This window comes from Paenibacillus sp. FSL L8-0641 (assembly GCF_038006265.1).
Lineage (GTDB): Bacteria > Bacillota > Bacilli > Paenibacillales > Paenibacillaceae > Paenibacillus > Paenibacillus polymyxa_D.
In genome coordinates this window covers 3,550,213-3,780,898 of the sequence record NZ_JBBOUW010000001.1, presented here as the reverse complement: position 1 = coordinate 3,780,898, position 230,686 = coordinate 3,550,213, and the positions used below count along the sequence as shown (strand labels likewise).

Sequence of the window (230,686 nt, the reverse complement as noted above, 5' to 3'; positions counted from 1 at the left end):
TTATGGCAACTGGATTATTGACGTTGCTTCCGAATCCTGAGTAACTTTTGCTCCAATTCGGTATCTCCCATAAATTTGCTGGCAGATACAGCAAGCTGATATTGATTGGTCCCCATGTTGTTAGCGGCAGGTTGAAGAATCCCTTTTATTGTTTGCCATAACGAAGTAGCCTGTCGGCTTTTTGCCCCAAAATGCAAGATGATATGGATACAGGCCGTAATAATATTGCGACCAAGTCCATACAGGAACCATTCTTCTTCCTTCGTAATAAGCGGAATAATGGTTCCCATCGTTTCCCACGCTTCATTCAATCGTCCTGTTTCAATGAACTTCTCTGCCAAGTTAGATGCAGTAGAACAGTAATTATGATGATTTCCTTCTGTTTTCTCCATTTCAGCCAGCTTTTTGAGGGCTTCAATTTCACCTTCTGCTTGGTTGCGCCATCTCTCATGGTAAACGAGTGTCCGTAAATTTTCCTTGTTCCAATCCGTCTGCTCTCTGATCCACAAATCAATAAATAATGATAGGTATACATCTTCCCCGAGTTCACTCGCGATATTGATGCAATCTTCAAGATCAGCTGTATCTTTGCTGAACAAATATGTTTCCAAAATCAACTCAGGATCAAACCCGGCGTATGTATCGAAATTGGCTTTCTTGGCCTGCTGGAACAAAATTTGGTCCTGTTCACGCTCATACTTTTGCAGTAAAAAAACGGCATAATGCAGAGCATCTCCAATCCCCTGAAAACTGTTCGTTTCCCTATCTATAATCTCATTAACGAGCAGCCTTCTCACAATCGGTTCGTAATGCGGGGAATCTCGATCCTCAAGATTATACAAAGCCAAAAGCACCTTCAAGCGATGGGTATAATTGGCATCACTTTTTCCATATTCCTCACTGTGTTGCTCCAAATAGTCAACCTTCGAAAAATCGGCGTGATCACTTATTAGAATCTGCAGCATTTCATCATAGGGTGCGATCATCTGATCCAGCAGCTTTCTGTAGTTCGTTTCCATTACTGTAATTCTCCTTTCACTGATCGGCTTAATACTACAATCCATATGTACAAAAAATAAGAGTTTTCCTTTTGAGTACTGCGCTGTCACACGTACATATTTTTCTAATAGACCCATTTTAAGATTCGATATGAGGGATGGACATTCAACACCTGTAAATCAAGCATACAACATGCAGGGATACAACATTGCGCACAACTAATGGAAGCGTTTTAATTTGAGTATAGAAACACAAAAGAAGATCTCAGGGAGGACATAAGATGCTAAAAGTGAAAGCGCTTAGATGTGAACATGTAAACAATCCGATTGGACTGGGTTGTCTAAAGCCTCGATTAAGTTGGCAAATTGAATCTGACAACATATATGTTTTCCAAAAACGCTTCCAATTGCAGGTAGCCATAAATCCCGCTTTTGAACCGCTGCTCTGGAATCATTTTTCCTATTCGGAACAATCCATTTTGTTTCCCTATGAAGGTCCTCCACTCGAATCAGGACAAAGATATTATTACCGGGTAAAAGTATGGGCTCAGGGAGCGGGTGACACCGAACCCGAGGAATCGGAATGGAGTGAGATTGGCTTTTGGGAAATGGGGCTGCTCCATGAGCAGGACTGGAAGGCACAATGGATTACAGTGCAGGAGCGAAGCATCCATGAAAAGTTTCAGACAAGAGCCCCTTTTGCTGCTTCCAAGTGTTTTTCAGTTGAGGGAAAAGTGAAAAAAGCAGTCATTTATGCCACAAGCCTTGGTCTGTATGAGCTGGAGCTCAATGGACAAAGAGTAGGCGATGCCTACTTTACCCCGGGATGGACAGATTATAACGATCGTGTTCAGGTGCAAGCCTATGATGTGACTTCTACCGTTCGAGAACAACATAACCGCATCACAGCCACGGTGGGAGAAGGCTGGTACAGCGGCTATCTAGGCTGGCAAAAGCGCAAGGATACCTACGGGAACACGAATGCTTTGCTATTTCAAATGAAGATTAGCTATGAAGATGGCCGTTCAGAACTCATTTGCTCTGATTCTTCCTGGGAGGAAACGAGCTGTGCCATTTTGATGTCAGATATTTATAACGGCGAAATCTATGATGCTCGACTGGAGCAGCAGGCAGCCGAACATCGCTTCTTGAACGAACGGAAAATGATGCAGGTCGCCCCGTTTCCGTTAAGTCATCTGGTTGCTCAGGAGAACGAGCCTGTCCGTGTAATGAACCGATTAAAGCCTGTTGAACTGATTTGGACTCCTAAAGGCGAACTAGTACTTAACTTGGGTCAAAATATGGTAGGCTGGCTGGAATTTAAAGTGGAAGCCCCCGAAGGTACGGTTCTGAATCTGGTTCATGGTGAAGTACTGGATCAGCAAGGGAACTTTTACCGAGATAATATTCGTGATGCAGCGCAGCAGATTACGTACATTTGCAGCGGCAAGGGGACGGAGATATTTAGGCCGCATTTCACTTTTCAAGGCTTCCAGTATGTGAAGCTTGAGGGCTTTCCGGCTGGCGTAGCCATTGAAGATTTTACAGGCGTTGTTTTGCATTCAGACATGGCGACAATTGGCTTGTTCGAGACATCCGATCCAAAGCTGAACCAACTCCAGCACAATATTGTATGGGGACAAAAGGGGAACTTCCTGGATGTGCCGACCGATTGCCCGCAACGTGATGAGCGATTAGGCTGGACCGGCGATGCACAGATTTTTGCCAGAACGGCCAGCTTCAATATGAATAGTGCTTCCTTCTTTCGAAAGTGGCTGAAAGATTTGGCTTACAACCAGCTGGAGAATGGGGCTGTGCCTTTTGTCGTGCCGGATGTCCTCAAAGGAACCTTTGCAGACAATATGGAACAAACGACAGCCGCATGGGGAGATGCAGCAGTTATATGTCCGTGGACGATCTATCAATGTTACGGGGATAAGCAAATTCTAGCTCAGCAGTATGACAGTATGAAAGCATGGGTCGATTATATTCGTGCCCAGGGGACCGAGGAACATCTGTGGGATACTGGTTTGCAGCTGGGAGACTGGCTGGCGCTGGATAGCGAGGAAGGGAGCTATTTTGGAGCGACCGATGGAATGCTGGTAGCGACTGCATACTTTGCGTATTCGACTCATATCTTGGCGCAGACGGCCAAACTGCTGAATCGGTATACCGATTACAACACCTATCAAAGCTTGCATGAGGGGATTAGAAGCGCTTTTGCGAACCGTTATTTTGATGACGCTGGCAAACTGACTTCTAATACCCAGACTGCACAGGTTGTGGCTTTGTACTTCGGATTGGTACCAGAAAAATATAAAAAGCAAGTGGTTCAGGAGCTCGTACGGCTGATAGAAAAAAATGATATGCATTTGGATACTGGCTTTGTAGGCACACCCTATCTATGTCTGGTTTTATCCGACAATGGCTATACAGATATAGCTTATAAAATTTTATTTCAGAAAGATTATCCTTCTTGGCTCTATCAGGTTGAACGGGGAGCAACGACCATGTGGGAGCATTGGGACAGTATCAAAGTGGACGGCTCGTTCTGGAGCACCGATATGAACTCGTTCAATCACTATTCGTACGGTTCAGTTGGAGACTTTATGTACCAAAATATTGCCGGAATCGATGTGCTTGAAGCGGGCTACAAAAAGTCACGGTTAGCACCCAAACCGCCTGTTAATCTTACTTCGGCCCATGGCAAGCTGGAGACACCTTATGGTGAGGTTGCTGTCCATTGGGAAATCGTGAATGAAGAAATGCGGATGACGGTTCACGTACCACATAATACGACAGCTGAGATTACGCTTCCGGGCGTTCTAGAGCCAGATGCATTACAACAGACCATTACTAAGCAATACCCGTCGATTCAGTATCCGCCTGGTAATGTGCCACAAGAGCTGGCCGGGAAATCAGGTTCTCCCGGAGAACAGGCGATTTTCGAACTGAGTGGAGATCATGAATTGACGTTTACCGTCGGATCTGGACAGTATACGTTCCAGTACAAATACAACCAGAGGCTAAATAACATAGACTAGAGGTGAGAAGCTTGATGAATATTAAAAACAAAATATGGTTTAAAACAGCATTGTTGTCCATTTCCTTAGTCCTGACATCAGCGAGTGCTATTTCAGCTATCATCCCGATGATGCTGAACCAATTACCGGGAGTCTCCAGTTCACTGATTGAAAGCATAGTTACAATCCCATCTTTCTCGATGATGCTGTTTGTGCTGTTGAGTGGCCCGATCTCTTCCCGCTTGGGTAAAAAAAATACAGTCCTGCTAGGACTTTTGCTCGTGGTCATCGGCGGAATACTTCCTATGCTCACTACGAACATTACATGGATTCTCGCGTTGCGTTTGGTGCTAGGTGCAGGTCTGGGGATGTTCAATTCGCTGGCTGTCAGTTTAATTAGTGATTTTTTTGAAGGGGATGAACGTGCTCAATTGGTAGGTTTTCAAAGCGCTGTACAAGGGCTCGGAAGCAGCTTGGCTACCTTTGTGGCAGGACAGCTTGCCCTAATCGACTGGCCGTTTGCCTTTTTGTGCTATGCGATCACGATTCCTATCGCACTGTTGTTCTTTTTTATCATTCCTGAACCAGAGCGTGAGGAGCCTACAGTGAGCACGACAGGAACGGGCCAAAAGAGTGGGGGAATGTCCCTACCTGTACTTGGATTAGGGGCTGCACTTTTCCTGTTTATGACCTTTATCATGATTGTGTATACCAAAACAGGTATTATGATTGCTGAAAAGAGTATGCCTAACGCAGGGTTTTTAGGGACCGCTTTGACGCTGTTCTCCTTATCAACTATGATTGCAGGCTTCTTGTTCGGTAGAATATATAAATGGTTCAGAAATTACGCACCTTTTATCTCCAGTTTATTAACAGCGACAGGTTTTGTCCTGCTGTGGTTTGCTCAGAATGTGACCATGGTTACGGTTGCCATGCTGATCATTGGCTTTAGCTTTGCGCTGTTTATTCCTTATATTTTTACGATACTAACTAAAATCGTACCTAAAGGCAGTGAGACGATATCTATTTCGATTGCAATGGTAGGCTCCAATTTGGGAGCGTTTGCTTCGCCTTATGTTATCAAGTTAGTTGGGGTGTTGTCTGGGAATGAAACTGCCTCATTTTCCTTTCTCGTCTCTGCGATTGTATTTATGATTGCTGCGCTCCTCTGTCTGGGAATCGCTATTAGAGGAAAGGGAAGCAAAACACAGACGGCAGTTCACAGTTAATGGGAGTCTGAAGGAGGAGTCTGTGTTTATGAACCTTCATGAGTTGGATCAGTTGCTGAGAAGTAAAACTGAAATTGAACTTTTACAACAGGAAAACAATCAAGTGATTAATGATCTCTCCAAAGAATCGGAAAATGAGCGATTTTTTGATATAAATCAGAATATGTATCGAATGCCTGCTTTATTTTTCTTCGGAGAACATGATATTTATATTAGCAAGCACAACAGGTTTGCTCCGATGCTGGAGCACATGCATGAGTTTATTGAGTTAAACTATGTTTACTCAGGTAAGTGCAACCAAATCATAGCGGGTAAAGAAATTGAGCTTTGTGAAGGCCAAGTGTGTGTCCTCGATAAGGATGTACCGCACAGCATCGCACCTTTGGGAGAAAACGATATACTGATTAATATCCTCCTGCAAAGAGAAACGATTTCATCCCTATTTCTACAGCGGCTATCTAAGAAAAAAAGTTTGATCGGCGAGTTTCTTGCCAATTCAGTCCTCCAGCATCAGCATCATAATCACTTTATTATTTTTGAGTCACAGCATAATGAAAACCTTCAATATATATTGAGTAGAATCTTGATCGAATATTTTTCCAGGCAAGAGGATTCAATGGAGCTGGTCAAGGCTTATTTGCCCATTGTATTTGGGGAATTGGTCCGTGTATTGGAAAGCGAGCATAATATTCACTTAAACCAGCAGGAAAGTAATATTACTTCTATTCTGAATTACATGGAAGAGCATTATCAGCATTTAAGCCTCCAGCAATTATCTACTCATTTTAATTACAATAGTACGTATTTAAGTAATAAGTTGAAAAAAGTAACCGGTCTTACTTACACGCAGCTTATTGCCAACATTAAACTTAATGCGGCCTATTCTTTGGTAGTCAATACCAACCTGCCATTCGAAATGATCTTTAAGCAGGTCGGATATAACAGCATGAGTTTTTTCTATAAAAAATTTAAAACAGCGTATGGTGCCACCCCGCAGAATATCCGAAACAAACAAATGAGGAAATGAAGGATACACAAGGACGTCCAATTCTAATGGGCGTCTATATTTGTTATAATATCGGCAAATTCATAAGCGGATGTTTAATAGGGAGGATACATTTTGGAAGCGGTATTAAGACGGCACTGGCCGGAGTGGGACGGGACACTACAGAGACGAACCGGAGGTTGGAATAATACGACGTATGTTGTTAAGAGCGGTGGGCGAAGTGGGGTACTGCGCATCTACGATACACACAGGGATCGGAACAAAATCGAATTTGAGCATGCGGTTTTGCAGGAACTGAGCAGGCATTCTCTATCATTCAGGGTTCCAATGCCAATCCGAACGATTACGGGAGAGACACTTGCACAGGTTGAGAAGGATAGTGGCAAATATGTGTGTCTGTTCGAATACATAGAAGGCACATCCCCATCGGAGCAGGATCCTAGCTTTGCCCATTCTTTTGGCGAGGCTGCTGGCGAATTATCTGCTGCACTTGAAACACTCAATCTTGATATGACTCCAGTCTATCGGCCGTATTATGCTTTGCAGCAATCCTATCCATTATGTAACCGGGAAGTAATCCAAGGCTTTTGTTTAAACCCGCCGGAGCCTCTAAAAGATTTACATGAGGAGCTGCGTTTGATAGGAAAAGTATATGAAGAGATTATAGATTCACTTCATGCATTGGAAGAGTTGCCGCATCAGCTTGTACATGGAGATTTGAACGCTTCCAATTTGTTGGTAAAGGATTCTGACCCTAGTCAGGTGGCTGCACTGCTTGATTTTGAATTTTGTACGCTGGACGTTCGGGTCATGGATCCGGCGGTCATTTTATCAGGATTTTTGGGACAACCGGAGGAAACGACAGTTGTTCGTGATTTTTGCCGGGGCTTCAGCCGTCAGGTTCGTTTAAGCCAATCCGAGGTTGACGCTTTGCCTGTGTTAATGCTGCTTAGGAAGGTAGACGTTTTTCTTCATTTTATGAGTCGCTTTCTGGAAGGAACAGATCAGCCACACGTGCTGCAAGAACAGATCAAACAGATCACGGCCGACTTGCTCCAACTGTCTACCAGCAGTAGCTGGATTCAGGAGGAGTTAGTCCAAGCTAGAACAATGTATGAATAAACGAGCTACATGCCGTGTTATGTTATAATTTCTGGAATAACAGAAATGAAGTCTACTGAATTGTACTCGGAACAGGAGGAGCAGATGAATAGTTGGTTAACGAACGCGTTACGACCCTATTTTGGGCTGGAGACGCTGGAAGAACATTGGGACGTAGTAGAAATTAAAGAAGGATATTTTATTTGTATGGATGGAGATGTTATTCGCAAGCGAATTTCTTCCAAAGAGGATGCTTATGGAGAAGCTGATGTAGAGATTTTTACTCGTGATCGGGCATTTGTTCTGCCTAAAACAGCTCGTGGCAAAGAGAAAAAACTGAATTATACAAGTGTTTCGAGCATCTCAGCAGAAGGTGTGACCTTTTCAGCAGGCATTCGAAGAGATCGTAATATTAGTTATGTTACTGCTGTGAATAGCAAAACTGGCGTGAGATTGCCCATCACTGGATGTGAGCATTTACATAGTAAAGAAGAGATCATCGATTGGCTTCAACGTTACCCGTCGCTTGTGCCTAACGACTATGATCGTAAGCTGGAACGATTGAAGCATATGAAAAACCTGCGTTATAAAACCATTCCGGGAGACATCTTCCGCGTGGAAATAGACCTTTTTACAGATGGCTATGTACTGGTCGTCGGAGATTTGCGCCAAATGCAAAAGGATCAGTTGTTTGCAAAGGAGAGCATATGGAATAGTGTCATGACAATGCCTTTGTTCGTACGTCCGTATTTGTGTACAAGTCGTGACCGTTCAATAACTTTGGAATCCATCACGGCCGCCCCGTTATCTGATACAACCTGGATTGTCATGGATGATTCCTTTATGCGAGGGTCCTACGAGCGGATAGGGCATAAAGCGTTGGCGGAAGAGGATATTGTGTTTCCGATGGGTTACGGCAGTAGCATAGATAGCAGTAAAGAAAGAATATATAGACTGTCCTGGGGAACGGGCACAATTTCCAAACCGGAAGAAAAGACAGTGTTCAAGTCTTCGCGCGAATTGTTAAATAACGGTGTATATTCAGGTGTCATTGCAGACTGTTTTGGTCCTTGGGAAGAGCGGGAGTGGCACCACACGCTGGATAACCCGTTGTATCGGGAAGAGCGCCGAAAAGCACTGGCCGAATTCGGATTCCCGGAAGACATTTCGTACGATGAGTTCAATCGCCAAACAGGAGGACTGACGCGTTCGGAATATCTCGCATATTTGACAAGGACTTATAGCGGAAAAAGAAAGAAGAAATGACACGGTTATACATCCTTTTAGGAGGGGCCAATGAAATATCTTAAAGATTGTCCGGAACCAGGCATGGGAACCTGGTATTTTGAAATAGACTCAGACGGCGTAGCCTATCGGCAAATTGTGATCCAGGATGACGGTACTTTTATTGCTTCTAATCGCAAGCACGAGCAATATCATTTCTTGTTAGCCGAGAAAGCAATTGATGATACAGAGCCCTATTATACGAAAATTACAAAAAAAGAGTTTGAAGAAGTCTGGTCCAACAATCTTCACACTTTTAACAAGGAATGGCATCAAGTCAAAACCGTACTGCCCGTTGGGACTAAGGTAAAGGGTTATATTGAAGCCTTTTTCCCACACGGAACACTTATTCATATTTTCCAGCACAATACAGTCGGATTGGCAGACACCCATTCATATGCGGAAAAGACCCCATCTGAGTGGATGTATCCGAGGCATGAGATCACGGCGATTGTCCAGGGCTACGACGAGCTGAATCAGTGGGTGATTTTAGAGCAAACGCAGGTTTTCGAAAATCAGTTCAAAGGTTGAAAGATAGATATCGGAATACAGGAAGGAGAATGGATATGCATACGTTAACGGTTGATGAGCTGGTGGATCAGGACAACCATGCATGGGAAGAGGTCAGAAACATTCTGCAAGAAGGGAATAATCCATTTCGCATTGTACCGGCAGAATCGGAATCTGCTAGGGGAGATTCGCTCTACCGTTTGCAAGTGAGCACAAAATCGTACTTGGGAACGGTTGCCTATGAAACAGGAGGGATCATATTTGACCACGGATGGATCACCTTACTGGGTGCAGGTGGGCCTGAAATTTACGGTAGTTTGGCTTCGTGGAACGGGCTGCAAGAGCCAGCGAGCGTTCCTGCACTTGGGGGAATGCTGATTGTGGCCTATGATGCAGCAGGTGGCTTCTTTGGATTGGATACAGGGAAGTTTGGACGTAGCGGCCATATCTACTATTTTGCACCGGATGCATTGGAGTGGGAATCCACTGAGCTGGCCTATTCCGGTTTCTTGAGCTGGTTGGCTGAGGGAGATTTGGGCTTGTTCTACCAGACATTCCGCTGGAATGGTTGGCAGTCGGATATGGAGCAACTTCAGCCAGGAGAGGTATTTGCTTATTATCCGCCGCTATGGACTCAGGAAGGTGGCGGAGAGACCAGCCACAAATCGCCTATAGCGGTAACAGAAGCGTGGCAGGCAGTAATAGATAGGGGCTAGCCCCGCTAATGGGAGGAGGCGTAGATCATGAATCATTCCATTCAATCCAAACTGATGCAACTGAATGAAATACTTTCTCAAAATAACATTGACCATTATTACATTTATGATTATACAAGTCGCCCCAAGCTGGTACTAGCAGGGAGCTTTGACTTCAGCTATTATCACAACATAGAGATCACATTTTACGAGGTCTCGTTTATTTCCTGTCCGGGCGGTGTATTTTCAATTGAATGCTTTAGACTGGCTAATGACAAGGAATTGGAAATGTTAAAATCTGTCTCTTACAGATTTATTGAGGGGCCTGTGATTTGTATGGAGGATCAAACGTTTGGTACCCGATTTTTCATTGCTGCGGAAAGCTTAGATTACGAGCTCAAGACCGTTTTTTACTATAAACGTGAGAACCTTCAACCTCATGAAAGTGTGGCTGAATGGGTTGGAAAAGATGGAAAAGTTTGAAAAAGGTAGCAACAACAACTTTTAGAGACGTCAAGGTAGGAGGGTGGTTATTATGTGGAGTATTCACTTTGAACATCAATTTATAAAATGTCCGGAAGCAACTGGTGAACAAATCGCGAATTTTTTGAGCACATGGAACATCAAGCTATCGGAGCAGGAAATTCACGAAATCAAGCAAAGACAAGTGAACCCTTTTCCAAAGTCGTCTCCATTCCATGATCAATATAAACCTTTAGATCCTGTGAGCTGGCATTTGCCCCAAGGGCAATTTCCTGATAGCTATATGGATTTTTTGAGATACTCTAACGGCGGGGAGTTTCAAAATGGAGAACGTTATTTCCAGTTTTTCAATACTGAAGATTTGAGAGAAATGAACCTCGCCTACGAGCTGCCAGAGTATATGCCGGGTGCCGTGTCGTTTGCGATGGATGGATGCGGTAACCACTATATGTTTGATATGAGAGAGGAAAAAAGAAACAACGAGTATCCCATTCTTTTTGCGCATTCTGGTAGTTTGGGATATGACGAATGTGAACAGGTTGCCCATTCATTTATAGAGCTGTGTATAGAAAAATGGGCTTTATATTGATATCTTGATTAAACATACGCTTTATTTTCCATAGTTCATCCAGTAGAAAATGTAAAACCCGCAAGCTGGACCCTTTTTGCCAGGTCTATTTTGCGGGTTTATAACGCTACTTATTTTCATTTATCATTTCCATTAAAACTTGATAGACGATCGGTAAAGTGGTAAAGCCGTCACTTTGTAAAAAGTGTCCTCCATGATCTAATTCGTGAAAATCAGCCTGGATATCTTCCGCTAGTTTCTTACTAAGTGCAAAGGGGACAATTGCGTCGTCCTTTGAAGCTATAACTACACGTGCCTTTAGTGAATCCATGATTTGCTGATCATCCAACTGGTCATTTGTAAATTCATCTAATGATGGTAGGCTTGGCACTGGGTCAGTAAAACCGGAAACGAACACGCCACCACCCAGTGGTTCCGGGATATTTACTTGCTGCAGGTACCTTAATATGGATATACAACCCAAGCTATGACCAATAAAATAGGTGTCTTTATGTAGAACTTTAATATTTTGCAATAGATACTCAATCCACTCATTAAGCTTGGGCGCTTGCGAATTGGGCATTTCTAGTATATCTACCGAAACCCCATCTTCCTGTAATTTGTCTTGTAACCAAGGAAACCAATGATCTGCTGGCGAAGCTGTGTATCCATGGATTATATATACTTGCTTTTGATTTTGTATGTTTGTCACAGTGTTTTTTCTCCCATTATTCAGTGTTTGTTCATGCTGATGATAGGTGTCCCTCTTCGTCTGAGAACCCTTCTAGTTTAGCAAAATATCTATGCCTAAGTATCAGAAATTGTTGATTTATATAGACAATTTTTTTAATGAGTTTTGGCGAGTTTTTGATCTTGCACATCCCTATTTAATCACGGCTACAATCAAGAGCTCGTATCCTGCAACTCTTCCTGTTCAGCCATTTGCATCAGCTTATAAATCTGCCGTGTTGTGTTCACATTCCGCACCGTCATTTGCTGATACAGCTTGGTGCCGACTAATTTCGTTAAACCGCTTTTTGTGACTTGTTCTTTGCTGACAGAAAACAGAACGGCCCCGGTCGTATATATTACATGCCCAATACCCGGTTTCAAAGGAAGCTTGTCCAGAACGGAAATATCGTTAATTTCATCCCACAGGAACATTACATCACTTTTCATCTGTGTATCATTAGACCATTCATTCGGCAGTGCCTTTATAATGCTCTGAATTTCCTTCATATTACGGACGATGACGCGGATGGGTAAGCTAAAATCCTCCAGTATCGCCTGTTCCAGTATGAGTGATAGCTCCTGGTTGGGCCGCTCCTGACTGGAAAAAATAATGTTTCCAGAATTGATATAGGTTGTCACATGGCCCATGCCTGCATTTTCAAATGTTTGCTTGAGCTTCTTCATCTCGATCTTGTTGTTGCCGCCCACATTAATGCCCCGCAGTAATGCGATATAGATCATAAAAAGCCCCACCTCTCTTTAACCAATAGGATTTCTAACAAAAGGATAGGTAATTCAGCAAATACGTGGTTTGGTTTTCGCCCAACAAATGATGTAGCAATGGTTTTACGTGCTCGATATATGCTGCTTTGGTTTCGTATGTATCTTCATCTATCAATTCTCCCTTAAAGGTACAGGCACCTTCAATCAGGATGGAAAAAGCCGTAAAGAAGTTAGCTAAAGAGTCAGCAACTTGCTGCGCTGCGCCACCTTCAATTGCAGCATATACAGGGGAAGCAGGTGCGCTAGTATCGACAATGACTGGATCATCATTAAACGTGGCAATTACAACATGGTGGGAGGGCCACGAAGATGACTCATGAACAAGCTCTCCAGATGTAATGAAGCGATAGCCCAGCTGTTGGCGATATAAATGTTCTGGTGCGACAAAAAAGAGAACAGCAGCATCCCCGATTTCAACGGCTGCATTTTTTAATTTGTGTGTTCCCGCTGCCTTAGCATCGATCATTTCATAATGGCTATATAGGTACTCAAGCTCAGGGGATATAGGTATGCGGTTGTCCCAGCAATCTGTCAGGTTCTCCGTCCGGGGCTGGATGTCGTGGTCTTGGAACAGCCCGTAGGTTGCATTATACAGGTTTTGTTGTTGTACAAACCGGGTCAGAGCTTCGCTTAGCTGTTTCATAGGTGTTCATTCCTTTCTAATCGTAGGCTATGACCTTCGTCATAACGTTTCATTCCTAGCATAAAGATATCATAATATAGAAATGAAGAACATATGTTTCTGTATTTATACCGCCTTGCCAGTCGATCCAGATTAATTTTACAATATAGGAGTTCGAAAATAATGTTGCAAGGAGGAGAGAAATGTCATTTTCTAAAATATACGATTACAAATTAAGGGCCTATTTTAATGAGCGTATTTCTGAATTAAGTCATGAATATCTATTTTATTCTTATCCTGATCAAGAGCAAAATCTAAGAATACTAACCCTGAATATAAACGAGCAGAATTATGTTTCTCTAGTGCGATGGCATGATTTATTTGACAGGTCGCTATTTACAAAAATGAATCATCCCATTCTAAGCGTAGCAGATGCTGAACGTCTGATTCGATTGCTTTCGCTCATTTTTAACGTTTTTGATATACATAAAGATGCTGTTTATAGCCGAAAAAACTTATGTTGTTTTTATTATCAATATCAAGTTTCACATCTAGCAGAGAGAGGGAATGAATTCTCGCTTACTCAGGACAGGCTATTTTTTCTTCACCATCTCTTATTTGAACTGGGTTTAGGGGATGACATTTATGATCGTCTAACGATTGAAAATAATAAGATGATGTACAGGATGGAAGACGCACAACAGTATGATATGCATATTCTAATTGACATGTTGCATGAGCATATTAACAAAAATGAGATGGATATGGATACCCGGGCAGCGCTAGGAAAAATAAAAATTTTGCAAGGTCAGTTGGTCAGCTTCATCCTAGGCAGTCATGATGTATATGATTTTCCGTATGACGATTTCAACAAGCCGTTTGCAGAAGCAACGATGTTTATACAAGCCTATAACTCTAATAAAAATAGGGTATTAGAGGTGCTGATCGACTGTATCAATGAGCATCAATCTCCAACAGAGCAGTTCATCTCCACTATGATCTTGATGAATTACTCCTATTTTGTTCTCAAAAGTAATCCTAGCGAAATTACATATCTTAAACTATTATGTAAGAAAAAACCGGGAGTTTTTATGAAAGTATTGACTGCATTGCTTGAACTCAGATTTTTTGTCGATAAATCCAGCTTCACAAATACGGGTATAAATTATTATTTATCCAGATTAAAAGGGGTTAAATGATGCCATTTCATCACGTTTCTTTACCCGATTTACCACAGACTATCGGACGTCTTACGGCCATTCATCCACTAAAGGGTGGCTCTCAGGGAAGCATAACCCTGCTAGCACTAAACACACAGGCAGAACTGTGGAGACTAGAACTTCGCTCTGGCAGCGCAGAATTATGCACACATATTTGTATTCCTGATTTTAATCCCCTGCAACCTGTCCAAATGGTGACCAGTCCTGACGGCAAGTACGTGGCGATCTCCAATCGATTTGGCCGACATGCGGCAGTGTATGATTTAGTCCATGCTCAAGAAAAAATGCAATTATCACGGGACGAATACCACTACGATAAAAGTATGTTCCCCCTGGCATTTGTACATCAAGACGGTGCATGTATCCTTGTTCATGGTACGGAATGGAATCGGCTGGATCTGACGGATGTAGAAACAGGGAGGCTTTTGACAGCAAGACCTACCCCAGTTTATAACAGCGAAAACAAAGATGAGCATTATCTAGATTATTTTCATGGGAGGCTCCTGACTTCTCCAGAGGGAAAGTGGATTGCGGATACGGTATGGGTATGGGCTCCATTAGGAGTAGTCCGAACTTGGTCCTTATCTAATTGGCTGCTGAACTCATGGGAATCGGAGAATGGTCCGTCAGTTCGCCATCTTTGGCAAACCATAGATTGGGATGGGCCAGTGTGCTGGACAGGACCTGATACATTGGCGGTTTGGGGACAGATGGATGCCGATTTACTGGAGGAGGAAGATTGGGGAGAGGAAGGAGTGGAACCGGCGGTTGTCCTATTCGATATGACTCAGCCAGGGTATCGACGAGTGCTTCCTGCGATCCCTCCACTAAATTGTAAGCCTGAAGAAGACGGGATTTATCCATATCCCCAAGCGGATATGGTCGTTTCTGGCGACCGATTATTCTTATGGGGGAAAGGAGTCCCGCTTCAGGTATGGCGGCTTTCAAGAGGTGTGCGTGAAGATGTAGATACGGAGCGATTTCCACTCATTTACCATCAAGAGGCAGGAATTTTCATTGAATTAAAACCGGATAGCGGTTGTACAGCCTTAAGCTACGAATAAATGGCGTTACCGGATTTTCTTCCTTCCAGTGATATGGAAATATATGCATTAGCTATAACAATTATTAAAGGAGTGTACATCAAAATGGCACTGATCAAGGATCGTTTTTATGGAAGTCTCGCTGGACTGGCCGTGGGTGATGCTTTGGGAACCACTGTGGAATTCAGCAGTCCAGGTACATTTGAACCTGTAACGGATATCGTGGGCGGAGGTGTCTTTGGGTTAAAGCCGGGGCAGTGGACCGACGATACGTCTATGGCACTTTGTTTAGCCGAGAGTATGGTGCAAAAAGATAGCTTTGATCCAGCGGACCAAATGCGTCGCTACACCAATTGGTATCACCTGGGATATATGAGCAGCACGGGAACGTGCTTTGATATCGGCGGTGCGACGAGAGCAGCATTGCATCGCTTCGAGGCCACTGGAGAGCCGTACAGTGGGTCCGTTGACCCCATGACTGCTGGTAATGGCTCGATCATGAGGCTTGCACCTGTTGCCATGGCCTATGCGAACCGTCCGGAAGAGGCCGTGATGTACGCCGAACTGAGCTCGCGAACCACCCATGGAGCAGTCGAAAGTGTGGAGGCCTGTGCTGTGCTTGCTTCAATCCTTGTGGCAGGTCTGCGGGGAGCGGACAAAGAATCCATGTTATCAGCCGACATCTGCTATAAGTGGCGGCGGCAGGAACAGCCAGCTTATTCGGCAGCCATTGAAGAAATCATTCAGGGATCTTACAAGGATAAGGAGCCGCCCGAAATACAGGGAACCGGCTATGTCATTCGTTCCCTTGAGGCTGCGCTGTGGGCATTTCACCATTCGACTTCGTTTGAAGAGGGGGCACTGCTGGCCGTAAATCTGGGGGATGACGCCGATACGACCGGGGCGGTGTATGGGCAAATTGCAGGAGCTTATTACGGGCTAAGCGGTATCCCGAATCACTGGCGTGAGAAGCTGGCGATGAAGGAGATGATCGATGAGCTGACTGAGGCTTTATGGCAGAAGGCCGACAAGGGCCAGACACTTTAAGAGGGACATCTATAAAGATCAAGCTGGGTTGCTTTTATTATGAGCAGAACCCGGCTTTTTTTGTTCCCAATATTTTTGCCGATGCCTCATCTCTTGGGATCACTATCCGTATCGCCATACTTCCGCCCTCCTCAGTAGCATGTTGTTATGACAAAATGAAGTCCAGTACAAATCATACTTCACTTTACTGATCTTTCAGAGGAGGAACTACATTGTCGCATCTAAATAAACAGCTTCATTCATTTGTCGATATTTCCAACTATACTAAAGGGTTTGAGATCGTTTCGACCCAATTTGGCCCTGATGGGCGCGTGTATATTTTGCTAATTGATAAAGTCCCAGAACGAGTGCGGGGGATGTTCCCGCCTGCCTCTCTTAAAGAGAGACGTACTTACAAGATACTCATTATAGACGATCATATTGAAGAAGTGTATGTGGAGGGACAGCAGTTTAACTATCATTATGTACAGCCTCTACATCATCATCTACTGCTCGTCGGAGCGCGATGTCATTATTATGGATCGGGCCAATATGATTTAAATGGTAAAATTATTGATTATGAAGGTCGTACTGTGAATGAACTGCTGCTTGGAGACGGTATCCAGAGTGTTCAGGTTACAGGGGAAGGTACGATCTGGACCAGTTATTTTGATGAAGGTATATTTGGGAATTATGGTTGGAATGAGCCTGTGGGATCCTCCGGCCTTGTCGCCTGGAATAAAGAAGGACACAAAATATATGAAAACCAAGCGGCAGACATTCATGATTGCTATGCTTTGAACGTGGTCAGCGAACAGGAAATCTGGTTTTATTACTATTCAGACTTTTCGTTAGGGCGTATTTCCGGTAGCGACCGTACGAATATTACGTTTATGAATCCGAGGATTTCCGGCTGCTCCGGGGTGGCTACAGATGGGTATCACTTTTTGTTCGATGGCGGGTATGGAAAGAACGGACAATATGTCTTGAAAAAGAATGTGAAGCCAGGCAACTTAAGCAAAGGACAACACATTCGATTTTTAAATGACGATCAAGAGTTCCTTCAGCCGCACGAACAGGATTTCAGAAAAGACCGCCTGCTGCTCCGTGAAGGTTCTCTGCTGTATCAGGTGACTATAGGAGAGTTAGCGTAAAAACCCACGTCAGACGTGGATTTTTCCTTAACACCAAAAATGCTTATTCATACGTTTTTACAAGCTCATTCAGGGAGGTAATGGTGCTTCCTTCTCCAATAGCACCGAATTTCCACTCCCCTCCATAGCGGTATACTTCACCTACACGGATACTACACATCCCTTTATAGTCCTCTGTCAAGTTGTATCGGAGAATCTCTTCATCTTGGGACGCATCCAATACTCGAATATAAGCATTGTTCACCATACTGAAATCTTTACGTCTACCAAAGCTGAAAAAACGGAATATATTCACAATAAATACGACTCTATGCACTTCCGGTGGTAGTTGCTGGAGGGAGACGGTAATGACTTCATCATCACCGTCGCCATGTCCTGTCAAGTTGTCACCACTATGTACGACGGCCCCACAAGGGCTATTTTTGTTTCCGAAATATACTAGATTTTTCGTCTGGGTCAGCTTGCCGTTCTCATTAAGAAGCAGCGCTGACGCATCAATATCCATGCTTCTACCCTTCATAGGGTTCCATCCAAGGCCTACTTTTAGCACGGATAAGTATGGATTATTTTTGGTTAGGTCTACCTTCTGTCCTTTAACTAGACTAATACTCAACGTTATGCCTCCCTATCATTATTTTCGTTCTACTCTGAAATTGTAGCATATATATAGAAGGATATAATCTATTCGTAACTTCACAGACTTTATTCCGTATAAAGATAAAAACATGATCCAAATTCGTTCCCTCAGGGAGAAATGCAACCATGTTTAACAAAATGAGAAGTTGAGGTAATGCATCATATGAATGAAAAATTTCAAGCCGATACAGAATATCAGCTGGCTGAGCAGAAGGCGCTTCAGTATTTTGCATCACTCTATAATCAGGTCAAGAATAAAACTTATGTGACCTCTCTTACAAAAGATATCCATATATGGAAAAGGAATCATATCCATTCTTCTTCATGGTTATCCTTCTTTTCGCGGAAAAAGAGAAAGCCGGATACCCGGGATTACTACAGATATATTCAATGGCTGAGTTACACGGGGAAGTTAGATGAATATCTGAAGCGGAGTGTCTCTTATATTTACATGAGGGATCTAGGCAAGGCTCTAGATTCTGCCGACACACAGACCCGGATTCAGCGCGTCATTGCTGACGTAAAAAGATATTTGCTTCAACCCACCCATGCTAACAGGAGAGATCAAGCGGAGTTTATGAATTTAGCCGGGGTGTATCGGTGGTCTCAAAAGGAAGGGATCGAAACTACTGTAATCTGGCTAATCAACAAGCTTAACTCTGTAGCTTCTCATATTCCTGAGGAAATGGATGCAGAGCATGCCCAGCGCAAACTGATTAAAATCATCATTGGGGTTATTCTGCATGTGATGGAAGAAATGGACGAAGCCGTGTCACCTGTTGAACGTTCGCGCAGACTGGATAAAGCCATCAGGCTTGGGTATTCCTATGGGTTGACTTATCCTTTTATTGATGATCTGCTCGATTCTCAGCTGTTGACCGTTCAAGAGAAAGAACAATATTCCCATATGATACGTACCGCGCTTCTTACCGGATCTGTGCCAGAACTGGGCGACTGGTCCGGCGATCATATGAAGTTCATTCGCTATATCCATTCGGAGCTCTCGGATGCTTTTGAGTATATTAAGGCACATCAGCGGCCAGACACACAGCAAACCTTTTTCGAGCAGTCCTATGTTTTCTTTCATTCTCAAGATATCGACCGGGATAAGGATCTAACACGAGCTAATTACACCAATGAAGAGCTTTATATACCCGTTATTTTAAAATCTGCTTCTTCCCGTTTGATTGTCCGTTCCGTGATTAGTGCTCCTGAGGATGGAGGGTTTGAGCAACGAACATTCTATTATGGTATCTATAACCAGCTTGCTGATGATTTTGCAGATATGGCCGACGATATGAGGGACGGTGCGGTAACACCCTATACCTATTATTTAAAATATCATCATCAAAGATCGGATTTGATCAATCCCTTCGAACTATACTGGGCGGTCATTTCTCACTTGATTCATAACGTGTATGACTCGGATGCTATGGCTCGTGAAGTGATACTGGACCGTGCAATAAATGGACTCAAACGTTGTAAAGAACGGGTAGGTGCAGAAAAGTACAATGAAATAATGGAGATTTTTGCATCCGGAAATCCGGAATTTAATCGTCTCATCCAGAAGATGGTGGGTAAAGCGGAGGATGTAGATTTTTTGGATAAGCTGCTTCGGGATCAGATGATTACTCAACTGAAAAATGATTCGAAGGAAAAAGAAGACTTTATGAATACGATCAAAACCGTCCGTGATCAGATTAACAACCAATTGAAAATTACCAAGCCTTCTGGGATTGAGGCCATGAAAGAACAGCTTATTGATGCTGCCAATTATAGTCTTGAGGGGGATGGGAAAAGGATACGCCCTATATTGACCTGGGTCATGGGTGTGAACGAATATGGCTTAGACGCATCGGCAATCGTGCCCCTTCTGAGATCATTGGAATATATGCATACAGCCTCCCTGATTTTTGATGATTTGCCTTCCCAGGATAACGCGTCTACCCGTAGAGGGCGTCAGACATTACATCAGGTGCACAATAGCGCTACTGCGGAATTAACCGGACTATATCTGATCCAGAAGGCTATCGGGGAACAATCGTCACTGAACCAATTCAATGCTGAGACTGTACTTGCCTTGATCCAATACTCGGCTCGTAAGGCAGAGGATATGTGTATGGGGCAGGCGATGGATCTGGATTCCAAAGGAAAGGCTTTGACATTGGAACAGCTGAATATGATGTGCTTTTACAAAACAGGAGTGGCGTTCGAGGCTTGTCTCGTTATGCCAGCCATGCTCGCACAGGCCGAGGAGCTGGAGATTGCTGCTTTGCAGAAATTTGCCTATCATATGGGAATTGCTTTTCAGATTAAAGATGATTTGCTTGATGTGGAAGGAGATACGCTGTTACTTGGAAAACCTGTGGGTCAGGATTCAGATAACAATAACTCGAATTTCGTGTCCATCCTTGGTTACGAAGGTGCCAGTAAAGAAATGTGGGAGCACTACTGCCTTGCCATGGAAGCATTAAAAGAGGTACCCCGCAATATCGCTTTTCTGAAGCACTTAATGAATTATATTGTGAACCGGGATCGTTAAAAAGAATTGTGCCCCATAGCTCCATAGGAGTGGTGGGGTGTTTGTACGTTGAGACAGTAGAGTTGCTCATACTTCCTTGCCCCTCTTTGGTGATCATCTAATGTAACGCAGATACGTCTGGATAAACAAGCAAAGATGTGAATATCTGGTGACTTCAGTACCGTATTTTGTCCGTTACGGCGCGTTCTACATTATAATGTTTAAAAACGGACAAGGAGATGAACTCCAGATGAAAAAAGGAATCTTGGTCGCTTCAGGGTTGGTTGTTGCGGCATTGGGCACGTACCTGATTGCAGGAAATATGCAGAAAGAAGGAGCGGACAAGCTCGGGACAACAGATATCAAGCAATTGGTGCATGATTTCAGCGCAGGCAAGGGAACAGGTCAATCCGCTTCCATTAATTCCAGTCAGTTAATTGTTAATGGAGACAATACCCAACCCATAACTTATAATTTGCCTGACAACGAGTTTTTTGTTTCGATTGCGCCATATGTAGAAGAGACCCACCCTTGTGCAACTCATAGTCTAACCGGCTGCCAAGGCGAAATAAAAAACGGAGAATTCAATGTGACCGTTCACGACTCCGAAGGGAATGTCATCATGGAGAATGCTGCCATGAAATCACAACCCAATGGTTTTATTGATCTATGGCTACCGAGGGATAAAACCTACCGCATTAGCGTGAATCATGAAGGTAAAACGGCTGAAACTGAATTCTCTACATATGAGAAAAACGATACGTGTATCACAACGATGCAGCTAGGCTAATGATAGAGAATAATGGGGTTGAGCTTACTGATCGCTCGTACACTTTAAGTCCACATAACCCTGCGTTCATACATAGCTTTTAGTAAAGAGCCTACGTCTGACGGAGGCTCTTTGTGCTGCCCTAATCTTTTGCTGGAGTTGCGGAACAGGTTAGGTGGGAATCTATGAGGAATCAGATAGCGAAACTTTAAATTGTATATACTAAAAACCTATTGAAATAGCTGCAAACTTCCGACATATTATCTAAGAGCTTTTCGCTCAATATTCCTCGGGGAGATGGCAGCATGTCACAAAATATGAAGAAGCGCGTATCCAGATCATCCAGCATCGCGAACACATTGGCCATGGTCTTGTTAGTTATTATCGTTGTCGTCTTTGCAATCTTGGGGACGTTCATGTTTGCAAGCACGCGAAGCATACTTGTCAAGCAGCAAGAGGCCATGCTCCAGACCAAGACGCAGGCCATCGTTAGTCAATTCGATGCGTTGTTTAAGGAAAAGGGCTCACTTGTCCAGCAAATGTCAACGAACAACACTTTTAAGCAATATTTAGAAACCACCCCATCGGCAGAAATGGTGAAAACTTCTCCTTATGCTGCGGAAACAGTAGCGACTTTGGCAGCCATTGTAAAGGCAGAGCCATCTTTTGCCGACGCCTGGATTGCAGGAATATCTGGTAAAGGCTTCTTTCTTCAGAATGATGGTGTTGCTTCCAAACCGGATTTCGATATCCATACACGCCCGTACTTTAAACCGGCAGTTGAAGCAAACGGTTTATACTACTCAGAACCCTATAAGGACGTCAATTCGGGTAATGTGCTCATGGGCATTTTCTATCCGATCAAAGATAGCAGTAACCAATTAATCGGATTTGCTGCTGTCGATATTGCTTTCAAAGACATCCCTGCCGTTATGCAAAGCTATTCGCTTGGAAGCACAGGCTATTCAATTCTTGCATCCAAAACAGGTGATATTTTGTATCACCCCGATCAAAATAAAGTGCTGAAAGAAAAGATTAACGAAAGCACAGGTGATCTTGGGGAGATCGGAAAGAAGATGATTGCTGGTGAGTCCGGAGTACAGCTCATTAATGATAATGGGGAACGTCGTTATATCGGGTATGCAACCAGTAAAGACACGGGGTGGTCCGTAGGTGTAACTATTTCTGAACAAGAGGCGCTCGCAGAATTAAAAGCCTTTACCTGGATTACGATTGGCGGTTTTGCTGCAGCCACCATTCTGCTGGTTGTGATTTGTTATATAACGCTCCGCTATCTGTTGAGATCAATCCCGAAATTGCTTGCCAAAATCAAGCTGATTGAAAATGGAGATTTGACCGTTCCGTTTGATACGCATTCCAACAACGAAATCGGGCAAATTTCTCAAGGAATTTACAATATGGTTCAAAAAATTCAAGGCATGCTCCAAATGGTGGGTGGCTCAGCTCAAGTCTTGAATCAGTCTTCAAATGATTTGCAATCCATTTCTTCCAGAACCGCGATCACCATGAACGATACGGCGACAGCAATTAATGAAATTGCCAATGCAACGAACTACCAATCCATCGAAACGGATAACATTTTACAAAAAACCGGAGCCTTATCCGGCCAAATTGACGAGATTGCCAATGATACGAAAGCCATCGAAACAATGGTGCAAACCTCGGTCGAACAAAGCGGATTGGGGCTGACAGTAGTAGATCAGCTGTCCAAATGGGCGGAAGAAAATCACAATTCAACCCAAGCGATGTCGGCCATCATTCAGGATATCGATCTGAGCCGTCATGAGATTTCGGGGATCGTGGATACGGTCAACCAAATTGCAACGCAGACCAACCTGTTAGCGCTCAATGCTTCTATTGAAGCTGCACGTGCAGGAGAACAGGGCAAAGGGTTTGCTGTGGTTGCCGGGGAGGTTCGCAAATTGGCTGAGCAGACGGCACTGGCGACACAGGAAATCTACAAGAAGGTACGTGTCATTGAAGAAAAAACCAGTGTATCGGTTGAGCATACCGTTCATGGTCTGAAAATTGCAGAAGAAAATGCGAGATCGGTGGAGGACACCAAGCAAGTATTCTTTAGCATTAACAAGGATTTGGAAGATTTGAAATTGCGAATGATCCAGATCAGCACCAACACCTCCAAAGTCCACAAGCATAAAGATGAGATTTTGCAGGCGCTGGAAATCATCTCTTCCACCACCGAAGAGAATTCTGCTTCAACCGAAGAGGTTAGCGCCAGCACGCAGGAACAATTGGAGAGCTTCGAACAGGTTGCTGAACTCTCCAAACAATTAAACCAATTGTCCACTAAGCTGCAAGACGAATTAAAACAGTTTAAGGTTGAGTAACAAGGCTAGGCATGATTTTGACTTATATACAGCAAAGCCCGCGTTCAGCGGGCTTTTTAGCTTCAACAGCTGTTGTGGGGTAGAGGGCATGGTAACTGGTGCGGGATACAGATAGACCATACGTATAAACTGAAATATTAGCGGGGTGAAGATATGAATTGCTTTGAAAAAAATATGGTGTCCGTCTGGTACGGTCACTTTGCCTCTGAAGATGAGTTGTTTGAATATGTTGAGATCAAATACCCGGAAGATGAGAATGAGAATATTTTTAGCGGTTTTTTAAATGATCATAAAATAGATGATTTTGACGAAGATTTTGCTGAAGGAGTCTTTCTGGTTGATGGGACCGATGATGGTATAAAAGATGTTTCCTATGTTGATTCTTTTTTATCTCCACTATTAAATGACTTAAGTAAAGTAGATGGTAAATATAATTCGTTGTTCTTTATATATGATTGTAATACAAGTGGTTTATCTGAAAAAAATGGCGAGGAACTACGCTTTTTAGCCGCATATCCTTATTCAAAAGATTAACGGTTACACTATTCTTTTGTCTTCGGAGTCTCATTCCAAGTAATTATGATAATGAAAATTGAACTTAAAGGATCAATAATTTGATCCGAAAGAATCAGGGCCTTAAGGTGAATTTCCATCTTAAGGCCCTTTTTTTGTGCAAAATTAGATTTCCAAATTTTTGAACGGCTGATATACTAAGGAGATAAGTGAGATGAAGATAAACCTACTCTATCGGGATGAAGCAGGAAGGTTCGGCAAACGCTGCTCTCCAAAGTGGCCTTTGCGGTGGCCGAGCAGTACATAAGGGTTGGACAGCTAGAAGACTGACTATTTCCAGGGCAGAGAGAAGGCCGCCACCTGACGGAACGTTCAGCGCAGAAAGTGTTTGAAAAAGCGCTGGTTGAAGCGGACATTCGCAAACAGGTGAGTATCCATTCGCTAAGGCATTGCTTTGCGACCCACTTACTGGAGAATAGGATCGATCTTCACTATATATTCAGGAACTGCTAGGGCATCAGAGTGTGCGAACGAGGAGCGGTATACACATGTGAGCAGACGGGACATTGGGGGGAATCAAAGTCCGTTGGACCGGATGAGCGGGCTGGAGGATAGAAACGCAGAAAGTGCGAGAATAAGGGGGAAAGTGCAGGATTCATAAAGTTCGTAAATAAGACGTTATATGACATAACCCGAATAATTAGAAGTTCTATTACTCTTGTGGGGGAATTTAAATGAAGCTAAAAGATTTAATTGATGAGTTCATTCAAGCAAAGCAAAATGAACAATCAAGGAATGTCGTTGGATATTATAAGGATTTAGGTGTATTTCATGATTTTCTTGAAAGTAAAGATGTAACAGAAAAAAATATTAACGAATATTTAAGGGGAATTTCAACTGATATAATAATTGATTGTATTAATTATTATATCACGAAAAACAACGTAACCTCTGTATCAACTGTTCAGAGGTTTGTTTCAGTGGTAAAGGAATTTTTTGTATACATAATGACTGTAGGGCATGTTAAGAATGAGCCTCTGTTAAAGGCTATTGGTTTACCTGCGCATAAAATTGATTCATTTAGGTATTCAATAAATAAAGCAGTTTCTGATCACCCAATCCTTAAAGAATCTGGGAAGTCAAGCCGATTCACTGAAGAAGAGATTATAGATTTAATTAATGAATGTAATAGCGTCATACAGGATGTATCAAGGTATGCAGAATCTGATTCAATTAGTTTTAATAAACTATTGTCTGCAATAATTTATAAGTTAACTATATTTACTGGAATTGCATATAGAGAAATTATTGATTTACCTAGAACCTCGTATAAAGAGAATATTGGGATAATAACAATTAACGAATTTTCTATACATCTTCCAGAGCAACTTGTAGGACAACTTAATGAATATATTTATATACGTGACAGTAAGTCAATTTCCACGAAATTATTAATACAATTTGATGGGAGCGATTTACCAGAAAAAACAAGCTCAAGAGTAACTTTATTGAAGGAAATAACAGGGAGAGGTGGACTTACAGGAATTATAAAATATGCAATTACCGAGATGCTTAAGATTGATGTGAATCCTAAAGTAATTATGAATTTTACAGGAGTAAAAGACAAAATTATTGAGCACTGCATTGAAACCATATATTCAGAGTCACTAGGAACAAGTAGGTATCTAGATTCAAAGATTAGAAGTTTGAAGATTTATGAAATAATATAGCATGCTTTCGAGGAAGTGGCCTATACCATATAACATTATTTTCAAGCTGCGGCTCCTAATGGAGCCTTGGTCTACAAGATGGATTTCGGGGAGGGATTTCAGCAGACAACCCCTTTGGGGTTCATGAATACGAGAATGTTATACGAAATTATTGTAAAAGGAGACAAACAATTGAACTATCACTTAAAACGATCTATTTATTCCTTTATATCTAAGATTATTCTAATGATTATAGTTTCATATTTGGGAAAAACTTTTTTTCCTGATGTATCAAAATTTATGTTTTCGTTTTATTTTTGGTTAATTTATTCGATCATAATAATTGGTATATGTTATAAGGATTATAAAGAAATTATTGAGTTTTCTAGACACATGAACTTGATTTATAAAACTAAAAAAGAAAAATTATCTTATGCAAGGTTAGAGATGTATGCAGTGTGGTCAGGGACTTTTGTTGAAATAACTAAAACAAAATTAGATCTGTTAAAGACGTTCTCACCCATACCCATTATAATATTTATCTTAGGTCTTTATACAAATAATAACTCCAGCATTAATAACAAAATCAATCTTTTTTCGACAGAATTGTTACTTGGTGACTTGTTAATGTATCTGGGTATCGGTATCCCAGTATTTTACGTTTACTATATTTATTCAACATTTTCAGCCTATAAAAAACACTTGAGAACAATGATGGATTATAAGGCTGAAGCAATTGTTGCGAACGAGAAAACTAAGGAGGTCAGTAAATAATTCAGTGACGACAAGGACTCCGCATAACATTCCATTCACGCACCGTTAATATGTTCCTTGATCTGCCGAAAAATCGTGGCAGATAACTCCTGACGGAGTTCGTGAATGGGCAAAACTTTATATGACAGAATCAAAATGAAAAAGAGCCTGAAGGCTCTCAATCTAAAGATATATGTAATTCGTTATGCAGATGAAGAGCGTCCTTAAAACCTTGCAAATAAATTTCACGTTCTAAAATAGCTTGAACAGAAAGCTCAGCATCATCGTAAAGGAATAGGATCTTCTGAATATTCTCCGGTACTCCTTCATGTAACTGCTTGAAGTAGAGATTCCGTTCGGATGAGAACTGGTTGTAGCTGGAGTTGTTTTTGATAAGCTCGCCATATAAAGATTCAATTCGAGTCTGAATCAGTGAATCAAGTAAGACTTCCAAAGAATTATGCATTCTGAACACCATCCAATTTATTTGACTTTATGAATTAAAGTTCAACTTATTGAATATAATTTTAACATGTAAAATAATTAAGTCAATACATGTTGAAGATGTTTTTGATAAAGAAAATATACTTTCATATAATTAAAGAAAAATTCACTTGATGTGTGAAAGGAATATCAGATGATTAGTTATAAACCTTTTCAAAAATTATTGATCGACAGGGAGATTAAGAAGCAGGATTTATTGAAAATGACAGGTATTTCGTCTGCTACAATGGCGAAACTCAATACGAACGAATATGTGTCATTAGAAGTGATTGATAAATTATGTGCGGCTTTAGGTTGTCAGCCAGGAGATTTATTGGAACATATAGCAGAACAATGACTGATTAGAATCAAGAATGACTGTTGGTTAATCGAAGAAGTGATTCCGTCATATAACATACTATTCAAGCAGCGGCTCCTTTCGGAGCCTTGGTCTGCTAGAAGGATTTCAGGGAAGCATTTCAGCAGACAACCCTTCGGGGGTCTTGAATACAGGAACGTTATACGACAGAATCAATAATAATAGAAAAAAGGATGATAAGACTTTTTAAATGTTGGGATTTTGCAGTTCAATAAAGAGTTATAGAATATCTTTAAAATTTGAATCTCCATTGCTGTTGGAGCATTAGCAGATACATTTTAGGTAAACCGATGAATAAAAAATAATGTGAAAGCTTGAATTCATAAGTAGGAGGATTTATGAAATTAATAAGTTTATATATAGAAAATTATAAAAAATTCAAGAGAAAAGAAATTGTTTTTTGGGAGTCACAAAGTGAGATAGAAAAGATGTTATATAAAAATGCTAGTATTACTGCTTTCATAGGCCTGAATGGCACTGGGAAAACGACGATATTAAGTCTTATTGCTAATATTTTTAGAAACTTAGAGCGGTCTCAGTCTAAAATACCTACAGATTTTAAGCTTAACTATGAAATTAATGATCATCAAGTGAGTATTCAAAGGTATGAGGAAGTTGTATATATGAGGATAGATGATGAAGGAACATTTGTATTACCCGAGAGAGGAAGAAGGAAAGGACAAGATTATTATAATAAAGAAAAAGTTCCTTCTGACTATACTGAAAAAACAAAGAAATTTCATGAAATATTAGATTTTATACCTAGACGAGTGATAGTTTCTGGCTTTGATAGTGAATACGAACTAGAATATCCGATCAATCTATTAGCTACTAAACTGCTAAAAATAAATAGCAAACTTTACTATAAAAATACTTACGGAATGGACTTTTCAGAAGGTATTTTTAAATTTATTAATATGTATTTCCAGAATCAACAATTGAACTACATATTTAAAAAAATGAACATTAGCTTTGTGAATAAGATCTTTGCTAGGTACTCACATCCGACTTTCTACAAATTCGAATCAGGAGAAAATATACACGATGGATTTTATGAGGAATTGGGATATTGTTACGTAGAAGATTACGGTAAGTTTCTCATAAAGAAATCAGATATTCCGTATTTCGAAGATCTAATAAAAATAAAGCAGAAATATCCCAAAGCATTTCGTGACTTTTACAATGAAGATTTTATCACAGGAGAATTTTTTGAAGTTTTCGGAAACGAAATGGACGTAGATGGATTCAATGTCATTTTTAATTTTGAACACTTTCATAAAGATTATATCATGGAGTTAATTTATATTCTTTTGAAACATAAGCATTTGTATTTTAATGATGTAATTATCAAACGAAATGAGGGTGAAGAATATAAGATAAAAAATATGAGTACAGGAGAAAAGCTTTTGTTTGGTGGGCTCTTTTTTTTATTAACACATATAAAGAACAATTGCATTTTAATCATTGAAGAGCCAGAATTACATTTGAACTATTCGTGGAATAAGCATCTACTACCTATCCTATCAATTTTATTAAAGGAATACGATTGTCATTTACTTATAAGTAGTCACAATTATAGCTTTATTAATAGCCTATTTTCAGAACAAATAAGAATTTTGGAAGATGATGAAATAAAGACACCTGAGTTTAATACTTTTCTTGCAGATGAGAGAGTAATATTAGATAAACTTGTAGACAATGAGCAAATGGAAAATAGATTTGAAGAAGTAGTTATTCAAGCAGTAAAAGAAGAGGATACGGCGTCTTTGAAAGCATTTTTTGGAGCAATGGGGGAATCTTTTTTAAAGGTAATGGTTTTTAAAAAATTGCTTGAATTAGGTGAGATTAATGTGGAAAGTTAGTAACTTCAAAAATGAAGCAAAATTGAAGTTGTTTCAAGATAATATCTGTTCCCCATTTTTATCTACTCTAGTTAAATACGCTACGAAAAAACAATTATTTCAGTCTTTTGAAAATTATCTCGATCAAAAACACAGTAAAAAAAACTACTATGCTGTTTTAAAATATGTAATAAATTTAAAATTTAATAAATTTTATATAAAATATTATTTAGAGGAATTAATTAACACAAAAAAAGTGAGATACTTAAGAAAACAATTCGAAATTTTTAAAAAGCAAAATACTCAGCTTGATAATTTTGATTTCAATTTAGTGAAAGAAGATATAGACCCGGTATTAAAAGATATTTTTATTGAGGTATTCTATCAAAAGCTATTTGATAACGCCAAAATTTGGGGAATAATCGATTCCCATTCAAGCACCTTTTCAAGGCAGATATTTCATGAGAATTTCAAAGGTGAAAACAATATCTATATATGTCCATATTGCGATGTGGATACAATTATTTCTGATGGGAACATAGTTATTGAACATTTTATACCAAAATCAGATTACCCGTTTGTTAGTATGCACCCCAACAATTTAATGAGTTCCTGCTATGGCTGTAACGGTATATATGGAAAGCATACTAAATATTATGCACCTATTTATTCACCTTACAATATTCAAATTGGGGAACTTATTAAATTTGGTATTGATTTTTCAGAAAAGAAAGTAACTCTAGATGGAGCTGGAGAGTTGAAAGTCGATAATTATATCAAAACATTAAGACTAGAGCCTAAGTATTCTAAAAAAGATGTGTTTGATTTAGTTTATTCAAATTCTAATTTTATTTTTGGATTAATTACAAAAGATAAAAAACAAGAAATTGATACAGACTTATTAAAGAAATATTTACAAGTAAAGAAGAACCCCTTAACTTTTCTTACTCTAAGTGTTTTTAATGATGTTTGTAAGTATGAGTCAAATAAGTAGTTAAGATCTTAGACACAAGAGTTAATTCGAGAAGCAATTCCGTCGTATAACATAGTATTCAAGCAGCGGCTCCTTTGGAGCCTTGGTCTGCGAGAAGGATTTCAGGGAAGCATTTCAGCAGACAACCCCTTCGGGGTTCATGAATACAGGAACGTTATAGGAAATCATTGTAGAGGATGAAAAGAGATAATGCGATTTTACATTTTTTCAAAACATGAAAGGTATTATAAGATCATAGTTTTTTCTTTAATTCTTGTTGTTACTCTTGCATGCATTTATTTGTACATTAGTCTTAACGATACTTTGAAATCGAATGAGTTGAATATCTTAACATTTGTATTAAGTTTTTTTTATGCTCTACTTCTTTTTATTATCGGTATATATTTGACAACCATGCAAAACAAAACTGGAAATTTATTTTATAGAAGAAAAGAACAATATAGGTCCTTGAAAAGTTTACTATCAGCTTATTCAAGCAACTTCACAATAAATGTAGATACGAATACTTTGTACTCCACGGTTCTTTTCCTTCAAGTTTTAACGGGGAGAACTGATTCCGCTAAGAAAGCACCTATTCAACAAGACGGATTTGAATTTACTAATAAGTATCTTAAATTAGAAAAATCTTTTTTAGAACATCAGGGTTTAACGGATAAGACAGGTTCTAAAGGATAAGGTTAGTCAAGGTTCAGACCTTAAACCAAAAAAATCGAAGTACAAACCTATAGAAAAGAAAATGAAAAAACATCATCTAAATATAGTCAAGAAAGTAAACAAAAATATACTCAAAATAGAAAAGGTATATAATGAAAGATTAACTGTAAGCCTTAATGATGAAGATAGTCTAGCACACAATCTTTTAGTTCTAGAAAGATTATTAAATCAAATAAGGGATAACTTGCTAAACCACAAAGACATAGATCAAATTGCTCATGATTATTCTAATTACTTAAAGAGAGAGATTGAATTACTGATCATACAATTTGGAGACAGAGTAGATAATTGCATTAATAAAGTAGAAAATCTTGAAATGCGGCTCGAAGGCGACAATGACATCCTATAACATAATATTCAAGCGGCGGTTCCTGAAGGACCCTTGGTCTGCTGGATGGATTTCGAAGATGTATTTCAGCAGACACATCCGACTTTGTCGGACGTCGTGAATACAGGAACGTTATCTGCAATTTCTCAAATATATTTAGGGAGGGAGAAGTAATGAAAAATCATGATGATGAAAAATCTGCCTTAGAAGAAGCTGCCGTTGGCATCTTTGTAGATTTATATAATTTAAATCGCGAAGATCACTTAGAAGTAATAGAGAGACGTGAGCGTCCAGATTATATCTTAAAGAGCATAAAAGATGGATTAGTAGCTCTAGAAGTAACTCACCTATTCTACGATGCCGACGAAGCTAAAATGTTATTTGGAAGATCGGCTGAGGAAATGCATGGATTAGAAAATTCAGCAAGCTATATGCAGGTTCTTAATGAACTACTGAAACAGAAGGAAAAAAAGATAGAGAAGTATGATGCTGCATATCCAATAGCGCTTTTAATTAGGAACGCTTCTCCTATATTCGGAATGAGTGATTTTCTTAGAAATAAAAATGCAATATACAAGCCAGAAAAATACACTCATATTTGGTTTGTTTCAAAAGACGGAAATGATAATGAATGGTCGTTAAAAGACTTGCTTACTGTTTAGTCAAAGAAGTGAGAAACAGCAGATAACATAATATTCATGCATCGGACATTCGTCCTCGGTCCGGCAGTCGCCGGACACCCAGCATGCGCTGGGTCATGAATACAAGAACGTTATAGGAAATATCCATATCTAAAAATTTATATTTATAATAAAAAGCAAGATTATGGAGGAGAACTTATGAAACATGCATTTAGTTTCCCTGAATACATAAGAAAAACACTTAAGGATTATGTTAACAATGCTATTCTAAAGACATTACCTGAACAAAATAACCAAGAATCACATTACACCTCGACATTACTAAGCAATCTACGAGGGACTGTGATAAATGATGATAACTACAAAATAGAGTTCTTTGGAGCGAATATAGATGATAGAGGGAAGAATTCTGCTGAGTCTAAGTATGGAGCTGACTTATCAATCGTAGCTGAAATAGTGGATAAAGAGAATCCGGCAAAAAGAATAAAGAAAGCAATTCTTATTCAAGCAAAATTGATGAAAGAATCAAACAGTAAATTAGAATCAAAAGGATTGAAAGAACAAATTGAAAAAATGAGAAAAATAACGCCGAATCCTAAAGTAATGAAAATAGCACCTTATAAGTACGATAGAAGTAAGAGAACAGTAAGTGTATGTAGTGGGAATAAAATATTAAATGATGAAAAGTACAAAGAGTATGATTTAGCAGATTATTTCGTAAAACGTGTGATTACAACATTTGATGGAGATACAAGACCAGAATTTGTTGAAAGGGCATTAAGAAGTGATCTGGAAATATTACAACTTTCAGTTGTTAAGAAGTAAGTATTTCTATACTTTCATTTGATTGATTGAATAGATTAGCATTATCGAAGAAGTCGGATACATCCTATAACATAATATTCACGCTGCGGACATTCGTCCTTGGTCCGGCATACGCCGGACACTCAGCATACGCTGAGCCGTGAATACAGGAACGTTATCGGAAATTAATGCAAATCTGAAATGCTCAAATATAAATATCTACTAAGAGAAGGTGCCTTCATGGACAAGAATTCATTAAATAGAAGAAGCATTATTGTTGATGGGGAAAATGGTGTCGGCAGCTCGGAAGACTTAAAAAAGAATGTTGTTCATAAAACAAACAGCCTATATTGGGATACCAAAGGCAATGACTTCTTAAAAGCAATCGTGCTCCCTTATTATGGAGCATTTATCTCAGAAGAAAAGTGCCAGCTCTTTGGTGATATCTCAGGAAAAAAACTGCTGGAGATCGGCTGCGGAAATGGTCAATCCTTGCAATATCAAGGGGAACGAAACGCATCTGAACTATGGGCTGTGGATATTTCAGAAAGACAAATTGAAAAGGCAGCGCAACATTTGAAGTCATGTGGAATAGCAGCAAAATTGATATGTTCTCCCATGGAAGAAGAATGCGGCATCCCGACGGATTATTTTGACTATGTTTATTCAATTTATGCCATAGGTTGGACCACCAATCTTGAGGGTACCTTTCGACGAATATCTTCTTACCTTAAAAAAGACGGGCTATTTATTTTCAGTTGGTCTCACCCTATACACAGATGGGTCACTACAGAAAATGATAGGTTTGTAATTAATAAGAGTTACTTTAATGAAGGTTGGTATCCGGTAGTTGATGAAGGTGAGCTATTGTTAGCGGACCGTATGCTGTCAACTTATGTAAACGCGCTTGCAAAAGCTGGGTTTGTAATTGAGCTAATGATTGAGGAATCTGATTATGAGTTTATGCAATTGCGGGATGATAACAGCGATATGGCAAAGAGAGCAAAGATGCTTCCAGTAACTTTTGTGATAAAGGCAAGAAAACTATAAGATATAGAAACAAAAGCGAAACTGACTCCAAGATTTTTAGAGGTTCGAGGAAGGTATTGACATCCGATAACAAAACATTCGCGCTGCGGGTCGCTGTCGCACCCCTTGGTCCGCCCGAGGATTTTCAGGGAAGATTAACAGGCGGACAACCCTGCACTGCCTAACCGCATCGCGGCCGCTCCCGTTGGTCGCTTAAGGCAGTGAGGGTTCGTGAATGCCTGAACGTTAACTGAAATTCCGACAAGTTCATGATTGAAGGAAATATCAAAGGAGGAATTAATTTGCCTTGGCCTATGGTACACTTTGCAATTTCAGAAAACCTTTCTATTAATGACCCCTCACCCAATTTTTTGTTAGGCAGTATTGCTCCGGATGCGATTCATATGAGAGGGAAGGTATCCAGGGAAGAAAAAGGTGTGACTCATCTCGTACATAACGATAAATTACCAGCCAAGGAATTGATCATGGAGAAGTGCAAGGAATATTTACTGAAGCAAGCGGGGCCAGAATGGAAGGACTTTGTTATAGGTTACTTTTCACATATTTATACAGATTTAAGGTGGACAGATACCGTCTATTTCGATTTTGAGAAAAACTACAGAGGCGAAAAGAATGATATTAGAAAGACATATAACCTTGAAGTTAGCCAAGTAGAATTTGATCTCTTAAGATCAATGGGAAGTACTGAAAAACTGTTTACAAAACTCTTAAAAGCCAAGGGATATACAATAAATCCTTACATTACGCAGCTTGAAGTCAATCAGTATAGGGATAATAAGGTGAGATGGCTGCAAAATCTAAAGAATGAACCTCATATAGCACCTATCTATTTTAAAGCAGAAATTATTAAGATCTTTGTTAGTGAAACATCAAGGGAATTGAAAGAACTATTTAAAGACCAGAGTATTGATTATTTCGAAGGAGGCAGGAACATTAGTTAACATCGTATATACGCTGCGTCCTGTCGGCCTTGGTCTGCAAGAGGGATTTTGAGGAAGCCTATTCACCAGACAACCCTGCACCACCTAACCGCATCGCGGCCGGACCTACGGTCCTTAAGGGGGTGAGGGTTCGTAGATACACAAACGTTATGTGAAATCGACGATATTATTTAAGAGGTAAGCACAATGAAGATAATAAGAAATAAAGAAGAACTTGAAGGCACTTGTTATATTGAAATTTTGCCGGGTAGATATCTTGGTCAATGTTGGAATGATACTTCAATCTTTTTGACCGAAGAAGTATTTGGTTTTATAGAGAAATCAATTGAAAGTGAATATACTACTTATGATCACTATGCTTTTAATGAGATTCAAAAGGAAATTTGGGGGAGAATCCTAGGGAGATTAGAAAGAGTAATAAATCTTCTTGAAGGACAACCCGAAATGAATACACTTAAAGAGCATATTGGCTTTTTCTTTGGATGTAGTGAAGATGAATTTATAAAAGACTATGAAAATAACATTGAAAAACTGAGGAAATTAATTAACGAATTTCAAACATGGATTAAAGAGCGATTGAAATCCAAAAATTATATTTCAGTACTAGGCATTTAGCTAATTTAAGGAAGTTGTCGACATCACATAACATCTTATTCACGCTGCGGAACCTGACGGCTCCTTGGTCCTCCCGAGGAATTTGGATCTAGGCGGACAAAACCTGCGAACCTAACCGCGTCGCGGCCGCCCCGTTGGGGCTCAAGGTTCTCGGGTTCGTGAATACAGAAACGTTATACGACAGAATCAAAGTTAAAGAAAGGGAGAATTACATCATGAAAAATGTAGCTATAGTAATAGCAGTATCAGATTACGAAAATATCACGCCACTACCAGGTTGTAAAAATGATTATAAACTTATATCAGATATTTTAAAGGCAACAAATAAATACACAGATGTTTTAGAAATATATGAAAAAACCGATTCTCTGAATGTAAAAGAAAGTTTAACGAGTTTCTTCTCTGGTATAAAGGAGGAAGAGATTGGGGAACTTTTCTTTTACTACACTGGACATGGAACTTATGATGGGGAAGAAGAGGATCTTAGATTTGTTCTAACAGACTATTCAAAAGAAAAATATAATACAACTACTCTTTCAAATAATTTTATTGATCAACAGATTAGAGGAGTTGATCCAAAATTAACTGTAAAAGTAGTTGATGCATGTAATTCCGGAATACCTTATATCAAAGGAGATTTAGAGGTTACTCAAATCTTCGAACAAGAAAAAGCAATTAGTAATTTGTATTTTATGTTCTCTTCTCATAGCCATCAGTCTTCCTATGTAGATACGATTAGTCATTTTACAAAAAGTTTTGCCGAAGCCATCTTAAATTACAAAGGAAATGAAATCAGCTATGCAAGCATTATAGAATACATTAAAGATAAATTTGCTCAGTCAAGTAAACAAACTCCTTATTTTGTTACTCAAGGCACTATGAGTGATATTTTTTGTAATATTACAGATATCATAAAAAATATTGATATAAAAAAATATGAAAAACAAATTCTTGATTATAAAAAAGAAGAAACTTCATTGACTGAAGCAATTAAAAGATTATCTAAATCATATTCATCTAAAGATGAGATTGATAAGATTTTAAGTGAGATGAAAGAAGCATTTGCTGAAATAATTAATATTGACTTTCTTGCAGAGATATTTTCTTTAGATGTTATTGAAGTATCAAATTATACAGAAATTTTAGACATAGATTCAGTAGCTAGGTGGATTGATGAAAAGCCTAATGATTATTTTATTGAAGTAGAGAAAGAAGAGATCAGTAATAGTAACAATATTTATGGGAATCTCATCCCATTGTTTAAGCCAAAAGTTGAGTTTAAAGGTATTTTTACAAGGCTGAATACTACTTTTGACTCTCTTAAAATAAAATTAAATCCAAGTTATCCGGCAACTTTCCCTTACCAATGTAATGTAGTTTTTTTAATTTCACGTTATAAGATTACCGTTTTTTATAAATTCATCACGTATCATGAAACTGGATGGGAAATATATGATTATGGTGATAAAAGTAAATGGAAGTATTTCGATTTGAGATATGCCAATAAAAGTGAAGGAATGAAAAGAATTAAGAAAATCAATAATGAATTTTTTGAATATATTAAAAGCAGTATACAAGCACGCTTGGAAGTACAAAATTCCTCGAATAAACATGATTAAGTTAAATAGGTTAGAGCGTTGAAAAAATATAAATAAAGCCTAATCGAAGAAGTAATTTCGTCGTATAACATAATATTCAAGCAGCGGCTCCTTTGGAGCCTTGGTCTGCGGATGGATTTAGGGGAGGAATTTCAGCAGACAACCCCTTAGAGGTTCATAAATACAGAAATGTTATGTGAAATCACATAAGATTTTAAAGGATGGATGATTCAATTGGATAATTTAGCGCTAGAGAGCTGGATTGATACACATAAAATTATGGATAGGACCTTAGAAGGTTTTTGGGTAACATTCAATAACTACATGAAAGAATGTCCAGAAGAAATTAGTTTGTTTTTTGATGAATTGAATCTAGAAGATATTAAGCCTTCAATATATACAATTGAGTATAAAACTATTTTTCATTCCGATTATCAGATTGCAGACAGTCACTATTCCCAGCAGGTTATATCTACGTTAGACATTTACTACAAAAAAAAGAGAATAGGTTATTATAGAATGTTCTTTTATACCGATGGCGAATGCTTTGACGATAGCCTAGTTACGGAATGGACAGGCTGGTATATAACATTGAAACTTAAAGCGTTAATTGAACTTCAACAAGAAATTAAAAATGAATTGGTAAAAAATAAGATCAAAGAAGATGAAATCGAAAAAATCTATAATTTAATAGATAAACAAATATCTAAAATCAAAGTTCAAATCCATAAATAATTGTAGGTAGAAAGTTCGAAGAAGATGTGGCATCACATAACATAATATTCAAGCTGCGGCTCCTTTGGAGCCTGGGTCTGATAGAAGAGTGTTGGAGAGAAATTATTTCAGCAGACACCCCCTAACGGGTGCATAAATACAAGGACGTTATAGGAAATACTTGATAAAAGGAGAAAGCAAAATGTTTTAGAAATATCTGCGGATGAAAGGGTATTAAAGATAGATGTTTCACCGAAAATGGCTTATGAATCCAAAGGAACATTTTATGAGTCCCACATTCAGAATTTAATGAAGAGTACCACAAATTTATCATACAAACCTCTGTTGTAGTTTCAATGGAACAAATGGATATGGAATGTACATTGACGCAAGAGGTAGAAATCAATGAAAAGAAAAAATGGGAGATTCTTGGTTTTGTTGGCTTGATACATTAGACGATGATTATGCAGTAATTAGTAAAAGAGCTGATAGAATTGTAAATGAAGATATAGCGGTTTACATGTCGCATTAGTCCGGCTGAAATGTCGCAAAAGTACATGGTAACGCGATGTGGAGATATATTATACTCGCCTTATATTTCGATAATGAAAATCATTATCATACATAAGGAGGATTCACCATGAATAAAGGAACAAAGAGGCAAGCTGCCGGAAGCATGGCACATGCTAACCATAAATCACGATTTTTAATGGGCTGGATGCTGGCCCTTGTTCTTGTACTGACGGCTTGCGGTGCCGGAGCAGGTACAAATGGCGGCAATGAGTCTGCTACAACTCCAACGGACACGCCTTCGAATGGAGCGTCTCAGACTGCCGGAGCCTTCCCGGTTACGATCTCGCATATGAAGGGTCAGTATACGCTTAACGAGAAACCAAAGAAAATTGCTGTGCTTGATGTCAAATTTCTGGATCAATTGCTAGCCGTTGGCGAGCAGCCGGCAGGCAGTGTTATCGCTGAAGGCAATACCACATTTCCGGAATATTTAGGCGATAAGCCGGGTGACGTACAGGTTTTAGGTACACGGGACAAGCCCAATCTGGAAGCGATTGTAGCATTGGACCCGGATCTTATTTTAATGACTGATTTTCAAGAGAAAGAGTATGAGAGTGTAAGCAAAATAGCACCCACAATCGTACTCGACTTCTACGAGGATTGGCGAGATACGTTAGCTACGGTGGCTGCGATCACAGGTAAGCAGGCAGAGGCAGAAACTGTGCGTAAGGCTTATGAGGACAAAATTGCAGGACTGAAGGAGAAGCTGTCGGAGAAGTTGGGAGAGGAAACGGTAGCACTTATTCGTCCGAGAAAAGAAGGCATTCGTGTTCATGGTCTTGAGCATCGAACAGGCGGCATTCTGTATGAGGATTTGGGCTTAAAAATGCCTGCATTAGTCCAGAAGATCAAAGATGATACCTCCGTTGAAATCTCGATGGAGAAAGTTCCTGAGATTGGTGCAGATCATTATTTTGTTCTGTCTGATGAGTTGTTTGCGGCAGAGGCAGAGGCTTTGGATAGCAGTTCAGTATGGAAATCCCTTGATGCAGTCAAAAATAACCGTGCATATGATGTTAATTCTACACTTTGGATCGCTTATTATGGCCCACTTGCAATTAATATTATTGTAGATCAGGCATCGGAAGCACTGTTGGGATCGAATTAAAATGGACCATTATCTATCGACTGACTTATGGCAGCAAACGGTGGATGAACACTCGATTCGGCTTGGTGAGCCATCTGAAGATAATGTCCGTACTATTGCTTTGAGTCAACTACATGAAGAAGCTGCATGCCGAGAGTATTTAAGCTGGCTTCAAGAGTATATTGGTGCGCCTGACATGAGGGTAGCTGCTTCGATGTTAGCTAAGCGAATCGGCTACCTGTGGATTGCTCCGTTGCTGACCGCGATGACCGTTCATCATCAGCATGTTTCTTTTCGGCTAGACAACAGCTTTCTCTATCATCCGACGCTCACAGCTAATGAGGGGGGGACGCATTTTCCTTTTCTAGCTATGAACGGGCTTCGGGCAGAAGCACTAACTGGAGACAGGGAAGTGTGGCGGGAAAAGGTGGTAAAGGAGATGTTTGCGTTACACCTTGCACCGCTGTTAAAGACGCTTGCTGCGATTGCTCCTCTTTCGATGAGTATCCTTTGGGAGAATATCATGATACGCATTGTCCCATTATATACTCCTGAAGTAGACAATGCTGAGCAAGAAAGTCAGCACATCCAGGCAGATTTTTCATATCTGACGCAAGGAGCGCCCGGGCATTTGTTCGGTGTAAAAAGAAATCCGTTCACCCGGTTCACAAAAAATAAGGACAGCATTCCAGCCGTGAAAAGCAAGCGTACCACCTGTTGTTTTTATTACCGGATGTCAGGGGAATATTGCAGAAAATGTCCGAAAATTGACAATGAGAATAAATCTCAATTAAAATGACAACAGTAACAATTTTACTTTTGCTAACAGGCCTGGTTGTAGTTAATTGGTTAAGCCTAGTCATGTGAGTCACTCTAGCAAAGGATGCTATTGTCAGGAGATGAGAGAAATGCCGCTACAAGAACAGACAAGTCTATGGAGTGATACAACGATCAAGATGCTTGACGAGTATAGCGGTACTTTGCAGACAGGCAGTGTTCTTCGCGAAACGGAATTAACTTCGAATGTGTTGTTGCTGGCATACGGAGGGGAAGGGGAGCTTGCAATGAATGGTGAGGTTTGCCACATTGGAGCTTCTTTTGCTGGTCATGTTGTTAAGGGGACATCCTTAACGCTGACGGCCAGATCAGACGACATTTATTATATCGTGATCATGTACAAGGCTTCTTCTATGGAGGGAGCCTCTCTTGTTTTGCCTTCATATCGAAAACATCCGTTGCGCACTTCATTTGTGCAAAATTCGGTAACCCAAGCAGAATGGATCGAGAATGCAGAAAAAATTGTTGCCAAATGGCGTCGTGGCGAAGGGATGGAACGTTTTCATGCCAATGCGTTGCTTCAGGGCATGATCTACGAACTGATCATGGATTACGAACGTGATCAGGGAGGAGAAGCGTCTGACATGGTGGATGTTGTCGCTTCATATATAGCGTCGCATTATCGCCAGAATCTGGAGCTTAAAGAGCTGGCAGCCCTTGCTGGATGCAGCTTAAGACAGCTGCAGCGACGATTCAAACAAGAGAAGCAGCTCGGACTGACTGAGTATGTCATTCAGTTGCGCATGGAGAGTGCATCGCGGATGCTGCGTCACACGGATGCTCCCATCGGTGAAATTGCTGACAGAATGGGCTATCGCGACATGTATTATTTCAGTAGGGCGTTTAAGAAATATTATGGCATCCCTCCGCTGCGTTATAGGCTTGATGCCGCTTCGAAAACAGATATAGACTATGCTCATTCCTTGCAGCGGAACCGCACAGCTTCTTCATATGAGTCGGCCCAAGGCTCGGTGATATGCCATATGCGAGGGGAATACTATGTTATCGGATCTCCGAAGCGTATCGCTGTACTCGATGTGCAATATGCCGATCATTTGCTTGCGCTGGGGCTCTCTCCAGCAGGTAGTGTAGGACTAGGCAATGCAGTGTTACATTTCCCTCAAACGATCAGGGCAGGACTTCAGAATACTGAATTACTCGGAACATATGAGTACCCCGACCTGCTTGCAGTGGAGCGACTGTCTCCGGATCTAATTATTTGCACCGAGGTACATGAGCCGCACTATGAACAGTTAAGCCGGATCGCTCCAGTTCTCATGTTTAAGCGCAATGAAAACTGGCAGACTATTCTGACTCTGTTCGGTGAATTGACAGGCAAACGAGAAGAGGCAAAGCGTATTATAGCGGATTATCACCGACGAACCACATTGCTGTCCGAAGAACTTGCTCGCGTTCTGGCAGGCAAGAGCGTGGCACTGATCCGTCCGCTGGATTCTCTGGTTCGCGTGCATTCTGCCTCTCATCGTACAGGGGCTGTGCTGTACCATGATCTAGGTCTGCCTGTTCCGTTATTTGTGGCAGATACCTCCGACACGGCCTATCACATCTCAGTTGACAGACTACCGGCTGTACATGCCAGCCATTACTTCTTGCTTAGCCATGAACTCATGCAGGAGGGAATATCCGCGACAGAGCAACGTGTCTGGGGAATGCTTGATACCGTTGAGCGCCAGCACATACACTCGGTCGATGCCGCGACATGGATCGGCTGTTATGGACCCACAGGCATCAATGGCATTGTGGATCAGATCGCTCAGGCTTTGTTGGCTTGATGGGAGAAGAAGTTGCTACTTGTGCGCATAGAGATTTTAACAGGAACTAAAGACAGTTCATCTTTGCCTTATGTCATAGAGGGAAAGTTGAACTGTTTTTTTATGGCCAATCCATCAGATAACATCATATCCACGCATCGGAGCCTGGCGGTTCCTCGGTCCGGCAAAGAGGATTGCCAGGGAGGGGCAGGCGGACACATACGCACGGCGGCCACTCATTTCGTTCGCATAAGTCAGAGGAACATCGTGAACACAGAAACGTTATATGCTAGAAATGATGGATAACAAGTAGAATAAAAGAAAAATGCAAGAAAATAAATGAGAACACTTGTTTGCATTCGCAAATACAGGTAAAATATAGATACAATTGACTCTTGGGTGGGCATGGTTTTCCTTCGAAAAGTGAGACCATGGATGTAAAAGATGCGGTGACTCTAATGTTACTATTGTGGACATCTATTCTTGCATTTTTAACATACATCTATAACAACAAGAGAAGGTAAAAAATCACCTAAAGGTTAAGAGCCGAAGGTGGGTTTTTATTATCTGAGACTTAGAAGGGAATAAACCCTCCAAGCCAATTGTAATGACCAGATGTTGACCGTAATTGGTCTTTCTTTAAGTGTGCTAACAGATGAAAAAAGATGAATTAAAGAAAAAATAAGATAAGTGAAGTGAAAAGCAAGTTAGTAAGCAAACTCATATGCGAAATACTATGCAACAATTTTAAAAATCTATTAAAACAAAAACAAGAAAATGAGGGATGTGCCCAATGACATTACAGGACCTATTTAATGAAAAACCAACTCAATTGTAAAAACAAAAGAATGGTTGAATACGGAGATGACCTTTTTACAGAAGAGAGATTATTAATGTGTGATAAAGTCCTTGATAACTATCTAAACCAATTAATATTATTACAAGAAACTAAACATCCTGAAAGTATTATGAAGGCTGTAGAAGAAATTGTAATTACGTTTAATGAATTGAATGAAAAGAACACTATTTTATTGAAACGATGGAACGTGAAGAACTGGCTGAATTTATAGATAAGGCAGCAAGACTAGCTGGATTAGAAATTGAGGAGGATCAAGATATTACAGAAGAATGGAGAGAATGGTGATGGTGAATTAAACAGGATTTCTAAGTAGATTCAATGAATTCATGGTACCTCTGTATAACATCACATCCAAGCATCGTCGCATTCGCTCCTCGGTTCGGCAGAAGTTGAGAAGCCATGAAGTAGAATCAGTCGAACATATTCGGCATACGCCGGACGTCTTGAATACAGAAACGTTATGTGAGATCAGCTAGGAATAAAAAGGCTATATTTAGGAGCAAGTACTATGAAGCGAATTTACAAGCATATCGAAGAATACACAGATCAGGAAATAAAAGATATTTTAACTCGCCGAGAAGTAGAAAAACTTATATATTTACCACTTTCAGTTGGAATGTATCATCACAATTGGAAGTTTGCTCAAGATATATGTCTTAAATCAGCGCAACATGATAATCCAAATGTAAGAGCGAATTCTGTATTGGGATTAGAACATATAGCAAGAACTAAAAAACAGTTAGATAAAAGACTAGTAAAACCAATCATTTTGAAAGAATTAAAAAATAATATAGAACATAAAGGAATAATATTAGATGCTATAAGTGATATAAATTTATTTATGAAGTGGAAACTAGCAAGGAAGCATAATTATTAGTTGACTCGAAGAAAAGCTGACCTCATATAACATCGCATCTACGCTGCGGGCGTTGCCCTTGGTTCGCTAGAAGTGGAAAGCAGAGAGAGAAGCGGGATCAGCTCACAACCCTGCGAGGCTAAGTCCGATGGACCCGGCGCTTTGCGCTTTAAGCCTCTCGGATTCGTAGATACAAGAACGTTATGCGAAACTGCTTAGAGATGGAGGAATACCAGATGTTTTTGAATTCTCATGTCTTTGAGTTAGCCAAAAAATTAAATACAGAAGAGAATCATAAGCAATGGACAGGCTTAAGAAGAAATTCTGTATTCTATGGCTTGGTCTGCTATATTAACAATTCAATTTCTTTATGTCTAAGTGATAATTATACAAGTTCAATATTGTTTTTAAGAAGAGCAACATCGGTTCAAAAGTTTTCGAAGAAGCTTCGCATAACATAATATCGGAGCCTAGGCCAGCGAGTTGGGGTTCATGCATACAGGAACGTTATTAGAAAGACTATGAGGAGGAAAATAATGAAGCTATTTCATGGAGAACAAGTCTTAATTAAAGAAAACAATCTCTTACAGCCACAAATACATACTCCTCTTGGAATAATTGAATTTTCAATCACAGTCTCTGATAACTTCTATTATCCAGAAAAAAGTTATAAACTCAAAAATGGTGGATCATTATATAAATATTATTATGATTCATTTGATTGTGAGCTAGTTGTCTGTAGACCCAAGCTCAATCTCGCTTTACATCTGACAGTAGAAGAATGTTGGGGAGCAGTTTTTAGAATAAAGCCTCATGCGAACACTCAAATAAGTACGTGCAGCTTTTCTGCTTCTTGGAAGGAGGGTTACAGTTGGACAGATTATGGATCTAATACTGGGGAAGATCTTGAAGCTGTCGAATACGAGAATCAGATATACCGTTTACACTTGGGGACACAAGACGGGGATATGTTAATGGCAAGAAGAAATCAAGGAGATATGATTCCTAAATCGCTATGTTTAAACTCTGACTTTGAAAAGCACGGTTTTATCCTAAGTTCTGATAAAGGCATTAAAATTCCTATGACACTAATTGATTCTAATGAGATATGCCAAGTACATTTTTTAGTTGCTTGGAATAAGAATATCAAAGAGGATGTTTCGACGTGGTTGGCTGTGGACCAGTTCTCAAATGAAATATTAAAGGGAGAAGAAATTTTGTAGATACCCTCAAAATTGTCATAGTTCATCTGATAACATAGTATCACACATCGGCATACGCCCTCGGCCCGGCAGAAGGATTTCGGAAAAGGAGATCACTGTAGGACACCTGAGCACTCGCTGGGATCGTGAATGTAGAATCGTTAGATGAAAGCCCCCGAATAAATAAAACCATCTAAAAAGGATGAAAAGAAAAAGTGATAAAATCTATTAGTATTGATGAATGGATTGGGACCACATTCAATGAAGAAATAGTTATGAATCCTACGTGGGCAGACACTTTAAGTTTTTTTAAAAAACTCGATGGAGATAAATTTACATTAGTTTTTTTTGAGGTATCAGATACAGATTCAGCATTGGTTGGAGGCGGACCGGAATATTTTATAGTGTCTATTACAATTGATGGTAATATATATACTCTTATGAACAATAAACAGGGAAACGGTGAAATTCATCTGGTTGCTGGTGGCCAGTTAGGCAATTATTGCGATAACATTTGTATAGAATTAATTCCTATGCTTGAAGTAATAAAGTATTTTTATGAAACTGGAAAACTACTCGAAACACATAAATGGAAACGAGAATAATAATTACTTAACTCGAAAAAAGTCAACGTTATTTAACATAGCATTCAACTCATCTGGCCGGGACAAGCCCGACCCTTAGCCCGGAAGATGCATTTCGGAAGGGCGGATTCAACGGAAACATTCAACCGGCTAAGTAGCAGAGCCACCCGGACTACGTGCCTTATCCATTGACGAAAGTAGATTTTAGAAGTGAATCCGTCATATAACGTTAAATTCAAGCAGTGGCTCCTAACGGAGCCTTGGTCTGTTGAAGGATCTCAAAGGGGCGTGAAGAAATTGAATTACATAAGAGAATTAAGAGAGTTAGTAGGTACCCGACCTATAATTATGGCAGGAGCATGTGTGATTCTCATAGATGATGAGGGACGATTACTATTGCAGCAAAGAACTGACAATGGTCTATGGGGATTACCAGGAGGTTCAATGGAGCCTGGTGAGAATATGAAGGAGGTTGCAAGCCGGGAACTTTTTGAAGAGGTAGGCTTAGAAGCCGAAGAGTTAGAATTACTTGATATATTTTCAGGCCCGGAACTCTACTATCGATATCCGCATGGAGATGAAGTATATAACGTAGTTGCAGCTTATATATGTAAAGAATACAGTGGAATAATTAAAGGTGATAAAGCTGAAGTACAAGATATACGATTTTTTGATTTAAACAAGATACCTAATCAAATAAGTCCTCCCGACCTACCGATAATAACAAGATTTTTAAATGAAGTAAGATCATGAAAACATTTTTTTAGTAAATCGAGGATGTCCCCGACATCACCTAACAAAGGGCTGTTTGAACTTCGGGAATTCCCTACATTATGTGAAATCAACGAAATTATTTAAGAGGTAAACATGGGTGTGACCACTAGGCGCTTTTTCTTACTTCACGAGCAAGTTGCAATAAAATGAACATGAAGTAGACGGAGCTGAGTGTCTACTTCATGTTCGCCTAAATTTTTGCAAATTGAATTACAGGTGGATCAATGGATTTTTGGAGGTTCAGAATTCATCGTATCGTTAAGCTGAGTCACAAAAACACCTTCGTTCGGGCCAGGGCTATTTCGAAACATTTTCGCTTCTTCCACCAGAACTTCGTCTGTATCCGTGCCAAGTATCTTTATTGTTGCATCAATGAATGAATCAAGTGGCATCGCACGCGGTTCATCGTTGTTGCTTTGAACCCATGGGGGTACAATTTCTATTACTTTTACCGATGTGTCTTTAAGCATGTACCTTTGGGACAGCGTATAGGTATGAAGTGCTGCCTTTGTCGCGGAGTATACAGCAGTTGTCGCTAATGGTACAAATCCAAGTATCGAAGTCGTGTTGATGACAACGGCTTCTTCTTTGGACTTCAAATGCTCGATGAATGCAGAAATCAACCGAATGGGACCTAGAAAGTTTGTCGTGACAGTCGAAATCAAAACATCCTCATCGATCACGCCCGCCGCGTCATCGGACTGTATGATGCCGGCGTTGTTAATCAAGACATTAACATCAGGGTATTCTTTGATTAACCGCTTGGCGGCCGCCTTTATGCTGGCAGGGTCTTGTACATTCAATTCCACTGCGGACATGCCGGGATTCGCTTTGATCGTCTCCTCCAGACGCTCTTTACGTCGACCGGCGATAATAACTTTGTTTCCAAGATTGTGGAGAGCTTCTGCTAACGCACGTCCAATTCCCGAACCGCCGCCTGTAATAAAAATCGTGTTTCCTGTAAGTTTCAATTTTTAAACCCTCCTAATTCAATGTGATTTAAATCATTCCAAAGATTGTAAAACAATAGATTTCATGATTACAGCTCCACTAAAATTGAACATATGTTGAATCATCAACATAAATTTTATAAAGTGAATGTATCAGAGCGGTATATGGGGTTCAATGGTTAAAACAAGCGTGGTTGTTGATTTTTCAACAGAGGACTTCGAAGTGTTCATTTTTTCGGATAGCACAAAGGGGAGAAGGATATGGACAGGCGTATTCAAAAATCGAGGCAAGCCATTATTGATGCTTTTATGAGGCTGATGTCAGAAAAGGAATTCGAGAGAATTACGATCAATCAAATTGCTGAGGAAGCGAATGTCAATCGCGGAACGGTTTATTTGCATTTTGCTGATAAGTACGATCTGCGCGATCAATGCATGGAAGCTCAAATTAAAGAGTTACTACGCAATTGTATGTCTGAAGATAACTTCTTTCATCTCCCTTCCAAAACCGCACTACTGCGTACGTTTGAATATTTGGAGCAGCATGCTTCATTCTACTCAATAATGCTGACGAACAAGGGAAGTACGGTTTTTCGAAACCAAATAGAGACAATGTTCCGGCAAAGTCTGTGCGAGCATCTGGATTCGATCAACCTCGATCAGGATATGAACAGGGACATTACGGTGCAATTTTTAATTTCAGCGGCAGTGGGGGTATTGGAATGGTGGATTACCCGTTCAATGCCATATCCGGCATCGGTCATGGTCGAACAATTTTGGAATTTGCTGAACCTTGGTGTCGAGGGACACGAACAATAGTGGTTCAAATGATAGAAATAGAAATAACAGAAGAAGAGTCACTAAAAGCTCAAAAAAGTGAAAGAGATGCAGATGAACTAATAATCAAATTACAAAATAAAAAAAGACCATATAAGAAAATTCGCTGATAAAAAAATTGCAGATTGATTTTGAATGCATAATGAAGAAGTTCGGTAACTTCTGATAACATAATATTCAAGCATCGAATCCTTACGGAGCCTTGACCTGCTGGTATAGAGTTTGGGGGGGGCAATTTAGCAGACAACCCTGGAAAAAATAAAAAGATAATGGAGGTATGTTTGGTGCTGACATTAGAAAAAGCTAGAAAAAATGATGCGCAAAGACTTGCTGAAATACAAAAGGCCAGTTTTGAGGATGAATCAAAGCATTTTAATAATAACGAAACCGTTGGGCCCATAGGATATGACTCCATAAGTTGGCAAGAAGAGATGATGCAAAATTGCGAATATTTCAAGGTGCTCTTTAATGGAGAAATAATCGGGGGAGCTATGATATTTGTAGAATGTAATCAAGTGCATAATCTAGGAAGGATCTTTATTGATCCAAATTTTAAAAATCTAGGAATCGGAACGAAGGTGATGGAGAAAATTGAAAATAAATTTCCGGACAGCACTAAATGGTGGCTGGATACTCCTAGCTGGAGTGTCAAGAATCATCACTTCTATTCAAAGTGTGGGTTTACCAAAGTTAGAGAAGAAGGTGACTTATACATTTTTGAAAAGATTTTATAATCTATTTTTGTGGTATAATCTGGGGCGGCACAATTATCGTATAACATAATATCAAAGTAGCGTCTCCGTTGGAGCTTTGGTCTGCTGAATGGACATTAAGGAGGTATTTCAGCAGACAACCCCTGACGGGGTCCAAGAATAAAAGAACATTACAGTGCTAAGTGTTAGCCAAGAAGATATTAAATGAGATTGAATTAGGAGGGTCTACAATGAAGATTGATTTTGCGATTGAATCAGATTATGAGTATATCTCGTTAAGAGACAAGCACATACATAAGGCACTTATAAGAGCAAAAATAAAAGAAAATGAAATTCTAATCATTAGAGAATCCAATCAAGAAATAGGTTGGATGAGATACGGATTTTTTTGGGACAACACACCATTTATGAATATGATATGGATAGATGAGGAGTATAGAGGAACAGGTATTGGTAAAAAAGTTGTCCACTATTGGGAAGAATTAATGAAACAAAGAGGATTTGAAATGGTCATGACCTCAACACTTTCGAATGAAGAAGCTCAACATTTTTATAGAAAGCTTGGATATAGAGATGCTGGATGTTTAATGCTTGAGAACGAACCTTTGGAAATAATACTGAAAAAGGATTTAAACAAAAATTAACGTTGAGGAAATCTAATGAAGGAAGTGACCTTTAAAATATAATATTCAAGCTGCGCCTCCAATGGAGCCTAGGTCTGCGAGTTGGATTTCGCAGGCATTTTAGCAGACAAACCCTTTGAGGTTCATGAATACAGAGGTGTTAGATGAAAACATGCAAAACCAAGTTAAAAGGAGTGGAGGACAGTATGGCGAACACCATTTCATTACCAAAACAATTAAATGATGTAATTGAGCCCATAGGTATGTCAAATGGATTAACTTCAGCCTTTATTGAAGTTCTAGCTATTAGTGGATCAGTACTAGCTAAAACGGATCGAGAAAAAGAATTAATTATTTGGCTAGCACAAAGGGATCAGTCTGTAGTTGGAATAGGAACAGTTGGTTTTGATATTGATGAAATGCCTTGGACTATAGACTCCTTTGAATGCGAGAAAGATTTTATACTAGATACTATTTCAAATGCAGCAGATGGCTTAGGGTGGGAGAAATTAAGCTATAAACCACGGCAAGATTGGGTTGTTAATTGTTTGAATCAATTTGGCTTAATGATTAAAGTATTTAATAAAGAAGATATTGACATGAACAATTATATAGAATGGTCAGAAATTGAAGAGGGGGATGATAACCCTACAATTCCAAGAGGGTATCCCAAATGCGAAAAGCATAACATCTATTTAAATTGCCATGGATGTATACTTTGCAATAATGGAAGCTGAATTAAGGACTGCAGGTATTTCATAGAAGATGGTAACAATCATATAACACAATATTCATGCTTCGGATCTTGCAGAGCTCTTGGTCTGCCAGAGTGATTTTGAAGAAGCCAGAGCAGACAGCAACCCGTGAGGGAGTTCATGAATATAGAAATATTAGGCGAAATATGGTGGTTATACAACAAGTTCGGAGAGAAACCATGAAAACATTCTTAAATAAAGTAGATGAAAATAGACTTGATGTGCTGTCAGTAGATATGGAAATTGACATAAGAAAAGAATACAAAAATATTACAAGACATTCTGGGCGAATGGTTCCTGTTATTGATTGGAGGATAGCTTTATATATAAACGGAAATAAGTTGGGCGAAGATGAAGTGTTTGTTGAAGATGAATTTTTAAAATCATTAATTATTCCAGGAAAGTACCCTATGTTCACTTGTACTTGCGGTATATTTGGTTGTGGGGGGTACTATGTTGAAGTCAGTCATGAGGATGATAGATTGTTTTGGTTAACTGAGCAATCGCCTTTTAAGGAACAATTGGTTAAGACTTCTAATAAGTTTGCTTTCTCTTGGGACCAAATAATCATTTTTTTAGAAGAATTAATACATAAATTTGATGACCTAAAGAGCATAATGATTACGTATGGCTTGAAATTTCAATATGATGTAGAAAGATATAGAGAAATAATTAAAGAGATAAAAGAGCGAGCAAATTAGAATAATGCTTAAAGCAGAATCGAAGAAGTTACAGTGCTTCACCTAACAATATATTCTATACTAAGGCCGAGGTAAGTCGATCCTTGATTTTGGGAACATCAGGCGATGAAGTGACTGTCGGGACAGCCCTAAACTAATTAACCGCATCACGCCAGGCATTCGGTCTTTAAGCCAGTGAGGGTTTGTGAATACATCAACGTTATGTGAAATCTATGTAAGATAATCAACAAGGAGAGAAACCAATGACAACGATAAATACTCTACAAACTAAACTTTCCAGCCGATATGATGAATTTGACCCAGAACGAGATGAGAATAAGAATACAAAATTTGCAGATTTAATTATTGATGGAAGATCACTTTACCAAATGCTCAAGAAACACGATCTGGTTCCATCCTTAGGATGGGGAAGCGAATATCACCAAAAAGAAATGATTCAATACTTTTCGCTGAAGAAACCACATGAGCATATGTACTATAGATATCCAATATTGGTATGTCCTTGGTGTGGAGATGAAGAGTGTGGTTATATCTCAGTGAAAATTGACAGGGAAGAAGAAATTGTAATATGGAAGGATTTCAAGTTGGAGCATGAGAACAAACCAATAAATATAGGTCCCTTTTATTTTGAATGGGCAAACTATGAAAGAGTCATTAATGATACTTTTGGAATAATAGAAAAACAATAATGCACACTGCTTCGAAGAAGCAAAGACATCACTTAACATCATATTCAAGTAGCAGCTCCTACGGTGCCTTAGTCTGCGAGATAGATTTCGAGAAGGCATTTCAGCAGACAACCCCTGACGGAGCTCATGAATACAAGCGTTATAGAAAAGGGACGCAAACCATAAAAAGAAGGTGTTTAAGTTGTTTGGTTTATTTAAGAAGAAAATAATATTTGAAGATCAACTAAACAAGCTTTCTGAATTGGGCATCTTCATGAGTGCAGATTTAAAAAAAGAATTACTTTTGGAAGAATTTTCGAGAAATGAATATGAAGAAGATCCCTACAACTTGCTACTACTTACTTTAGGTGGAGAAGTTGAAGTGAATGGTGAATTTATAAATGTATCTGAGGAAATTTGGTATTTAGATACTGAATGTATTGAGGACCATGGAGACTATGCAAGAATAATAATACGATTAGAGAATATGACAAAACTTAATTTAAATAATATAACGGATTAAGTAGATATTCAGAATGGTACTGCATGGGTCTCTTTTGAATATATTAATGAACTTATCAGATGGGAAATGAAAGTATATGATGATTGGTTGGATATGGAGATATTCAAGAAATTTAACGAACTAATAAAGACTGAACAATCCATGAAATTGTATATTTCAATTTTAGATCAAGGTTGCCTAATGGGCTATTTTAATAAAGAACAAGTAATTGAAATAAATAAATTAACAAAATATAAATTTGAAGAATATCAGTGAAATATGAATAAAAAGGAGCCAAAACAAATGAGTGAATTGACTTTAGGAAGCTTATCACTATTGAAATATAAAGAAGCAATTCTTAAGCATGATCCTATATACGCGGAGGATTTAAATGACAAATGGTTTGTTTTCGTAACCAAAGATATAGAAGAAAGTGAAGAAATTCCAGAAAGTCTATTTCAAATTTCAGAAAACATCCCAGTGTTATATTTTTATAATTTTGAAGATCACTGTTGGGGATACCGTGTAGTTTATAACTCACAAGAGGTAGCAAGTCTTCATATATCATATGTGTTATTAGATACTTCAATTATTAAGCTTGCAGAAGAAAGATATCCAGAGGAAGATCACATTGAATTTTTATATGTCGACCCTAGAGGGGACAAAATCAGAACTGAATTAATTGAAGAAGTCCTGAGATCTAATGAATACAATGAGAAAATAGCAAAACAGTTTACAAATTGCAATCTAAAAACATTTAGATTTTTTGAACTAGATAATGAGCGAATAAAACAATTAGACGATATTTTGAATAATAATTACTATACACAACTAGAATCTGAGCATCAGTTAGTAGAAGAGTTTAAAGAATTATTAAACATTGAGGAAATGAGCTGGATAGGATACGAGCAGATAGAATGAATGAAGAATAGAAGCTAATAGATGGTGAGAGCTCGGAGATACAAGAACGTTAGATGAAATGCGGAGTGTTAGGAGGTTTGCATGAATTACGATGAAGTAATGAATGAAGTATTCTTTAAAGATGGAAGTCTAAGGGATATTTATGTATTGGATACAGACATCCAAGTATGGGCTTTAATTTTTGATTATTTGGAAAGTGATAGAATTAATTATCGAGTGACTATAGATGGGCTAATAACTAAAATTAGGGATATTGCTGAGTTGTTAAGAATTAAAAAAGAAGCAAGTATTGGAATAACTATTGAATATAGTGAAATTGATATTTGTGGATATTTTTATGAAGGAAGCGTTATTGAATTTGATGTTTCACCAATACAGATAAATTCAGAGAAAAAAATAGATGTACTCATGAACTTCCTAAAAGACCTAAGTCGAAAACTAAACAAAACGATAATTATAACTCCAGAAATGACTATGGAAGAATTATTAGTTCAAGTAGAGCCCTGAAGGGAAGTTGAATTGAGTAACTTAAAGAAACGGGAGAATCCATCGGATGGTTGTTGTTCAGGAATAAAAGACGAGCTTCCAGCAACCAATAGAGAAATCATGTATGGTATCTCAAAAGATTATAGAAGTAGAGGATATACGACTCAAGCGGTTCAGGGAGTAATACAGTATTAATTTGAAAATACGGGATTAAAGAATTAAACGCAATTGCATTACTTGAGAATGCAGCATCAAATAAGTTATTCAAAAAAGTAATTTTAAGTTTGTAGGAGAGATAGAAATAGATGCTGAAAGATATAATTATTATAGAATTCATAAAAAGATTTTCAGAAGGCAACCCCTTTGGGGTTCATGAATACAAATACGTTATTCTAACTAACTCAAATTTGAAAAGAGGAGTCGGAAACCATGAATGAGAGGTCGCGGTTACTAGAGGAGTTCAAGGAATGGATACGTTTTGTTTCTGAGATTCGTGAAATGGATTGGAAAATAAAGATTGCTGAAGATAAATGGTCAGTTCACGATATCGTAAGTCATATATTACTGTGGGATAAATACTTTTATGAAGTAGCCATAAATCCGATATTAAACGATGCGCCTTTGACATTAACACATATGGATTTTGAACAATTTAATCAGGATGCTGTTGAATATGGAAAAACAAAAACGAAAGAAGAATTAATTAAAATGACTATTCAGTACCGTAACATGATATTGGAGAGTATAGAGAGTTTTGAAGACGACAAGTTTACTAAAGAATATGCTGACGGGAAGTTTACTGTAATATCATATTTAAGAGATTTTATCTGGCATGATCAACATCATATCAGACAGATTGATGAGCTTAAAAGAAGAGCTATGTGAGTATATAGGCGGGTGAATCATATGGGGGATTATTGGAACAAAAGATTTACTGAAGAAGGAATGATTTGGGGTTGTGAACCAAGTCAAACTGTAATCCAAGCTATAGATTTGTTCAAAAAAAATAATGTACATGATATTTTGGTTCCTGGTGCTGGATATGGAAGAAATACGAAGGCGTTCTCTTCTTATTTTCAGGTTGATGGAATTGAGATATCTAGTTCAGCTATAAATCTAGCAAAAGAATGGGATTTAAAAACTAATTTTATTCAAGAATCGGTATTAGAGTTTACTACAAGCCAAAGGTATGATGGAATATATTGTTATGATTTATTACATTTATTTTTGTTAGAAGACCGAAAAAAACTGGTACAGAATTGCGTGAAGCATTTGAAGGAATCGGGAGTGATGTATTTTACGTGTTTTTCTGATCGCGATTTTAATAATGGTGTGGGTAGGGAAGTTGAGGAAGGAACATATGAATACAAGAAAGGAAAATATGCTCACTTCTTCACTGAAGAAGATTTAATAGAACATTTTAATGACTTGAATATATTAGAAACAGGTTCCATAAGAGAAACTCTGATATATGCTGAAAAACGACAGAAAGAATATGAATTAAGATATATATTTGTTCAAAATATTGGATAGCTATTATAAGAAGCGAGCAACTTCAACTACATCGTTTTATTGTTTCACTCGGCTCAAGTTGACTTTTTGTGTACTTTTGACCAAAAGCAAACACACTGCCTAAGCCTAGTCGCTTAGGACAGTGTATTTGTCTTTAGAGTCTGTATATCCGCTGAAAACTTTTTATTCCTCCCCGGTCGCCACCGGATTCTCCTCGTAACTGATCCAGTCGCTCCAGCTTCCCGGATATAAACGCACCTTATTAAATCCAGCTTCATTCAGGGCCAGTACATTCGGACAGGCGGATACGCCTGATCCGCAATATACGATGATCTCAGCGTTCTGATCAAGGTCTGAGAAATGCTGTTTCAACTGCTCTGCGCTTTTAAATGTACCCTTTTCGTCTAAGACCTCTTTCCAGAAGAAATTCACTGCACCGGGGATATGCCCCGCTGCTTGATCTATAGGCTCTTCCAGTCCCAGGTAGCGCGGCCGCTCTCTGGAATCGATCAATATAGGTGAAAAACCGATATAGGAGCCAACAGGAACAGAATCTTCGGATATACGTCGTACTTCTTTCATACTTGTGAGCATTTGTGGCTGAATATTTGCCACAAAGGTCGAGGGAATGCGAATCGGCTGGTCTGCCGTAACGGGGAACTTCGCTTCCTTCCAAGCGCTGTAGCCTTCTTCCAGCACATATACCTGCTCATGCCCGAGATAGCGCAGGAGCCACCAGAAGCGGGAAGCCATCATACCGCCTTGGTCATCATAAGCGACGATGCGCGAGGCAGCATTGATTCCGGCACGACTTAGACGTGCAGCAAGTGTATCCACATCAGGTAAGGGATGGCGACCCCCATGCTCAGCAAGAGGAGCGGTAAGGTCTTCTTCCAAATCGAAATGAACCGCCCCTGGAATATGGTCTTCATTAAATTGAGTCCGCCCAGCTCCGGCTTGTCCGAGCAGGGAACGGCAGTCGGCGATGATCATGTCCGGCTCATACAATCGGGCTAGCAGCCAGCGTTTGGATACGATGGATTTCATAGAGAATTCCGCCTTCCTTTTTTTAGAAGTGAATTTAATTCATTGAGTATGGTTTATGAAAATGGGGTAAATAAGTTAAGAGCTGGTCTTCAGGGGGTGCTCAGTGTCGGGCAACTCACTTTGATGGACAACTTTCTTTTTAAAATCCGTTCCGTATCGGATAAAAATCCATACCCCGAACAGGATGAAAAAGCCTGCACCAAATTGTAAAGTAGACAACCTTTCCCCGAGCAGCACCCAAGCTAGCAAGGAAGAAATAACGGGCTCGCCGAGTACCGCCATCGACACCGCAGTTGCGTTAATGTATTTGAGCAGCCAGTTAAATAGGTAATGTCCGAACAGCGTAGGTACAATGGCTAACAGCAGGAACAGTCCCCATTCCCGTGGAGCGTATCCGGTAAAAGGAATGGCATTGACCACATTATACAGCGCAAGTGATGTGGCTGCGATGGCAAAAACCCAAAAATTATACACAAACGCGCTCAAATGCTCGCGCAGATGCTTGCCCATCAGCATATGAATGGACACGGCTACCATACCCAAGAAGGACAGTGCGTCCCCGAGCAGGGCTTGTCCAGAGACATGGAAGTCTCCAGCTCCGATGGCCAGCGAGCCGATAAAAGCCATACCCATCCCGATGAGCATAGCGCGATTCGTGCCCGTCCGGAAAAACAAAAATGAACCGAGCATGACAAGGATCGGCTCCAATGTCATAATAACGGTAGAGCTTGCAACGGTGGTCAGTCGCAGTGAGCCCATCCAGAGCAAGAAATGCAGCCCCAGCGCAATACCGGACCAGAGGATCAGCATCCACTGCTTGCGGGTCAGGCTAAACAGCTCGGTGCGGTACTTCCAGACCAAAGGCAGCATGATCAGATTGGTTAGGTACAAACGGTACATAGCGATGACGGACACCTCGGCTTCAGACCATCTTACGAAGATCGAGGAGAACGAAATAGCGATAATACCTATGATGTACAATAATTCAAAGGAAAACGACGGTTTGTGTGCTTGATTCACGTGGCAGCTCCATCCGTATGGGGGAAAATAAATACGTCTATGTTCCTTCCAAGCGGTATCTCGAAAATTAGGTTAATACAGCCCATTATACCGTACCTAACATTCCCGTGGTATTAGGATTTTGCAAAATCCTGAGAATATAATAAACGGGAGCAGGAGGTAGGATTTTGGATTTTAAGTGAGATGCTGCGTAGAACTTTTGCTGCACAAGCTCGTCTATCATAGTGGAGGTGGATTTTATGAAAAAACAAAACACAATTTCAATCATACTACTGACTGTAGTGGCAGTGCTGGCTCTGTCAGCCTGTGGAACGAAACCGCAAACCCATAACACCGCACCTCAAGGGTCAGACCAACCGCAAACGCAACAGCAGCCGCAAGTTAAACCGGAGACAATCGCTGAGTCGGAGGTTAAAAAAGGCACAGGTGTATACAATGGAGCTGCTGACCCGCATACGGTAGAGATTGGAACCAATGGCGAAGCCCAATCCTTCCAATTGGGGGACGGACTGGACACGGTAATAGCTGGACTTAAGGAAGGCGATACAGTAGCGTTTGAATACACCGAAAAAGCAGTAGAGGGCGACGCGACGGCGAAGCAACTGACTTTAACGAAAATACAAAAAACAGAGGCTGCAGCAGATGGCAATCAAAACGGAAGTGCTGGTCAAGCAGTAGGCGGAGAACGCACAAAGACTCAAACTTTTGATCTCACCCTTGAGGGAAAAAAGGAAAAGCAGACTGCGACATTAGCAAAAGGAGAGGGATATTCGCTGTATGTGTTTGATCCGATGTCCCTGTTTCCTGATCAAAACCGTGTTGCCTTGGCTGTAGATGATAACTATTATGCTGAAATTACGAAGCTACCCTCCGATTTTAATCTGGACGAACTTCAAAAAGAAGGCGAAAAGGATCTAGCTTCCATCGGTAAGGTGCAAAAGCTGGACAAAGCAGCCATACCTGAAGCGTTATCCAGTAGCCGTCTGTTCTTACAAGCGAGCAGTTCGAAGATGACACAGCAATATATAGTTGTAGAAAATAAAACAGGCGGTTTCATCGTGAAAGTGAACATTCCACAAGGTGAACCTGCTGAAGGATTCCAATCCTACATTTATACATCGCTGGAGAGCCTGCAAGCTAATAAATAACCCTACTTTGATGCGGGATGATCGGCGGCTTACAATCATGAATTTAAGGCAGTCATGCCGCTGAAAATGGTTATTTTAAGGGCTAGGTTAGAGCTATAAGGGTCTAATCTATAATTGCGAGACCTGCACTTTTGTGCTATAAAGGATGAGAGAATAAGATCATTCCGGCTTGCGAAGTCGTATGAAGCGATGAAGGAGTTGTTAGATTTACTATGTCCATCGAAATGAATACACAAGAAGTCATCAACGTGATTAAAAACAGCAAGAAAAAGACGCCTGTTAAAGTATATGTAAAAGGAGCTTTGGCTTCCGCATCTTTTGGCGAGAATGTTCAAGCTTTTATTTCTGGAGACAGTGGTGTTGTATTTGGGGATTGGGCTGATATCAAGCCGGTACTGGATAGCGCAAACGCGAAAGAAGAAGACTATGTGGTGGAAAATGATCGCCGTAACTCCGCTGTTCCAATGTTGGATCTGAAAGGCATTAATGCACGCATTGAGCCAGGCGCATATATCCGTGATATGGTTGGCATCGGTAACAACGCAGTCATCATGATGGGTGCAGTGATTAACATCGGTGTCACCATTGGTGAAGGCACGATGATTGATATGAATGCTGTGCTGGGCGGTCGTGTTAAAGTAGGCAACATGTGCCACATCGGTGCAGGCGTTGTCCTGGCGGGTGTCATTGAGCCACCGTCCGCACAGCCTGTTATCGTAGAAGACGAAGTATTGATCGGTGCGAACTCGGTTGTACTGGAAGGCGTACGCATTGGTAAAGGTGCAGTTGTTGCAGCCGGAGCGGTTGTAACTGAAGATGTGCCTGAATACTCCGTAGTGGCGGGTACACCTGCACGTGTGATCAAACAGGTCGACGATAAGACCAAATCTAAAACTGAGATTTTGAAAGAACTGCGCGTTCTGTAAGAATGCAGAAGTTTTTTATGTACCAAAGGTGAACGATTCCTTGTCAGAAGCATGATGCACTGACAGCATAACTTAGGGACGAAGCACAACGGACAAGGCTCGGCGGCTGCGCCGGGCTTTTGTCCTTTTGTTCTTTTGCCCGATAAGAGCTGATGATCTATAAAGAGGAGGCGTAGCAGCAATGAGTACGGTCGACTATCGTTCTTTTGTCCAAATACGAAGGGATTTACACCAAATTCCCGAACCGGGTTTTGAGGAATACAAAACACAACAATATTTGCTGGATTATTTGGAAACGCTCCCTCAGGAGCGGCTGGAAATTCGTACATGGCGTACGGGCGTGTTAGTGTTCATTCATGGAACAGCTCCTGAACGCCGCTATGGATATCGTTGTGATATGGACGGTTTGCCGATTGAAGAAGAGACAGGGTACGATTTCCGTTCGACCCATCCCGGCTATATGCATGCTTGTGGACACGATTTGCATATGACGATTGGATTGGGAATTGTTACTCACTTTGCAAGCCATCCGATTAAGGATGATCTGGTTGTGCTGTTTCAACCGGCTGAGGAAGGACCTGGTGGAGCATTACCTATGCGGGACAGCACGGAGCTGGCCGACTGGATACCTGATGAAATTGTCGCGCTGCATGTTGCACCTGAATATCCTGTCGGTACAATTGCGACCCGCCCGGGTATCCTATTTGCCAATACGTCGGAGCTGTTCATCGACTTGAAGGGTATGGGCGGGCATGCTGCGTATCCACACAAGGCGAATGATATGGTAGTGGCTGCTTGCCAACTGGTGGGACAATTACAGACGGTTGTAGCCCGTAATGTGAATCCACTCGATGCAGCGGTCATTACCGTGGGAAAGGTTAGCGGAGGCACGAAGCAGAATATTATCGCGGAAACCGCCCGTTTGGAGGGTACGATCCGAACGTTGTCAGCTGATACGATGATGCTGGTTAAATCACGGATTGAAGCGCTGGTGCGAGGTGTGGAAGCTGGATTTGAATGTCATGCCGAGATTCATTATGGCTCAAATTATTTGCAAGTGTACAATGAAGCTCAGGTGACCAAGGAATTCATGAACTGGATCCGTAATCGGCAGGATGTGCAGCTTATTGAATGCGGAGAAGCGATGACCGGAGAAGACTTCGGGTATTTTCTGGAGCGAATTCCCGGTCTGATGTTCTGGCTTGGTGTGGATACGCCTTATGGTTTGCATCATGCCAAGCTGGAGCCTGCGGAAGAAGCGATCGGTGTAGCCATTCGTGTGCTGACAGACTATTTTACATGGAAGTCTCAAGAGTAAATGAGGCGCCCTGAATAATTATGTTTAATAAAAAGAATGAAATGGAATGAAGTCGAATTTTTGAAGGAGGGTGTTATGGGAGAGCAAACCATCATCCGATTTGAACGGGTGACCAAGCAATATGACAACGATCCCCCAGTGCTGGCGGACGTCAGTTTTGAGATTGAGCGTGGTAAATTTTATACACTGCTGGGGCCTTCCGGCTGTGGTAAAACGACGATATTGCGCATGATTGCAGGTTTTGCGGAGCCGACAGAAGGCTCTATTTATTTGAATGGAAAACTCATTAATCGTGTTCCAGCCAATGAGCGGCAGGTCAATACGGTTTTTCAGGATTATGCGCTATTTCCGCATCTGAATGTGTTTGAAAATGTAGCTTTTGGTCTGCGAATCAAAAAGATGAACAAAAAGGACGTTCAGGAGAAGGTGACACAGGCGCTGTCCTTTGTCAATCTGGAAGGCTACGGCGAGCGGGAAATTTCTGAGATGTCCGGTGGACAGCGTCAGCGTGTAGCCATCGCCCGGGCTATCGTCAATGAGCCTGACGTTCTCTTGTTGGATGAACCGTTGTCTGCACTGGATTTAAAGCTGCGTACTGAAATGCAGTACATTTTGCGCGAAATGCAGCAGCGCCTTGGTATTACCTTTATTTTCGTTACGCATGATCAGGAGGAAGCACTGGCCATGTCGGACGAAATTTTTGTCATGAACAAAGGTAAGATTGAGCAGAGTGGTACGCCTAATGATATTTATGATGAGCCGATCAATCGGTTTGTTGCTGATTTCATCGGCGAATCCAATATTGTCCCAGGACGTATGATTGCGGATTACCAAGTGGAATTTAACGGTCGACAGTTTGAATGTGTCGACGGAGGATTGCGTCCGAACGAGCCCATTGAAATTGTGATCCGACCGGAGGATCTGGAGATTACGAGTGTTGTTGAAGGCAAGCTGCGTGTAAAAGTGGATACCCAATTGTTCCGTGGTGTTCACTATGAAATAAGCTGCTATGATGATTCAGGACAGGAATGGCTCGTGCATTCTACCAAAAAGGCGGAGCTGGGCAGTGAAATCGGTCTGCGATTTGACCCGGAAGCGATCCATGTGATGCGGTTCGGGGAAACAGAGGAAGAATTTGATCGGCGTCTGGAAGCCTATGAAGAGGTGGATCAGCATGTCCGGTAATACAAGAGCAGCGTATCTGCTGCCTTATTATTTATGGATTGTGCTGTTTGTGGCGGCTCCGGTTGTACTTGTGTTTTACTATTCACTGTTTGATGTGGATGGTCATCTCACATTCAATAACTATGCTCAGTTTCTGACACCCGTTTATTTGAGCATGACGCTTAGCTCGTTTTGGTATGCATTTCTGATCACTGTATTTTCACTGTTAGTTGCTTACCCAGCAGCATATTTGCTCACACGCACCAAGCATAAGCAACTATGGCTGTTGCTCATTATTTTGCCGACCTGGATTAACCTGTTACTCAAAACGTATGCTTTTATCGGGATATTTGGTACCTATGGCCCGGTGAATGCGGTGTTAGGTATGGTTGGGTTGGGAGGTCAGCAATTATTGTTTACCAGCTCCAGCTTTGTGTTTGTGTCGGTTTATATTTTTGTACCTTTTATGATTTTGCCCATCTATAACGCGTTGGAAGGGTTAAACCCTTCATTGCTGGACGCAGCCCGTGATTTGGGAGCCTCCAAGTGGACCGCGTTTCGCAGGGTTATTTTCCCGTTAACGCTTGCGGGTGTGCGATCCGGTTGCATGGCTGTGTTTATTCCAGCGTTATCGCTGTTTATGATTACCCGCCTGATTGCAGGTAACCGTGTGATTACACTGGGGACGGCCATTGAGCAGCATTTTCTGGTTACTCAGGATTGGGGTATGGGCTCTACGGTTGCCGTGTTCCTGATTTTGGCGATGGGGATCATTATGCTGCTCACCTCGGGAACGAAACGGAGGGTGCGGCATGGTAAATAAAAACCGATTTGGGAATATATATTTGGTTATTGTTTTTCTCGTGTTGTACGCACCTATTTTGTATTTGATGTACTATTCCTTCAACAGTGGCGGGACGATGCATGAGTTTGAAGGTTTTACACTCCAATATTACAAAGAGGTGTTTGCAGACACTCGCTTGATCATTATTGTCATTAACACCTTGGTGATTGCTTTGCTGTCGTCTGCGTTGGCTACGATTATTGGTATCATGGGTGCACTGGCTATTCATCAGATGCAGAACCGTCGAGTCAAAAATACGCTGCTATCGCTCAATAATGTATTGATCGTGAACCCGGACGTCATTATTGGTGCTTCCTTCCTCATTTTGTTCACGATGGTCGGGATTAAGCTGGGTTTCTACTCCGTTTTATTATCCCATATTGCATTTAGTGTACCAATTGCGGTCATTATGATTTTGCCGCGGCTGCAGGAAATGAGTCCATCTCTGGTCGATGCCGCACGTGATTTGGGTGCCAGTCGGCTGGATGTGCTGACCAAGGTGATTCTGCCCTTTATCAAGCCAGGGATTTATGCGGGCTTCTTTATGGCGTTAACGTACTCGCTGGATGATTTTGCGGTAACCTTTTTTGTGACAGGCAGTGGCTATTCGACCTTATCAGTGGAAATATACTCACGTGCCCGTCAAGGGGTTTCCTTGTCCATCAATGCGTTATCCACGCTCATTTTCCTGTTTACTGTGCTGCTGGTGGTGGGCTACTACTTTATTATGCGCAAGGCGAATCGTAATGGTAAAAAAGAGCCTGCGGCAGAAATGGGGGTGCCTAGATGAAGTCACTTGTGCGCGTGTTTCTGTCGATTTTCATCATCTCGTTTGGGCTGATGGGGGTGGCTGCATGGCTGAATTCCAGTCAAGGCTACTCCGGTGGTAACACACTGACGGTGTACAACTGGGGAGACTACATTGATCCTGAGCTGCTGGAACGGTTTCAGAAGGAGACAGGAATTACCGTCATTTATCAGACCTTTGACTCCAATGAGGCGATGCTGACGAAAATCGAGCAGGGAGGAACTTCGTTTGATGTAGCGGTTCCCTCGGAATATGCTTTGGCTAAAATGAAGCAGGAGCATTTGTTGCTTCCGTTGGACCATAGCAAGCTACCGAATTTGAAGTATGTAGATTCTCATTATCTAAACCTTTCGTTTGATCCGAATAACCAATACTCGGTTCCGTATTTTTGGGGTACCGTCGGGATTGTGTTTAACCCGGAGCTGACAAAAGGCATTGATTTTCATAGCTGGGATGGCCTGTGGGACCCGAAGCTGCGTAATAACCTGTTGCTGGTTGATGGTGCGAGGGAAGTCGTGGGGATGTCGCTGAACAGTCTCCACTATTCCTTGAATGATACGAATGAGGCACATTTGCAGCAGGCTTTGACGAAGCTGGAGAAATTAGCGCCCAATGTCAAAGCGGTTGTCGGTGACGAGATTAAAATGCTGCTGGCAAACGAGGAAGCTGCTGCTGGAGTTGTATGGTCCGGTGATGCGTCTGAAATCATGGATGAGAACGACAAGCTGGATTACATCGTGCCAGATGAAGGGTCCAACTTGTGGTTTGACAATATAGTTATTCCAAAAACGGCTACCCATGTGGATGCGGCTCATAAGTTCATCAATTTCATGATGCAGCCCGATGTAGCCGCTCAAAATGCCGAGTTTGTAGGATACTCCACGCCAAACAAGGATGCAAAGAAATTGCTGCCTAAAGATATTTCTGGCGATGAGCGGTTTTACCCTCCGTCCGACATTACAGATAAGCTGGAAGTATACAACAATCTAGGCAAGCGCATGCTCGCTCATTACAATGAATTGTTCCTGCAATTCAAAATGCATTTAAAGTAGGGGAGTGGAGCAAGGATTCAAGAGTTGTGGATTAGAGGCCGCTGCGGTGGCGGATGGTGCTTCCCATCGCTGTTAAATTCCGTTTTTATGTTGAATATTTAGAGGTTAAAATCGGAATTTAAAGGCGACCGCTCCGCTTGTCCAGCACCATTCCGCCCCCTCCGCTGCGCCGTGCTTAAAGCTAGTAACCCATGAATCCCTACGCCGATAGCCGTGGGAGTAGTGGAAGAGCGAAAAGGCCTCTGAGCCACCCGTAGGGGTGCCTCAGAGGCCTTTTCTGTTTACTCACCGTGTAAAGCGGTGAGTATTCTTTTATCCTGCTGCTCCACACACACGTTAGAGAATTTTGGGACTTTAAGGTGGGCAGTGAGCGAAGCGGGTCATTTGAATCTGGAGAAGCGGCAGCGTTCGCCTTTGCTGAGGGATTCTTACCTATAAATGTTTTATCCAATTCAAGAATCCCCTAGCAACAGCGATCGGAAGATCAAATGGACTTCGTAGCGCCTCTAACCACCTTAACCCCTCACCATTCCTCTAACAAACTTCTCTATTTTATCCAATCCTTGCTCCAGCACATCCTGTCCGTAAGCATAGGACAAGCGAATGTATCCTTCGCCATAGGAGGAAAAGGCATCTCCAGGTACGACAGCCACTCCATGCTCTTCCAGTAGCTTCAAGGTAAAATCCATCGAGCTTAATCCAAAATGGGCGATGGAAGGAAAAAGATAAAAGGCTCCCTCAGGCTTCTCCAGTGGAATTCCCATATCAGTCAGTCTTCCGTGTACATAGTCGCGACGTCGGCGGTACTCCTCGCGCATCGGAAGTGCATCATCCACCCCGACGGTCAGTGCTTCCAGTGCTGCATATTGGCTAATTGAGCTAGCGCAGGTCACGTTGTACTGATGGACTTTGACCATGTGCTGTGTAATTTCAGCGGGTGCAAGTGTAAAACCAATACGCCATCCCGTCATGGAATGTGATTTGGACAGACCGTTAATGACGATGGTGCGCTCACGCATACCTGGTAGAGCTGCAATGGACACGTGGGGTGTATCGTAAATCAGTTCGCTGTATATTTCGTCCGAAATGATAAACAGATCGCGCTCCTTCAGTAAATCGGCGACCGCTTCCAGTTCTTCGCGGCTCATCACTCGCCCGGTCGGATTCGAAGGATATCCGAGAATGACTGCTTTTGTCCGTTCGGTCAGATAAGGCTCCAGCACCTCGGCTGTGAGCTTGAATCCGCTACTGCGGGTATCGGCAAACACAGGAATGCCGCCTGACAAACGGATCAATGGCTCGTACCCTGGGTAGATTGGCACGGGTAGAATGACTTCATCACCGGGTGACAAAATCGTGCGTAAGGTAATATCCAGCGCTTCACTGGCTCCGTTCGTTACGATAACCTCATCCTGTCCACGGTAATTTAGGCCGTATTTACGGGCTACAAACGCCGCTGCGGCTTCTCGTAATTCCGGCAGTCCCGGATTAGGTGTATAAGTGGTCCGGCCTTCATCAATCGCCCGATGGGCAGCTTCCATAATATGCGCAGGGGTAGGGAAATCCGGCTGTCCAATCGTTAAGGAGAGCGTTCCGGGTAATGCGGCAACTTTATTTGCGATTTTGCGGATGCCGCTGATTTGAATATTTTTGACCTGATCGTTAAGCAAATGCTCCATAGCGTGTGTGCCACCTTTTTCTGTATTAGAACAAGTTTACAATAATATGATCTGATTATGCTACGGCAAGAAGAATTCATTTTTACATAATTTAAGTACTAAATTGGCTAATTTGTGGTATCTTAAATATAGGATATGTTTGTAAGCGTAATCATGGTTAAATTGGGGAAGGGAACAGCTTCTAAATCCAAGAGTGGATGATCAAGTGGATCAGGATGAAAAAACATCTGAAGCCATTTTGTTGTACAAGCCTATTCTTGGTGTAAAGCAAGCTAAGGGACAAGGTAAGAGTTGTTAGTTTAATTGCAAATGTCAGATTGATTGACTTTGTGAGGTAGTTAAGTTATCTTTTGTGGAGAAGTCGTATGATAAAGTAGAATGAAGAGGTGAAGCATCGTGGGAGTAACAGCTAAACAAATTTTTGTGAATTTACCAGTTAAAAACCTACAGCACTCCATTGATTTTTTCACTACAATTGGATTTGAATTTAACGCTCAGTTCACTGATGAACATGCAACCTGCATGGTTGTTAGTGAGCATATTTTTGTCATGCTATTGGTTGAAGAACGTTTTAAAGCGTTCACTACAAAGGAAATTTCAGATGCCACGAAAAGCACAGAAGCGATTGTTGCTCTATCGGTGGAGAGCCGAGAAAAGGTGAACGAGATCGTTCGCAAGGCTTTGGAAGCAGGCGGCAAGCCCTCGAATGAACCTCAAGATCATGGTTTTATGTATGGATGGAGCTTTCAGGATTTGGATGGTCATTTGTGGGAGTTCTTTTATATGGCAGAGCAGTAATAGAAGTAAGGGTGGTTAAGTAAACGAAGTACCATGGAAAGTAAGCTATCCTAAAAAGACAGTTTACTTTCTTTATTGTATGTTATCGAACTCACCGGGAGGAATCACAATGTCTAACGAAGTGAGAGTTTACCCTGTTCAAGCTCTGAACGAAGCCCTGACAGATTCACTGAGTCGACTGTTAATCGACGTGGTTGCAAACGGTGCATCTATAGGTTTTTTACCCCCCATTAGGTTATCAGGAAGCAGCAGCTTATTGGAACAATGTACTTGAGGATGGCGTAGTTCTGTGGATTGCCGAGAAGGACGAAGTACCTGTAGGGACGGTCCAGCTTCATTTGGCTCAAAAAGCTAACGCTATTCATCGTGCGGAAATTGCAAAGCTTATGGTACATCCGTCCGGGCGCAGGCTTGGGATCGCACGTCAGTTAATGAAGGTAGCGGAAGAAGAGGCACTAAGTCAGGATAGAACGTTACTGGTGCTAGATACGCGGGTGGGTGATCCCTCCAATGGACTATACGAGTCGATCGGGTTCGTGGAAGCTGGTGTTATTCCGGGTTATGCTCAATCAGCCGATGGTCAACTGCATGCCACTCGATATTATTATAAGCCATTAAATCCGTATTCCAGTCATAGCTGAGCATTTGCCGAATAACCGTGGTATATACGGGTAATCATAACTTGTCATGGGATTACATAACCTTTTTCCGCGTTTATTCGACTGGTAAAGCACGGGAATCGGAAAGTATAATGAAGAGGGGATCAGAACAGGTCTTTTTATGTCAATTTGGTTGTACTGAATTGAAGAACGTAGCAAACACAGCGGAGGAATCAGAAAATATGAGGTTGGAGCATGATTTTTTAGGTACCAAGGAAGTACCATTAGATGCCTATTACGGTGTACAAACGCTGAGGGCAAAAGAAAATTTTCCAATTACAGGCCAACGACTGCACCCTGAGTTGATTAAAGCCATGGCGATCGTGAAAAAGGGAGCAGCGACGGTAAATATGGAACTAACTCGTTTACACCGCTCCAAAGCAGAGGCCATTATTCAGGCTGCTGATGAGATTATACAAGGACAGTTGCATGATCATTTCATCGTCGATCCCATTCAGGGCGGCGCAGGCACGTCCATTAATATGAATACAAATGAAGTGATTGCGAACCGCGCGTTAGAGCTGATTGGCAAGCAACGCGGAGATTATCAGGAGATCAGTCCTAATAATCATGTTAATATGGCGCAATCGACGAACGATGCTTTTCCTACAGCCGTACACTTGGCTGTATTAAGCATGATTGATAAGCTGTTGGCTACCATGAGTGAGCTTCAGGAAGCATTTTCCCGCAAGGCCAATGAGTTTGATAGTGTGATTAAGATGGGTAGAACCCACTTTCAGGATGCAGTGCCAATCCGATTAGGACAGGAGTTTCAGGCTTATGCGCGTGTGCTGGGTCGTGATATCGGACGCGTGCGTGCGACCAAGCAGCACCTGTTAACGATTAATATGGGTGCAACTGCGGTGGGTACTGGCCTGAATGCAGACCGTCGTTATATTCAGCGTGTCGCAGAGGTACTGGCAGACGTCAGTGGCTTCCCTGTGGAAGCTGACGAAAATCTTGTAGATGCTACACAAAATACGGATGCTTATACTGAAGTGTCTGCCGCCTTGAAAATTTGTATGATGAATATGTCTAAGGTGGCAAATGACATTCGCTTAATGGCTTCCGGACCTCGTGCAGGTCTGGGAGAACTGAGTCTGCCTGCTCGTCAGCCAGGGTCATCCATTATGCCAGGTAAGGTAAATCCGGTGATGTGTGAGGTCATTAACCAAATTGCTTTTCAGGTCATTGGTAATGATCATACGATCTGCCTGGCTTCAGAGGCGGGTCAGCTGGAGCTGAACGTGATGGAGCCTGTGCTTGTCTACAATCTGCTGCAATCGCTGGAAATTATGAAGCAGGGCTTCCACGTTTTCCGTATACATTGTGTAGAAGGAATTGAAGCAAATGTGGAGCGGTGCCGTGAATATGTGGAGAACAGTGTAGGTATTATTACAGCACTCAATCCCCACCTTGGATATGAGGTAGTATCACGCATTGCCCGCGAAGCAATTACGACTGGGAAATCGGTGCGCGAGCTGTGCCTGCTGTATAATGTACTGACCGAGGAAGAGTTGGACATTATATTGGACCCGTACCAAATGACTCAGCCTGGTATTGCCGGAGAATCTTTGCTGAATCGCGAATAATGATGCGGAGTATGGAATTTAGACAGCTTTGAGGCAAGACGAAGATAGCCCCGTCGAATCTGGCGGGGCTATTGTTATGTGATAAAGAGAGATGTAATAGGGGAGCCAGCGTGCATAGGGGGGTTCCCTGTTAAGGATGATACGGCTACGCTTATGGTAGAAAAGGGAGAGTTGGATGTTGCTAGAAAAATTATTGGCATACAAGGAATTAGGAATAGGGCTCATTGTACTTTTAGTGTTGTTTGCGCTCATCATCAGAGGACTGATACGCGGTCGCAGAAATCGGATTTTACGTGATCTGGACCCACGCAAAATTGGAATTCAGGATATAGATCGTATGGAGGATGGCTCGGAATTTGAGCTTTATTTGCAACGGTTATTATCCGCGCTTGGCTATAAGGACATCTATAAAACAACCAGTAGCCGGGATTTTGGAGCGGATCTGGTTTTTACAGACCGTGAAGGCATCAGAGTTGTCATACAGGCCAAACGTTATGGCGTACAACATCCGGTGGGCTTGGGAGCAGTACAGGAAATTTACACCTCTATGCGTTATTATGCGGCCGACAAGTCTATCGTTATCACCTCCGGCCGTTATACGGAATCTTGTAAAACACTTGCTGCTGTCAACGGGGTTAAATTATTAGATCGCAACGACTTGATCGACATCATAGATTTATTCAAGGCTAGGCACCGCGAGGAGGTTATGGACCTATTAGAAAGTAAAGTAGATGTGATTGCTTCCAAATGGAGTGAAAGATAATCATAAAAGGGACTGAACTACTGGCGACGAGTTTGAAGGCCAGTAATCAGTCCCTTTTATTTTTTAACATGGTGCTTGTTCTTATACTGTTATCATTAGATGCCTGTCCAGACATCCTTGGCATAGCGTTTTTCCTGTTGGAGACGATCCAACCATTGCTGTGCTTCTTCTTTACTGGTATGGTGTGCTTCCGCGTAAGCAGCACAAAGGGTGTTTTCTACATCGGGAGCCATCCGGCTACCATCACCGCATACATATAGATGCGCTCCTTCATCAAGTAAGTGAATCAGAGTGTCCGCATCTTCTTTCATGACATGCTGCACGTATCTTTTGGGTTGATCGGGCAGACGTGAAAAGGCTGTATGAAGCGTAACGATTCCTTCCTGCTCCCAGGCTTGCAGCTCTTGCTTGTACAGATAGTCAAGCTTAGGATTACGGCAGCCATAGTATAGGTGAGCCTCGCCGAGCTGTTCCCCTCTTTCTTTAAGTACATGGCGGGTTTGGAGGAATCCGCGGAATGGTGCCACTCCAGTACCTGGACCGACCATGATGACAGGCACCGTCGGATCTTCCGGCAAACGGAAGCCCGACTGAGGCTTACGCACAAAAATGACAATTGGATCATCTGGTTGGAGCTGCGCCAAATAGTTGGAGGCAATTCCCAGGTATTCGCCCTGTCCGCTACGGGCTGGTCCACGCACGACGCCCACGGTTATACTCGCTGAATTCTCCGATTCAAGCGGAGAGCTTGAGATGGAGTAGTACCTAGGCTTGAGTGGAGGTAACAGCGAGATAAAGTTTTCAAATGGCAGCTCGCAGGCTGGATACTTCTCCAGAATATCCAGCATCGTGACGTGCTTCTGTCGTATCTCTTGATCAAAGGTAGCATCCTCTAGCAAAGCTTCGATTTCTTTCTTGTGCGGTGGACACACTGTAAAGGATGCTAGTTGCCGTAGCTGGGCTCTCGTTGCCGGTTCTTGCAGTTCCACACTGAGAGTGAGCAAATCTCCTACGCTGACAGGCCGATCTAAGGGGAGATGCGCCGCATCCCGGTCACTGCCTCTCAATACGATGTAGTCTTGATCCTGTAACTTAAAGCGTTGCATTACTCTATTCGCCAACGAAGCAGGATTACGCGGCAAAACACCCAGATGATCACCCTCGCGATAGGACAATCCGGTTGGTAATTGGATCTCCAGATGCCGTGTACTGCGTTCACTTTCAGCAGCGTGCAATTCACGATTCGCGGTAACAACGGCAGTAGTTGCCTCATAGTTGGCCGCCAGAGGAGCGCTAAGTACGTCGCTTACAAACTCTATGCTCAGACTGCTGGTGTCCTGTGGTTCTGTATCACTGTGCTCTATCCCGAAAGCATTCAGCAATTCCGGCCATAGGCCGCGATTCCAGACTTCCCAATCCTTCTCGAAGTCACCACTGGCGTCGCCCTCGCCCCGATCATACAGTCGCTTTGCCCCTTTGGCAGCCATTAGCTCATCAATCATCCTTGGAATGCGCTGATACGTGCTGGCCCAATTCCGGTCACCGCAACCAAAGACAGCGTACCTTATGCCTGCCAGTTGGCCCTCGTCTACCTGCTTCAACCATTCTACAAAGGCATCAGCATTATCCGGCGGATGTCCGTTATAAGATGCAGTCGTAATAAGTACCACGCCTTCTTTAGGCAAATGGTCCACATGTTCATTCAGAGTTGCTATGCTACTGTTAAAACCCCAATTCCGACCTAAATCGGCTAGTTCACCCGCAAGTCCCTCAGCTGTACCCAGATTCGAGCCGTACAAAGACAGCAAAGAAGTATCATGTTTTTCGGCATGAGGAGCTGCAACTTTTTGTTCCTCCTGTTCATGAAGTTCTTGAGCGGCACCTGGCAGCATGACGGCAGTCTGTGTGCTACGCGGTCGTACTTGAATGGTGAAGCCCTCAGGCTTGAGTGTGAGCGTCTCTTTGACTTTCAACTCATAATGAGTATGATCAATCAGCTCAAAATGTTTCAGTACCATACCCAGCACAAGGGTGGCCTCCTGTAAGGCAAACTGTTGTCCAATACAGGCCCGTTGACCGTTGCCAAACGGTTTATAGGCATCTTGTGGAATGGCGGATGGGTCCTCAAAGCGTTCCGGTCTAAATTCCTCAACATCTTCACCCCAAGCCTCGGTATCACGGTGCAGTTTCGGGATGAGTACATTTACACTGTCGCCTTTTTTAAGCGGATAGGTTCCGTCGAGCAGTGTATCTTCTTTGGCGAAGAGCGAGAAGGCGGGCGCTGTCGGCCATAGCCGCAGAGCTTCATTCAGTATCATCCTTATGTACTTGAGCTCACGCACCTGAGTATAGGAAGGCAGCGAATCGGTGAGCACGCGATCCACTTCTTCATAGGCTTTGGTTAGCGTTCGTGGATTTTTAAGCAAATAGTAAATGGCAAAGGATAAAAGCCCACTGGTCGTTTCATGACCGGCGATGAGGAAGGTGATGATCTGATAACGGATATTTTCATCATCCAGCGTTTCACCTGTTTCCGGGTCCTTGCCTTCCAGCATACGTGCCAGTAAATCCTCTTCACCTTGGTTGCCCAGGGTTTTGCGTTCTTGAATAATGCTGTCCACCAGAGAGAACATCGTTTCGATGTCGTGTTTAAACTGTTTTTTCTTCGATAACATCAGCTTGTTTTGCAAATTGAGGCGTTGCAACTGACCCATTGCTTCATCCAGTGCGCGTGTCATACTGGTCACGAACGGATGGGGCTGGTCGCGGTAAAAGCTGTTAAAACGATAATTAAAGCCGCATAATCCGATGGTATCCAAAGTCAGCCGGGTCATATCTTCCGGTACCTCTACACTTTCATCTGGATTGAGCCGAGACCATTTCTGCACCAGCTGAACCGCAAGATCAAGCATCATATTGTGGTAACCCTTCATAGCCCGCTGACTGAAGCTTGGTAGCAATATTTGATGGGCCTTGCGCCAGTTCGGTTCCTCAGTCCAGCTTGTGAATAGTCCGTCTCCGGCAAAAGCTCGTACTTTTTGTAAGGGAGCCCACACCTGCTTATCGAAACGGGATTCATCACAAGCATCTGCCACCAGCTTATGATCGGAAATATAAATGTTCGTTCCTTCAGGCAGATCCATGCGAAAGATGGGACCGTACTCATTAGCAAGCTTAACCAGAGACTGGACAGGGGCATGTGTATCAATCAAGGGCAGATTTCCTAAGGGACCATATGTTTTGGGTTGTGGAATTAAATGGGTCGAAGTCATTTTAAATGTTGCTCCTTTCAGATTGAAATAGGGTGATGGTTTCAAAGTACCTATGTTTTCCAAATTACACTTTATTCTTCCGGTATAAACGAAAATAAATGAATTTGGACAGTTCGTATAATAAAAACAAAGCAAAATATACATTTTTTACATAATAAACAAAGACATCACACTTATCACACTTCTATTAACAATGAATTTACAGAAACTCTTATGAAAAAATATGCTTTTATAACCGATATAAAGATGTTGGGGATTTGCATTTTATGTTGAGGTGATATGTCATGAAGAAACGAGCTCTATTATTAACTTTTAGGTGGATTCCCATTGTCACGATCTTTGCATTATTGGTAAGTGCATGTGGGCAATCAGACGTACAAACCAAGGCCGAACCCATTAAGGTGGGAATCGTACTGTCAGATATTGGTCTGGGTGACCAATCTTACAGCGACGCGGCTTTTCGAGGTTTGGTCAAGGCACGGGATGAGGGGAAGATTGTTTTTGAATACCGGGAAATAACGGAGACCAAGACGTATGATGCGGCTTTTGAGCAGCTTGCTCAAGAAAAAGCGGATTTAATCATTGGGTTGGGTTATATGGTGAAGGACAGTATGGAATCCATTGCCAAAAAATACCCAGACCGTAAATTTTTAATCGTGGATGAGAAATCAGATTTACCGAATGTGGCCTCTATTAGCTTCAAAGCAGAAGAGGGCAGTTTTATGGCTGGGGTCGTTGCCGGTTTGACGAGTCGCACCGAACAGGTGGGTTTTCTTGGAGGTGCGGAATCTCCTCTGTTGAAAAAATTTGAAATTGGGTACCGCGCAGGGGTGCAATCAGTCAAGCCTAATGCCAAAGTTACTGCAACGTATGCAGGAGATTTTGGAAAGCCGGAACTGGGTACGAAAATTGCAGATGACATGATTAATCAGGATCAGATTGATGTTATCTTTGCAGCCGCAGGTCTCACGGGCGTAGGTGCGCTACAGGAAGCGCAAAAACAGCAAAAATTAGCCATCGGGGTCGATAGCGACCAGTTTTTTATTGCGGAAAAGGCGGTAGTGACCTCGATGTTTAAAAATGTAGACATTGCAATTTATACAGCAGTCAAAGGCTTTGCAGATCATCAAAGAAAATTTACGGAGAAGGATATGGTGTTTGGTCTTGCAGAAGATGGCGTAGGTTTAGCGCCTATTCGTGTCGTGACACTGAGTCCGGATCAGCAAAAGTTGTTGGATGATTTAAAGGAAAAAATCAAATCCGGCACACTTACTGTTCCCACCCAATAAATTTTCGCAAACGGAGGATGAAAGCTGATGAAACTGCAAGGTAAACTGGTGCTGAATGCGATGATTTCCTTGATCGCTTGTCTGGCTTTAGTGGCATATATCATTTTTGAATTAATTCGTATTAACTCGCAAAGTAGTAATTTGGTTCCGGCTATGTTGAATGTACAGCAGCTCAATGCCTATTTGATTCAGTCGGGACAGGCGTTGCAAAATTATTCTGCTTCCATGACAGAGAGCAACAAAGCTGATGTGCAAAATCAACTGACTCAGTCTGAAAAGACGATTGCTTTGCTTTCACAGGGCATGATGCAGACCGAAGAACAGCAAAAACGACTGAATACGATTAAAACAAAATTCAGCCAATTGAAAGTAGCAACGGAGAAAGCAATGAGTACCCAAAACAGTCCGGAGTCCAAGCGGGAGGCCATGCGCGCCCAGGGGATTCAGAACGATGTTTTTATGCTGGATCTGCTGACCAAGGCACGTTATGACCAATACACAGAAGATTTGACCAAGAGCATTCGTTTTACTTGGCAATTGGCCTTAGCAGGTGCAGTTTTACTTCTGGTGGCAGTTGGGCTATATAATACATACACCTCCAGGCAGCTTGCCCTTAGAACACGTAAGTTAACGGATGCCGCAAAGCAAATTGCCGAGGGGAATCTGACCGTTCAGCTCGCACAAACGAAGGGACGCGATGAGCTGGACGAGCTCAATGAATCTTTCCGGGTAATGATCGGGAACTTGCGCAGCATTGTACTCTCCATTGATCAGGCGGGTAATCGTGTCGATCTGATGGCTCGGGATATTGATCACCATAATGAGGCCATGAAGGAAATTGTGACACAAGTCAGCACGTCAACAGAGGAACTGGCGATAGGCAGTCAGAAAATTGCTGAGGATCTGTCGTCGACAGTTGGTGTTGTGGACGAGATGCAGCAAAAGTTTGAATCGAATCTGCTGGAGACCACTCAATCGACCGCGTATAGTGAGGATGCTTTGCGTGTCATTGAGCAGGGTACGCGGGTCATGAGCGATCAACTGCGTATTGTTGCAGAAAATCGTTCAGCCATGTCCGAAGTGGAGCAGACAGTCAAGGAGCTGGAAGCTAATGCAGCCGAGATTACAACCATGACTGGATACGTATCCGAAATTGCGAGCCAAACATCGCTGTTGTCCTTGAATGCTTCTATTGAGGCTGCACGTGCGGGTGAAGCAGGAAAAGGTTTTGCTGTGGTTGCCAATGAAGTGAAAAAGCTGGCGAATCAATCAGAGTCTGCTGTAAAGAAAATTTATACCGCAGTTGACGGTATTACGCAGGCTATGGATAAAGTGAAGACTTCTGTGGCGCAAAGTCAGGAGCTGTTCCGTGAGCAGGAGAAGGCAACCTCCTCGACCGGAGAATCGTTTACAGAGATTAGTGGCAAAGTGCAGCAAATTGCCGGCCAAGTCAGCAAGCTATCAACGGACATGAATGTATCGCGAGAATTGAGCGTACAGGTGCAGCAAGCTATCGAAAATATCAGCGCAATCACTCAGCAATCCGCCGCAGGCAGCGAAGAGATTACAGCTTCCACGGTAGAGCAGAAGCGTTCATTTGAGGAATCGGCTGAGAAGGTAAAAGAGCTTCGTCAGATTCGCGAGGAAATGCAGCGGGAACTGGATCGTTTTCAGGTGGAAAAGACAAGCTAAAACCTGTGAAGCGAGTATCTGTTTTTGCTGAATAATGAATATAAGCAGCCAAAGAAGAAGTTCTACCTAACACAGGGAGACTTCTTCTTTTTTTATTTTAATGATGTACTCATATGAAGTTTTATTAAGTTTGATTTACATAGGCAGGGAATTCCAACTCTTACGTCAAATAGATTTAGGGAGAATATATCACCACGTATATGGGCAAGAGGAAGATGGACAACGAAGTCCGGAAGGATGAAGTTACGGGAATGTTGCGACTTAAGCTTCGATTGATACTGAAAAATAAACAGACAAGACTGATTCTACTGCTCACTTTGTGTGTGTCGCTCGTGATTAGCGTGATCGGCTTACTATCGTATTCAGGATACCGTGAAGGTTTGGATACCGAGTTGAACACACCCAATATAGAATTATTGCAAATCAATCTGGATGTAACCAATCGGGCTTTTCGTGAGTCTGATAACAAGGCGCTGGATGCAGCATATCATCCGGATGTAGAGGCTTTTGTACGTGTCCAAACGGATAGGAAATCGCTGGAAGATAACGCCTCCGTCATAGATCGGCTTCATAAATACTTGAAAACCCTTTCTTCACACGAAGAAATTTATTCGGTTGAAGTGATTTCTTTGGACAATCATGCTCTCGTATCCAGCAATTATGGTTACATGCCTGATTGGAAGCAGGCGCCGGATACCACATGGGTTCCCTGGATTCAGGACATTCAAAAAAAGCCGTTGTTGATTAAGCGGAGATGGTACGGCACCGATCGTGAGCAGGGGACGTTAGAGCTGCTTTCGCTGGCCAGGCCCATAGTAGAGAATGGTCAGGTCATGGGTGCGGTGCTAATCAATCTGGATTACGACCGTTTTTTCTCCAAACTATATATTCATTTATCCAACTCGCAATACGTGTATGATCTGGAGGGCGAGTTGATCTATCCCAAGCTGAGATTGTCCTTACCCTTAAATGATATGGGCAGGGTTTTGAAAGAGCTGGATGTGAGCCCCTATGCTTATGTGGAGATAGGGAATATGGAATATATGGCGAACCAAACCTTTTCTGATGTAACGGGCTGGCGTCTAGTCTCGCTCGTTCCGATGGACAAGCTGCTAAAAAATGTAAAGCTGGCGCGCAATATGATGCTGTGGCTGGCCTTTATCTCCATACTGGCTGGGTGCTCAGCAGTTTACTATTACAACTATGCAGCTTTTCGCCCCATGAAAAAAATTAATAGCCTATTGAATTCGGGTAATAAGGGAACGCGCCAAGGAGGATTGTATGACCTGGAACCTGTGATTAGCAAACTGGTTGGAGAGTTTCATCGCAAATCATTGGTGGTAGAGCGAAGCCTGCCGGAGCTGCGTTCCAAATATATGGAAGATGTCATCCAGCGTAGAATGGGCATACAGGAAATGCGTATGAAATGGGAACAGTATTTTTCCGATTGGGACGGTAATTCTTTGTTTGTCATAATCGTGTCCATCGACCGATATTCTGCGTGGGCTGCAAGCTTTCCAGAAGAGGATAAAATGCTGCTCAAGTATGCGCTGAACAATATTTTGCTAGAGATGCTTGAACCTTACTGGAAAGCAGTATGCTCGCCGGAAGAGGAAAGTGGTTTTATTGTGCTGTTACAGTACAGCGAGAGTTCGAATGAAGTTGAAGTTGGTTCGGAGACTGCCCTCCAAGAGAGTATTTTGCTTCACAAAAGCGTTGATAGACTGATTCAGGTTGTCGGTGAGTATCTTCCTTTGACCATTTCTATAGGGATTGGTCATATGGTCACGGATATTCAAGAGGCACGGGCATCTTTTATAAAAGGAAAAGATGCCCTTAATTTGCGTTTGTATGAGGGGTATGGACGTTCATATACGAATATGGACAGCGATATAAGTGTGAAAAAGGATAATACAGTGGATGAACAGTCAAAGGAGCAAATTCAGGATTCAACATTGTTGGACGATCGGCGTGTGGAAATAATTCATGCCCTGGAGTCGCAGGAACCGGGTGCAAGTGTAAAGCTAATCAGCCACTGGGTAGAAGAACTTCGACTCCACAGAACATCCCCAGCCCAGGTCTACTTGTTTGTTCATGAATTGCTGGAAGATTTGCTGAAATGGTGTGCCACTCAGAGTGTGACGCCGCCGGATCAGCTTGCTGATTACCACTGGAATCAGATTCTGACGCTAGACCTTCAAGACATTGAGGTATTGCTGGTCACTATGTTGACTGATATTGAAGAAAAATGGCACGGACGTATTCAGTCCAAAGATTTTGTGCGTGTACAAGAGATGATCGAATATATGGAACATCATTTGCATTTGAACATCGGGCTTCAGGAAATTGCGGATCATGTTCACATGAGCGTGTCCTCGGTGAGCAGTATGTTCAAGGAAGAAACAGGGACCACCGTTTACGATTATTTGACTGGATTACGCGTAAAAAAGGCAAGCACTCTACTATGTGAAACCCATTTGAAAATCAGTGAAATTGCAGAGCAGGTCGGATACCGAAATGAGAACAGTTTTATTCGGGTATTCCGCAAGCATAAGCAAGTGACCCCAGGGAAATTCAGACAAATCAGCAAATCTTCCAATGAATATGCAGATCGGTCAAAAGGCCGATACTTTGGCGAAATAGAAGATAAATACGAAGATTAAGCGATAGCTGTAGCCCTCCACGTTGCGGTACATTGACTTCATGTAAACGCAAACAACAAGACCGAAAACGTTGGAGGTGAAAACGGGCGCATGACGGGCCCAGTTCATTTTTGGAGAAGAGGAAACGTAATGAAGAAAAAGCCATGGCAAAAATATGTGCTGGTTGCGGCGGGAGTAGCTATGCTTTCTGCCTTGAGTATCAGTGAATATGTGGATCACCGCACCCTGCAGGATCACAGCCGTATATTTCCTACGAAGCCAATAACCCTCGTCGTTCCCTATGCAGCCGGAGGCGGTACAGATATTACCGCGAGAGCGTTGGCGAAAGCCGCCGAAAAGCATCTCGATCAGCCGATCATCGTCGTTAATCGAACGGGAGGAGGCGGTTCTGTCGGGCTGATGGAAGGGGCTGAGGCGCAGGCGGACGGTTATACCGTAACGTATCTGGTCGCTGAGCTGACTACGTTGCCTCATTTGGGACTGCTACCGCTCACCTATGAGCGATTTAAGCCGCTGCTTCAAACCAATATGGACCCTTCCGCCATTACGGTCCGGGCGGATGCACCATGGAAGACAGCAGAGGCATTTTTGGAGGATGCTGAGGCCCATCCCGGCAAGCTTAAAATGGGGAATGCAGGCACAGGGAGCATATGGCACCTTGCTGCCGCAATGCTGGAGCAGAAAAGCAGAGTCCGCTTTACCCATATTCCTTATGAGGGAGCAGGCCCAGCCGTCTCCGCTTTAATGAGCGGATTTGTGGATGCTGTACCCGTCAGTCCCGCAGAAGTGAAGAAATACGTGGACGAAGGGAAACTTCGCATACTGGCGATTCAGTCAGACACTATTTCGGAAGCGTTTCCAAAAGTGCCGACACTACAGCAAGCCACTGGGCTGCGTGTACATTTTATCGGCACTTGGAGAGGGCTGGCTGTGCCTAAGGATACACCGGATGCAGTTGCTCAAACGCTAACGGATGCACTGATCAAGGGAACGAAAGACGAGGAATTCAGGGAGGAAATGCGTAAGCATGGGTTGGGATTGCGTGTCCAGGATGCAGACGCATTCGCGCGACAACTGAAGGAGAGTCATGATACCTTCGCGAGACTGATTCCCGAGCTCGGTTTGAGCCGCAAGTGACACGGCCTTGTTTTTGCATTGGCAAAAACGAAAGGGTTGAACGAAGTTATGAAAATCAAACAAAACATTGATAAAATTCCAGGGGGCATTATGCTGGTGCCGCTGTTTATTGGCGCGCTTTTTCATACATTTACTCCATGGGCAGGCGACTATTTTGGATCTTTTACCAAGGGGCTGATGACAGGTACGGTACCCATTTTAGCAGTGTGGTTTTTTTGTATGGGGGCTTCTATAGATGTGCGAGCGACGGGTACTGTGCTGCGTAAATCAGGAACGCTCGTATTGACTAAAATCGCGGTCGCGTGGGTAGTGGCGATCATTGCATCCAGATTGCTGCCTGTTGGGGGTGTAGAAAGTGGGCTATTTGCAGGTTTGTCGGTGCTGGCGCTGATCTCGGCTATGGATATGACGAACGGCGGGTTATACGCCTCCATTATGCAGCAGTATGGCTCCAAGGAAGAGGCGGGAGCATTTGTACTGATGTCACTGGAATCGGGTCCATTAGTGACCATGATTATTTTGGGTAGCACCGGACTGGCCGTTTTCGAACCGCAGACATTTGTGGGGGCGGTATTACCATTTTTGATCGGCTTTATGTTGGGCAATCTGGATCATGATTTCCGAAAGTATTTTGGGAACGCAACGCAAGCCTTAATTCCATTTTTCGGTTTTGCACTTGGGTGTTCCATTGACTTGAGTGTCATTGTCCAGACAGGTATGCTTGGTATTTTATTGGGTATTTTTGTCATTCTCGTTACAGGTATTCCACTAATTTTGACGGACAAATATATCGGTGGTGGCAACGGTACAGCAGGGATCGCAGCTTCCAGTACAGCAGGTGCAGCAGTAGCGAACCCAGTCATTGTCGCCAATATCAAGCCTGAGTTCCTGCCTGTTGCGCAATCTGCAACGGCATTAGTTGCCGCTTCGGTCATTGTGACCTCGATTTTGGTACCTATTCTGACGGCATACTGGGCCAATTATATGAAGCGTAAGGAGAAATCCCGAGGAGCAGGGCCTGTAAATCCAGGAGCGAATATATCTAAATAAGGATTTTGCAGTATCCTAAAATCTTTCCATTACCCGGGAAATGCTTTTGCAGTTATGCCTTCAATCCTAACATCACAAAACTTGTCCTAAAACACTTCTGCAAACATACATATGTAAGCAGAGGAGCGTGATGGGATTGGAAAACAAGGTGCGCCGATACTACCAGTTAAAGCAAAAGCAAAAAGAAATTGAAGGTGAACTGACTGATTTGCGTAATGACATTACCGCTCATTGTGCGCAGCAGGAAGTGTCAGATTGGGAAATTGGCAACTATCGGGTCAAGATTGTGCAGCAGCACCGTAAGGAATACGATCATACAAAGCTGTATGATTCACTGCCTGATCCGCAGCTATGGCGCTTGTTTTCCAAGCCGGATACGTCGAAGATTGCCAGTTTGCTTAAGCTCAAGGTCATCGCAGAGGAGCAAATAAAAGATGCTGTTTCTCTTAAAACGGTGACGCTATTGCAAGTGGATAAAAAATAAATAAAAAGAGCTGCCCCCGTTTTCGGAGCCAGCTCTTTTTATTGTCATTGTTACTAGTCTTCAACCCTCACGCTCTATAAGTTATTTATCTGACAAACTTTTTCCCACTCCTTTGAGAAAATGAATGCCAAATCCCATTGCACGGTTTACATCTGGATCATTCATCGCCTTCATAAGATCGCGCAGACGAGTCTTTTTATTCTGTTTTAGATGTTCATTGGCTTCGTTCAGGCCATTAGTAACGCTGTTTGTCAGCTTTTTCATCAGCTCGGGGTCTACCTCAGACAGCATTCCGGCTGCTCCCATGAGATTATTGATGATGTTCGTCACAGGCTTACGCGTCGCTTGTCCTACAGCGATTTTGGCGATGCTTTCTTTAGCCTTTAGCATAGACTGGGCTGCTTCGAGAAGACCACTATCGTGCAGCTCACGTACGATTTCAAGTGTCTTCTGCAGTGCCGCTCCATTGTCCGCCAGATCAGCAGTAAGCTGATCCAGCGATTGTTTTTGGCGTTCTTCTTCTGTCAAAACACGTTTTCTCACAATTGAAATAGGCTTAGCCACGGCTTGACCTCCTTATTTTTGATCCACCAAATCGACGTAACCGGGACGATTCCACTTGCGGTCCACTTCAACCCCATTTTGCGGATGACGCTTTTTGTAACGCGGATTGATACGTGGCAGTGGATTTTGACCGTCTACCTCCAAAATTTGCATCCGTACTTTGGCTTGTTTATAGGCCGGTGTGCGGGTGACCACATCGAACGCTCCTCCAGTTAACAGATTGACCGCACTATCATGGCTGGTAGAGTGCATCGGCACATAAATTTCAGTTCCTTGCACCCGGTCTGTCACCAGAACTCGTAGCTTGACCGCACCATAAGGGGATTCCAGTCGAACCAGCGATCCATTATGGATTCCGCGCTCCTCAGCCAATTCAGGTGACACTTCCACAAATACTTTTGGGAGTTTGAGCTGAATGCCTGCCGATTTGGTCGTCATATTTCCCTCATGAAACTGTTCGAGCAGTCGACCATTATTTAAGGTCAGATCGAATTCAACAGGGTACTCTTTTGGTGGTACATATTCGAAAAGTCCCAAACGCGCTTTTTTATCTGGAAAGTTAAAGCCGTTGGTGTGCAGCAGCGGTGTATTGCTACCATCCGGCGATCCCCAGTGGAAGCTGTTCCAGCCTTCCAATACGTCATAATTACATTGGGAGAAAAATGGAGTGAGCGACGCCATTTCCTCAAAAATTTCACTTGGATGGCTGTAATCCCAATCAAATCCCATATGCTTGGCAAATTGGCTGAAAATCCACCAATCCGGTTTACTGTCTCCCATAGGGCGGAGTGCTTCGTATAAACGCTGGACACGACGTTCAGTGTTCGTAAAGGTTCCGTCTTTTTCGAGTGAAGGTACGGCTGGCAAAATGACGTCAGCGAATTCAGCTGTCTTGCTCAGAAATACATCTTGAACGACAAGGAAATCCAAATTCGCCAGCATTTCTTGGGTATGGTTGGAGTCGGCATCCACCCATGCCATCTCTTCTCCAGCGATATACATCGCTTTGAGCTTACCTGTTTCAATGGCTTCTAGCATCTGAATGTTGTCCAGTCCGCGCTGACCTGGGATTTGTACACCGTAGGCCGCTTCAAACTTGGCACGAATGTCATCGTTCGTCACGGGCTGATAGCCCGGGAAAATATCCGGCATCGTACCCATATCGGCAGCACCCTGAACATTGTTATGTCCGCGAAGCGGATATGCGCCTGCACCCGGACGCATAAAGTTTCCAGTCACCAGCAGCAGATTGGCAATCGCAATCGAAGTGTAAGAGCCTGCGATGTTTTGCGTCACACCCATGCCCCAGCAAATGGCAGTGCCGTCGGCTTCGTGAATCATAGTCGCTACCTGAATCAGTGTCTCTTTGGAAATACCAGTTTCCTGTTCGGCAAAGTCCAGGGTGAATCGCTCTAGCAATTTCAAATATTCAGGATAGAAGTTTACATGCTCTTCAATGAATTTTGCATCATGCCAGTTTTGCTCAATGATGTATTTGGCTACAGCGGATAACCATACATAATCAGTACCTTGCTTCGGACGAATGAACAGATCAGCGCGTTCTGCCATTTCATGCTTGCGCAGGTCGACCGAGATTAACTTTTGACCGTGCAGCTTATGCGCACGTTTGATACGCGTAGCCAGCACGGGATGACCTTCTCCCGGCGCGCAACCGACCAGCATGACCAAACCTGCTTTGGCAATATCTTTAATCGTACCGCTGTCTCCACCGATGCCTCCGGTGTATTGCAGCCCCCATGACGCAGGAGATTGGCAATACCGTGAGCAATTATCGACGTTATTCGTTTGGAAGACCTGACGAGCCAACTTCTGCATCAAATAGTTTTCTTCATTGGTAAATTTGGACGAAGAAATAAAGCCGAGTGCTTCGCCACCGTAAGTTTCTTGAATAGCTCCCATTTTACTGGCCATCAGGCTCAGTGCTTCTTCCCAGGTTGCTTCCACAAATTCGTCACCTTGACGAATTAAAGGGGAGGTCAGACGCTGATCGCTGTTTACAAAATCCCAGCCGAATTTTCCTTTTACGCATGTCGAGATACCGTTAACAGGTCCCTCAGAGGTAGGTTGTACCTTCAAAATTTTGCGGCCTTTGGTCCAAACCTCAAAGCTGCAACCTACACCGCAAAACGTACAGACGGTTTTCGTTTTTTGCGTACGGGTTTCGCGCATCGCTGCTTCGGCTTCGGAAATAGCAAAAATCCCACTATAGCCCGGTTCCACTTCCTTTATTAAATCCACCATCGGATTTAATAAATCCTTGCTCATGCCACTCATGAAGCCTGCTTCTCCCAGCATAGATTTCTCCATCAAGGCATTACATGGACAGACGGTTACACACTGACCACAGCTAACGCAGGAGGATTCGTTAATCGCAACCCGGTCATCCCATATGACGCGAGGACGTTCAGCCTCCCAGTCGAGGGACAGCGTTTCATTAACCTGAAGGTTTTGGCATACCTCTACGCATTGGCCGCATGCAATACATTGATTGGGGTCATATCGGTAGAAGGGATGAGACATATCTACTTCTGTTGGGTCAACTTTCGGTTGATATGGATATTTTTGATGTTCAATTTCCATAAGCTCTGCTGTATTATGCAAAGTACAATTACCGTTGTTATTATCGCATACGGTGCAGTAGAGGAGATGATTTTCCAGCAATCGGTCCATAGCCTCGGTTTGAGCTGCTTTCGCGCGATCCGAATGTAAATGAATATTCATTCCATCCGAAGCCAATGTCGAGCAAGAACGCATAAGTTTTCCGTCCACTTCCACGATACATGTGTCACAGGTACGGATCGGATCGACTTCGGGAACGTAACACAGCTGGGGATGGGCGATATTGTTTTCGTTAATCACTTCAAGAATCGTTGCGCTGCTCTTCGTTTTCAGTTCCTGTCCGTTTAATGTAATTTTGATCGTACTATCAGTCACGGTTCAGGCTCCTTTCAGATTTTAAATTTAAAAATTAGGAATAAAAAAACTCCACCATAAACACAAGTGCTCATGTTCCAGCACTTGTGTTTATGGTGGAGTAGTGACCAAGCTCTAGGTCCTGGAGGCCAATCCGCCATTTGAATATGTATTAATAACAAACAGTACGCACCGTCTGTATATCAATAACTTCTGAATAACTTAGATATGTCATTTTCTGCATGTTATCTCGTGTAACTATAACGTAAAATTTAAGATAGTTCAACGGTACATTACTAATTTTTTAATTGATAATGATTATCGTTTGAGAAAACGAAAAATCATTGACAAACGTTCCAGGATTGCTAACAATAGGAATGTAGTCTATTTCTGAGCAATCGTAAATGGAGTGTGCGTGGGAATCGCGTATATTTTATTTGTCGCAGCGCTTGTTAGTTTGATTTTTCTATATCGCATGATGTAGGATTTGTAAAATCCTGATGTAGATAAATTAACCGGCATTTAGCAGATTCTTCGATATTCATAAGCGAAGAAGTTGTTGTGATGCCGGTTTTTTGGTTCAGTATAAAATGAATGGAAATACCGTTCCGATTTAAAGGGTAAAGAGTTTTATTAATGAAGACGGATTGAGGTGAACAGGATGGCGAACCGGAGCGACGATCAATGGAATCGTCCGTTACGGGACTTAAGAATATCCGTCATAGACCGATGTAATTTTCGGTGCCGATATTGTATGCCGGAAGAAATATTTGGCCATGACTATCCGTTTTTGCCAAAAGAGAAAATATTGACCTTTGAGGAAATCACACGCCTTTCCCGTATTTTTGTCTCGCTGGGCGTTACGAAGCTGCGTATTACTGGTGGTGAGCCGTTGCTGAGGAAAAATTTGTCCTCGCTTATTCATTCGTTAACTCAACTCGATGGGGTTGAAGATATTGCAATGACGACAAACGGCGTATTTTTGCCTAAATATGCTGCAGCACTGCGAGAGGCGGGACTGAAGAGAGTGACGGTTAGTCTGGATTCGCTCGATGATGATCGGTTCCGCCAAATGAACGGGGGCAGAAGCAGCGTAAAGGCGGTGCTGGATGGTATTGAGGCTGCGGATCAAGCAGGGATGCAGGTGAAAATAAATATGGTCGTGCAAAAGGGCTTTAACGATCAGGATATTGTTCCCATGGCCGACTATTTCCAAAAGAAAAAGCATATTTTACGTTTTGTTGAGTTTATGGATGTAGGCAACACCAATGGCTGGAAATTGGATCAGGTCGTTTCCAAGCAGCAGATCATCGAAGCCATTCACGAGCATATGCCGTTAGAGCCTGTCGCACCCCAGTACAAAGGTGAGGTGGCGACGCGCTACAGGTATCAGGACAGAGACGGGGAAATCGGTATTATTTCGTCTGTTACGGACGCCTTCTGCTCTACCTGTACACGAGCGAGAATTTCTGCTGAAGGCTCCTTGTATACGTGCCTGTTTGCCTCTCAAGGGTACAAGCTTCGCGCGATGCTACGTTCCGAACAGTCCGATGACGAGATTAGAGCTTACATTGAGCGTGTTTGGAGAGAACGTACCGATCGTTATTCAGAGGAACGACTGAATCATACACAGCAAGCAACGTCTAAAATTGAAATGTCACACATCGGCGGGTGAGCCGGAGAGCCAGCCTGTCAGAAATGAGGGAGTGGAGCACATGGAAAAGCCAGCTGAGGTGAAACGTGAGATTTTCCGTTATCGTGACGGTCAGATCAAGCGTTTTGAAGACACGGTGGTGACGGAGCATCCGGTGACCATCAAAATCAATCAGCAGGAATTTGCTACCATGGTTTGTACACCGGAGTATGTGGAGGATATGGCAGTAGGTTTTTTGGCCTCTGAAGGCGTCATTCAACGGTACGATGATATCGAAGATATTTGGGTTCAGGAAAAAGAAGGCTTTGTTCATATTAAAACCCGTCGAATGAATGAGTTTTATCAAAACTTTCATTCCAAACGGTACATTACCTCCTGCTGCGGAAAAAGTAGACAGGGCTTTTATTTTATCAATGATGCCAAAGTGGCAAAAAGAATGAATGACACCCATGTTACGCTGTCTTTTGACGATTGTTTCCGTTTGATGAATTTAATGCAAAACTCGGCACTTACGTTTCAGGAGACCGGTGGGGTTCATAATGCAGCGCTGTGCGATAAAAACGGGATGATCCTATCCAGAATAGATATCGGCCGACACAATGCGCTGGATAAAATCTATGGGCATTGCCTAAAACATGATATTGTATTACAAGACAAAATCATAGTATTCAGCGGACGCATTTCGTCTGAAATTTTGTTGAAGGTTGCGAAGATTGGCTGTGAAGTTGTTTTGTCCAAGTCAGCTCCCACAGAGCTTGCACTTGAGTTGGCTGAGGACCTGGGGATTACGACCGTTGGCTTTATACGCAGTCGTTCTCTGAATGTATATACGCATACCGAACGGATTGATGAACTGGTTGAATCTAAAATATAATATAATAATCTTCAATGTACACCGTCATAGTTAACCAGCATGGAATAAAACCTTTCGAGGTATTCATTCATGTTGGTTTTTCTTGGTACATATGTGGTGGGCAGTCACTGTACTGAAAAGGAGGGGATGTTAAATGAACTATCATATTCAAGTATTTGCTGGACTTGCGGAACAGATGGGAGGGCCTATAATTATGGTGCCTACTGAGCAAGAAACGATGACCGTTGCCGCATTAAAAGACTTGCTATCCGAGCGTTTCCCTGAATCAGCAGCTCAGTTGCAGGGTTCTTTTGTTGCCAGAAATCAAGCCTACGCCGCTCCTGAGGACCTCGTGAGTATACATGATGAGATTGCGATTATTCCTCCGGTTTCAGGAGGGTAGATTTTATTTAATAGGATAGGTGAATTCGATAGAATAGGTGCAAGGGGGCAGATCATATGCAATATCGTATTCAACTATTCGCAGATATGGCGGAGCAACTTGGTGATGTGATCACGGTAGAACTTTCACAGGAAGCGGTGACCATTGCAGACATTCGAAAAAGGCTGAATGAGCTGTACCCGGAAGTGGCTTCACAACTGCCAGGTTCTTTTTTTACCCATCATAAAAAGCTGGCTTCTCCAAATGAACTTGTGCTTCCATCAGATGCAATTGCTCTTCATCAGTCAGCATCCGGGATGAAGACGGTCGTTTCAAAATGTGGTTTATTTGCCATTACGTACGACCCGATTGATGCCGATGAAGTAACCTCAAAGGTACTCGACCCTTCTCATGGCGCCTCGCTGACCTTTAATGGTACGACTCGGGAATTTACGCAAGGTCAGCGAACGGTGTTGCTTGAATATGAGGCGTATGTCCCGATGGCCATGAACACGATGAAGCAGATTGGTGACGAAATTGCAGAACGTTGGCCTTCCACACGTACTGCGATTACACATCGGCTTGGCACGGTAAGAATTGGAGAGACGAGTGTGGTGATTGCTGTCTCAGCTGCACACCGCGATACTTGCTATGAAGCCAGCCGCCATGCCATTGAACGGTTAAAGCAAATCGTACCGATTTGGAAAAAGGAAGTGTGGGAGGACGGCTCAGAATGGAAGGGGCATCAGCTGGGTGGCTGGAACCCTCAAAGTACCCCAAAGCTTTCAAATAAGGGCGAGGACATCTAAGCTTTTAGCTTGTCTGATCAACTTGTAGCTATCAATGGATAAGTATGGAGGCGTAAATCAACGATGTCAGAAATGGACAAGATCCAGAAAATAGAAGTTGCTGCACATGCGCATGCGTCTCATGCCCGTTATTCTAGACAGGAATTATTCTCGAAAATTGGACCGACAGGCCAGCAAAATATCCGTAGTAAGCACGTGCTGATGGTGGGGGCCGGCGCACTGGGCACTGCCAATGCTGACATGCTGGTGCGAGCGGGCATCGGACGGCTGACGTTGGTAGACCGTGATTATGTAGACTGGAGTAATTTGCAGCGCCAACAGCTCTATGACGAAGCGGATGCCCGTAATCAGATCCCCAAGGCAGTGGCCGCGCAGAAGCGATTGCAGCAAACCAATTCGGACGTGGACATTCGTGCGCTAGTCCGGGACGTCTCGCTGGAGGAAATCGACGATATCGCAGCAGGGGTGGATCTCATCGTAGATGCCACTGACAATTTCGATACACGTTTGCTTATGAACGATTATGCGGTCAAGCACAGAATACCCTGGATTTACGGGGCATGTGTAGGTAGTTATGGGACAACCTTTACCATCGTGCCAGGGCAGACACCGTGCCTGCATTGCCTGCTCGGAACTGTACCGCTCGGCGGTGCAACCTGTGATACGGTCGGTGTGATTAGCCCGGCTGTACAGATGGTAGCGGCTTATCAAAGCGCCGAGGCATTGAAGCTGCTCACAGGGGACGATTCGGCTTTGCAAAATAAGCTGATTTCTTTCGATCTGTGGAACAATCAGCATCAGGCAATCCAAATCAGCGCCATGAAGAAAGCCGATTGTCCAACGTGTGGTGAGCACCCAGTGTATCCTTTTTTACAATCGGAGCATCAGGCTAAAACGGCTGTCTTGTGCGGACGAGATACGGTTCAAATCCGCCCGGCTTCGGGTGCTGTACGTGATCTGAATGAAGCGGCACGTTTGTTATCCCGTCAGGGGGGCAAAGTGGAGCATAATCCATACCTGGTATCCGTTGTTATCGGGACGCATCGAATCGTTCTTTTTCAGGATGGTCGCGTCTTAATTCATGGCACGAAGGACATCGCCGAGGCGAGATCAATTTATCACAAATATTTGGGTTGACCCAATAGATTCGACCCGTTATGAGATGTACAATGCTTCCTTATTTTCGCTATCTCATTTTGGAATTTATAGGATAGGGGAAGAACAAGTTGAAAAAGAAATTTGGGTACATATTCACGTTCGTTGGATTGTTGGCATGGGTTCTGGCTGGGTGTTCGTCTCCGGCTGCTGTACAATCGGCACAGTCCGCACCCAAGACAGAACTAGTCGTATCTGCCGCTGCAAGTCTTCAAGATAGTCTGAATACGCTCAAGGGCCAGTATGAGAAACAGCACCCAGATATCAAACTTACCTTTAACTACGCTTCATCTGGTACATTACAAAAACAAATTGAGCAAGGTGCACCTGTTGACGTATTTATTTCGGCAGGCATGAAGCAAATGAAGGCATTAACCGATGCTTCATTGGTGGAAAAGGATAACGTGCTGCTTCAAAATAAACTGGTTGTGGTTGTTCCGCAAGATAAGGCGAAAAGCACAGATAACAAAAGCATTACGCTCAATGACTTGATGGGTCCTTCTTTCCTGAAAGTGGCTGTTGGGGAGCCTACTACCGTTCCCGCCGGACAGTATTCTAAAGAATCGTTAACGAAGGCTGGACTATGGGACAAGCTGGAACCTAAGATGGTATTCGCCAAGGACGTAAGACAGGTATTAAATTATGTTGAAACAGGCAACGCCGATGCAGGACTCGTCTATCTAACGGATGCCAAATCATCCGATAAAACGGTCATAGCACTGGAAGTGCCCGAGGAATTGCATGCACCCATCCTGTATCCTGAAGGCATTGTAAAAGCAACCAAACACAGCCAGGAAGCAGGCGAGTTTCTTAATTTCCTACGGACAGATGAAGCTATGAGTGTGTTCAGTAAAGATGGATTTTCAGCCCCTACAGAAATGACGGGAAAATAGAATTCGCAGATAAAGGAGGGGGTCCCGTTGGATTGGTCAGCTTTTCTTCCTCCGGTTATCGTATCTGTTAAAGTCGCTGTCGTCGCCAGCATCATCGTCTTTTTATTAGCTACTGTGGTAGCGCGGATGATGGCGAACTGCACGCCGCGGAGGGGAACCAGCGTGATCGAGACCGTCCTAATTCTTCCGCTCGTATTGCCGCCCACTGTTGTCGGCTTTATTTTGCTCATCTTGCTGGGAAGGAAAAGCTGGATTGGCACTGTCTTCGAAAGCCTGTTCCAGCAGACGATTGTATTTACGTGGGGATCTGCAGTGGTGGCGGCCGTAGTTGTTGCTTTTCCACTGGCTTACCGCACCATTAAAGCAGGTTTTGAAGCTGTAGACCCGGAGGTAGAGCAGGCTGCACGTGCGCAAGGTGCCAACGAATGGCAAGTGTTTCGCCACATTACGATGCCCCTTGCCTACCGACCCCTCATTTCAGGATACATTCTCGGATTTGCCCGAGGGTTAGGGGAATTTGGTGCTACGCTGATGCTCGCAGGTAATATTCCTGAACAGACCCAAACCCTGTCTACAGCGATTTACACCGCGTCCGAGGTCGGAAATATGACACTCTCTTGGAGCTGGGTAGCTGTTATCATTTTATTCTCTTTTATCATGTTGATGCTTTCTAATCGATTAGTAAAGGATTAGTCCGTTGGAGTAAGAACGTGCGTAGTTTGCCGATAGGGCAGTAGCGGCAACGTTAGCAGCTTTGATCACCAAGAAACCTTGCGATTACTAAAACGCAGGGTTTCTTGTTTCTTTCGACAGCGATTACGGTGAGCTCCTGGTCTTTGGTATGGCGCATAGGTTGCACTAATGGCCGATGCCAAAGAACAGATTTACTGGAATTAGGGTACAATTTACAAGAAAAACAAAAGGGGATGAGGAAGATGAAGAAATTCGGGCAAATGTTTCTGGTAGGTTTAGCCATGGTTTTCGGGCTTGGTCTGGTGACCGGAAATGTGCAACCTCCCGCTGCTTCCGCGGCTGGTACAGAATATTATGTGGCTACGAGCGGCAGCGACTCCAACGCTGGAACGAGCGACGCGCCGTGGAAGACGCTGCAGCACGCGGCCGACGTGGTTCCTGCGGGCAGCACGGTTTACGTCCGGGGCGGCGTGTACAAGCAGAAAGTAAAGATTACCCGCTCTGGCTCCGCTTCGCAGGGTCCCATTGTGTTCACCAACTATGGGACAGAGACCGCCATTATTGATGGCAGTGGACTTTCGGTCAGCGGGAACGAAGGGCTGATCGAACTGGCCGATGTCAATTACGTTACTGTTCAGGGGTTTGAAATCCGCAATTTTACCACTGCTTCCAAGAACGTGGTGCCTGTAGGTATTTATGTCCACGGTTCGGGCGGCTTCATTAATCTGTCCAACAATAAAATCCATGACATCAAAAACACGGTCACTCCGACCGGCAAAAATCGGCTGGGCCGGGATGCTCACGGTATCGCTGTTTACGGCACGAAAGCTCCGGCTTCGATTCACGATCTTACGATCAGCGGCAATGAGCTGTACAATCTCGTGCTGGGCTCCAGCGAATCGCTCGTTTTAAACGGCAACGTGGATGGCTTTGCGGTGACCGACAACCTCATTCACGATAATGACAACATCGGGATTGATTTGATCGGCTTTGAGGGCACCGCGCCGAATACGACTTACGATCAGGCGCGGAACGGGTTGGTGAAGGGCAATCGGGTGTATAATAATTCAGTTCAAAATAACCCATCTTACAAGAGCGATGACAACTCGGCCGGGGGCATTTATGTAGATGGGGGCAAGGACAGTATTATTGAGCAGAACTACAGCTACAACAACGATATCGGCGTCGAAATTGCCTCCGAGCACGCCGGTAAAGCCACCAGCAATATTACGGTCCGCAGCAACGTGATATATAACAACCGACTGACCGGCATTGCCATGGGCGGTTACAATGAGGAGCGTGGCTCCACGGTAAACTGCAAGATCGTGAACAATACACTATACAAGAACGATACATTTGAAGATGGAAGCGGCCAGTTTTTGGTTCAATATGATACGCGAAACAACGTGATCCAAAACAATATTTTCGTGGCCAGCTCCACGGATATGCTGATCTCCAATGGATACACCAAAAATTCCGGCAATGTTGTGGATTATAATTTATATTTTGCTCCGAGCGGCAGCTCGGAAGCGAATTGGATCTGGAAAAATAAGGAGTATACGGGTTTCTCCGCGTACAAATCGGGGACCGGCAACGATACGCATTCTCTATTTGCCGATCCTAAATTCGTGAGTGCCGCGAACAGCGACTTCCATTTGCAGTCTTCGTCACCTGCGATCGATGCCGGGAACACGGACCTTGCCATCATTGGAACACTGGATATCGACGGGAAGCCAAGAGTACAGGGAGTCGCTGTGAACATCGGTGCCTACGAGTAAGCCGTATATTTTATGACAAACAGTGCAACCGAAACGATGTGAGGCCACTGCTTGTACGTTTTTACAATGTTCCTTGCAATTAAAACACCTTCAAAGTGAAACCCCATGTCGTAAGATATGGAGATAACCTTGGAGGTGTTTTTGCGTTGGCAACAAGATTAAGCTATCTTCGGAAAGTAAAAATGAAAGTCATATAAATGAGATTAGAAAGTTGTTCCTGTTCGATAGGCTCCGATTAACATAGTTGTTGCACACCTTTGAACCATACGGATTTGATCGACAAAGTATCAGAGATGTTGGTTGTCGGATCACCGTTTACTAGTATAAGGTCAGCGAGCGAACCTTCGGCAATACAGCCGCGATCGTTAAGCCCAAAGCAACGGGCCGGTTTCGCGGTAGCCGACTGAAGCGCTTCTATGGGAGTAAATCCGGCCTCAACCAGCAATTGCATTTCATGATGAACGCTGGCTCCATGAGCAAGGCCGCCAAGATTGGGAACAGGAACGGGAGCGACATCCGTCCCGACCAGAATATCCACACCGGCACGGTGGAGATCCATCACATTTTTAAAGCTATTCTCCAAATTGCCTTGCGGGAAAGTATGGAAGCTTGATTTCAAAATATCGATCCATTCCGGACTTAATTTGGAATAAACACGTGAATCATTCGCCAATTCTGATGCTGGATTCCCCAGAATGGATGAGTTCAATACTAAGCACGGTATAACAAATGCGCCTGAATCCGCTATGGATTTCACCAACTCAGATGTGTATTCGGGCCTGTCGAGAAATAAGTGACCCAATCCGTCGACTCCAATATCGATGGCAGTTTGCGAAGAATGAGCCGTCAAGACGTGGGCTATGACTATTTTATCGAACTTATGGGCTTCTACCACAGCTGCTTTTAAAATCTCGTCGCTTAAAATAGGCAGTCCAGGGGCACCCAAGACCGTCCCTTCTTCAATCATGATTTTAATAAAGTCGGCGCCACTCTCCACTTGGGTATGCACATGTTTGATCGCTTCTTCCACTGTCGTCACTTGGGGCACTTTTTCGTGATCGTGAGCGTAAGCGGCTAGCATAGCTTCCCGGTCTTTCTTGGGTAACTTCTCCAATTCCTTTAATACGAACTCAGGAATTTCATCCTCATCCTGCAATAATTCATCCGGATGACCACCTGGAGCAGTGATCGCTGTGCCGGCGGAACGGACTTCAGCGGCATCATTCACGTTTTTCAACTGGATTTTGCGCCCTCTTTCTGTAAAACTGCCGTTCATTTCGAGTTCTGTCGTGACGCCGAATTTTAAAGCATCTCTTAACCCTCCGATTGAAGTGTGAACATGCGCATCAATCAAGCCGGGTAATAATGTCCCATTTTCCCCATCGATGATCGTTGCATGCGTCGGAAGGTCTCCGCCTACCGAAATAATAGTTTCCCCCTGGATGATAACATTTCTGGGCTCAATAACTTTTTCTCCATCGAAAATACGTACATTCGTAATCGCTGTAACTTTTTCTACCGTAGAGCTTTGAGTTACATTCTTCATGTCGTTCCTCCTTAGTGTTCATCTTCAAACAATTAGAATTCTAACTGTTAGTTATATAACTGTCAATAAACTGATTTTCATTTGACAAACAGTTTAGAGATTTATATAGTTTATTTACTGACAATTAGACTTCTAATAATTTGAGGAGGTACGATGATGAAAACCCAAAAGGATACGGTTTTTCTGGATTTGTTTCAGGTTATCGGTCTTAAGCTAAAGAAAAGAGCGGACGAGAGCATAAAAGAGTTGGGATTAAATGCTCAACAAGGAAAAATGATTAGATATATCTACGAGAATCAAGAAAATAATTTAATTCAGAAGGATCTTGCCGATCGGTTTCATCTGCGCGGAGCCAGCATTACAAGCATACTTCAAGGTCTTGAGCAAAAAGGATTCATCGAGCGCAAAATCCCGGCCAATAATGAACGGCAAAAAAATATTTATGTTTTACCAAAAGCCATTGAATTGATTGAAGCTTTTAGTGACTCTTTCCAAAAGGTGGAGGACGAAGTTGTTCAGGCCCTGACCGAAGAGGAGAAGCGAATTTTAGAGGGAATGTTAAATAAAATTAATGAACGCCTATAATTGCGTAAAATCATGTTCCAAAAATCACTTTCGCTAGTCTCTGTTTTATATGATAGGAATCGGTTATGATGGAAATAGTAATAGGGATTTTAGTAGATTTTAGGAGAGCGGTGCGATATGAGAAGGGAAACGGGTTTTAACGAAATTATTCGAAAAGTACGTAAAGAGCTATTTGGGAAAGGCCCGGAGCGCATACATACAACCTTTGTAGATAATATGGCCATCACGATGCTATATGGAAATTTAACCCCATCCGAAAAGTTTCTGGCACAAGAAGAATCCGGGAAAGAGATGGTGCATGCAGCCCGAACCAAAATGGTTCAAAAAATATATCCCACACACTTCAATAAAGAACTGGAGGATTACATGGATTCCCGGCTGCTACACCTCTTTTCAGATATTAAAGTGGAGGAAGATATAGCTATATCCGTTTTTGTATTTGAAGATAATATTACTGCAAAATAAAAAAGAAAGCGGAACCGACATCGAATCCATATTGTTGGAGAGCTCGGCTACACCCTCGATTTAATTAACGATGTCCTAACCCAAGCGATCAGCAGAAAAAAGACGGCAAGAAGCTGATTAAACCTTTGCTGTTCTCGGTCCTCCTGCACATACGAGGAGGGGCTTTTCTTCAAGAAAAGCTTGGCTATCCGCACCCCATATCGCCCTGTACTGCGTACGTAAATCACGGATCATGAAAGGAACCTACATAGTTTATGAAAAAAAATGATTTTGGAAATAGGATGAAGGAATATGAAAATGCCTATAGATTAAGCCTACCACGCCGTTTACCAGTAATCATCAGAATTGATGGTGCGCATTTTCATACCTTTACGCGTGGGATGACGAAACCTTTTGATGAGAAACTAATTTTTGCATTATGGGAGACGTGTAAATATTTGGCCTATAACATTATGGGATGTAAATTGGTGTATCATCAGAGCGATGAAATCTCACTGCTTCTTACGAATGATGACAAATTAACGACGCAATCCTGGTTTGAAAATAATCTTCAAAAGATGGTGTCCATATCTGCCTCTCTGGCTACAGCCAAATTTAATGAGGAAATCCAAAAGGTTTACCCAGGTCAGCCTTTAGCCACTTTTGATGCGAGAGCTTGGGTTTTGCCTCAGGATGAGGTTACAAACTACTTCCTATGGAGACAACAAGATGCTACTAAAAACAGCATTTCTATGGTAGCTCAAGCCCATTTCAGGCATTCAGAACTAGAAGGATTGAACGGAAATCAGCTCCAAGACAAGCTTTTTGTGGAAAAAGGGCTAAACTGGAACGACCTTCCGGTCTGGCAAAAGCGGGGAATTTGCATTACCAAACAACAATACAACAAAGGCGAAGCCGTTAGAAGCAAGTGGGATGTTGATCATGAGACACCGATTTTTTCGCAGAATAGAGATTATATTAACCAATATGTATACTTGGACAAGGATGTGTAGATTTGGAGTGTGTTATTTTTATAGGAATTCAGGCTTCGGGCAAGTCGACTTTTTATAAAGAACAATTCTTCAAAACACATATGCGAATAAATCTGGATATGCTTAAAACACGAAATAGGGAAAATATTTACCTTCAGGCCTCTATCGAAACGATGCAGCGTTTTGTAGTGGACAATACCAATCCAACAGTCGAAGAACGAAAGAAATATATAGGTGCTTGTAAAAACAAGGGATTTAAAATCATTGGCTACTACTTTGAACCTGATTATGCAGAATCTATTAAGCGTAATGAGCAGCGCACAGGCAAAGAGTATATTCCTGAGATTGGTATTAAGAGTGTAATGAGTAAACTGGAGGTTCCGAGCTACGAAGAAGGATTTGATGAACTCTATAGCGTGATTTCCATTGAAGGAACGTTTCAGATTAGAAGGCTGCCGGAAAACCATACAATATAGGAGGACTACCATGAACATACCTGAGAGATTCATCAAACGTTTTCCAGCATACGAGGACGTATTTGCCAGCGATCTTGAACATCATCGCAAGCATTTTCTGCCGATTTGCTCGATAAATCTTCAGTTTTTATTCCCGGAGCAAGATGAGTGGCTGCATTTTGTTTCCGTAAAAGAAATCTACGAAGGCTGTGTGGGTGAAAATACTCAGGACTTTCATACCTCATATACCAAGCAAGATATGCTGGGATTCGATGTAATTGACGGCAAATACAAATTCGAAGCAGACTGGAATTATTTTAGTCTTCATCAGAAGGAGCAATTGGAAGCTACCTATGAAGCGCTGAAATCAACCGGGGATAAAGCGTACCTACGTATGAAGAGAGAAGTCATGGCGTTGGGCGGACTGGAACAGGTGTATATGGATAATGAACAAGACTACCAAGCTCGCAAAGCGTTTTTCCTGGAAAATAATAAAATTTATCCATATTCCTCCTTTGGAGAGGCCAAAAAGTCTGTTGAAGAACTTACCCGTGATTTTGAGGAAAAGCAATCCAGTGGTTGGGGGCTGAGTTACCCTGAAGTTAACGGAATTTTAGATGATATCGCTTTTCAGTCTGACAAGGCTCAAAGTTACATCAAGGAATATGATGAATCTCTGGAAGAGATGCTCCAGTTCGAGCAAACCAATCTGCTTCATGTGCCTAAGCGTCCCAATGGTGAGACTTTTACCTATATCGGTTCCATTACCGGGTATTATTTTCAAGCGTGTGGGGCGGATACCGTCTATTTATTTTACGACCAAGAATTAAGTAAAGCGGTAATTTGCTTCGAATATTCATAAGTGTGGATTTTGCAAAATCCTGAAGTGAAAAAACTCCCATAATGGTCGTTTCAGGCTGTCGAGAAAGTCTCGACAGCCTATTTTATGTTAATTTTGTTTAAGACGACACCGCGTTAATGTTGTATAATATAGGTAACTATTGTAGAACGGATGGTGTTGATATGCTACGCTCCAACCGCGAAAAACAACAATCCTACGAATTTGTTTCCATCGAAGATCTGGTTCCTCAAGATCACTTGCTCCGCAAAGTAGATAAGTATATCGATTTTTCGTTTATCGATGATAAAGTTCGACCACTGTATTGTGCAGACAACGGGCGTCCTGCCATTGATCCTACCGTATTGTTTAAAATGATCTTTCTCGGTTATTTCTATGGCATTCGCTCAGAACGGCAACTCGAGCGAGAAATTCAGACGAACCTAGCTTATCGTTGGTTTCTGGGGTTGGGCTTAACGGATAAAGTTCCGGACCATACGACGATTAGCTGGAATCGTCGCACTCGCTTTAAAGACACCACGATCTTTCAAGATATCTTCGATGAAATTGTGCTGCAGGCGATCTCTCACCGAATGGTGGGTGGGCGTGTTCTCGTCACCGATTCCACACACGTCAAAGCCAATGCTAACAGGCACCAGTACACCAAAGAACAAGTGTTGCAGAATACTAAAGACTATATGGACGAGCTGAACGAAGCGGTGAAGGATGACCGGAGAAACCACGGAAAAAAGCCTTAAAATCCCGAGAGGAAGTGAACGAAGAAAAAGAAATTAAAGTGAGCAAAACAGACCCGGACAGCGGCTATATGATCCGTGATGGCAAGCCCGAAGGCTTCTTCTATCTGGACCACCGCACGGTGGATATGAAGTACAATCTGATTACGGACGTGCATGTGACACCAGGGAATGTACATGATTCTGTCCCCTATTTGTCCCGTTTGGATCGCCAAAGAGAACGTTTTGGTTTTCAAGTAGAAGCTGTTGCACTAGATTCAGGTTATTTAACAACGCCGATTTGCCGAGGTTTGCAGAACCGAAAGATTTTTGCCGTGATTGCTCACCGAAGATTCCATCCCAGACAAGGACTGTTTCCGAAATGGAAGTTTGAATACGATGCCAAACGCAATGCGTATAGATGCCCAGCCCAACAGGAACTGCCCTACCGAACGACGGACCGTAAGGGATACCGGCAGTATGCCTCTGACCCAGCTCAGTGCCAGCATTGCCCACTGCTAAGTCAGTGTACCCAGTCTCGAAACCACCGCAAAGTGGTGACTCGGCATGTCTGGGAAGACAGCAAAGAGTGGGTACGGAGCAACCGGCTGAGCCCATCTGGTAAAAAGCTGTACCGCAAACGAAAAGAGACGATTGAGCGAAGCTTCGCGGATGCCAAAGAGCTCCATGGGTTTCGCTATTGCCGTTTGCGCGGTCTTCCAAACGTCAGGGAACAAGCCCTTATGACGGCAGCCGTGCAGAACATGAAGAAGATGGCGATCCACCTAGATCGCCTGGAGAAACAGGGGTACCCCCCCTGCTTCTCCAGAGACCAAAGCATTATGATGTAAAAAAGAAACCCACGTCTCAAAATGACAGGGTTTCTCGACAATCTGAAACTCCCATAATGGGAGTTTTTTTGTTTATTTCTTATTCAAAGTCACATCATGCTCTTTAGCAAGTGTGTTAACCTGTTCGCCAAAATCTCTGAATAGCTTTCTACCTTCGCTTAGCTTGGTGTTACTTTCATTAATTAAGTTCAGATCCCCTTTTTCCAACGCATCGAGCATCGTAATGAATGCTTCCTTTTGAGTGCTAACCGCCTTGACGTAGGTTTCGTGGACAGCTCGCACCTCAGGGGTTTCCGTCTTTACTGCTTCAACTTTATCAAGGTATTTGGTGTATTGTGGGATAATTTCGTCTCGTAACGTATTATATAGTGTTTCATCATCTGTGAAGTTATCACCGGTCACGGATCCATATTTTTCAGTTACTGTTTTTTCATCTTGTGCTAACGGAAGCATTCCATCATTCACATAGGTAATTAAATCTTTTTTAACCGGATCGGTAGAGCAGGCTGCCAAAATGGAGAAGCAACATAATACTAACATAAACACGCTAAGTTTTTTCATCATTAAGTTAATTAACCTAAACCCTATTCATACGGATTACAAATAAGAATATTTTAAGAATTATATTCCATTGAAACCAGAATTCCTTTATGACAGAAAAGGACATCCTAGAATTTCCCTGCATATATTTAGGAATAGCTGTATTTCTTTAATACATTTGAGAGGAGATTTCAGTATGATAAGGTTTAAAAAGGTGGTTTCAGTTACACTAAGCTCAATGCTCCTGCTATCATTCGGGATGACGGCGAACGCGAGTGCAAGCCCAGAGGTGAAGACGGATCAAGCGATTCAAATAGTTTCCAATGTGCAGCTAACAACTGATAAGGGAAGTGTCATTGAACAATTAACACGCGCGGACAAGCCTGCCAGTATCACAAATTCGGTGTACACCATTACAGAAAATATTAACTTGGCGACACCACAGAAATCTGTATTGAAAAAGAAAGTTACCCCTTCGCTCAAAGCCAGCACAAAATCAGTATCAGCTAAAGCTGCAGCGACCGTAGCGACAGCGTCTACTGCTACATATTCCGGCACGATTACAGAAGAGGGAGGCACACAGTTTTTATATCCGATTTATTTGCAACCGGGTGAATTGTTACAGGCTCAGTTGGATGGTCCGTCTTCAGCCCAGCTAGACTATGACTTATACCTGTATGAGTTTGATATGGCGACAGGTGATATTAATTCCAATCCTATAAATGTTTCCAACTACGGGACTTATGTTAACAATTATGAGCAAGGAGCTGCTTCTCTTCCAGAAAACGTAGGAACTCGCAACTCAATCGGAGCCGAGAAGGCATACGCGCTTGCAGTTCATGCCAAGAAGGGGTCTAGCATTAATGATCTTTTTTATTTAACTGTAGCAGTAAGCTCCAACTATGATGCCTATGAGCCGGATGACAGTGCCTTTCATGCTTATGATTTTACGGTTAACGACAAAGGCTCCTCGATTAACTTCCGTACCATTCATTCCGCTATAGATAACGATTGGTATCTAGTTACAGTACCAGCCAGCCGTAATTATGATGCATTAAATGTGAAGCTGGACAGCACTTCGGAAAGCTATGGGTACAAAGCGGAAGTATATGCAGCTCTTGCTGGCAACCAAATGGTGCTTCTACCGCAAACCAATCATAATGTTACCTTAAGCACAGGGACCTACTATGTACGAGTGTACTGCACAAGTCAGTATTCAGCCGACCATTTGTATACACTAGCGATTAAACCGGTGCTTCGAGCTGGCAAAATTGAAATTACCGGCTATAACTCCAATGGCTATTATGATTATCCGACGTATTCTTACGGTCGTCATTATCGTATTAACGGAGGCAGCAGTCTGATCGTGAACGGTGTTGTGAAAACAACAGATGGTCAAATGGTTCCCAATGCTCCTGTCACGGTCGTTTGGCTGGATAAGAACTGGAGCGAGAGTGGCGGTAACCGTACGAGAACGGCTTCTACGTACACCGATGATAGCGGTAAATTCAGTGTGACCCTTTCTCTTCCGCAATCGACAGGAAAAAATGTAGAATATATAAGTGAAATTGGTTCCACACACTATTTTGATCTTACAGGAGTAGCGGCTCATGTCGATGGAACTTCGATTAGTGCGACGGACATTATTTATCTATTTGCTTACAGCTTGAGAAACTAAGAAATGCTTTAATGTCATTTTGATCATGAGAGAGTCGCTTTTTCTGAAGGGTTAGCCGAGGCTTTCCATTTCTGAAAGAGCGACTTTTCATGTTTATTTAGCAAGGATAAGAAAATAGTCTTTTTTTCATAGATTACAAATAGAAAATGTTTTGCATAATATATTCCAATAGAACCAAAGATGATTTATGATAGAGCCATGCAGCCTAGAAATCATCCTGGTTTATCCGGGGATAGCGGGAATTCCTTAAACCATTTGAGAGGGGATTTCAGTATGAAAAGGTTCAAAAAGGCTATTGCAATGATGTTAAGCATGATGCTTCTGTTTGCTTTCGGAATGACTGCGAACGCGAGTGAAAGTAAGGAGGCTGCATCGGATCAAGCGATTAAGGCAGAATCCAAGATTCAGCTAACAACTGAAAATGAGGACTTAATTAAGCATTTAACGCGGGCAGACAAGCCAGACAGCGTTACGTCTTCGGTTTATGTCATGCAAGAAAATCTCAACTTCAAGACACCAGAGACAACCTCATTGAAAAGGGAATCCATGTCTTCGCTGAAAGAAAGCCCAATGGTTGCTTCAGCCACAGCTTCTTCTGCTACGTATTCCGGTACGATTACGCAAGAGGGAGGTACACAATTTTTATATCCGATCTATTTGCAGCCTGGTGAATTGTTGCAGGCCCAGTTGGATGGTCCATTTTCAGCCCAGCTTGACTATGATTTATACTTATATGAGTTTGATATGACGACAGGGGACATTAATCCTAATGCCATTGACGCATCCACCTATGGTACTTATTTTAACAATTATGAACAGGTGGCTGCCTCACTTCCTGAAAACGTAGGAACCCGCAACGCTTCTGGAAATGAAAAGGCATATGCGATTGCTGTCCATGCCAAAAAAGGTTCCAGTATCAATGATCCTTTCTATCTAACGGTCGATACAAGTTCCAGCTACGATGCATATGAACCAGATGAGAGTGCTTTCCATGCCTACAACTTTACCTTTAGTACGAGCGGTTCATCGCTTAATTCACGCTCCATTCATTCAGGCATTGATAATGACTGGTATCAAGTTACGATCCCTGCCAGCCGCAATTATGATGCTTTGAACGTAAAGCTTGACAGTGTTTCGGACGGTTATGGCTACAAAGCGGAAGTCTACGGAGCCCTTACCGGAAACCAAATGGTGCTTTTGCCGCAAACGAACCATAATGTTAGCTTAAATACAGGAACCTACTATGTGCGAGTGTACACAACCAATCAGTATTCACCCAATCATTTGTACACACTTACACTGAAGCCGGTGCTTCGGGCTGGCAAAATTGAAATTACCGGCTATGATTCTGCTAATGGCCCTAATGATTATCCGAACTACTCATATGGTCGTCATTATCGGGTTAATCAACGCAGTAACCTTACCGTGAATGGTGTAGTTAAGACAACTGATGGTTATCCAGTGGCAAATGCACCTGTTGATGTGACATGGTTGAATCAGAACTGGACTGAAGGCAGCGGGAATCGTACTCGTACAGGCACAGCTTATACGGACCAGAATGGAGCCTTTAGTGTGACTCTTTCCCTGCCATCTTCCACTGGAAGTATAGCGGAATACCTGTCTGGAGCCATCAGTTTTACACACTACTATGATCTATCAGGGGTTGCCGCTCAGGTGTCAGGTACTTCGATTATAGATACGGATATTGTATATCACTTTGCCTATAGTATTTATGGCGGTTGATAGATAGGTTATTAAGCTAACCCTAAGGTAACTTGTTGCTTGAGTATTTTATATTTGAATCAAAAGTAGTTTGCTTCAATATTTGTTCATTTTTGGGACAAAGCATATATTCATTCCATATATGCTTTGTCCGATATATATATAGAAACAGGGTCACATTACACTATACATACGCCTTAGATTGCCTGTTACAAACATGACAGGAGGAAATAGGATGAATTTTGGGCCTCTTAGAGCACAGCAAGCGATTCTTAATGCGAGTAGCTTACGGATCAATCCGACAAGTAAGCAAGTTCCATCATCCCAGCTTCATGAAGAAAAGGTCTCGGGATTCGTAATTCAAGACTCCGTGGAGATCAGTGAAGCCGGCAGACAGTTGGCCGAAGGAGCTATTGTATCACAGGCTGCCAAGTATTTCGGTACAACCCAAATCAATGATTCATTAAACCGGGTTTTGGAAGGTCAGTCAGAAGAAGTGTCTAATGCAGTGTACAGTATGATTGAATCTAATTTTATCGTCGACGGAACAGTAACCGATGAGAGTCAGCGAGCTGTGCTGCTGGAGATGGGAGTTACCCAATCCAAGTATATTGCCGATCATTACATGGAAGGCGACAAGGCCAAAGAATTTCTGGAAACCATGAACCAGATCGCTGGTATTGCTTTAACACGATCCACTGATCCAGAGACCGGAGATATTAGCTACACGACTCCAATGGATCGTCCGTCAGGTGCTCCTGAGGATTATGTCAAGCTGTCGGATGTGATGAAGCAGGTCGATCCTCAAAAATATACGGCGTACATGAATGATATTAAAGGTGGAGGAAATGGGTTGAGCCAACTGTTAAATTTTGCGCAAAAGGTTCCTCAACATCCTGATTGGATTGAGAAATACAAGGAACGTATGGGACAGAATACAGAGTTGCTAAATAACACACCGTTAAACAATCGCTTTGACAAAGCGGATACGACATCAGCTTCTGCTTTTATGAACAGCATGCAAAATCTTCTTAAGGAATCTTCCGCTACTCAGGATTCTTACATGCAGAATATGCGAGGATTTTTTCGGAGCTTAGGCGTTCAAGTTCATTAACACCCTTAAATAATTTGTCAGTTCTGTTTACATCCTGCTTGGAACGAAGTATAATAGCTTCAAAACATACTCGTGATATAGAGGAAGCACCTCAAACCTAGGCATTAACGCCTTCGTTTGAGGTGCTTTTTCTATTTTACTCGAAGCGAGTTTGTAAAACTCTTTGAAAATAAAATAAAGTAAGGAGAAGTGTATGTATCGAAAAACTAAGCGAAAGGTAAGGAAGTATAGGAAGTGGGTGTATGGATTTTTGGCTGTAGTCCTACTATTAACGATGATTCCCATATTTCCGGAAAGGGTATCCGCTGCTGCTCAGGAGATCATTGGGGGCCCTTTTTGCCAAAACAATTTGCCGGGTGGGGGCGATAGTTGGGGTTCTTGGTCAGGAAATGGGATAGGAGCAACAGAAGTATACACTGGCACGGGTTCGGCGAGGTATAAATGTGATGGGACTACACAGCCGACAAATCGTTTTATTGATATTGGAAGATCTATTAAGGCTTCGGATTACAAGATTTTTGTTTATATTGAAGGGTCTTATCATACCGATATATATACGTCTAATGCCGCCGCAGGCGACAGTTGGAGGCCTAACGGAACGAATCTATATACATGGATTAATGTAAGGAAATTCTATGCTGATAGCTATTACCAGGGAAAATGGATAGATATCACCGACTCAATTACATTAAGGGATGTTCGCTATTTCAGAGCGATGGGAACTAACCAACAGACAAGTAATGAAATATCCAAGTTTGGGGTCCGTGTTATTCCCAAATCGGACCTCATGCCTAAACCACCCCAGATTCACGCAGACGCAGAGGGACAAGCTGTTACAGGGTGGACCAAAGACCCTGTAACCGTGTGGATCGATGGAGATGTGGCTCCTGAAGGATTAAAATACTATGAATATAGTCTGAACGGAGGAGCATTTCAGCAATACACCGGGCCTTTCACTGTCTATGACCATGGTGTAAATACAATCTATGCCCGGACAGTGGATGTGAATGACCAGTATAGTGGCCTTTCTTCCGGGAATGTTCGAATAGACAAGATGCCACCAACTCCCCCTAGCATAGAAGCAACAGGGAATAGTAATGACTATACGATTTCATTACAACCAGGTGTAGACGATTATTCTGGACTAGCCCATACTCAATTTCGTATGACAGGCGTTGTGAATCAGGATTGGCAGGATTATAGTGAAGTGTTTCATGTGAATAAAGATGGTAAAAGCACGGTACATGCACGCTCCATTGACAGCGTCGGTAATGTGAGCCGAGAAGTAAGCAAGGAAGTCACTATTGATAAAAAGGGACCGACGGCTCCTGTCATCCGGGCTAGTGAAACAGGCCCAACGAACCGTGATGTGAATATTACCATTGATTCAGGAAGTGACCCTATAAATGGAATTAAGATGACACAGTATCGCTTGAATCCATCTGGGGAGTGGTTGACCTACAAGGGTACTTTTACATTAAACACAGAAGGAATTTACGAATTATCAGCACGGACGATCAATAATCTTGATGTGTCTAGTTCAATCGTAACTCAATCGGTTATTATTGATCGAACCAAGCCAACGGCTCCAAAAGTTACGTTTTCCGAGGTGACGATACCTACTCGATATACCAATAAGCCAGTTCAGTTTGCTCTATCGGGTGCGACGGATACTACAGCAGTACATTATGAATATCAATTAGGTTCTGGCGCTTATGTGTCTGGTTCATCGGGAATATTAAAGGGTTCGGGGGTCATACAATTGACTGCACAAGCTGTAGATGCAGCTGGAAATCGAAGCGATCCGGTGTCCGCGGTGTCTTATATTGATTTGGAACCACCGACGATCCAACTGACGCCGGATTCGCGTGAATGGAAAGATACTCATATTCCTGTAAGGATACGATATGCCGATCAGCATTCGGGGATTGAGTCATCCACAATGCAGTATAAAATCACGAACAGCCCTGATTCACCCGAAAACTGGGATGCTGCAGCTGACACAACAATCCAGATGGATCTTTCAAATGAAGGTGAATGGTATGTTCATGCCAAGGTCAAAGATAGGGTGGGTAACATTTATGAAACGGTTAGCGGTGCACTTCGCATTCAAAACCAGCCCCAGTCGGTTGTGCTCTCTGCGACATCCGTACGAAATACAGAAGCTGATTTGCAGTGGACACTCCCGTCGGGCCTTGACGATGGTTACGTCTATACAGTCCGAAATATAACAACTAATGAGGTTTGGGATGTTACGCATCCGACAAATTCTTTTACAGATAGAGGGCTACAAGGAGGACGACAATACGAATATGAAGTGCGTTCTAGTAATCATGTAGGAGGCAATGCGTATTCCAATCGAGTCCATGTATTAACGTTACCTGATGCTCCTGATCATATCCAGTTACGACCTGTCTCTCGTCATTCTACAGAAATCATGGCTGACTTTACGCCAGTTTCATCAGCTAACAGATATAATATTACAGCAGCAGACGTAAGTACGGGAGAAATCATATTTAAGGATACGGTTACACAGGATGTGTATAATCCAATTACGGGAATGAAGCCTGGTAAATATTACGATATTTCTGTATCAGCTATTAATGACACTGGAGAGGGTACAGCAAAGCATGTATCTTTTCTAAGCCTACCAGACAGCCCGAACGGATTCCGGAATGTAACTGTAAGAGAAAATGGAATCGACTTGAAGTGGAATTCTGTAATCACTGCCACCTACTATGCCCTAGAACGTAATGAAGTATCGGTTTATAACGATGTGTATACAGAATTCACCGATACTGATCTTCAGGCGGGAACAGAGTATGATTATAACGTTTCCGCTGAAAATGCAACAGGATTCGGAGACTATGCTCATCTGGGAGTCATCACTTTACCTGATCGAGTAACTACATTATCGGGTGTGACGAAGGATGTGTATGCTGTCAGTGTTGAGTGGCAGGATGTGCAGGGGGCTGAAGGATACATCTTGAATGTTAACGATGAACCGAAGGTCCGGGTTGCGCGTGGTATTCATTCTTATACTTTTGAGGGCTTGCCAGCGGGCAGGTCTGCCAATATTAAAATACGAGCCTACAATCGAAGTGGTACAGGTAAGGGTACTTCTATCAACGCATTAACACTACCGATTTCGGCTGTACAACTTGCAACTGTAGATGTTCGCGAGCACGATGCCATATTGATATGGGCCTCGGTTGATGGGGCAACTCAATATAAGGTGACGATCAACGGTCAAGATTATTATAGTACGGAACCACGTGTGGTTATAGCTGGTTTAACAGGTGGGAGTAACTATGATTTTCAAGTGAGCAGTAGGAACAGTAGTGGTTTTAGCCAGCCAGCGTTGGGTGAGCTGCTGACACTTCCTCCTGAAGTACAAAATGTGAATGTTACAGAACATGAGGCTGGCCAGATTTCACTGAGCTGGGATGAAATCAAGAGCGCTTATCAATATACTGTAACCCGTAAAGATACGGGGGAAGTTTTTAACACCAGAGATGCCCATATTAAGCTTTCAGGTATCCAGCCTGGTATGATTTACTCGTTTGGTATACAGGCCGTGAATACAACGGGGGCAGGTAATTTAGCTCCGTTTACGTATCGCGCTTTGCCAGGTCAGATATCAGACAGTAGATTGACTGTGAAAAAAGTAACAGATACCGATTTGGTTGTTACGTGGAAAGAAGCTCCGGGTGCAGATGCCTACAATGTCTACCAAAACGAGATGCTTATCGGTCATACGACCACCCATGAATTTAAAGTAGATGGATTGGATAGTTCTACATTGTATCGTATTACCGTCAAGCCATTGAACACAAGTGGTGAGGGTAAGCAGACAGAAGGTGAAGTGGAGACGCTGCCGTCTCCAGCATTTGCGTTTTCGAAGATGGAAACAACGAATAGTGAGTTTATCATCCATTGGGAATCTGACCATGAGAATGATATTTTCGTCCTCGCCAGTGAAGGAGGAACAGAGCTATATCGTGGTAAGGATCGAGGCTATATCTGGAGACAGCTTAAAGAGAAGCGGTTGTATACCGTTCAACTTTGGGCAGAAAATAGTCAAGGAAAACGCACAGAGGCAAAACAAGCGAATGGCAAAACAACGGGTAATACTGTGGAAGCAGGTGGCGGAGCAGGAGGGGCGGAGAGTGTAAAACCGATTCAGCCTGTTATAAAGGAACCGATAGAAACAGAGCACATTCAAGATTCAACCGTTGAAAAGAAGCCAAATCGTTTTAGTGACATTGATCGGATATTTAATAGAGAAAAAATAAATGTGCTTGCTGATTTAGGTGTAGTAAAGGGAACAACCCACACGCTATTTGAGCCGAACAGACCTGTAACACGTATGGAGTTTACCTCTATGCTGGTCCGTTCCTTGAAATTACCGCTCGAAACGGATGTGACTTTAGGCTTCGAGGATATCAATCCATCGGCGTGGTACGTTGATCTGCTCAAAACGGCGATTAAAGATCAGGTTGCTCGCGGGTTTAGTAATAGAGAATTTGGCCCAGATCGGGTCATTAACCGTGAGCAGGCGGCTAAAATGGTGAATAACATTGTCAAGGCTACACCACAGCAAGAAAGCAGTGTATACTCAGATTCCTCTCAAATTGTAGAGTGGGCCAGAAAGGATGTACTTGGTCTAACCGAAATTAATTTAGTACAAGGATATCCAGATGGTAGCTTCCGTGCCAAACAGGAGGTCACACGCGCAGAAGCAGCAGAGATGACTTACAACATGCTTCAAATGAAATAGAATGAATCAAGGGGCGGCGTTGGCCAGCCCCTTTTTTGTGTATACTAACTTATTCCGCAATAGCGGGGTTTAGATTGGATGCTCTGTAGGCAGGAACGCCATTAATGAGTGCGGTTCTTAGCTGAATATATCGTATACCATAATAGGAGGTTGTACTACTCATCCCGGAGGAAAGTACAGTTATTTTATAATATGAAAAAGGAATCTCATTACTAAATTGATAGGTTGTTTTTGCAGTGGTTGGCAAAGTTTCGACTTCACCTAACCTAAACCAATTTTCTCCGTCTCTAGAGCCGTGAAAAGAAAATGAAAGTATAAAAGCTCGAGAAGATGGCTGAGCTAAAAGAATATCATTGATCGTCTTACCTATATCTAATTTGAAGATGATTTCTCCACCTTTACCGTTTAAGCTGCTTTCCCAATAGAGATTATTATCAATTAAAACATTTTTCGGAAAAGTATTTTTGGAATCTCCGTTGGTTGATACATTTTCCTCTGCTATAACAACAGGATCCATGGAAAAAGTATAGTTGTCTGGATTTTGACTGAATTTTGCCATGTTGAAATTCCTCCTTAAGTTTAATTTTTGAATGTGTTGAAAAGGTTGATATATATCATTTATATGAAACTCTCTATGAATATATTCCTTGATCATGGAATGCATACTAGTGTTTAAGCGGTCTGACATCATAATAGCAAACTCATTTGCGGGCGGAGAGTTGCATGTTTAGAATATAAATAACTAAATGAGGTGCGAGAAAGGAAATGGATTGAATATGAAAATATACACTTATTATTTGGGAAATGGCATATTCCCTTTGGATTGGGAAGTTTGTTTTAGTACTGTTGAGGAATATAAAAGAAAATTATTTGAGAAGTACACCGCTTCCCAAGAATACAATGATTTTGTAATAGGCGGATTTAATGTGCTTACCGACAAAATAGATGCGATTTTGAATTATGCTTTAGAGAACTTTCGAAAAGAATTTCCTCATAATTATGAGTTGCGTTGTCCGGCTATGATATTCCCGTTGCCAAGAGGTGATGAAAGTAATGGTGCTGAGTTTGCTATTGTTTTAAAACGTGATGAAGATGGAGATACAATGGTCTATTCTCCACTCCCATTGTCATATTTAGAAAGAAGTTAATACTCTGCTGAAAGAAAATGGGAAACCAAGTGATGAATAATGTAAAGCTATCCCTGGTTTCTCTCTGCCTATATGGAGTGCGTTGATTTGTGTCGAAGAGATCTCTACGTTTCGGATCAAGTATTGGAAGTTGCTCTAGAAAGATATCCGGCAAATTGTTACAGAGCAGTTTTCGGAGTACAGGCACGGATGGGCACCTGCCTACATACAATAAACAGACCGCAAGCCCGGTAAGTAACAAAGGCCGGTAAGTTCGCAACTACCTCAGGAGGTGTCATCCGTGCCCGGACTATTTAGCGCTATCGCTCTGTTCATCAAGGAATTGACGCTACTCGTTTCCTACGTGAAAAACAACGCCTTTCCGCAGCCATTGACTGAGAAAGAGGAAGCTCGACACCTAAAGCTGTTTGCCGAAGGCAACGCACACTCTCGTAACACACTCATTGAACATAACCTACGGCTGGTGGCCCATATTGTGAAAAAATTCGATAACACCGGTGAAGATTTGGAGGACCTTATATCCATCGGCACCATCGGACTGATCAAGGCCATCGAAAGCTTTCAGACCGGGAAAGGCACCAAGCTGGCAACATTTGCAGCCCGTTGTATAGAAAATGAAATCCTGATGCATTTACGATCCCTGAAAAAAACACGCAAAGACGTATCACTTCACGATCCTATAGGGACTGATAAGGAAGGCAACGAGATTACTTTGATTGATATCCTCGGCACCGAGGCGGACGATATTGTAGATAAAGTACAGCTCAAAATCGAGAAGAGTAAAATCTATCGCAACCTGGATATTTTAGATGAGCGTGAAAAAGAAGTAGTTATTGGTCGATTCGGCCTGGAAGCCGGAGGTGAAGAACGTACACAGCGGGAAATCGCCAGAGAGCTGGGGATTTCGCGTTCGTATGTGTCCCGCATTGAAAAGCGTGCATTAATGAAGCTGTACCATGAATTTTACAAGCAGAAGGGGTAATGGATAAGGAGATATATGAACCCACTTGAGGCCCTTTACAGGGCCTTTTTAGGTCTTTTTCATAATTCAATTACTTGCTTCTTTACGCTGAAAAGCGCTAGGGAATTTTCCTATAAGTGTGGTTACTCGTTCAGCTAGTTGGCTCTCTTGGATTGAATTTATTTCCCTACATATTCATCCAAAAAGTGATCTACTCTTTTGAAATATTCAGTGGGGTAATGGTTGATGGCATCGATGTGCTCCGTATTTTGCGGGTACCATACTTCTGCTTTTGGGTTATCTTTTAAGGACTCGTAAATAATTTCTGTATTTTTATAACTAATTTGCTGATCTCCAGTACCATGAATGAGCATAACTGGCTTGTCTTGCATCTTTTTTACCGCATCCATAGGAGATATGGAATCAAGATCAACCTTAAAGGCCCAATTTGCCATCCATGTCGATGTATAACTGAATGGAAACGCAGGTAAACCTGAAAAGAAGGGCAAACCCTCTCTCAGAAATAGACCAGCATTACGAAAAGGACTATCCGCAATTACGGCTTTGATGTCATCACTTTCACTTGCGGCTAGCAAAGAAGTAGCAGCACCCATTGAAAAACCGATAACTCCAATGTTATCACCCGTATGGTCTCTCGATTTTAAATAGCTTACAGCTCCTAGCAAATCATATTTTTCATTGAGGCCCAGCGTAATCAAATCACCATCGGACTTACCTTGTGAACTGAGGTCAAATGCCAATACATTGTAGCCTTTCGGAACGAAGTGCTCTACTAACTTTTGGGTCCGCCCTTTGACTAAACGATTGCTCGTATATCCATGGACGACAATAATCGTTTTACTACTTGATTTACCAGAAAGACCACTTGCAGGAAAGAAGGAACCTCTAATCGTATTATCATTTTTTTCACTCTTGAACTCGACCTCTTCATAGGGAGTTTTATCGATATTCAATCCGTAGCTGACATTAGTGTCTCTAGGATGGTGCAACAAGGTGTCTACTACTTTATAAGATATAAAAAATACAAGAGCCGTCACAAGCAAAAGCACGATCCCTAGGCTCCATAAAATTTTCTTTCGTTTTTTCACACGAACGTTAAATGTTAGATCGGGTTGTAATGATGCTTGACTCATTCAGACTCCTCCAGTTTTTCTTTAGGTTGTATGGGTGCGAACAAATAAAAGGCATGCCCCTTCAGATTTTCCCACTCGGGATGATGAATAATACTTTCTCCAAGAGTTAAGCCCACTCCATTTAAGAAAGAGATATAGGCACGAGAGATCATTGCTGGAGAAAAGCTTTTGTTGAATTCTCCCATTAACTGTCCCTTGGCATAGACGCATTCGATCGCATCTGTCATTACCTTTATACTTTCAAGGACCTTCTGTGTAAGTTCGGGGAATTTTACTCGTTGTCCTAAGACAGATTGAACAAGTCGCAATTCATTTATATAGGAGTAGATATGGTTGAATTGTTCTGCCACCATGCTTTTAATCAATACGCCCGGCGTCCCCTCTTTTTGTAGACAAGCAAGTGATTTCGCCTGAATATCAGCAAGCGGCTCAAGGACAGCAGCGTAGTATAAAGCTTCTTTGCTGGGGAAATATTGAAAAATGGTTCCAGGAGTCACTCCCACACTCTGCGCAATGATCGCCGTTGTGGTATTAGAATATCCACTTTCTGCGAACAGGACAACAGCTTCTTCTAGAATACGTTTACGCCGCTCCAGTCTTTTTTCTTCATTGATGGGTCTTGCCAAATGTATTCTCCTCTCTTTAAACTAAACTTCAATTAATTAAATGAATGATTATTTAATTAATAATATATCTTAAATTATGACTTATAGCAAGAGTGAAATTTATCTTACTTACGAGCAGGATGAACCTCAACATATAAAAATAAGCCGAAGGCTGCCCAACATGCGCCTCCGGCTTGTTTTATCAGGTTATTTTGGATGAGTACACGCTCCACCTTCCTTAAATGAATAAAACAATGAATATTTGGAGGATCTCATACCCTTCGGTACCATCGGCCTGATGAAGGACATTGAAAGCTTTCAGACTGGGAAAGGCACCAAGCTGGCAACATTTGCAGCCCGTTGTATAGAAAATGAAATCCTGATGCATTTGCGATCTCTGAAAAACATGCAAAGACGTATCACTCTTACGGAACGCAGACGTAGAGGCGAGTCAAAATTTTCGCACGATGACTCTACGAGAAAATTTGTTTATACTTTAACTACTTAATAGTGAATGTAATGGATATGAGGTGGAACTAATGATTCTGGTAAGTTCGTGTTTGGCGGGCATGAAGGTACGATATAACGGGACGGATAGCCTGGATGTATATATACAGAAGTTGGTAGAGGAAAAGAAAGCTGTGACAATCTGTCCTGAGCTTTTGGGGGGCTTTGTGACTCCGAGAGAGCCTGCTGAGATTGTTGGAGGGACAGGCGAGGATGTGCTGAACGGCACAGCCAAGGTGGTCGAGTTTTCAGGCAACGATGTCAGCGATATGTACATTAGGGGTGCGTACGAAGCCTTGAATATAGCCAGAGAGGTTAACGCAACGCATGTTGTTTTAAAAGAAAACAGCCCGTCCTGCGGATCAGCAGCAATATATAATGGGTCATTCGAAAATCGTAAAATAGCTGGTAATGGGGTAACCTCGGCTTTGTTAAAAAAGGAAGGCTTTAAGGTCATATCGGAAGAACAAATTTCGGATATTTTCTTGGATTAGAATATGTAATGGTAAATCAAGCGCCTTGCTAGCTTACAGGCTTATACCTGCGGAGCGTAAGACGCTTGTTTGTGCTGTATGCCGCTATATGATATAGACATCACATTATTTAAGCTTTAATGCAAGAATTCCTAGGTATTCCTTGAGGGCTGTTCCGGTTGTAGACATGGCCCCAGCAGACGGCGAGAGTTTGCCAGCATACAGTGACAGCTTTTCACTTGCCAGATAGTCGGTAGGATAAGCTACGACCTGCATGTCTGCACGCTGAAATTCCATTGCAGCACGTGGCATATGGAAAGCGGAGGTCACCAGAACAGGTCTAGTGAGTTGATGTTTTTTTAAAATTTGCGATGTATATACGGCATTTTGCTGTGTGTTCAAAGAACGGTTTTCGATCAGAATGTCCTTTGCCGGAATACCGAGTCCCAGTAACTGTCTTTGTGCAATATTCGCCTCATTACCACTGTCTCCAAACACTTGCCCGCCGGAGAAAAGAATGGGTATGCCTGTTGCTTCATGCAATCTGGCCGCAGTGAGCAGTCGATTGGCCGCAGATCCTAGCAGATTGCCTTGTCCATTGATGTCAGGGGTTCCTTCTGTGGCTCCGCCCCCAAGTACGACAATGACATCACCTTGAATGGTACGGGGCTGTGGGTACTGTTTTTCCAGGCTACTGATTAACAAATCTCCAGCCAAATTGGTCGAGGAAACATACAGCAGCAATGTGACAAGAAGCAGTACGACCGCAGGTATACGTGCCCTTTTCCATAGCCAAATCACGAGCCCTGCCATCACGAGGATGAACAAACCGGGAGGGAGCACAAAGCTGTACAAAAATTTGATGATATAAATCAAGTGCAGACAACCTCCTATCCTTATAAGCTTTATCTGTCTTTTTGGTATATTGTAACATAGGCAACTGACTGGATTCCTCTGTCCGAAGACATACCTCGATGAAAAAACGGGCATGAAAGTTGGAGCTTTCCAATACATATTTTTTGTTTGATAAAGTTGTTCTGTAGGCGTAGTATATAAAGTCTAGTGATTTTTTTCATAGAGGAGCGATAGCGTCATGGGAGAGTTAACGACAGCCAAGCGGATGATGATGATCGCGCTACTGGTTGTGTTGTGGGGCATTTCTTGGCCCATTTATAAAGTTGCATTGGAATTCACACCTCCACTATTGTTTGCAGGACTACGTACACTGCTGGGCGGTCTGCTATTGGGAGTGATTTTAGTACCGAGATGGAATCGCATTCGTTGGAAAGAAAATTGGCGGGTGTATGCTATTTCAGGTATTTTTAACGTGGTATTGTTTTATGGTCTGCAAACGGTGGGACTGATGTACGTCCCCTCTGGCTTGTTTTCTGTGCTGGTATATCTCCAGCCTGTACTGGTCGGCATTTTTGCATGGATGTGGCTAGGGGAAGCGATGTCCAGACTTAAAGTGCTTGGATTGGTCATCGGATTTTTGGGCGTTGCGGCTGTCAGTGTCGGCGGATTTTCAGGACATGTGGCTGTGGCAGGTGTAATCCTCGCCATTATTACAGCCGTGAGCTGGGCATTGGGAACGGTATATGTGAAAAAGGTAAACCAGCGTGTGGATTCGCTGTGGCTGGTTGCATTTCAATGTACACTGGGAGGCATCGTGCTGACGGGAGCTGGAACGGTGACGGAAAGCTGGTCGGATATCGTATGGAATGTCCCGTATGTGTCAGGGCTGATATTCGGCACGGTGCTGGGAATTTCACTTTCCTGGTTGCTGTATTTCACACTTGTTAATTCAGGGGATGCGAGCAAGATTGCGTCTTATACGTTTTTGGTGCCTGTGATCTCGGTGTTTGTCAGCTCGTTGGTGCTGGGCGAAGCGATTACGGCTTTCCTGCTGATCGGGTTGATCTTAATCGGGCTTAGCATTTATTTGGTGAATCGCAGAGTGAGAGTAGTACGGCAAGCTTGAAAATAGGATATGGTACAAGCAAGGACTCTGCGCAGGTAGCAGGGTCCTTTTTTAGAGGATTTTAACACCTGTCCGGCGAATTTTTAGGAAGAATGAAACGGGTTCGGCTGAAACGAATTTGATCTATAAGGAGGGGTTCAAGCATGATCCAGCTTCAAAATGTCAAACGGTATAAGTCTGCCAAGCGGATAATAGTTGCATTTGTTTTATTGGCAAGTGTGGCAATCGGACTGAACGATGGAGAGTTTGCTCAGGCAGCGGGAACTTCTGCATCTATAAAGCAAGGTCAGAGAACTGCAAGTGTCCGTGTTTATTTTAACGGAAATATGATGTCGTTTCCCAAAGGAGAGTCATTCATAAACAAGGGACAGGTCATGATTCCTATTACAGATGCTGCTCTGCCAGGAATAGCCACGGATTATGACCCCAAAACACAGACGCTTACACTTACCAATGGTATAGCCAGTCTGGGTTCCGGTCGAATAAAGGCTAACTCCAATATAGGTTTTGTACATAACAGGAAGGTTACTTACGACGTTTCAGCCAGTAGCATTCGTGGAACGCTTTATGTTCCTCTGGCATTTATCAGTGATGTGGTCGGAGGCAAGCTCGAATGGAAGAAAAACGAACGAATGGTTAGCATAAGCTATCCTCAGTTGGTTGGGGAATCGGAGGAAAGCAAGGGCTATTTGCTGGATGCAAGCAGCGGAGTATTGTACCGTAAAGAGGATGGCGGCCGTATCCGTGCGCTCAGTCCAACAAATATTAAATTGAAAGAAGATTATTTTGGCATGACGAAAATCATTTCAACCAAGGTTACGGAGGATGCAGATTTGGTTACGGTATGGCAAGCTTATGGCGAGCCCATGATTAATGACGATTTTTATACGCTGTTCGTCCAGAAAGGAAAGGTACTTCGTCAGGCAAAGGCTCATTATTGGAATTTTAATGCCAACAATATCAAGCTTTATAATGGTAAAGCAGTCATGAACGATGGACAGACCGTTCGTCTGATTGACGCTAATGGTTCTGTAAAAGAAATATGGAATATGGGGAAGCTTTCCGGTCGTTTGAAGGACAGCTTTGCGGTGGAAGGCATGGGCGAGGGGTTTATTCTTGCCAGATCGAATGATGAGGGCTTTTTAATATTAATTAATCTTAAAACCCACCAGTCATTGTTGGTGTATGAGTTGCTTCAATTAGCTCCTGAGCAACTGAACGGATTCAGGGAAGATGGTATTAAGTTTATCGGTCAGAACAAAAATGACGGTGAACTGCGCTTCGAGCTACATGATAGTAAAGGACGGCCTCAAACGTTCAAATATGCTTTGTGAATGGGTTTAAGGCGTCGATCAGACGCCTCTTATTACATAAAACTTCACAAATATCCGAATTGTTCACTCCTCAGGACACTCCTTTGTTCATGAAGCATGAGAGGCTTCACTTTTTATTTCGAATGCGTTTACATAAAATATAGTTATACGGCGGCAGTGCTACAAACCTTGCTGTCGGCAACGTATACAGAGGGGGAGTGACTCACATTGAATCAGCCTATGCCCAAAAATTCTGCAATGCTTACAGCGGATTCCCGCCTGAACGGTAAGAGGCTGGGAACGGGTAGAAAACACGGTTTTTTCTATGAACTGTTCCGCAATCGAGTATTATTTCTGATGTTGTTGCCCACTTTAATTTTTTTCTTCATTAATTCCTACATTCCTATGGTGGGTATTTATTATGCATTTACCCAGTTCGACTTTAATACCAGCCTGTTTGATGCCAAGTTCGTCGGACTCCAAAACTTTCGCTTTTTATGGCAATCCGGCACGCTGACAAAACTGACATTGAATACGGTCGGATACAACGCAGCGTTTATTTTACTTGGTAACGTGTTAGCGATTGTTCTCGCTATTTTACTAAATGAGCTGCGAGGCCGCTACTTTAAAAAGATCGCTCAATCTGTGATGTTCCTGCCTTATTTTGTTTCTTTCGTTATTCTAAGTGTCATCGTGTATAACATATTTAATTATGATAATGGTTTTCTGAATACGCTGCTGCTGCAACTTGGTGGTGAACGCGTGGATGTATACAACAAACCATGGGTATGGATTTTCCTGATTATCCTGTTCTATTTATGGAAAAATCTTGGCTACAGTATGGTGATCTATCTAGCAGCGATTACAGGTATCAGTGACGAATATTATGAGGCAGCTAAAATGGATGGAGCCAACATTTTTCAACGAATCTGGTACATTACCGTTCCTATGCTTAAATCGACATTCGTTGTGCTGCTGTTGTTTGCGCTTGGTAGTATTATGAAAGGACAATTTGATCTTTTCTATCAGTTAATCGGCAACAATGGGGTGCTGTACAATACGACGGATATTTTGGACACTTATGTGTACCGATCGCTGAAAGTGACTTTTGATGTGGGTATGGCTTCGGCGGCAGGCGTATACCAATCATTGTTCGGCTTTGTACTGATCATGACCGTGAACTATATCATCCGTAAGTTGAACGACGAGTATGCCTTATTCTAGAAAGGAGGACCCAAACGGATGGCGATCAAAGAGGATGTATACACTCGAATTTTTAAAATTATCTCTTATGTGATTATCATTATGGCTTCCATTGCTTGTTTACTCCCGTTCCTACTTATTATTTCGGCTTCACTGACCAGTAATGAATCGATTATCAGGGATGGATATCACTTTATACCACAGCAATTCTCACTGGAAGGTTACCGGACGGTGTTCACCTTTCCTGAAGAGGTGTTAAGGGCGTACGGGGTGACGATTTTTACCACGGTTGTAGGTACGACGTTGGGCCTGTTCCTGATGACGATGGCAGGATATGTGCTGGCACGCAAAGATTTTAAATACCGCAATGCGTTTTCCTTCTATATTTACTTTACGACGCTGTTCGGGGGCGGGTTGGTACCTTGGTACATTATGCTGACGAAGTATTTAGGATTGCTTGATACGTATACAGTGCTTATTTTTCCGGGATTGATGACTCCGTTTCTGATCATTTTAATGAAAAACTTCATTCGTTCTTCCATGCCGGAAGAGCTGTTCGAGTCCGCTAAAATAGATGGTGCAGGTGATTTTAAAATTTACTATCGAATTGTACTGCCTTTATCCACACCGGGTATTGCCACTGTGGGGCTGTTTCTGGCCTTGGCTTACTGGAATGACTGGTTCTCATCCTCACTCTTTATTAACGATCCGCATAAATACCAGTTGCAATATTATCTGTATAATGTAATTAACTCCATGCAATTTATCGCTCAAATGGGTGCAGGTACTGGCGTATCCCTTTCCAGTGATATGCCGACAGAATCGACGAAAATGGCAATGGCGATCGTGGTTACTGGACCCATTTTGCTGCTGTACCCGTTCATTCAGCGTTACTTTGTCAAGGGGCTGACCATTGGCGCGGTAAAAGGCTGAAGCGACACTAACGGGCTGAGATGGCATAACGTGCTGACGGTATGCCATCAAAGCAGCACTTTTTGTAAGCGTTTTATTTAAACAGACTACCATTTCAAAGGGAGGATTCACATGACATTCACAAAGAAAAGAAAACAACGCATGTCCATCCTGATTGCAGTAATGGTCATCATGGCGCTATTAGCCGGATGTGGAGGCGGTAGCGGAAACAGCGCACAAAAAGCAAATGGAGAGGATGATAAATCCCAAAAAGTGCAGCTGCAATTTTATATGCTGGGTGATGCTCCTAAGGATCTGTCTACCATTGAGGCAGAGATTAATAAGTTGGCGGAAAAAGATCTGAATGCCACCGTCAAATTTAACTATACGACGTGGACAGACTGGGATCAAAAATATAAGCTGTTATTGTCTTCGGGTCAGCCTATCGACCTGATATTCACTGCAGATTGGACGCAATATCAGGCCTATGCCAAGAAGGGCGCATTCCTGCCGCTAGATGATCTGCTGCCTAAGGCCGCACCTGCCTTGCAAAAATTTGTGCCTCAGGACATGTGGAATGGAGTTAAAATCGGAGGCAAAATTTATACCGTGCCTGGCACGTATAAAGAGTATGTCACTAACGGCTTTGTATGGCGTGAGGATTTACGTGAGAAGTACAATTTGCCTAAACCGACAGATATCGAAAGTTACGAGGCTTATATGGATGGGATACGTCAGCATGAGCCAAATATGAAAACCGTATCTCTAAACAGCGATATCAAGGGAAATCTGCATGACCGATATACCGAATTAGTAACGAAGAGTGTAGGGGCCTTGCCTTATGGCATTGGTATTAAATACGAAAAACCAACAGAGGTTTATAAATTTTGGGGCTCGGATGAGCAAAAAGAAGAGCTGAACACTTACAAACGCTGGGCCGATAAAGGATTCATTCCCAAAAATGTATTAAACGTAAAAGATACGCTTCAGGATCAAGTGACTTCTGGTAAAGCAGCAAGTATCTTCGGTGACAATCCAACCCGGTTTAATGATATGGTTATTAAGCTCAAAGCATCTCATCCGGACTGGAAGCTGGATTACTACCCATTCCCTTTGACGACAGGTTATGCAACTCCAGTGCACCCGATTCATAACGGCTTTGCAATTCCAAAAAGCAGCCCAAATCCGGCGCGCGCATTAGCTTTTTATGAAAAGCTTGTGACGGACAAACGCTATAACTTGCTCACGCAATATGGTATTGAAGGCAAAAACTACGAGGTCAAAGATGGTTACTATCATATGATAGGTAGCGGCAGTTCTAATGGATTTTCACGCGAAGGTATGAACAGTTGGGCTTGGCGTAATCCGGAATACATGCTGTTTGATTCTGGCTTTGACCGTGTGAAGAAAATTTTTGCCGAGCTGGATAAAATCCAGAAGCCTGACCTGTTTACCGGCTTTGCAGAGGACTACACGACCTACCAAGCAGAAAAAGCAGCTCTAGAACAGGTTGAGAAGCAATATCTGTATCCGCTCCAAGCTGGACTGATCGACAATGTAGATCAAGGCTTGCAGACCTTCTTGCAAAAGGCAAACCAAGCTGGTTTGGAGAAAATTCAAACCGAGTATACAAAACAATGGGAAGCTTATGTAAAGGAGAAGGGGATTAAATAAAACATAAAGATTTGTGATAAAGAAGAAAAGCAAGTCTCCAGAAAGTTGGAGGCTTGCTTTTTTGATGTCAGTTTACTTATTGCGCATTTGCTCTAGAACGGCGAAAATCTGTCGGTGTTACGCCCAAGCTACGTTTGAACATGCGATGGAAATAAGAGCTGCTCGCAAATCCGGTTTGTTCTGCTACGTCAGCCACGGACCAGTCGGTCTGTTCCAGTAATTCACAGGCCTTGCGAATACGGAGTTGTTGGATGACGTCCACGATAGTAGACATGGTCTGTTGCTTATATAGCCTGCTGACATAGATCGGCGACATATCCAGCTCTTCCGCAATCTGATTGAGACAAAAATTGGGATCCATATAGGTTTGCTCCAATCGTTCATTAATTTGCCGCACCAATCGTTCCTGTTTCGTGTTTCGTTTTTCCGATAGACTGGAGCGAATATGATCAAAGACTAATTGATAATGATCAATTAGGTTTTCAGCGGTCTCTAACCGATCTGCGGATGGTAATTCAGGTTTAGATTCTATAGCAAATCCATTGAGCTCACTGATATGCCGAACAGCATTATTCACACTCATGATGAGCCGGGATATCGCCTCTCGAACAGAGGAAAACGGATATTTTTCCATATGCATCAATAATTCTTTGATCATACTGTGTGCATCCTCCGTATGACCAGACAGTAGCATATCCAGCATTTTTTTCTCTTTATCGGCTGGATATACGTAAGTATTTTGGATATCTTCATCTGTAGTGTTTTGCGCATTAATAATGCAGCCATGTCCCTGAAAAAATCGGTGCATAGATGCGTTTTGTACCTGGCGGTACAGCAAATGTAGCCGTTCTGGTTGACTCGTGATGGCACTGTAAGTCAGTGAAACGCTCAGCTTCAAATATTCAAAGCAAGCTTCGCGTATTTGGCGTAATAAAGTTTCTAGTAGTACAGTGTCTGTATGTTCTGCGGGATCGAGAATGTTAAGCATCAGCAGTACACTGTCCTCATCCATATCAACAGTCTCCACCCGGTACGTCTGTCCGCATATTTCAGAAGCAATGTTCATAATTGCAAACTTATAGGGTAGCAGATCAGGTCCACGTTCGCTTTGCCATCGGGTATATTCATCTATGCGTAGCAGCACAAGGCGGTAGTCTTTGTCGAACTGGAACGTAATCCCAAGCTCGCGCAATCGTTCCGGTTCTTCACTGGCAGGGATATTTTGAATTCCCCGAATCACATTTCTTAAAATGTTTTGCCGGATCGTGTACATACTGTTTCGTTTCTCCGATTCCAGTGAATTCATATGCACAACGATTTGGCCAATAGGCGTATACAGCATTTTGGACAGCAGCCACGAAGCCACGAATCCTGCCAATGCAATGATGGCGGCTATCAGTAACATCGCATTACGAATAACACTCGCCATTTTGATAACGCTTTCATATGGTGTGACACTAATATACTGCCAACCTAGTCCGTCCGGGGAGGTGTAGGAAATGAGTGATCTTTTACCATGAAAGTCTTCTACAAAATAGCCTGTTTCTTGTTTTTTGACTCTCGTATGCAACCATAGCTGCTCTTTTTCGTTCAAAGTTTCGTCTGTCAATGTTGTACCAGACAACAGCCTGCCCTGATCGTCTAAAATATAAGCGGTCCCGCCTGAGATTGGATTCGCCGCCATTTCCTTGTTCATCCAGGCCGCCGACACATTCACAATCACAGCCGAATTTATCGCTTCGTTCGAGTTAATTGCGTCATAACATAAATACGTATAGGCTGCGATATCTGGGCTTGCTTGCTCTACTCCAGCTCTGGAGTCTGAGGCAGTCAGCAGCGGATACGTGCGTGGAATAGGCGTAAAGGGTTTATAGTCCTGATAATGATCCAGTACGCGAATGATATCTGTATCAGCCAGTTCATGTTTGCTGAATAACCCGTTTTGACCTTGTGAAGACGCAATGTAGAAGGTGCCGCTTTTAGGGTTAAACACGTAGATGGATTCGATATACGGCATGGAGTTAAGATAATTGTTCAATTCGGTCATGGCAGCGGTTACATCATATACATTAGGTTTGGGATAATACAACAACTTGGATAGGGTACTGCTGCGATACATTTGGAATGCCAACGATTGAGCGATAGATGTCATGTTAATAACCTCTCTGCTTCTCAACGTCAAGCTGTTGTGATTGGCCTCGAATGCCTGCTCCTTTTCCACACGAATATAGTAAAAATAATACACAGTGGTGGATACCAGCAACGTTAGCGTAATACATAACGTAATGCTGACCAGCAATTTGCTGTGAAGCTTATGATGCTTTTTGAAATTGCTCATTTGAACAGGCCTCCTGTCTGTGTGCACGTAGCTGTAAAGTACACCCTATTTATGTATTCATTATACGTGTGATCTTGTGAACAGGACAGTGAACAAACCGATTCTTTGTGAAAAATAATGATTTTTCGTTAAGCAGCTAACCCGTTGGTCAAGTACCGATTTCTAGGTTGAGCCGGAAATCCTCCAGCTAATCTCTTGTTATTTGCATGCCAATGTTTTATATTGACATAATAGTAGGTCAAAAATAAAAGAGGTGAACGGACGAGATGAGTCCACGCACGAAGGAACAAAACGAAGAGATTCGACTGCGGCGTCTGGAGCAAATCCGGAAAGCCGCTGCCGATGTATTTTTGAATAAGGGGCCTTTACTGGAAATCCGCGATGTGGCCGCGCAGGCGGGACTCGGCTATGGCACGGTATACCATTATTACAGCAATAAGGGCAATTTGCTCTACGATCTGCTATGGGATGCGTTGGAGCGGGCCGGGGGATGGCTGGAGGCCTCGTTAGAGGCTCCGCTGAAGGTTCCGCCGGAGGTCCCGCACGTTTCGGCTTCGGGGGAGGCGCCGGCGGGCGGGCATTTTGGCTTGGCTGATGCGGCGGACACTGGGAACTTGGCTGTCGCAGAGCTTGGCCCCGTTGCCGCTGCCAGCGTCCGGCTGCTGCAGCTTTGGGCGGAGGACCACGCCCTGTACCTGCTGCATAAGCTGGCCGGTGAGGGCTTTGCCTCGCTGCCTGAAGCGCGCTCGGCCCCGCTCTCGGCCGCCTTTCGCCGGGAGGTGCTCGCGCCGTTTGCCGCGCTGCTGGAAACCGGGTGTGTGGCAGACGGGTCTACCGCTTCCGGCGAAAACGCGACGGAGCCGTCGTATCGGCTACAGCGCGCTGAAATGCTGCTGGCCGCTTTGGTCGGTTGCGCCGCGCTTTCGCTTCGCCGCGGAAAGCTGCACGAGGAGGCCAGGGATATCGTCCGACTTTTAAAATTATAGAATGGATAAGGAGCGAACAAACAAAGATGATTATTTTAAAATCACCTAGGGAAATCGAAGAGATGAAGCCTGCGAGCCAAATCGTTGCGGACTGCTACCGCGAGGTGGCCAAACTGATCGAGCCTGGGATCACCACCCGGGAAATCAATGACTTTGTTGCCAGACACATCACCAAGCTGGGCGGCAAGCAGTTTACGAAAGGGTACAACGGTTTCCCCGCCGAAACCTGCATTTCGGTCAATGATGTGGTGGCTCACGGCATTCCTTCGAACCAGATGCTTATGGACGGCGACTTGCTGAAGCTCGACATCGTCGTGGAATACGGCGGATGGTTCGGCGATTCGTGCTGGTGCTATGCGGTGGGCAATATCCGGCCGGAGGCGCAAAAATTAATGAAGGTGACAAAGGAATGCTTGGATCTGGGGATCGCCCGGGCCCTCCCTGGGGGCCGGCTCGGCGACATAACGTCGGCGATTCAACAGCATGCGGAAGCGAACGGGTTTTCGCTCGTACGCGATCTGCTGGCCCACGGGATCGGACGGAGCCTGCATGAGGAGCCGAGCTACGAGCATATCGGCGTAGCCGGCAAAGGCATTCGGTTAAAGGAAGGCATGGTGTTTACGATTGAACCGATGGTCAACGAAGGTACGTTTCGTATCACGATCGACGACGATCAGTGGACGGCGAGGACGGCCGACGGCAAGTTGTCAGCGCAATATGAGCATACGATCGCAGTCACGCCGGACGGACCGCTGATTTTAACGGCCCAGTAAGAATAAAGGCGAACGGACGGGAATGCGTCATTTCAGGAAATAAGTCGCCAACCCGGCCTGTTTGGCCTGACGAAAGTTCGTAATCCGAAACCACGAAAAAGCGCTGGGCCTACCTGGATCAGCGCTTTTTTTGCATGGTTTGAAACTTTTACCGATTTACGGAAAACCGTTTCCCCGGGGAAAATGGCCTAGAAGTAAAACACTCCCATTAGCCTAGGGGATCGATCCTGAAATAACGTAAGCAAAGAGAGGCAGTACTTCATCAGTCTGGAAATTGAACGTTACCTTTAACGATATAGGCTTGGCCTGTGCCATTTTCCGCTAGAGCTGGGATGGTATCGTTGAGCACGGCACCACGAATGTCCGTAATCCTTATTTTCAGAGGCTGTTTTCCTAAGTTGGTACCCAAAAAGTGGTTGTAATCCTGTTTTTCGAGATTGAGCCATTGTCCGTTTTGTTGGACTTCCATCTTCAAGACCGGATATTTATGATTGCGTACTTGAATGGCTGCCCACCATTGGCTGCTGCCTTCTTTAATACGGTAGGAGACATTGCCGCTAACAGGAGCTTTGACAACTTTCCAAGAAATATTAATTTTTCCGTCTAATTGATTGCCAATCAGGTTGAACGCGTTTGGGGACAGATCGAGTGCGCCACTTGGACCTTCGGGGTAAAGATCAGTTACATATACGGTTGTTTTCCCTTTGGGACCTTGAACTTCCAAATAGGCTCCAGCTAATGCAGCTTTGATTCCGTTATAATTCAGTTGTGTGCGGTTAAGCGCTGTGATTTTGGCATCCGAAGGGATGGGATCAAGTAGTAATGCCCCTCCAGAGTAACCTGATCCCGTATATGTGGCGTAGCCTGTGTATGTATCATTCCAAGCAGCTGAAGCGGGAAGGGCGAATAATACAATACTTAACAACGATGTCAGACCGATGGTTTTGAACTTTCGGAACGTCGATTTTTTTTGCATAATCATTTCCTCCTTATTCATTTAATAGATTCATATAGTAAATATAAACACTATATTACCTAATATTTCAAATTGTACAATAGGACTTTGAGGCAAAAAGAAAATATTGAAGATGTTTGTCAACTTACTCATAGGCCATATGTCTTGTTTTTTTGGGAAATGGTTGAACGGTGCTCTTTTTTCGCAGAAAGTTTGCAGGGCAGCCGATAATTTCAGGAAGATGTATCCTTATAACACAGGACAGGGCTGACTGGAGAGTAAGGACAGAGGAGGGGGTTAATAATAAGGAAGAATGTCTTCTATGCACCGCCAGTAAAATACTTTAGAGCGATTAAACTAGGACTTTTGAATGAAGTCTTTTAAATAGAATAAGCGAACTATTGTTCTCCTTTTGTTTGTCGTATACAATCGAATCATGCTGATTCAAATGGAGTGATGTTGAACTCTGTTGTATGCTGCAACGAAAGGATGTTTTGCACCATGATGGGAAGAGCCCATTTGATTATTGGAACCGGGGTCTCCCTGTCGGTATTAGCTCTAAGTGGATACGAAGTGACCCCGGCTGCCGTGGCAGCTGCTGTGGTCGGTTCACTGTTGCCGGATATTGACGAGCCTAACTCCATGCTCGTGAGCCGTGCGCTGCCAACCAAAATGCTTAGACTCGTACAGCTTCTAATGATTGGGGCTGCTGGTTGGGTATTTTTCACCCGTTTGGCTCCGCCGCCATGGAATCTTGTTCTGGCTTTGCTGATGATTAGTGCTTCTTTTATGCCTTCACGATCCATGCGCAAGGTTATTATCTTTCTAATTGGTATCGGCCTCGCCTGGTATGGAGAATCATATGCACCGTGGAATTATATCGCTGGGTGTCTGCTGATCATTTGTACGCTAGTCCCACACCGGGGGTTAACTCATACGGTATACGGGACAGTCGCATGGACTGCGCTGCTTTATGGTACAACACGTTTGCACGGTGACAGCATATGGCTGGCTGGAGGTATGGCGTACTTGCTGCATTTACTGGCAGATTCCTTGACGAATAATGGAATTAAACCTTTGCCGCCGTTCAAATGGAAGCTGCGATTTAAATTGATGAGTACCGGAACCCGGAAGGGAGCTAAGGTAGAAAACGTCTGCATTGCTCTAACTGCTGTACTTGTAGTGATTGCTTTGCTTCGTTATAAGCATTTGATTTGAAATGTTCTATCTTTTGTTTTCTATTAAATTAAAAAAACAGTCAATGCACGTTGTACGTGTCTTGACTGTTTTTTATAGATAGCGATTCTCTATTACACCTTAAGCTCGTTCTATAATGGTATTCAGCGTTGTACGATCCAGGTTTTGAACCAGCTTGATGATCAGCTCTTTGGCTGCATCATAATCATCAGTGTGAATAATAGACGAGGAAGTATGGATGTATCGTCCACAGATGCCTATGACGGTAGATGGTACGCCAATTCCGCTCAAGTGCACTTGGCCGGCATCGGTTCCCCCTGTGGAGATGAAATATTGATACTTGATTTTGTGAGTTTCCGCCATGTCTTGCACGTATTCCACAATCCCGCGGTGTGTAATCATACCCGGATCAAATACCCGCAGCAGTGCGCCTTTACCGAGGTGTCCGTAAGCATTCGGGTCACCGCCCATATCATTGGCTGCACTGCAATCCAGTGCAAAGAAAATATCGGGCTGAATCAGATTGGCCGCTGTGCGTGCACCACGCAGTCCCACTTCCTCTTGAACAGTGGCCCCCGCATACAATGTATTGGGAAGCTTGTCTTTTTCTTTATGTAACGCTTCAAGCAGTTCAATAGCCAAGCCTACACCGTAGCGGTTATCCCACGCTTTAGCCATGATTTTTTTAGGATTTGCCAGTGGTGTAAAATCACAGATTGGCGCTATGGCTGTTCCTGGTACGATCCCCAGATCCTGAGCTTCCTGTCTGCTGTCTACGCCAATATCCAGATACATATGCTTGATGTCCATAGGTTTACTGCGTTGCGATTCATCCAGCAAATGAGGCGAGACAGAGCCAACTACACCGATAACTGGGCCTTTTGGAGTCAATACTTGAAGACGTTGTGACATGATGGCTTGGCTCCACCAGCCTCCAACCGGCTGAAAACGAATCATTCCATTTTCCGTAATACCATTCACGATAAAACCTACTTCATCCAGATGGCCTGCCACCATTACACGTGGTCCACTCTCTTGACCGCGTAGCACCCCAAAAAGACTGCCCAATCGATCTTGCACGATTTCATCGGTATAGCCGGATATCCGTTCCTTAACCCATGCCCGTAACTCTCGCTCATGCCCAGGAATGGAAGGAAACTCCGTTAAGGTTTTAAACAATTCCAATGTTTTTGATTCCATGATGTATACCTCACTCCTTATTAATTAACCAGTGGTCGTCATGTATTTAGTATGAATGGATTTGTACGGAATGTCCACGATATCATTTTCCTGACATAACATTTCTCCAAAAAGCTCATAATGAAAAAGACCCAAGCAATTCGAACCGCCAAGCGCGAAAACTTACAGATAAGGGGTGGTGAATGATGCCAGCTAAATCCGGGCAGCGCGGTTTTCGTACCAATACGTCGCCGCTGTCCATAAATGAGAAGGACTATCAGAATATTTCACAAAAGCATGAGCCCTCGAGAAAAGTATTTGCCAATTGTGTGCGCGCTTTTCTGGTTGGAGGCGGGATCTGTGTGATTGGACAGGCGATTCAGGAGGCTTTTATGGCAGGGATGCACATATCAGCCAAGGAGGCCGCCCCGCCGACCTCATCTATGATGATCTTGCTGGCGGTCATATTAACCTGTATCGGGGTTTACGATAAGGTTGCCCAATGGGCGGGAGCGGGAACCGCTGTGCCAATTACAGGCTTTGCTAACTCCATGTGTTCGGCTGCATTGGAATATCGTTCTGAGGGGCTGGTGCTCGGAGTGGGCGCGAATATGTTCAAACTGGCAGGCTCGGTTGTCGTATTCGGGGTGGTGGCTGCATTTATCATAGGCGTTATATATGCCATCCTTGGTGTAGGAGGCAATCACTTATGAGAAGACAGGGAGGACAAACCTGGAAGTTTGAATCGAGACCACGCATCATTGGAAGTGCCACTGTTGTGGGCCCGGATGAAGGAGAGGGGCCGTTGTCCACAGATTTTGATTATATTTATGACAATATAGAAATCAACGAGAAAACGTGGGAAAAAGCGGAACGTAGATTGATTGAGCACTCTACAGAGCTGGCGCTAATTAATGCCAATTTGAACAAAGAAGAAGTGCAGTTTTTTATTAGTGGTGATCTGATGAATCAGATTGTCAGTAGCTCCTTTTCGGCTAGCAAGCTGGCCATTCCCTATTTGGGTGTTTTTGGAGCATGCTCAACATCCATGGAAAGCTTAGCCTTAGCCGCACTTATTGTGGACTCAGAGGCCGGTGACTACGTGATGGCGGGTACGACTAGCCATAATTGTACTGTGGAAAAACAATTCCGCTATCCTAATGAATACGGATCGCAGAAGCCTCCTACGGCTCAGTATACTGTTACGGGTTCCGGCGCCGCAATAGTGGGCCATGCCAAGTCAGGGACGGTGGTGGATTGTGCTACCATTGGACGTGTAATGGACATGGGCATTAAAGACCCCTTTAATATGGGTGGAGCCATGGCTCCCGCGGCTGCGGATACGCTGTTGTCTCATTTTCGAGATACTGGCCGTGACCCTAGTTACTATGACCTCATTGTAACGGGCGATTTAGCTTCTGTGGGGCTGCCGATTGCCAAGGAGTTGCTCAAAAAAGATGGGTTTGATATGAATCAGACGGAATTTAATGATTGCGGTTTACTGATTTACGACATTAATAAGCAAAAGAAAGTCATTTCAGGAGGCAGTGGTTGTGGCTGCTCGGCTGTTGTAACCTACGGGCATTTGTTGAAGCGGATCGAAAAAGGAGAGCTACAAAAGGTACTGGTGGTGGCGACTGGAGCGTTATTATCTCCTTTGACTACACAGCAGGGTGAGAGCATTCCTTGTGTTGCACATGCTGTAGCTTTTGAGGCGGGAGGAACAGTATGATATTTCTATGGGCTTTTTTAGTGGGTGGTGCCATTTGTGTCGTGGGCCAATTGATGATGGATGTGTTCAAAATGACGCCGGCACATACGATGAGTACGTTGGTAGTTGCAGGTGCAATTGCTGATGCTGTTGGGATATACGATCCGCTTATTAAATTTGCAGGGGCGGGTGCGACCATTCCAATTACCAGTTTTGGTAACTCACTTGTACACGGCGCATTAACCGAATTGGAGAAGGACGGATGGTTGGGTGTCATTACAGGGATTTTTAGTCTGACAAGTGCAGGGATTTCCTCTGCGATTATTTTCTCTTTTCTGGCATGCTTGTTTGTTCGTCCAAAAGGAAGCATATAAAAGCAGCGTACTTTAGATTTGACATCGTAAGATAAATAATTGTATACATGTGCCCTTCGGATCTAATGACCGAAGGGTTTTTAATTGTTCTGCACATGAGAGATCGAAAGAAGGATGGAGTTTGAATAATATGGGCAGGGGGTTAAGTGTACTCTGTGCCTACCTTCATGTACAATAATAGGAAACAGGTTGCTATCTAGGAGGTTTACAGAGCTATGCCCGTACGTCAAGAATCTGTGCAGATTGTATCTGCAATCCGTTCTAATCTGGAATCATGTATATTAGGTAAATCCTTTGAAATAAAATTACTGCTTACGGCTATGCTGGCGGGTGGACACATTCTGATCGAGGATGTTCCGGGTACGGGAAAAACGCAAATGATCAAGGCTCTTGCCAAATCCATGCGCGGTGATTACCGCCGTGTTCAATGTAATCCTGATATTCTCCCGAGTGATATTACAGGGGTATCCATATTTCATCCACGGGACGAGCGTTTTTATTTCCGTCCGGGTCCTGTGATGACTAATATTTTGCTGGCGGATGAAATTAACCGAGCGACGACGAAAACCCAGTCAGCTCTGCTGGAGGTTATGGAGGAACGCAGTGTGACGGTGGATGGGGACACTCATATGTTGCCTCATCCTTTTATGTTGTGTGCGACACAAAACCCGATTGATTTTGAAGGCACTTATATGCTGCCGGAAGCACAGTTAGATCGTTTTATGCTCAAAATCAGCTTGGGTTATCCTGATATGGAGACGGAGCGAAACATGCTGCTCCATCATCAGGCAGGCCAGCCAGCAGATCGTCTGGAGGCTGTAGCTCATATGGAGCAGATTGCTGACATCCAGCAGGAAATTAGAGGGATTTATATGGACAAAGCAGTGACGTCCTATTTACTTGATATCGTACGTGCGACAAGAGAACATCCATCTGTGCTGCTGGGAGCTAGCCCTCGGGCGGCCCTTGCTTTTGTAATGGCTGCGAAGGCATACGCTTTTCTGGACAACCGTGACTATGTGCTGCCTGATGATGTGAAGGCGCTGGCACCTTATGTGCTAACGCATCGTTTGTTGCTGCGTCCCGAGGCGCGCCTGGATAGTTCCAATGCCCAGTCCGTGCTGGAGGCTGTCCTTCGGCAGGTACATGTACCCGTACGAATGGAGCGTCCTTAGGTAATGAATATGGTCAAAAGGAAGCGCAGGCTTCCCCGGCTGTCAGGCCGCATCTGGCTTCTGATGGTCATATGGGTGGTGTGCCTGCTATATTTGTTGTTTCAGGGCGGCAAGACGTCGGTCATGCTGTTGTCTATGGTTACGCTGTTAATCGTTTATTTATGGATCGTTGGTCTGAGCGGAGTTCGCCGTGTGCAAGGCTCCCGGCAGCTTTCGCAAGGCTCGGATTTTGGAGAACTGCTGCATGCAGGAGATCAGGTGCATGTAAAGCTGAGCCTCAGCATTCCTGGATTTCTTCCGTTACCCTATGTCATTGTCCGTGAGGTCCTTAAGCGACATACAGGTGAGTCCTGGTCGTTTGAGGATAGTGTCATTCCCAGTCTAAAAGGGGGCGGTCAGCTTACATTTCAGACTCCCGCTTTAGAGCGAGGAAGCTATCACTTTGAGGAAACGGAATGTGTGAGTGAGGACATCTTCGGTCTGTTGGAGCACAAAGGCAGCTTGAACGCACGCGGTGAATTTCGGGTTCTGCCCCGAACGGTATTCATTCCGTATTGGCAGATGAATGACCGTCGCTCAAGGATGTCTGGACCGCAGACCGTTCAAACTCGAACGCGGCGTGAAACGACACAAATTAACGGTGTACGGGATTATGTATATGGAGATCGGTTTTCGCGCATCCATTGGAATGCGACGGCGCGTACAGGTAGCTGGAAATCCAAGGAGTTTGAGCATGAGACCGTTCCTAAAACGATGCTTGTGCTGGACGTACACATGAAGCATTATGTGAACGCCGAACAGTTTGAGCTAGCTGTATCCTCTACCGCTTCATTGCTGGAATATGGTGGACGGGAGCGAATGGGGGTTGGATTGTGCACAGCTGGAGAGAAAGGCACCGTCTTTCAACCAAGTGAGCAGACAATGGAACGACAACGAATGATGCATCACTTGGTAGACATACACACCACTTCACAAGGTAGCTTGAAATCCGCTGTAGAAAGCAGTGTGCGCCAGTTTCCGCAAGGCTGTTATTTTATACTGATTAGTCCGCTGAAGGATTATCAGGCGATGGAGCTTCTTCGCTGGGCCGATACCCGGGGGATGACTCCGTGCCACGTTTATATCGGAGAAGGTTCTGCTGAGGGAGAAGTTGAAGAATGGATGAGCATGCTTCGTGCAAGGGGAATTAAGGGCTACGATGTTGAGAGCCTTGAAGAGCTCCCGGCTGTAATGGGGGGAGGGACACTATGAAGAGCTGGTTACAATCGTTAAAGGGTTCCTGGGTCCCCGCTTTTACATTTTTATGGATTATTATTATTGCCATGCAATGGGTTTCTTTTGCTTCCGAATTATGGTTGGAAGAGACAAGAGCACTCGTACTAATGACCATTACAATGCTGGCTCTGGTGAAGATTGTACTACCAGTTCGTCCCTGGATTGAATTTATTGTTAAGGCGGCGGCGCTGTTTTTTATTTTGTATCGGACATTGGTGTCTTATTCAATCATTATCCCCTTCGGAGGGGTAGCCAATCGCCTGGACCAGTTTATTTCCAATATGTCACCTTATATTTGGTTTTCCCTCATTGCTTGGCTAGTTATTGAAATGGTGCCGCTCATCGTTACAACGAAGCAGCGGATTCTTGTTTTTGTGGGTATTAACATTGCCGCGCTGGCAGTACTTGATTCCTTCACGCCAACTGTGCTGTGGGAGGAGGTTGCTTGGATCGTCTTTGCTGGTATGGGTTGGCTGGTGACACAGCATCTGCAGTATTTTCGGCAGCATTATCCTCAAGGATGGAAGCATATTCGGCGCTATCCATATAAAATAGCAGCCAATATTGCGGTCATTTTTGCGCTCATTATTATGGCTGGTGTCAATATGCCCGAGGTACAGCCCGCTTTGACGGATCCCTATACAGCGTGGACCCAGAGAAATAGCTCAACTACCGCCGGGATCAACAATGGATCTGGGGCACTGGATCAGCGGATGAACACTGCATCGGGTTATAGTCGCCAGGATAATCGGTTGGGGGGAGGTTTTAATTTTGACTATTCTCCTGTCATGACCATCACGACCACTCAACGAAGCTATTGGCGGGGGGAAACGAAACGAACCTATTCCGGTACAGGCTGGAGTGACAAGGGCAACGATGATCAAACGTTAAATGATGTTCCAATGACCGCAGAGCTTGAAAACACACAAGAAACGCGGCATTCGACTGAGCAGGTCGTTCAGACCATTACGATGCAAAACGACCAAAGCTATCCTGTTCTATTTGGCGCTTATTCGGTGCAGCGTGTTCAATCGGTGGACAGAGATTCACGGGCAGACGGGTTACGTTGGAAGCCGGAACAGGCGGAACTGCTTTGGAATCCATCCTCCCGAAGAACTGCTTATCCTAAAACGTATACTCTGGTATCGCATGTCCCTGTGATCCCTGAGAAAGAGCTACGCACAAAAACTTTTAATGAGTTGTACGGAAAAAACAAACAGGAAGCCTATCTACAAATTCCAGATGAGTTGCCACAGCGGGTTCGTGATTTGGCTCAGAACGTAACGTCAACGGCGAAAACGCCATATGAAAAAGTCGGATTACTACAGCAGTACTTGCAGCAAAATTATGCATATACGAACAATCCGGATCTCTCACGGAAAAGAAGCAGAGATTTTGTGGATGCCTTTCTGTTTGAGATTCGGGAGGGCTATTGCGATTATTATTCCACCTCATTAGTCATGATGGCTCGCTCCGTTGGGGTTCCAGCCCGTTGGGTTAAAGGGTATGCACCTGGTCAGCAGACGTTTTCAGATGATGCAACAACGGGTGAAGGTGACGAAAATATGTCCTCTTACTCCGTGACAAATGCGGATGCTCATTCCTGGGCGGAAGTATATTTAGGTGAATACGGTTGGGTTCCTGTAGAAGCAACGCCTGGCTTTGATATGCCGCTGCTTACGGAACAGGAGGATTCAAAGACTCCAGAAGCCCCAGAGGTTAAAGATCAGTCTGAACCGGAACAGCCTGAGCAGACCCCGCAGACTAATCCGGAGGAAGGTTCAAAAATTCATCCTGTAATTATAGGTTCTGCTGCATCAATTCTGCTGCTGTGGGCTACTTATATCGTCTGGCGTAATCGGGCAGACATTCACTTTTACCTGTTGCGTTTACGCAGAGGTAAGCCGCTGACCCCGGATGAAAAGGTGGTCGTCGAAACTGAGCACTGGTTAAGGTACATGCGAAGAAAGGGATTTGTCCGCGCCAGTCACGAAACACTGAGGGAATCAGTTGATAGATGGTCGCTAGAAGTACCGGAACAGGCTTCAATTTTACATCAGCTGCTTGGACGATTTGAACAGGCGCGTTATAGTCCCTCATCCGTAACCGCAGAAGATTGGCATATGGTTCGCAAGCAAGCCTCTCTGTTACACAAAGAAGGCTGGATAAAACGTCTATTTTAATCTTTAGCTATATATTTAGTGAAAAAGCTGTCCGTTTGTTGCGGATAGCTTTTTACTAAGCCATAGTAATATGGTATAGTTTGTCGTATGAAACTGAGGTGACCGACGTTGTTTGAAATGCTGATGCCCAAATTACGGGTGAATACCGTCTTTGATATTGATCTTGAAGGCTTATATGCTCAAGGATATCGCGGCATTATTACGGATCTGGATAACACGCTGGTCGGCGCAAAAGCGCCGAATGCAACTCCCGAGCTGGTGGCCTGGTTTGAGAAGGTCAAACAGGCGGGTTTTAAGCTTGTCATCGTGTCTAACAACAATATGGACCGTGTATCCGTGTTTGCTACGCCTTTGGACATTGAATTTATACATGCCGCACGGAAGCCCTCCAACTCGTCTTTCCGTAGAGCCATCCGTATGATGGGGCTGACTCCGGAAGAGACTATTATGGTCGGAGACCAAATGTTGACGGACGTATTGGGAGGTAACCGACTGGGGTTGCATACGGTGTTGGTGCTACCGATATCCATTCATGATGAAGGAGTCATGACTCGATTTAATCGGCGGTTGGAGCGAATCGCGCTCACAAGGTTACGTAAGAAAGGCTTATGGCTTGAGGAGGAAAAGAAGAATGACTGAAAGACCTGACGGCGGCACTGCCGTCAAATGTAGTGGTTGCGGTATCACCGTGCAGACCACTAGCTCGGAGCTTCCGGGATTTATTCCTGAAAAATTGCTTACTCGCGAACCTGTCATCTGTCAGCGTTGTTTCCGAATCAAAAACTATAATGAAACGTCTTCAGTGACGGTGGATCAAGATGAGTTCTTAAAGCTGCTCAGCCAGATCGGCGACAAGGATGCACTCGTTATCCACATTGTAGATATTTTTGATTTTGAAGGTAGCTTGATTTCCGGTCTGCAACGCTTTGTAGGCTCTAATCCGGTTATACTGGCTGTAAACAAGACCGATTTGCTGCCTAAGGTAACGAATTGGAACAAGGTACGTAACTGGGTACAAAAGCAAGCGAAGGAGCAAGGGCTTCGCACGGAAGAAATCGTACTGTGCTCAGCTAAAAAAAATCAGGGCTTTGACCGTCTTTTGGATGTGGTATCTGAGCTCCGTGGTAACCGCGATGTATATGTGGTGGGAGCGACAAATGTGGGTAAATCCACGCTCATTAACCGATTGATTCGTGATTATAGCGATATGGAGCAGGAACTCACAACGTCCCGTTACCCGGGAACTACACTCGATATGGTGAATATTCCGCTCGACGACGGCAAGCACATTATTGATACTCCGGGTATTGTATACCCTTGGCGATTCAGTGAGATCGTCTCCCGTCAGGACTTGAGCGCTATAATGCCGGACAAGCCGCTGAAGCCTGCTGCGTATCAGCTTGATGCCGGACAAACATTGTTTTTCGGCGGTATGGCCCGATTTGATTTTGTTGACGGTCAGCACCAATCTTTTACCTGCTACATTAACGGTGGTCTTAAGATACATCGCACGAAGCTGGAGCGAGCTGATCAGTTGTTCGCTGATCATGCCGGGGAATTGTTATCTCCGCCAACACGCGATCAATTGGCAGAGATGCCGGAATGGACAAGACATGAGTTCCGCGTGCCACGCAAATCTCCATCGGACATTTATATTTCCGGTTTGGGATGGATTAGGGTAAATAGCGAGAACGGAGCTCTGATTGCGGTTCATGCTCCTCGGGGAGTCCGTGTGCTTTTGCGGCCTGCGTTGATATAACGTTGCTGTAACCATGTTATAGGGCGGCAAGGAACAGGTACTGGTTCCTGCCGCCATTCATATATTTGTGCGGCCTAATATTTTGCAATATGGGGGAGAGCGACGATGAACAGCGGGGAGTCTGAAGCGACCGAACAAGGTCTTGTACTATTGGGCGTATTGGGTGATCCGATCAAGCACTCCAAATCGCCTCTTATGCATAAAATAGCTTTGCAGGCAGCGGGGATTGAAGGAGATTTTGTACCTCTTCATGTAAAACCGGATCAGCTGGAAGATGCCATGAAGGGGATTCGCGCTTTACATTTCCGCGGAGTCAATGTGACGATTCCCCATAAAGTCGAGGTTATGAAATATCTGGATGAGATTGATGAAGGGGCCAGACTCATTGGCGCTGTCAATACGATAGTGAATGATAATGGACGGCTTAAGGGCTATAACACGGACGGAATTGGCTACGTTCGTTCCCTCAAAGAAGAGACTTCTGTCGAGTTGAAGGGCGCAAGAATTGCTGTGCTTGGAGCCGGAGGGGCTGCTCGTGGCGTGATTCATGCTCTGTTGGAGGAGCAACCGGAATCGGTCATTATTTTGAACCGAACACGTGACAAAGCTGAGCAACTGGCATTAGAGTGGACGACGGAAGCGATCCCAGTGAGGGGTTATTCCAACGAGGATGCCAAGAGCGTGCTCGCCACAGTGAATGTGTTGATTAACACAACTTCAGTGGGAATGTCTCCTTTATCGGATGAACTTCCACTGGAAACGAGCTTGATTCCGGAAGGAATCATTGTGAGTGATTTGATCTACAACCCGTTGGAAACGAGACTTTTGCAGGAAAGCCGTGAACAGCGCGGCTGCACTGTACATGGGGGCTTGGGCATGTTCGTGTACCAGGGGGCTGTGGCTTTTGAATATTTTACAGGGGTTGTCCCTGCTGTAGAACAAATGAGAGCGGCTGTGCTGAGTAGCCTGTCGTAAGTAAGAGGGTACATTAAAATTATGGAAATGCTGCATTGCATATGTGGCGACGAAGGGGTTAAATATACATGTTAACAGGTAAACAAAAAAGATATCTGCGATCAATGGCGCATCATTTGGACCCGGTTTTTCAAGTAGGCAAAAACGGTACGAATGAGCATCTTATGCGTCACATCAACGATGCGATTGAAAAGCGTGAGCTAATGAAAGTACAAATTTTGAACAACTGTTTGGACGACAAGCATGAAATTGCGGAAGAACTGGCCGCGGAGACAGGTTCAGAGCTTGTTCAGATCATCGGGAGCACTATTATTTTGTACAAAGAATCCCGTGATCATAAGGAAATTGAGTTGCCTAGAGGATAACACGCGGGGAGAAAATTATGAAAATCGGTATTATGGGTGGTACATTTGACCCGATTCATATTGGACATCTGCTGGCTGGAGAAGCGGCAAGAGATGCCTATGGACTGGATCAAGTATGGTTTATGCCTTCTCATATTCCTCCGCACAAGCATCAGGCGGGGGCGAGCGGTAAAGAGCGTCTGGAGATGACGAGTGAAGCGGTGGCGGGTCATCCTGCTTTTGAAGTGCTGGATATTGAAGTGCTTCGCGGGGGAGTATCTTATACCATTGACACGATCAAGGAGCTTCAGGAGTTGCATTCTGCTGTGGATTTTTATTTTATTATTGGTGCGGATATGGTGAACTACTTGCCTCATTGGCAGGGAATTGAGGAACTGGCGCAGCGAATTTGTTTTATTGGTGTTCGGCGCCCAGGATTCCAGCTTGCAATGGATGAGTTGCCGCATTATTTGCAGGACAAGGTACTGCTGGCGGATATGCCAGTGGTGGACATTTCGTCCACGGATATTCGAGAGCGTGCTGCGGAAGGGCGCACTATCCGTTATCTTGTGCCTGATCGAGTGCATGACTATATTACAAGGGGCGGTTTGTATGAAGTACAGCCGTGAGCAATTAATGGAAGCCGTATCTGGTCAAATGCCTGAAAAACGCTGGAAGCACACACTAGGTGTTATGCATACCTCAGTGGAGCTTGCGAAGCGCTATGGAGCAGATCCGGATAAGGCCGAACTGGCGGCTATTTTGCATGATGTAGCGAAATATTGGCCTGTTCAGCAGATGGAAGAGGTGATTCGCAGTCATCCCGAATGTGATCAGGGGCTTTTGGAACATGACAAGCAGCTCTGGCATTCAGAGGTAGGATACTGCGTTGCAGCAAGAGATTACGGAGTGGATGATCCTGAAATAAGGAATGCGATCCGCTGGCATACGTCAGGACGCGTAGGTATGAGTCTGCTGGACAAAGTCGTGTGTCTCGCTGATTACATCGAACCGGGACGGGATTTCCCCGGGGTTGAGCATATCCGTAAACAGGCAAAGAAAAGCTTGGAGCAGGGCCTTGTCGCTGGATTTGACTCCACAATTTCATTGTTGCTGGAGAAGAAAAAGGTTATTTTTCCACTGACAGTCTTGTCGCGCAATGACTTGATTCAACAACTAAAACAGAGAAAAACGGAGGTTCATGAATGACCCTAACTAATGAGCAATTAATGCAAACAGCGGTTGATGCCGCAAATGATAAAAAAGCAATGAATATTGTCGCACTGGATTTGCGGGGAATATCACTAGTAGCTGATTATTTTGTCATCTGCCACGGTAATTCGGATACACAGGTACAGGCGATTGCAACAGAAATTCGCAAACGCGCTCATGATGAAGGTGTAACTATCAAAGGAATCGAAGGAATGGATTCCGCCCGTTGGGTTCTAATGGATTTGGGGGATGTCGTAGTGCATGTCTTCCATCGCGACGAGCGCGAATATTACAACATTGAACGACTCTGGTCGGATGCTAAGGTTGTGGAAAAGGTATGAGTTTGATCGCCGGTACTTATGTCACCATTATGGTGGATCGTGAGGTATCTCCTTTCGGCTACTTTCTCACTGTTGGTGAGCAGGATGTGCTGCTGCACTATACGGAGCTGACACGTGAAATTGAAGTTGGTGAACGGTTGGAGGTATTTATTTTTCACGATACAGAGGACCGTTTGGCCGCAACCATGAAAAAGCCGTTCTTGTCGTTGGGCGAAATGGCTAAGCTTGAGGTGGCCGATGTGCACCCGCGTTTGGGTTGTTTCCTGGAGATGGGATTGGGTCGTCAGCTTTTGCTGCCAATTCGTGAGTTGCCAGAAAACCGAGATTTGCATCCTCGGGTGGGCGACTACGTGTATGCCATTATGGAGCATGACAAGCAAGGCAGATTGCGGGCTAAGCTGGCAGGGGAACAGGAACTGGCTCCGTTGTGCTTCCACGCCCCTGATTCGTGGCTGAATACGTGGGTGCAGGCGACTGTGTACAAGCCGCTTCAAATGGGTACATTCGTTCTGGTGGACGGAGGGGTGCTTGGTTTTGGCGCGATTGGGATGATTCACTCCTCAGAACGCAACCGGATGCTTCGCTTGGGCGAAGAGGTTAAGGTACGGGTCACGCTTGTTCGCGAAGACGGTCGGGTCAATCTGGCAATGTCGCCACGCAAGGAAGTGGGCCGTGATGAGGATGCGGATCGGTTGATTGCTTTTCTGAAAGAGCGTCCGGGCGGCGGCATGCCTTACTCCGATGCAACACCACCCGATATTATCAAGCAACGGTTTGGTATTAGTAAATCCGCCTTCAAGCGTGCGATGGGCAAGCTGATGAAGGAAGGAATGGTTACACAAAAGGAAAACTGGACCTACCTGGTGGAGAAAATGCCGAAACCGAAGGACGGGAATGGGGAATAAAAAATGGCTTCTTACCGGAAGTTTGCCTATGTGTATGATGAGCTGATGCAGGACATGCCGTACCCGGACTGGTTGCGCTTTGCACGGCAGGCTTGGGATCAGTACGGGATGCCGCATACGGTGGCCGAGCTGGGCTGCGGAACGGGTTCAATTACGATTCCCCTGGTTAATTCAGGGTTCGAAGTGGCTGGAATCGACTTATCCTCTGACATGCTGGCAGTAGCCCGTCGCAAAATGGAAACTACTCCACAGGGACAGCGATTGTTTCGTGAGGGAAGCGTTCGCTGGATACAGCAGGATATGAGAGAATGGATTTTACCCGAGCCTGTGGATTCTGTAATTTCTTTTTGCGATTGTCTGAATTACTTGTTGGAGGAAGAAGATATCATTTCTACTTTTCGCAGAACGCATGCTGGTCTGAAGCCTGGCGGAACCTTTTTGTTCGATGTGCATCATCCCCAGACGTTTTTACGTTATGATGAAGAGCAGCCTTTCGTACTGGACGAACGCTCTATCTCATATATCTGGACATGTGCGTTGGACACTCCCCGTTGTGAAATTGAGCATCATCTTAGTATCTTTGCGAAAGCAGAACATGAAGGACGCGATCTATACCAGCGTTTCGAGGAAATACATGTACAACGTGCCTATGACCCAGACTGGATGAAGGCAGAATTGTCCAAAGCGGGTTTTCGCGATGTGAAGGTATATGCGGATTTTGAATGGGTAGAAGCAGAAGATGACGCGGCGAGACTGTTTTATGTTGCTGTAAAATAGCAAAGATTCATTGAACGAATATGGGAAAAAAAGACGCTTTTCATGATGACATGAAGGGCGTCTTTTTGCACTTATATATTCACTTTATAGTTCAACTGAAGCTCATCACCCGGTACACCCCGAATGCCCCAGTTCTGTTTGGGTGTTTCAAATATAGTAATCTCAAGATCCTGTGGAGAAATACCCAAAAGATCGTTAATTCTTTGGAATAACAGGCTAATGAGTTGCTTCTTAGCTTCTATCGTTCTGCCTTCAAAGATACTGATTTCAATAATGGTGTACGCCTCAGAGCGACCATCGGCATATATAAAATCTTCCTGATCCATAGGAAAAAAACGATGAAACCTCTTGTCAGGAGGATATTTGAGCGCATCCATCACAGCAGAATGAATCACCTCTGAAAGTTGCTTTTTGATTGGATTTAGAGTCTCTTTTATTCCGTAAATTTTAATCTGTGCCATTTCTCAGCTCACCTTTCTTATCTCAACTCATCTCAATTTGAAGCGATTTAACTCGGAATTATTATAAAACATTCGTATGCATGTGTCATGAACAATTAGTATGGAGAGGGCTCTTAACACCAAAGGTAGTCCTTATTTGACTTTTTTCGCGGTTTTCAATATAATAGTGCCATTATTAACGGTTAAACAATCGCTGATGAGGAATAGTAGCTTTGTCTGGACATGTAGAGAGCCGGCGGGTGGTGCAAGCCGGTTGACAGCACAAAGTGAACTCGCCTCGGAGATATGCGTCCAACGCAGGAACGCCCTATACTGGTGCTTGTATCCTGTTATTAACCCGCATCGGATCACCTCCGTTATCAGGTGCAAAGGGAGTAGAACGCGAAGAACGCTTTCTGCTAACTAGGGTGGTACCACGGGAATATAACCTCTCGTCCCTAGCGCTGACACGCTACGGGATGCAGAGGTTTTTTTGTTGCATACCGTTTGAGGAGGAAAAGACAATGACAGACACACAGCCGAAGCACGGCTATCAACCGCAAAGTATTGAACCAAAATGGCAGAAATATTGGGATGAGAACAAGACGTTCCGCACCGGGGAAGAACCGGGCAAACCGAAGTTTTATGCTTTGGATATGTTTCCGTACCCATCTGGAGCCGGCCTGCATGTAGGCCACCCGGAGGGCTACACAGCTACGGATATTGTTTCACGTTATAAAAGAATGCGCGGCTACAACGTACTGCATCCGATGGGTTGGGACGCCTTCGGTCTGCCTGCGGAGCAGCATGCGCTGGATACAGGGGAGCACCCACGCGAAATTACGGTGAAAAACGTAAATAACTTCCGCCGTCAAATCAAATCGCTCGGCTTCTCCTACGACTGGGATCGTGAAATCAGCACGACGGATCCTGATTATTACAAATGGACACAATGGATCTTCATCCAGCTGTACAAGCGCGGCCTTGCATATGTAGCTGAAGTACCTGTGAACTGGTGCCCAGCGCTGGGAACGGTGCTGGCGAATGAAGAAGTTATTGACGGTAAGAGTGAGCGTGGCGGTCATCCGGTCGTCCGTAAACCAATGCGTCAATGGATGCTGAAAATTACGGAATACGCGGATCGTCTGCTGGATGATCTGGAGGAACTGGATTGGTCTGAGAGTATTAAGGATATGCAACGGAACTGGATCGGTAAGTCTACCGGGGCAGAGGTTCGTTTTCCGATTGAAGGCTATGACGAGCAACTCACAGTATTTACAACTCGCCCAGATACACTGTTCGGCGCAAGCTACTGTGTGCTGGCACCAGAGCAGGAATTGGTGGATATTATCACTACGCCTGAGCAAAAGGATGCTGTACAACAGTACCGTGAACAAGCTGCTCGTAAAAGCGATCTGGAGCGTACGGATCTGGCCAAGGATAAAACAGGCGTATTCACAGGAGCTTATGCAGTGAACCCAGTGAACGGCGAAAAGCTGCCGATCTGGATTGCTGACTATGTACTGGCAGGCTACGGAACTGGAGCGATTATGGCTGTACCTGCTCACGATACGCGTGACTGGGAATTTGCCAAGCAATTCGGATTGAATATCATTGAGGTTGTCCAAGGTGGAGATGTGGCTAATGAGCCATATACTGAGGATGGACCGCACGTGAATTCAGGCCCGCTGAATGGACTTACCAACGAGGAAGCGATTCCGAAGATGATTGAATGGCTGGAAGCCGAGGGCAAAGGACACGGCAAAGTCACCTACCGCCTGCGTGACTGGCTGTTCAGCCGTCAACGCTATTGGGGCGAGCCGATTCCGGTAATTCATCTGGAGGATGGAACGATCAAAACGGTTCCTGAGGACCAACTTCCGCTCGTACTGCCGGAGATGGACAATATTAAGCCTTCAGGTACAGGTGAATCCCCGCTGGCGAACGCAACAGATTGGGTGGAAACCATTGATCCTGAGACAGGTATGAAAGCACGTCGCGAGACGAATACAATGCCGCAATGGGCAGGAAGTTGCTGGTATTACCTGCGCTTTATTGATCCGAAAAATGACAAAGAGCTTGTATCCAAAGAGAAACAACGTGAATGGATGCCTGTTGATTTGTATATTGGCGGAGCTGAACATGCGGTTCTTCACTTGCTGTATGCCCGTTTCTGGCATAAGGTATTGTATGATATCGGCGTAGTGGAAACGAAAGAGCCTTTTTATAAGCTGGTCAACCAGGGTATGATTTTGGGTAACAACAATGAAAAAATGAGTAAATCACGCGGTAATGTCATTAATCCTGATGATATTGTCAATACGTTTGGCGCCGATACGCTGCGTATTTATGAGATGTTTATGGGGCCGCTGGAAGCGACCAAGCCATGGAATGAGAATGGGGTAGAGGGAGCACATCGTTTTCTGTCCCGCGTATGGCGCCTGTTTGTTTCCGAGGATGGTAGCCTGAACGATAAAATTACAAATGACGGCGGTAGCGATGAGTTCAATCGTACTTGGCATAAAACGCTGAAAAAAGTAACTGAAGATCTGGATGCACTGCGCTTCAATACAGCGATCAGCCAGCTGATGATCTTCACCAACGATGCATATAAAGCAGACCTTCTGCCGCGTGCAGCAATGGAAAACTTCGTGCAAATGCTGTCGCCGCTTGCACCCCATCTGGCCGAGGAATTGTGGCAGCTGCTGGGGCACAATGATAGCATTACCTACGCGGCTTGGCCTGCTTATGATGAAGCATGGACGGTGGACGCCGAAGTGGAAATTGTTGTGCAAGTGAATGGTAAAATTGTGCAGCGTGCAACGATTGCCAAGGATCTTGATGCTAAAGCGATGGAAGCATTCGCTGTGTCGTTGGACAATGTTCAGCAGGCACTGGCCGGCAAAACGATCCGCAAGGTAATTGCTGTTCCAGGTAAGCTGGTTAATATTGTTGCCGGTTAATTGGCTTTAAGCCGAAGGAGACATCTATCTTTTGCATGTCCTCTTCATATTTGTTGTGCGTTACCTGTATCAGCTCGGGAAAGACACTATGCAGGCTGATGTCCAACAGTGCGAGAGCTTCGGCGGTAATACCTCCGGGAACCGCTACTCTGGCCTGTAACTCGGCTGGTGTCATCCCGCCTTCCGTGAGCAGCTTTCCAGTGCCGATGATCATTTCACCGGCCAGAGCGCATAGCTCCGTGCGGTCCATACCTGTAGCTTGAACTGCGGCTTGAATCCACTGGTCCATAAAAAAGGCCAAGAAAGCAGGACCACAACTCGAAAAATCCGACGTGATCCGAGTATAAGATTCTTTAACCCGAATCGGCCTGCTGATGTGGGACATAAGCTCTTCCAGAAGGAAGCGATCCTCCTCTGTAATCCGGCTTCCATGGATGCATAGTGAGGCTCCGCTGCCTACTTGGTGGGTGATACTGGGAATAATTTTGGACACTTTAGCTTTCATTGCATGCTCTAAAATACGAATCTGCACCGGGCTTGTGATAGATACGACGATTTGCTCTTCTGTAATGACGTTGCGTATTTCATCCGTTACGGCTTTTGATTCCAGCGGCTTCACACAGATAAACAGAACATCGCTTTCCGCTGCCGTTTCACGGTTGCTTTGGGCTACATGCAAACCTGGATAACGACGGGCTAGCTCGGTTACCTTGGAATGCGTTCGATTACTTGCTGATATTTGCTGCGGCTTGAGTGCGTTAGAATGAATAAAAGACTCAATTAGCAGACTTCCCATGCTGCCAGTCCCGATAAATCCAACTTTCATTGTTCAACGTCCTCCTTTCATACTTTGCGGTATAGACGCTGTGCTGTCAGCTGTCATTCTTCTTAGTGTATGCGCCTGGTCTTGGCCGACATGACGAATTTTATGTCTGAGCATGTTAGATCGTGCCCGGGGTCGTACCACTTTATTGTAAAAATGCTCACAGCGAGACCGTATGGAGGTTGTTTACATCCTCCGGCTAAACGGGAATTGGACAGACGTGCTCTGTTTGATAGAGACGGTGTTTTCAGTCGGCTCAATTTCCCGAATCCATGTGGAGTAGGGGACGATACGGAAATGAAACGCGTATGGACAGGAACAGCGATAACGCTTGCTGTAATCGGCAGTGGACTTATTTTATTTGCCGGAGGACAGCGTTCTGAGCCGCAAGAAGAGTGGACTTTACTTAACCATAAGGTGGAGCAGGCTGTGGCGATGGATTCAGAGCCAAATGAGTCGCAGCGCAGCAGTGACTATGCCCAGGAAAAGCCTGCTGTAAAAGAACCTTCAGACAAAGCTGAGCGCAGTAGGAATGCCGAAGCCGCTTACAAAGTGAAAAGTGATACTGTGCAGATATCTACTGGTGTATCTGCTGCTGTGAGCGGAAACTCTATTGCGGGAAATTCGAGTGCTGTAAAGCAGTCAGGTGTTGCGGATCCGACCTCAGACACAGGTATTGTCAGTTCGAGTGGTGCAACGACGAGTAGGACCAATACGGTAAGTGATTCGGTTACTACACCCGTTTCCGGCGAAAAAAAGGTAAACATCAACACGGCGACTGCTGCCGAGTTAATGGAGCTACCAGGGGTTGGGTCTAAGAAAGCCGAGGCTATTTTGAACTACCGCAATCAGCACGGGGCGTTCAAACGTGTGAATGATTTGGATCATGTAAAAGGAATCGGAGCTAAAATGTTGGCGAAAATGAAGCCGTATGTCAGCTTGTAACTTATGTAATAATTACAATGTTTATACCCTGAGAACGGCGGTAGCGGATATGGTTTACGTTTTAACTTGTTTATACGGGAGAGATGGAAATGAGTGCAGATGTACGCAAGGACTGGGACACCTACTTCATGGATATCGCTTATATGGTATCCACCCGTTCGCGCTGCGCGCGGCGTCATGTTGGAGCCGTACTTGTACAAGGTAAAAAGCTCTTGGGGACGGCCTATAATGGAGCACCATCGGGGGTGCCTGACTGTTCAGAGGCAGGTTGTATGATTTCAGAGGAGTATGAGGTCGTTCACCGTGATGGGCACGAGGAAATGGTTAAAAAGCAGCGTTGTATTCGCACTATTCATGCAGAGCAGAACCTGCTGCTGTTTACTGACCGAATTGATCGTGAAGGCTCTTCAGTATATGTCACCGACCAGCCATGCTGGACGTGTGCCAATATGTTGGCGAACAGCGGTATTGTGGAGATTGTATACCACCGACCTTATCCCAAAGATGCCGACAAGGTTCGTGCTATGATGGAGGAAAAGGGCATCGCTTTTCGCATGCTGAAGACCTATCATCCACCAAAAGAAACGCTGATGGATGTTATGAATTAAAAAGTAAACGAGGAAGAACCTCTGACGAATGCTATTTTGTCAGAGGTTCTTTTTGTTTTGTGTTTTTAAACAGAAAGCAATGTTTGCTACCGGAAGGTGATCGTATTCAAGCTAAGCTTGTGTTAACTAGACCTATATTGACCCTTACTGTTTGTTGGATTACAGGAAGTGCAGGAGCATGTCTGTATTCTGGACGTATGCTTTTGTTACTCTGGGCGGGGATTACTCTGATCTTTCCGCTTATAGCTTTATTGATGAAAATCCCCATCCGGCATATGGTGTTACTTTGGCTTGTATTCAGCGGAGGTGGATTTCATTGGTTTTGGCATGATATGCATAATGTTAGCAGTATTCCCGATGCTCTTCATGTATCGTCATCTATGGTGGAAGACATGCCTGTTCAAGCAGCAGGGTTTATCGCTTCTGAAGTGCAGGTAGATGGTGATCGAACACAGTTTGAGATGAGAGTTACTTCAATCAATCACTTCGGAAATCATTCGAACAAGGACGAGAATCGTGCACCAATTTCTGAACAGGTCATTGTTCATATCAAGTTGGCTGCCAAGCAGGAACAGCAACTTGCGGCAGCATGGCAACGTGGAGATGCGATCCTACTGCGTGGCACCTTAAAGGCTCCTGCAAAAGCGGGGAACTTTGGTGGCTTTGATTACAGTGAATACCTGCACACACAGGAAATCCACTGGTTTTTCAAAGGCGATGGGGCAGCCTCGTTACAGAAGCAGGATGCTTCACTATGGAACCGCTACACTTTGTTCAGGTGGAATGACCAGCTTAGGGAGCAGCTAGGACAGAGAATGGAACTGGCATTTACATCGCTTCATCACGCAGGATATATGAAAGGACTGGTACTTGGGGTAACAGATGAGTTGGACCCAGCAACCTATAACGAGTTTACGCAGCTTGGTTTAACGCATATTTTAGCAATATCGGGCATGCATGTGGCGGTATATGCAGCTACACTATTATATCTACTCAGGCTGTTACGAGTTAGCCGCGAGACATCTCTTACGGTCGTGATGATACTCATTCCGGCTTATGTCCTGCTGACTGGTGCTTCTGCCTCTGTTGTGAGGGCAGGAATTATGGCGATGATCGGCTTGTTTGCAGCCCGACGAGGGTTGCTCAAAGACGGACTTAATATTCTAAGTATATCCGCGCTGCTCATGCTGATTTGGAATCCATATTATCTACTTAGCGTCAGCTTTCAGCTTTCCTTTTTGGTGACAGGTGGGTTGCTCATTTATATGCCGCTTATGAAGCCGTTTTTCGCCAAATGGCCTTTCCTGATCGGCGGTGAAGTTGCGATTACAATTACGGCACAGCTTGTTTCGTTTCCAATGACGGTATTCTACTTTAATCAATTTTCGCTGCTATCATTTGTGGCCAATTTTGTGCTTGTACCTCTTATTACATATATCGTGCTTCCATTGGGTACGGTGGCGATGGGAGTTGCCTTTTTGTGGGGGGATGGGGCTCGCATTTTTGCTTGGCCGGCAGAGCAATTGAACGATTTGACCTTTTTACTAGTAAAATGGCTGAATGTGGATGATGCTTATGTGAGTATTTGGCCGTCTTCCTCCATTCTGTGGGTCATAGCGTATTACGTAGCTTTGTACAGTGTTTTGTACTGGCTCACAACGTGGCTGACATCCCGCAGAAAAACGAACGACATTACCGTCTTGGACTCTACTCCCAATTCATCAACTATCTATACAGGATTAGCAGCTTCTTCAGAGTGGGCGGCTATATTGCATACGGCTCTTGAACCTGAGGGAGCAGGGAGATTTGCGCGTCGACAGTGGAATGGTTATCGTCATTTGGCACTGGCTCTAAGTGTTATTGCTTGGCTTGGAATATTGTATACAGGTTACCAATCTCATGGTGAGGGTAATACGGGAATTGTTCAATATCTGGATGTGGGCCAAGGTGACAGCATTTTAATCACAACGCCGGGCGGGAAACATATCTTGGTTGATGGCGGGGGGACAATGGACTTTTCAACAGGGAAAAATGCTTGGCGCAAGCGTGCAGATCCCTACGAGGTAGGTAAAGATACGCTTGTACCCTTACTAAAGCAACGAGGTGTGCATCGACTAGATGCTGTCATTTTAACACACGGAGATCATGATCATGCCGGAGGATTACAAGCTGTGCTTGACCAGATTCCCGTATCTACCTTGTTTTTTAATGGTACCCTGACAGATAAAGCTCCATTCCGTAAGCTGTTGAACACGGCTTTAGATAAGCAGATCAAGCTGTACGGGGCACATCATAGCATGGAATGGGAACCAGACCAGGCTACGAAAATCCGCTTTCTCTATCCGTTTACGCTACCGGATAACGAATCTGAACAGCTGCCTGTTATGAAGGAACAAAATCATTACTCTGTTGCCATGATATTGGAGATGGAGGGAGCCTCCTTTTTGTTCACAGGAGATATGGATGATGCAGCAGAGTCATTGTTGCTTGCTGAATTAACCCCTTCTTCATTCCGTTTGAAAGATGAGGGAGCAACGGGAGGGGCAAGGAATGCTATAGATGTCATGAAAATAGCACATCACGGCAGCAAGTATTCTACCTCGGAAGAGTGGTTATCCTACTGGCGACCGAGAGTATCTGTCATTTCGGTCGGTGCGACCAATACTTACGGACATCCGAATGAAGCGGTATTGGAACGTTTGTCAGCAGTTGATTCTGCTATATATCGAACCGATACGATGGGAGAGATACAGATTCGAGCACAGCAAGGAAAACTGAGTGTGCGGTACCAACGCAAACAGTACAAAACAGATACGAATACAACAACACACTAAAACGGGTGCTCACTCTTAGGAGTGTGTTGTTTGCTTTGAATCCAATCTACATGGACAGTAGCTGTAAGCTTTGATAGAATCAAATGAGTTATGAAAATGAGAATCATTATTAATAGGGGAAATATTGTGAGTTATTTTAAATTTAGAGCTTCAGCTTGTTTGTTCATCATTTCGTTAATGCTGGTATTGAGCGCAATGCTACAAGTGGGGGTGAGACTGCAACGGAAAGCGGTCAATCGGCTGCTGCCAAGACCACATCAACTGGAGATGAAGCTACCACGCGTACATATGAAAGTGATAAAGGTACAATTACTCTTCTTATTTAATGTTGGGTATTAGAGGTGATGGAGCAGCCAAGGAAAAGATATTTTATCTAAAAGCGTGTGAAGAACCTTTCTGCCGTTAAATCAGGTAAAGTATATCAATACTCAATCGAAGATTTTTATTTTCAAGATCCGATTGCTCTGACTTATCAATTAGAATGCATATCGGATTTTTTGATTTCCAAGAAGTAACAATATGATCTTGCAGCTCGATAGGCTAGCATTTAGATGTAGTAGGAGCTAAGGGAAGGTGACTACCTTCCCTTTTTCTGTTATTCTAAGGGAGGATACGCTGGGGATTCTGGGCTTTTTGGTATAATTTTTTTTGTTGAAAAAATAAAATTAGTGTCAGACGTCTATCCTGCAACAATTTGTAAAAGGGATACGTCTGTAATATTGCAGGGAGAGGGGGATCCTTTGTGGTAGAGCAGGGACTCATTCGAGCCGCTCAATCGGGCGATCGCGACGCTCTCATTACCCTATTAAGAGAGATAGAACAGCATGTGTACCGTACGGCATATTACATTCTAAACAATGAGCAGGACGCCATGGATGCTTCACAAGAAGCCCTCATACGGATCTATTCCAAAATTAACTCTTATGAGGAAAAAGCGCAGTTTAAAACCTGGGTCCAACGCATTGTAACGAATATATGCATCGACAAATTCAGAAGAACGAAGCCCTCGGTTTCCATTGACGAGCACGACATGATATTCAACGATCCCCAAAATGTGGAGGTCGAGGTGTTGACCTCTTACATGGCACAGGATGTTCGTGAGGCTATACAACAGCTTCCGGAGCACCACCGGACGGTAATTGTCTTAAGATATTTGCAGGATTTCTCCTATAACGAGATTGCAGATTCTCTGGATTTGCCGCTAAATACGGTCAAGTCATACTTATATCGTGCAAGACAGCAATTGCAAGGGCTACTTCAGGAATATCAGAAAGGTGGTGTATCAGGATGAAGTGTGGGGAAGAGGTGATGGATTGGATGCAGCGTTATGTGGATCATGAGCTGGGCGAAGAAGAGACGTCCCAATTAATGAACCATATTGCGACTTGCCCGGACTGTGCGGAAAAATTTCTTATTCTTCAGACACTCTCTCGCGAGCTGGAGGAATTGCCTGCGGTTTCCCCGGCGTTCAGCCTGGTGGATTCCATCCTGCCTCAGCTTGATGCCATTGACCGCGCACGTGAAGAGCAGGGAAGTGCGCTTCAGGAAATGCAGCCTGTGGCTGTAGAGCCTGGACCAGTGCCTAGACAACGTACCCAGCCTATACCTTGGTGGAATCGAATGGCTGGGCGCGCTGCTATAGGCGTGGCTGCCGCTGCTGTTGTACTGGGGATTGTAGTATTTAACTTCGAGCCTAAAACAGTACAAGATGCGGAAGGCATACTTACTACCCAGTCGCCCGAAGTGACGAATCCGCAGAATCAGACGGAAACTCTTCCAGGTACAGCCAATGGCAGTGGAGGACATGATACAGCCATTGGTTCGGATTCTACAAAGCAGCCGTCAGAGCAGGGGCAAGAAACGGATGCATCTCAGCCACCTGCGGATAAAGATCCTGGCCTGAGCAAACAAGGTGCAACTAATGCAGACGATGAAAAGAACTCTTCCAAACGGGATGCTGGGGAACGTGACGATCAGCGAGCTGGGGAGGAAGATTCGACGAAGTCTGCACAAGCCGAACATTCTTCTCGTCAGGATGAAGGGCATGGACAGCTACGTACGGATCGTCAGGTGACAAAGGAAAATCCGTCTGCTGGAGATGCTCCTAAATCTGAGGACAAACAGCTAAGTCAGGAAAAATCTGATCAATCCACGATTGCTCCTGAGGAACAGTTGGAACCGAAAATGGAAAAAGCACCCCTAGCGGGTACTGCTCAGGACGATAATAATGGTAACACAAGTACGAATGATTCATCTTCGTCGCTTAGTCAGGATTTGAAGGTACAGGATCGAATTGCGTCAAATGAAGCGTCGAAAGAAGCGACTTCCAGAAGCATCACCAAGGATTCGGGCAATGCCTTGGGAACGGATAGCAGCAATGCAGCTTCTAATGATCAGCAATCATCCGTGTCACAAGACCCGGTTCGTAAAGAAGGCTTTGTATCTAATTCACTGGTCTCTCCGGACAACAATAATGCTTCCAACTATAGTGCCCAATCTGCCTCTACAGATCAGCTCAACTCGCCTGATGGTAGCTATGCGGTGGCTATTGAGGGCAAAAAGCTGAAAGTGTATAAGCTTTCCGATAACGGTGTAGACCGAACAACACTGGAAGTCCGTACTCTAAAAGGTGCCTGGGTCAAAGGAAGCTGGTCGGAAGACAGCCAGACCTTTATGTATGAGACGGAGCAGGATGGGACTGCAAGTAAATATACGTACACCGTTCCGCGCAGCACTGGAAAATAGTTTCCGTAAGTTGACACATTTTTAAAAACAGGGAATAAACTATATGAACCGACGTCGTATCCCGACGGCCGAAAGTTTCTAGAGCTTTCTGCTGCCGTGTTGATATAGATGGTGGTGAAGGGATCCTGCCTATAGGTAGGGTCCCTTCGTTTGTGTCATGACTTGCCTTCCGCTCGGATGTCAGGTACGATCAGTGGGTGGGGGGAACGGAAAATGGATGTAAAAACAGCCTCTAAGGCTATTCGCAAAGGTGACATTTCGCCAGTGTATTTGCTATACGGTAGTGAAAAATACCAAATGAAGCAGTTTGTTGAGATGCTTAAAGAGAAAGTGGTGGAAGAGGAGCATCGTGACTTCGCCATCATTCCTTATGATTTAACCGAAACGCCAATTGAGGTGGTCGTGGAGGAGGCGGAAACAGCGCCTTTTCTTGTGCCAAAGAAGCTGATTATTGTACGGGATACCAGTGTATTTGCAGCAGGCAAAGATAGCGGTAAGATAGAGCACCGGCTTGAGACGCTGTTGACTTATATGGATAACCCGACTGACTATAGCGTCATCGTTTTTACGGTTCAGGCTGAAAAGTTGGATGAACGGAAAAAGATTGTCAAAAAGCTAAAAAGTGATGCTTCGGTTATTGCCTTTGCTCCAATGGGTGGAGATGATCTTGTGGCTTGGATCCATAAGCGTGCAGGAGAAAGAGAAGTGCAATTGGCTGCAGGAGCTGCTGAAAGCCTCATTCAATTCACAGGTACCGGACTACAATCTTTGGCTGCCGAGATAGACAAGCTCTGCTTGTACGCAGGAGCACAGGGAACGATCTCATCCGCTGATATAGAATCTCTGGTGCCTCGTAACACAGAGCAAAACGTATTTGCGATGGTTGAGGATCTGGCTAATTTGCGGCTGGATAAGGCGCTCAGTATTTTTTATGAGTTGCTTAAGCAAAAAGAGGAACCGATCAAGATTGCCGCTTTGATCACGCGACAGTTCCGTATTATGTTGCAGGTCAAAGAGCTGGCAGGTCAAAGCTATTCCCAGCAACAAATTGCGAGTCAGCTTAGTTTGCATCCTTATGGGGTGAAAGTTGCAGGGGACCAAGCGCGGAGGTTCCGCCCTGAGCAGCTACGTCAGCTTCTCTACGAATTGGGCGAGCTGGATTATCATATGAAAACAGGTGTCGTTGACAAGGTACTGGGATTGGAGCTGTTTTTGATGAAAATGGGTGCGGGGGCTTCGATCTAATTCCACTCATGTGCTGCTAATAGAGTCAGCTTATGTAGCGCAGAACGCTGATGCTGTAAACAAATAAAAGTTATAAACTAAAAAAACCTGATCAGCCAAGGCTGGTCAGGTTTTTTTCATTAACGTATGAAAGTAGCTCTTGCTTACGCTTGAGCTGTAAGAGCGTTAAGTTTTTTCGCCAAGCGAGATTTCTTGCGAGCAGCTGCGTTTTTGTGGATCAGACCTTTAGTTACAGCCTTGTCCAGCTTTTGGGAAGCTACTTTGAAAGCAGCAGCAGCAGTTTCAGCTTCGTTACCTACCAACGCTGTATCGGCAGCTTTTACTGCTGTACGAAGCGCGGATTTTTGAGAAGCGTTCAACGCACGGCGTTTGTCGCTAGTTTTAACGCGTTTGATAGCGGATTTGATGTTTGGCATTACATTCACCTCCTGTAAAGGCATTACTTATGAACACAAACGTTTCACAACTTAAAATATTTTAGCATGCCACACCTCAAATTGCAATAAGAAAACATTCTGAGGCGATGCGAATTACAGGATGAAAATGGATGTGCATAAACCTGTTGGGTGTCTCGCACACTATAGTCAAAGATGGCATCCAAGGAGGCTCAAAAGATGGATCTGGATTTGCAGAAGTACGCGGTACGCACGGATTTGGCATTAGAGGCAAGAGAATTGGCCGAACGGGATCAGCCTGTACCTCTGGCGGGCATAAGTGAGAACGTGGAGGAAGATGACGGAATCAAAATCACACGGCTGGATGTACTGAATGAAGAAGGAGCCAACCGTATCGGGCGGGTACAAGGGCATTACGTTACACTGGAAGTACCCGGCTTGCGTGAAGGCGATACGGGGCTCCAGCAACGTGTAGCTATTGCATTTGCAAAAGAAATGGAGCATTTTATACAAAAAATAGGGATTTCTAATACGGCAAAGGTACTGGTGGTAGGTCTGGGCAACTGGAACGTCACTCCCGATTCACTTGGTCCGCTTGTCGTTGAGAATTTGATGGTGACTCGTCAATTTTTTGAACTGACACCTGATCAAATCAACCCGGGCTATCGGGATGTGAGCGCAATTGCGCCGGGCGTCCTGGGTATTACGGGGATTGAGTCCAGTGAAATCGTTCAAGGCATCGTGGATCGCACAAAGCCAGAACTGATTATTGCCATTGACGCACTGGCGTCACGTTCACTGGAGCGTGTCAATACGACCATTCAGGTGGCCGATATCGGGATACATCCGGGTTCAGGTATTGGCAACAAGCGGCGCGGTATCACCAAGGATATTATGGGTGTTCCGTGTATCGCTATCGGCGTTCCAACGGTATGCTACGCTTCGACCATTGTCAATAACGTAATTGAACTGATGAAAACACATTTTACCAAAGAAAAGGCTTCTACAAAAGCAATCCTGGGGATGCTGGACGATATTTCAGAACCTGAGAGACTTGGGCTGGTGAGAGAGGTACTGCAACCGCTGGGACATGATCTGATTGTGACTCCTAAAGAAATTGATGAATTTATTGAAGATATCGCGAACATCATTGCTACTGGATTGAACGCTGCTCTGCACGAAGCTGTGGATCCTGGCAATGTCGCCGCATATACGCATTAATCAAGGGTTGATAAAATCGTATTTCCCACAAAAGTCTCTATTTAACAGGAATCTAATCTCTTTCAAAAAGGGAGGTGATATACCTGTGGTAGAGATTTTTTGTGTTCTAGTAATTGTTCTCCGTTCATAGAGTTGAAATATAAGAGATTTCCGCAGCAGATAGGAACCCTATGTTCCAAATATAAAGCGGGTTTCGACGGGACGAAGGAGGACAAGGCTCACATGAAAAAAATTCAGACCTGGAACGTCGGAAGATGGAGAAGAAAAGGTATCGAAATTTTGGCGATGGGACATACGCTTGTGCTGCTGATCATGGGCTCGGCGCTTTTATTTGTCATTTTGGGGCTAGGGGGATTGGCAGAAAATCGTCTACAAACATCTCCTGTTTCTTCGATGAAAGGATTGGCAGGCTCGGTGTCCAGCGGTTTTTTTGCGGATATGCTAGGTATGGAAGTACCTCATTTGGCACAAAAGAAGCAGCAATCTTCGTTGTCGGGTGAACAATGGTCGCCTTTTGTATTTCAGATGCTTACAGGCATTAATCCGCAGGATCCCAAAAGTCTCATTTCTCGTGAGATTCCTGGCATGTCTGCGGGAGCACCTGTCTTGCTGCGCAAGGGTTCGGGGAACATCAAGGTAGAGGGTCCTACGGATTATCAGCCCGATCAGGGACCTACGGATGCTCCTGGTGGCTCAGATGCATCTGAGAACCCACCGACTAATACGCCGAATATTCCGACAACACCGGAAACAGATCCGGTACGTGAGGATCATCCAGGTGATACGGCCAAAGGGGACAAGCGCATATTAATCTACCATTCTCATCCCAGAGAAGCATATAACCCACTACTTAGCAAAACCAGTTCCAATCCCAATTCAGGTTCTAAATCGGCCAATGTGTCAAGGGTAGGGGACTTTGTAAAGAAGAGGCTGGAAAAGCAGGGGATATCCACACTGCATGTAAACAAGGATTATGCTACTACAGTTCAAAATTACAATTGGAACTATTCCTATAAATATTCACGCGAAACAGTCAAGGAAGCTTTAGCAGGAAATAAAGGTTTAACTTATTTGCTTGATATCCACCGGGATTCACAACGTCATGGAAAAACAACAGCAACCATTAATGGACTTTCTTATGCCAAGGTGTATTTTATTATCGGACATGACAACAAAAATTGGCGCGAAAATGAAGCCTTTGCTGCTCGTATTCATGAAAAGCTGGAAAAATCGTATCATGGCGTATCACGTGGTGTATGGGGGAAAGATGGTGGCAAAGGCAACAACGGTGAATACAATCAAAGCTTGTCTTCGCATAGCATTTTAATTGAAATCGGGGGTATTGATAACACCGAGGAGGAGTTGAAACGGACCTCGGACGTTTTGGCGGACATGATCGGTGAAGTGTATTGGGAAGATCAGAAAGCTCAGAAAGCGGGCACTAATGTATCGGGTACAAAAAAGAGCAACAGCGGCAATTAAATGAGGTAGCGGTAAGGGGGGAAGGTAATGTCTGGACATTTTCGTAAGAAAGCACTTGGATTTGTACTGCTTATGGGGGCAGGTATTCTTCTTGGTATGCAACTGGCAGGATCTGGTCTGCGTTCAGTGTATGGGCCGGAATGGAACGGAGGGAATACGATTCAATCGGTAAATCAACAGAAAGTTGGATATGAACAGACGATTATTGAGGACACACCCGCAGCCGCAGCTAACGCTCGTGCATATAGCGGTACGTATAGCACAAGTGGAGAAGTTAAGGTTGAGTCGAAAACGGAAGCGGGTATAAATGAAGCTGGTGGAAGGGAAGAAAATGAGGAACAGACGGAGCTCGGAGCATCCAGATGGTATTCGACGACTGCGCAACATGTCAATACTCAGGGTCTGGAGACACCGCGTGAACTGCTAGCCGTCAAGGGACAGCAAGCCTCGGTGGATACCATGGCGGACAAAACAGCTGGGTTGCTTCAAAACCTGTCGAGACAGGGCATTCGATGGGTCGTATCTGTATTTGATGGAGTAACAGAATAGAAATATTGCTGACCCCCCTTACAACTGCTATAATAAGCTGATTGACACTAGGCATTGTGTGGGGGTAAGGCATGACTGACATTTTGGCAAGACAACGTAAAATTCGGAACTTTAGTATCATTGCACATATAGACCATGGTAAATCCACGCTGGCTGACCGGATTCTAGAATATACCGGTGCACTCACTTCCCGTGAAATGCAGGAGCAAGTGCTTGACCAGATGGAGCTGGAACGGGAGCGCGGAATTACGATCAAGCTCCAGGCAGTGCGACTCACTTATAAGGCCGATGACGGCGAAGAGTACATTTTGAATTTGATTGATACACCGGGACACGTCGATTTTACGTATGAGGTATCCCGTAGTTTGGCAGCCTGTGAAGGTGCTTTGCTGGTAGTAGACGCCGCGCAGGGAATCGAGGCACAGACGTTGGCTAACGTATATTTGGCGTTGGACAACAATCTGGAGATTTTGCCTGTGCTTAACAAGATTGATTTGCCAAGTGCTGATCCTGAGCGGGTAAAGCAGGAAATCGAGGATGTTATCGGCTTGGATACGAGCGAGACCGTACATGCCTCAGCCAAAGCTGGAATCGGCATCAAAGAAATTTTGGAACAGGTGGTCAGAAGTGTGCCTGCTCCGCAAGGTAATCCGGATAATCCGCTCAAGGCACTCATTTTCGATTCGCACTATGATCCTTATAAAGGCGTTATCGTATATGTTCGCGTTGTGGATGGTAGTATCCGAGCCGGTTCGAAAATTAAAATGATGGCGACTGACAAAACGTTTGAGGTTATTGAAGTTGGTGCTTTTATGCCGCGTATGAACATCGTGGACGAGCTGAACATCGGTGATGTTGGCTTTATCGTTGCCGGTATCAAGCATGTGGGTGATACGCGTGTCGGGGATACAGTGACAGATGCAAAAAATCCAACATTAGAACCGATGCCAGGTTATCGGAAAATTAATCCGATGGTATATTGTGGCTTGTATCCAATCGAAACATCGGAGTATAACGATCTACGTGAGGCGCTTGAAAAGCTACAACTGAACGATGCTTCGCTCAGTTTTGAGCCGGAAACATCAAGCGCGTTGGGTTTTGGCTTCCGTTGCGGCTTCCTTGGTCTGCTTCATATGGACGTTATCCAGGAACGGATTGAACGTGAATTTAACATTCCGCTGATTACAACGGCACCAAGTGTTATTTACCGCATAAAGTTGACGAATGGGGAAACGATCCAGATCGACAATCCATCGAATTATCCGGAAATCGGACGGATTGAACATGTGGAAGAGCCCTATGTAAAAGCAGGCATTATCGTCCCTAATGATTACGTGGGTACGGTGATGGAGCTTTGTCAAACCAAACGTGGTGAGTATGTAAATATGGAATACCTGGATACGACACGGGTAACCATTACGTATCAAATTCCACTGTCTGAAATCGTATATGATTTCTTCGATCAGCTTAAATCAAGTACCAAAGGCTATGCTTCCTTTGATTATGAGATTTCAGGCTATCGCCAGTCCAACCTAGTGAAAATGGATATTTTGTTGAATGGCGAGCAGGTCGATGCACTGTCGTTCATCGTGCATAGAGATCGGGCTTATCATCGCGGACGTATTATCTGTGAGAAGCTGCGCGAGCTAATTCCGCGTCAAATGTTTGAGGTGCCGATCCAGGCATCTGTAGGAACAAAGGTTGTGGCGCGTGAAACCGTTAAGGCGATGCGTAAAAACGTCTTGGCCAAATGTTATGGCGGCGATATTTCTCGTAAACGGAAGCTGCTTGAAAAGCAAAAAGAGGGCAAAAAGCGTATGAAGCAGGTCGGTAACGTAGAAGTACCTCAGGAAGCATTTATGGCGGTACTGAAAATAGATGAGTAAAGTTGTTTGAAGTATTCGTCCATTCTTTCATGGGGCATTTGCCGTGCATGGAGAATGGACGTTATTTATTTGAGCAAGCTATCCAGAGATGGAGTGTTTGTTATCTCAGTTGCAAAAATAGTATAACAACAGTATCTTTAGCGTATTTCTATAGATGCTTTACTCTTACTGCAACACCTACATTGCAAAAAAATGATCGATGGTGGTAGGCAGCAGCGGAGTGGTCCATTTGAATCTGGAGTAACAGCGATCAGAAGATCAAATGGAACACGAAGCGGTTGTCGAGACCTCGGCGCATTTTTTCACTATTCCCTGAATTGACAAGGAGGATCGGTATGACCGCATCCATACAAAAACATGAACATTCATCCGCGCCTCAAGCGGTTTACCTGCATATACCTTTTTGCACGAATAAATGCTTTTACTGTGATTTCAACTCTTATGTGCTCAAGGATCAACCTGTTATGGAATATCTGTATGCACTGGAACGGGAGATGGAACATACAGTTAAGCTTCACCCACCAGGAGAGATTAAAACCATTTTTGTCGGGGGTGGAACACCAACTACCCTAAATCCGAAAGAAATGGAATATTTCCTGAAGAGCGTCCGAACCTACTTCCCGCATTGGGCGGAAGATATTGAGTTCTCCATGGAAGCTAATCCAGGTACCACTGATTTTGAAAAACTCTCTGTGATGAAAGAAGGCGGCGTCAATCGACTCAGCTTTGGCGTACAGGCTTTTCAGAATGAGCTACTCACAGGCATAGGTCGTATTCACAGTACAGATGACGTATATCGTAGTTTGGAAAACGCACGTAAGGTTGGCTTGGACAACCTGTCGATTGACCTGATGTTTGGTTTGCCGAATCAAACGGTGGAGATGCTGCATGAAAGCGTCAGTAGAGCGCTAGAGCTGGAGCTTCCTCATTACTCTATCTACAGTTTGAAGGTTGAAGAAAACACCCTTTTCCACACGCTGTACCAGAAAAATCAGCTACCGCTTCCACATGAGGATGACGAACTGGAAATGTACTTACTCCTCATGCGTCGCATGAAAGAAGCGGGCTATGAACAGTATGAGATTAGTAATTTCGCAAAACCAGGCTTGGGGAGCAAGCACAACATGACCTATTGGCGAAATGAGGACTATTACGGTCTCGGAGCTGGGGCACATGGATATGTTGGCAGAGAGCGCCATATGAACATTAAGGGCATTAACCCTTATGTGGAGGCTAGTCGTAATGGTTTGCCACGTCTGGATAGCTTTGAGGTGCCAGTAGCGGAAGCTATGGAGGATTTTCTTATGGTCGGTTTGAGAATGCTAGAGGGCGTTTCCAAGTCTCGCTTTGAAGCTCAATTCGGTCAGGCGTTGGAGGATACGTTTACTGCTCCTCTTGGAAAAATGCTCAATGCGGGGTTAATCGAATCGATTGAGGACGGTTATCGTTTGAGTGAACGTGGCATTTTATTCGGAAATGATGTATTTGCAGAGTTTATTGGTTCAATCACGGTAAATTCATAAGTTGTAGGCTTCAATACAGCACGTTTCAACTTCGTAAGCTGGGACCATCATTTTATTACACCATTCTGTCACAGCAGGGGAAATGGAGTATTGCGATTCTATGCGTGATGTTGTATATTTATTCATTATATGCGGCAAGCGATAGGAGGAGAGCAAGATGGCTTCAGTGTGTAAAGATGTATTGTGCAGAAGTGCGGTTCCTGAGGATGTGGAGCCTTTATATCAAATGATTAGCGGCTATGCAGAGCGGGGGATTATGCTGCCACGTTCGAGGGAAGTGCTAACGCGCCAACTGGAGCTGTTTATTGTTGCAGAGGTGGACGGCGAAGTTGTTGGTTGTGGTTCTTTATGCAAATTGGGCGCTGACCTGGTAGAGATTCGCTCCCTTGGCATCTCTGAGGGACATAAAGGTATGGGTATTGGCTCCAAGCTAGTGGAGGGCCTTATAATAGAAGCACGGCGGCAACGAATTCCTAAAATTATGGCATTGACCTACGAGGTCTCTTTTTTCATAAAAAACGGTTTTGATGTAGTAAGTAAAGAAATTTTTCCTGAAAAGGTGTGGACCGACTGCATTCACTGTAGTAAACAAAACAATTGTGATGAAATCGCAGTGTTGAAAGTACTGAACTGACCTGTCAATAATGAGGTCAGTTCTTTTTTCATCAGGACCTAATCATGCGTATATTATACAGCCTACATTGTTTAATGCGGGTTTATTTCTCATATGTTTTGAGCAACCACCAAATGAATTGATGATGAGGCTCCAGTTCGGAAGGTATTCCATTCAGGCTTCTGATGGGATGGTCCTTATGATAATCAGTATCATTATAAAAGTATGCAGTGCCGTCTAATGGAACTCGGTGTTTATATTTATACAAGGCGACAACATATCTTTCAGACTCTCCGCTTCTGCTTGGACTATGTGTATACCCTTCCCAATCGGCTAGTGTTAAATCATCGTAATGTTGCATTGCCGATCTGAAACATACAAATTGTAGGTAAAAGTGCGATCGATGCGTATAAAAGGTTGCGGCGATTAGTTCTCAAATTTAATTCCTCCTCAAGGACAAAGAAGTTATAATGGTATGGAGACATAGTCTCGAATTTTTCTATTTTCTGTGTCACTATACATAAATACGGTTTTTATACGTTGGATATTGAGGTTTTTCGTGAAAAAGTGTAAACGTTCTGGATTCATTCCAGTAAACTAAACTGTTGTGATAAATCTTGTTTATTGAAAATACTGATCTGACTTGACAATGATCAGGTCGGTTTGGTATTTTTGTATTATCGGTTAGCACTCAACGCGAACGAGTGCTAATGATTCCATTTAACAATCATGCTATTATGGATAAACAACAAGGGGGGATTCGCTTGTTAACCGAACGTCAGAGACTCATTCTGAATGCGATTATTGATGACTACATTCGTTCGGCTGAGCCAGTGGGTTCCCGCAGCATATCCAAAAGGCAGGATGTCGGATTCAGCCCGGCCACGATCCGTAATGAAATGTCGGATTTGGAGGAACAGGGCTATCTGGAGCAACCCCATACTTCTGCGGGACGCATCCCGTCTCATAAAGGCTATCGTTATTATGTGGACCATCTGGTACCACTGAATACACTGAAGCCTATGGAAATGCGGGAACTGAAAGCCTTTTATGCCGAAAAGCTGAATGTAATGGAGCAAGTGATCCAGCATGCGTCAGGCATTCTGTCCCATATGACCAATTATACTTCCATCCTGCTTGGGCCGGAGGTTTTTCATACTTCATTGCGTCATTTTCAGCTACTGCCGCTCAACGAAACGACGGCTGTGGCGATAATCGTGACCAATACCGGTCAGGTGGAGAATAAAACGGTAGATATTCCACCGGGAATTTCGATTTCCGAGATGGAGAAGGTTGTGAATTTACTGAACAGCAAGCTGGTCGGTGTGCCGATTTATCAGCTTAAATCACGCCTTTACACCGCACTTGGTCAGGAGATGGAGAAGCATGTGTCTCATTTTGAGGACGCTATGAAGGTGCTGGATAAAGCACTGGATAATGAATCGGATCAGCGCTTGTATTTGAGCGGTGCGACAAACATGCTTAATCAACCTGAATTTAAAGATGTAGAAAAGGTTAAACATATTCTCGATCTGCTGGAGGAAACACCAACGCTGCTTAAACTAATGACACCTGTTGTCGGGGCACCTGAAATTCAAGTCCGCATCGGCACTGAAAATGATCATGAGGCGTTTGCCAATTGCAGCCTGATTACTGCTACGTATGCAGTAGACGGAGAAGCGTTGGGCACTATAGGCATACTGGGTCCGACACGGATGGAATATGCGAGAGTTATTAATATTTTGGGTATCCTGTCTAAGGATTTGACCGCAATGCTAACGCAGCGGTTTAAATAGAACAAAGCCGCATAGGTTGCGGTATTACATGTTCCGCGTCGGGATACGGCTCGTATCCTGCGCGGGTGCATTGTTGCGTGTTTTTGTAAAGGTAGTTATGACTTGAAGGAGGTGAAACATTTTGAAGGAAGAACAAGCGTTCCAAGAAGAAAAACAACAAAATGTAAGCACAGAGGAAGCCGCCGAAGCGAGCCAGCAGGAAGAGCCGGTTAATGAAGCGGCGGCACTGGAAGACCAAGAAAGCGAAACAGAGCTGAATAAGCTTCGCGCTCAGGCGGAAGAGCATCAGCAACGGTTTTTACGCGCTCAGGCGGATTTTGATAATTTTCGCCGTCGTACGCTGAAAGAAAAAGAAGACCTTGCCAAATATGCATCTATGAAGCTGGTTACCGAGTTGGTGCCTGTTTTGGATAACTTCGAGCGTGCGCTGGCAACGGCACCGCAAGGAGCGGAGTCTGAGTCATTCAGCAAAGGCGTGGAAATGATTTTCCGCCAGTTTGAGAGTGTGCTTCAGGCAGAAGGAGTAACGGCCATGAATTCGGTGGGACAACCGTTTAATCCTGACTTCCATCAGGCTATTATGCAGGTGGAGAGCGAAGAGCATGAGGAAGGCATTGTTGTTGAAGAGGTACAAAAAGGGTACATGCTGAAGGACAAGGTGCTTCGTCCAGCGATGGTAAAAGTGAGCATGTAGCTTTTTCAATATACATGAGGATTTTGCAAAAATCCCATAAGCGACTTTCAATGAACAATATTGCACTTTGGAGCGACTGGAATCGAATTTTGCAAAATTATGACATTAGAAATACATCATTTTGATTCAACCATTCTGGCCTGCGGGCCTCGTATATACAGAAGGAGGAATTGTCCGATGAGCAAAGTAATCGGTATTGACTTAGGTACAACCAACTCTTGTGTGGCTGTTATGGAGGGCGGCGAAGCAGTCGTTATTCCAAATCCGGAAGGCGCACGCACAACCCCTTCCGTTGTTGGTTTCAAAAAAGATGGAGAACGTACTGTAGGGGAAACAGCAAAACGCCAAGCAATTACAAACCCGGATCGTACAATCATGTCCATCAAGCGTCACATGGGTACAAATCATAAAGAAAGCATCGACGGCAAAGAATATTCCGCACAGGAAATTTCCGCTATGATTTTGCAAAAGCTGAAATCCGATGCTGAAGCTTACCTGGGACAAACCGTTTCTCAAGCTGTTATCACTGTTCCAGCTTACTTCAATGACGGTCAACGTCAAGCAACCAAGGATGCAGGTAAAATTGCCGGTCTGGAAGTTCTGCGGATTGTCAATGAGCCGACAGCAGCTGCATTGGCATATGGTATGGAAAAATCCGAAGACCAAACGATCCTGGTATATGACCTGGGTGGCGGTACATTCGACGTATCCATTCTGGAACTGGGCGACGGTTTCTTCGAAGTTAAAGCAACAAGCGGCGATAACAAGCTGGGTGGCGATGACTTTGACCAAGTGATTATTGATTACCTCGTAAATGAGTTCAAAAAAGATCAAGGCATTGACCTAAGCAAAGATAAAGCTGCTGTACAACGTCTGAAAGACGCAGCGGAAAAAGCGAAAAAAGAACTGTCTGGCGTACTGACAACGACGATTTCTTTGCCGTTTATCACAGTAGCTGATGGCGTTCCACAGCATTTGGAGTTGAACCTGACTCGTGCGAAATTTGAAGAATTGTCTGAAGGTCTGGTAGAACGTACTTTGGGACCTACTCGTCAAGCGATGAAAGATGCAGGCATGAGTGCCAGCGACATCGACAAAATCGTTCTGGTCGGCGGTTCCACACGTATTCCGGCTGTACAAGAAGCAATCAAAAAGCTGACAGGTAAAGAGCCTCACAAAGGCGTAAACCCTGATGAAGTGGTAGCTTTGGGCGCGGCAGTTCAAGCGGGTGTACTGACTGGTGATGTGAAAGACGTCGTTCTTCTTGACGTAACTCCACTGTCCCTCGGTATTGAAACCGCAGGTGGCGTATTTACTAAAATGATTGATCGTAACACGACGATCCCTACGAGCAAATCGCAGGTATTCTCGACATATGCCGACAATCAGCCTAGCGTAGAAATTCACGTGCTGCAAGGTGAACGTGAAATGGCAGCAGGCAACAAAACACTGGGTCGCTTCCAATTGGGAGATATCCCTCCAGCACCACGTGGTGTACCGCAAATCGAAGTTACCTTTGATCTGGATGCGAACGGTATCGTGAACGTATCCGCTACAGATAAAGGCACAGGCAAAAGCCAAAAGATTACGATCACATCTTCCAGCGGCTTGAGCGACGAGGAAGTAGAACGTATGATGAAGGATGCCGAGTTGCATGCGGAAGAAGATAAAAAACGCAAAGATTTGGTAGAAGCGAAAAACGCTGCGGATCAACTGATCTACTCTGTAGACAAAACGATTAAAGATCTGGGCGAAAAAGCGGATGCAGGCGAAGTCGAAAAAGCAAATGCAGCAAAAGAAAATCTGCAAAAAACGCTGGAAACCGACAACCTGGAAGATATCAAAAAGGCTACTGAAGAACTGACTGAAATCGTTCAGCAATTGTCTGTAAAGCTGTATGAGCAAGCTGCTCAAGAAGCACAGGCTCAACAAGGCCAAGACGGCGCAGCAGACAGCAAAGGCCGTGACAATGTGGTTGACGCGGACTATGAAGTTGTTGACGAAGACCAGAAGAAAGACTAAGTTACGGATCGGGTAGTGGTAGCTTTACGGTACACCGATGCGTTATGATATACTGAATAGTAATTGCAGCGTAGCTGCCTTGATAAATAACAATTAGCCGAAGGGTAACAGTTATTTCCAAGATAAATAAGCATATTACGGGTTGTACTGCCTTGAAATGATGGGAAGGTCAAAGCCGGGTCATCCCGTGCCTTTGGCTTTCCTTTTATATGTAGTGCAGACACGTTGTAGGCATGGGGGTGGAACATTGGCTGATAAGCGTGATTATTATGAGGTGCTGGGCGTCGCGAAGGGCGCTTCGGATGATGAAGTCAAAAAGGCTTACCGTAAGCTTGCGCGTCAGTATCATCCGGACGTGAACAAGGCTGCGGACGCGGAAACTAAATTTAAAGAAGTCAAAGAAGCTTACGATGTTCTCAGCGATGGTCAGAAGCGGGCAAGATATGACCAGTACGGACATGTAGACCCGAACCAGGGCATGGGAGGCGGCTTCGGTGGTGGTGCCGACTTCGGTGGCGGATTTGGCGATATTTTTGATATGTTCTTTGGTGGCGGCGGCAATGGTCGACGTGATCCGAATGCACCGCAGCGTGGGAACGATCTTCAATATACGATGACGATTGAGTTCAAGGAAGCGGTGTTCGGTAAAGAAACCGACATTCATATTGAACGTACGGAAACATGTGATACGTGTCACGGTACGGGAGCCAAAGCGGGTACTCAACCACAAACCTGCTCCGTCTGCCACGGCAGCGGACAGGAAGAAGTGGTGCAGAATACACCGTTTGGTCGTATGGTTAATCGACGCGCCTGCTCTAATTGCGGCGGTTCCGGTAAAATCATTAAAGAAAAATGTACGACTTGTAGCGGTTCCGGTCGGGTACGCAAGCAACGTAAAATTCATATTCGCATTCCAGCGGGTGTGGATGACGGCGCACAGATGCGTATTAACGGTGAAGGCGAAGGCGGTGTCAACGGAGGACCGGCAGGTGACTTGTACGTCGTGTTCCGTGTGAAATCGCACGACTTCTTTGAGCGTGAGGGAGACGATATCTACTGCGAAATTCCGCTGACGTTCTCACAGGCAGCATTGGGAGATGAAGTCGAGATCCCGACGTTGACCGAGAAAGTGAAGTTGAAAGTTCCAGCAGGTACGCAAACAGGTACTTACTTCCGTCTTAAAGGAAAAGGTGTGCCAAAACTGCGTGGCGTTGGTCAGGGTGACCAGCATATTAAGGTAGTTGTGATAACGCCTAGCAAGCTGAGTGAGGAACAAAAGGATTTACTGCGTCAGTTCTCTTCGCTTAGCGGAGAACAGACGCATGAGAATGAGCAGTCTTTTTTTGACCGTGTGAAGCGCGCCTTCCGAGGCGACTAAGCCCAATTAGAAATCGCGGAGCTTCAACCATGAATCAAAGGAAACTATTCCGCAATTGCGGGGTAGTTCCTTTTTTTTATATTCAGGTAAACACATACATAACCATTTTTGTATAGGCATGTTGAACTATCGAGACTTAATATCAAGTAGAAAGGGGTGAGTTCCATCGGAAATGTACAGCTCAAGCTGCGTCGGGGTAAACCACTATTAAAGCTCAGAGGCCTAATTACACTGCTAGTATGTCTAGTTATGGCACTTGTGCTTCTGCCTGTAACCCTGTTATTTGCGGAGAGAGTGGAGCAGGAAACTGAGAAGGGATTGGAAGAAAAGGCAATGTCCATCGCGCGTACACTCGCCCATACGCCGCTTATTGTCGAGCAATTGCAAGGGACGGGTTCGTCTCTTTCCATGCAGGAGTATGTAAAGAGGGTCTCAGTAGCAAATCACATCCAGTTCATCGTGGCTATGGATATGAAGGGAATTCGTAAAACGCACCCGGATGCTAGGATGATCGGCAAAGCTTTTGTCGGTGGAGACGAGTATACTGCACTTCATGGCCATGAGAGCGTGTCCGTTGCGAAGGGTACATTGGGCTTGTCCATGAGAGCCTTTTCCCCCGTGTTCAGTTCAACGGGGAAGCAGGTAGGGGCGATTGTTGTTGGTATATCCATGCAAGATGTACAGATGGCTCAGGAAGGCAACAACCGTCTTATTGCTATCGCCATTGGCATCGGAATATTGATCGGCACTGGAGGTGCGGTAGTGCTGGCTCGTAAAATCAAAAATATGCTAGTCGGTCTCGAGCCGCCGGAAATTGCACGCTTGCTGGAGGAACGCAGTGCTATGTTGCAATCCATCAAGGAAGGAGTTATTGCGGTAGATGAATTCGGTCGCGTCATGCTGATGAATGCAGAAGCGATTCGTCTACTTAGACAAGCGGGGATTGAAGATTTCTCATTCTCCGGACAGGAAATTACCGTTTATCTATCCGCTTTTCGATTGCAAGAGATCCTGGAAGCGAGTACTCCACAAATGGATGAGGAAATGGAGCTGGGTGGAATAACTTTGCTGACTACCAGTGTTCCGATACGGGTCAAAGGGGAAATTGTGGGGGCAATTGTAACCTTTCGAGATAAAACGGAAATGAACCAGCTGGCAGAACGTTTGACAGGAGTGTCCCTGTACACGGAAGCACTACGTGCGCAGGCTCATGAATTTATGAACAAGCTGCATGTCATTATGGGGATGGTGCACTTGCAAATGTATGATAAACTGGAGCATTACATTATGGATGCCGTCGAGCATCATCAAGTGGAAATTGGCTCTATCACCCGGCAGATTAGGGACCCGGTTATGGCAGGGTTTGTGTTGGGAAAATTAAGCCGGGCCAGAGAGGTAGCGGTAAGTTTTGAACTGACTCCAGGTAGTTACTTGCCCGAATCCAGTCAAACTCAAACGACGCATGAACTGATTACTATTCTTGGCAATCTGTTTGATAATGCGGTGGAGGCGATGGAATCTTTCGAGCACAAGCGAATTACCCTTTCACTTTATTATGAAGAAAGCCAGAAGAACGGTTATCTGACCTGTATCATGTGCGACAATGGTCCAGGTATACCGGAAGGGCTTGTGAAGGCTATATTTGAAAAAGGTTTTTCGACCAAGGGAGAGTCACGAGGGATGGGTCTTTATCTGGTGACGCAAAGCGTGAAAAGATTACAGGGAAGTATAAAGTTAATCCCAGCCGAGCAAGGGTGCTGTTTTCAGATTACGATTCCATACATTATAGCGGGGAATGATGAACATGATTAATGTCCTGATTGTAGAAGATGATCCGATGGTTGCGGAATTTAACCGCAAATATATGGAGCAGGTAGAAGGTTTCCGATGTGGGGGTTGGGCTTCTTCTGTGGAAGAGGCTAAGAAATATATAGCTGAACAAGCCATTGATCTGATATTGCTAGATGTGTATATGCAGGAAAACAATGGCCTCGATTTACTGTCATTCATACGGGAGACAGGTGTAAATATAGATGTCATTGTCATCTCGGCTGCAAGTGACATGAACAGTGTCAAAAAAGCAATGAACTTCGGCGCGGTGGATTACTTAATTAAGCCGTTCCACTTTAACCGTTTTTTGGAGGCCCTCACGGGGTACCGAGAGCACATTAGCATCGTGCGTGAGCGCAGTCTACTTTCTCAGGAGGAGTTGGACCGACTGATTTATCATAAAAGCTTGACTAAAGACTTGGCACGATTGCCCAAAGGCATAACTAAATCCACGCTGGCTATGATATGGAATTGTATCCAGCGGCACAATAATAAGGTACTATTTTCCACCGAGGATATTGCGGAGAGTGCAGGGATATCCAGGGTGTCTATGCGCAAGTACCTGGCTTTTATGACAGAGATTGAGGCTCTTTCCATGGAAACCATATACGGAACCATAGGACGCCCTGTTTACCAATACCGAATATTGCCACAGGCAGAAGACATCATGAATAGTTTTATTTAAGTCTTCTTTCCGATTACTTTAATTACAAAAGTGAATGATTAGTTTTAAAACCAAATAAAGCGTTTTCCAAGGTGTAGAATGGAAACATGATCATCATTCTTCACTTTATGGAGGGAGATTTATGGAAAATGCTACGAACCAGCCTGTCATTCAAAAGGGGCAAAGATGGAGCAAAAATTTTGTAGATGGCATGAGAATGCTGGGCAGGGTAAAGGTGGGGGTTATTCCTCTTCCGCTCTATGCCGTGATCGCGCTGATTGTTTATGCAGCTGCAATTACTGAAAGACTTCCGAACGATCTGTTAGGCGGGTTTGCCGTCATCATGATTTTAGGTATACTGCTCAGTGATCTAGGGGCCAAACTTCCGTTGCTTAAGCATATTGGCGGGCCGGCCATTTTATCTCTTATGGTTCCATCGTTAATGGTATTTTGGAATATGTTCAGTCCATCTGCGATGGGTGCTGTACACACGCTTATGAAAACCTCGAATTTTCTTTACTTCTACATCGCATGTCTAGTAACGGGTAGTATTCTTGGTATGGATCGGAAAATGCTGATGAACGGAATTGTCAAGATTTTCGCCCCCATTATTATAGGATCTATTGCAGCAGTTGCCGTGGGGATGATAGTGGGTATGGCTTTTGGCTATAGCGCCTATCATACATTTTTTTTCATCATCATTCCGATTATCTCCGGTGGGATTGGGGAAGGCATTTTACCGTTGTCCATTTCGTATGGATTGGTGCTGGGCAAGGATTCGGCAATATTCGTGTCTCAATTTATCCCCGCTGCAATTATCGGGAACATTGTTGCAATCATAGGTGCGGGTATTCTGAAGAGATTAGCGGAGAAAAATCCAAAAACTTCGGGTAACGGGAGGTTATTGAAACTGGAGAAAGGTGCAGAAAAGCTAGCCCCGGCAAGTCTGGAACAATCGATTTCTTTTCCATTGATGGGAGGAGGTCTGCTGTTAGCTTGCACTTTCTTTATTGTGGGTAAGTTGCTGGAGCCGTATCTCCATATTCCAGGTCCGATCCTCATGATTCTGGCGGCTGCGTTAATTAAGTGCATTCAGATTATGCCGAACACATTGGAGCAGGGAGCTTTTCACTTATACAAGTGTATAACGGCAAGTCTGACATGGCCCTTGATGGTGGGATTGGGTATTTTGTATGTACCTTTGGATAGTGTGGTTGGGATCTTAACGGTTCCTTATGCCATCACCTGCGCATCTGTTGTAGTTGCATTGATTGTTACAGGATACTTCACAGGAAAATGGATTCACATGTATCCCGTAGAAGCTGCTTTGGTGACCAGTTGTCGCGGTGGATTAGGGGGCACGGGAGATGTAGCCATTCTGTCTGCGTCCAATCGGATGGAACTGATGCCTTTTGCGCAAATTGCAACACGTATTGGTGGGGCAGGCACGGTCATTTTAGCAACTTTGTTACTCCAATTATGGAGCTGATGAGTTTTATACACAGGATTGAGTTTCATATCCAAATAGAGACATGAAAGGATGGAGAAAAATATGAGCAGTTTAATAGATGAAATTAGAGAATTACACGCAGGTGGCAAAATGGAGACCTTACCAAAGAAGCCAATTGAAACGATGGAAGGGTTGTCCAAAGTGTATACGCCGGGTGTAGCTGAAATTTGTATGGAAATCGCCAATGACCCAGCCAAAGCGTATCAATTAACGATCAAAAAGAATACAGTAGCAGTCGTTTCAGACGGAACCGCGGTACTTGGATTAGGAGATATCGGACCGGAGGCCGCTATGCCTGTAATGGAGGGTAAAGCGGTGTTGTTCAAACAATTTGCAGGTGTCGACGCCTTTCCGATTTGTCTCAACACGAAGGACGCTGATGAAATTGTTCAAATTGTTAAAATGATTGCTCCTGCTTTTGGCGGCATTAATTTGGAGGATATATCTTCGCCACGCTGTTTTGAAATCGAGAGACGGTTGAAGCAGGAACTGGACATTCCAGTATTTCATGATGATCAACATGGTACGGCAGTCGTTGTGTTAGCGGGTCTGGTCAATGCATTAAAGGTATGTGGCAAAAAAATGGAGGATGTCAAAGTCGTATTTGCAGGAATCGGTGCAGCGGGTATGGCCTGCTCCCGTATGCTGCTTAAGGCAGGTGTGCGCAATCTGATTGGCGTTGATCGACAGGGAGCTATTCACCGTGATGTGGAGTACAGTAATCCGCATTGGACAGAGTATGCGAACATGACTAATCCGCACAATTTAAGTGGGAGTTTATCCGAGGTGATTGTGGGAGCTGATGTATTCATCGGTGTGTCAGGCCCGAACATACTGACTGTAGAGGATATACAGAGCATGGCAACTGATCCTATTGTGTTCGCCATGGCGAATCCGATTCCGGAAATCGATCCGGCTGTAGCTGCACCTTATGTACGTGTGCTCGCTACTGGCCGCTCCGATTTTCCAAATCAGATTAACAATGTGCTGTGCTTCCCGGGAATTTTCCGGGGTGCTCTAGATTGTCATGCTACGACGATTAATGAGGAAATGAAACTAGCTGCCGGACTTGCCATCGCTGATGCGATCTGTCCTGAGGAGCTAAGTGAAACTTATATCATACCGAATGTCTTTAATCCGAAGGTGGTTCAAAAGGTACGGGATGCAGTTATTCGCGCTGCTTGGGAGACAGGAGTAGCTAAGTCAGGTGAAGCTCCAGCAGCTGTTTTACACCCGTAAAAGTTATGCTCTTCACAAACTCTGGTTCACTGTCTTGGCCTACTGTTCTTGATATCGTCTGCATCCGTCGGAATATAAAATCGTGCCAATGAGCAGGATATAACAAAGCGTAACGCTCTATGCTCTTGAAGAGCAGTTGCGCTCAATACTACACAGGGAGATTTTGAGATGGGCGAAAAAAATATTTTGGCGTATTTCAAAAGTCCTGAGGAAGCACAGGGAGCTGCTAGAAAACTAGAAGCTCTCCGGGCAGCCGATGTGTCGATAGACCGATTTAGCCGGTATCCGCGGCAGTCTACTGGCAACGCCGGATTGCCTGTATTTTCAGGACAGATTAGCAGCTTGTCCTCATTGACACAGGGCGTGGACTTTACAGATGCAACTCCAGCAATACTGGCTGCGGCTGATCCGTCCGCCAGTGGCATGAGTGATGGAGGACAGGGCGGACCGACAGGCCGCGATATTTTGTTGACTGCTGTGGTGGATGAATCCATTCATCATCAGGCAATGTCCATCGTGGAACAAGCGGGTGGAATGCTGTGAAAAGTTTGGAAGGGGCAGTGACCGATGTCTAAAAACAAACGGTTTGATAAAGTGCTAACCAAAACAGAGAAAATCAAACGCATGCAATCTGCTAAAAATGAAGATGTTGAGTTCTCAGCAGATCAGGCAGATGCTGAGGATCTGGAAGCGATCCGGCGTAGCGAAGGAGCTGACCGTCGTCAGCAGCGTATCATAAACGACAATGAGTAGAATTTAATAAGACGGGTTATCTCCATCAATAGGATGATTTGTGGGATAGCCCGTCTTATTTGTGTTCTTTCCTTTTTCTATTCATTATCTGCTGTATGCTGTTGCACTAAAAACAAGAGGACCGGCGACGAAAGCAGTAGTCGCAGGCGTTTGATTTTCAATAATTAGTTGGTAGTTTTGCACGCCCAGAGGCGCAACGTCTACCGTTTCGACATTAAGAATAATATTGTTATCGAAGACATTGGATTCCAGTCCGTAATAAATTTCCTTGCCGGCTCTCCATATACGTACAAGTACTCGAATGTTGCCGACACCGACGAAACGTAGTCCAATCGAGGCTTTTAACTCTACACGGTTGTTGACAGCACCAGAAATAGCAGGATCAATAAATACAGACGTCGTAGCAATTCCAAGTCCGGCTGGAGAAATCGGAAAAGGACGATTACCAGCTTTTTTGAACTCCTGTGCATGTATATAGTACAATGTAATGTATGCATGTGAAATGAGGAGGAAATGAAAACCATGTTGTGGAATGAAATTACAATACATACAACCGAAGAAGCCATCGAAATGATTTCGAATTTTCTGCACGAAGCAGGTGCAGGAGGGGTTTCCATTGAAGAATCCGGTTCGCTCAACAAGCCGCGGGATACGTCCTATGGACAGTGGTATGATCGACCTTTGAACGACATACCTGAAGGACAAGCGATCATCAAAGGCTATTTTGCCGAAGAAGTGGACATGGATAGTATTCGTTCGCAAATTGAGCCGCGCGTCGAAGAATTGAGAACTTTCGATATTGACCCTGGTGAGGTTCAGTATGAACTGAAAACAGTTGATGAGGACGACTGGGCAAATGCTTGGAAGCAATATTTCAAGCCTTTGCGTGTGTCGGACCGTCTGACGATTAAACCCACTTGGGAGGACTATGAGCCTGCGAGTGAAGAGGAAAAAATCATTGAGCTGGACCCTGGTATGGCCTTCGGGACTGGAACGCATCCTACGACATCCCTTTGTCTGAGAACGCTGGAATCTGTAATTAAGGGCGGGGAAGAAGTCATTGATGTCGGCACGGGTTCCGGTATTTTGGCCATTGGAGCTGTAAAGCTGGGAGCGAAGCATGTACTTGCCTTGGATCTGGATCCGGTGGCAGTATCCAGTGCGCGGGAAAATACGCGTCTGAACGGGCTGGAGGAACGCATTACCATTAAAGAAAGTGATTTGCTATCGGTGCTTAATGCAAGCGATCCAACGCTGGGTATCCAGTTACCCGTCAAGCTAGTGGTAGCTAATATATTGGCAGAGATTATTTTGCTGTTCATTGACGATGTATATAAAGCCCTGGAACCAGGTGGTATTTATATTGCTTCAGGGATTTGGAAGAACAAAGAAGAAGTTGTCGAAACTGCGTTGAAGGCAGCTGGCTTTGAGATTGCCGAAATAAGCCGGGATGAAGATTGGCTGGCGTTTGTGGCGAGAAAGAGGTAAGTATGGATTTTTTACAAAATATTTTTCGTGTAAATTTAAATGTTCTTCCATTTTATTTGCTGGCCGTGATCATATCGTTCACGGTTCATGAGTTTGCACATGCATTTTATGCCAATAAATTTGGTGACCCTACAGCCAAGCTACTTGGGCGCGTGACTTTAAATCCGGCAGTGCATATTGACCTGCTGGGTACGCTACTGCTGCTGATCGGAGGCTTTGGCTGGGCCAAGCCAGTTCCGGTTAATCGTGATAACTTTAGTCGTCCGCGCCTCATGGGCATTATTGTATCGGCTGCGGGTCCGCTCAGCAATCTGCTGCTTGCATTTGTTACTACTTTAATCTATGCCGTGCTCCTTCATTTTCAAGTATTGCCGGGGATGGAGAACCAACGGGTGGCTCAAGCAATCTATTTGTTTATCAATGCTTTGATCAATTTAAATCTGTTTTTGTTTATCTTTAATTTGATCCCACTGCCTCCACTGGATGGATACCGGATTGTGGAAGATGTGACCCCCACTCCTGTACGTCGCAAACTCCAGCAGTTTGAACAGTGGTCGATCTTTATTTTTCTGCTTATCCTGGTCATTCCACAGGTTCGAGTTGTAACGATTGAACCTCTTTACACGCTGGCCCAGATGATTTATATACAGTTTTTGCAGTTCTCTTTTTATATCACTGGATTGTTCGGAGCCTAAGGGCTCCTTTTTTTACGAGAATGGTAGGTATACCTTGAATAGAAGAGTGAACAGACTGGTCATACAGGCGCAAAAGATGATATGATGTTGCTTGGTGATTTATTCGGATTTTGTACGGAACATTAGTGGATAACAGTTATTTTTAGAATGAGGATTTTTGCAAAATCCAGGAATAGGTGTGAGAGAGAATGCAGCGTTATTTTATTCCGGCAGAGCAATTTCTAGAAGATCACGTGATTGTTGCGGGTGAGGACGCGCGGCATATCGCTAAAGTCATGCGGGGCCGTAGTGGTGACAAAATTATAGTCAGTGACGGGGTATCTAGGGAAGCACTGGCTGCATTGGATACGATAGAGCAGGATCATGTTACGGCGACGATTATTGAGCCGCTGAAGATGACCTCTGAACCGCATGTGCAGGTCACCATCGCTCAGAGTCTTCCTAAAGGAGACAAGATGGAGACGGTGATGCAAAAATGTACAGAAATCGGAGCAACCGGGTTTGTACCGTTTTTGTCCGAGCGTACGGTAGTGCAGTATGATGCCAAAAAAGAAGGCAAGCGACTGGAGCGTTGGCGCAAGATTGTGAAGGAAGCGGCTGAACAAAGCCACCGTAACCGGATTCCAGAAATTAGTGCGCCCATGACGTGGAAAGAACTTCTGGCTTCTTTTGCTGGGTATGATTTGATATGTTATTGTTATGAAAAAGAGCAGGGTCAGCAGCTACGGGATGTAATCCAGCCATTGGTAGGACAATGGGCGTCGACGGACATGCCGCGTGTTCTGCTGGTGGTAGGCCCGGAAGGCGGCTTTACTGAAGCGGAAAGCCTGGAGGCCGAGCAGGCTGGGGCCCAGTCTACAGGACTGGGAAGACGTATTTTGCGTGCTGAGACCGCAGGACTGGCTGCATTGGCTTGCATTTTATATGAGACAGGAGAAATGGGAGGGGTTTAATATGCCGTCAGTGGCATTTTACACATTGGGCTGTAAGGTAAACTTTTATGATACAGAAGCGATCTGGCAGCTGTTTAAAAATGAAGGTTATGAACAGGTGGACTTTGATGAGCAGACCGCGGATGTCTATCTTATTAATACATGTACCGTTACGAATACCGGCGATAAAAAGAGTCGTCAGATCATTCGCCGCGCGATTCGCCGGAATCCAGATGCCATTGTGGCAGTGACGGGCTGCTACGCCCAAACTTCTCCTGCCGAAATTATGGATATTCCTGGCGTTGATCTCGTTATCGGGACTCAAGATCGGGACAAAATCATTCCGTTCGTGCAGGAAATTCAAGGGACGCGTCAACCAGTGAACGCCGTGCGCAATATTATGAAAACGCGTGTATTTGAGGAAATGGATGTGCCTGATTTTGCTAATCATACTCGGGCCTTTTTGAAAATTCAGGATGGGTGCAACAACTTCTGTACCTTCTGCATCATTCCATGGTCGCGGGGGCTATCCCGCAGTCGTGACGCTGCGAGCATTATTGCACAGGCGCGTCAACTGGTACACGCAGGCTACAAGGAAATAGTACTCACTGGTATCCATACTGGCGGTTATGGTGACGACATGGATAATTATGACCTATCTGATCTGCTGTGGGATCTGGAGAAAGTGGAAGGGCTGGAGCGTATCCGCATCAGTTCGATTGAAGCCAGCCAGATTGATGAAAAAATGCTTGATGTACTGAACCGTTCCACCAAGCTGGTTCGTCATTTTCATATACCGCTTCAGGCGGGGGACGACACTGTATTGAAACGGATGCGTCGTAAGTACACCACAGAAGAGTTTTATAACAAAATGCTTATGATTCGCAAAGCAATGCCCGATGTTGCGATTACAACGGACGTAATTGTCGGCTTCCCTGGGGAGACGGATGAAATGTTCCGCAATGGCTATGAGCTGATGAAAAAAATCGGTTTTTCAGAAATGCATGTGTTTCCGTACTCCAAGCGTAGTGGAACTCCTGCGGCGCGTATGGAGGATCAGGTGGACGAAGACGTGAAAAATGCACGAGTGCATGAGCTGATACAACTGTCAGAGCAAATGCAACTGGCGTATGCTGAGAAGTTTGTAGGTCAGGTACTGGAGGTCATTCCGGAAGTTGCGCCGAAAGGGACCGAAGATAGCGGCATACTCCATGGATATAGTGACAATTATATTCAACTGGCGTTTGAAGGTACTGAGGATCTGGTTGGCAAGGTATGCCGCGTGAAGCTAACGAAGGCAGGCATTAATGAAAGTGAAGGCCAATTGGTTCGCGTACTGGAGAATGGGCTGCAAACAGCTCTGTAAGAACAAAAAAAGCCTGAAAAGGCAATAGAGATGGCAAACAAGGATTTCGCCTTTCCTTACAGAGAGGACGGAATCCTTGTTGCGCAAGGAAGGGAGATTACAGGATGGCAGCAAAAAAGGAAATTTCAGCAGGCGGTGTTGTGTTTCGCAAACAGGGGGAGCAGCTTGAAATTCAGCTCATTACTGACCGATATGGCAAGGTATCCTTGGCTAAAGGAAAAATGGAGTTGGGAGAAACAATCGAACAGACGGCTTTACGTGAAATTCGCGAGGAAACAGGGTTGAACGGGCGGATTATCCAGCATGTAGATATGATTGCTTATACGTATCAGCATCCAGAATTTGGGGAAGTAGATAAAGAAGTACATTATTATCTCGTAGAGGCACTGGATGGGGATTTACAGGCACAAATCGAAGAAATTAAGGGAGTTGCATGGCATAAGCCTGAGGAAGCATGGCTTCTCCAGCGCCAGGGCGGATATGACAATAATGATGTCATTTTGAGCAAGGCGCTGTCCATGCTAGGAATTAACGTTTGATTCTGTGGGGAGATATACGATCCTCTAAACGCGTCCATACAGGTAGGTAGCACAGAGGCAAGACCAGCAGAGAGCTAATGACGTTAAACAGGGTTTGGGCATGGGCTACCTTGGCTCCGGGCTCGGTAGATATCCAGGCGGCGGCCATTTCTAGCCCAGGGATCAACGGCATAAAGAGCAAGGCTCCGCCTACGTTCAGCAGCACATGGGACCAGGCTACAAATTTGCCGGACACGCTGCCGCCAACAGCGGCAATCAGGGCGGTTACGCAGGTGCCTACATTGGAGCCGATGACGATGGCGATCCCCACATCGGCTGGCAAGGCACCCGCAGCGGCAAGGCTGATCGCCATGCCAATAACGGCTGCGCTACTGTGAACCAGTGCGGTCAGGCAGGCACCCGCAGCGAAGGCCCACCACATGTTGGCCGCAGCGTGATCAAGAAACCAGCGGAATAGTCCGGCCTGCTCAATCCATGGGCCGACCGTTTGCATTACGCGGATACCCGCCAGAATCAGCGAAAATCCAGCAAATACGAGGCTGATATATTGTACAGCCTGCGGACGGCTAAGCCCATTGGAGCCGGGTGAAACTCCGGCAGACGCGTACTGGCGAACGGAGACGGATTCTCCCCACAGTACGGCGACGCTCCAGCAGAGCAGTGAGCCGCAGAGCAGCGGAACAGCCAGCTTGCCAAGCTGGAGCCCCATCAGCTCGGTGGTGAGACAGGTACCGATATTGGTGCCGAGAATGATGCCGAGCGTGCGGCCATAGGTCAACAGCCCGGCGTTGACCAGTCCGATCGTCAGCACCGTTACAGCGGTGCTGCTTTGCAACAGGGCGGTAATGCCTGAACTGAACAGCATACCCCGCCAAGGGGAAACGGTGGCGCGGTTCAGCCAACGGGTGAGGAAGGGGCCGGCCAAATGCCGGAGGGCTGCTTCCATCAGCTTCATCCCGCCCAAAAAAATAAACAGTCCGCCGCACAGCGGGAGTATAACATGTATAAACACGGGCATAGCCCCCTTTTCTAGGTGAAAATACTTATGTAACAGCCTATGATCTACCAAGGACAGCCATGACAAGCATGGCCGAGCTGTTTTTTATAGAACGATAATTTTTGTAGTATCTTCACAAGCTTTAAAAGCGTGACGTCGATATAAAGGCGGGCAGTAGCGAAGCGGATCATTTGAATCTGGAGAAGCGAGAGCGTTCGCCTGAAAGCTTTCCAAAGGAAAGCTGCTTCGGAAGTATAAACCTAGGGGGATTCTTACCATTAAAATCATTTATAAAATCCAAAGAATCCCCGTGCAACAGCGATCGTAAGATCAAATGATCCGCGGAGCCGCGCCCCATCGAACACCGCACTTTTAAGGACTTTGAGTAACTTAAGAATAGGAGTGAAGGATTTTGCCTTCAGTAATATTAGAACGCAGCCGTAAAAAAAGGCTGGAGCACGCACACCCTTGGGTGTTTAAAAACGAAATAGCCAAGATTGAGGGTGACCCAGAGGCAGGCGATTTGGTCAGCATCGTTAACCATCAGGGGCGTTATTTGGCGACAGGTTACTATAATCCGGCTTCACAAATTACAGTACGTGTGATGTCCTATGAGCCGCTGGAAGCAATGGATCAAAACTTTTTTGCCCAACGCTTTCGCAAATGTCTGGAGCACCGTGAACGTTTTGTGACCGGGGGAGACGCTTATCGGTTGGTGTACGGAGAGGCTGATTTTTTGCCTGGACTGATTGTAGACCGTTTTGGTGATGTGTTGGTCGTGCAACTGTTAACGCTTGGCATGGATCGGCGCAGGGAAGAAATCAGGGATGCGCTCGTTGAAGTAGTGGGTCCTGTTGGTATATATGAGCGCAGTGATGTATCCATCCGTGAGCTGGAAGGATTGGAACAAACGAAGGGGCCTTTGTACGGTGATTGCCCCCGTCATGTGGTGGTGACGGAAAATGGCCTGCAAATCAAGGTCGATATCGTAGAGGGTCAGAAGACGGGTTATTTTTTTGACCAGCGTGAAAATCGTGCGGCCATAGCGCCGTTGATGACAGGTTGGGGAGCACGTAGTGGAATTACGCTACAAGAAGTAGCTGCGGACTCAGGGGATGCTGGCACAACGGTCACGAAGCCAGTGAATAAAAGTGGTAAGGTTGTTGAATTCCCATTCTGGGACGGCGCAACCGTATTGGAATGTTTTTCGCACACGGGAAGCTTTACGCTCAATGCATGTAAACATGGTGCTAAAAAAGTAACTTGTCTTGATATTTCTGAGCATGCGATTGAAAGTGCGCGGGACAATGTCAAGCTGAATGGTTTTGAGGAACGTGTCGAGTTTGTCGTCGAGGATGCTTTTCAATATTTGCGCAATCAGGTGAAAGGTGTAGAGGAACGCAATGCACGAGCCGGGGGCAAAGGAGATACATCCAAGCCGCTGACAGCAGGTGGCGGCCGCACCTTTGACGTGGTTATTCTTGATCCTCCAGCCTTTGCCAAAACGAAGAACGCTGTCAAAGGAGCTACACGTGGATATAAAGATATCAACCTGCACGGGATGAAGCTTGTCAATGAGGGCGGCTATCTGGTGACAGCGAGCTGCTCGTTCCATATGCGGCCAGAGTTGTTTTTGGACACCATTAAGGAAGCGGCGGCAGATGCCGGCAAAATCCTCCGTCTGGTAGACTGGAGAGCAGCTGGTAAGGACCATCCTCAAATTTTGGGTGTGGAGGAAGGACATTATTTGAAATTCGCTATCTTTGAAGTACGTAGCCGGACACAGCTGTAAGTTTGATACAAGGTCAAAGTCAATCGTTTTTTGGTGATTAAATAGGTAAAATACACTCTTTTTAGGTATAGATCAGTCCTGTAGAGAAGGCGTGCACCAAGCCAATCTGCGGGACTGATTTATTTTTTAGAGGGAGAAAGAATTGCTACAACATGGCAAACGTACGTTCTTTTCTCTCTTGCCTGATATGCTATACTATTTAATAGAATGTTGTTCGTTGGAAAGGAGGCCGCATCATGTCGGTCCGTTTGTTGATTGGCCGCTCTGGGAGTGGTAAAAGTACGTTAATCCGCAATGAAATGACGTCTATGTTACGCGAGGAGCCGCTAGGTAAGCCTATGCTGTTACTTGTACCGGAGCAATCGTCATTTGCTTCTGAGCATGCGTTACTTACAGAAGCCGGAAACGGTATTCAGGGGTCGGTGCGCGCCCAAGTGATGGGATTTCACCGTCTTGCCTATTTAGTTATGCAGGAAACTGGGGGTTCAGCGCTGGTGCCTGTAACGGAAGAAGGCAAGAAGATGCTTTTATATAAAATTATTCGTCGTCGCAAGGATGAACTGAGTTTGTTTAAGGATTCGGGAGACCAGCTCGGCTTTGTGGATCGGTTGAATACATTGTTCACGGAGCTAAAGCAGTATGGAAATGATACTCGGTCTGTACCCGAGCAACTGGAGCGAATGAACGCTGCTGGAGAGTCAACTCCGATTTTGCGCGGCAAGCTCAAAGATATCAGTCTAATCTACGAGGATTTTGAACGAGAGCTGACGCTTAAATATATTGACGGTGAAGATACGCTGCGCATGCTGGCAGAACAGATTGCAGAGTCTTCCCTTGTGCGTGGAGCAGACATTTGGATGGATGGCTACCGTAGGTTTACACCACATGAATATAAAGTGGTGGAGCAACTTATGCTGCATGCCTCTTCGTTGACAGTGGCGCTGACTTGCAACCGCAGCTACGAGAGCGGACAGCTTCCGCATGAGCTGGATTTGTTTCATCCTTCGGCGGCTACGTATGTAAAGCTCAAAGGAATGGCAGACGAGCTGATGATAGAGACGCAGACACAATTACTTCGCCCTGATCCGCCGCCGAGATTTAAGGAGCGTCCGGCGTTGGCGTATTTGGAGGCTAACTTTGAATATCGTACAGGGTTACGGAATCAGGAACAACGGATGCGGCTGCAGCAGCTACGAGAGCAGTGGACAGAAGAACAGCCGGAAGGCATAAAACTGTATGCTGCGGCGAATCGCCGCGCTGAGTTGGAAGGTGCTGTACGCGAAATGCGTCGTTTAGCCCGAGATGAGGGCGCGCGTTATCGGGAGATGGCCCTGTTTGTGCGTCATATTGAAGATTATGAGTCATGGGTGGAACCGATATTCAAACAATATGAGGTTCCAGTATTTCTGGATCAGCGGAGAAGTGTATTGCATCATCCCTTAGTGGAATTGATTCGGGCTTCACTGGATATCGTGCAGCGACGCTGGCGATATGAGGATGTATTCCGTGCGGTCAAAACAGATCTTCTCCTGCCGCTGGATGGTCGGGTGAGCCGCGAGGAGATGGATCGTCTGGAAAACTATGTACTGGCCTGCGGAATACAAGGTAGCCGTTGGACAGACGGTCGCCCGTGGCAGGCTGTGCCCAGCTTGTCACTGGAGCTGGAGGAGCAGGAACGGAACCGTAGGCGGGATGAAACGTTGGATTTGATGGAGCTGTGTCGGGATGTAATCGTGACGCCTTTACGTGCGTTTGAGAAACGTGTGGGCAAGGCACGAACTGCACTTGAGAAGTGTGAAGCGGTATATCTGTTACTGGAGGATGCAGAAATTGGCCACAAGCTGGACGCCTTCATTCATCAGGCAGAGGAAGCAGGAAATCCTGAGCAGGCCAAGGAGCATCGTCAGGTATGGGATGCAGTGCTTGAACTACTGGATCAAATCGTCGAAATGATGGGTGACGAGAGGCTGGATACCTCTTTGTTTGCGGGTGTGCTGGAAACGGGATTGGCTGAATTCCGTATGGGACTTGTTCCGCCAGCTCTGGATCAGGTTCTAGTCGGAAACACGGATCGTACACGTGTGACCGGTATTCAACATGCTTTTGTGCTAGGTATGAACGAAGGTGTGATGCCGGCTGTGTTCCATGAGGACGGTGTGCTGAATGAGCAGGAGCGTACGGCATTAAACGAACGAGGCGTAGAGCTGGCGCCGGATATGACAAGACGTCTGCTGGACGAACGTTTTCTCGCTTATACGGCCCTTACTTCAGCCGGTAGAAGCCTGTGGATGAGCTATGCCGTGACTGATGAAGAAGGCAAGTCATTGTTGCCGTCTGAGTTAGTACGACATGTGCGGCAATTGTTTCCTAGTCTGGACGAACGCCCACTGGCTGGATACCCTTTGCCTGGGGATGCTTGGACGACGCAATGGGAGTATGCTTCTCATCCGTCCGAGGCTTTGCCGCAGCTTATTGCGCAATTACGACAATGGCGACGTGGCGGTGACATTTTATCTCCTTGGTGGGAGGTATATAACTGGTATGCCAGCCAGCAAGGGCGTGAGAAAGACAAGCTGCGTCAGCTGTTGACCTCACTTTTTTACGAGAACCATGCCGAAATGCAGAAGGAAACGAGCCGTCGTCTGTACGGCAGCAAGCTGCGTACCAGCGTATCTCGTATGGAACGTTTTGTGGCATGTCCATTTTCGCACTTTGCCTCTCATGGTCTTCGTTTGAAGGAACGTCAAATGTATCGCCTGAAGGCCCCGGATATCGGACAATTATTCCATGCAGCGCTTGGAGAGATGGCGATCAATCTGCGTAATCGCAATGTCAGCTGGGGCAGTCTCAGCACGGAGGAATGCCGCCAAGAGGCGGAAAGTACAGTGGAGCGTTTGGCTCCTCGTCTGCAAGGCGAGATTCTAATGAGCTCCAAGCGGTATGGGTACATTTTGCGCAAATTGAAAGATATCGTGAGCCGTGCTTCGTTGATTTTAGGTGAACATGCGCGAAGAGGTAGTTTTGAGCCGATTGGGCTGGAGTTGGACTTTGGGCCGGGTCAGCAGCTTCCTCCGTTAAGCTTCCGGTTAGATAACGGTGTTGTGATGGAAATTGTCGGACGGATCGACCGTGTAGATGTGGCAGAGGGAGAAAAAGGTTTACTTTTGCGTGTCATCGATTACAAGTCCAGCCAAAAGGATCTCAAGCTGCATGAAGTGTACTATGGCTTGTCCTTGCAAATGCTCACGTACCTGGATGTGCTGCTGAATGCGGCGGAGGAATGGTTGGGCGAGACTGCTTATCCGGCGGGTACGCTGTATTTTCACGTCCACAATCCGATGTTACAGTCGCCTAACGGTCTTAGCGAAGAACAGGCCCGTCAGGAGCTTTTGAAACGCTTCAAGATGAAGGGATTGTTGCTCGCGGATCGGGATGTAGTTGGGCAGATGGATACATCATTGGACAAGGGATATTCTTCTATTTTACCTGTTGCGGTGAAAGCAGACGGTAGTTTTTATAGCAGTGCCTCGGTTGCTTCGCCGGAACAGTGGGACAGCCTGCTAGCTTCGGTGCGTAATAATATTCGGACGATTGGTACACGGATGACAGAGGGCGATGTGGCCATTGAACCGTATCGTATCCAGCAAGAGACGGCATGTACCTTCTGCTCTTTTAAGCCTGTTTGTCAATTTGACGACAGTCTGGAGGGCAGTGGCTACAATCAATGGGGTAAACCCGGTAAGGATCAGATCTGGAATCTGCTGGGTCATACACAGGAAGGGAAAGGAGGAATGGACCAATGATAGGCATGTCAAACATTAAAGGTTTACCGAAGCCGGAAGGCAGTATGTGGAGCGATGACCAGTGGCGTGCCATTTCGGAATCTGGTAACAACATGCTGGTTGCGGCAGCGGCAGGGTCTGGTAAAACAGCGGTGCTTGTAGAGCGTATTATTCGTAAAATTGTCGATCCCCAGCTTGGCTTCAGTGTGGATCGGTTACTGGTAGCGACCTTTACGAAGGCAGCCGCCGCCGAAATGCGTCAACGGATACGCGAAGCGTTGGAACGTGTATTGGAGCAGGAACCGGAAAGTGAACATGTACGCCGTCAGCTATCGTTGCTGAATCGGGTCTCGATTACGACGCTTCACTCATTTTGTATGGAGGTCATCCGCAGGCATTATCAGGCCATTCCCCTTGATCCTGGTTTTCGGATTATGAATGAGCATGAGACAGAATTGCTGCGCCAGGAGCTTCTAGAAGAACTGTTTGAAGAGAAATATGAGGCTCATGATGAAGGCAGTACATTCCGCAGACTAGTCGACTGGTTTAGTGGAGAACGCACCGATGATGCGATGTATGTGCTTGTTCAGCGGTTGTATGATTTTTCTCAAAGTCATCCTTGGCCGGAGCATTGGCTGCGGGAGACAGCAGCTGCATTTCGTGTGCAGGATGTAGCGGCTCTCGGAGAGACGCCTTGGGTTCGCAGCATTTTGGCGGATGCTGCACTTTCATTGCGCGGAGCAGCGAGCTTGCTGGAACAGGCGCATGAAACTGCTATGCAGCCCGGCGGTCCTGCACCTTATACAGTGACGCTGCAAGAGGATACGGCGATGGTGAAGGGATTGCTGCAGGAATTGGAGACACAGCCGTGGGCATCTCTATATGATCATTTTCAGGCAGCTGCCTTCGGTAAGCTCAAGCCGGTCAAAAAAGATCAGACTGAGCCTGCATTGCAGGAACGGGTTAAGACGCTGCGCGAAGCAGCCAAAAAAATGATTACAGATATGAAGGCTTCCCTGTTTGGCAGGAGAGCAGAAGCCTATTGGGAGGAGCTACACGCCGCAGCTCCGTTGATGGACGAATTGGTAGAAACCGTGATTGTATTCGGGGAACGTTTTCAACAGCACAAGCAGTCAAAAGGGTTGGTGGATTTCGGGGATTTGGAACATTATTGTCTGAAAATATTACGACATCCCGATTCTACTCCGTACAAGCTACTACCTTCCGACGCTGCGCTCGAATACAAGGCGCAATTCGACGAGGTGCTGTTAGATGAGTATCAGGATACGAATACCGTACAGGAAGATATCGTTAGGCTGGTATCACGGGAGGAACCAGGTAACCGTTTTATGGTGGGCGACGTGAAACAGAGTATTTATCGGTTTCGGCTGGCGGAGCCGGGTCTGTTTTTGAATAAGTATCAACGGTACGGCATGCAGGAGCAGGAAGATGGATTTTTAATTGATTTGGCGCGTAATTTCCGCAGTCGGGAGGAAGTTGTCGATGCGGTCAATTTGGTGTTCCGCCAGATTATGAGTGTGGATGTGGCGGAAATTGAGTACGATGAACGAGCGTGGCTGGTACACGGCGCATCCTATCCCGACCCGTCGGATCAAGACACCGCATCTGTATACGCACCTGAGCTGCTGTTAGTAGATAAGGGTGGCCATGGTCTTTCCGAGGCTTCGGAGCTGTCCGAAACGGAGGACGAATCTGTTTTTCAGGAAAGTGAGCTGGCTGAGCTTGTGGAACTGGAAACGGCACAGTTAGAGGCTCGTGCGATTGCGCAACGGATTAAAGAACTGACCGGAGATACCGGACAACCACTGTTGATTTACGACAGAGGATTAAAAACGATGCGCCCGGCAATCTACGGCGATATCGTCATTTTGCTTCGTTCGGCAAGCGTGTGGGCCCCCCTAATTGTAGAGGAACTGCGGCTTGAGGGCATTCCGGCCTCCGGGGAGCAGACGACAGGCTTTTTTAAAGCAACGGAAGTTGAGGTAATGTTGTCTCTGCTGCACATTATTGATAATCCACAGCAGGACATCCCGCTTGCATCCGTGCTTCGTTCGCCGATTGTCGGCTTGACCGAAGATGAACTGGCACAAATTCGGTTGGAAAAGCCGGATGGATTGTTTTATGGCGCATTGCTGGCGGCGGCAGAGGCGGACCCACTGAAGGAAAGCGAAAAAGGGACCACTGCTGACATCATGGAGTTGGATCTTTTCCCTGAGGACTCTTTATCTTCATCTGACTTTGGTAATAGAAATAACGGGAATACGTTGTCTGCCCGACTACGTTCATTTTTGCATAATTTGGAAGCCTGGCGGCAGGAAGCCCGACAAGGTAGCTTAAGTGCATTGATTTGGAATGTGCTGGAGGAAACAGGGTATCTGGATTGGGTCGGTGGACTGCCTGGCGGCTCACAGCGTCAAAGCAATTTGCGGGCGCTATATGACCGAGCGAGACAGTATGAGACTTCAACGTCCAACCGAGGATTGTTCCGATTTCTGACCTTCATTTCCCGTCTACGGGAGCGAGGCGGTGATTTAGGATCCATTAGCGGGGGGACCGAACCCGATCAAGCTGTCCGCATTATGACCATTCATAAAAGTAAAGGACTTGAATTCCCTATCGTGTTTATAGCCGGGACGGCAAAAATGTTCAATCAACAGGATCTCAATGCACCGTTTCTTATGCACAAGGAGTTGGGGTTTGGTCCTAAATATGTGGAGGAACAAAATCGTGTCAGCTACCCTACGCTGCCCAATTTAGCGATCCGCCGACGCTCACAGCTGGAGCTATTGGCTGAGGAAATGCGGGTGTTATATGTGGCGCTTACACGGCCGCGTGAAAAGCTGATTATGACCGGAACCGTGAAGGATCTAGCTTCACGCGCAGCGGGTTGGGCACGTGCCAAAGAGCATACGGAAACGGTCTTACCAGACTATATGCTGGCGGCAGGCCGCAGCTATCTGGACTGGGTAGGTCCCGCTTTGATTCGGCATCCTTCTGCTACTTTGTTGAGGGAAGCGGCAGGTGATCAAGATGGGTACTATCACAAATTGGAACATATGCCGGGAACAGACTGGTTATTTAAAATTGTGGCCTCGGAAACATTTTCCGGCTCTCGTGTGAACTCAGATCATGAGGAAGAGGTGTCGGGCGAAGAGCGCCAAAAGAAGACAGAAGCACTGAGAAATGCGGAGCTAATCGACTTGAACGAAAAGAGTGAAACGGACATTGAAGCTGCTCTTTCCTGGACCTATCCGTATGAGCGGGCCGGCAAGACGGCAGCCAATACATCGGTTACTGAGATGAAAAGATGGCTGGAAATGCAGGAGATGGGATCGGACGACTGGTTGAATCTATCTACCTCCGTACTAGCAGAGTTACCGGAGGATCGGGAGGATTCTCACACTGGGGGCAGTCAATTACACTTGCGCAGACCTAAGTTTATGGGGAATCAGCGACTGACTCCAACGGAACGAGGAACGGTCTATCATACGTTGATGCTGCATTTGCCACTAGATGGGGGGATGAGCGCCGAAGTTATTGAGGAAACAAAGGCTCGTTTGCTCAATCAGCGTATGTTACTGAATGTCCATGCAAAGGCGCTAGATACGAATAAAATATTACGCTTTTTCACTAGTGAGCTGGGTAGCAGAATGTTGGGGGCATCGCATGTTCAAAGAGAGCTTCCGTTTACTTATACCATGCGGGCAAACGATTACTGGAACCACAGCTTACCATCGATGTCACCAGGACAAGAAACAGATTCGGAAGGTGGACAGGACGGAGATAAAGTGCTGATGAACGGCATTATTGACTGTCTATTTGAAACTCCCGAAGGACTCGTGCTGGTGGATTATAAAACAGATCGGATATCTGAGTATCGTACACTGTCCCATTTAACAGACCAATATCGTTTTCAATTGGAGCTGTATGCCCGTGTGATCGAAGAAATTACAGGCAAAAAGGTTGCTGAGAAGTGGCTGTATTTTTTAGAAGCTGGAGAGAGTGTACAGCTGTAGTTATATAGCTAGGGAGAGGAGGAATAACATGCGGATTTTGCATACAGGTGATTGGCATTTGGGTCGCACGTTGGAAGGACGCAGCCGTTTGAAGGAGCAGGAGGCGTTTTTGGAAGAACTAGCGAAAATGGCTGACGATCAGCAGGCCGATTTGATTATGATGGCTGGAGACGTATACGACTCAGTCAATCCTTCAGCCGCAGCCGAGCAATTGTTTTATGAAACGTCTGCCCGTCTTACGGCTGGAGGAAGACCACTAGTCGTCATTGCGGGCAATCATGATCAGCCGGAAAGGGTATCCTCGGTCACACCACTGGTGAGCGGGCGCGGAATTACATTGCTGGGACTGCCCCATGGGGAAGCGGTACACGTTCGTACACCGCGAACGGGTGAAATGGCATGCATTGCAGCCTTGCCATATCCCTCCGAGTCTCGTCTGAACGAGCTATTGTCTGAAGACGGAGATGAAACAGTCTTGCGCGAGGCATACAGTCGCCGTGTGGGCTTGCTGATGTCACAGCTAGGGACAGCATTTCGGCCTGACACCGTTAATTTGTCGATGAGCCATATTTATGTGCTCGGCGGGCTGGAGTCGGACTCGGAACGCCCGATTCAGGTCGGGGGGGCGTATACCGTAGATCCGTCTGCTTTGAGCATTGGGGCACAGTATACGGCTCTAGGACATTTGCATCGTCCCCAATATGTGAAAGGAGACGGGCTGATGCGTTATAGTGGCTCGCCGCTGGCTTATAGCTTTTCCGAAGCCGGACAAGCCAAATCGGTTACGTTAATTGACGTGGTTGCTGGCAAGCCTGCTCAGGTCGAGGAACTGTATATTACCAGTGGACGCCCATTAGTGAGGTGGCGCGCACGGGGAGGTCTGGAGGAAGTATATCGCTGGCTGGACGAAGAACTAGATGCTGATGCCTTTATTGATCTGGAAATTACGCTGGATGAAGCAATGTCGATGGGAGATATTCAGCGGCTGCGCAAAAGCCGTGAAGGTATCATTCATATTCGCCCCATGTATCCAGAAATGGCTGCCGCACAGCTGGAGCACCAACGATCAGAACTGCCAGTGCATGAGCTGTTCCGGGCATTCTATCAGCGGCAGACAGGCGGAGCACAGCCAGATGACGGATTAGTGCAGTTGTTTCTGGAGCTGGTGGAACAGGATGATGCAAGAGATCACGCTGAGGAGGATGACGCATGAAACCAATCCTTCTAAAACTGGCGGGGTTGCAAAGCTACCGGGAGTCGCAGGAAATTCGCTTTGACGATTTGACCGAAACTGGGCTGTTCGGAATTTTTGGCCCAACAGGTAGTGGAAAATCAACGCTGTTGGATGCCATTACGTTGGCTATGTACGGTAAAGTGGAGCGGGCAGTGAATGGTACACAAGGCATTATGAATCATGCTGAGGATACGTTGTCTGTTGCATTTACGTTTGAATTAATGTCAGCTCAAGGACCTCGTCGTTATCGTGTAGAACGACGTTTCAAACGTGCTGGAGGCGTATCGGTTAATAATACGCTTAGCCGTTTTATTGCGTTAACAGAGGATGGCGAGGAAGTGCTTGCCGATAAGGTGCAGGATGTGACGCGCTGTGTGGAGGAGTATATCGGCCTGAAAATGGACGATTTTACACGAGCTGTCGTATTGCCGCAGGGAAAGTTTGCGGAATTCTTGTCCTTAAAGGGCAGTGAACGCAGACAGATGCTACAGCGTTTGTTCCATCTGGAGAAGTACGGAGATCAACTTGCACAGAAGCTAAGCCGTCGTGTGAAAGATAACGATATCGCACTGAAAGCATTAGAGGCGGAGCAGCAAGGGCTGGGGGATGCGAGTGCTGAAGCACTTGAACATGTAGAGTTGCGTCTCAAAGAGGCGATTGCCAATGCAGAAGCTTCGCGTCGCGAGCTAGAGCGTGTCTCACGTGAATCGGAGGCGCTAAACAAAACACGTGAGCTAGTCATCGAGCTCAGCCAAAGATCGAAAGAGCTGAAGCAGTTGGCAGCACAGGAGCCGGGCATTGCTTTGCTGGAGCACAAGCTTCGACAAGCAACTTCAGCCGAGGCATTGCTGCCTGCGCTGACGGATTGGAAGGAAGCCATTGCTGAAGCGGAAAAACGGCATAAGACTGCCGAAGAAGTGGCAGTCCTGGCCGCTACCGCGCAGGAGGCTGCGCTTGTCTCTGCGCAAGCAGATGAGCAGGCCCGGCAAGCACTCAGTGCCGAAGAACCAAAGCTATTGCTTCGGATCGACCAACTAGAACAGGCGCTTCAACTGGAGCGTGATACGGAAGCGTTGCGGACCGAACGGGACCGTCTGGCGGCCGAGCTTGGGCATAGCGAACAAATCCTTGCTGAACATGCAGAAGGACTCGCAAAGGAACAAGAGCTACAGACGCGAGGCTTGAAGCGACAGCAAGAGCTTCAACAAGAGCTAAAGCAAAATGAAGTGCGAGCAGATGAGCGGCGTATGCTGCAAGAGGCTGTGCAACGGTTGCAACAGCTGGAAATCGCGAATGAGCAATTGCGTGAAGCTGAACTGGAGTACGTGACTCAGGAGAAACGGCTTGCGCAAGCTGACGAACGTCTAAAGCTGACGGACCAGGAGACACAGGAGACGGAGGCACGGCGTTCTGCCCTTGCTGCACAGGCAGCTGATGGCATTGAGGCATTGCTGACGTTGGAGGCAGAAATCACCGCCGATATGTCGTCACTGGCTGCCGAGGAAGAACAGCTGCGTCACGAGCTCCGTGCCGAGGAGCTGGGGCGTCTCGCTCAGCATCTCGCTGCCGAGTTGCGCGAAGGCGAGCCGTGCGCAGTGTGCGGCTCGCTGCATCACCCCGCGCCTGCCGTCGTCGCGGCGCATAGCGCGGATGCCGCTGCGCCAGATGAGATGCACCGCCTGCGGCTTGGTTTGCAGGAGCTGCGCCTCACACTGCGCCAGCAGTTGCACGAGCAACGCAGCTTGCTGGCGCAGCCCGCCACCGCAAACAGTGGCGCTGCCGCCACGGGCGAGCCTTTCACGCCTGCGGCAGCGCCAGCAGAGCCGCGTGGTGCCGCAGCATGGGCGGAGCGCTGCGCGGCTCTGGAACGTGCTGCAGCCGAGCTAGCCGCACGTGCGCATGCGCTGCCTGCCGAGGCACAGGCGCTGCGCGAAGCAGACGCCGCTGGACAGCAGCGGCGTATCCGTGCCGCCGCCGAGCAGGAGGCAGCAGCTGTAGCGCTGACGCAGGCACAGAGCAAGCGCGAGGCATGCACCACGCGCAGCGAGGGGCTGCGCGCCGAATGGGCGGCGCAGCTGCCGGATGTCGCTCCGGGCGAAGCCGCGGAGCGTTACCGCGCCATGCAGGAGCGCGATGGGCGTGCGGAAGAGCTGCGGTCCCGGCTGGAGACGAGTGTGACTTTCCTCGAAGGAAAGGCGGCGCGTGTTCAACAGATACAGCAGAGTATCATCGAGGAGGACAAAATCATTATTGCCCGTCGTACAGGGCTCCAAAGCAAAGATGATTCGCTTCGTGAAAAGCTAGCACAGCTCCGAAAGTGGGTTGGAGATGGCCAAGCGGCTTCATTGCTCGAAGAAGCGACCTCGCGACTGTTGGGACTGAAAAACGGAGCCGAAGCCGCGGCACGCCGCCGTACCGAAGCGGAAGAACACAAGCAGCGAGCCGTTCATGCTTCACTGATTGCACGGCAGGCCTCCGACTCGGCAGAAGAAAGACGTCAGATGGCAGAGTCCCGTTGGGGCAGCCGTTTGGAAGCCTCCTCCTTCGCTACGGAAGCAGAGGTCATGGAATGCTGCCTGGGACCGGAAGAAGCCGCACGCTATGAGCGTGAAGTGAGCTTGCATCGAGAACGGGAAAAAGAGCTGTCTTCCCGCTTAAAACATGTCGAAGAGCAGCTGAATGGAGCAACGGTAACAGAGGAACAGTGGGAAACGGCCACTGCACAGCTACGTGATTGCCGTGCACGCGACGAAGAGGCGCTTCAGAATCGCGCCAAGGCTGAGCGTGATTTAGAGGACTTGCAGCGTCGGCACGTCCGCTGGATGGAGCTGGAGTCCAATCGTGTACATTTGCGTAGTGAAGCGGAAAAAATGTCCAAGCTCCAGTCTGTTTTTCGTGGCAATGCCTTTGTTGAATATATTGCCGAGGAGCAGCTCATGCAGGTCAGCCAGTCGGCTTCACGCCGCCTGCGTTTTCTGACCAAGCAGCGTTACGCGCTAGAGGTAGATTCCAGCGGTGGTTTTGTTATTAGTGACGATGCCAACGGTGGGGTCAAACGTCCAGTATCGACCTTATCCGGTGGCGAAACGTTCCTGACCTCCTTGTCGCTTGCGCTTGCGCTGTCGGCTCAAATTCAATTGCGGGGCCAATACCCTCTGCAATTTTTCTTTCTGGATGAAGGCTTTGGAACGTTAGACCCTGAGCTGCTTGACACAGTGATCACTTCACTGGAAAAGCTGCACCACGATCAATTGTCTGTTGGTGTAATTAGTCATGTGCCTGAACTACGGGCCCGTCTTCCGCGCAAGCTGGTTGTTCTTCCAGCAGAGCAGGCTGGAGGCGGCTCACGTGTGGTTATGGAAACTTTTTGAAACAATGTGATACCGGTCACAGATACAGTTTCAAACTATTGTTATAATACAGCCAAGCCGACAAGTTAATCATACAGCACCCCGGCGGACGTATGCTGCGGAAGAAATCTTCCCGTCATACGTCCGTTCAGAGGGGCTCTGCCAAGAGCTCCCGGGGTGCTTCTTTTTTTTTGCAAGCCGGAATTCGCCCAATTTGATGTAGCAAATAGCCCGTTTTTGAATAACATACGGTATACATGCAAGAGCCTAGGAGGAAACAACCATGGAAAAAAGCATGACAACCGAAAAAGTTACAGCACCTGAACAGACGGATGCTAAAACACTATGTCAAAAGCATATGCATCGTTATGTATGCGTATGGGTGAAGGACGGGACAATGTATGACGGCATTGTAGAGCATGTGGATGATGAAAAGATATACTTAGCCGTTCCTATGGGTGGAGACGAGATGGAGAATGTCAATGTTAATCTCCCCTATCCGCCTAACAATTGTGGCTGCGGCTCCCGTGCTTATGGTGGTTATGCGTCTTATCCTCCGTATCCGTATCCGTACCCGTATCCAGTACCCGCTTATGCATATGGGTTCCCATACGGACGCCGTCGCTTTAATCGTTTGATTCTGCCACTTGCAGCGTTGACAGCGATTAGCTTGCTGCCTTATTACTAATCCTAATTCCTTAGTCGCCAGATATAGTGAATTCTCTGCTCTCTCCCGCCTACAGTTCTTGTACAGTACAAGTGACTTTAAGGCGCATCCATACATCATCACCATGCAAGGCTGTTTCTTCCATTATGAAGAAACAGCCTCTTTTTCACGTAAACCATCCCAAATATGATCCAATAATTAAAACTGTATCAGTACAGTTCAATGAAATGAGGTATCCTGTTTATCCATAAACCATGGTAACATCTAGCGTGTAAAGAAACATAAGAGGAATAAGCATGTAATGAAATGAGCATGTAATGAGTATGTAAAGAGCAGGTGGGAGGATATTGTGAAAAAATATGTATCAATTTTATTGGATATAGAACTTAAAATTCGCGAGGGACAATATAAATCAGGTTACAAGCTGCCGTCGGTCCGTGAGGCTTCTGAATTATACAGGTGCAGCAAAAGCACGATTTTGCGGGCATACGCTGAACTTGAAAAGAAACACGCCATCTATTCCATACCGCAAAGTGGATACTATGTAGTGGAAAATTCGGGCGATTTACACCATAGCCATATGCAAGACTTCGTTGATTTTGCTTCGGCCTCCCCGGATTTAAATGTATTCCCTTATCTGGATCTCCAACATTGTTTGAATCAGGCTATTGACACCTACAAATATCATCTGTTCACTTATGGCGATTCGCAAGGACTGGAAACACTGCGTCATACGTTAGTTTCCCATTTAGCTGATACTCAGGTGTTTGCAAAAATGGATCGGATTATCGTTACTTCGGGTGTTCAGCAGGCATTGGAGATACTCGCTAAAATGCCGTTTCCCAATGGCAAAGAAAAGGTTTTGGTCGAGCAGCCAAGTTACGATATATATTTGCGTTTTCTGGAGGAAGAGAACATACCCGTCAGTACCATTGTCCGGACAGCGGAAGGTATGGATTTTCACGAATTGGAGAATCAATTTAAGAACGAGAGCATCAAGTTTTTTTATACCATGTCAAGATATCATAATCCATTAGGAATCTCATACAACACAGAGGAGCGAAAAGCGATAGCTGCCTTAGCCGCCAAATATGATGTGTATATCGTAGAAGATGACTATATGGCAGATTTGGGGGCTGATCATCTTTTTGATCCCATTTATGCATACGACCAGACGGACCATGTTATTTATTTAAAAAGTTTCTCGAAAATCATTTTCCCCGGCTTGCGATTAGGAGTTGCGGTATTTCCAGAAGTCCTATTAAAGACGTTTAACGCTTATAAAAGATATGTCGACACATCTATGTTGTCTCAGGCGGCGCTTGATATTTATATTAAAAATGGAATGTATGAACGCCACAAGCACACGATATGTAAACTGTATTCGGAGCGCATTCGTACTCTGAACAAGGCCGTGGAACGATACAATCAGGCCGGATACGTTCAGACTTCAGCTGTAACCTCAGGAGTTTATATGCAGTTTAAACTGCCTCGGACAGTGAATTTGGAACGCTTGGTACAGTGTCTTTCTGCGAGGAACATCCAGGTTGTAGCTGGCAAAGGCTTTTATTTATCAGGCTATAGGAAACAAGAGAAGTTTTTGCGCATAAGTATTTCGCGCGCGCAGCTGGATCAAATTGATGGAGGGGTGAAAGCCATTATAGAGGAAGTTAGTAAGGGAAACTGGTATTAAGACCCTTTTTCCGTTATGATACATATAGAAACATAAGTATAACCAAACATGGATGTATATGTTTCTATTCAGTGTGGGAAATACATAACTTTGAATGCCGAGAGCAAGGGGTGTTTGTGTCTATTTGCTTAGGATCGGCTCACTGCCAAAGGAGGGTTTTGAATGGACGATCTGTTTTTGAAAATTGTGGATGGAACCATCCCCAGCAAGAAGGTGTTGGAAACCGACAATGTGCTCGCATTTCATGACATCCAGCCTGCGGCACCAGTACACGTGCTCATTATTCCCAAAAAATATATTCCTTCAATGAACGCTGTGACGGAGGAGGATCTTCCTCTTATCGCGGAGATTCATCGTGTTGCGGTTGAGGTTGCGAAAAAGTTAGGAATCGCCGAGTCTGGTTATCGGTTGATTAACAACTGTGGCCCGGATAGTGGACAAGCGGTGGGGCATCTGCATTATCACTTACTGGGCGGCGCCAAATTGGGTGCCTTGACAGGTATTTCGGACTCACATTCTTAAAAAATGACAGAGCTTGTCTTTTCAGTAATACGGATGTGAATGGAGAAAAGTGGCCCTTTATGTATTCATTTTTTCTTATAGGTTGACACCTGGTTTCCGTTTCACCTATAATAAAATTTGATGAACCGTGTTATTGCTCTTGGACGGTCTGGTCGGAGGGAGGGAAAACTGGTGTCTGAAACTAAAGTTCGCAAAAACGAGACAATTGATGCTGCACTTCGTCGCTTTAAACGTTCCATTGCTAAGGATGGCGTATTGGCTGAGGTGAAGAAACGCAAGCATTATGAAAAGCCAAGCGTAAAGCGCAAGAAAAAGTCCGAGGCTGCTCGTAAGAGAAAGTTCTAGGAGGATCTAAGCAATCATGAATTTGAGCGAACGATTGAACGAAGATATGAAGCAAGCAATGAAGAGTAAGGACAAGTTCAAACTCTCCACCATTCGAATGGTTCGTTCTACGATTAAAAATCTTGAAATAGATTTGAAACGGGATTTGGACGACAACGAAGTGCTTGATATTCTGAGTCGTGAGATCAAACAGCGAAAAGATGCCCTCCATGAATTTGAAAAAGCCGGTCGTGATGAACTTGCGACAAGCACTAAAGCAGAAATAGAGATCATCGCTCAGTACCTTCCCGAACAACTTTCTGAGGAAGAAATTAAAGTTATTGTACAGCAGACCATCCAGGAAACCGGTGCTTCTTCGAAAGCCGAGATGGGGAAAGTAATGACGGCCTTGATGCCTAAGGTAAAAGGCCGCGCTGACGGTAAGCTCGTGAACCAAGCGGTTCAGCAATTTCTGCAATAAACCTGCGACAAACAGGAAAACACAACACCCTCTGTTTACAGAGGGTGTTATTTCTATATATGCGATGCCTGCCTTAGGATGTAATGATGAGAAAATTCTTTTATGTAATCGCTATCTTTAATTGTGTGAAACGTGATGTCCGTTGGGTGCGTAAAGTATCTGACAGCCGACAGGATTAGCAATATACCCAATAATTTCACATTAAATCCTGAAAACTGTATAGTTTGTCTAACAAAGTTTGGTATGCTGTAACATAGAAAGATCGAAAGGGGGGAGAGAAATGCATAGAGAACATCACCACTCCAGTCGTAAGTTGATCTTTTTAACGTTGTGGATTATGGTATCCGTTTTGCTGTTACCCTTAGTTCATTCCGAATCAGCGGCGGCCCAAACTAAAGGTGGAGCTGTGTTTGTTATACCAGTTGAACAGGAAATTGAGCAAGGTCTGGGCAAATTTATGGAACGTGGATTTGCAGAAGCAGCAGATTCCAAAGCAGGTCTGATTTTACTGGATATTAACACTCCCGGTGGACGGGTAGATACAGCGGAGAAGCTGGGCAAACTGATTAAAGACAGTCCAATTCCGACCGTAGCCTATATAAGGGGCGAAGCGGCCTCAGCGGGTAGCTATATTGCGTTGAGCGCAAACAAGATTGTTATGAAACCGGGGAGTATTATCGGAGCAGCAGCGTTAGTAGACGGCAGGGGGCAGGCTATCACAGATCCAAAAACGATAGCCTGGTGGAAGAGTAGCATGGCATCTGCCGCAGAAGCGAGCGGACGTAATCCAGATATTGCTAGAGGTATGGTTGACTCTAAAACGACTGTATCTATGCCAGAGATGAACTTTAATAAGGAAAATGGTCAGATCATTTCTTTAACTAGTGAGGAAGCGCTGAAGTTGGGTTATGCGGATCACATCGCGTCTTCCGAACAAGAAGTGATCCAGTGGATGGGTTACAGCACGGATGATGTCATTCATGTGGAGCGAACATGGGCTGAAAAGGCAGCCGAGATATTGACCAACCCCATAGTGCAGACATTGCTTTTATTTATCGGTATCGCGGGTGTCGTTATTGAGTTGCTCGTGCCCGGTTTTGGTGTGCCGGGGATTTTGGGCATACTCGGATTTGGTTTGTATTTTTTCGGAAATTATATCGCTGGTTTTGCAGGTTCGGAGACGTGGTTGTTGTTTATTATCGGTCTGGCTCTGCTTATCCTTGAAATGTTCATCCCAAGCTTTGGCATTTTGGGCATTTTGGGTTCCGTCAGCCTTGTCACCGGAGTTGTTCGGGCAGCATACAACATGCAGCATGCGTTTATATCTTTGGGCATTGCCTTTGCAGCTGCGGTTGCTGTGGTGGCGATCATCGCGGTTGTATTCAAGGACCGAGGGATATGGAACCGTTTTATACTTAAAGAAAGTTTAACGGCTGAACAAGGTTTTTCTTCAGTTGTGAACCGGGAAATGCTATTAGGTCAAAAGGGTGTCAGTCTGACTCCACTTCGTCCAGCCGGAACGGTGCTGATCGCTGATGAGCGAGTCGATGTTGTAACGAACGGCGAGTTTATTGCTACAGATATGCCGATTATAGTATCCAAAGTAGAAGGCGGGCGAATTGTGGTCAAGGCAGACACTAGCGTCTAAACAAGCAAATAACAAAGAATTAGATTAATGGAGGATGATGCGAGTGTTCGAATCGGGTATTGTCAGCGTTTTGCTGATTGCCGTTGTAGTGATTATTGTATTGAGCGTATTTTTTAGTTTCTTCCCGGTGATGCTGTGGATTTCAGCATTGGCTTCGGGTGTGCGCATTGGCATCATTACGCTGGTAGCTATGCGCTTACGGCGCGTCACGCCAAGCCGAATTGTCAATCCGCTCATTAAGGCAACCAAGGCGGGTCTGGGCTTGAACATCAACCAGCTGGAAAGCCACTTTCTCGCAGGAGGGAATGTAGACCGAGTGATCAATGCGTTGATTGCTGCGCAGCGAGCTAACATTCCGCTTGAGTTTGAACGTGCGGCAGCGATTGACCTTGCGGGACGGGATGTTCTGCAAGCGGTCCAAATGAGCGTTAATCCGCGTGTTATTGAGACACCTATTGTTGCTGCGGTCGCCAAGGATGGTATTGAAGTCAAGGTTAAAGCTCGTGTTACGGTGCGTGCCAACATTGATCGACTTGTTGGGGGTGCTGGAGAAGAAACGATTATTGCACGGGTCGGTGAAGGTATTGTTACGACCGTAGGTTCCAGTAACTCGCATAAGGACGTGCTGGAGAACCCGGATTCAATTTCAAGAACCGTATTGTCCAAAGGTTTGGATGCCGGGACAGCATTTGAAATCCTGTCCATTGATATTGCGGACGTTGATGTAGGTAAAAATATTGGTGCTTTTCTGCAAACAGAACAGGCGGAAGCCGACAAACGTATTGCGCAGGCAAAAGCAGAAGAGCGGCGTGCGATGGCTGTAGCGCAGGAGCAGGAAATGAAGGCGCGTGTTGTAGAAATGAGAGCACGCGTGGTGGAATCCGAATCCGAAGTACCGCTGGCAATGGCTGAAGCGCTACGCGGCGGGAAGCTTGGTGTCATGGACTATATGAATTTGAAAAATATTGAGGCGGATACGCAAATGCGTGGCTCCTTAGGCAAACCGAATGAGAACTCGGGGAATGACAACAAGAACCGGGATTAATAACGGGACATAGCCGATGAATTACGGCAGCTAGGTGGTGAGTAATGAACTTTATCAGCTGGATCTTTGAACATTTGTATATCCTGATCGTGATTGGCTTTGCTTTGGTGTCCTTTTTGGGGAAAAGCATCCAAGGTACAGGGCGGAAATCACCGCCGCGAAAAGGTATGCCTACCTTTGGTGGTGATCATGGTTCTCGCGGGCCCTCGACGTCATCCAGACCCTTCACAATGGAACATGGGCAAGAGCAACGTCAGCAGGATATTGCTGGAGAATTGCAACGTCAATTTCCTAATGAACGACGGACGGTTATGGAAGCTCGTCGCATAGAAGAAATGGGCGATCGGCCGGAAACGGAAGAACGAATGAACCGGGATTCATTAGATAACGGTTCGACTCTAGAGGATCGGATCCGTGCTATGGAAGAAGAACGAAAAATGGTTTTAGCCCGTCTCGATCGTATATCCAATGCGAGGGAGTCAGGGGAAATTACAGATGCGCCAGAGATAGCTTCGCAAGACCGTAATACGGTGGATACGGCTGATCTGCGCAGAGGTGTGATTTGGGCAGAAATATTAGGTCCTCCACGTTCCAAGCGCTACATGGGTGGAGGAAGAAGTTAAAATGATAGTGGATCCGTCACGGCTTTGGCTGTGGCGGATCTTTTTTTTGTGATGCTTTAGGAATACATAACCATGCTCGGAATAAAAAGTGAATTAACGACAAATGCTCTAATTACCTGACAACGAATGTGATAATCCCTTGTGTGCTCTAGCTTTCTCACATTTGTTGTCATCTAAAATGATGGCATTTTGTCTAATTTAGCGTCTCATTTATGAAAATATATTCCTGAAAAATGATCAAATGTAACAATATGAATGGAGCTTTCCGAAAGCAGTTTTCATTTTTTCTTTTTTATATATAATGTTCTCAATGATAGATACTTATGAAATTCACTCCAAATTTACCCAAAATTTTATTTATATCGAGGTGATACAACAAGGTCATAAAAATGGAAAAATTAATTTTTAGGAGGATGGGATCGATGGGAAATAGCTTGTTTAGAAAGAAGAGCATTGATCAGTTGATTGCCGCTACGCGAGGGGAAAAAGCACTCAAAAGGGAATTGGGTGCGTTTGATTTAACGATGCTTGGAATTGGAGCCATTATCGGAACGGGAATTTTTGTGTTGACAGGTACAGGAGCAGTTACGGCTGGTCCAGGCTTGGTTCTTTCTTTTGTCATTGCGGGACTCGCGTGTTTATTCGCAGCATTGGCTTATGCGGAGTTTGCATCCACCGTTCCAGTATCCGGTTCTGTTTACACTTTTACATATGCTACGATGGGGGAGCTATTGGCCTTTATTATTGGATGGGATTTAATTTTGGAATACATGCTGGCAGCCAGCGCCGTTTCCGCAGGTTGGTCGGGTTACTTTGTATCATTTTTGAACGGAATTGGCCTTCACATTCCGCTTGAATTCACTGCCGCACCGGGGGCTTTGAAAGACCAAACTACTTATTTTAATCTCCCAGCTTTTTTAATTTTGATGGGTATCACGTTCTTGCTTTATTTAGGGATAAAAGAATCAAAACGGATAAACAACATCATGGTAATCATAAAAATTGTTGTTATTTTATTATTTATCATCGTTGCTTTTAAATATGTGAAGCCAGATAACTGGACACCGTTTATGCCGTTTGGGTTCAGTGGGGTGTTTGGAGCCGCAGCTCTTGTGTTTTTTTCTTTTATTGGTTTTGATGCTGTTTCATCGGCGGCTGAAGAAACTAAAAATCCCACTACTAATTTACCGCGAGGCATTATTTTCTCACTCATTATTTGTACGTTTTTGTATGTCATTGTTAGCGCGATTATGACTGGTATAGTACCGTTTATGCAATTTGAAGGTATCTCTCACCCCGTGTCATTGGTATTGCAGGTTGCAGGCCAGAACTGGGTTGCAGGTATTGTAGATATAGGAGCCATCTTAGGGATGACAACGGTCATGCTGGTAATGCTCTATGGTCAAACTCGTATTATGTTTGCTATGTCACGTGACGGCTTAGTCCCCAAAGTATTATCCAAGGTTCATTCCAAATACAAAACGCCCTACATTAACACGTTGTTTTTCGGCACTTTATCTGCATTAATGGGTGGACTGATTCCGCTGGATGAGTTAGCAAGTTTGGTGAACATTGGAACCTTGTCAGCATTTATTCTGATTTCGGTCGCCGTTATCGTTATGAGAAAAACACAACCTGACTTGCCAAGGGCCTTCCGATGTCCTGGAGTTCCGTATATCCCGATCCTGGCTATCGTTTCATGTGGGGTGCTCATTCTTAATTTGAATGGCCAGACATTTATTCGCTTTATTATTTGGCTTGTCATTGGTATGGCTGTTTACTTCTTATACTCTAGAAAAAACTCTCTTTTAAATCGAGATAGCGAAAAATAACCGTGTCATTTAATGAAATTCAAAAAAAGACAACCTTTGTTTTCAATATGAAAATGAGGTTGTCTTTTTTGTTGTGAATTTTGAAAGGACACATCTTTTTCCTCTGCAATATAGTAGCTACTACGAATTGTAAGTTTAGCCTCATAAATGCCGCGACTGGATCATAAAATGTACAGTACAGATATCTGTGGCACTGGTGTAATGGTGTTCACTGATCATAAGAATATAAGATGGAAAGCCAGCAGCGTAGCTGCCTTGAAACATTTATGGGTACCGGATGGCAATAACAGAAGATGAAAAAATAGCAGCGTGATGTCATCAAAACAACTCTAAGCCGTTGGATAACAAATATTTTGATGACAGGAAGGGAGATTTCGCCGTATGAGCAGGATGAGCCGCAAACTGCGAAAGTGGGCCAGCGAGACGCTGGAGCTTCCGCAGGACATTCTATTTGACCTGCCGCGGTTAACCCTCATCGGCAGCCGTCAGCTTTATGTGGAGAATCACCGGGGCGTGGTGGATTTCACGCCGGATCAGCTCGTACTTGCACTTGCGCAAGGCAGGCTGAGGGTGTCCGGCCATGATCTAGTCATTACGTCTATTCTGCCAGAGCAGGTAAGTGTGGAGGGACATATAACGGATATCCAAATGGAAGGAACGGAGGAAGGCTCGTGAAACATCCTGCTTTAGCAAAGCTGCGTGGTACGGTTACCCTTGCTATCAAGGGCGAAAGTGTGGAAGCTTTCATTAATATACTCACCGATCACCATTTACCTGTGTGGAACGTGCGGCCGATGGGTACTAGACATGCAGAAATGAACCTTCTACTGCCGCACGTCTTCCTCCTACGCCCGCTTTTGAGAAGGACAGGCTGTAAAATGCATGTTCTGAAGCGGCAAGGGCTTCCCTTTACTGCTGCACGACTTGCCAAACGTAAGTTTTTCCTGGCTGGATTGGCTTTGTTCTGGATAGGTCTTCTGCTGATGTCTTCGCTTATCTGGGACATTGAAGTAAAGGGGAATGATAAGCTATCGACGGAATCTGTTCTCAAAGCCGCTCGACAGGAGGGTCTGTATCCATTTCAATGGAGCTTTCGTCTATCCAGTCAAGACAAGCTTTCACGTGCGCTCATGCAGAAGCTTCCAGAAGCATCCTGGATCGGTGTGGAAAAGCAGGGTACTTTGGTGACGATTCAGGTTGTTGAAGCTTCACAGCCTACCCCTGCGCCGCTCTACAGCCCTCGTCATATCATTAGTAAGGCAGATGCGGTAGTTACTGAAATTTTTGCCGAGCAGGGTCGTCCTGTCGTGCATAAAAATACGCGTGTCAAAAAAGGAGCCATCCTCATCTCTGGAACGCTTGGAGATGAGGAGAACCAACAGCAGGTCGTAGCCAAAGGAGAGGTTAAGGGTCTTGTATGGCATGAATACGAAATTAGCAGTCCCATGGTGCAACGCAGCAGCACGTATACAGGTACCAGTCACGACCGCTTGTATCTGGTATTAGGCAACCGTGCGATACAATTATGGGGATATGGGAAAATACCTTATTCTACACATAAAGCAACAGTTGAACATGATCCGCTAACATGGCGTTCCTACAAACTTCCGGTGGGTTGGATGACCGAAAGTGTGAGAGAGACAAAGATACAGGAGCAGAAGCTTACGGAAGCAGAAGCGAAAATGTCAGGTTTAGAAGGCGCGAGAGCTGATATTTTAGCTAAATACGGCAAAGGAACGAAAATAATGAGCCAAAAAATTTTGCATGAGAAGAGAGAGAATGGTAAAGTTTATATGAAAGTGCTTTTTGAAGTGGAGCAGGATATTGCGGAAGAACTTCCGTTAGTTCATAACCAAGGAGAATGAGGCTATTTGGCAGAACAACAACGCAGCATACAAATTGCATTGAACAATGCGGGAGAAGGACAGGCGCTATTTGGCCCGCAGGATTCCTTTTTGAAATTAATCGAAGCAGCTATTCCCGCAAAAATAGCATCTCGTGAGGCAGAAGTTAATGTTTTTGGTAATGCTCACGAGGTGGAAGTGCTCGAACAAATGTTCGACGTATTACTCCAGTTAATTCGCAATGGGTATATACTGACCGAAAGGGATGTCCATTATGCGATTGAACTGGCAAAAGATTTGCGCGCTGATCAGCTGCTCGATTTGTTCAAGGGTGAAATTACGACGACGTTCCGGGGTAAACCGATTCGCGTCAAAACGATTGGACAAAAGCACTATGTAACCACGATTAAGAAACGCGATATTGTATTTGGAATTGGCCCGGCGGGTACTGGTAAAACCTATCTGGCTGTAGTGCTGGCCGTAGCTGCCCTGAAGGAAGGTTCAGTCAAGCGCATTGTACTGACTCGTCCTGCGGTGGAAGCAGGTGAAAATTTAGGTTTTTTACCAGGGGATTTACAGGAAAAGGTTGATCCGTATTTACGCCCATTGTATGATGCCCTATACGATGTGATGGGCCCAGAGCAGACTGCAAAGGCACTGGAACGTGGATTAATAGAAATTGCACCTTTGGCTTATATGCGGGGGCGTACGCTGGATGACTCCTTTATTATTTTGGACGAAGCGCAAAACACCACACCAGAGCAAATGAAAATGTTTTTGACTCGGCTTGGCTTTGGCTCCAAAATGGTCATTACCGGCGATGTCACGCAAATTGATTTGCCTCGTGGCAAAAAATCCGGTCTGATTGAAGCGAATGCGATTTTACAAGGGATTGAGGAAATAGGCTTTGTCCAGTTTGCAGAAGAGGATGTTGTCCGTCATTCCCTGGTACAGAAAATTATTGTTGCTTATGACCGAGTTGCCGAAAATCAAGGATAGTCATTCAATCACGAGTATGTCGTGTACGACCAGAAAAAGTATAAAATGAGCAGTGTAGCTGCCTTGAAAAAGATGATGGAGAGGGATTGTTTTAGATGACCTCGAAGGAATTATCTAAAGGGAAAACGTTCCAGCATAGAATGAATGGATGGAAGTATAGCGTGGCAACACGCTATCTTCTGTTTTTATTTTTGGTGGTTCTTTTTTATGTAGGCTTTGCGTCCAAGCTGCTTCCCGAGCGTTATGATATTCGGGTAAATCAACCGAGTGAAAAGGAAATTGTCGCCCCGATGCAGCTTCCTAACAGTAAGGCGACTTTGAAGGCTCAAGAGGAATCAGCTGAACGTGTGCAGCCCATGTATACCATTGTGCCCGTTCGCAACGATAACCTGATTACTGGTATTTTGGATCGAATTGAACGGCTCAATCAGGATGACCAGGTCTCCAGAGCAGATAAGATTTCCATTTATAAGGATGAGATTCCGCAACGTGCACGGGAATTTGTACAAAATTTTGTGAATAACAGCCGGAATGCAGATGCCTACCCAGATAAGTTGCTGGATGAAGTGCTGGAAAAAACGAAAGAGCAAACGTACCGAATTCCAGAGGAGACATTCATTAAAATTCCGCGCCTTACATCTGAGGATATTGCTGAAATGCGGCCTGTTGCCCGTGAGATTGTGACAGGGTTGATGAATGATCAAATTACGGATGCTCAGACAGCCCGAGCGAAAGTAGCTGAGCGGGTTAGTACAAGCTCGCTTACTAAGCGTACTTCACGGGAGGTTGTTCAGGAACTTGCAAGGCTTGTGATTACCGCCAACAAGTTTTATGATGATACAGCTACGAAGGACGCCAAGGTACAGGCTCGTGAAGATACACCGACAGTTTACATTAAACAGGGTGAAGTACTCGTCAAGAAGGGTGAGATTATTACCCAGGAAATCTATACACTGCTTGACGAAAATGAATTGCTCAAGGATAAAATCAATTATTGGCCACAATTTGGACTGCTGATGTTGTCTATGATGCTGGCATTAGGCCTGTTTATGTATATTCGTCAATTTCAATCACGAACACGAAACTTCAAGTATAATAATGCGCAGTTGCTCATGCTAGTATTAATCTTTGTGATTACAGTAGGAGCAATGATGTTAATTTCCATACTGCAGAACAATGAACGTTCCTATCTCGGCTATCTGGCGCCTATCGCGCTTGGAGCTATGCTTGTAACGCTGTTGCTTGATATGTCGTTGGCTTTCGTATGTGCCGTTATATTCAGTATATTGGCAAGTGTTATTTTGAATGTCCGTCAGGGACAAATTTTTGACTTTAATTTTGGCTTTTTTGCTATTGTGGTCTGTCTGGCAGCGATTTTCTCTACCCATCGAGCCAGCCAGCGTTCAACACTGTTCAAAGGGGCGATTATGGTATGCCTGTTCGGTGCCCTGTCTGTTTTTTCTCTGGCACTGATTGACCAAGGGAATTGGACTCAAACGACGACGCTCTATGGGGTAGCTTTTGCTTTTGCAGGTGGTCTGATAACAGCAATACTTGTTATTGGGCTAATGCCATTTTTTGAGTCTACTTTTGGTATCTTGTCGGCACTGAAGCTTGTTGAGCTGTCGAATCCCAACCATCCATTGCTCCGCAAGCTGCTTACGGAGACACCGGGAACGTATCATCATAGTGTAATGGTGGGTAATCTGTCAGAGGCCGCAGCGGAGGCTATAGGAGCAAACGGCTTGTTGTGCCGGGTTGGTTCATATTATCATGATATTGGTAAAACCAAGAGGCCTTCGTACTTCATTGAAAATCAAAATGGGTTGGAAAATCCACATGATACAATAGAGCCCAAGCTGAGCAAATCCATCATTATCGCCCATGCTCGTGACGGCGTGGAAATGCAATTGGATTACAAGCTACCCAAGCCAATTCGCGATATTGCCGAGCAGCACCACGGAACGACATTCTTACACTATTTTTATCACAAGGCGTTGCGTGAGGCTGAAGAACGGGGGATGGAGCCTGACTTCACGGAGGATGATTTCCGTTATCCGGGACCGAAGGCTCAGTCTAAAGAGTCTGCTGTGGTGGGAATTGCTGATAGTGTGGAGGCAGCAGTTCGTTCCTTACGGAAGCCGACGGTGGAACAGGTCGAATCCATGATTGAAAAAATTATTAAGAGCCGTCTTGATGATCACCAATTTAACGACTGCGAGCTGACCATGCGGGAGCTTGATATCGTGGCTCAAACCCTCAAGGAAACAGTAATGGGGATTTTCCATTCCCGTATTGAGTATCCAGAGGAAAGGCCCAAGTCTGAAAACGGAAAAGCTTAATATAACTTGTGCATGAAGCACGGGTAGAGCACTAGAATTAAAAGGAGCGGTTGGCATGGGCCTTCAATTAGCTTGGAATAATGAACAAAACGATATGGTAATTAACGAATCCTTGATTACGCTGCTGAACACCTTATTAGAGGAGGCAGGCAAAGTGGAAGGAGTCACTGACGGTGAGGTAGCCCTTACCTTCGTTAATGATGAGCAAATTCATGAGTTGAACAGGGACTATCGGGGAATTGATCGTCCCACCGATGTGTTGTCTTTTGCTATGAAGGAAACACTGGATGAAGAGCTTGAAATTATTTACGAACCGAATGATGAAAATTCATTGAATGATGTACCTGATGTTTTGGGGGATATTATAATCTCTGTACAAACAGCGCAAGCTCAGAGTGAAGAATACGGACATTCGATTGAGCGTGAAATCGGTTTTTTGTTTGTTCACGGCTTTCTTCATCTGTTAGGCTATGATCATCAGGATGATGTGAGTGAAGCTGAAATGATGGGCAAACAGGAAGCTGTACTGGCTCAAGCGGGGTTGACAAGGTAATGAGACGTCAGCCTTGGAGAATGACTTTTCGCTATGCGGCAGAAGGCGTGATGTACGCTCTGCGTACGCAAGTAAATATGCGGATACATGTGGCCGTGGCGCTCCTTGTCATTGTAGCAGGCTTAACTCTGCACATCTCCCGGCTCGACTGGTTATTCGTCTGCGTGGCTATCGCTATAGTCAATGTAGCCGAACTGTTCAACACCGCTGTTGAAGCAGCGGTGGATCTCATCTCACCTGATATTCATCCGCTGGCCAAAGCGGCTAAAGACACCGCCGCCGGAGCCGTGCTCCTGGCAGCGGTTTTTGCTGTAATTATTGGTATATTTGTGTTTTATAGGCCTATGTTGACGTTAATTAGTTCGCTGTTTTAATGGAAAAACCAAAATAAAATAGGTGCTTAATCGCGCTGGAGGAAATGAAATGGCTAAGAAACACTTTAAATCAGGCTTTGTCGCAATTGTTGGCAGACCTAATGTCGGAAAATCAACACTGATGAACCACGTCATTGGGCAGAAGATCGCCATTATGTCAGACAAGCCACAAACTACACGCAACAAAATTCACGGCGTATTTACTACAGAGGACACGCAAATTGTATTTTTGGATACACCCGGGATTCATAAGCGTCAGTCAAAATTAGGCGATTACATGAATCAGACTGCTTTTAATACGTTGGGTGAAGTAGAAACGGTACTTTTTCTTATTGACGCTGCTGAAGGTCTAGGCGGTGGCGACCGTTTTATTGCGGAACAGCTTAAACAAGTAAAAACGCCAGTTATTTTGGTGCTGAATAAAATTGATCGTATTGAGCCAGAAGCATTGTTACCCCTGATTGAGCAGTATCGCAAGTTGTACGACTTTGCAGAAATCGTACCCATCTCGGCCAAAATGGGCAACAATGTAAACACCCTGCTGGAGCAGGTGCAAAAATACTTACCAGAAGGTCCGCAATATTATCCGGATGATCAAATTACCGATCATCCAGAACAGTTTGTCATTGCCGAGCTGGTGCGTGAAAAAATTCTGCATATGACACGTGAGGAAGTACCCCATTCTATTGCGGTTATGATTGAAGATATGAAAGTGCAGGATAATGGTGTAGTGCATATTATGGCTGTTATTTTTGTAGAACGTGACTCCCAGAAGGGGATTATTATCGGCAAACAGGGAGCCATGCTCAAAGAAGTGGGCAAACAGGCACGCCAGGATATCCAAAACCTGTTAGGCTCCAAGATTTTCCTGGAACTTTGGGTTAAGGTCAAAAAAGACTGGCGCAACCAGGAACGCGTCCTTCGTGACCTTGGCTTTCATCGCGACGCTTAAAAACAGAACTCGATTCTAAGTCACTTTAGTTCAAGGGTTTATTGAGGTTAAAAATTGATATTAAATAAATATGTATAGTTGTAGTAAGCATCATAAAAAAGCCGTCCCGATCTCTTGGCTGAGATAGTAATAGTCTCCTGATCATTTAAAGCGCCGCGTATGTGCGGCGCTTAACTTCTTGCTCTTTTTATCCTTTTCTTCCAGCGATGAAATAGGTGTGCTTTAAAAAAGGCCTTGTATGCACGATGTAGCGGAGCGAAGGATTTGAATCTGAAGAAGCGATAGCGTTCGCCTTTACCCCCGAATTTAACCCTTTGTATGTTTTACATTCAAATAAATTCGGGGGTAACAGCGATCGTAAGATCAAATCATTTGCGAAGCGTATTCCATTCTACATACAGCAGCCTTTTTTAACGCAATCCATTTATTTCATCGCATACTTCCCTTCACTTCGCATCATCCTAATTTTGAGATGCAAACGTCATTTCCGAAGAAAGGATGAATACGATTGCGAGATTTTTCGTGGAAGTATTTTGCGATGACTGGAGATGTCGGTGCGTATCTGTTATACCGGGAGAGCGCCATGACAAGGGAGCAAGATACGGATGAAGGAGAGTCGGACGAGCATGAAGAAGCCCGTGAATAGTACAAGCCACTGGCTTCTTCGCGAATGTTTGGGGGAAGAGGCATGCTTTACAGGGTGGAAGGAATCGTCATCCGCAGCATGGATTACGGTGAGGGGAACAAAATTATTACGCTTTGCACCGAAAGCGGAGGCAAAGCAGGCGTGCTGGTCAGAGGTGCAAAAAAGTCCAAAAGCCGTCACGCTGCTTTAACGCAGCCGTTTACGTACGGCGAATTCGTTTTTTTTCGAAATACAGGCTTAGGCACGTTGAATGCCGGTGAAATCATCCAATCCCACCATACATTACGCGAGGATATTACTAAGGCAGCTTACGCTTCTTATGCTTGTGAATTACTCGATCGGGTGTTACAGGAGGAGGAAACAGGCGCATTCTGGTTTAGGCAGCTTAAAGCATGTTTGGAGGCGCTGGAGAGTGGCAAAGATCCGCTGATTGTCATGAGTATTTATGAATTTAAAATATTGCAGGCGGCCGGATATGCTCCTCAGCTTGATGCATGTATTTCAAGTGGTCAACAATGTGCTGATGAGGATATGTTCGTCAGTCCGAGGTTGGGTGGAGTTTTGTGTCGGAGCTACAAGCATTTTGATCCAGCTGCATTGAGCGTGACTCCACGTACACTGAAGTTGCTGCGCTTGTTCGCCAGAATGGATTTGAATCGGCTCGGCAACATTGACGTGAAGGACTCCACTAAGCTGGAGATCAAACATGTCATGCGTCAGTTCATGGATATGCAGTTGGAGGTCAAGCTAAAATCCCGCAATTTTTTGGATCAGCTCGACAAGTACGATATGTGAAACGCCCTATTCTCTTGACTGTATTGCTGAAAACGTGTAATATCCTACTATATATCTCCTTCGGGAGCAGATGCATTGAACGAGAAAGTAGCGGGATGTATTCTCTGTAAATAGCGAGTTGGGGACGGTGTAAGCCCAGCGGGAATTCTTCGTGAACAAGGCACTCGGGAGCGTCTGAATGGACACGGAAAAGAGGATTACGATCTGATTGGTGATATAGGATCGCAATCAAGTAGGGTGGAACCGCGGGAGTCAGCTCTCGTCCCTACGTCTGTACAGGCGTAGAGGCGGGGGCTTTTTGCTGTCTCTAGCAAGGCTTTTGGGATAAAATAGCCCTGTACATACGAGCTTAATGAGAAGAAATCACCAACATTTGAGAGAAGTGGAAAGGGAGCGTGTACCAATGAATTTTCAGCAGATGATTTTAACGCTGCAACAATTTTGGGCTGAACACAACTGTATTATTGTACAGCCGTATGACACGGAAAAAGGGGCAGGCACGATGAACCCAATGACGTATTTACGTTCGATCGGACCTGAGCCGTGGAATGTAGCTTATGTTGAGCCTTCTCGTCGTCCGTCAGACGGACGTTATGGTGAGAACCCGAATCGCCTGTATCAGCATCATCAGTTCCAAGTCGTTTTGAAGCCTTCACCGGATAACATTCAGGAATTGTATTTGGAGAGTTTGAGCCGTTTGGGCATTAACCCTCTGGAGCATGATATTCGTTTCGTTGAAGACAACTGGGAAGCACCGACGTTGGGAGCGTGGGGCTTAGGTTGGGAAGTATGGCTGGACGGTATGGAAATTACCCAATTCACCTATTTCCAGCAAGTGGGCGGTATTGATGCCAGTCCGGTTGCGGTAGAAATCACGTATGGTATGGAACGTCTTGCTTCCTACATCCAGGACAAGGAGAATGTGTTCGATTTGGAGTGGGTCAATGGAATCACGTACGGTGATGTCTTCCACCAGCCTGAATTTGAGCATTCCAAGTATACGTTCGAAGTATCTGACGTCAAAATGCTCTTTACTCTTTTCAATATGTACGAAGAAGAGGCAAATAAAGCGATGGCGCAGCATCTTGTATTTCCAGCCTATGATTATGTGCTGAAATGTTCTCATGCGTTCAACTTGCTGGACGCTCGCGGAGCGATCAGTGTGACGGAACGGACTGGGTTTATTATACGAGTGCGCAATTTGGCGCGTCAGGTGGCTGCGACCTATCTGGAGGAGCGCGAGAAGCTGGGCTTCCCGCTGTTGAAGAAAGGAGGTGCGGCAAATGTCTAAGGATTTATTGTTTGAGATCGGATTGGAAGAAGTCCCTGCACGTTTTATCCCGAATGCAATTCAGCAGTTGAAGCAGCGTATGACGGCGTGGCTTGACAGCTCGCGTATTGCTTATGGTGCTGTAGAGGCTTATGCTACACCTCGCCGTTTGGCGGTACTTGTCAAGGAAGTAGCGGAGAAGCAAGAAGATATTAACGAAGAAGTTAAAGGTCCTTCCCGCAAAATCGCACTCGACGAAGCTGGTAACTGGAGCAAGGCTGCACTAGGCTTTGCTCGTAGCCAAGGTGTTGATCCTGAACAGTTCACGTTCAAGGAGCTTGGAGGCGTCGAATATATTTACGCAACTAAGAGCAGCATAGGTGTACCAACAGCGGAAGTGCTGTCCGAAGGTTTATTGCACATTTTACATGCGATGACATTCCCTAAATTCATGCGCTGGGCAAGTTATGACTTTAAATTTGTTCGTCCGATCCGCTGGTTGATTGCCTTGTTTGGTAACGATATTGTTAATTTGGAGATTGCCGGCGTACAGTCAGGAAATGTGACAAGAGGGCATCGTTTCCTGGGACAGGATGCCGTTGTAGAAAGTCCAGCTGACTATGTTGAAGTACTTCGCAAGCAGCATGTCATTGTGGACATTGAGGAACGTCAAACGCTTATTGTAAAGCAGATTGAAGCGTTGGCAGCCGAAAAAGATTGGACGATTGCGGTCAAGGATGATTTGCTGGAAGAAGTGCTGTATTTGGTGGAAACCCCAACAGTACTGTTGGGAGGTTTTGATCCTGCGTTCCTGAACATTCCGAAGGATGTACTCATTACTTCCATGCGTGAACATCAACGCTATTTCCCAGTGCTGGATCGCACAGGAGAGCTACTGCCATACTTTGTTACGGTACGTAACGGAGGAAGTCAATCGCTGGAAGTCATTGCTAAAGGGAATGAAAAAGTATTGCGTGCGCGGCTGTCTGATGCCAAATTCTTTTATGAAGAAGATCAGAAGCTGGAAATTAAGGATGCACTCTCCAAACTGGAAAGTATCGTTTTCCACGAAGAGCTGGGAACGGTTGGAGACAAAGTGCGCCGGATCCGCCGTATTGCTGATGCTCTGGCAGAGAAGCTTCGCGTTTCTCCAGATACACAGGAATCGGTTAGTCGAGCAGCGGATATTTGTAAATTTGACCTGGTAACACAAATGGTATATGAGTTCCCGGAACTGCAAGGTGTGATGGGTGAGGACTATGCTCGTAAGGCTGGAGAGAAGGAAGAAGTGGCAAGAGCGGTGTTTGAGCATTACCAGCCGCGTTATGCAGGAGAAACGGTTCCTTCAACGAATGCTGGAGCGATTGTAAGTATCGCAGACAAGATAGATACTATTACAGGCTGCTTCTCCATCGGTATTATTCCAACAGGTTCACAGGACCCTTACGCGCTTCGTCGCCAGGCAGCAGGTATTGTGCAGATTTTGTTGGATCGTAAGCTTTCAGCTACGTTGTCTGATGTGTTCAATATCGCGCTCGATGTGCACGGCAACCTTGGAAATATGAAACGTTCCGCGGATGAAATACGTAAAGAATTACATGAGTTTTTTGGATTACGCGTGAAGAAACTATTGTCTGAGACACTTCGTTATGACGTTGTGGATGCTGTGCTTGCAGCTGGATATGACGACGTTGCTTCCGTTGTTAACCGCGGAGCTGCGTTAATGACTGCCGTACAAACAGGTGAGGTATTCAAAGCAACAGTTGAATCCTTTAATCGTGTAGGTAATCTGGCTGCTAAAGCAGTTCATAAGTCAGTTAATACGGGTGAGTTTACGGAACAAGGCGAAAAAACGCTTTACGAAGCATGGTATAGCGCTTATGAATCTTACAGCGTAGCTCTACAGGAAGGTGATGCGACACGGGCGTTAGCGCTAGCTTCATCCATTACCCCTGCGGTAACGGCGTTCTTTGATTCCGTTATGGTTATGGCTGAGGATGACGCTGTTCGTAATAATCGTTTGGCATTGCTGGCTGTTATTGACTCAGAACTGAAGTGTTTTGCCGATTTTTCCAAGCTTGTAGTTTAAACGTCAGTTGTGGTAGTATGAACAACTTGAAAAAATGGGTATAAATATACGGAACGGTGTAAGAGTAATCTTGCAGCCGTTCCGTATTTTACTCGAATGCGGATGGGGGATGCTTATGGGGGGAACCGGAACTTTACTGGGTGTGAGGATCGTTGTTGACGGGGACGCTTGTCCTGTTAAAAGTGAAATTGCGGAGATAGCTTCCCGTTTTCATATTGAGGTTATTATGGTATCTTCATATGATCATCTCATTCAGGGCAGCAAAGGTGTAAGCGTCGTTAAAGTAGACCGAAGCGACCAAAGTGCCGATCTCTATATTGCCAATCATATCCGCCGCGGAGATATTGTAACCACCAATGATTATGGTCTTGCTGCACTTGCCTTGGCAAAAGGTTGTGAAGTGATGTCTTTTCGCGGAGCTATGTATCGAAACGATTCGATAGATTTCATGCTTGACCGACGTCATACTTCTGCCAAAGAACGGAAAAAAGGACGTTATGGAAAAGGCCCTAAACCGTTTTCATTAGAGGATCGTGAAGTTTTTCAACATAAACTGACAAAACTTTTACTTCGCTTGCAGGAGAATGAGTAACGGTATCGAATTATATTTACGTGCTAAAGAGATGAAGGTGGTTAATATGAGTGCCGGACAAGGTAACATACCGGACGATATCATTGAGTCAGTTTTACAACATCATGATATTGTAGATACGGTAAGCAAGTACGTGCATTTGACCAAGCAGGGGAAATATATGAAAGGCCTCTGTCCTTTTCATTCCGAAAAAACCCCTTCATTCACCGTGACACCGGATCGTCAGATTTTTTACTGCTACGGCTGCGGCGCGGGAGGCAATGCCATCAAGTTTATGATGGAAATCGAAGGACTATCCTTTCCCGAAGCTGTCAGGACAATGGCAGAAGAAAGTCATATCCCGCTCGGCGAATGGCAGGGACGTGATTCATCGCATCAGCATCCTGAGTTGGACAGGCTGTTGCAAGCGTATGAGTTAACTTCTAAGATGTACCATTTTTTGCTTAAAAATACGGAGCACGGCAAACCAGCTATGGAATACTTGCGCTCACGAGGATTCAGTGACAAGATCATTGATCAATTTCAAATTGGCTATGCACCCAACCGATGGGATACGATCGTTCAGTTTCTGGATAAGCGTTCTTTTGATCCCGTGGAGATGGAAAAGGGAGGGCTTATTTCTCCCCGGCATGAGGGTGATGGATATGTGGATCGATTCAGAGATCGTATCATGTTTCCCATTTGGAATCGCAACGGAAAAGTTATTGCCTTTGCAGGCCGTATACTTGGTGAGGGACAGCCGAAGTATTTGAATTCACCGGAGACCAAGCTATTCAACAAGAGCCGAACGCTGTACAATCTCCATCATGCTAAAACCTCAATTCGCAAGCTTCGCCAAAGTGTTCTTTTTGAAGGCTACGGTGATGTCATCTCGGCATGGGAAGCTGGCGTACAAAATGGGGTGGCCGCCATGGGCACTGCTCTAACAGAGCACCATGCTACGATGTTAAAAGGACTGTGCGACGAGGTCATTATTTGTTATGATGGTGACCGGGCAGGACAAGCTGCTGCGCTTAAAAATTTTCCGCTGTTGGAAAATGCGGGGCTTCACGTGAAAGTAGCGCTGGTCAGTGACGGTATGGACCCGGATGATTTTATCCGGCAATACGGCGGCGAACGATTCCAGCGCCAAATTATCGAAAGTGCTGTTTCAACGGTGAAATTTAAGCTTATATATCTGAAAAAAAACCATATACTGCAAGAGGAAGAAGGAAGAATCGCGTATTCCCGCGAAGCATTAAATGTCATTGCACCTCTGTCATCCCCGACCGAGCGGGAAGTGTATCTGCGCGAAGTGTCAGCCGAAGTCAAGGTGGATTTTGAAACCTTGAAGCAAGAATGCAATTTACTGCGTCAATCCCTGCAAAAAAAACAGAACTTTGGGGATAATAACGAAAATGGGTGGAATAATGGTAGGCATAAAAAAGGGCAGGTCTCCACACCTAATCTGTTGCCGGCTTACCATGTGGCTGAACGCAGACTGCTTCACTGGATGATGCAGGATTTAGAAGCTGCAGAGTATGTAGAAAAGCATCTGGGCGACGCCTTTAATATTGAGGATCATGCAGCAATTGCTGCTTATCTATATGCCTATTACGCGCAAGGGAAGTTACCGGATACAAGCCGTTTTATTTCATCTTTGCAAGACGACCGACTGGAGAAGAACGTAAGTTCGATCATGATGATGGATGCTCCAGGCGTATGGGCACCGCACATTTTGGATGATTATATTCATCAAGTGCGAAAATTTCCATTGCAGGAGCAACTGGATTTGAAGAGGGAAGAAATGAGAGCCGCTGAGCGCTTAGGTGACTTTCTGCGCGCAGCACAAATTGCAAGTGAGATTATAGCCCTAGAGAGACAATGAACACACAGAGGTCGGATGTTTCTAGGGAGGAGGGAGTCGAAAGATGGCGAATGATCAGCATACTGAACTGGAGACGGAACTAACACTGGATCAGGTTAAAGATCAACTGATTGAGTTGGGTAAAAAAAGTTCTTCTCTGAACTACAAAGATATCATGGAAAAACTATCGCCGTTTGATCAGGACCCCGAGCAAATGGATGAGTTTTATGAGCAGCTGGGTGACTTGGGGATTGAGGTTGTGAATGACAACGACGAAGAAGTTACCAGATTGCGTCAAAATGACGACCCGGAAAACAATGATGGGGATGATTTTAATTTCGATGACGATCTGAGCCTGCCTCCCGGTATTAAAATTAATGACCCAGTCCGGATGTACTTGAAAGAAATCGGTCGTGTACCGTTGCTTTCTGCTGATGATGAGGTGGAGCTTGCCAAACGGATCAATAACGGCGATGAAGAAGCTAAGCGCCGGTTGGCAGAAGCGAACTTGCGTCTGGTTGTAAGTATTGCCAAACGTTATGTTGGTCGCGGAATGCTTTTCCTGGATCTGATTCAGGAAGGTAATATGGGTTTGATTAAGGCAGTAGAAAAATTTGATTACGAAAAAGGCTTTAAATTCAGTACCTATGCAACCTGGTGGATTCGTCAGGCCATTACGCGCGCGATAGCCGATCAGGCGAGAACGATTCGTATTCCGGTGCATATGGTGGAAACGATCAACAAGCTGATTCGCGTATCGCGTCAACTGTTGCAAGAGCTGGGGCGCGAACCTACGCCCGAGGAAGTGGCTGCCGAAATGGAGCTGAGCGTGGAAAAAGTACGGGAAATTATGAAAATTGCCCAAGAACCGGTTTCATTGGAAACACCAATTGGTGAAGAGGATGACTCACATCTGGGGGATTTCATTGAGGATCAAGAAGCGTTGGCGCCTGCAGATGCGGCTGCCTATGAACTTCTGAAGGAACAGCTCGAGGATGTACTGGATACGTTAACCGAACGGGAAGAGAATGTTTTGCGTCTCCGCTTTGGTTTGGACGACGGAAGAACCAGAACCCTTGAAGAAGTGGGTAAAGTGTTTGGTGTTACACGTGAACGTATTCGTCAGATTGAGGCCAAAGCGCTACGTAAGTTGCGCCATCCAAGCCGCAGTAAGCGACTGAAGGATTTCCTCGAATAGAAGCGTTACATTGCGGACCTTCTGCGGCTTGAAGCGCGCAGGAGGTCTTTTTTTATCTCATGGCAGTCTTGGTGGAGGGGAAGAAGCTTGGACCAGGAGAAAAAGCGGGCAATACTGTTACATGAAATTGAGCATTGGCGGCGAAGTCGGCTGCTCCCTGAGCAATATTGCGATTTTTTGTCTAACCTGTATCGGGAGGACGAAGATCCGTCGCAGAGCCAGAACCGTAACAACACCGGGCTGCTTACATATCTTAGACACGGGCATGGGATCGCCTGGCTTCTTGGTTTTGTCATTATTTCCTGCATTTGTTTGATCGGTTTTTATTTTACCGCTTTTCCGTTGGCAATGCAAATATTCTCGGCGAGTGCAGTTACTACGATTTGCTATGGAGTGGCCGCATTTTGGCGGTCTTCTGAAAAGAGTATGAGCGCGATGTTGAGCACTTTAGGCAGTGCGATTATGTTGGGTTCGGGTGTATGGATCATTCAGCTCCATCAAGGTGAAGCTAAGGTTTGGTTTCTTTTGCTCGTAGGCCTATGCGGTATGGTATGGTGTCTTGTGGGATTAACTTTGCGCAACAGCTTACTTCATTACTGTGGCATTGCTGGGCTACTTTTAGTGTACGCGATCCTTATAGGCCGCTTCTGGCCTACAGCAACTTTAGTGATGCTTGAGGCATTTTGGATTTTGCACGCAGTATTGTTGATCTGGTTAAGCTGGTGGGTACATCGCCGCTTTCCGCGTCTCGCTTTGGTTTATTTCGCTATAGGCATGACACTAGCATTCATGGCTGAAGCAGACACGTTTATCCTGCGCCATCAAGCGGCGGGAGATGTGGTGTTTTACAGCATACTGAAGTTGGCATTTGTTGTTGGAATTTTATTTTGGACTCGAAAAAAATGGATTACGTGGGTGACGTTATGAAACTTTCTCAACGATTACAATATATTATGGAACAAATACCTGCCGGGAGCAGACTTGCGGATATTGGCTCGGATCATGGACTACTCCCCGTGGCCGCAGTGCGTAGTGGCAGAGTACCGCAAGCTGTGGCGGGTGAAGTCAATGATGGACCGTTGCGTGCGGCTCAAAAGCAGGTGGCCGAAGCAGGTCTCACGGATCGCATTGCGGTTAGAAAGGGAGATGGCTTGGCTGTAATTAAGGTCGATGAAGTTGATGTTATTACGATAGCCGGGATGGGTGGTGCCTTGATCGCTACCATTTTAGAGCAAGGGAAAGACAAGCTTGTTTCAGTGAAACAACTTGTTCTACAGCCTAACGTAGGAGAGGATATCTTACGCCGTTGGCTCATCGAACATCAATGGGTACTAACAAGTGAACATATTATGGAAGAAGACGGGAAAATATATGAGATTCTGACGGCAGTACCTGATTCGGTAAGCCCACTGAAACAGGATGCGCTGTATCAACCATGGAAAATTCCCGATAGTTCGCTGGTACTGACACCGGATTTGTTGATGCAACTCGGACCACTATTGGTCAAAGCACCGAATGAAATCTTTTTTTATAAATGGAAATTGGAGATTCGCAAGCTTGAGGATGTGCTGGCACAAGTGGCACGATCAGATCAGGAATCCGCACAGCATAAGCGGGAGCAATTGCGCAAGCAAATTGAACAGCTAGAGGAGGTACTTGCATGTTTGCCAAAGGACAGACAGTAATTAGCTATATGGAGCAGCTGGCTCCGAAATACTTGGCAGTTCCGGACGATAGAATCGGGCTTCAGCTGGGTAGTCTGCAAAAGGAAATCAAAAGCATATTAGTAGCCCTGGATGTTAATGATGAGGTTGTCGAAGAGGCACTCCGCATAAAAGCTGACCTCATTATTGCGCATCATGCGATTATATTCCGCCCACTTAAAGCTTTGAACACAGATCAGCCTGCGGGTAGATTGTATGAAAAACTGATCAAGAATGATATTGCTGTCTACATCAGTCATACGAATCTGGATACAGCTGAGGACGGCATGAATGACTGGATGGCAGAAGCACTGGGTATTCAAAGTGAAGGTACGCTTGAGGATGTTCACACCGAGCAATTATTCAAGCTTGTTGTTTTCGTACCCAAAACACATCATCAACGGGTACTGGATGCCATACTGGGGGCGGGAGCTGGACATATCGGCAACTACAGCCATTGCAGCTTTAACATTGACGGCTATGGAACTTTTGTGCCGGGTGAAGGCACACAGCCGTTTTTGGGTGAGCAGGGTAAAATGGAACGTAGTGAAGAGGTTCGTATTGAGACCATTGTACCGCAGGGTGTACGCAATAAAGTTGTTCAAGCGATGCTAAAGGCTCATCCTTATGAAGAGGTGGCTTATGACCTGTACCATATGGATTTGCAAGGTCGTAGCTTTGGTTTGGGACGGGTCGGCAAGCTCAAGGAAACCTGCACGTTACGGGAGTTTGTCGATGTTGTGAAAAACGGTCTCAAGGTCGAGCATGTACGTGTGGTGGGCGACTTAGACCGTATGATCAAAAAGGCAGCCGTGCTTGGGGGCTCAGGCAGCCGCTATGTGAATAAGTCGCTTTTCAAAGGTGCTGATGTATTGGTCACAGGGGATATTGACTACCATACGGCTCACGATGCCCTGATGGCGGGGATTGCTATTATTGACCCTGGACATAATGCTGAAAAGATTATGAAGCCTAAAACCGCAGAATGGATGCGCAAACGCTTGACAGAAGGTCGTTATTCAACGGAAGTACATGTATCTCAGGTAGAAACCGAGCCTTTTCAATTTTTGTAAAATATCAACATCTATGAGAAAATAAAGACGTTCTATTATTTTTTTCGTAGGGAGAGGTTCTATGCGGACGCTGATAGCTGATTCTGCAATTCATGCCTATCCAGGCATGGTCGCTGTTGTTACTTCCCGCTATGAGGGGGAAAATAATGTAATGGCCTCAGGCTGGCATACCTATATCGGATCATCACCGGGCATGTATGGCATTTCACTAAGGAAGGAAACATATTCTCACGGACTGATCGAGAAAAGCGGAGGCTTTGGTATTCAGTTTCTGCCTGCGCACAGATCGGAATGGATTCAGGCTGTAGGTACCTTTAGTGGTAAAGATGTAGATAAGTTTCAGCAGTTTGGCATTGCATATGAGGATGGAATTTCAGTCAATGTGCCTATATTGCTGGAGGCTTATCTTGCTTATGAGTGTAAAGTCGTGGATATTCATACCTATGGAGATCATGATTGGATCGTCGGTGAAATACAGCAGACCTACCGAGATGATGAACTGTTCCTAGATGAGGACGTTCCTGATTTTAGTAAGCTTTCTATCCCGCTATACGTGGGAAGGTCTGCTTATTATGTGGCGGATGATTCATTGCAGAGAAAGGTACATCCGTTTTATTTGGGCAAGTAAACAGAGATCTATACGTTTTACAATATTTTCAGGGTTGTATCATGCGCGCGTTCCCTGTATACTATGTAATGTTGTTCGGAAAGTTTGACAGACAATCGCTGGTGGCGTAAGCCGCGAGAGGAAAGTCCGGGCTCCATAGGGCAGGATGCTGGATAACGTCCAGTCAGCGCGAGTTGAAGGATAGTGCCACAGAAATGGACCGCCGATGGCCGCTTGCGGCACAGGCAAGGATGGAACCGAGGTGTAAGAGACCCCGAGGAACGCTGGTGACTTCGTTCCTGGTAAACCCCATCTGGAGCAAGACCTAATGGGACACAGCTTCTTCGCGAAGCAGCCTTAGCCCGAGGCGTGTCTAGGTTGGTCGCTGGAGCTGGATAGCAATGTTCGGCCTAGATAGATGATTGTCGCTTGTAGTGGGAGGGTAGTTCCCGTCTGTACCACGAATAGCACAGAACCCGGCTTACGGAAAACTTTCCCCACTGCAACACCTTAAAATGTATGAATTTAACTTTTGTAAATGACCTGTTTGCATGAAAGCCTTTAATCCAAATGTATTTATTGAATTAAAAAGGGTGTGTCATATTCCTGTGGGAATGATGGCACACCCTTTTTAACATACCGTATTTATGCAGAAATAGTGCATTTTTATAGTGCTAAATTTACTTTTGTTTGTTCTTTGCCAAAGCAGAATGAAGCCCCCAATATCATGTTGGGAGCTTCATTCGTTTTTCCATCTACTCATTCCCTTTACCATAAAAACGTGTGGGGATGAGGCACGCAGTTAGCGCAGCGGAGCATTTGAATCTGGAGAAGCGAAGCGTTCGCCTTTGCCCCCGGATTCCGACCTTTGTCGGAACTTATATAATTAGGAATCCGGGGGCAGCAGCGATCGTAAGATCAAATGATTCGCGAAGCGGCCTCACTGTGTCAACTCCATCAGCGCACGCTTTTTACCACACTTTCCTCTGTGTACATCTTCAGTGCCCGATCCAATCGGTCAACTGCTTTTGGAAGCAAGGAAGGATCCGTATGCGTGAAGTTGATTCGCATATGGTTGCTGCCACTTAGGTCAGCATAGAAGACTTGTCCAGGCACAAATGCGACTCCTTCCTGAATTGCGAGTTGCAGCAACCGATCAGAACGGAATCCCTCGGGTAAAGTAACCCACATAAACATACCGCCAAGTGCATCATTCCAGGTGATTCCTTCCCATTGGCGTTCTTTCATCAGCGACGTGAGACGTAGCATACGAGTATGGTACTCAGCAGACACAGTACGAATATGTCCGTCCAAGTCAAAAAAGTCCAATAACTCATTCAAAGCACGTTGATCAATACTGCTGGAGTGCAGATCGGCAGATTGTTTGGCATTGGCGACTTTAACGACAATCGCTTGATTAGCTACCAGCCAACCAGATCGAACACCAGGAGCGACGGTTTTGGAGAATGTAGAAGTGTACATCACATGACCGTCTCCACCTAGCTGTTGATCGATTGAGAAAAGGGATGGAAAGTTAAGGTTTTCGTCAAATTTAAGACGTCCGTAAGGATCATCTTCAAAAATCAAAGTGCCGTATTTACGGCATATTTCAACAACGCCTGTTCTTCGTTCCATACTCCAAACACTTCCTGCCGGGTTGGAGAAGGTTGGGATGACATACACGAATTTAGGCTGATGTTTTTTGATCTTGGCTTCAAGATCTTCTAATCGCATACCGTTAGAGTCTGTATCTACACTTACAATGTTGGCACCATAGGAATTAAATACCTGAAGAGCTGCCAAATAAGTAGGGGACTCCACCAATACAGTATCCTGCGGATCGAGCAATACACGCGAAACCAGATCAATGGTCTGCTGTGAGCCCGTCGTCATGATGATGTTATCTCTGGTGACGGAGATGCCTTGGGATGACATGATTGCTGCAAGACGTTCCCGTAGAGGAATGTAGCCCTCGGTTAGGCCGTATTGAAGAGCGGTAGTACCGCCGAGGCGAAATACCTGCTCATAGGCTTTAGCAACAGCTTCGATGGGGAAAAAGGCATCGGCAGGAAGGCCGCCTGCCAGAGATAACACATCTGTTCCCTGTGTCAGCTTTAAAATGTCCCTTACCATGGACGAGCCCTGAGTACGAGCCATACCCGAAAATTTGTGTTCCAATCCAATCATCTCCTGTGTTCTATACTGTACTATGAAATTTGTTGTATTATATCGATAATGAAGTATAACAGTAAACGTCTAAATGTAACAGTTGATTTTTGGAGGGGACGGTTCCGATGCATATTGATCTCAGCCGCAATAGCAGTGTTAAATTATATTTACAGATTGCCAAAACATTAGCAGATCGCATCCAGTCTGGACTGTTGCCTCAGGGCACAAAGCTTCCCTCTGTCCGTCATTTGTCCAGTTTGCTTGCGGTAAGTCCCGTAACTGTAAGCAAGGCATATGCTGAGCTGGAGTCTATTAATCTGGTTACCTGTACACAGGGAAAAGGTTGCTATGTAGCAGAGCCTTCGGTAGCTGTTCAACGTGAGGGAGCGCAGGATTTGTCATGGCAAATGTCGCTGATCGATTATTTGCCACGCGCACAGTTATGGAGAAACTTTAACCATAGCAGACAGGTTCCCTATTCTTTTCATATAGCAGCAATTCAACCGGAGCTTCTTCCTACACGCGAAATCATCGCTGATACTCAACGTCTATCCTCTGGAAATCCTGATGCAATGGCAGCATACGGTACTTTTGAAGGTGATTTAGCGCTGAGGGAAGTGTTTGTAGATCACCTGAACGAACGTGGCCTATGCACTGTTGCAGAACAGCTGCTCGTGACCAGTGGTGCCCAACAGGGCATTGACCTGGTGGCACGTACTTTTGTTGGTTCTGGAGATGTTGTCTACATGGAGGCTCCTACATATACGGGGGCCATTGATGTATTTACCAGTCGTGGTGCCAAAGTAATTATGATTCCGATGGATGAGCAGGGCATGCGGATCGATATCCTCACGCGTCTTTGTGATACTCATCCCCCAAAACTGATCTACACGATACCCACCTTTCATAATCCTACCGGAGTAACTTTAACGACGGCCAGACGCACACAATTATTGGATCTAGCTCAAAGTTATCATTGCCTCATTGTTGAGGATGATCCATTTTCTGACCTCTACTATAAAACAAAGCCGCCACTCTCTATCAAGGCACATGATCAATCCGGACATGTGATATATATCAAAAGCTTTAGCAAAACCGTTGCTCCCGGCTGCCGTATAGCTTGTGTAGCGGCCACTGGCAGTGTAATGGATCGTTTGGTGGCTGCCAAGTCTACTACGGATTTGGGGAGCCCTCTATTAACGCAAAAAGCGCTATTGCCCTTTATTAGAAACCGTCTTGATCAGCATCTTGTCGGGTTGCGGGAACAAATGCGGGATCGGTTGACAGTCGCATTGTATACGCTCCAGCGCTATGCTCCGCCAGAGGTTAGCTGGTATGCTCCCGAAGGTGGCTTAAATGTGTGGATTAAGCTTCCTCCTAATGTTGAAATTCCAGAATTGGAGCGGCTGGCTGACCGAGAAGGCGTTTCCTTTTTACCTGGTGCAGTGTGCTATGCAGGTGGTATGGACAGTAATCATATCCGTATTTCCTTTTCGTATGCGGACAAGGAAACACTTAAAACAGGTCTTCACAAACTGTGCCGTTTGTTGGGCGAACTGCTTGATCATTCGGTCATTGTTGAACGGAAGCCTATTTTATAAGGGATATTTGTATTAGGGGGTAAACATCCAAGCACAGCACATGCCTTCTTAATATGCTGTACTAATTCACCGAAAGGAGTTGCACATTATGAGTCATTGCCCTTACGACCCGATCGTGTGCCCGCCGATCCAATTTGTAAATCATCAATTTTTCCCACAAGTCGTGCCTGTGGTTCATCCGATTGAAATTGTTAATCAGACGCACATTGTACCTGTACCACATCACGTATTTCCGGTGAGTATAAAGGATCCTGGAGAACCTTGCTGTCATACTCGCAGTCATAGTAAGCGTCCTGTTCGCAGCAGTTCTAAGCGTTAATAAAGCCCAAAAAAGCAGCCATGGAGCAACATGGCTGCTTTTTTCCTATAAGGAATCTTACGTTTCCAATTTCTTTAAAATAGATTTTAACTTGTCACTTAAATGCTGTGGATAGAATTGCAAAGGAACATATGGACGTTGTGCTGCTTTCAACGCTTTATACACATCAATTTGACCATACCCGAAATATTTGTCATGCCCTGGTGTGCCCAAGTCAATTACGCTGCTTCTCATTAAATCCATAACCTCTTTGTTGGTCAGATCGGGGTTAACGGATCGAATCAGGGCAGCAAGTGCTGATACATGGGGACTGGCCATTGAAGTGCCCGACAGTGCAGCATATTGATTCCCTGGGTACGTACTGGCAATACTTGCACCTGGAGCCATGACATCTACATAATCTCCATAGTTAGAAAAGGATGCACGGTGCATAGAAGAATCTGTAGCGGAAACGGCAAATACTTCAGGATACGCTGCTGGATAGCCAGGCCGTTCCGTATTGTCATTGCCTGTGGCTGCAATTAATACGACATCTTTATCATAAGCGTATTTGATCGCATCATGCAAAAATTCAGCTTGTGCGTAATTGCCCAGACTTAAATTGATGACCTTGGCACCGTGATCAGCTGCCCAGATAATACCTTCTGCAACCGAGTAAGTCGTACCGGAGCCGGATTGGTCAAGTACCTTGATGGGCATGACTTTGTTGTACCATGTCATGCCTGCGACCCCCTCACCATTATTCACGAGGGCAGAAATGATGCCGGCGACGTGCGTTCCGTGACCGACGTCATCATAAGGCTTTTCAGACGGGTTTACCACGTTACGACCTGAAAGGATTTGACCTTTTAGGTCGGGGTGATCCAAATCTACTCCCGTATCTACGACAGCGACAATTACGTCCTTGCTGCCTTTGCTTAATTTCCAACCTCGGTTGGTTTCAGTTGCCGGCAGATTCCATTGATAGCGGGAAAAGAGCAAATCATTGGGAATAGAGTTGTCCGCTTTGATAGGTGTGTTCTCATTGGTTAGATACATATAGTGAGGTTCAGTATAAAGCGGGTTCCACTTTCTTGAAAAATATTGCTTTAGCTCCTTAAAGTTCATCTTATCCGAATGAAATACATAGGTATAACCAAGCTTGCGGCCTGGCGCACAGTGTAAATCTGCTGCAATTTCCTGCAGTTGTCGTGAATCAGGATTATGACGGAAGCGAACGACAATTTCGTTTTCGAAATAATGGCTTGCATTTTCGTTGTCGTGGCCCGTCTTGACAGTAATATCGTGCAATGTGTCGGGATGTACGGATTCGATTTTGTAACTGCCTTCTTTTGGATAGGGAATCAAACGCAAATTCTTCCGCTGATGCTTCTCCACGTCACGCAATACTTGCTGACTGACCAGAGCAGCAACGCCGCATGTTCCGTCAGCCGATGGTTCTGCCATGACAAAATATTTACCGCCTTCAGCCTGAAATGCAGCAGATTCGTAGGATTTATTTTGCATGACGGAACGGCGAGCCGCAGCCAAGCTGCTTTTAATTTGAGGATGACTGAGCAGACGAGTTTGTGCTTTGCTGCCCGTATAGGTGTTCGTATTCCCGTCGCTTGTGTGAATCCACTGTAACGTATGAAGATGACTGTGCGATTGCTGTAGCGTGCGGGTAAATTGCCTTTTCTGATCAGCAGTTTTACCATCAAGTTCCCGCATCACGTATTGAATATCCTGCCTTGTATCCATGCGTGTGAGGGTATCCGTAGCGGACAGGTCCAAAGCCAACATTCCTTTTTTGAGTTGCTTCTCTTGCTGTGGCACCATCTTGGCCGTATATTCGGGCTGCGGTGTATGGCGGTGATCACGGGAAGGCAGCATCAGTGTGATGAGAAGCACCCCGGCAGCTGCTCCTAGCAGGGGTTTTAACCATTTTCGCCGAGACATGGGACCGTCCTCCTTGAGAATTCATAAATTTATGGTTTAGCGTGAGGAGGTTGGCATGTTTTTATACCTTTCAATGCTTATTTGTGGTAGGATAAATACTGAAAATTACAGCTCTTTCGGTTAGAAGGGACTATTTTCGGGTAACCAAATTGATGAACAAGCAACAAATAAGGGGGAGCTGCCTTGATGTCAGCAGTCAACGTACAAAAATTATGTGAGTCGGCGCAGGAGAGACTGAAAACTGCCGTGAAACGGGTGGAAACATTCCTCAATGAGCATGCTCTGCCGCAACTGGCTGCAGATGGCAATGAGGAGTCCGTGCTCTTTTACAAAGGCTTTTTGTCGGATCTCCGTCATGTCCTTGTTTTTTCCGAAGTATCTTATGAAAAGTTGGGTGTGGCTTTACGCCGTGCCAATTTTGACGTCGATTTTGCGGAAAAGGCATTGTATAACGTTTACCATGACTGCGTGAACAGCTTTTTTTATCCCAAAAATGAATCTTACGCAGAGGATGGACGTTATGCGTATACGGGGCAAGATGCTATCCGCTTCCGTAAAACGCCAGTGCCAGCCGCTCGCGAAGTGATCATGGACATTACGAAAAATTTTGAAGAATTGCGTGATGATCTGACTTATTATGAAAGTGACTATTTGACTCAGCGCCGGATGCAGACTCGCCGTACTCATGCATAAAGCATTCAACGGGGAAGATCATTTCTAATCAAAAACTAAAACAAGACAAGCAAGCCGTTTTCTACTTGCTTCCTGCCATTTTGGAGGAGGTGAAGGAAGCGGCTTTTTTCGTATGTCACCAACTGCCATATACCATAAACGCATAGGTGCGGGATAGCGGGGGGACAATGAATCCGAGGTGATGATCATGAGCCAAGAGGCCAAGCCAATCGTTAAGTGTAGCGTAGCCAATTGTCATTATTGGGGAGAAAACAACTTGTGCAAGGCAGATTTGATCATGATTGAAGTTGATGGTCATGCCGGAAAGAAATTTAAAGAAGAATATGCGGGGGAAAGCTTCAGTTCAGAAGAACGTGATAAGGCCGACACGTCAGCCGCAACCTGTTGCCACACTTTTAAACCGAAGTCCGTGTAAATTTTATTACGCGATTCATTTTGCATTTGGAGGTGCAGTTTATTATGGAAGATCATGAAAACGACAAGCATCAGAATGAAGAGCATGTTAGCCGCAAACGTGTAGATTACCCCCGTCACATTCATGAACGATCTGCCAAGCGCCGTAATGATCGTGAGGAATATGCAGCAGAGGTTGCTCCCGGCTCAGTTGCGACTCGACATGAGGTCAAGGGTGAAGAGCAAGGTATAAACAATAGTGGTCGTATTTCTGGCTATGTTGGTCTGGCTGCGGGAATTGCCTCATTGTTTATGTGGTCCATTGTTCTGGGGCCTATTGCTGCAGTTTTAGGCTTTTTTGCTTATGTGAATGGCAGCAAAACGACCGGCATTTGGTCGATTGGTCTTGGGGCGCTGGCGACATTGAGTTATTTTGCTTTTATCCCGTTCGTTCGCTGACCTTGCTGGAGGAAAAAGTACAGTTTTCTTTTGTATATCCGAGAAAAATCATCTTAGTGATATAATTACATTTAAGCTGATCTATAAAGCTCCGCTGTCTTTTCGACAGAAACGGAGCTTTTTTTCATTAAAAGGTATGGAAGTACATAGTAAAAAGTTGTATCATAGCAGTAACGACAAGCTATTTGGGATATAACAACTATAGAAAGTTGGGAACACCACATGCAAATTGATCCGCGCGTGTCCAAGTCCATGTTAGACATGCAGCTGTTAAATAATATGAGTGCTACAACCCAGACGGGGACAACGGACGCTTTTTCCGGATTACTGGAACAAGTAGGTCAGTTGGAAACAGATGGTGCTGTGACTCGAGAAAATTCAAGTGATGTTACCAGAGACGAAAATGGTTTGCTTTGGCTTCAATTGGGACCTTCGAGGGGAACGGCTTCGTCATTGTATCCCGCTCCTTCCAGCACAGCAACAGACGGACCTACAACACCTACGGCATATGATGATTTGATTAACGAGGCTAGTCAGAAATACGGCGTTCCAGTAGCGTTGATTAAAGCAGTTATTGATACGGAATCTTCATTCAATCCGTCGGTCACTTCTTCGGCCGGGGCCAAAGGGCTTATGCAACTTATGGATGCTACGGCTCAAGGTCTGGGAGTCAGTGACCCGTATGATCCTGGACAAAATATTGATGCTGGAGTTCGTTATTTGTCTTATCAGATTAAACGTTTTAACGGACAAGAAAATATGGCGCTGGCTGCATATAATGCAGGTCCCGGACGGGTGCAGCGGCTTGGTGTAAGTAGTGATGAACAGTTAATGTCTGTACTGGATAAGCTTCCGCTGGAAACGCAAAGATATATTAACAAGATTCAAAATGCACGTGAAAAATATACGATCTAAGCCCTATAGCTTATAACGAAAAAAGTGCGTAATTTCAATTTAGATTAGGTCCGCAGAACAGGGTCAATATGGGGAAAGGGTGTCGCTATAATGTAGCGACCTTTCCCTGTTTTGGTCTTTTTTTGTTGCAGCAGTTGTAGGGTAGAAAGGGGAGTTTAATGAAATATTTTGATTATGCCGCGACAACTCCGCCTTTTGAAGAGGTGATTACAACCGTTGCCGAGATCATGAGACGCCACTATGGCAATCCATCTTCGATGC

At 44.6% G+C, this 230,686-nt stretch carries 207 protein-coding genes, 1 other RNA gene, 3 pseudogenes and 1 other annotated feature (1 of these 212 cut by a window edge); of the genes and pseudogenes, 182 read left to right on the top strand and 29 right to left on the bottom strand.

Translation table 11 applies throughout. From position 1 onward, the window contains the following. Positions 1-14: 14 nt before the first annotated feature. On the bottom strand, positions 15-1,019 hold the full coding sequence (locus MKY16_RS17085) for a hypothetical protein (RefSeq protein ID WP_340956316.1): 1,005 nt from the start codon (positions 1,017-1,019) through the stop codon (positions 15-17). 260 nt (positions 1,020-1,279) lie between these two features. Here MKY16_RS17085 and MKY16_RS17080 point away from each other — a divergent pair, with 260 nt between their 5' ends. From MKY16_RS17080 to MKY16_RS17040, 9 genes are all read left to right on the top strand, one after another. After that, positions 1,280-4,042 carry a family 78 glycoside hydrolase catalytic domain gene (locus MKY16_RS17080; RefSeq protein ID WP_340956315.1) on the top strand — a complete coding sequence of 921 codons (2,763 nt, stop codon included), beginning with the start codon at positions 1,280-1,282 and terminating at the stop codon, positions 4,040-4,042. Between the two features lie 14 nt (positions 4,043-4,056). Next, the gene (locus tag MKY16_RS17075) at positions 4,057-5,250 is read left to right on the top strand and encodes an MFS transporter (RefSeq protein ID WP_029515488.1); all 1,194 of its coding nucleotides are present in this window, start codon (positions 4,057-4,059) and stop codon (positions 5,248-5,250) included. A gap of 28 nt (positions 5,251-5,278) precedes the next feature. Beyond that, entirely contained in the window at positions 5,279-6,277 is a 999-nt protein-coding gene (locus MKY16_RS17070) for an AraC family transcriptional regulator (protein WP_340956313.1), read from the top strand. 93 nt (positions 6,278-6,370) lie between these two features. Continuing rightward, positions 6,371-7,378 (top strand): phosphotransferase, encoded by a 1,008-nt coding sequence (locus MKY16_RS17065; RefSeq protein WP_340956310.1) that lies wholly within the window; start codon positions 6,371-6,373, stop codon positions 7,376-7,378. An 84-nt stretch (positions 7,379-7,462) separates the two neighbouring features. Beyond that, complete coding sequence (locus tag MKY16_RS17060; RefSeq protein ID WP_340956308.1) at positions 7,463-8,623, top strand: immunity 26/phosphotriesterase HocA family protein; 1,161 nt, start codon at positions 7,463-7,465, stop codon at positions 8,621-8,623. Positions 8,624-8,653: 30 nt separating this feature from the next. Beyond that, positions 8,654-9,172, top strand: coding sequence for a hypothetical protein (locus MKY16_RS17055; protein WP_069010518.1), 519 nt, complete (start codon positions 8,654-8,656; stop codon positions 9,170-9,172). Between the two features lie 35 nt (positions 9,173-9,207). Next, positions 9,208-9,867, top strand: a complete 660-nt coding sequence (locus MKY16_RS17050) for a DUF2625 domain-containing protein (protein WP_340956306.1) — start codon at positions 9,208-9,210, stop codon at positions 9,865-9,867. A gap of 27 nt (positions 9,868-9,894) precedes the next feature. Beyond that, positions 9,895-10,329 carry a hypothetical protein gene (locus MKY16_RS17045; RefSeq protein ID WP_340956305.1) on the top strand — a complete coding sequence of 145 codons (435 nt, stop codon included), beginning with the start codon at positions 9,895-9,897 and terminating at the stop codon, positions 10,327-10,329. 52 nt (positions 10,330-10,381) lie between these two features. Then, positions 10,382-10,918: an SMI1/KNR4 family protein gene (locus MKY16_RS17040; protein WP_340956303.1), complete on the top strand. Its 537-nt coding sequence runs from the start codon at positions 10,382-10,384 to the stop codon at positions 10,916-10,918. A 106-nt stretch (positions 10,919-11,024) separates the two neighbouring features. Here MKY16_RS17040 and MKY16_RS17035 read toward each other — a convergent pair whose 3' ends face one another. The 3 genes from MKY16_RS17035 to MKY16_RS17025 form a co-directional block, all read right to left on the bottom strand. Beyond that, the gene (locus MKY16_RS17035) at positions 11,025-11,609 is read right to left on the bottom strand and encodes an RBBP9/YdeN family alpha/beta hydrolase (RefSeq protein WP_340956302.1); all 585 of its coding nucleotides are present in this window, start codon (positions 11,607-11,609) and stop codon (positions 11,025-11,027) included. A gap of 191 nt (positions 11,610-11,800) precedes the next feature. Further along, a complete protein-coding gene (locus MKY16_RS17030; RefSeq protein WP_340956300.1) occupies positions 11,801-12,370 on the bottom strand; it encodes a DUF1697 domain-containing protein in 570 nt (189 codons plus the stop codon). Positions 12,371-12,404: 34 nt separating this feature from the next. After that, a complete protein-coding gene (locus MKY16_RS17025) occupies positions 12,405-13,055 on the bottom strand; it encodes a hypothetical protein (protein WP_340956299.1) in 651 nt (216 codons plus the stop codon). A gap of 182 nt (positions 13,056-13,237) precedes the next feature. On the opposite strand from MKY16_RS17025, the gene MKY16_RS17020 reads away from it, so the two are divergent. From MKY16_RS17020 to MKY16_RS17005, 4 genes are all read left to right on the top strand, one after another. After that, the gene (locus MKY16_RS17020) at positions 13,238-14,233 is read left to right on the top strand and encodes a hypothetical protein (RefSeq protein ID WP_340956297.1); all 996 of its coding nucleotides are present in this window, start codon (positions 13,238-13,240) and stop codon (positions 14,231-14,233) included. Then, positions 14,233-15,318 carry a hypothetical protein gene (locus MKY16_RS17015; RefSeq protein WP_340956295.1) on the top strand — a complete coding sequence of 362 codons (1,086 nt, stop codon included), beginning with the start codon at positions 14,233-14,235 and terminating at the stop codon, positions 15,316-15,318. The genes MKY16_RS17020 and MKY16_RS17015 overlap by 1 nt, the downstream gene beginning before the upstream one ends. A gap of 84 nt (positions 15,319-15,402) precedes the next feature. Then, entirely contained in the window at positions 15,403-16,344 is a 942-nt protein-coding gene (locus tag MKY16_RS17010) for an ADP-ribosylglycohydrolase family protein (protein ID WP_029515476.1), read from the top strand. A gap of 212 nt (positions 16,345-16,556) precedes the next feature. Then, entirely contained in the window at positions 16,557-17,477 is a 921-nt protein-coding gene (locus MKY16_RS17005; protein WP_340956293.1) for a hypothetical protein, read from the top strand. A 43-nt stretch (positions 17,478-17,520) separates the two neighbouring features. On the opposite strand, the gene MKY16_RS17000 is transcribed toward MKY16_RS17005, so the two are convergent. After that, positions 17,521-18,090 (bottom strand): TerD family protein, encoded by a 570-nt coding sequence (locus MKY16_RS17000; protein ID WP_340956291.1) that lies wholly within the window; start codon positions 18,088-18,090, stop codon positions 17,521-17,523. Between the two features lie 177 nt (positions 18,091-18,267). Here MKY16_RS17000 and MKY16_RS16995 point away from each other — a divergent pair, with 177 nt between their 5' ends. The 7 genes from MKY16_RS16995 (at position 18,268) to MKY16_RS16965 (ending at position 26,768) form a co-directional block, all read left to right on the top strand. After that, positions 18,268-20,655 (top strand): polyprenyl synthetase family protein, encoded by a 2,388-nt coding sequence (locus MKY16_RS16995; RefSeq protein WP_340956290.1) that lies wholly within the window; start codon positions 18,268-18,270, stop codon positions 20,653-20,655. Positions 20,656-20,884: 229 nt separating this feature from the next. Beyond that, positions 20,885-21,424, top strand: a complete 540-nt coding sequence (locus MKY16_RS16990; protein WP_322252193.1) for a CueP family metal-binding protein — start codon at positions 20,885-20,887, stop codon at positions 21,422-21,424. Positions 21,425-21,708: 284 nt separating this feature from the next. Then, entirely contained in the window at positions 21,709-23,772 is a 2,064-nt protein-coding gene (locus MKY16_RS16985; protein ID WP_340956287.1) for a methyl-accepting chemotaxis protein, read from the top strand. 153 nt (positions 23,773-23,925) lie between these two features. Then, complete coding sequence (locus tag MKY16_RS16980) at positions 23,926-24,306, top strand: immunity 22 family protein (protein WP_340956285.1); 381 nt, start codon at positions 23,926-23,928, stop codon at positions 24,304-24,306. A 363-nt stretch (positions 24,307-24,669) separates the two neighbouring features. Next, a complete protein-coding gene (locus MKY16_RS16975) occupies positions 24,670-24,798 on the top strand; it encodes a tyrosine-type recombinase/integrase (RefSeq protein ID WP_231517242.1) in 129 nt (42 codons plus the stop codon). 221 nt (positions 24,799-25,019) lie between these two features. Beyond that, entirely contained in the window at positions 25,020-26,015 is a 996-nt protein-coding gene (locus MKY16_RS16970) for a hypothetical protein (RefSeq protein WP_340932789.1), read from the top strand. 171 nt (positions 26,016-26,186) lie between these two features. Further along, on the top strand, positions 26,187-26,768 hold the full coding sequence (locus MKY16_RS16965) for a hypothetical protein (protein ID WP_340932788.1): 582 nt from the start codon (positions 26,187-26,189) through the stop codon (positions 26,766-26,768). A gap of 157 nt (positions 26,769-26,925) precedes the next feature. Here MKY16_RS16965 and MKY16_RS16960 read toward each other — a convergent pair whose 3' ends face one another. Further along, positions 26,926-27,213, bottom strand: a complete 288-nt coding sequence (locus MKY16_RS16960; RefSeq protein ID WP_028542323.1) for a hypothetical protein — start codon at positions 27,211-27,213, stop codon at positions 26,926-26,928. Positions 27,214-27,384: 171 nt separating this feature from the next. Between MKY16_RS16960 and MKY16_RS16955 the strand changes: the two genes are divergently transcribed. From MKY16_RS16955 to MKY16_RS16865, 19 genes and pseudogenes are all read left to right on the top strand, one after another. Next, the gene (locus MKY16_RS16955) at positions 27,385-27,588 is read left to right on the top strand and encodes a helix-turn-helix domain-containing protein (protein ID WP_010345194.1); all 204 of its coding nucleotides are present in this window, start codon (positions 27,385-27,387) and stop codon (positions 27,586-27,588) included. A 359-nt stretch (positions 27,589-27,947) separates the two neighbouring features. Further along, the gene (locus MKY16_RS16950; protein ID WP_340956283.1) at positions 27,948-29,471 is read left to right on the top strand and encodes an AAA family ATPase; all 1,524 of its coding nucleotides are present in this window, start codon (positions 27,948-27,950) and stop codon (positions 29,469-29,471) included. After that, positions 29,458-30,444 carry an HNH endonuclease gene (locus MKY16_RS16945; protein WP_340932783.1) on the top strand — a complete coding sequence of 329 codons (987 nt, stop codon included), beginning with the start codon at positions 29,458-29,460 and terminating at the stop codon, positions 30,442-30,444. Before MKY16_RS16950 ends, MKY16_RS16945 begins: the two co-directional genes overlap by 14 nt. Before the next feature lie 189 nt (positions 30,445-30,633). Then, positions 30,634-31,119: a hypothetical protein gene (locus MKY16_RS16940; protein ID WP_340956282.1), complete on the top strand. Its 486-nt coding sequence runs from the start codon at positions 30,634-30,636 to the stop codon at positions 31,117-31,119. A gap of 540 nt (positions 31,120-31,659) precedes the next feature. Further along, a complete protein-coding gene (locus MKY16_RS16935) occupies positions 31,660-32,148 on the top strand; it encodes a hypothetical protein (RefSeq protein ID WP_340932781.1) in 489 nt (162 codons plus the stop codon). A 177-nt stretch (positions 32,149-32,325) separates the two neighbouring features. Beyond that, positions 32,326-32,952, top strand: a complete 627-nt coding sequence (locus MKY16_RS16930) for a hypothetical protein (RefSeq protein ID WP_340932780.1) — start codon at positions 32,326-32,328, stop codon at positions 32,950-32,952. Between the two features lie 219 nt (positions 32,953-33,171). After that, complete coding sequence (locus MKY16_RS16925; RefSeq protein ID WP_340956280.1) at positions 33,172-33,981, top strand: class I SAM-dependent methyltransferase; 810 nt, start codon at positions 33,172-33,174, stop codon at positions 33,979-33,981. A gap of 281 nt (positions 33,982-34,262) precedes the next feature. Continuing rightward, positions 34,263-34,922: a hypothetical protein gene (locus MKY16_RS16920; protein WP_340932774.1), complete on the top strand. Its 660-nt coding sequence runs from the start codon at positions 34,263-34,265 to the stop codon at positions 34,920-34,922. Positions 34,923-35,108: 186 nt separating this feature from the next. Further along, positions 35,109-35,537: a hypothetical protein gene (locus tag MKY16_RS16915; RefSeq protein WP_340956278.1), complete on the top strand. Its 429-nt coding sequence runs from the start codon at positions 35,109-35,111 to the stop codon at positions 35,535-35,537. A gap of 215 nt (positions 35,538-35,752) precedes the next feature. Next, on the top strand, positions 35,753-37,156 hold the full coding sequence (locus MKY16_RS16910) for a caspase family protein (protein ID WP_340956276.1): 1,404 nt from the start codon (positions 35,753-35,755) through the stop codon (positions 37,154-37,156). Positions 37,157-37,369: 213 nt separating this feature from the next. After that, the gene (locus tag MKY16_RS16905) at positions 37,370-37,870 is read left to right on the top strand and encodes a hypothetical protein (protein WP_340956274.1); all 501 of its coding nucleotides are present in this window, start codon (positions 37,370-37,372) and stop codon (positions 37,868-37,870) included. A 619-nt stretch (positions 37,871-38,489) separates the two neighbouring features. Further along, positions 38,490-39,530: an ABC transporter substrate-binding protein gene (locus tag MKY16_RS16900; protein WP_069010396.1), complete on the top strand. Its 1,041-nt coding sequence runs from the start codon at positions 38,490-38,492 to the stop codon at positions 39,528-39,530. Position 39,531: 1 nt separating this feature from the next. Further along, positions 39,532-40,308, top strand: coding sequence for a (2Fe-2S)-binding protein (locus MKY16_RS16895; protein WP_340956270.1), 777 nt, complete (start codon positions 39,532-39,534; stop codon positions 40,306-40,308). Between the two features lie 109 nt (positions 40,309-40,417). Further along, complete coding sequence (locus tag MKY16_RS16890; protein WP_340956268.1) at positions 40,418-42,139, top strand: helix-turn-helix domain-containing protein; 1,722 nt, start codon at positions 40,418-40,420, stop codon at positions 42,137-42,139. Positions 42,140-42,911: 772 nt separating this feature from the next. Then, positions 42,912-43,262, top strand: a pseudogene (locus MKY16_RS16885) (hypothetical protein). Between the two features lie 223 nt (positions 43,263-43,485). Next, entirely contained in the window at positions 43,486-43,854 is a 369-nt protein-coding gene (locus tag MKY16_RS16880; protein ID WP_340956267.1) for a hypothetical protein, read from the top strand. Positions 43,855-44,369: 515 nt separating this feature from the next. Next, a complete protein-coding gene (locus tag MKY16_RS16875) occupies positions 44,370-45,056 on the top strand; it encodes a hypothetical protein (protein ID WP_069010401.1) in 687 nt (228 codons plus the stop codon). Between the two features lie 194 nt (positions 45,057-45,250). Beyond that, complete coding sequence (locus MKY16_RS16870) at positions 45,251-45,640, top strand: hypothetical protein (RefSeq protein ID WP_029515454.1); 390 nt, start codon at positions 45,251-45,253, stop codon at positions 45,638-45,640. Positions 45,641-45,916: 276 nt separating this feature from the next. Continuing rightward, complete coding sequence (locus MKY16_RS16865) at positions 45,917-46,372, top strand: NUDIX hydrolase (RefSeq protein ID WP_029515453.1); 456 nt, start codon at positions 45,917-45,919, stop codon at positions 46,370-46,372. Positions 46,373-46,614: 242 nt separating this feature from the next. Here the strand turns inward: MKY16_RS16865 and MKY16_RS16860 are convergent, their stop codons facing one another. After that, positions 46,615-47,364: an SDR family oxidoreductase gene (locus MKY16_RS16860; RefSeq protein ID WP_340886016.1), complete on the bottom strand. Its 750-nt coding sequence runs from the start codon at positions 47,362-47,364 to the stop codon at positions 46,615-46,617. A 240-nt stretch (positions 47,365-47,604) separates the two neighbouring features. On the opposite strand from MKY16_RS16860, the gene MKY16_RS16855 reads away from it, so the two are divergent. The 11 genes from MKY16_RS16855 (at position 47,605) to MKY16_RS16805 (ending at position 55,082) form a co-directional block, all read left to right on the top strand. Continuing rightward, the gene (locus MKY16_RS16855; RefSeq protein ID WP_340956265.1) at positions 47,605-48,162 is read left to right on the top strand and encodes a TetR/AcrR family transcriptional regulator; all 558 of its coding nucleotides are present in this window, start codon (positions 47,605-47,607) and stop codon (positions 48,160-48,162) included. A 302-nt stretch (positions 48,163-48,464) separates the two neighbouring features. Beyond that, positions 48,465-48,914, top strand: coding sequence for a GNAT family N-acetyltransferase (locus MKY16_RS16850; protein ID WP_340956263.1), 450 nt, complete (start codon positions 48,465-48,467; stop codon positions 48,912-48,914). A 209-nt stretch (positions 48,915-49,123) separates the two neighbouring features. Continuing rightward, positions 49,124-49,537 carry a GNAT family N-acetyltransferase gene (locus MKY16_RS16845; RefSeq protein WP_340956261.1) on the top strand — a complete coding sequence of 138 codons (414 nt, stop codon included), beginning with the start codon at positions 49,124-49,126 and terminating at the stop codon, positions 49,535-49,537. Between the two features lie 185 nt (positions 49,538-49,722). Further along, positions 49,723-50,253, top strand: coding sequence for a hypothetical protein (locus MKY16_RS16840; RefSeq protein WP_340956259.1), 531 nt, complete (start codon positions 49,723-49,725; stop codon positions 50,251-50,253). 197 nt (positions 50,254-50,450) lie between these two features. Further along, entirely contained in the window at positions 50,451-50,972 is a 522-nt protein-coding gene (locus MKY16_RS16835) for a hypothetical protein (protein WP_340956257.1), read from the top strand. Positions 50,973-51,214: 242 nt separating this feature from the next. Next, on the top strand, positions 51,215-51,661 hold the full coding sequence (locus MKY16_RS16830; protein WP_340956254.1) for an oxidoreductase: 447 nt from the start codon (positions 51,215-51,217) through the stop codon (positions 51,659-51,661). A 181-nt stretch (positions 51,662-51,842) separates the two neighbouring features. Further along, a complete protein-coding gene (locus MKY16_RS16825) occupies positions 51,843-52,163 on the top strand; it encodes a hypothetical protein (protein WP_340956252.1) in 321 nt (106 codons plus the stop codon). A gap of 282 nt (positions 52,164-52,445) precedes the next feature. Next, positions 52,446-53,063, top strand: coding sequence for a hypothetical protein (locus MKY16_RS16820; protein ID WP_340956251.1), 618 nt, complete (start codon positions 52,446-52,448; stop codon positions 53,061-53,063). Positions 53,064-53,144: 81 nt separating this feature from the next. Beyond that, entirely contained in the window at positions 53,145-53,570 is a 426-nt protein-coding gene (locus MKY16_RS16815) for a protein export chaperone secb (protein WP_340956250.1), read from the top strand. 408 nt (positions 53,571-53,978) lie between these two features. Further along, on the top strand, positions 53,979-54,434 hold the full coding sequence (locus MKY16_RS16810) for a DinB family protein (RefSeq protein ID WP_029515442.1): 456 nt from the start codon (positions 53,979-53,981) through the stop codon (positions 54,432-54,434). A 21-nt stretch (positions 54,435-54,455) separates the two neighbouring features. After that, positions 54,456-55,082, top strand: a complete 627-nt coding sequence (locus MKY16_RS16805) for a class I SAM-dependent methyltransferase (protein ID WP_340956248.1) — start codon at positions 54,456-54,458, stop codon at positions 55,080-55,082. Positions 55,083-55,244: 162 nt separating this feature from the next. Here MKY16_RS16805 and MKY16_RS16800 read toward each other — a convergent pair whose 3' ends face one another. Further along, positions 55,245-56,108: a sulfurtransferase gene (locus MKY16_RS16800; protein ID WP_340956247.1), complete on the bottom strand. Its 864-nt coding sequence runs from the start codon at positions 56,106-56,108 to the stop codon at positions 55,245-55,247. A gap of 75 nt (positions 56,109-56,183) precedes the next feature. Beyond that, positions 56,184-57,128: a DMT family transporter gene (locus MKY16_RS16795; protein ID WP_029515438.1), complete on the bottom strand. Its 945-nt coding sequence runs from the start codon at positions 57,126-57,128 to the stop codon at positions 56,184-56,186. A 239-nt stretch (positions 57,129-57,367) separates the two neighbouring features. Here MKY16_RS16795 and MKY16_RS16790 point away from each other — a divergent pair, with 239 nt between their 5' ends. The 7 genes from MKY16_RS16790 (at position 57,368) to MKY16_RS16760 (ending at position 64,388) form a co-directional block, all read left to right on the top strand. Next, positions 57,368-58,276: a hypothetical protein gene (locus MKY16_RS16790; RefSeq protein ID WP_340956245.1), complete on the top strand. Its 909-nt coding sequence runs from the start codon at positions 57,368-57,370 to the stop codon at positions 58,274-58,276. A 212-nt stretch (positions 58,277-58,488) separates the two neighbouring features. Further along, complete coding sequence (gene dapD, locus MKY16_RS16785; RefSeq protein ID WP_029515436.1) at positions 58,489-59,202, top strand: 2,3,4,5-tetrahydropyridine-2,6-dicarboxylate N-acetyltransferase; 714 nt, start codon at positions 58,489-58,491, stop codon at positions 59,200-59,202. 181 nt (positions 59,203-59,383) lie between these two features. Then, positions 59,384-60,520 carry an N-acetyldiaminopimelate deacetylase gene (locus MKY16_RS16780; RefSeq protein WP_340956243.1) on the top strand — a complete coding sequence of 379 codons (1,137 nt, stop codon included), beginning with the start codon at positions 59,384-59,386 and terminating at the stop codon, positions 60,518-60,520. Positions 60,521-60,595: 75 nt separating this feature from the next. After that, entirely contained in the window at positions 60,596-61,705 is a 1,110-nt protein-coding gene (locus MKY16_RS16775) for an ABC transporter ATP-binding protein (protein ID WP_322252248.1), read from the top strand. After that, complete coding sequence (locus MKY16_RS16770; RefSeq protein WP_023989586.1) at positions 61,695-62,507, top strand: ABC transporter permease; 813 nt, start codon at positions 61,695-61,697, stop codon at positions 62,505-62,507. Before MKY16_RS16775 ends, MKY16_RS16770 begins: the two co-directional genes overlap by 11 nt. Next, positions 62,497-63,318 carry an ABC transporter permease gene (locus MKY16_RS16765; RefSeq protein ID WP_013372269.1) on the top strand — a complete coding sequence of 274 codons (822 nt, stop codon included), beginning with the start codon at positions 62,497-62,499 and terminating at the stop codon, positions 63,316-63,318. The genes MKY16_RS16770 and MKY16_RS16765 overlap by 11 nt, the downstream gene beginning before the upstream one ends. Next, positions 63,315-64,388 carry an ABC transporter substrate-binding protein gene (locus MKY16_RS16760; RefSeq protein ID WP_340956240.1) on the top strand — a complete coding sequence of 358 codons (1,074 nt, stop codon included), beginning with the start codon at positions 63,315-63,317 and terminating at the stop codon, positions 64,386-64,388. The genes MKY16_RS16765 and MKY16_RS16760 overlap by 4 nt, the downstream gene beginning before the upstream one ends. 515 nt (positions 64,389-64,903) lie before the next feature. On the opposite strand, the gene MKY16_RS16755 is transcribed toward MKY16_RS16760, so the two are convergent. Further along, a complete protein-coding gene (locus tag MKY16_RS16755) occupies positions 64,904-66,067 on the bottom strand; it encodes an aminotransferase A (protein ID WP_340956238.1) in 1,164 nt (387 codons plus the stop codon). A 396-nt stretch (positions 66,068-66,463) separates the two neighbouring features. On the opposite strand from MKY16_RS16755, the gene MKY16_RS16750 reads away from it, so the two are divergent. The 4 genes and pseudogenes from MKY16_RS16750 (at position 66,464) to MKY16_RS16735 (ending at position 69,879) form a co-directional block, all read left to right on the top strand. After that, positions 66,464-66,865, top strand: a complete 402-nt coding sequence (locus MKY16_RS16750) for a VOC family protein (protein ID WP_340956235.1) — start codon at positions 66,464-66,466, stop codon at positions 66,863-66,865. Between the two features lie 109 nt (positions 66,866-66,974). Further along, positions 66,975-67,506: pseudogene (locus tag MKY16_RS16745) on the top strand (GNAT family N-acetyltransferase). 200 nt (positions 67,507-67,706) lie between these two features. Further along, positions 67,707-69,116, top strand: coding sequence for an aspartate ammonia-lyase (aspA, locus tag MKY16_RS16740; RefSeq protein ID WP_340956233.1), 1,410 nt, complete (start codon positions 67,707-67,709; stop codon positions 69,114-69,116). A gap of 175 nt (positions 69,117-69,291) precedes the next feature. Further along, on the top strand, positions 69,292-69,879 hold the full coding sequence (locus MKY16_RS16735) for a restriction endonuclease (protein ID WP_165149872.1): 588 nt from the start codon (positions 69,292-69,294) through the stop codon (positions 69,877-69,879). A gap of 95 nt (positions 69,880-69,974) precedes the next feature. On the opposite strand, the gene MKY16_RS16730 is transcribed toward MKY16_RS16735, so the two are convergent. Then, entirely contained in the window at positions 69,975-73,151 is a 3,177-nt protein-coding gene (locus MKY16_RS16730; RefSeq protein WP_340956231.1) for a bifunctional cytochrome P450/NADPH--P450 reductase, read from the bottom strand. Positions 73,152-73,435: 284 nt separating this feature from the next. Between MKY16_RS16730 and MKY16_RS16725 the strand changes: the two genes are divergently transcribed. From MKY16_RS16725 to MKY16_RS16700, 6 genes are all read left to right on the top strand, one after another. Next, positions 73,436-74,440 carry a BMP family lipoprotein gene (locus tag MKY16_RS16725; protein WP_029515426.1) on the top strand — a complete coding sequence of 335 codons (1,005 nt, stop codon included), beginning with the start codon at positions 73,436-73,438 and terminating at the stop codon, positions 74,438-74,440. 27 nt (positions 74,441-74,467) lie between these two features. Next, positions 74,468-76,132, top strand: a complete 1,665-nt coding sequence (locus MKY16_RS16720) for a methyl-accepting chemotaxis protein (protein ID WP_029515425.1) — start codon at positions 74,468-74,470, stop codon at positions 76,130-76,132. Positions 76,133-76,347: 215 nt separating this feature from the next. Further along, the gene (locus tag MKY16_RS16715) at positions 76,348-78,795 is read left to right on the top strand and encodes an AraC family transcriptional regulator (protein WP_340956228.1); all 2,448 of its coding nucleotides are present in this window, start codon (positions 76,348-76,350) and stop codon (positions 78,793-78,795) included. Between the two features lie 129 nt (positions 78,796-78,924). Further along, positions 78,925-79,932 (top strand): tripartite tricarboxylate transporter substrate binding protein, encoded by a 1,008-nt coding sequence (locus MKY16_RS16710; RefSeq protein WP_340956226.1) that lies wholly within the window; start codon positions 78,925-78,927, stop codon positions 79,930-79,932. A gap of 48 nt (positions 79,933-79,980) precedes the next feature. Then, a complete protein-coding gene (gene kdgT / locus MKY16_RS16705) occupies positions 79,981-80,982 on the top strand; it encodes a 2-keto-3-deoxygluconate transporter (RefSeq protein WP_340956224.1) in 1,002 nt (333 codons plus the stop codon). 130 nt (positions 80,983-81,112) lie between these two features. Then, the gene (locus tag MKY16_RS16700) at positions 81,113-81,466 is read left to right on the top strand and encodes a hypothetical protein (protein ID WP_029515421.1); all 354 of its coding nucleotides are present in this window, start codon (positions 81,113-81,115) and stop codon (positions 81,464-81,466) included. Between the two features lie 81 nt (positions 81,467-81,547). Here MKY16_RS16700 and MKY16_RS16695 read toward each other — a convergent pair whose 3' ends face one another. After that, positions 81,548-82,030 carry a DUF1641 domain-containing protein gene (locus MKY16_RS16695; protein ID WP_209950168.1) on the bottom strand — a complete coding sequence of 161 codons (483 nt, stop codon included), beginning with the start codon at positions 82,028-82,030 and terminating at the stop codon, positions 81,548-81,550. Between the two features lie 12 nt (positions 82,031-82,042). Further along, positions 82,043-84,985, bottom strand: coding sequence for a formate dehydrogenase subunit alpha (gene fdhF, locus MKY16_RS16690; protein ID WP_340956221.1), 2,943 nt, complete (start codon positions 84,983-84,985; stop codon positions 82,043-82,045). A 640-nt stretch (positions 84,986-85,625) separates the two neighbouring features. Between fdhF and moaA the strand changes: the two genes are divergently transcribed. The 8 genes from moaA (at position 85,626) to MKY16_RS16650 (ending at position 93,181) form a co-directional block, all read left to right on the top strand. Next, positions 85,626-86,639 (top strand): GTP 3',8-cyclase MoaA, encoded by a 1,014-nt coding sequence (gene moaA / locus MKY16_RS16685; protein WP_039274505.1) that lies wholly within the window; start codon positions 85,626-85,628, stop codon positions 86,637-86,639. 40 nt (positions 86,640-86,679) lie between these two features. Further along, positions 86,680-87,492 (top strand): formate dehydrogenase accessory sulfurtransferase FdhD, encoded by an 813-nt coding sequence (gene fdhD / locus MKY16_RS16680; RefSeq protein ID WP_039274507.1) that lies wholly within the window; start codon positions 86,680-86,682, stop codon positions 87,490-87,492. 133 nt (positions 87,493-87,625) lie between these two features. Then, positions 87,626-87,874, top strand: a complete 249-nt coding sequence (locus tag MKY16_RS16675) for a MoaD/ThiS family protein (protein WP_039274509.1) — start codon at positions 87,626-87,628, stop codon at positions 87,872-87,874. A gap of 56 nt (positions 87,875-87,930) precedes the next feature. Further along, on the top strand, positions 87,931-88,662 hold the full coding sequence (locus MKY16_RS16670) for a molybdenum cofactor biosynthesis protein (RefSeq protein ID WP_340956219.1): 732 nt from the start codon (positions 87,931-87,933) through the stop codon (positions 88,660-88,662). Positions 88,663-88,725: 63 nt separating this feature from the next. Then, a complete protein-coding gene (locus MKY16_RS16665) occupies positions 88,726-89,799 on the top strand; it encodes a thiazole biosynthesis adenylyltransferase ThiF (protein WP_340956217.1) in 1,074 nt (357 codons plus the stop codon). A gap of 89 nt (positions 89,800-89,888) precedes the next feature. After that, on the top strand, positions 89,889-90,710 hold the full coding sequence (modA, locus tag MKY16_RS16660; protein WP_029515413.1) for a molybdate ABC transporter substrate-binding protein: 822 nt from the start codon (positions 89,889-89,891) through the stop codon (positions 90,708-90,710). A gap of 27 nt (positions 90,711-90,737) precedes the next feature. Further along, the gene (gene modB / locus MKY16_RS16655; RefSeq protein WP_029515412.1) at positions 90,738-91,403 is read left to right on the top strand and encodes a molybdate ABC transporter permease subunit; all 666 of its coding nucleotides are present in this window, start codon (positions 90,738-90,740) and stop codon (positions 91,401-91,403) included. A 242-nt stretch (positions 91,404-91,645) separates the two neighbouring features. Further along, positions 91,646-93,181, top strand: a complete 1,536-nt coding sequence (locus tag MKY16_RS16650; RefSeq protein ID WP_209950171.1) for a choice-of-anchor Q domain-containing protein — start codon at positions 91,646-91,648, stop codon at positions 93,179-93,181. 235 nt (positions 93,182-93,416) lie between these two features. Here the strand turns inward: MKY16_RS16650 and MKY16_RS16645 are convergent, their stop codons facing one another. Next, a complete protein-coding gene (locus MKY16_RS16645) occupies positions 93,417-94,727 on the bottom strand; it encodes an amidohydrolase family protein (protein WP_209950172.1) in 1,311 nt (436 codons plus the stop codon). Positions 94,728-94,883: 156 nt separating this feature from the next. Here MKY16_RS16645 and MKY16_RS16640 point away from each other — a divergent pair, with 156 nt between their 5' ends. The 6 genes from MKY16_RS16640 (at position 94,884) to MKY16_RS16615 (ending at position 99,626) form a co-directional block, all read left to right on the top strand. Beyond that, entirely contained in the window at positions 94,884-95,312 is a 429-nt protein-coding gene (locus tag MKY16_RS16640; protein ID WP_318627369.1) for a MarR family winged helix-turn-helix transcriptional regulator, read from the top strand. 117 nt (positions 95,313-95,429) lie between these two features. Next, positions 95,430-95,777, top strand: coding sequence for a DUF2294 domain-containing protein (locus MKY16_RS16635; RefSeq protein WP_013311231.1), 348 nt, complete (start codon positions 95,430-95,432; stop codon positions 95,775-95,777). A gap of 254 nt (positions 95,778-96,031) precedes the next feature. Continuing rightward, positions 96,032-96,769, top strand: coding sequence for a tRNA(His) guanylyltransferase Thg1 family protein (locus tag MKY16_RS16630; protein WP_025718215.1), 738 nt, complete (start codon positions 96,032-96,034; stop codon positions 96,767-96,769). 2 nt (positions 96,770-96,771) lie between these two features. Then, positions 96,772-97,224 carry an AAA family ATPase gene (locus MKY16_RS16625; protein ID WP_029515407.1) on the top strand — a complete coding sequence of 151 codons (453 nt, stop codon included), beginning with the start codon at positions 96,772-96,774 and terminating at the stop codon, positions 97,222-97,224. A 10-nt stretch (positions 97,225-97,234) separates the two neighbouring features. Continuing rightward, on the top strand, positions 97,235-98,065 hold the full coding sequence (locus MKY16_RS16620; RefSeq protein ID WP_029515406.1) for a hypothetical protein: 831 nt from the start codon (positions 97,235-97,237) through the stop codon (positions 98,063-98,065). A gap of 161 nt (positions 98,066-98,226) precedes the next feature. Continuing rightward, positions 98,227-99,626, top strand: a protein-coding gene (locus tag MKY16_RS16615) for an IS1182 family transposase (protein WP_340956214.1) whose coding sequence is annotated in 2 segments (ribosomal slippage) — positions 98,227-98,794 and positions 98,794-99,626 — 1,401 coding nt in all. Because the reading frame shifts where the segments join, the coding sequence is not laid out codon by codon here. A gap of 72 nt (positions 99,627-99,698) precedes the next feature. Here MKY16_RS16615 and MKY16_RS16610 read toward each other — a convergent pair. Then, entirely contained in the window at positions 99,699-100,190 is a 492-nt protein-coding gene (locus MKY16_RS16610) for a hypothetical protein (protein ID WP_245249047.1), read from the bottom strand. Positions 100,191-100,362: 172 nt separating this feature from the next. On the opposite strand from MKY16_RS16610, the gene MKY16_RS16605 reads away from it, so the two are divergent. From MKY16_RS16605 to MKY16_RS16590, 4 genes are all read left to right on the top strand, one after another. Next, on the top strand, positions 100,363-101,844 hold the full coding sequence (locus MKY16_RS16605) for an Ig-like domain-containing protein (protein WP_340956209.1): 1,482 nt from the start codon (positions 100,363-100,365) through the stop codon (positions 101,842-101,844). 273 nt (positions 101,845-102,117) lie between these two features. Further along, on the top strand, positions 102,118-103,587 hold the full coding sequence (locus tag MKY16_RS16600; RefSeq protein WP_340956207.1) for a hypothetical protein: 1,470 nt from the start codon (positions 102,118-102,120) through the stop codon (positions 103,585-103,587). A gap of 214 nt (positions 103,588-103,801) precedes the next feature. Continuing rightward, positions 103,802-104,680: a hypothetical protein gene (locus MKY16_RS16595; RefSeq protein WP_340956205.1), complete on the top strand. Its 879-nt coding sequence runs from the start codon at positions 103,802-103,804 to the stop codon at positions 104,678-104,680. 193 nt (positions 104,681-104,873) lie between these two features. Further along, positions 104,874-109,460, top strand: coding sequence for a fibronectin type III domain-containing protein (locus MKY16_RS16590; protein ID WP_340956203.1), 4,587 nt, complete (start codon positions 104,874-104,876; stop codon positions 109,458-109,460). Positions 109,461-109,509: 49 nt separating this feature from the next. Here MKY16_RS16590 and MKY16_RS16585 read toward each other — a convergent pair whose 3' ends face one another. Next, positions 109,510-110,019 carry a discoidin domain-containing protein gene (locus tag MKY16_RS16585; protein WP_340956201.1) on the bottom strand — a complete coding sequence of 170 codons (510 nt, stop codon included), beginning with the start codon at positions 110,017-110,019 and terminating at the stop codon, positions 109,510-109,512. Positions 110,020-110,236: 217 nt separating this feature from the next. On the opposite strand from MKY16_RS16585, the gene MKY16_RS16580 reads away from it, so the two are divergent. Further along, on the top strand, positions 110,237-110,608 hold the full coding sequence (locus MKY16_RS16580; protein WP_029515399.1) for a hypothetical protein: 372 nt from the start codon (positions 110,237-110,239) through the stop codon (positions 110,606-110,608). 280 nt (positions 110,609-110,888) lie between these two features. Continuing rightward, positions 110,889-111,590: an RNA polymerase sporulation sigma factor SigK gene (gene sigK, locus MKY16_RS16575; protein WP_013311218.1), complete on the top strand. Its 702-nt coding sequence runs from the start codon at positions 110,889-110,891 to the stop codon at positions 111,588-111,590. Positions 111,591-111,748: 158 nt separating this feature from the next. On the opposite strand, the gene MKY16_RS16570 is transcribed toward sigK, so the two are convergent. Together MKY16_RS16570 and MKY16_RS16565 are read right to left on the bottom strand one after the other, a co-directional pair. After that, entirely contained in the window at positions 111,749-112,723 is a 975-nt protein-coding gene (locus MKY16_RS16570; protein ID WP_029515398.1) for an alpha/beta hydrolase, read from the bottom strand. Then, positions 112,720-113,349: a TetR/AcrR family transcriptional regulator gene (locus MKY16_RS16565; RefSeq protein ID WP_340956197.1), complete on the bottom strand. Its 630-nt coding sequence runs from the start codon at positions 113,347-113,349 to the stop codon at positions 112,720-112,722. The genes MKY16_RS16570 and MKY16_RS16565 overlap by 4 nt, the downstream gene beginning before the upstream one ends. A gap of 235 nt (positions 113,350-113,584) precedes the next feature. Here MKY16_RS16565 and MKY16_RS16560 point away from each other — a divergent pair. Beyond that, a pseudogene (locus MKY16_RS16560) lies at positions 113,585-113,755 on the top strand (sigma factor); the annotation flags it as partial. Between the two features lie 112 nt (positions 113,756-113,867). Beyond that, positions 113,868-114,329 (top strand): DUF523 domain-containing protein, encoded by a 462-nt coding sequence (locus tag MKY16_RS16555; RefSeq protein WP_039272334.1) that lies wholly within the window; start codon positions 113,868-113,870, stop codon positions 114,327-114,329. A 105-nt stretch (positions 114,330-114,434) separates the two neighbouring features. Here the strand turns inward: MKY16_RS16555 and MKY16_RS16550 are convergent, their stop codons facing one another. Then, positions 114,435-115,184, bottom strand: a complete 750-nt coding sequence (locus MKY16_RS16550; RefSeq protein ID WP_069010437.1) for a YdcF family protein — start codon at positions 115,182-115,184, stop codon at positions 114,435-114,437. Positions 115,185-115,401: 217 nt separating this feature from the next. On the opposite strand from MKY16_RS16550, the gene MKY16_RS16545 reads away from it, so the two are divergent. The 5 genes from MKY16_RS16545 to MKY16_RS16525 all read left to right on the top strand — a co-directional run bounded on the left by MKY16_RS16545 (position 115,402) and on the right by MKY16_RS16525 (position 121,391). Next, positions 115,402-116,289 carry a DMT family transporter gene (locus MKY16_RS16545; RefSeq protein WP_318627836.1) on the top strand — a complete coding sequence of 296 codons (888 nt, stop codon included), beginning with the start codon at positions 115,402-115,404 and terminating at the stop codon, positions 116,287-116,289. Between the two features lie 143 nt (positions 116,290-116,432). Beyond that, complete coding sequence (locus tag MKY16_RS16540; RefSeq protein ID WP_340956195.1) at positions 116,433-117,623, top strand: copper amine oxidase N-terminal domain-containing protein; 1,191 nt, start codon at positions 116,433-116,435, stop codon at positions 117,621-117,623. Positions 117,624-117,830: 207 nt separating this feature from the next. Next, positions 117,831-118,826, top strand: coding sequence for an ABC transporter permease (locus MKY16_RS16535; protein WP_029515393.1), 996 nt, complete (start codon positions 117,831-117,833; stop codon positions 118,824-118,826). A gap of 18 nt (positions 118,827-118,844) precedes the next feature. Next, positions 118,845-119,738 (top strand): carbohydrate ABC transporter permease, encoded by an 894-nt coding sequence (locus MKY16_RS16530; protein WP_029515392.1) that lies wholly within the window; start codon positions 118,845-118,847, stop codon positions 119,736-119,738. Between the two features lie 111 nt (positions 119,739-119,849). Then, a complete protein-coding gene (locus MKY16_RS16525) occupies positions 119,850-121,391 on the top strand; it encodes an extracellular solute-binding protein (RefSeq protein WP_340956193.1) in 1,542 nt (513 codons plus the stop codon). A 76-nt stretch (positions 121,392-121,467) separates the two neighbouring features. Here MKY16_RS16525 and MKY16_RS16520 read toward each other — a convergent pair whose 3' ends face one another. Then, positions 121,468-123,729, bottom strand: coding sequence for an AraC family transcriptional regulator (locus MKY16_RS16520; RefSeq protein WP_340956191.1), 2,262 nt, complete (start codon positions 123,727-123,729; stop codon positions 121,468-121,470). A 266-nt stretch (positions 123,730-123,995) separates the two neighbouring features. Here MKY16_RS16520 and MKY16_RS16515 point away from each other — a divergent pair, with 266 nt between their 5' ends. Both MKY16_RS16515 and map read left to right on the top strand, forming a co-directional pair. After that, positions 123,996-124,715, top strand: coding sequence for a TetR/AcrR family transcriptional regulator (locus MKY16_RS16515; protein ID WP_340932708.1), 720 nt, complete (start codon positions 123,996-123,998; stop codon positions 124,713-124,715). Between the two features lie 26 nt (positions 124,716-124,741). After that, positions 124,742-125,488 carry a type I methionyl aminopeptidase gene (gene map / locus MKY16_RS16510; protein ID WP_029515388.1) on the top strand — a complete coding sequence of 249 codons (747 nt, stop codon included), beginning with the start codon at positions 124,742-124,744 and terminating at the stop codon, positions 125,486-125,488. A gap of 262 nt (positions 125,489-125,750) precedes the next feature. On the opposite strand, the gene MKY16_RS16505 is transcribed toward map, so the two are convergent. Then, positions 125,751-126,464, bottom strand: coding sequence for an expansin EXLX1 family cellulose-binding protein (locus tag MKY16_RS16505; protein ID WP_340956189.1), 714 nt, complete (start codon positions 126,462-126,464; stop codon positions 125,751-125,753). Positions 126,465-126,944: 480 nt separating this feature from the next. Here MKY16_RS16505 and MKY16_RS16500 point away from each other — a divergent pair, with 480 nt between their 5' ends. Beyond that, the gene (locus MKY16_RS16500) at positions 126,945-127,661 is read left to right on the top strand and encodes a metal-dependent hydrolase (protein ID WP_340956187.1); all 717 of its coding nucleotides are present in this window, start codon (positions 126,945-126,947) and stop codon (positions 127,659-127,661) included. Between the two features lie 99 nt (positions 127,662-127,760). On the opposite strand, the gene MKY16_RS16495 is transcribed toward MKY16_RS16500, so the two are convergent. Then, the gene (locus MKY16_RS16495; protein WP_029515385.1) at positions 127,761-128,840 is read right to left on the bottom strand and encodes a M42 family metallopeptidase; all 1,080 of its coding nucleotides are present in this window, start codon (positions 128,838-128,840) and stop codon (positions 127,761-127,763) included. A 185-nt stretch (positions 128,841-129,025) separates the two neighbouring features. Between MKY16_RS16495 and spoVAC the strand changes: the two genes are divergently transcribed. The 15 genes from spoVAC to MKY16_RS16420 all read left to right on the top strand — a co-directional run bounded on the left by spoVAC (position 129,026) and on the right by MKY16_RS16420 (position 141,850). After that, positions 129,026-129,532, top strand: a complete 507-nt coding sequence (spoVAC, locus tag MKY16_RS16490; protein ID WP_029515384.1) for a stage V sporulation protein AC — start codon at positions 129,026-129,028, stop codon at positions 129,530-129,532. Next, positions 129,529-130,551: a stage V sporulation protein AD gene (gene spoVAD, locus MKY16_RS16485; RefSeq protein ID WP_029515383.1), complete on the top strand. Its 1,023-nt coding sequence runs from the start codon at positions 129,529-129,531 to the stop codon at positions 130,549-130,551. The genes spoVAC and spoVAD overlap by 4 nt, the downstream gene beginning before the upstream one ends. Continuing rightward, positions 130,548-130,904: a stage V sporulation protein AE gene (gene spoVAE, locus MKY16_RS16480; protein ID WP_013311204.1), complete on the top strand. Its 357-nt coding sequence runs from the start codon at positions 130,548-130,550 to the stop codon at positions 130,902-130,904. The genes spoVAD and spoVAE overlap by 4 nt, the downstream gene beginning before the upstream one ends. Positions 130,905-131,119: 215 nt before the next feature. Continuing rightward, entirely contained in the window at positions 131,120-132,079 is a 960-nt protein-coding gene (locus MKY16_RS16475) for an AAA family ATPase (protein WP_039272322.1), read from the top strand. A gap of 3 nt (positions 132,080-132,082) precedes the next feature. Beyond that, complete coding sequence (locus MKY16_RS16470) at positions 132,083-133,330, top strand: DUF58 domain-containing protein (RefSeq protein WP_340956185.1); 1,248 nt, start codon at positions 132,083-132,085, stop codon at positions 133,328-133,330. Further along, a complete protein-coding gene (locus tag MKY16_RS16465) occupies positions 133,327-135,537 on the top strand; it encodes a transglutaminase TgpA family protein (protein ID WP_340956183.1) in 2,211 nt (736 codons plus the stop codon). Before MKY16_RS16470 ends, MKY16_RS16465 begins: the two co-directional genes overlap by 4 nt. 108 nt (positions 135,538-135,645) lie before the next feature. Continuing rightward, a complete protein-coding gene (locus MKY16_RS16460) occupies positions 135,646-136,176 on the top strand; it encodes a YqeG family HAD IIIA-type phosphatase (RefSeq protein WP_013311200.1) in 531 nt (176 codons plus the stop codon). Then, a complete protein-coding gene (yqeH, locus tag MKY16_RS16455; RefSeq protein WP_340956182.1) occupies positions 136,169-137,296 on the top strand; it encodes a ribosome biogenesis GTPase YqeH in 1,128 nt (375 codons plus the stop codon). The genes MKY16_RS16460 and yqeH overlap by 8 nt, the downstream gene beginning before the upstream one ends. Before the next feature lie 105 nt (positions 137,297-137,401). Beyond that, on the top strand, positions 137,402-138,271 hold the full coding sequence (gene aroE / locus MKY16_RS16450; protein WP_103049579.1) for a shikimate dehydrogenase: 870 nt from the start codon (positions 137,402-137,404) through the stop codon (positions 138,269-138,271). A 68-nt stretch (positions 138,272-138,339) separates the two neighbouring features. Further along, positions 138,340-138,636 carry a ribosome assembly RNA-binding protein YhbY gene (gene yhbY / locus MKY16_RS16445; RefSeq protein WP_013311197.1) on the top strand — a complete coding sequence of 99 codons (297 nt, stop codon included), beginning with the start codon at positions 138,340-138,342 and terminating at the stop codon, positions 138,634-138,636. A 17-nt stretch (positions 138,637-138,653) separates the two neighbouring features. Further along, positions 138,654-139,244, top strand: a complete 591-nt coding sequence (gene nadD / locus MKY16_RS16440) for a nicotinate-nucleotide adenylyltransferase (RefSeq protein WP_029515377.1) — start codon at positions 138,654-138,656, stop codon at positions 139,242-139,244. Further along, positions 139,228-139,824, top strand: coding sequence for a bis(5'-nucleosyl)-tetraphosphatase (symmetrical) YqeK (yqeK, locus tag MKY16_RS16435; protein ID WP_340956178.1), 597 nt, complete (start codon positions 139,228-139,230; stop codon positions 139,822-139,824). Before nadD ends, yqeK begins: the two co-directional genes overlap by 17 nt. Then, positions 139,821-140,168 (top strand): ribosome silencing factor, encoded by a 348-nt coding sequence (gene rsfS, locus MKY16_RS16430; protein WP_013311194.1) that lies wholly within the window; start codon positions 139,821-139,823, stop codon positions 140,166-140,168. The genes yqeK and rsfS overlap by 4 nt, the downstream gene beginning before the upstream one ends. After that, complete coding sequence (locus tag MKY16_RS16425; protein ID WP_029515375.1) at positions 140,165-141,073, top strand: CvfB family protein; 909 nt, start codon at positions 140,165-140,167, stop codon at positions 141,071-141,073. Before rsfS ends, MKY16_RS16425 begins: the two co-directional genes overlap by 4 nt. A 3-nt stretch (positions 141,074-141,076) precedes the next feature. Next, entirely contained in the window at positions 141,077-141,850 is a 774-nt protein-coding gene (locus MKY16_RS16420) for a class I SAM-dependent DNA methyltransferase (RefSeq protein ID WP_307347115.1), read from the top strand. Between the two features lie 71 nt (positions 141,851-141,921). Here MKY16_RS16420 and MKY16_RS16415 read toward each other — a convergent pair whose 3' ends face one another. Continuing rightward, entirely contained in the window at positions 141,922-142,311 is a 390-nt protein-coding gene (locus MKY16_RS16415) for a tautomerase family protein (protein WP_165148965.1), read from the bottom strand. 184 nt (positions 142,312-142,495) lie between these two features. Further along, positions 142,496-142,753: a binding site (T-box leader), on the top strand. A 61-nt stretch (positions 142,754-142,814) separates the two neighbouring features. On the opposite strand from MKY16_RS16415, the gene leuS reads away from it, so the two are divergent. Beyond that, a complete protein-coding gene (leuS, locus tag MKY16_RS16410; RefSeq protein ID WP_250260885.1) occupies positions 142,815-145,253 on the top strand; it encodes a leucine--tRNA ligase in 2,439 nt (812 codons plus the stop codon). Here the strand turns inward: leuS and comER are convergent. Then, on the bottom strand, positions 145,234-146,079 hold the full coding sequence (comER, locus tag MKY16_RS16405; protein ID WP_340956172.1) for a late competence protein ComER: 846 nt from the start codon (positions 146,077-146,079) through the stop codon (positions 145,234-145,236). The genes leuS and comER overlap by 20 nt on opposite strands. Before the next feature lie 294 nt (positions 146,080-146,373). Here comER and MKY16_RS16400 point away from each other — a divergent pair, with 294 nt between their 5' ends. The 8 genes from MKY16_RS16400 (at position 146,374) to holA (ending at position 154,453) form a co-directional block, all read left to right on the top strand. Continuing rightward, a complete protein-coding gene (locus tag MKY16_RS16400) occupies positions 146,374-147,021 on the top strand; it encodes a ComEA family DNA-binding protein (protein WP_340956169.1) in 648 nt (215 codons plus the stop codon). Positions 147,022-147,110: 89 nt separating this feature from the next. Beyond that, positions 147,111-147,629, top strand: a complete 519-nt coding sequence (locus MKY16_RS16395; protein ID WP_069010453.1) for a deoxycytidylate deaminase — start codon at positions 147,111-147,113, stop codon at positions 147,627-147,629. A 178-nt stretch (positions 147,630-147,807) separates the two neighbouring features. Then, positions 147,808-147,960, top strand: coding sequence for a hypothetical protein (locus MKY16_RS16390; RefSeq protein WP_238794850.1), 153 nt, complete (start codon positions 147,808-147,810; stop codon positions 147,958-147,960). Next, a complete protein-coding gene (locus tag MKY16_RS16385) occupies positions 147,890-150,463 on the top strand; it encodes a ComEC/Rec2 family competence protein (RefSeq protein WP_340957580.1) in 2,574 nt (857 codons plus the stop codon). The genes MKY16_RS16390 and MKY16_RS16385 overlap by 71 nt, the downstream gene beginning before the upstream one ends. Positions 150,464-150,589: 126 nt before the next feature. Next, positions 150,590-150,802 (top strand): hypothetical protein, encoded by a 213-nt coding sequence (locus MKY16_RS16380; RefSeq protein ID WP_069010454.1) that lies wholly within the window; start codon positions 150,590-150,592, stop codon positions 150,800-150,802. Positions 150,803-151,205: 403 nt separating this feature from the next. Next, on the top strand, positions 151,206-151,754 hold the full coding sequence (locus tag MKY16_RS16375; RefSeq protein ID WP_013311184.1) for an RNA polymerase sigma factor: 549 nt from the start codon (positions 151,206-151,208) through the stop codon (positions 151,752-151,754). Beyond that, the gene (locus MKY16_RS16370; protein ID WP_340956166.1) at positions 151,751-153,208 is read left to right on the top strand and encodes a zf-HC2 domain-containing protein; all 1,458 of its coding nucleotides are present in this window, start codon (positions 151,751-151,753) and stop codon (positions 153,206-153,208) included. Before MKY16_RS16375 ends, MKY16_RS16370 begins: the two co-directional genes overlap by 4 nt. A gap of 213 nt (positions 153,209-153,421) precedes the next feature. Then, the gene (gene holA / locus MKY16_RS16365) at positions 153,422-154,453 is read left to right on the top strand and encodes a DNA polymerase III subunit delta (protein ID WP_029515366.1); all 1,032 of its coding nucleotides are present in this window, start codon (positions 153,422-153,424) and stop codon (positions 154,451-154,453) included. Between the two features lie 143 nt (positions 154,454-154,596). On the opposite strand, the gene rpsT is transcribed toward holA, so the two are convergent. Next, a complete protein-coding gene (rpsT, locus tag MKY16_RS16360; protein ID WP_013311181.1) occupies positions 154,597-154,869 on the bottom strand; it encodes a 30S ribosomal protein S20 in 273 nt (90 codons plus the stop codon). Positions 154,870-155,067: 198 nt separating this feature from the next. On the opposite strand from rpsT, the gene gpr reads away from it, so the two are divergent. The 16 genes from gpr to MKY16_RS16280 all read left to right on the top strand — a co-directional run bounded on the left by gpr (position 155,068) and on the right by MKY16_RS16280 (position 174,008). Then, positions 155,068-156,069: a GPR endopeptidase gene (gene gpr, locus MKY16_RS16355; protein WP_029515365.1), complete on the top strand. Its 1,002-nt coding sequence runs from the start codon at positions 155,068-155,070 to the stop codon at positions 156,067-156,069. Between the two features lie 222 nt (positions 156,070-156,291). Continuing rightward, a complete protein-coding gene (locus MKY16_RS16350) occupies positions 156,292-157,551 on the top strand; it encodes a stage II sporulation protein P (RefSeq protein ID WP_340956164.1) in 1,260 nt (419 codons plus the stop codon). Positions 157,552-157,578: 27 nt separating this feature from the next. Beyond that, positions 157,579-158,100, top strand: coding sequence for a hypothetical protein (locus tag MKY16_RS16345; RefSeq protein ID WP_340956163.1), 522 nt, complete (start codon positions 157,579-157,581; stop codon positions 158,098-158,100). 71 nt (positions 158,101-158,171) lie between these two features. Continuing rightward, positions 158,172-159,986, top strand: coding sequence for a translation elongation factor 4 (gene lepA / locus MKY16_RS16340; RefSeq protein ID WP_029515362.1), 1,815 nt, complete (start codon positions 158,172-158,174; stop codon positions 159,984-159,986). A 335-nt stretch (positions 159,987-160,321) separates the two neighbouring features. After that, positions 160,322-161,509: a radical SAM family heme chaperone HemW gene (gene hemW, locus MKY16_RS16335; RefSeq protein ID WP_340956161.1), complete on the top strand. Its 1,188-nt coding sequence runs from the start codon at positions 160,322-160,324 to the stop codon at positions 161,507-161,509. Positions 161,510-161,666: 157 nt separating this feature from the next. After that, positions 161,667-162,143, top strand: coding sequence for an N-acetyltransferase (locus MKY16_RS16330; protein ID WP_013311174.1), 477 nt, complete (start codon positions 161,667-161,669; stop codon positions 162,141-162,143). 743 nt (positions 162,144-162,886) lie between these two features. Beyond that, complete coding sequence (gene hrcA, locus MKY16_RS16325) at positions 162,887-163,918, top strand: heat-inducible transcriptional repressor HrcA (protein WP_029515358.1); 1,032 nt, start codon at positions 162,887-162,889, stop codon at positions 163,916-163,918. Between the two features lie 121 nt (positions 163,919-164,039). Continuing rightward, the gene (gene grpE / locus MKY16_RS16320; protein ID WP_029515357.1) at positions 164,040-164,612 is read left to right on the top strand and encodes a nucleotide exchange factor GrpE; all 573 of its coding nucleotides are present in this window, start codon (positions 164,040-164,042) and stop codon (positions 164,610-164,612) included. 177 nt (positions 164,613-164,789) lie between these two features. Further along, positions 164,790-166,634 (top strand): molecular chaperone DnaK, encoded by a 1,845-nt coding sequence (gene dnaK, locus MKY16_RS16315; protein WP_029515356.1) that lies wholly within the window; start codon positions 164,790-164,792, stop codon positions 166,632-166,634. A gap of 247 nt (positions 166,635-166,881) precedes the next feature. Then, the gene (dnaJ, locus tag MKY16_RS16310; RefSeq protein WP_029515355.1) at positions 166,882-168,012 is read left to right on the top strand and encodes a molecular chaperone DnaJ; all 1,131 of its coding nucleotides are present in this window, start codon (positions 166,882-166,884) and stop codon (positions 168,010-168,012) included. 156 nt (positions 168,013-168,168) lie between these two features. Continuing rightward, a complete protein-coding gene (dcuS, locus tag MKY16_RS16305; protein ID WP_340956159.1) occupies positions 168,169-169,824 on the top strand; it encodes a DcuS/MalK family sensor histidine kinase in 1,656 nt (551 codons plus the stop codon). Beyond that, a complete protein-coding gene (dcuR, locus tag MKY16_RS16300; protein WP_069012557.1) occupies positions 169,817-170,527 on the top strand; it encodes a two-component system response regulator DcuR in 711 nt (236 codons plus the stop codon). The genes dcuS and dcuR overlap by 8 nt, the downstream gene beginning before the upstream one ends. A 121-nt stretch (positions 170,528-170,648) precedes the next feature. Then, positions 170,649-171,995 (top strand): 2-hydroxycarboxylate transporter family protein, encoded by a 1,347-nt coding sequence (locus MKY16_RS16295; protein WP_340956155.1) that lies wholly within the window; start codon positions 170,649-170,651, stop codon positions 171,993-171,995. Positions 171,996-172,058: 63 nt separating this feature from the next. Beyond that, entirely contained in the window at positions 172,059-173,255 is a 1,197-nt protein-coding gene (locus MKY16_RS16290) for an NAD(P)-dependent malic enzyme (protein WP_029515351.1), read from the top strand. Between the two features lie 168 nt (positions 173,256-173,423). Continuing rightward, positions 173,424-173,798: a hypothetical protein gene (locus MKY16_RS16285; protein ID WP_069012560.1), complete on the top strand. Its 375-nt coding sequence runs from the start codon at positions 173,424-173,426 to the stop codon at positions 173,796-173,798. A gap of 24 nt (positions 173,799-173,822) precedes the next feature. Then, on the top strand, positions 173,823-174,008 hold the full coding sequence (locus MKY16_RS16280) for a YfhD family protein (RefSeq protein WP_029515349.1): 186 nt from the start codon (positions 173,823-173,825) through the stop codon (positions 174,006-174,008). Between the two features lie 84 nt (positions 174,009-174,092). On the opposite strand, the gene MKY16_RS16275 is transcribed toward MKY16_RS16280, so the two are convergent. Further along, positions 174,093-174,491 (bottom strand): hypothetical protein, encoded by a 399-nt coding sequence (locus tag MKY16_RS16275; protein ID WP_152526671.1) that lies wholly within the window; start codon positions 174,489-174,491, stop codon positions 174,093-174,095. A 39-nt stretch (positions 174,492-174,530) separates the two neighbouring features. On the opposite strand from MKY16_RS16275, the gene prmA reads away from it, so the two are divergent. From prmA to MKY16_RS16250, 5 genes are all read left to right on the top strand, one after another. Further along, positions 174,531-175,496 carry a 50S ribosomal protein L11 methyltransferase gene (gene prmA, locus MKY16_RS16270; protein WP_029515347.1) on the top strand — a complete coding sequence of 322 codons (966 nt, stop codon included), beginning with the start codon at positions 174,531-174,533 and terminating at the stop codon, positions 175,494-175,496. Between the two features lie 2 nt (positions 175,497-175,498). Further along, positions 175,499-176,191, top strand: coding sequence for a site-2 protease family protein (locus MKY16_RS16265; protein ID WP_340956150.1), 693 nt, complete (start codon positions 175,499-175,501; stop codon positions 176,189-176,191). A 188-nt stretch (positions 176,192-176,379) separates the two neighbouring features. Then, complete coding sequence (locus MKY16_RS16260) at positions 176,380-177,144, top strand: 16S rRNA (uracil(1498)-N(3))-methyltransferase (protein WP_340956148.1); 765 nt, start codon at positions 176,380-176,382, stop codon at positions 177,142-177,144. A 1-nt stretch (position 177,145) separates the two neighbouring features. Beyond that, entirely contained in the window at positions 177,146-178,489 is a 1,344-nt protein-coding gene (gene mtaB / locus MKY16_RS16255) for a tRNA (N(6)-L-threonylcarbamoyladenosine(37)-C(2))-methylthiotransferase MtaB (RefSeq protein WP_103049601.1), read from the top strand. A gap of 104 nt (positions 178,490-178,593) precedes the next feature. Next, a complete protein-coding gene (locus MKY16_RS16250; protein ID WP_029515343.1) occupies positions 178,594-179,028 on the top strand; it encodes an NUDIX hydrolase in 435 nt (144 codons plus the stop codon). On the opposite strand, the gene MKY16_RS16245 is transcribed toward MKY16_RS16250, so the two are convergent. Further along, the gene (locus MKY16_RS16245; protein WP_340957579.1) at positions 179,018-180,040 is read right to left on the bottom strand and encodes a Na/Pi cotransporter family protein; all 1,023 of its coding nucleotides are present in this window, start codon (positions 180,038-180,040) and stop codon (positions 179,018-179,020) included. The genes MKY16_RS16250 and MKY16_RS16245 overlap by 11 nt on opposite strands. A 397-nt stretch (positions 180,041-180,437) precedes the next feature. Here MKY16_RS16245 and MKY16_RS16240 point away from each other — a divergent pair, with 397 nt between their 5' ends. From MKY16_RS16240 to rnpB, 33 genes are all read left to right on the top strand, one after another. Further along, positions 180,438-181,817 carry a class I SAM-dependent rRNA methyltransferase gene (locus MKY16_RS16240; RefSeq protein WP_340956146.1) on the top strand — a complete coding sequence of 460 codons (1,380 nt, stop codon included), beginning with the start codon at positions 180,438-180,440 and terminating at the stop codon, positions 181,815-181,817. 236 nt (positions 181,818-182,053) lie between these two features. After that, the gene (addB, locus tag MKY16_RS16235) at positions 182,054-185,620 is read left to right on the top strand and encodes a helicase-exonuclease AddAB subunit AddB (RefSeq protein WP_340956141.1); all 3,567 of its coding nucleotides are present in this window, start codon (positions 182,054-182,056) and stop codon (positions 185,618-185,620) included. After that, positions 185,617-189,636 carry a helicase-exonuclease AddAB subunit AddA gene (addA, locus tag MKY16_RS16230; protein WP_340956139.1) on the top strand — a complete coding sequence of 1,340 codons (4,020 nt, stop codon included), beginning with the start codon at positions 185,617-185,619 and terminating at the stop codon, positions 189,634-189,636. Before addB ends, addA begins: the two co-directional genes overlap by 4 nt. 28 nt (positions 189,637-189,664) lie before the next feature. Further along, entirely contained in the window at positions 189,665-190,849 is a 1,185-nt protein-coding gene (locus tag MKY16_RS16225; RefSeq protein ID WP_340956136.1) for an exonuclease SbcCD subunit D, read from the top strand. Next, a complete protein-coding gene (locus tag MKY16_RS16220; protein ID WP_340956134.1) occupies positions 190,846-194,241 on the top strand; it encodes an SMC family ATPase in 3,396 nt (1,131 codons plus the stop codon). The genes MKY16_RS16225 and MKY16_RS16220 overlap by 4 nt, the downstream gene beginning before the upstream one ends. Positions 194,242-194,503: 262 nt before the next feature. Beyond that, the gene (locus tag MKY16_RS16215; protein WP_029517802.1) at positions 194,504-194,908 is read left to right on the top strand and encodes a hypothetical protein; all 405 of its coding nucleotides are present in this window, start codon (positions 194,504-194,506) and stop codon (positions 194,906-194,908) included. Between the two features lie 328 nt (positions 194,909-195,236). Further along, entirely contained in the window at positions 195,237-196,580 is a 1,344-nt protein-coding gene (locus tag MKY16_RS16210) for an aminotransferase-like domain-containing protein (protein ID WP_340956132.1), read from the top strand. 162 nt (positions 196,581-196,742) lie between these two features. Beyond that, positions 196,743-197,102: a histidine triad nucleotide-binding protein gene (locus MKY16_RS16205; RefSeq protein WP_025722131.1), complete on the top strand. Its 360-nt coding sequence runs from the start codon at positions 196,743-196,745 to the stop codon at positions 197,100-197,102. 171 nt (positions 197,103-197,273) lie between these two features. Beyond that, the gene (gene rpsU, locus MKY16_RS16200) at positions 197,274-197,447 is read left to right on the top strand and encodes a 30S ribosomal protein S21 (protein ID WP_005547957.1); all 174 of its coding nucleotides are present in this window, start codon (positions 197,274-197,276) and stop codon (positions 197,445-197,447) included. A 16-nt stretch (positions 197,448-197,463) separates the two neighbouring features. Further along, on the top strand, positions 197,464-197,907 hold the full coding sequence (locus MKY16_RS16195) for a GatB/YqeY domain-containing protein (protein WP_013311146.1): 444 nt from the start codon (positions 197,464-197,466) through the stop codon (positions 197,905-197,907). Positions 197,908-198,187: 280 nt separating this feature from the next. After that, entirely contained in the window at positions 198,188-199,555 is a 1,368-nt protein-coding gene (locus MKY16_RS16190) for an NfeD family protein (protein ID WP_340956130.1), read from the top strand. 43 nt (positions 199,556-199,598) lie between these two features. Next, complete coding sequence (floA, locus tag MKY16_RS16185; protein ID WP_029517799.1) at positions 199,599-200,600, top strand: flotillin-like protein FloA; 1,002 nt, start codon at positions 199,599-199,601, stop codon at positions 200,598-200,600. A gap of 44 nt (positions 200,601-200,644) precedes the next feature. Then, the gene (locus MKY16_RS16180) at positions 200,645-201,223 is read left to right on the top strand and encodes a hypothetical protein (protein WP_340956126.1); all 579 of its coding nucleotides are present in this window, start codon (positions 200,645-200,647) and stop codon (positions 201,221-201,223) included. A gap of 422 nt (positions 201,224-201,645) precedes the next feature. Next, positions 201,646-203,055 (top strand): amino acid permease, encoded by a 1,410-nt coding sequence (locus MKY16_RS16175; RefSeq protein WP_340956124.1) that lies wholly within the window; start codon positions 201,646-201,648, stop codon positions 203,053-203,055. A gap of 381 nt (positions 203,056-203,436) precedes the next feature. Next, complete coding sequence (gene yqfC / locus MKY16_RS16170) at positions 203,437-203,730, top strand: sporulation protein YqfC (protein ID WP_029517796.1); 294 nt, start codon at positions 203,437-203,439, stop codon at positions 203,728-203,730. Then, positions 203,727-204,920, top strand: coding sequence for a sporulation protein YqfD (gene yqfD, locus MKY16_RS16165; protein WP_340956121.1), 1,194 nt, complete (start codon positions 203,727-203,729; stop codon positions 204,918-204,920). Before yqfC ends, yqfD begins: the two co-directional genes overlap by 4 nt. Positions 204,921-204,926: 6 nt before the next feature. Next, positions 204,927-205,898, top strand: a complete 972-nt coding sequence (locus MKY16_RS16160; protein ID WP_340956119.1) for a PhoH family protein — start codon at positions 204,927-204,929, stop codon at positions 205,896-205,898. Positions 205,899-205,993: 95 nt separating this feature from the next. Further along, positions 205,994-208,240 (top strand): HD family phosphohydrolase, encoded by a 2,247-nt coding sequence (locus MKY16_RS16155; RefSeq protein ID WP_340956117.1) that lies wholly within the window; start codon positions 205,994-205,996, stop codon positions 208,238-208,240. A 55-nt stretch (positions 208,241-208,295) separates the two neighbouring features. Continuing rightward, positions 208,296-208,793: an rRNA maturation RNase YbeY gene (gene ybeY / locus MKY16_RS16150; RefSeq protein ID WP_029517792.1), complete on the top strand. Its 498-nt coding sequence runs from the start codon at positions 208,296-208,298 to the stop codon at positions 208,791-208,793. Further along, entirely contained in the window at positions 208,793-209,167 is a 375-nt protein-coding gene (locus MKY16_RS16145; RefSeq protein ID WP_340956115.1) for a diacylglycerol kinase family protein, read from the top strand. The genes ybeY and MKY16_RS16145 overlap by 1 nt, the downstream gene beginning before the upstream one ends. Before the next feature lie 49 nt (positions 209,168-209,216). Further along, positions 209,217-210,119: a GTPase Era gene (gene era / locus MKY16_RS16140; protein WP_340956113.1), complete on the top strand. Its 903-nt coding sequence runs from the start codon at positions 209,217-209,219 to the stop codon at positions 210,117-210,119. A gap of 508 nt (positions 210,120-210,627) precedes the next feature. Then, entirely contained in the window at positions 210,628-210,765 is a 138-nt protein-coding gene (locus MKY16_RS16135; RefSeq protein WP_080658633.1) for a YqzL family protein, read from the top strand. Between the two features lie 42 nt (positions 210,766-210,807). Further along, on the top strand, positions 210,808-211,560 hold the full coding sequence (recO, locus tag MKY16_RS16130) for a DNA repair protein RecO (protein WP_029517790.1): 753 nt from the start codon (positions 210,808-210,810) through the stop codon (positions 211,558-211,560). 403 nt (positions 211,561-211,963) lie between these two features. Further along, entirely contained in the window at positions 211,964-212,851 is an 888-nt protein-coding gene (gene glyQ / locus MKY16_RS16125; protein WP_023989480.1) for a glycine--tRNA ligase subunit alpha, read from the top strand. Next, positions 212,844-214,919: a glycine--tRNA ligase subunit beta gene (gene glyS, locus MKY16_RS16120; protein ID WP_340956110.1), complete on the top strand. Its 2,076-nt coding sequence runs from the start codon at positions 212,844-212,846 to the stop codon at positions 214,917-214,919. The genes glyQ and glyS overlap by 8 nt, the downstream gene beginning before the upstream one ends. Before the next feature lie 115 nt (positions 214,920-215,034). Further along, the gene (locus MKY16_RS16115) at positions 215,035-215,511 is read left to right on the top strand and encodes a YaiI/YqxD family protein (protein ID WP_029517787.1); all 477 of its coding nucleotides are present in this window, start codon (positions 215,035-215,037) and stop codon (positions 215,509-215,511) included. Continuing rightward, on the top strand, positions 215,504-217,378 hold the full coding sequence (gene dnaG / locus MKY16_RS16110; RefSeq protein ID WP_029517786.1) for a DNA primase: 1,875 nt from the start codon (positions 215,504-215,506) through the stop codon (positions 217,376-217,378). Before MKY16_RS16115 ends, dnaG begins: the two co-directional genes overlap by 8 nt. A 43-nt stretch (positions 217,379-217,421) precedes the next feature. Next, positions 217,422-218,555 carry an RNA polymerase sigma factor RpoD gene (rpoD, locus tag MKY16_RS16105; protein WP_007431230.1) on the top strand — a complete coding sequence of 378 codons (1,134 nt, stop codon included), beginning with the start codon at positions 217,422-217,424 and terminating at the stop codon, positions 218,553-218,555. Positions 218,556-218,642: 87 nt separating this feature from the next. Beyond that, positions 218,643-219,482, top strand: a complete 840-nt coding sequence (locus tag MKY16_RS16100) for a hypothetical protein (RefSeq protein WP_340956108.1) — start codon at positions 218,643-218,645, stop codon at positions 219,480-219,482. Next, positions 219,479-220,240, top strand: coding sequence for a tRNA (adenine(22)-N(1))-methyltransferase (locus MKY16_RS16095; protein WP_029517784.1), 762 nt, complete (start codon positions 219,479-219,481; stop codon positions 220,238-220,240). Before MKY16_RS16100 ends, MKY16_RS16095 begins: the two co-directional genes overlap by 4 nt. Further along, positions 220,216-221,331, top strand: coding sequence for a Nif3-like dinuclear metal center hexameric protein (locus tag MKY16_RS16090; protein ID WP_340956105.1), 1,116 nt, complete (start codon positions 220,216-220,218; stop codon positions 221,329-221,331). The genes MKY16_RS16095 and MKY16_RS16090 overlap by 25 nt, the downstream gene beginning before the upstream one ends. A gap of 61 nt (positions 221,332-221,392) precedes the next feature. Then, positions 221,393-221,959: a flavin reductase family protein gene (locus MKY16_RS16085; protein WP_029517782.1), complete on the top strand. Its 567-nt coding sequence runs from the start codon at positions 221,393-221,395 to the stop codon at positions 221,957-221,959. Positions 221,960-222,038: 79 nt separating this feature from the next. Continuing rightward, an RNA gene (gene rnpB, locus MKY16_RS16080) (RNase P RNA component class A) lies at positions 222,039-222,437 on the top strand. Positions 222,438-222,895: 458 nt separating this feature from the next. On the opposite strand, the gene MKY16_RS16075 is transcribed toward rnpB, so the two are convergent. After that, positions 222,896-224,116, bottom strand: a complete 1,221-nt coding sequence (locus MKY16_RS16075; protein WP_165149062.1) for an aminotransferase-like domain-containing protein — start codon at positions 224,114-224,116, stop codon at positions 222,896-222,898. A 116-nt stretch (positions 224,117-224,232) separates the two neighbouring features. On the opposite strand from MKY16_RS16075, the gene pdxR reads away from it, so the two are divergent. Then, positions 224,233-225,708 (top strand): MocR-like pyridoxine biosynthesis transcription factor PdxR, encoded by a 1,476-nt coding sequence (pdxR, locus tag MKY16_RS16070; RefSeq protein WP_340956102.1) that lies wholly within the window; start codon positions 224,233-224,235, stop codon positions 225,706-225,708. A gap of 88 nt (positions 225,709-225,796) precedes the next feature. After that, positions 225,797-226,027 (top strand): hypothetical protein, encoded by a 231-nt coding sequence (locus MKY16_RS16065; RefSeq protein WP_080658632.1) that lies wholly within the window; start codon positions 225,797-225,799, stop codon positions 226,025-226,027. A 57-nt stretch (positions 226,028-226,084) separates the two neighbouring features. Here MKY16_RS16065 and MKY16_RS16060 read toward each other — a convergent pair whose 3' ends face one another. Continuing rightward, entirely contained in the window at positions 226,085-227,965 is a 1,881-nt protein-coding gene (locus MKY16_RS16060) for a S8 family peptidase (RefSeq protein ID WP_340956101.1), read from the bottom strand. A 186-nt stretch (positions 227,966-228,151) separates the two neighbouring features. Here MKY16_RS16060 and MKY16_RS16055 point away from each other — a divergent pair, with 186 nt between their 5' ends. From MKY16_RS16055 to MKY16_RS16035, 5 genes are all read left to right on the top strand, one after another. Beyond that, positions 228,152-228,658, top strand: a complete 507-nt coding sequence (locus tag MKY16_RS16055) for a YpuI family protein (protein WP_029517778.1) — start codon at positions 228,152-228,154, stop codon at positions 228,656-228,658. 187 nt (positions 228,659-228,845) lie between these two features. Continuing rightward, entirely contained in the window at positions 228,846-229,073 is a 228-nt protein-coding gene (locus MKY16_RS16050) for a DUF1540 domain-containing protein (RefSeq protein WP_029517777.1), read from the top strand. A gap of 44 nt (positions 229,074-229,117) precedes the next feature. After that, positions 229,118-229,510, top strand: a complete 393-nt coding sequence (locus MKY16_RS16045; protein ID WP_318627857.1) for a hypothetical protein — start codon at positions 229,118-229,120, stop codon at positions 229,508-229,510. Positions 229,511-229,732: 222 nt separating this feature from the next. Then, positions 229,733-230,425: a lytic transglycosylase domain-containing protein gene (locus MKY16_RS16040; protein ID WP_318627858.1), complete on the top strand. Its 693-nt coding sequence runs from the start codon at positions 229,733-229,735 to the stop codon at positions 230,423-230,425. Between the two features lie 158 nt (positions 230,426-230,583). After that, positions 230,584-230,686 carry the beginning of a cysteine desulfurase family protein gene (locus MKY16_RS16035; protein ID WP_165149077.1) on the top strand. It continues 1,046 nt past the right edge of the window, so the window shows 103 of its 1,149 coding nt (coding positions 1-103); it begins with the start codon at positions 230,584-230,586; its stop codon lies beyond the right edge, outside the window.

Bases quoted from the DNA above. Each gene is read 5' to 3' on its own strand.
- MKY16_RS17085 (WP_340956316.1), bottom strand. From the start codon at position 1,019: ATGGAAACGAACTACAGAAAGCTGCTGGATCAGATGATCGCACCCTAT.
- MKY16_RS17080 (WP_340956315.1), top strand. From the start codon at position 1,280: ATGCTAAAAGTGAAAGCGCTTAGATGTGAACATGTAAACAATCCGATT.
- MKY16_RS17075 (WP_029515488.1), top strand. From the start codon at position 4,057: ATGAATATTAAAAACAAAATATGGTTTAAAACAGCATTGTTGTCCATT.
- MKY16_RS17070 (WP_340956313.1), top strand. From the start codon at position 5,279: ATGAACCTTCATGAGTTGGATCAGTTGCTGAGAAGTAAAACTGAAATT.
- MKY16_RS17060 (WP_340956308.1), top strand. From the start codon at position 7,463: ATGAATAGTTGGTTAACGAACGCGTTACGACCCTATTTTGGGCTGGAG.
- MKY16_RS17055 (WP_069010518.1), top strand. From the start codon at position 8,654: ATGAAATATCTTAAAGATTGTCCGGAACCAGGCATGGGAACCTGGTAT.
- MKY16_RS17050 (WP_340956306.1), top strand. From the start codon at position 9,208: ATGCATACGTTAACGGTTGATGAGCTGGTGGATCAGGACAACCATGCA.
- MKY16_RS17045 (WP_340956305.1), top strand. From the start codon at position 9,895: ATGAATCATTCCATTCAATCCAAACTGATGCAACTGAATGAAATACTT.
- MKY16_RS17040 (WP_340956303.1), top strand. From the start codon at position 10,382: ATGTGGAGTATTCACTTTGAACATCAATTTATAAAATGTCCGGAAGCA.
- MKY16_RS17030 (WP_340956300.1), bottom strand. From the start codon at position 12,370: ATGATCTATATCGCATTACTGCGGGGCATTAATGTGGGCGGCAACAAC.
- MKY16_RS17025 (WP_340956299.1), bottom strand. From the start codon at position 13,055: ATGAAACAGCTAAGCGAAGCTCTGACCCGGTTTGTACAACAACAAAAC.
- MKY16_RS17020 (WP_340956297.1), top strand. From the start codon at position 13,238: ATGTCATTTTCTAAAATATACGATTACAAATTAAGGGCCTATTTTAAT.
- MKY16_RS17015 (WP_340956295.1), top strand. From the start codon at position 14,233: ATGCCATTTCATCACGTTTCTTTACCCGATTTACCACAGACTATCGGA.
- MKY16_RS17010 (WP_029515476.1), top strand. From the start codon at position 15,403: ATGGCACTGATCAAGGATCGTTTTTATGGAAGTCTCGCTGGACTGGCC.
- MKY16_RS16995 (WP_340956290.1), top strand. From the start codon at position 18,268: ATGCATCATATGAATGAAAAATTTCAAGCCGATACAGAATATCAGCTG.
- MKY16_RS16990 (WP_322252193.1), top strand. From the start codon at position 20,885: ATGAAAAAAGGAATCTTGGTCGCTTCAGGGTTGGTTGTTGCGGCATTG.
- MKY16_RS16985 (WP_340956287.1), top strand. From the start codon at position 21,709: ATGTCACAAAATATGAAGAAGCGCGTATCCAGATCATCCAGCATCGCG.
- MKY16_RS16980 (WP_340956285.1), top strand. From the start codon at position 23,926: ATGAATTGCTTTGAAAAAAATATGGTGTCCGTCTGGTACGGTCACTTT.
- MKY16_RS16970 (WP_340932789.1), top strand. From the start codon at position 25,020: ATGAAGCTAAAAGATTTAATTGATGAGTTCATTCAAGCAAAGCAAAAT.
- MKY16_RS16960 (WP_028542323.1), bottom strand. From the start codon at position 27,213: ATGCATAATTCTTTGGAAGTCTTACTTGATTCACTGATTCAGACTCGA.
- MKY16_RS16955 (WP_010345194.1), top strand. From the start codon at position 27,385: ATGATTAGTTATAAACCTTTTCAAAAATTATTGATCGACAGGGAGATT.
- MKY16_RS16950 (WP_340956283.1), top strand. From the start codon at position 27,948: ATGAAATTAATAAGTTTATATATAGAAAATTATAAAAAATTCAAGAGA.
- MKY16_RS16945 (WP_340932783.1), top strand. From the start codon at position 29,458: ATGTGGAAAGTTAGTAACTTCAAAAATGAAGCAAAATTGAAGTTGTTT.
- MKY16_RS16940 (WP_340956282.1), top strand. From the start codon at position 30,634: ATGCGATTTTACATTTTTTCAAAACATGAAAGGTATTATAAGATCATA.
- MKY16_RS16935 (WP_340932781.1), top strand. From the start codon at position 31,660: ATGAAAAATCATGATGATGAAAAATCTGCCTTAGAAGAAGCTGCCGTT.
- MKY16_RS16930 (WP_340932780.1), top strand. From the start codon at position 32,326: ATGAAACATGCATTTAGTTTCCCTGAATACATAAGAAAAACACTTAAG.
- MKY16_RS16925 (WP_340956280.1), top strand. From the start codon at position 33,172: ATGGACAAGAATTCATTAAATAGAAGAAGCATTATTGTTGATGGGGAA.
- MKY16_RS16915 (WP_340956278.1), top strand. From the start codon at position 35,109: ATGAAGATAATAAGAAATAAAGAAGAACTTGAAGGCACTTGTTATATT.
- MKY16_RS16910 (WP_340956276.1), top strand. From the start codon at position 35,753: ATGAAAAATGTAGCTATAGTAATAGCAGTATCAGATTACGAAAATATC.
- MKY16_RS16900 (WP_069010396.1), top strand. From the start codon at position 38,490: ATGAATAAAGGAACAAAGAGGCAAGCTGCCGGAAGCATGGCACATGCT.
- MKY16_RS16895 (WP_340956270.1), top strand. From the start codon at position 39,532: ATGGACCATTATCTATCGACTGACTTATGGCAGCAAACGGTGGATGAA.
- MKY16_RS16890 (WP_340956268.1), top strand. From the start codon at position 40,418: ATGCCGCTACAAGAACAGACAAGTCTATGGAGTGATACAACGATCAAG.
- MKY16_RS16880 (WP_340956267.1), top strand. From the start codon at position 43,486: ATGAAGCGAATTTACAAGCATATCGAAGAATACACAGATCAGGAAATA.
- MKY16_RS16875 (WP_069010401.1), top strand. From the start codon at position 44,370: ATGAAGCTATTTCATGGAGAACAAGTCTTAATTAAAGAAAACAATCTC.
- MKY16_RS16855 (WP_340956265.1), top strand. From the start codon at position 47,605: ATGGACAGGCGTATTCAAAAATCGAGGCAAGCCATTATTGATGCTTTT.
- MKY16_RS16845 (WP_340956261.1), top strand. From the start codon at position 49,124: ATGAAGATTGATTTTGCGATTGAATCAGATTATGAGTATATCTCGTTA.
- MKY16_RS16840 (WP_340956259.1), top strand. From the start codon at position 49,723: ATGGCGAACACCATTTCATTACCAAAACAATTAAATGATGTAATTGAG.
- MKY16_RS16835 (WP_340956257.1), top strand. From the start codon at position 50,451: ATGAAAACATTCTTAAATAAAGTAGATGAAAATAGACTTGATGTGCTG.
- MKY16_RS16830 (WP_340956254.1), top strand. From the start codon at position 51,215: ATGACAACGATAAATACTCTACAAACTAAACTTTCCAGCCGATATGAT.
- MKY16_RS16820 (WP_340956251.1), top strand. From the start codon at position 52,446: ATGAGTGAATTGACTTTAGGAAGCTTATCACTATTGAAATATAAAGAA.
- MKY16_RS16815 (WP_340956250.1), top strand. From the start codon at position 53,145: ATGAATTACGATGAAGTAATGAATGAAGTATTCTTTAAAGATGGAAGT.
- MKY16_RS16810 (WP_029515442.1), top strand. From the start codon at position 53,979: ATGAATGAGAGGTCGCGGTTACTAGAGGAGTTCAAGGAATGGATACGT.
- MKY16_RS16805 (WP_340956248.1), top strand. From the start codon at position 54,456: ATGGGGGATTATTGGAACAAAAGATTTACTGAAGAAGGAATGATTTGG.
- MKY16_RS16800 (WP_340956247.1), bottom strand. From the start codon at position 56,108: ATGAAATCCATCGTATCCAAACGCTGGCTGCTAGCCCGATTGTATGAG.
- MKY16_RS16790 (WP_340956245.1), top strand. From the start codon at position 57,368: ATGAAAAAACAAAACACAATTTCAATCATACTACTGACTGTAGTGGCA.
- dapD (WP_029515436.1), top strand. From the start codon at position 58,489: ATGTCCATCGAAATGAATACACAAGAAGTCATCAACGTGATTAAAAAC.
- MKY16_RS16780 (WP_340956243.1), top strand. From the start codon at position 59,384: ATGAGTACGGTCGACTATCGTTCTTTTGTCCAAATACGAAGGGATTTA.
- MKY16_RS16775 (WP_322252248.1), top strand. From the start codon at position 60,596: ATGGGAGAGCAAACCATCATCCGATTTGAACGGGTGACCAAGCAATAT.
- MKY16_RS16770 (WP_023989586.1), top strand. From the start codon at position 61,695: ATGTCCGGTAATACAAGAGCAGCGTATCTGCTGCCTTATTATTTATGG.
- MKY16_RS16765 (WP_013372269.1), top strand. From the start codon at position 62,497: ATGGTAAATAAAAACCGATTTGGGAATATATATTTGGTTATTGTTTTT.
- MKY16_RS16760 (WP_340956240.1), top strand. From the start codon at position 63,315: ATGAAGTCACTTGTGCGCGTGTTTCTGTCGATTTTCATCATCTCGTTT.
- MKY16_RS16755 (WP_340956238.1), bottom strand. From the start codon at position 66,067: ATGGAGCATTTGCTTAACGATCAGGTCAAAAATATTCAAATCAGCGGC.
- aspA (WP_340956233.1), top strand. From the start codon at position 67,707: ATGAGGTTGGAGCATGATTTTTTAGGTACCAAGGAAGTACCATTAGAT.
- MKY16_RS16735 (WP_165149872.1), top strand. From the start codon at position 69,292: ATGTTGCTAGAAAAATTATTGGCATACAAGGAATTAGGAATAGGGCTC.
- MKY16_RS16730 (WP_340956231.1), bottom strand. From the start codon at position 73,151: ATGACTTCGACCCATTTAATTCCACAACCCAAAACATATGGTCCCTTA.
- MKY16_RS16725 (WP_029515426.1), top strand. From the start codon at position 73,436: ATGAAGAAACGAGCTCTATTATTAACTTTTAGGTGGATTCCCATTGTC.
- MKY16_RS16720 (WP_029515425.1), top strand. From the start codon at position 74,468: ATGAAACTGCAAGGTAAACTGGTGCTGAATGCGATGATTTCCTTGATC.
- MKY16_RS16715 (WP_340956228.1), top strand. From the start codon at position 76,348: ATGGACAACGAAGTCCGGAAGGATGAAGTTACGGGAATGTTGCGACTT.
- MKY16_RS16710 (WP_340956226.1), top strand. From the start codon at position 78,925: ATGAAGAAAAAGCCATGGCAAAAATATGTGCTGGTTGCGGCGGGAGTA.
- kdgT (WP_340956224.1), top strand. From the start codon at position 79,981: ATGAAAATCAAACAAAACATTGATAAAATTCCAGGGGGCATTATGCTG.
- MKY16_RS16700 (WP_029515421.1), top strand. From the start codon at position 81,113: ATGGGATTGGAAAACAAGGTGCGCCGATACTACCAGTTAAAGCAAAAG.
- moaA (WP_039274505.1), top strand. From the start codon at position 85,626: ATGGCGAACCGGAGCGACGATCAATGGAATCGTCCGTTACGGGACTTA.
- fdhD (WP_039274507.1), top strand. From the start codon at position 86,680: ATGGAAAAGCCAGCTGAGGTGAAACGTGAGATTTTCCGTTATCGTGAC.
- MKY16_RS16675 (WP_039274509.1), top strand. From the start codon at position 87,626: ATGAACTATCATATTCAAGTATTTGCTGGACTTGCGGAACAGATGGGA.
- MKY16_RS16670 (WP_340956219.1), top strand. From the start codon at position 87,931: ATGCAATATCGTATTCAACTATTCGCAGATATGGCGGAGCAACTTGGT.
- MKY16_RS16665 (WP_340956217.1), top strand. From the start codon at position 88,726: ATGTCAGAAATGGACAAGATCCAGAAAATAGAAGTTGCTGCACATGCG.
- MKY16_RS16650 (WP_209950171.1), top strand. From the start codon at position 91,646: ATGAAGAAATTCGGGCAAATGTTTCTGGTAGGTTTAGCCATGGTTTTC.
- MKY16_RS16645 (WP_209950172.1), bottom strand. From the start codon at position 94,727: ATGAAGAATGTAACTCAAAGCTCTACGGTAGAAAAAGTTACAGCGATT.
- MKY16_RS16640 (WP_318627369.1), top strand. From the start codon at position 94,884: ATGAAAACCCAAAAGGATACGGTTTTTCTGGATTTGTTTCAGGTTATC.
- MKY16_RS16635 (WP_013311231.1), top strand. From the start codon at position 95,430: ATGAGAAGGGAAACGGGTTTTAACGAAATTATTCGAAAAGTACGTAAA.
- MKY16_RS16630 (WP_025718215.1), top strand. From the start codon at position 96,032: ATGAAAAAAAATGATTTTGGAAATAGGATGAAGGAATATGAAAATGCC.
- MKY16_RS16620 (WP_029515406.1), top strand. From the start codon at position 97,235: ATGAACATACCTGAGAGATTCATCAAACGTTTTCCAGCATACGAGGAC.
- MKY16_RS16610 (WP_245249047.1), bottom strand. From the start codon at position 100,190: ATGATGAAAAAACTTAGCGTGTTTATGTTAGTATTATGTTGCTTCTCC.
- MKY16_RS16605 (WP_340956209.1), top strand. From the start codon at position 100,363: ATGATAAGGTTTAAAAAGGTGGTTTCAGTTACACTAAGCTCAATGCTC.
- MKY16_RS16600 (WP_340956207.1), top strand. From the start codon at position 102,118: ATGAAAAGGTTCAAAAAGGCTATTGCAATGATGTTAAGCATGATGCTT.
- MKY16_RS16595 (WP_340956205.1), top strand. From the start codon at position 103,802: ATGAATTTTGGGCCTCTTAGAGCACAGCAAGCGATTCTTAATGCGAGT.
- MKY16_RS16590 (WP_340956203.1), top strand. From the start codon at position 104,874: ATGTATCGAAAAACTAAGCGAAAGGTAAGGAAGTATAGGAAGTGGGTG.
- MKY16_RS16585 (WP_340956201.1), bottom strand. From the start codon at position 110,019: ATGGCAAAATTCAGTCAAAATCCAGACAACTATACTTTTTCCATGGAT.
- MKY16_RS16580 (WP_029515399.1), top strand. From the start codon at position 110,237: ATGAAAATATACACTTATTATTTGGGAAATGGCATATTCCCTTTGGAT.
- MKY16_RS16570 (WP_029515398.1), bottom strand. From the start codon at position 112,723: ATGAGTCAAGCATCATTACAACCCGATCTAACATTTAACGTTCGTGTG.
- MKY16_RS16555 (WP_039272334.1), top strand. From the start codon at position 113,868: ATGATTCTGGTAAGTTCGTGTTTGGCGGGCATGAAGGTACGATATAAC.
- MKY16_RS16545 (WP_318627836.1), top strand. From the start codon at position 115,402: ATGGGAGAGTTAACGACAGCCAAGCGGATGATGATGATCGCGCTACTG.
- MKY16_RS16540 (WP_340956195.1), top strand. From the start codon at position 116,433: ATGATCCAGCTTCAAAATGTCAAACGGTATAAGTCTGCCAAGCGGATA.
- MKY16_RS16530 (WP_029515392.1), top strand. From the start codon at position 118,845: ATGGCGATCAAAGAGGATGTATACACTCGAATTTTTAAAATTATCTCT.
- MKY16_RS16525 (WP_340956193.1), top strand. From the start codon at position 119,850: ATGACATTCACAAAGAAAAGAAAACAACGCATGTCCATCCTGATTGCA.
- MKY16_RS16520 (WP_340956191.1), bottom strand. From the start codon at position 123,729: ATGAGCAATTTCAAAAAGCATCATAAGCTTCACAGCAAATTGCTGGTC.
- MKY16_RS16515 (WP_340932708.1), top strand. From the start codon at position 123,996: ATGAGTCCACGCACGAAGGAACAAAACGAAGAGATTCGACTGCGGCGT.
- map (WP_029515388.1), top strand. From the start codon at position 124,742: ATGATTATTTTAAAATCACCTAGGGAAATCGAAGAGATGAAGCCTGCG.
- MKY16_RS16505 (WP_340956189.1), bottom strand. From the start codon at position 126,464: ATGCAAAAAAAATCGACGTTCCGAAAGTTCAAAACCATCGGTCTGACA.
- MKY16_RS16500 (WP_340956187.1), top strand. From the start codon at position 126,945: ATGATGGGAAGAGCCCATTTGATTATTGGAACCGGGGTCTCCCTGTCG.
- MKY16_RS16495 (WP_029515385.1), bottom strand. From the start codon at position 128,840: ATGGAATCAAAAACATTGGAATTGTTTAAAACCTTAACGGAGTTTCCT.
- spoVAC (WP_029515384.1), top strand. From the start codon at position 129,026: ATGCCAGCTAAATCCGGGCAGCGCGGTTTTCGTACCAATACGTCGCCG.
- spoVAD (WP_029515383.1), top strand. From the start codon at position 129,529: ATGAGAAGACAGGGAGGACAAACCTGGAAGTTTGAATCGAGACCACGC.
- spoVAE (WP_013311204.1), top strand. From the start codon at position 130,548: ATGATATTTCTATGGGCTTTTTTAGTGGGTGGTGCCATTTGTGTCGTG.
- MKY16_RS16475 (WP_039272322.1), top strand. From the start codon at position 131,120: ATGCCCGTACGTCAAGAATCTGTGCAGATTGTATCTGCAATCCGTTCT.
- MKY16_RS16470 (WP_340956185.1), top strand. From the start codon at position 132,083: ATGAATATGGTCAAAAGGAAGCGCAGGCTTCCCCGGCTGTCAGGCCGC.
- MKY16_RS16465 (WP_340956183.1), top strand. From the start codon at position 133,327: ATGAAGAGCTGGTTACAATCGTTAAAGGGTTCCTGGGTCCCCGCTTTT.
- yqeH (WP_340956182.1), top strand. From the start codon at position 136,169: ATGACTGAAAGACCTGACGGCGGCACTGCCGTCAAATGTAGTGGTTGC.
- aroE (WP_103049579.1), top strand. From the start codon at position 137,402: ATGAACAGCGGGGAGTCTGAAGCGACCGAACAAGGTCTTGTACTATTG.
- yhbY (WP_013311197.1), top strand. From the start codon at position 138,340: ATGTTAACAGGTAAACAAAAAAGATATCTGCGATCAATGGCGCATCAT.
- nadD (WP_029515377.1), top strand. From the start codon at position 138,654: ATGAAAATCGGTATTATGGGTGGTACATTTGACCCGATTCATATTGGA.
- yqeK (WP_340956178.1), top strand. From the start codon at position 139,228: ATGAAGTACAGCCGTGAGCAATTAATGGAAGCCGTATCTGGTCAAATG.
- rsfS (WP_013311194.1), top strand. From the start codon at position 139,821: ATGACCCTAACTAATGAGCAATTAATGCAAACAGCGGTTGATGCCGCA.
- MKY16_RS16425 (WP_029515375.1), top strand. From the start codon at position 140,165: ATGAGTTTGATCGCCGGTACTTATGTCACCATTATGGTGGATCGTGAG.
- MKY16_RS16420 (WP_307347115.1), top strand. From the start codon at position 141,077: ATGGCTTCTTACCGGAAGTTTGCCTATGTGTATGATGAGCTGATGCAG.
- MKY16_RS16415 (WP_165148965.1), bottom strand. From the start codon at position 142,311: ATGGCACAGATTAAAATTTACGGAATAAAAGAGACTCTAAATCCAATC.
- leuS (WP_250260885.1), top strand. From the start codon at position 142,815: ATGACAGACACACAGCCGAAGCACGGCTATCAACCGCAAAGTATTGAA.
- comER (WP_340956172.1), bottom strand. From the start codon at position 146,079: ATGAAAGTTGGATTTATCGGGACTGGCAGCATGGGAAGTCTGCTAATT.
- MKY16_RS16400 (WP_340956169.1), top strand. From the start codon at position 146,374: ATGAAACGCGTATGGACAGGAACAGCGATAACGCTTGCTGTAATCGGC.
- MKY16_RS16395 (WP_069010453.1), top strand. From the start codon at position 147,111: ATGAGTGCAGATGTACGCAAGGACTGGGACACCTACTTCATGGATATC.
- MKY16_RS16390 (WP_238794850.1), top strand. From the start codon at position 147,808: ATGTCTGTATTCTGGACGTATGCTTTTGTTACTCTGGGCGGGGATTAC.
- MKY16_RS16370 (WP_340956166.1), top strand. From the start codon at position 151,751: ATGAAGTGTGGGGAAGAGGTGATGGATTGGATGCAGCGTTATGTGGAT.
- holA (WP_029515366.1), top strand. From the start codon at position 153,422: ATGGATGTAAAAACAGCCTCTAAGGCTATTCGCAAAGGTGACATTTCG.
- rpsT (WP_013311181.1), bottom strand. From the start codon at position 154,869: ATGCCAAACATCAAATCCGCTATCAAACGCGTTAAAACTAGCGACAAA.
- gpr (WP_029515365.1), top strand. From the start codon at position 155,068: ATGGATCTGGATTTGCAGAAGTACGCGGTACGCACGGATTTGGCATTA.
- MKY16_RS16350 (WP_340956164.1), top strand. From the start codon at position 156,292: ATGAAAAAAATTCAGACCTGGAACGTCGGAAGATGGAGAAGAAAAGGT.
- MKY16_RS16345 (WP_340956163.1), top strand. From the start codon at position 157,579: ATGTCTGGACATTTTCGTAAGAAAGCACTTGGATTTGTACTGCTTATG.
- lepA (WP_029515362.1), top strand. From the start codon at position 158,172: ATGACTGACATTTTGGCAAGACAACGTAAAATTCGGAACTTTAGTATC.
- hemW (WP_340956161.1), top strand. From the start codon at position 160,322: ATGACCGCATCCATACAAAAACATGAACATTCATCCGCGCCTCAAGCG.
- MKY16_RS16330 (WP_013311174.1), top strand. From the start codon at position 161,667: ATGGCTTCAGTGTGTAAAGATGTATTGTGCAGAAGTGCGGTTCCTGAG.
- dnaK (WP_029515356.1), top strand. From the start codon at position 164,790: ATGAGCAAAGTAATCGGTATTGACTTAGGTACAACCAACTCTTGTGTG.
- dcuR (WP_069012557.1), top strand. From the start codon at position 169,817: ATGATTAATGTCCTGATTGTAGAAGATGATCCGATGGTTGCGGAATTT.
- MKY16_RS16295 (WP_340956155.1), top strand. From the start codon at position 170,649: ATGGAAAATGCTACGAACCAGCCTGTCATTCAAAAGGGGCAAAGATGG.
- MKY16_RS16290 (WP_029515351.1), top strand. From the start codon at position 172,059: ATGAGCAGTTTAATAGATGAAATTAGAGAATTACACGCAGGTGGCAAA.
- MKY16_RS16285 (WP_069012560.1), top strand. From the start codon at position 173,424: ATGGGCGAAAAAAATATTTTGGCGTATTTCAAAAGTCCTGAGGAAGCA.
- MKY16_RS16280 (WP_029515349.1), top strand. From the start codon at position 173,823: ATGTCTAAAAACAAACGGTTTGATAAAGTGCTAACCAAAACAGAGAAA.
- prmA (WP_029515347.1), top strand. From the start codon at position 174,531: ATGTTGTGGAATGAAATTACAATACATACAACCGAAGAAGCCATCGAA.
- MKY16_RS16265 (WP_340956150.1), top strand. From the start codon at position 175,499: ATGGATTTTTTACAAAATATTTTTCGTGTAAATTTAAATGTTCTTCCA.
- MKY16_RS16260 (WP_340956148.1), top strand. From the start codon at position 176,380: ATGCAGCGTTATTTTATTCCGGCAGAGCAATTTCTAGAAGATCACGTG.
- mtaB (WP_103049601.1), top strand. From the start codon at position 177,146: ATGCCGTCAGTGGCATTTTACACATTGGGCTGTAAGGTAAACTTTTAT.
- MKY16_RS16250 (WP_029515343.1), top strand. From the start codon at position 178,594: ATGGCAGCAAAAAAGGAAATTTCAGCAGGCGGTGTTGTGTTTCGCAAA.
- addB (WP_340956141.1), top strand. From the start codon at position 182,054: ATGTCGGTCCGTTTGTTGATTGGCCGCTCTGGGAGTGGTAAAAGTACG.
- addA (WP_340956139.1), top strand. From the start codon at position 185,617: ATGATAGGCATGTCAAACATTAAAGGTTTACCGAAGCCGGAAGGCAGT.
- MKY16_RS16225 (WP_340956136.1), top strand. From the start codon at position 189,665: ATGCGGATTTTGCATACAGGTGATTGGCATTTGGGTCGCACGTTGGAA.
- MKY16_RS16220 (WP_340956134.1), top strand. From the start codon at position 190,846: ATGAAACCAATCCTTCTAAAACTGGCGGGGTTGCAAAGCTACCGGGAG.
- MKY16_RS16215 (WP_029517802.1), top strand. From the start codon at position 194,504: ATGGAAAAAAGCATGACAACCGAAAAAGTTACAGCACCTGAACAGACG.
- MKY16_RS16205 (WP_025722131.1), top strand. From the start codon at position 196,743: ATGGACGATCTGTTTTTGAAAATTGTGGATGGAACCATCCCCAGCAAG.
- MKY16_RS16195 (WP_013311146.1), top strand. From the start codon at position 197,464: ATGAATTTGAGCGAACGATTGAACGAAGATATGAAGCAAGCAATGAAG.
- MKY16_RS16190 (WP_340956130.1), top strand. From the start codon at position 198,188: ATGCATAGAGAACATCACCACTCCAGTCGTAAGTTGATCTTTTTAACG.
- MKY16_RS16180 (WP_340956126.1), top strand. From the start codon at position 200,645: ATGAACTTTATCAGCTGGATCTTTGAACATTTGTATATCCTGATCGTG.
- MKY16_RS16175 (WP_340956124.1), top strand. From the start codon at position 201,646: ATGGGAAATAGCTTGTTTAGAAAGAAGAGCATTGATCAGTTGATTGCC.
- yqfC (WP_029517796.1), top strand. From the start codon at position 203,437: ATGAGCAGGATGAGCCGCAAACTGCGAAAGTGGGCCAGCGAGACGCTG.
- MKY16_RS16155 (WP_340956117.1), top strand. From the start codon at position 205,994: ATGACCTCGAAGGAATTATCTAAAGGGAAAACGTTCCAGCATAGAATG.
- ybeY (WP_029517792.1), top strand. From the start codon at position 208,296: ATGGGCCTTCAATTAGCTTGGAATAATGAACAAAACGATATGGTAATT.
- MKY16_RS16145 (WP_340956115.1), top strand. From the start codon at position 208,793: ATGAGACGTCAGCCTTGGAGAATGACTTTTCGCTATGCGGCAGAAGGC.
- era (WP_340956113.1), top strand. From the start codon at position 209,217: ATGGCTAAGAAACACTTTAAATCAGGCTTTGTCGCAATTGTTGGCAGA.
- recO (WP_029517790.1), top strand. From the start codon at position 210,808: ATGCTTTACAGGGTGGAAGGAATCGTCATCCGCAGCATGGATTACGGT.
- glyQ (WP_023989480.1), top strand. From the start codon at position 211,964: ATGAATTTTCAGCAGATGATTTTAACGCTGCAACAATTTTGGGCTGAA.
- glyS (WP_340956110.1), top strand. From the start codon at position 212,844: ATGTCTAAGGATTTATTGTTTGAGATCGGATTGGAAGAAGTCCCTGCA.
- MKY16_RS16115 (WP_029517787.1), top strand. From the start codon at position 215,035: ATGGGGGGAACCGGAACTTTACTGGGTGTGAGGATCGTTGTTGACGGG.
- dnaG (WP_029517786.1), top strand. From the start codon at position 215,504: ATGAGTAACGGTATCGAATTATATTTACGTGCTAAAGAGATGAAGGTG.
- rpoD (WP_007431230.1), top strand. From the start codon at position 217,422: ATGGCGAATGATCAGCATACTGAACTGGAGACGGAACTAACACTGGAT.
- MKY16_RS16095 (WP_029517784.1), top strand. From the start codon at position 219,479: ATGAAACTTTCTCAACGATTACAATATATTATGGAACAAATACCTGCC.
- MKY16_RS16090 (WP_340956105.1), top strand. From the start codon at position 220,216: ATGTTTGCCAAAGGACAGACAGTAATTAGCTATATGGAGCAGCTGGCT.
- MKY16_RS16085 (WP_029517782.1), top strand. From the start codon at position 221,393: ATGCGGACGCTGATAGCTGATTCTGCAATTCATGCCTATCCAGGCATG.
- pdxR (WP_340956102.1), top strand. From the start codon at position 224,233: ATGCATATTGATCTCAGCCGCAATAGCAGTGTTAAATTATATTTACAG.
- MKY16_RS16065 (WP_080658632.1), top strand. From the start codon at position 225,797: ATGAGTCATTGCCCTTACGACCCGATCGTGTGCCCGCCGATCCAATTT.
- MKY16_RS16060 (WP_340956101.1), bottom strand. From the start codon at position 227,965: ATGTCTCGGCGAAAATGGTTAAAACCCCTGCTAGGAGCAGCTGCCGGG.
- MKY16_RS16055 (WP_029517778.1), top strand. From the start codon at position 228,152: ATGTCAGCAGTCAACGTACAAAAATTATGTGAGTCGGCGCAGGAGAGA.
- MKY16_RS16050 (WP_029517777.1), top strand. From the start codon at position 228,846: ATGAGCCAAGAGGCCAAGCCAATCGTTAAGTGTAGCGTAGCCAATTGT.
- MKY16_RS16045 (WP_318627857.1), top strand. From the start codon at position 229,118: ATGGAAGATCATGAAAACGACAAGCATCAGAATGAAGAGCATGTTAGC.
- MKY16_RS16040 (WP_318627858.1), top strand. From the start codon at position 229,733: ATGCAAATTGATCCGCGCGTGTCCAAGTCCATGTTAGACATGCAGCTG.